The sequence below is a fragment of the Chromobacterium sp. W521 genome, assembly GCF_052805975.1.
Genome location: NZ_JBRBAF010000007.1, coordinates 1 through 227,125, shown reverse-complemented (window position 1 = coordinate 227,125; position 227,125 = coordinate 1). Strand labels below are relative to the sequence as shown.

Genomic DNA, 227,125 nt, shown 5'->3' with positions numbered 1-227,125 from the left:
ACGGTGACGGACAGCTCGTATTCCGAGATGCCGCGCGCGAAGCCGCGGGCGCGGCCGCTGCTGTTCATGGTTTTCACCAGCTTGCGGCCGGTCTTGCTGCTGACGTTCAGATCAATGACGTCGATTTCCTGGCCGTTGACTTCCAGTACGATCGAACCTGCGTATTCTTTCAAAGCCATGTGAATGTCCTTTTCGGTTTCATGTGGGCGGCCCGGCCGGTTTGCCGGCGGGCAGCCGGATCAAGCGTTAACGGGGAAAACTTGGTCCGCTCGGGTAAAAGCGCAGGGGTCAGCCGCGCCGCCGCGGACCGTAGGTTTACTACGGCAAGGCGCCGCAGAGCATCCGGCGCGTTTACCCCGCGCCGCTTACAGCAGCAGATCGATGCGGCCGGCGAACACATGCAGGCCGTTGACCACGTCCACCGGGATCTTGGCGTCCAGACGGTTCACGTCTTGCGCGTCGCGCTCGACGATCAGGCCGTCCTTGTTCGCTTCCACCGCCTCGATGATTTCCAGCTCTTCCAGCTTGTAGAGCACGTCCAGCAGCTCAGAGCGGACCTTGGACGGGGTGCGGTCGGACAGCTTCTCGCGCGGGAAACGCAAGGCCACGCGTTCGCGGCAGGCGCGGCGCACGTAGTCCAGGGTGCGGATAGTGGTCAGATCCAGCAGCGACACATCGTCCACACCCTGGGCGTCCTTGGTGTAAGTGCTGATGGAGCGCACGATCTGCACGCGTTCGCCCGGGCCCACTTCCAGCGGAGTCACGCCGTTGTAGAGTGCGTTTTCCTGCTCGGTGCGGCTGGTGCGGGTGGCCAGTTCCACTACGTCCAGGCCTTTGAGCTCCAGAGTATTCAACGGACGGGCCGGATCTTCCTCGCTGGCGATCACCGCGGCGTAAGCGGCGGCCAATTCGCCCGGCAGCTTGGCGGAACCGCGATACCAGGCGGCGCTCACGCGGCCGCTGGCCAGTTTGGACGCGACGGCGCTGACTTCCGACAGCGCGCCGACGGCGCCGACCACGCCGATGGCGCCGCGTTGCTCCATCGGGCCGGACACGAAGTCCAGATGGGTGCACAGCGCGGTGAAGGCGGCGTCGTTATTGAACGGGTTGACCACGATGTGGTGGCCGCCGCTGACCACGGCAGCCAGCGCCGGAGCGATGTCCGGATCGGCTGCGCCGCCCTTCATCGCGCCCACGGTGATGCCAAGACCGGCAATCTGTTCCTGCGCTTTCAGCGTGATGGCGTTGCCTGCGGCGCCCTTGTGACGGGCGGTGAGGGTCAGCACTTCCTTGGCGACGGCGGCGGTCACCGGCAAATCCGCCAACTTATCTACAGCGGCCTTGGCGGCGGCGGCGATTTTGGCGGCGTCGTCGCCGGCGGCCACGGCCACGTCGATACGGCGGCCGCCGATAAACAGGCTGGCCACGCCGGCGCCGGTGGCCGGGCCGGTAAAGGTGAAGGTGCCGACGGCGGCGGCGGCGCTGTCGGCGTCGTCAACCGCGATCACGCTCAGTTGCAGATAGGGGTTGGCGTTGATGGCGGCGCGGGCCAGCAGGTGGGCGTAGGAGCCGCGGCCGAAAGCCTGGGCGGCCTGCTCGTCGCTGAACACGTCCAGCGCGGCCAGAGCCGGCTGAGCGGCGTCGGCGAAACGCTGGCCGATCACCAGTACGCGTTGCGGGTTGCCCGGCAGGGTGCGCACCGCCAGCTTGGTGTTGAACTCAAAGTATTTACCCGGCTTGCGGATGGACGCCGGAATCTGGTCGAAGCTGATGTTGGGGCTGGCCATAAAGTATGGGCTCCTGATTGATGCGGTTGGGGAAAAGTCGCCGCGCCGGACGGCGCGACGGGATGCTGCGAAAAATCAACTAACGGGCGGCTTGGGCTGCAGCACGACATCCTGGGCTTTGACGCCCGGCTTGCCGTCCAAGCGATAATCCAGCCGGGTGCTGCGCCATTCGGCGGCGGTGCCTTCCAGCCGACCGCCAAAGCGGGCGAACAACTGGTCCGGATCGGCCTCGCCCTGAGGCGACGGCCAATGGCCGTTGTCCAGCGCTTCGTCCAGCCAGTGAGTGGCGAAATCGCAGGCCACCAGGCTCCACGGTTCGCCGTCCCGCTGCGCCTGGCCCAGAGGGCGCACTTGCTCGGGCATCAAGGGCGACACCGCCAGGCCGAAATCCTGGGCCGCCAGCAAGCGGCGCACCGCGTAAACCAGCTGCCAGACGCCGGCGCCGGCGTAGCCGCGATCCGCCTGCAGCCGATCTCCGACAATGACGGTGAAACGGGCCTGGGTCTTGTAGCGCTGGCGTTGGCTGGCCGAGGGCTGGCAGGAGGTGACGCCGCCGGCTACGGTCCACAAGGCCGGCAAGCGCGCCAGCGCCTGCGGATTCAGGCCCGGACTGCCCGCCGCCGGCGTCAGCCGGCTTTGGTGACGGCCTTGCGCCAGATCCAGCCCGCAGAGCCCGGTTTCGTCCAAGTCGGCCGCCACTTCGCGCACCATGCGGCCTAGACCCTGGCGCAGGCGGTCGGCGATGGCGTCTTGCAGTTGGATCAGCTGGGACATGATTTCCTCAATGATTCATCGGTTTATCGATAAGGCTATTGTCTCGCGCCCGCGGTTGTGGGCTTAGCTGAGCGATGTCAGTGGAATGGGCTAGCCGCAGGCGCGGCCGGGGAGGATCAGGCCTTGATGCAGGCCAAGAGGGCTATGTTGCGCGGGCGAGCTGCGCCGACCGAGCTGACGTAGTTGCTCAGCGCGCCCTTGACGCCGGTTACGTAGTGCATTTCCAGGCCTGGGTAGCCCGCCAGATCTGGAACATCCGCGCCGAAGGCGGCAGTGCCGGCGGCAGCCTGCCCTGCGCCCACATTGGTGCTGATGTTGTAGAGCTCGTTGTCGCTGAAGTACTCGTTGGCTGCGACCAGTGTGCCTTTCTGCGCACTGCCGAGCTTGCGAGCCAGATCCACGCCGCGCCCATCATCCCAGCCGCGGATGAACTCGCCACGCAGGTCGGGCAGTTGAAACAGCTCCGTGAGTTCAGGGCGAGAGGAGCCGGTCTGCTCGCTAGGCGGAGTGAACTCGACCAGATAGCGGCATTTCTTGGAGATCATCCAATCCTGGAAGTAGCCGCCGGCAGAGTCGGCGTAAACCGGGTCGTGACCATCTACTGAAAACACAATGGTGTTGTCCGGAATATTGACCTTCAGCTCAGTCTTCAAGCTCCACACCAGCTTGCCGTCGACAAAGAGTCGATAGGTCGCGCCGTCGTAACACAGCGCGATGTGGTACCAGCGGGTCTCGGGAAAAGTATTGGCCAGGCCCTGCACGCCTTCACAGATGAAACCGGAGCCTGGGCCGGCCAGCCAAACCATTGGTGCCTTGGTCTGCGAGTGGATACCTAGGCCGATCTCACCCCAAGGCGCCGAAGCGTTCATGCCGAAGATCCAATTGGGATGACCGGTGAACATCGGGTAATGCCAGCCTTCAATGGTGAAAGCATCCGGGTTGAACTTGCTTTGTACAGTGAAACGGGCGTAATTGCCCTTGGCCTTGGTTTGCAGACTGGTTTTACCGAATTTGCTTTGCTCGGAGCTCAGGCTCGCGGAGCCTACCAGCACCGCCTCTTTACCGCTGACCAGATCGATCAGTTTGTTGCGATCGTCAAACTTGAGCAGCGCTTGGATATCCGCGTCCATTTCCTTATTAGCGAACATGTCGCCAATGGCTTGGTACAAGGACGCGTACTGCTGTTTGGACACCAGCGTGCCATCCGCCTTGAGCCAGCCTGCCGGTGCTTCCTTTCGGGCGAAATACTGGATGGCGCCGCTCGGAACCGAAGCGCCCGAGTTTGCGCCGTCGTTGCAGCAGCCCTGATTCATTTCGATACGCACGGGGTTGGTTTCAGCTTGCCCCAGGACATTGACCTGGAATTGCGGTTTGATACAGACAGTCGTGTTCGACATCTGATTCTCCTTCTCTGGGTTAATTGAATACGTTGAAGAATCGGCATCGCGCCTTGGTGTTGTTACCGACTTGAAGCGCGTGGATGAGGATAGGAAAATGGCTTGGAATCGGCGTCGAAATGCTCGTGCCGCATTTGCGCCAAAGCTGTTTGCAAGCTCAGTGGATCAAGCGCTTGAGAAATTCCCCCAGCAGCGTCACAGCCAACGCGGACAAAGCGCCGGACATGGCGCCGCTGCGCGCGGCCTGCACTTCGACGTCTCGCAGGCGGCCATCCAGTTCTTCCAGTTTTTTGTCTTGTTTGGCGAGGTGCGCCACGATCATGTCGAGCTTGCCTTCTATGCGGCCCAGGGCCATCAGATTGTCATGTTCCACGTGAAACCCACCTTTCAGCCTTCGGCCAGTTGTTGGCAAATCACGCAGCGGGTGCAACTGGGCATGATTGCCCTGCGCGCGGACGAGATGGGGTCGCCGCAATCCTCGCAGTGGCTGTAGCCGGCCTGATCAAACTGTTGGTAATGACGGGCAATGGCTTGCTCGCGGAACTCGGTCTCCAGCTCGCTGGCCCGATCGAAAAAATCGCTCATGGTTGTGGTCCTTCGGAAGTAAACAGCCCGCCGAGCGCCGTCAGCCTTTGTTCCAGCTGTTGGCACCAGGCGCCGTAGTCGGCGGCGTGGGCCAGGAGGTCTGCTGCCGGTAACCCGGCCCCGGCGGCGGCGGCTTGATTGGGATTTGCAATAGAAACGGAGTCGGTTGCGGACATTGAGGGGGCGGAATAACCGAGGACTTGCCGGTAGAGGCGCAGGCTGTCAGGGCCAAGGCCGCCATAGCGGCCGCCATCCTGTTGCACGACATATTCGATCCTTTGTTTCTGGTCTTGCAGCCGCTGCTGCAGATCCTGTTGTTGACTCAGCAGGCGCGCTTCTTGCCGGCCCAGCAGTTCGCGCAAGCGTTGCTGCTGCTGCAAAGCGGCCTGCAATTGCCGTTGGGCGCGCTCGGCCTCGGCGGCCTGACGGCCTTGATCCGCCGCCCGCTGTTCGGCCAAGCGCGCGCGCCAGCCCTCCGCGCCGTGGCGCAGCCCCAGCGGATAGGCCAGGCACGCCGCCAACAACGGCGGCAGCAGCCAGCTTCCCAGCTTCAACCACGCGGGCACCGGGCCCATCAGCGGCCGCCTCGATCCCGCCAGGCGGCGATCAGACGCAAACCCGCGGAGTAGCCGCCGACAATGCCGAGATAAATCAGCCAGATATCCGCGGCCAAGGTGCCGCGCAGCCCTTCCACCACGAACAACAGCGTGGCGGCCGCGCAGGCGATGTTCGCCCACAGCCGGGAATGGCTCAGCCGGCGGCCGCCGGGCCGGGTCAGCAAATCGGACAGACGCATCATTTCTTCTCCTTGTCGAGGCTGGTCGAATTCAACTCAAAGTGGGGAAACTCGCGGAACGGCGCGTCGGCCCTGCCGTACCAGTTCAGGCCTAGCGCGGCGCCGATCTCGCCCATCACCTGCCAGTGCGGATGGTGGGCGTCCCAGACCGGCTTGCCGCCAATCAGCGGGACTACGTCGAAAGCTCGCGCCGCCGGACTGCCGTGCAACATGGCGTTGTGCGCGGACTGGCCCCCGCGGGCGTTGGTCACCTTCGGCCCAGGGCGGGAACGGCCCTGAGCGAACAAGGCGTCCTGTTCCGCGCCGGAACGCCAGGTGCAGGTGATCAAGGCCTCCACGCCGGCGTCGCGGCAGCGCCGTACAAACGCCTCGGCCAAGGGTTGCAACTGCGGATGCAGGTCGGAAATAGCTCTGCTGGCCATGAAGACTCCTTGTTGTTGACGAAACGTGGCACATTGGCCGGCCGTCATGCGCGGCGCGCGCGCAGCCCTGCCAGGCATGGACGGAACCGGCTAGAAACAAACAGGAGAAATCGGAAGAGAGGGAGAGGCGGCGTATAGCCTTAATGCAGATCTTGGCTGGGCGTTTTCAGCACGCGCCACACCATGCGGTCGCTCAGTTGGAAGCGGATGGCCAGCACGCTGACCGCCTCGTTGGCGCCCAGGCCTTGCTCCAGCAGTTGGTCGAAGTCATTCAACAACTGCTGATTGCGCGCCAGACGCAAGGCCTGGCTGCAACGCGGCACGTACAGGATGTCGCCGCCAAAGTGATGAGTCAGGCTGGCGGCGGCGTCTTCGCCTATCACTTCCACTAAAGCGGCAAAACGCAACTGACCCGCCTTGCTTTGGTTTTTGGAAATGGGCAAGGTAGTGCCGCCCAAGGCCTGCACCAGTTGCAAGGTGCGCGGCAAGCCGATCAGCTCAGCCACCAGGCGCATGGTTTCGGGCAGGGCCGGGGCGATATTGGCTACGGTCATCGCGGAGATCTCCTAGGAATCACGGGACAAAGACGATAAGTTCTAAATGAGTTATAATTAATCAAGGCCAAGCACGCCATTTGCATTTAGAACTGCCGTTCTAAACACGGGCAAGCCCATGAATTCTATTGAAATCGGATGTGTTGGCAGCCCCTGAGACACATGACTGGCTGAACCCCGGTTACTTTTGAACTTTTCTCGAATTCATAAGTGCTATTTTAGTTCAAAACATAAAACTGATCAATTAGTACGATGTCACTCCCTGTCCTTTTGTACAGGGCATTTGACCGGGCCGTGGCGCCGGCCTAGCACGCCAAATGGAGTTCTACATGGAAAAAAACTTGGAACAGAGTGACTTCAAACAGCGGCTGGAACTGCTGATTGGGGCGGAGAAGCCCTACGCCTGGGCTACCCGCATTGGAATCAACAAAGGTTCGTTCACCAATATGTGGTATCACGGCGGCGTGCCGCGCGCAGCCACCGCCAGCAAGATCGCGGAGGCTAGCGGGTGCAGGCTGGAGTGGCTTTTGCACGGTAGCGGCCCGCAGTACGACGCAGCCCCTCCGCCCGGCGCGTCCATCCGACTAGAACGAGATCCGGATTGTTTTGTACCGGACAACGTTCATGAAGAGTTCTGTTTTATCCCGCGCTATAACCTGAAAGCCTCGGCCGGCTTCGGTTCCAATGCCAGCGAAGAAGCGCCGATGTTCTATATGGCGTTCCGAAAATACTGGATCAAGAACCACCTGAACGCCTCCGCCCGGGATCTGGCGGTAATCAGCGTCAAGGGCGACAGCATGAGCGGCGTGCTGGAGGACCGCGACACCATCTTGGTCAACACCGCCGAACACTCTCCCGGCGAAGGGCTTTACGTGATCCGCATGGGCGACGACATCTTCGTCAAGCAGTTGCAACGTTTGCCAGGCGGCGCGGTGCAGGTTCGCAGCGCCAACCCCTTGTACGAGACCTTTACCGTGGACTTGCAGCGCAATACCGGCGAGTTCGAAGTCATCGGTCGCGTGGTCTGGTTTGGGCGGCAGATTGGCTAAGAGCCTGTTCAAAGTCTCGCGAGCAAGGGCGAGACAAGGCGAAAACCAGCGAAAAAGCGGAATGTACGAGTGGTACATGAGCATTTTGAGCTCGTTTTCAACGCCGTATCGCTGAAGCGCAGCAGACTTTGAACAGGTTCTAAGAACCGGTTTGCGCTTCGCTTAGCGTCACACGGTGAGCACCGCTCCGAAATGCGCGTGGGTTCCGCTGTCTCAATCGTTTTCGCCTGGTCCCGCTCTTGTTCGCGAGAGCGCAAACAGGTTCTGAGCCCGACGTTGCGGGTGTAAACTGCGGTTTTGCCGCACCGCATGAAACGGACACCACCATGATTCAACACATCGAAGCCAGCCTGGTCGAAGCTCAAACCGCCTTGGCCAATCTGCTGGCCAACCCGGAAGCGCTGGCCAGCATCGACGCGGCGGCGCAAACCCTCATCACCAGCCTTGCCGCGGGCGGACGCATTTTTTCCTGCGGCAACGGCGGGTCGATGTGCGACGCCATGCATTTCGCCGAAGAGTTGACCGGCCGCTACCGCAAGAACCGCCGCGGCATGGCCGCCGTCGCGATTTCCGACCCCAGCCACATGACTTGCGTGGCTAACGACTACGGCTACGAGTTCGTGTTTTCGCGCTATCTGGAAAGCCACGCTCGCGCCGGCGACGTACTGATCGGCATCAGCACCAGCGGCAACAGCCAGACCATCGTCAACGCCGCGCAGGTGGCGCGCGAAATGGGCGTCAAGGTGATTATCCTCACCGGCCGCGCCGGCACGCGGCTGGAGCCGCTGGCTGATGTTTACGTCAACACGCCAGGCGGCCTGTTTGCTGACCGGGTGCAGGAGTTGCACATCAAGGTGCTGCATATTCTGATCGAACTGGTGGAACGCCACTTCTGCCCGGAAAACTATTGAGTTTCCCCGCTCCGTCACGCTTGCCATTATGCTGACGGCACGCCCCGCGCCCTAAGCGACGCCTGTCAGTACAAAGGCATGCGCCGGCCGCAAAAAAACCGCCGCCCGGACTCTCCGGCGGCGGTTCCGCGTTACAACAGCCCACCGCGCTCCGCAAAGCGCGGCAAACATTGAATAGCTCAACGGTTGAGGAAGGCGCCGATGCGCTGATACACCTCGCGGCAAACCTCCGGCACGATGGCCTCCAGATTGAGAAAGGCGTGCACCATGCCTTCCAGGTGCAGGTGCTCCACCTCCACTTCCGCCGCGCGCAGCTTGTCCGCATAGAGAAACGCCTCGTCGCGCAGCGGGTCGAAGCCGGCCGACACCAGCAAGGTTGACGGCAGCTTGCGGCAGAACCCGCCATGCAGCGGCGAGGCCTGCAAGCGGTTCTCCGCGTGCTGGAAGTAGTTATCGAAATACCAGGCCACCCGCGCCTTGGTCAGCAAATAGCCTTCACCGTTCTCGTCCACCGACGGCTGGCTCAAGGTGTAGTCGACGCTGGGATAGATCAACACTTGGCGCTTGATCCGCAAGGATGCGTCGTACTGGCCCAAAGCGCTGAGGCTGGACGTCAGCGCGCCGCCGGCGGAGTCTCCGGCCAGGGACAGCTCGCGCGCATAGGGCAGACCGCGCGCGTCCAGCGCCTGCCACAAGCCCTTGGCCACGACGGCAGCGTCCTGCAAACCGGCCGGGTACGGGCTTTCCGGCGCCAAACGGTAGTCGGCGGCCACCACCACGTGCTGGCTGGCGGCGGCGAGCCGCCGGCAAATCGGATCGTAAACGCTGACGCTGCCCACCATGTGTCCGCCGCCATGGAAAAACGCCAGCACCGGCAGCGCGCGCTGCGGGTTCGGGTGGTAGATGCGCACCGGCACGGTGAAATCGCGCCCAGGCACCAGGTCGTCGTTGACCCAAACGATGTCCGGTCCCGACGTCACCATCTGTCTCGTCAGATTGGCCAGCGCTTCGCGCGCGCCGATCGGGGTCGCCTTGTAACCTTTGGCCACCAGTTCGGCCAGTTCTCGATTGTATGCTTCCAGCCAGACGGCCAGAGCGGGATCAAGCTGATGCATGCAAACTCCTATCGGCCCAGCCGTGACGGACGGCGCGCGGGCGCAAGCGAAAGAAAGAGGAATGCCCGGCATGGGCCGTTGCCGCGCCCGGCGCAGGCGATCGGTCCGTCTGGGGACTTGAGCAGCTTATACCATTGGTATTGCCGTGCAAGCGCGCCAGGAGGCTTGCCATGGCACTAGCGCCGGCCGGGCCGCGGGCGCCCCTTCAGCCGAACAAACGCTCCAGCAGGCTGGGTTTGCGTGTTTGCAACAACTGCTCGGCGCCCAACAGCAAATCGTCTATCAGCCCTGGGTCGCTACGCGGCTGGCGAGCCAGCGCCGGGTTGGAATGGCCTGACGGGGCCAGTTCCAGCAGCGGGCCGCGCCGCGTCAGCCTGTAGCCGCCGGCGCAGCTGGGGCAGAAGATCTCCTCGCCGTCGGCTGCCGCTCGCGGCACGGCGATGATGGGGCCGCAGCCCGCGCAGGATTGCAAGGGAATGCCCGGCTCGCTATGGCCGATGACGTGATCGAACCGGCCAGCCTCGCCCAACTGGATGAAACGTTCGCCCAGTTCGCGGTCGAATTGGGTGCCCAGATTCTCCCGTATGATGGCCAGCGCGCGTTCCTTGGGCATGCCCCGCCGATACGGCCGGGTGCTGGTCATCGCGTCGAAGGCGTCGGCGATGCCGACGATGCGCGCCGCCAGCGGTATCTCCTTGTCTCTCAATCCCTGCGGGTAACCGCGGCCGTCCGGCATTTCGTGGTGGCTCAGCACCGCGTCCAGCGCCAACTCAGCCAAAGGATGATCGCTCAGCAAGTCGGCGCCCACTCGAGGATGGGTCTTGATGACCTCGTATTCGGCGTCGCTCAACTTGTCCGGCTTGTTCAACACCGCGTCAGGCACGCCCACCTTGCCCAGGTCGTGCAAAAAGCCGCCCAGCGCAATGCGCTCCACCTCGGACTGCGGCAGGCCCAGCTTGTCGGCCAGCGCATAGCACAAGCGCGACACCCGCCATAAATGCCCGCCGGTATAAGCATCGCGCGCCTCCACCATCATCGCCATCGTGTACAGCGTTTTCAGAAGCTCCCGCGCTTGTCGCATCTTTCATCCCCGCATGCCGATGGAACCCGGCCGCTAGAGCGATATCTGCAAGCGCTCCCGCGGCGACTCAGGCCGAATGATTTCAATATGGCATATCAATGCGGCTTTGCTGCGCTGGCAGCAATACGACAGTCGAGCGCCCGGAAATAGAGCAATCATTCCATTTGCATGAAACTTTCATTTTTCTTGGCTAGCCTAGACGGCACGCGGATCGCGCGCCGCCAACGGCGCGGTCCATGCGTTCGCGCCGTCGCCTGACGGCGCCCCACACGAGGAGACAACAATGAAATCGCTGCTATTGCTGGGCCTTGCCCTGAGCCCGCTGAGCCACTCCGCCGCCGCCGAACCGGTTCAGCCCGACCCTCGCTACAGTCACGTGCTGTCTTCGTCCGGCCCGCTCAGCCGCGAACAGCTTTTGAAAACGGCCCCGCCGGCACCCATGAGCCGCGCCGCGCGCGGCGACGCCAATATCGAGCTGATGTCGGTGCCCGGCCCCTCCACCTATACCTATCTGCGCTGCTATTACCGCACCGGCGACGCCGCCAGACCCACCACCGACTACGTGTGGGGCCTGGACCCCAGCAGCGGCGACTACTACCGCTTGAACGGCTATTGGTGGTCCAGCAGCGCGCTGGACTGGAAGAACATGTACTACACCGACGTGGCGCAAAGCACGCTGCAGTCGGTTTGCCGCAGCACCTTGCAGAAAAAGGGCATTCAGCAGAATCCGGCGATGGTGTTCGCCGCGGACAACCAACTGTCGTTCAACTACACGGTATGGACCAACGACAAGGCCGGCCAGGGTTCCGGCATCAACAAGATCGTCGCCTTCGGCGATAGCCTGTCGGACAACCAAAACGTCTACAACGCCTCCATGTGGACGCTGCCCAACCGCAACAGCTGGTTCCTTGGCCACTTCAGCAACGGCCAGGTGTGGGTGGAATACCTGGCCGGCCGTCTGCAGTTGCCGGTGTACAACTGGGCGATAGGCGGCGCTGGCGTGGACACGCAAAAACTGGTGATTCCCGGCGTGCAACAGCAGGTGCAGTCGTGGAAAGACTACATGAAGCAGGCGCGAGACTACGATCCGGCCACGACGCTGTTCACCATGCTGATCGGCGGCAACGACTTCGTGAACTACAACAACTCGGTGGATAAAGTGATCAGCGGCCAGAGCCAGGCGCTGACCAGCCTGATAGACGCCGGCGCGCGCAACATTCTGGTGCTCAACCTGCCCGACGTATCACGGGCGCCAGTGTTCCAGTTCAAGTCCGGCGCGGCCCAGGTGGCCGTCCAGGTGCGCGACTACAACCAGCGTCTCAACGCCTTGGCCGCTCAGTTGCGTCTCAAATACGGCAGCGGCCTCAAGCTGAACGTGTTCGACAGCTACGCGCTGTTCAACAAGGTGCTGGGCAACCCCTCCGCCTATCAGTTCAACAACACCACCCAGTCTTGCCTCAACATCAACGCGGACTCCAGCACCAACTATCTGAACTCGCAGAGCCCGCGGGCCAACTGCGTGAATCCCGACAGCTTTGTGTTCTGGGATACCCTGCACCCCACCACTCGCACGCATAAGGTGCTGGCGGACGAGGTGTACGGCTTCATGAACGGCTCCGCCGGCTTGGCCGCCCTGCCGCGACGCTGAGACCGTTCAGTGCCTGCCGCGCTTTGTGAACCACTATACGGCCACCATCGCTTCGCGATGCGCCCTATGCGTATTCCGCTTTCCCTGCGGTTTCCGCCTTGTCTCGCTGTGGTTCGCGAAGCTTTGAGCAGGTACTAAAACCGCTTGAATCGAGCAGTGGCCAAGCCGCGCCACCAGACAGGCCGCCTGCGGGCGGCCTGTTGTTTTGCAAGGGCTTTTCCGGACACGCATTTGAGCGCGACGACGGCAGCGCATACAATGAAGGATTTTCCGGCGCGCCCGCCTCCGCGCAGCGAGCCGGCCCGGAACCGCAAGCGAAGGCCCCCGATGTCCTCCCTGACCCCATTGCTGCAAAGCGCCGAAGCCGCGCGCGCAGAACTGATCGCCCGGCTGCAAGCCGAAGACACCAATTGTTATCGTCTATTCCACGGCAGCGTGGAAGGCATGCCCGGCCTGACCGTAGACCGCTACGGCGAACAGTTGCTGGCCCAGACCTTCCACCAGCCGCTGAGCGAAGACGAGCTGGCGGCGGTCCGCGCCCATTACCAGGCCAGCCACCCCGGCTTGCCGCTGGTCTACAACGACCGCAGCGCCGGCAACTCCCGCATCGGCAACGCGCTGACGCTGGAACAGCAAGCCGAGGCCGAAGCCGACCACACCATTCGCGAACTAAGCGTCAACTACCACTACCGCGCTCGCCATAAAGGCCAGGACCCGTGGCTGTTCCTGGATTTGCGCGCCGCGCGCCGCCGCGTGATGGAGCTGGCGGCCGGCAAAAGCGTGCTGAATCTGTTCGCCTACACCTGCGGCGTCGGCGTAGCCGCGGCCAAGGCCGGCGCCAGCTTCGTGATGAACGTGGACTTCGCCGAATCCAGCCTCAGCGTGGGCCGCGCCAACGCCAAGCTCAATCTGCTGACCACCCGCCCACGCTGCGTGCAGAGCGATGTGTTCGCCGCCATCCGCCAGCTGTCCGGCATCGGCCAGCCCGAGCGCGTGCGCGGCAAGAAAATGCCGCCCTTCCCCAAACTGGAAGCGCGTCAGTTCGATCTGGTGTTTCTGGACCCGCCGCGCTACTCCAAGAGCCCCTTCGGCGTGGTGGACCTGATCAACGATTACCAGGCGCTGTTCAAACCGGCGCTGCTGACCACCGCGCCGGGCGGCACGCTGATTTGCTGCAACAACGTCGCGCAGGTGGACGGCGACGCCTGGCTGGATGCGCTCAAGCGCAGCGCGGCCAAGGCCGGCCGCGAAGTGCGCGCGGCGGAATGGATCATCCCGGACGCGGACTTTCCCAGCCCGGACGGCAAGCATCCCTTGAAGATTGTCGCGCTCAGCGTCTGATCTGTGCTCTTGACGGCTGCCGGTCTCGGCCGGATTGCCGCGGCCAGATCCAATCTCGCCAAACGCCCGCCTTGCGCGGGCGTTTTCGCATAAAAAGCCACAGCATTTAAGCTATATGGCATTTTTACTCACATCTTAAAATTACCGTTTATTTTCACCTGTAAATACTTAAAGATCCCGATACGGCGCCACGCCGAAACAGCCGCGCTAGACGGCATGCAACAGACAGCTTGACTCAAATCACGTATCGGGAAAGTCACTATGAAACTTCAACTGCTACGCGGCCTGCTGGCCGCCGCAGGCCTGTTCACCGCCTGCCAGGCTCACGCCCAGCTGGACCCGCAATTGGACTATCTGTCCCCAGGCGGGCCGCTCAGCGAAGCCCAGGTCAAGGCCGCTGCGGCCAAACCGGCCGTGGCACTGGGAGCCGCCACCTATACCTATCTGCGCTGCTATTACCGGCTGGACATGAGCCCCGCCAAGCCGCAAACCAGCTACCACTGGGCGCTGGACCCCAGCAGCGGCGACTACTACCGCGTCAACGGTTACTGGTGGTCCGGCAGCATCGTCGCGCTGAAGAATATGTTCTATGGCGATGTGGCTCAGGACACCCTGACCGCCGTCTGCCAGAAAACGCTGGCGGCCAAGGGAATCAACCGTCCGGTGGCGCTCTACGCCGCCGCCAACAACCAGATGTCCTACAACCACACTATCTGGAGCCAGGACAGCGCCAGCCAGCCGGCGCGCGTCAACAAGCTGATCGTGTTCGGCGACAGCCTGTCCGACACTCAGAACATGTACGGCGCGTCCCAATGGCGGCTGCCCAACGCCAAAAGCTGGTTCATCGGCCGCTTCAGCAATGATCGGGTGTGGGTGGAATATCTGGCCGAGCAGTTGAAGCTGCCGATCTACAATTGGGCGATTGGCGGCTCCGCCGGCGATCAGCACCTGGTGGTGCCAGGCCTGCTGCAGCAGGTGGAGTCGTGGTCGCAATACATGCAGAAAGCCGCCAATTACCGGCCGGAGAACACCCTGTTCACCATGTTGATCGGCGGCAACGACCTGCTCAACTACGGCCGCACCGTGGACCAGGTGATCGCGGACCAAGGCAAGGCGCTGGAACGCATCATCACCGCCGGCGCGCGCCACATCGTGGTGCTGAACCTGCCCAACCTGGCCCGCACTCCGGCGGCCCAGGCCAGCGGCAAGGCCGCCGCACTGGCGCCGCAGGTGCGCGACTACAACGCCAAACTGGCGCTGCTGGTGGCGCAATTGCAACAGAAATACGGCAGCACGCTGAAGCTGAACCTGTTCGACAGCAACGCCCTGTTCGACGACCTGCTCGACAACCCGGCCAAGTATCAGGTCGGCAATGCCACTCAGTCCTGCCTGGACATCGCCGGCAACGCCAGCCTGCCCTATATCTGGGAACAGAAACCGCGCGCGGAATGCGGCAATCCGGACGCCTTCGTGTTTTGGGACGTGCTGCACCCCACCACTCACACCCATAAGCTGTTGGGTGCCTACATCGCCAACTTCGTCAAGGCGGCGGATCCGGCGGTCTCCGCCACGGCGGCGCTGAAGACGCGCCGCTAGGCGAATCTGCCCCCAGGCCGCCGCCATCGCGCGGCGGCTTGGGGTAAGATGCCGGTTTTAGCCGGACATCCCGCCATGAACCAAGCTCCGCAAATTGTCCTCAAACCCTGCCCCAAATGCGGCGCGCCCGCACTGCTGGTCAAGGCGGGCTCCCGTCGCTTCTGGGTGCAATGCAGCCGCTACCCGGACAACGGCAATTGCAGCGCCATCGGCGCTCAGGCCGACAACAAAAAAGAAGCCGTCGCCAACTGGAACGCCTCCCGCTGAGCACGCATCATGAATCTCTCGCCCTATCTTCTGACGCCGCTGCTGCTGGTGTTGTCCAATGTGTTCATGACCTTCGCCTGGTACGCCCACTTGAAGGACATGTCGTCCAAACCCTGGTGGCTGGCGGCGCTGGCAAGTTGGGGTATCGCCTTGTTCGAGTATTTGCTGCAGGTGCCGGCCAACCGCGCCGGCTACGGCGTGATGACGCTGTCGCAGCTGAAGATCATTCAGGAAGTGATATCGCTGTCGGTATTCATACCGTTCGCGGTCTTTTACATGAACCAGCCTTTCCGCTGGGACTACGTATGGGCTGGGCTGTGTCTGGTGGGCGCGGTCTACTTCATGTTCCGCGGCTGAGCGCTTGTTCAAGGCGCTGCTGCGCTTGGTAAGGGTTGTACGGCGAGAACACGCTCGAAATGCCCGTATACCACTCGACCATTCCGCTTTTTCGCTCGTTTTCGCCTTGTCTCGCCCTTGCTCGCGAGACTTTGGAGCGGGCGCTAAAACCTGGCTACTGGTTGGCGCGCACCCAGCGGTGCCATTGGGAAAACAGCTCCGGATTCAGCGCGGCGATGGCGGAACGCTTCCAGATCACATCACTCCAGTAGTCGTCGCTGTTGAGGCTGGCGATCTGGCCGCCGGCCTCCTCCAGAATCACCGCTCCGGCGGCGTAATCCCACAAGCGCTGGCCGCCGTGCAGGTAAAGATCGTAGCGGCCGGCCGCCAGATAACACCAGTCAAGCGTGCTGGAGCCCAGATTGCGCAAGCTGCCGCACGGGCAGGTGCTGCCGATGCGCGCGGCCAGCTTGCCGGAGCGCAGATATTTGACCTCCACGCTGGCAATGGCGTCGCACATGGTGTTGACCACGGTTTTCAAGGGCAGCCGCTGGCCGTTCAGAAAGGCGCCCTCGCCGCGACTGGCGTAAAACATTTCCTGGGACACCGGGTTGTAGATCACGCCCAGCCGGCTTTTGCCGCCCACCATCAGGCCGACGGAAATAGCGAAATACGGCAGTCCGTTGACGAAGTTGGTGGTGCCGTCTATCGGGTCCACCACCCACAAGCCGTCCTGATTCTCCGCCCACAACCGGTCTTGCTCGGCCAATTCCATCTCCTCGCCCAATACCGGGTGAGGCAGAATGCGGGGCAAAGCGGCCTGCAAGGCTTGCTGGCAAGCCATATCGGCTTCGGTGAACAGCGTGCCGTCGTCCTTGCGGCTTTTGCCCACGTGCAAAAAGCGCGGCATCACCTCGTCGCGCGCCACTTCCCTGAGCACCTGCATCACCTGTTCCAGCACCTGCATTCGTTTTCCCCCAAGGCCGCTGCAATCCTATTTGCTGCAATCGCAGCAAACAAAGCAAAATACCGGTATCAACAGCGACTTTCAATACGTCATGCCCAGGTTTTACATTGACGCCGACCTCTGCGTCGGCCAAACGCTGGCCCTGCCAGACACGGTGGTGCGCCATGTGCAGGTGCTGCGGCTCAACGCCGGCGACGCCGTCACCCTGTTCAACGGCCGCGGCGGCGAGTACGCCGCCGTGCTGGACGCGGTGATGAAGCGCGACGCCCATTGCCGCATCGAAGGCTTCGACGACGTTTCACGTGAAACGCCTATTTGGCTGGGCCTGGCCCAAGCCATTTCCGGCGGCGACAAAATGGAGTTTACCTTGCAAAAGGGCGTGGAAATGGGCGTGTCCGCGTTTCAGCCCATCGCCGCGGAGCGCTCCATCGTCAAACTGTCCGGCGAGCGCGCCGACAAGCGCGTGGCGCGCTGGCAGGAAATCGTGATTTCCGCCTGCGAGCAAAGCGGTCGCAACGCCATTCCTGAAGTATTGCCCATTCTGTCGCTGGAGCAATGGCTGAAACAGGCGCCGAGCGCCGACGCGCGGCTGATCCTGTCCCCGGTGGGCAGTCAGCGCCTGGCCGACATCGCCGCCGAGCCTAAACGCGCCTGGCTGATGGCCGGCCCGGAGGGCGGTTACTCCGCCCGCGAAGAGGCCGCGGCGCTGGACGCAGGCTGGACGCCGCTGAAACTGGGGCCGCGCATCCTGCGCACCGAAACCGCGGCGCTGGCCGCGGTGGCGGCGATACAAACAGTGTGGGGGGATTACCGCTAGCCGGAGCGGCGCGGGGGCTAGGGCCCGCTATAGAAAGCGCAGCGGATCAATCTTCCACTTGTCCGGCGACTCGTGTTTGACAATGCGGTCGCCGCCGCCAAACCCCATGCCGCGGGACAAATCCACCATCTCCGGCGGAATGTAGACATTGCTCTTGGTGCTGAAAAACACCTTCACCTTGGGCGAGATCAGGTTGCTTTCGTTCTGCTCCACCACCACGCCCAGGCGGCCGCTCTCCAGCCGCACCAGGGTGCCGATAGGATAAATGCCTATGCTGCGCATGAACGCCTGCACCAACTGCGGATTGAAGTGGAACTTGGACCACTCGTAGATCTTGCGCAGGGCGTCGGTGGGCGCCATGCCCTTGTGGTAGCAGCGGTCCGAAGTCAGCGCGTCGTATACGTCGACGATAGCCGCCATCTGTCCCAGCTGTGAAATCTCCTCTCCCTTGAGGCCCGCCGGATAGCCGCTGCCGTCGTGACGCTCATGGTGCTGCGCCGCCACCAGCACCGCGGTTTCGGAAATACCCGTGGTTTGCAGCAGAATCTGCTTGCTCTCCACCACATGGCACTTCATCACCACGAACTCCTGCTCGGTCAGTTTGCCCGGCTTGTTGAGAATGCGGTCCGGAATCTTCATCTTGCCGATATCGTGCAGCATGCCGCCGATGCCGGCGTGATGAATCACCTCCTTGCTCATTCCCATTGCGTTGCAAAAACTGACCATCAACGCGCCAACGCTGACCGAATGCTGGAAAGTGTAATTGTCCTTGTCCTTGATGCGGCACAGCGACAGCAGCGCGCCGCCGTTGCGGAGAATGGACGAAGTCATCTTGGTCACCGACGGCTCCACCATTTCCAATTCCACCTGTTTGCCCAGACGCACGTCTTTGAGAATGCCCTGGATGATCTGGTTGGCTTCGCTGTGGATCAGTTGAGCGCGGCCAAACTCGGAGCCAGCCTCCACCTGCGGCTCCAGAATGGTCTCGTTGCTGCCGAATTCGCGGATCTGCTCCTCCAACAGCTTTTTCACTTCGGTGGCGCTGGGCGCGGAGGGCAAATCCATTCCCTTGCGCGTGTCGATGTACACCTCGTGAATGCCGGAATCGGCAATCTTACGGATTTCTTCCTCATCCTTGATCAGGAAACGCTTAAGCAAAAAGGGGTGCGACATCCAATCGCAGTTCAGATCGTGGATGTACATGCCCACCTTGAGATCGGCCACTTCTATGCACTTGATCATTCTGTGCTCTTTATCCCGCCGCGCGTCTGTGCCGCCGGCCGCGCGCATGCGTCTCCGCCACCCTGTCACCGGGACCCCGCCGGCCGCAATCGCCGGCGCAAATGGACCTGCCCGCCCAGTGCCGCCCGGGCGCGCCTTCTTTCAGCATCAACTCCGCTATCGGCATTTGCAAGGTATTCCATTAGCCCGGCGGCTAAACAAGCGGTGCACAATGACATGCGAATTCGACGTCAAACTCGCGCAAAGCCTGCTAGATAACGCAATGCGCCGCCGCTTGTCACGCTGCTGTAAATATTGCCGCCGCGGCCGTTGTGGCGCGGTTCCCACGTTCCGCCGAGCAACGTCCGCCTTTTAGCGCGTCGGCATGGACCGGTGCGGGCTTATCGCTTTAATGTCTATAAATAAGGGCAAGACACCGAACCTCGCCTCCGCTCGCGCGCGGCCGCGGCAAGCCGCCATATAACAAGCTTCGCAAGCTACTGGGGAAAGAAGAATGGAACAGCAGAAATGGGGCCGCCTGAGCACCCGCATCATTCTGGTGGCCGCCGCCGCCATCGCCGTCGGCTTCGCCGTCATGATCGGCCTGATCGCCTGGCAAAGCTACCGCTCGGCGGTGGAGCAAGGCTACAAACTGGCCTCTGAGCAAGCCAGCAGCTACGCCAAGGACGCGGAAAGCGATTTTGCCCGCAACTTCACCCTGCCGCGCCACCTAGCCGACGCGGTATTGGGCATACAACGCGTCGCGCATCCGGACCGCAAACACACCGACAACACCATCCAGCAGATGCTGGACAACGCGCCTCAGTCGGTGGGCCTGTGGATGCTATGGGAGCCGAACGCCTTCGACGGCAACGACAACAGTTTCCGCATGGACTGGCCTCGCCACGACCCCACCGGCCGCTATCAGCCCTACATCACCAAGAACGACAAGGGCAAAGCGCAAATGGACGTGATGATGTCGGCGGACCGCGTCAAGGAATTCCCCAAGTTCAAGGATCACCCGGAAAGCTATCAGCCCGACTACGAAAAACCGGGCTGGGGCGATTTCTACTACGTGCCCAAGCAACGCGGCCGCGACACCATCACCGAGCCCTACCCCTACGAGGTGCAGAACCGCAAGATCCTGGAAAGCTCGCTGGCCGTGGTGATCAAAGACGCCGCGGGCAAAATGCTGGGGGTCTCAGCCACCGACATCGCGCTGGACGACCTGCAAAAGAAATTCGGCCAGATCCGGTTATATGAAACCGGCTATGTCAGCATGCTGTCCGAAGGCGGCCTCTACGTAGTCAATCCAGAGGCCAGCCTGCTGGGCAAACCCGCGCCCAAGGACAGCCCGCTGACGCCCTATCTGGGCAAGATCAAGCAAGGCGAGGACTTCGTTTACGAGGCAGGCGGCTTCACCCACTTCTTCCACCCTGTGAAAGTAGCCAATACCGGCCAGTTCTGGACGCTGGGCGTCAGCATACCCACCGCGGCCATCACCGCCGACGCGAAGCGGCAAAGCCTGACCGCGGTGCTGATTGGCGCGGTGGCGCTGGCGCTGATTCTGCTGGTACTGGCCGGCGTGGTGCGCGCGCTGACCCGGCCGCTGAACCATCTGGCCGCCACCATGGAGCAACTGGCCTCCGGCAAAGGCGACCTGACCATCCGCATCCCGATCAGCAACCGCGACGAAATCGGCCGCACCGCGGACGCCTTCAACCGATTTATCGCCAGCCTTCGCGATATGTTCGTGGAGGTGCGCGAACAGAGCCAGGCGGTCACCGCGGCGGCGGTCTCCTTGCAAGAGTCCGCTCGCCAGGTGGAAAGCGCCTCCGCTTCGCAATCGGACGCCGCCAGCGCCACCGCCGCCGGCGTGGAGGAAGTCACCGTCAGCGTGCAGCACATCGCCAACACCGCGCAGCTGGCGGAGAGCACCGCGAGGGAAACCGGCAGACTGACCGAGCAGAGCGTTTCCACCGTCAACCAGGTCACCGCCGAAATCCGCCGCATGACCGACAATATGCACGCGCTGGCGGATCGGGTGAATGTCCTGGGCGCGCGCTCAACCGAGGTCAGCACCATCGTCAACGTGATCAAGGACATCGCGGACCAAACCAATCTGCTGGCGCTGAACGCGGCGATCGAAGCCGCGCGCGCCGGCGAGATGGGCCGCGGTTTCGCCGTGGTGGCGGACGAGGTGCGCAACCTGGCCGGCCGGACCGCCGAGGCCACGGTGGAGATCAGCCGCATCGTCAACGCCATCGGCCAGGAAACCCGCGACGCCGTCAGCGACGTGCAAAAGAGCAGCCAGTTGGTGGGCAACAGCGTCGCCATCGCCGAAGACGCCAACCAGGCGATGCAAACCGTGCTGGATCGCAGCCACGGCCTGGTGGGCAGCATCGTCGACATCGCCTCTTCCACTCGCGAGCAGTCCGCGGCCAGCCTGGAGATCGCTCAGAACGTGGAGCGCATCAGCAGCATGGCGCAGAGCAATAGCGACGTGGTGCGCCAAGTGGCCGCCTCGGTCAGCCATCTACGCGAACTGTCGGCGCGGCTGGAAGCGCTGGTGGGCGATTTCCGTACCTGAACCGCCAAACAATGAAAGGACAGCCCTGATGACGGCAATCGACTGGTGGCCGTTTGTCGCCGCCTCGCTGCTGTTGGTGGTCACGCCGGGCGCCGGCACGCTGTCCATCCTCGGCGCGCTCAGCGGCGGCGGGCTGCGCGCCGGCTACGCGGCCCAGGCCGGTTTGCTGGCCGGCGATCTGATCCTGATCGCGCTGGCCGGCGGCGGCGTGGCGGCGCTGCTGGCCGCCCACCCCGGCTGGTTTGAACTGCTGCGCTACGCCGGCGCGTTCTATCTGGCCTGGCTGGGCGCGAACTTGCTGTTCCGCCGCAACGGCGGAGCCGCGGCCGTGACCGCGCCGGCGCAACACAGCGCCGGCGCCTGCTTCCGCCGCTCGCTGTTGATCACCCTGGCCAACCCCAAAGCCATCCTGTTTTTCATGGCCTTCTTCCCGCAATTCCTGGAAGCCGGCCGCGCCGGCCCGGCCGGCTTCGCGCAGCTGGCCGCGGTATTCTGCCTGATCAATATGCTCTACCTGGCGCTGCTGGTATGGCTTGCCGGCCGCCTGCGCCGCCGCGCCTTCGCTCCCGGCGCTCGCCTGCTGCTCAACCGCCTGCTGGGCGTCTGCTTTCTCAGCCTGGGGATCAAATACGCGCTGCGCTGAGGCGCTGTTCATAGCCTGCTGCGCAGGTGGAAGTGTCCTTTTTCTGCCATCAATTTTGATAAATGCGACACGGGTCTTACCGTCGTGTAGGAATTGGGATTACAATCCCGCAATTTTGTTCGGACCACAGGCAATGACCCACGCAAAAACGCTTCCCGCACGACGCACCGCCCGCCACGGCGGCGACCTGGCGTTGGCGCGAGCCGTTGCCGTTCCCGAACCCCGACGCAGTAATAAAACAAGCTCCTGATTCCAGGGGCTTTTTTTTTACCCGCGACTCATAAAGCCAATATTGAAAGGACGCGACCATGGCCAACCCCCTCTACCGCAAACACATCATTTCCATACCGGACTTCAGCCGCGAGGAACTGGAGCTGGTGGTGGCCACGGCAGCCCGCCTGAAACAACAGCCTCGCAACGACCTGCTGAAAGACAAGCTGGTGGGGAGCTGTTTCTTCGAGCCCTCCACCCGCACCCGTCTGTCCTTCGAGACCGCGGTGCAGCGGCTGGGCGGCAGCATCATCGGCTTCGCCGACGGGGGCAACACCAGCGCCAAGAAAGGCGAAACCCTGGCGGACTCCATCAAGATCATCGGCTCCTACACCGACGCGGTGGTGATGCGTCATCCCAAGGAAGGCGCGGCGCGCCTGGCCAGCGAGTTCTCCGCCGTGCCCATCATCAACGGCGGCGACGGCTCCAACCAGCACCCAACCCAGACCCTGCTGGACCTGTTCACTATTCGGGAAACCCAGGGCACGCTGGAAAACCTGACCGTGGCCTTCGTCGGCGACCTCAAGTACGGCCGTACCGTGCACTCGCTGACCCAGGCGCTGTCGCTGTTCGGCGCCCGTTTCTACTTTGTGGCGCCGGAGCAACTGGCGATGCCGGACTACATCTGCGAGGAGCTGGACGAAAAAGGCATCCAGTACACCGTGGTCGGCAGCTTGGACGACGTGATTCCGCAAGTGGATGTGCTGTACATGACCCGCGTGCAACGCGAGCGTTTCGACGAGGCCGAGTTCAAGAAGATTCAGGGCAAGTTCGTGCTGCGCGCGGACATGCTGCACAACGCCCGCAGCAATATGAAGATTCTGCACCCGCTGCCGCGCGTCGACGAGATCGAAACCAGCGTGGACGCCACGCCGCACGCTTATTACTTCGAACAAGCCAAGAACGGGGTCTATGCGCGCCAGGCGCTGCTGTCGCTGGTGTTGAACGAGACCGTCTGATTCAGGAAAAGGAAACCATCATGCAATATACCCGCACCGTAGAAGCGCTGAAGCAAGGCACCGTCATCGACCACATCCCGGCCGGCCAGGGGCTGGTCATCCTGCGCCTGTTCAAACTCAGCGAAACCGGAGAGCGCGTCACCGTGGGGCTGAACCTTTCCAGCCGTCACATGGGCGCCAAGGACATCATCAAGGTGGAGAACATCGCGCTGTCGGAGGAACAGGCCAACGAGCTGGCGCTGTTCGCGCCGCAGGCCACCGTTAACGTGATCGACAACTTCGAGGTGGTCAAAAAACACAAGCTGGCGCTGCCGGACACCATCGAAGGCATCTTCTCCTGCCCCAACTCCAACTGCATCTCGCACAACGAGCCGGTGACCAGCTTTTTCTACGTTAAACCCCAGGCGCGCGACACAAAAATGAAATGCAAGTATTGCGAAAAGGTGTTCAGTAGGGATATCGTTGCAGAGGTGCGCTAAGTCGTACAAGGGTGAATAGAGAAATATCAAGAAAACACTGCGTTCGACAGTGGTAAAAAGCACGAGCAAGCGCCGCAGTCATCTGCGGCGCTTCTCATTTCAGGCTCACGACGCAGACGGCCCCTCGCTGGCGCCGTCGATAAAGCGCTGCAGAAACACCAGGTCCAGCCAGCGGCCAAACTTGAATCCCACCTGCGGCAGCATGCCCACCTGCTGGAAACCCAATTTCTCATGGAAGCGGATAGAACCCGCGTTGGCGGCGTCCACCGCGCCTATCATGGTGTGCTTGCCCAGCACCTTGGCGCGCGGAAACAAGGCTTGCACCAAGGCGGTGCCAATACCCTTGCCGCGCGCGTCGGCGGACAGGTGCACGCTGTGCTCCACGGTAAAGCGGTAGCCCGGCTTGACGCGGAAATCGCCAAAGCTGGAGAAACCCAGGATCTTGCCGTCCTCCTCCGCCAGCAGCACCGGATAGCCGGCCGCGGCGCGGTCCTGGAACCAGACGGCAAACTCGCCGGCGGACAGGGGATCGTCGTTGTAGATGGCGGTGGTGGTGGCGATAACCTCGTTGTAGATGTCGAGTATCGCCGCCAGGTCTTCCAGCGTGGCGTCGCGGATAATCATGTTCTGTCCCTTGCTGATGTGGCTTGTTGTGTGGATCGCGGGCGCGGACGCCGGCGCGTATCCTTAGAGTCTGTTCATCATCTGCTGCGCTTCGTGAGGCGTGACACGGTGAGTACCGCTTCGAAATGCTCATGTACCACTTGACCATTCCGCTTGCTCAGCGGTTTTCGCCTTGTCTCGCTCTTGCTCGCTAGATTTTGAACAGGCTCTTAGAAATGCAAACAGTGTACCAGCCGTCGGTTCAGCCGGCAGCCGTCGGCTTTTTGCGCGGGCTGCGCTTCTTGCGCGCCGGCGTCTCCGGCGGCGGATCCGCCGCGGGCGGCGTTGCCGTGGACGCCGCCAAGGGGGATTCGCCGTCGTGCTTGAGCCGGATTTCGCAATGCAGTTTGGAGCCGTTTCGGCTTTCCTGCACCGTCAGGAAGTCCAGCTTCTTCACCATCTGCGATAACCGGGAATGGCCGTAGACCCTCGGGTCGAACGAGGGATCGTTCTTGGCCAGATAGGTGCCCACCACCGACAGCTCCGCCCAGCCGCTGTCGCGGGACACGGCCTCGATCGCATTGGTGAACATGTCCTGCAGCGGGTGGCGCTCCTTCTCCGGCTGCGGCTTGGCTCGGCTGCGCGCGCTGCGCGTCTTGGGCTTGTCGGCCGCGATCTTGGCCACCGCCGGTTCCGGTCGCAAAATCTCGGTGAACACGAATTTGTCGCAAGCGGCGATGAAGGGCCGCGGCGTCTTGGATTGCTCGCCCAGGCCGATCACCATCAACCCGGATTCGCGCAGCCGGGTCGCCAGGCGGGTAAAGTCGCTGTCCGAGGACACCAGGCAGAAACCGTCGAAATTGCCGGTGTAGAGCAGGTCCATCGCATCGATGATCAGCGCGGAGTCGGTGGAATTCTTGCCCTTGGTGTAGGCGAACTGCTGAATCGGCGAAATCGCGTACTGGTGCAGCACTTCCTTCCAGCCCTTCAATTGGCTGGTGGTCCAGTCGCCGTAAGCGCGCTTGACCACGGCGGTGCCGTACTTGGCCACCTCGGCCAGCAACTCGGCGATCAGCGCCGACTGCGCGTTGTCCGCATCGATCAATACCGCCAGTTTGCGATTTTCCATGCTTGGTTTCCGTAAAACGATTGAGTCATGCTAAAACCGGCCGCCGCGGCTGTCAAAACCGGCGGCCGGACGCCGCTACGGCGGCGAGGCGCGCAATGTCTGCTCCACGATGGCGGCAATCCGCCCCTCGCGCTTCATCTGCTCCAAGACGGCGTTCAGTTGCCGGATGAAATCGTCCAGATAGGGAAAATGCTGTTGACCGCGCTTGGCGAAACCGACATAGGCCTGCTCGCCGTTCAGACTGGCCGCCGCCGCCAGTCCGCCGCGTTGCTCCGCGCTGATCACGCCTCGCCGCTGAAGCCGATCCAGCACGTAGAGAATGGACAGCTTGTCGTTCAAATAACAATCAATGCGGCCATTGACCAGCTTCAGCAGATTGCCCTGAGTGTCCGGCGCCTCGTCCAAATGAATCTCGCCGCGCTGCACCGCCAGCCAGAATGCCTTGCCGCCGGGGCGGAAACCCGCGTTGTTGCCAAAGCGCAGGCCCAGGAAATCCGCCGGCCAATGCGGCCGCGGCACCCGCATGATGTCCGCCCGGCAATACACCGCCAGTTGCTCCTGCCAGAACGGCGTCGAATAGCCCATGTAGTCGCGCTCCGGACGGTAGTACGGCGGAGACAACGCCGGCGCGCGGCCGGCCTCCAGTTCGGAGAGGCCGCGCTTCCACGGCACAGGCCGCAGCTCAATGCGATAGCCGGACAAGCGCTGCGACGCCTCGCGCAACACTTCGTTGTAAACGCCCTCTGCCCGTCCGTCCTTCTCATAGGAATACGGCGGATAACCGTTGTCGACCAAAACCACCACCTGGCGCGGCGGCGCTGCCGCAATGCCCTGCGCCAGCCCGGCCAACAGCAGCCACAACAAGCCCGATCTGATCATTTGAATGACATAATCCGTGTCGATAAACACGTTATAGCCGCTACGCGCGCCAAGGAGATGGGCTGGCCGCTAAACGACCCGGAACCGCGCGCGGCAAACAAAAAGCCGCCCAGCGGGCGGCTTTGACGGCGAAGCGCGGATGCGCTTACTTTTTGGCGATGCTCTTGCCGAAGCTTTCCGCGGCGGCGCGCATCTTGGGCAACAGCACCGGCTCGGCGGCCTTCAAGGTGTCGCCGGCGATGGTGTTGATGATCTGCGGCTGCTGTTTCAGCAGTTTCTGACCCGCTGCGGTCTTGTAGAAAGCATTGATCTGCTTGAGTTCGTCGGCGCTGAACTGGGCGCTGTAAGCCTTGGCCACAGTCTGCTCGAACTGCTGCTTGGCAGTGCTGGAGCCAAAGTAATCGCTGGCCAGCTTGTGCACGTTCTCGCCGTAGGTCTTGAAGCCTTCCTGCGCCTTCTTCTGCTGAGCTTCGCTCAGCTTGATCTTGTTCTTGACGAAGTATTCCTGCAGCAGCGGCATCGCGCTGGCGGTGGTGCGCTGCGCCAGTTCCGGCAGCATATTGTTCAGGTTCAGCGTGGCGGACAACTCTTTGACGGCGGCGTCCTGGGCGGCGTCGGCGTGCGCCAGCAGCGGCAAAGTCAGCGCCAGGGCGGCCAGGCCGGCTTTGAGCGGGCGTGATGCGAACATGTGGAATCCTTTGGCTTTGAGTTGGAAACAGCTGGCGTCGGCCAGGCCGACGCGAAAACACCGGCAGTGTGACACCGCCGCCGCCGCAGGTCAAAAAAGACGGGGGGCCTGCGCCTAGCGCGCCGCGGCGGGGGCCGGCGGCAACTGGCTCTGCCAGCCCTGGTAAGCGCCGATATTGGCGCGAGTGATCAGCTGCACCGGCACTAACACCAAGCTTGGCTTGGCGTTGGGCTTATCCAGCAATTGGCGGCCCAGCTTCACCGCCTCCGCGCCGATGGCGTACGGAGCTTGGCTGACGGAGGCCACAATCTGATTCTGCGCTCGCAACGCCTTTTCGATATCCGGCGAGCCGTCCACCCCAGCCACCATCACCTCCTTGCGGCCGGCTTCCCGCGCGGCCTGCTCCGCCCCCAGCGCCTGGCGGTCGTTGCAGGAGAACACGCCGTTGATCATAGGGTAGCGCCGCAGATGCCGCTCCATCAGCCGCTTGCCGCCCCAGCTGGACGCCATGCCGCTCTCTTGATGGCTGAGCAAGCGGATTTTGGGAAATGCGGCCAAGCTGCGGCGACAACCGGCCACCCGGTCCCAGACAGACGACACCGGCGGACCGTTCTGAATCACCATCGTCCCATGACCGTGCATCTGCTCCGCCAGATAACGGCAGGCCAGCGCGCCAGCCTGAACATTGTCCGATTTGACCGTGCCGTCGACGCCGGGCGCATCCACGTCCACCGCCACCACTCGCACCCCGGCCTGGTGCGCGATACGCACCAGCGGCGCCACCGCCTTGCTGTCCGCGGCCACCAGCAGAATCAGCTCCACCTGCTGACGCAGCAGTTGCCGCACCTGTTCTTCCTGCCGCTCCAGGCTGAAATTGGCGGACAGGGTGGTGACTTGCGCATTGGGATTGGCCGCGCGCGCCTCGTTCAGCGCGCCGCGCGCCACGAGCTGATAGAAGGGGTTGTCCAGCGCTCCCACGGACACGCCGATGCGGCTCAAGGGGGCGGCGTAAACGGCTCCAGCCAGCGACAGCCAACAACAGGCGAAGAATCGGCTCGGCATCATGGCCACTCAAGAGAGGGTTGAAATACATGCCATCCCAGTTTAGACCACCTGGCTTGAAGCGAAACTACGCCGAACAATGGTTTGGGAGCCACAATGCCCCCGGCGACGCCAGCGGCCTGCGGGCCTGATCAAGACCCGGCGCGCCGCGTGGCGCAACGCGCGGCAGATGGAGACTCAGGCCGCCTGGCTCAAGCTGGCCCGCACCCTTTGCGCCAGCAGCTCCAGTTGCAGCCAGCCGTCTTCCCATTGGCAGTGGCCGGACTCCACATTGATGTGGCCGGCCTGCCGCAGCCAAGCGATGGGCGTGCGCCAGTAGCCCGCCAGCCGAGCCGCGCGCGGGGTCTTGCAGAACGGATCGTTGCTGCTCGCCACCATCCTGGCCGGAAACGGCAAGGGCTGCCGCGGCGTCGGCGCGAACCCCATGAGCTCGCGCGGCACAAAGGGCCGCTCCACATCCGCCGGCGCCACCAATAAAGCGCCAGCGATTCGCCGCGGATGGCGCTGCGCGTAATGCGCCACCGCTACGCAGCCCAGGCTGTGGGCAACGACGATGGCTGGCTTTCGCGTCCTCTCAAGCGCCTGATCCAGGCCCTGCAGCCAGTCGTCCAGCCGCGGCGCGTCCCAATCGCTTACCTCCACCCGCTCGGCTTTCAAACGCCGCTGCCAGTGGCTTTGCCAATGCCGCGGGCCGGAGTTGTGCCAGCCAGGCTGAATGATCAAGTCGAAATCCGCCAGCGAAGGTTCCATCGCTCAGCTCCTCAAAGGTTGATCTCGCACTGTAGAATGACTTTTATATTCTTGGAAATGATATTGAACGAAAAACTTATTCCCCATACCTCTAAAGCAGTACTGTCACCGCATAGATTTATTTGGAATTTAAAGATAAAAAACAATCACTTCTGGCTCTAAAACATTTCTGATTAGATGCAATCATCGCTTGCACTCTCAGGAAATCGCCATGCCACGACTCACCTTCCGCCATGCCCTGCTGTCCCTCGCCTTGTTCAGCGGCGCCGCGCCGCTGCTGGCCTCGGAGCTGCTCAACGTCTCGTACGACCCCACCCGCGAGCTATACCAAGACGTCAACAAGGCCTTTGCCGAGCAATGGAAAAAACAGGGCGGCGACGTCGTCATCAAGCAATCGCACGGCGGCTCGGGCAAACAATCGCTGGCCATCCAGCATGGCCTGGAGGCCGATGTGGCCACGCTGGCGCTGGCCTACGACATCGATGTGCTGGCGGATCAGGGCCTGCTGCCCAAGAACTGGCAAAGCCGCTTGCCGGACAATAGCTCGCCCTATACCTCCACCATCGTGTTTCTGGTGCGCAAGGGCAACCCCAAGGGCATCCGCGATTGGGGCGACCTGATCAAGCCCGGCGTCCAGGTCATCACTCCCAACCCCAAAACCTCCGGCGGCGCGCGCTGGAACTATCTGGCGGCCTGGGGTTACGCGCTGAAACAGCCCGGCGGCAACGAGGCCAAGGCCCGCGCCTACGTCGGCGAACTATACAAGCACGTGCCAGTGCTCGACACTGGAGCGCGCGGCGCGACGCTGACCTTCGCACAACGCGGACAGGGCGATGTGCTGCTGGCTTGGGAGAACGAGGCGGTGCTGGCAGTGAAAGAGCTGGGACCGGATAAGTTCGACATTGTCACCCCCTCATTGTCCATCCTGGCGGAACCGCCGGTGGCGGTGGTGGATAAGGTGGCCGACAAGAAGGGCAACCGCAAGCTGGCCGAGGCTTATCTGAAGTTCCTGTATACCCCTCAGGGCCAGACCATCGCGGCGCAGAACTACTACCGCCCGCGTGACGCCAAGATTGCGGCGCAATACGCCGGCCAATTCCCCAAGGTCAAGCTGTTCACGCTGCAAGAGACTTTCGGCGACTGGCGCAGCACCCAACGCAAGCACTTCGCCGATGGCGGCGTGTTCGATCAACTAGTGGCCAAGAAATAAACACCGCCCCGTAGAACCTGCTCAAGGTCTCGCGCGTCAGAGCGAGACAAGGCGAAAACGGCTGATGAAGCGAAATGTGCATTCGGTACATGAGCATTTCGAAGCCGTACTCACCGTGTAACGTCCCACAACGCGCAGTAGATCGTAAACAGGTTCTGACATGCGAACAGCCCGGCTAGCCGGGCTGTTGTTCATCCCGCGACAAGAACTCAGGCCTGCTGACTTTCGCGCCAGGTCAACCACACCCTCATGTCGAACTCCAACTGGTGATAGTCCGGCTCCATATGACAACACAGCTGATAGAAAGCCTTGTTGTGATCCTTCTCCTTCAGATGGGCCAGCTCGTGCACCACAATCATGCGCAGGAACGGCAAGGGAGCGTCGCGAAACAGCGCGGCGATACGGATCTCGTTCTTGGTCTTCAGCTTGCCGCCCTGCACCCGCGACACGAAGGTATTGGTGCCCAGCGTGCCCTTGACCGGGTGCTGCTGACTGTCGTAGCTCACTTTGGCCGGCAAGGCGGCGTTTTTCAGATAACGCTGCTTGATCTCGGACACATACTGGTACAACGCCTTGTCCGTCTGCACATCGTGGCTGTCCGGGTACTTGCGCGCCAACCAGACGCCAAGCTGCCCGGCGTCCAGCAGCGCCTGAACCTGGCCTAGCAAGGCGGAGGGATAGTGTTGCAAATAGTTGAGAGTAGACATCGCCACATTGTAAAACGACTGCGCGGCCCGGTGTTGTCGCGACGCAAACCGTTACAGCAACAAACAGGACGGATCATCCCACTGATAGCTGAGCGCCAGCGCGCGCCGGCCCCCGGCGGTGTCCACCTCGCAGGGCGCGGACTCCACGCCGCCCAGTGCCTGGTAAAAGGAGCGGCCGTCCCGATTTGCTTGGTAAGCCCACAAGAACAAGGGCCGGCCCGGCGCAACGCGCAAGGCTTCCGCCGCCGCCGCCGCCATCAAGGCGCGCCCGATGCCGCGCCCCTGCTGCCCGGCCTGCACATGCAGATTGTCCAGATAAACGCCCCGCTCCGGCGCCTCGTCCGGCAATAGGCAAACGAAGCCCACCGGCTCTCCCTGCCACAGCGCCAGCTGTACCCAGGGCGGACGCGCGGCAGCGAAACGCCGCTGCCACACAAGCAGGCGCTCGTCCCAAGCGCAGAGGTCCAGATACTCATCCGACAGGATGCCGCGGTAATGCCGCCGCCAGCTGGCGACGTGCAGCGCGGTGATCCGCTCCACATCCCCAGCATCCGCCGCGCGCAGCAATAGGTTATTGGTCATCTTCGCTCCTCCTAGTCGCGGTGGTTCCACGCCAGCGGCCAAACTGGTTCTGGCCAAGGCCGCCGGCAATCAAGACAATGCCGATTCCCCCACCTTACTCCAGGAAGGTCTTGCATGCATGTCGTGATTTTCCGCGCGGCCACGCGGCAACTGGATGACGAATACTTCGCCGTGGCGCGGCAAATGCGCCAGCTGGCGCTGGAACGCTTCGGCTGTCTTGCCTTTGTTTCCGCCTCTGAGGACGGCCAAGAGATCGCTCTATCCTACTGGCCTGACGCCGAGAGCATCCGCGCGTGGAAAGCCCACGCCGACCATATGCTGGCGCAGCAGCTGGGGCGCGAACGTTGGTATCGCCAGTATCGGGTGGAAGTGGCGCGCATCGAACGCAGCTATGAATGGGAGCCGACGCCATGATGTATACGCCAGACGCTTTCTCGGGCCGCCCGGCCGCGCTGGCGGAACTGCTGGCCGCCCACCCCTTCGCCACCCTGATCACGCCTCAGACCGACGGCGAGCCCTGGATCAGCCATCTGATCTTGCTGGCCGATCCTGAACAGCCAGACTGCCTGCTCGGCCATCTGGCGCGCGCCAACCCGCACACTCAAGCGTTGCTGCGCGGCAGCAGCAGCGTAGCATTGTTTCACGGGGAACATGGTTATGTGTCGCCGGCCTGGTACGCTGCCGGCGGCGCCCAGGTGCCTACCTGGAACTACCGGGCAGCGCATGCGCACGGCGTGGCGGAGGAAATGGAAGGCGCGGCCTTGTTGAGCCAGCTGGAGCGGCAGGTACGCTTTTTCGAAGGCGAATCCGGCTGGCGGCTACCCAGCGAAAACCCGGCCATCCAGGCCATGCAGCGCGCAGTCGTCGGCTTCCGGCTACGGGTGAAGCGTTGGGATATCAAGGAAAAGCTGAGCCAGAACCGCAGCGCGGCGGACCGGAACGGCGTGATCGCGGCGCTGGAGCGCATGGGAGGGGAAAACGACGCCTTGGCGCGCGCGGTGCGCGACGCGCGGCACGACTAGCCGCTTTTTATCGGAGACCGCAGCTTCTTTAGCCTCTTTTTACGCGTCGGAGCCTAGCATTCAACCAAGTGTTCCACCTGGAAACCTTTGGCCATGACATCAAACAAACCTGTCCGTCGCGCCTTGCCGACGCGCGGCATTCCGGACTACCTGCCGGACGAGGACCCGACGCCGCTGGCGCTGCGCCGCTACATACTCGAAACCCGTTTTCCGGCAACGCGCTGCCGGGCCGAGCCGAAACTCGGCTGGCGGGCGTCCTTGCTCGCCTGGTGGCGGCTGGTGAGCGCGCGGCGATGAAACGCGGCGATCTGGCGCTGCGCCACCGCCGGCTATTGAATGCCTACGCGGCCCGTCATCAACGCATGCCCTGGCTCAAACGCAAAGCGCGGCTGCCGCGCACGGCACACTCAGGCTGGCTGGCGCGGCTAAGCGCCTGGCTGCGCGGCTGAGCGCCTGGCTGCGCGGCTGAGCGCCTTATTTGAGCCGCAGCGGCTCCACCAGCACATTGCTTGATTCGTCGGCCAGCCACAGCTGGCCATCCTGGATGGTGGCGCTCAACTGCATGCTGCGCTGGCAGATGGCGACCAATTCCGCCAACGTGGCCGGCTCAACGCGGAACACGCTGAGCTTGTCCAGCCGGGACAGCTTGTTCTCGATCTGCGGCCACCACACCTCGCTGGCGCGGCCGCCATAGCTGTACAGCACCACTTGCTCGGCGCGGCTGCACGCTTTCTTCAGCCGTTTTTCATCCGGCTCGCCCAGTTCTACCCACAGTTCGATATCGTCGGCATAACTTTTCTGCCACAACTCCGGCTCGTCGTCTGCGCTCAGGCCACGGCTGAATTGCAGGGTTTCACTGGCGTTGAGCGCAAAGGCGACCAGGCGCAGCATCATGCGCTCGACGGTTTCGGACGGGTGCTGGGCCAGCGTGAGCTGATGACTGGCGTAATAGCCGCGATCCATGTCGGACACGGCAAGATTGGCTTTATAAATGGTGGCGGACAGGGCCATGGACGGTGCGCGGCTTTGCAGAATAAAGACGCTATTGTACGGGGCCGGCGCCGGTTGCGCCCGCTCAAAGTTGCGCGGGCAAAGGAAAGACCAGCGGAAACGACAGAAAAAGCGGCTTTGCTCGCACGGTGCGCAGCACGCGGAGGACGTTTTCGCCGCGGCACGCTTTGAACTGCTGATTAGAGCCTGTTCACGATCTCGCGAGCAAGAGCGAGACAAGGCGAAAACGAGCGAAAAAGCGGAATGGTCGAGGGGCACATGAGCATTTTGAGCTTGTTTTTAACGCCATATCGCCGCAGCGCAACAGCTCGTGAACAGGTTCTTAGGGCGAAGGCTGGCTGGAACAATCCAAAGGTTCGCCGCGCCAGGTAATGCTGGCCTCGCGGCCCCTGATCCACAGCTCCAGTCCCGGCGCCGTGTAGCGCGCGCCGTTGCCGCTCAGGCCCTGATGCAAGATGGCGGTGGAACCGTTGTACTCCAGCTTCACCGTGGGGGGGTGAGTGCGATAAAAGGTAGCCAACACGGTGCGGGTGGCGTTGCCCTTGCAGACATAGCGCAAGGGCGTCAGCGACGGCGCCAATCCCCAAGCCGCCTGCAACTGGGTGATGCGCATGATGTAGACATCGCCCAGGCACATATGCATGTCCTCGGTCTTGACGCAGTCCTTCAGGCTTTTTACCCAGCGGCGCTGCTCGGCGATCAGTTTGGCCTCGGCACCCGGACGCCCCTGCTGGGCCTGCTCCAGCGCCTGGGCGTAGACTTTCTCCAGCCGATTGTCCTGCCGGGTCAGGCTCTCGTCCTGGCACACCATGGCCTCCACCGGATTGCCCGGCTTGTCGCAGTTGAAATCGGTTGCCACCTGCGCGTTGGCTTCCACCGCTTCCTCGGCGGCTTTGCCGCTCGCCGCCGCGCGGCCATGACCACCCTCCGAGCCGCCTTTGCCGGCGGCCAGCGCCAACGCCGGACACAAAATGATCAAGCCGACCAGCCTACGGGCGGATCCAGGCATACCGATTTCCTCTGAACTGCGTTATTCGCCGCCCATCCCGGGCGGACACATCAAAACAGGGCATCTTGCCGCCTCGGCCGCAGCGCTCCGCTGCACCGGCGACGTGACAACATGATACCAGTTCACCCATTCGCATTTATTAATAATATCAGCCGTCAAAACGGCTTTGCGCGGGTTTGGATTCCGCTGAAATGGATATGACAATGCGGCGACAAGTTCCCAAACCGCCGATTTGAAGGTAAACTCCGGCCTCCCGCGTGCAATTCCAATCTTTGCGCGCCGCGCGCGCTTCATCCCGAAGCGCCCATCGCATCCCTAACTTTTTCCCGTCAGCCTGGATTGGTTCGCACATACAGCGATAGGCCGTCGCAGGAGCAAACATGTCCACACTCACCTTTGCCGACCTCGGTCTGGCCGAACCCCTGTTGCGCGCCGTCAGCGAAACCGGCTATACCACCCCCACCCCGATTCAAGCCCAGGCCATCCCGCAAGTGCTGCAAGGCGGCGACCTGTTGGCCGCGGCCCAAACCGGCACCGGCAAGACCGCCGGCTTCACCCTCCCGCTGCTGCACATCCTGATGGGCAAGCCGGCCACCCAGCCGGGCCGCCCGCGCGCGCTGGTGCTGACCCCCACTCGCGAACTGGCCGCCCAGGTGGAAGAATCGGTGCAGACCTACGGCAAGCACCTGCCGCTAACCTCCATGGTGATGTTCGGCGGCGTCAACATCAATCCGCAAACCCGCGCGCTGCGCAAGCCGCTGGACATCCTGGTGGCCACGCCGGGCCGTCTGCTGGACCATGCCGGTCAACGCAATATCGACCTGTCCGGCGTTGAGATTCTGGTGCTGGACGAAGCCGACCGCATGCTGGACATGGGCTTCATTCACGACATCCGCAAAGTGCTGGCCCTGCTGCCGGCCAAGCGTCAGAACCTGCTGTTCTCCGCCACCTTCTCCGACGAGATCAAGAGCCTGGCCGACCGCCTGCTGGACAACCCCAAGCTGGTGGAAGTGGCGCGCCGCAATACCACCAACGAACTGGTGGACCAAAAGATCCACCTGGTGGACCGCGACCGCAAAACCGACTTGCTGATCCACCTGATCAAGGAGCACAACTGGTTCCAGGCGCTGGTGTTCACCCGCACCAAGCACGGCGCCAACCGCCTGGCGGAAAAACTGGACAAGACCGGCATCCCCGCCGCCGCGATTCACGGCAACAAGAGCCAGAACGCACGTACGCGCGCGCTGGCCGACTTCAAGAGCGGCGAATTGCAAGTGCTGGTCGCCACCGACATCGCCGCGCGCGGCCTGGACATCGACCAACTGCCGCAAGTGGTCAACTTCGAATTGCCCAATGTGCCGGAAGACTACGTGCACCGCATCGGCCGCACCGGCCGCGCCGGCAGCAAAGGCGAAGCGGTATCGCTGGTCTGCGTCGATGAGTTCAACTTCCTGAAGGATATCGAGAAGCTCACCAAGCAATCGATCGAGCGCTTCTCGGTACCCGGCTTCGAGGCCGATCTGTCGGTGAAACCCGAGCCCATTCCGATGGGCGGCGGCAATCGCCGCGGCCAACCGCAGCGCCAGGGCGGCGGCGGCAAGCCGCGCCACCAGCCGGACAGCAAGCCCACCGGCCACGGCCATCGCTCCCCGGCGTCCAAGCCGCGCCAGGGACAGGGTCAGGCCAAAAACGCCACAAACGGCCAGCCTGGTCAGCGCTCATCGCAAGGTCAGGGCCAGCGCAGCAAGCCCGCCGCCTCGCGCCCGAGCTCGGCCTTGTTCAGCCCGCCGAAAGGCCGCTAAGAACCTGTTCATAGTCTGCGGTGCTTCGGCGATACGGCGTTGAAAACATCCTCAAAATGCTCAGGTACCACTTGACCATTCTGATTTTTCGCTCGTTTTCGTCTTGTCTCGCCCTTGCTCGCGAGGCGTTGAACAGGCTCTAAGCCCGCGCAAGCGGCGCCGTGTCTTCACGGCGCGGCCGCCGCAACGCCTCTTTGCCGACCCCGCGGCAATGGAAGCGCTTTACGCCGGACGCCAAACCTGCCTACGATTCAGCAATAGGCCCTCGAGGCCCACAACAATATCGAGCGGAGACGCGGCGCACGCCGCGCTCCGTACGGGCAGCACGCATGCCGCGCGCACAGATTGAGCAAGGATTCGGGGAAATGATGAGACTTCGCAGCTGGCTGCTGGGCAGCCTGGCTGTAGTCCTGCTGGCGGCAGCTCAGCCGCAGGCCGCGCCACGTCTGAAAATCACCCTGTCCAACCAGGAGTGGCCGCCCTATATGGGCAAGGAACTGCCGTATGACGGCATTTTGTCGCGTCTGGTCAAAGAGGCGTTCGCCCGCGCCAACGTCGACGTCGCCTTCCGTTACTACCCCAACAACCGCACGCTGCAATCGGCGCGCAACGGCACCGTGGACGGGAGCTTCGGCTGGGCGCCGACGCCGGAACGCAAGCAGGATCTACTATTCACTCAACCCATGCTGCATGCGCGCATGGTGTTTTTCCAGCGCCGCAACGCCACCTTCCCCTGGAACGACTTGTCCAATCTGCGCCATGCGCGGGTGGGCGTCACAGTCGGCAATTTCTATTCAGACGAATTCAATCAGCAGGTCAAGTCCGGCCACTTGGTGCCGGATATGGCGCCGGACGACGTCACCAATCTGCGCAAACTGCTGGCCGGCCGCATCGACTTGTTCCCCATCGACGCGGAAGTGGGTCAATACCTTATCGCCCGCAACTTCCCGCCCCGGCTGGCTCAGCAATTGGAGCCGCAAAGCAAATCGTTCTGGGTGGCGCCGCTGCATGTGGTGATCTGGCGCAAACACCGCCAGGGCCCGGAATTGGTGGAGCGTTTCAATCGCGGCTTGAAGGCCTTGCAGGACAGCGGGGAGTTTGATCGCATCGTGGCGGAGACCCGAGCCGCCAGCCTGGCCTACCACAAACCGATCAAGGCCCAGTGAACAGGGCCGGTGCAGAGGATGTGGCGCTACGGCGCGTCCGTGCTGCTCAACACCACCGGCCGGCCGTGGAAATAGCCCTGGAACCAGCGGAAACCCAAATCCCGGCAGCGTTCGAACTGTTCGCGGCTATCCACCTTTTCCGCCAGCAAAATGCCGTCGAAATCGCTCAACTGCGCCATCAGCGCCGGCAGGCGCTCTGTTTCCACCGCAGCCACGTCCACTTTGACAATGTCCACCAGCGGCAGCATCGCGGTCTGGTCCGGCCCCAAGTGGATCACATCGTCCAACGCCAGGCGGAAGCCGCGTTGGCGCAACAGCGCCATCCGTTGCAGCAAGGCCTCGGTGACGGTGACCGTTTCCAGTATTTCCAGCACCAGCCGTTCCGCCGGCAATTGGTCCAGGATGGCGTCTTGCAACAAATCCGCGCTAGCGTTGATGAAACCGGGAAACTGACCCAACACATCCACGTTGCCCAGTTCACCGAAGGCGTTGCGCAACACCTCGGCGCTGGCGAGCAGATCGTCGCGCACCAAGGCGAAATTGGCCGGGCTGGAACGGAACAATAGTTCATAGGCCACCAGTTGCTGCTGGCGATCAACGATTGCCTGCCGGCCAAGATAACGTGAAGAATTAGGCATGCCGACGATACTACAGGATATTTCCACCGTTGTTGGGCATCTCCTGCTGGGACCGTCAAAAAATATGACAGCTTATGCCTGACCACCGCCATTAAATGCGGTAAGGTTGCAAATTACCCTCAAGTCAGCGAGACCGCCATGTTGCCAACCCGACAAATTCCTCGTGAGGAGATCAAAGCGCTGCCGCTGTTCGCCGGCTTGACCCCAGAGCAGGTGCGGCTGGCCGCCACGCCGGAACTGGCCGCCGCCGCGTTGCGGGAGCTGGGCGGCTGCGCGGTGCTGGGCTTCGACACCGAATCCCGCCCCACTTTCCACAAAGGCGAAAAACCAACCGGCCCTCACCTGATACAGTTGGCCTGCGACGACGGCGCCTGGCTGTTCCCGGTGCAGGATGGCCAGTGCGCGCCGGAGCTGAAAACCCTGCTGGAAGACCCTCAGCGGCTCTTGGTGGGCTTCGAACTCAGTTCGGATCAGTCGCTGCTGAAGCAGCGCTTGGGCATACGTTGCGGCCGAGTGCTGGACTTGGTGTCTTGCTTCGACAGCGACGACCCGCGCATCACCGTCGGCGCGGTGCAGGCGGTGGCGCGACTGTTCGGCCAGTACTTCCGCAAATCCAAGAAACTGTCCACCACCAACTGGTCCAAACTGCCGCTGACGCCGGCGCAACAAGCTTACGCCGGCAACGACGCCTGGGTGGCGCTGCGGGTGTTCCGCGCGCTGGAAGCGCGCGGACGGCTGCCCCCAACGCCCTAACTCAAGGCAGACGCGTGATCCGGTTCAGCGCCGGCACCGCCACCGGCGACGCGCCTGCGAAATAACTCTCCAGCACGTCCACGTCCACGCCGCCGCCCACCCGGTTGCCGCCCTGAGTCAACACAGTGAAACCATCGCCGCCGCCGGCGATGAAGTTATTGACCTGCACCCGGTAGCTGGCCAAGGGATCAATGGCGATGCCGTTGATCTTGATGCTGGCGATGTCCACTTTGTTGCCCACCGGCGCCGCCTGGCTCCAGCTATAACTGAAGCCCTTGGATACTTGCAGAATCTTGACCTTGGACGGATCGCTCCATTGCTGCTCCAGCAGCTGATCGATCTGCGCGCCGGTCAGAGTCAAGGTGGTCATCACGTTGCCGAACGGCTGAGTGGTGAACAATTGGCTGTACGTCACATTGCCGCCGGCGCCGGGGATAATGTCGGCTCGCACTCCGCCCGGATTCATGAAAGCCACTACCGCGCCTTGAGCGGCGCCCGCCGCCAATTGCGCGTCGGCCACCACGTCGCCCAACGCGGTTTCGCCGGCCACCGACGGGGTGCGATCCAAAATGCCCGCGGCCTGGCCCACTACCCGATTGGCCACCGGGGCCACCAGATCCTTATACAGCTTGACCAGATTGCTGACCGAGGCCAGCGGCGCGATTTCGCGGGCCACTACTCGGTTCTGCGCCTGAATCGAACCGGGCTTGACGTCACGGGTGGCCGGATCCAGCACAAAGTCGATTTCGGTGAACAACTGCCCGTAATTCTTGGCGCTGGTCACCCGGCGGCCATCGATCACGCAGTTGTAGGCCTGGTGGGTGTGGCCGGTGACCACTAGCTTCACAGCCGGATCCAGTTTTTTGACGATGTCGACGATGGGGCCGGACACGCCGTTGCACTCGTTGAAATTGCCGCTCTGATAGCCGCCCTCGTGCACCACCACCACCACGGCGGAGACGCCCTGTCGCTTCAGTTGCGGAATCAGTTGGTTCACCGTGGCCGCCTCGTCCTGGAAGCTCAGGCCCTTGATGCCGTCCGGCGACACGATTTCCGGCGTGCCTTTCAAAGTCATGCCGATGAAAGCCACCGGAATGCCGCCGAACTTCTTGATTTCATAGGCAGGGAACAAGGTGCCGCCATCGCTTTTCTTGACGTTGGCCGCCAGAAATTTGAACTTGGCGCCGGCGAATTTGCCGTTCTGGCAGGAAGTCGTGGGCGCGTCCGTCTTGCAGCCGCCGTTCTGCATGCGCAGCAGTTCCTGCTGGCCGTCGTCGAACTCGTGGTTGCCCACGGCATTGAGGTCCAGGCCCAGTAAATTCATTGCCTCGATGGTGGGCTCGTCGTGGAACAAGCCGGACACCAGCGGGCTGGCGCCGATCAGATCGCCGGCCGACACCACCACGGTGTTGGGCGATTTGGCGCGCAGCGACTGCACCCAGGCCGCCAGATAGTCGACGCCGCCGGCGTTGATCTTGACAGTCTTGCTTGGATCGGCCGGATCCGGCACCGTCAGTTGGCCCGGCATCTCCAGATTGCCGTGGAAATCGTTGAAGGCGATCATCTTCACCGCCACCGGCTGGCGCGAAACGCCGGTGGTCTGATCGCCCGGCCCCCAACTGCCGGAGCCGGAGGAACAGCCGAACAACGCCAGGCTCGCCGCCAGACACAGGCTCATGGTTTTCAGTTTCACGAAACGCATCCTTGTCTTGTTTGTTGTCGCTCGCGCCGACGCCGCCGGCCGCGACCGAAATGAGGAGACGCCCGTCCACTGCCATGGACCGCGATAGACGCTCCGATCGCGCGCACTATAGCAAAACAAAATGACAAAGAGTTAAAACTTTCGTGATGCGAAACAAATCGCCATGCGGCCTCAGTTTTCGCCCGGCTTGGCCTCAAGCGCCGCCAGCGCGTCCGCGGTGTTGAGATTGGGGAAGAGATGGTCGAACGCGACTTCGACATGGTTCAGTCCGGCCAGCCAGCCGCGGATGGAACGGCCTCCGCCGGCCAGATAGGCGGCCAGACCGGCGCGCAGACCAGGCCCCAGGGCCAGCAGGCTGGGATGCCAGCCTTCGCGGTCCCTCGCGCTGGCCGCTTGGCGGCCAGCCGCCACTTCCGCCAGCAAACGACGCGAGAAATCCGCCGGCAGCCGCACCGCGTCGCAAGGCATCACCAACCAGACCGCGCCGTCGTCGCGCTCCAAGGCCGCCAGCACTCCGGCCAACGGTCCCGGGTAGTCCGGCAGGCTATCCGGCAGCAGCGGACAGCCGAAACCTGCGTACGCGTCCAGATTGCGGTTGGCCGAGATCCATACCCGTTGCGCCAGCGGCGTCTGCGCGGCCAGCGCCGCCAAGGCGTGCGCCAGCAGAGGCTGCCCGGACAACATCGCCAGGCCCTTGTCGACGCCGCCCATGCGCGTGGCGCGGCCGCCGGCCAGAATCAGCGCCTGGTGGCTCATTGCCAGCGTTCCGCCGCTTGAGCGTCGCTGTTTTTGGCTTCCACCCAGCGCGCGCTGCCATCGGCCAGAATTTCCTTTTTCCAGAACGGCGCGTCCTGCTTCAGGTAGTCCATCAGGAATTCCGCGGCGGCGAAAGCGTCGCGGCGGTGGCTGCTGGCCACCACCACCAGCACGATGGGCTCGCCCAGACTCAGCCGCCCAACGCGGTGGATGACGGTGGCCGCCTGCAACGGCCAGCGCCGGCGCGCCTCCGCCACAATGGCTTCCAACGCTTTTTCGGTCATGCCCGGATAGTGTTCCAGTTCCAGCGCTGTCACATCGCGACTGTCGCCGTAATCCCGCACCAGCCCGCTGAAGCTCACCACCGCGCCGCAAGCCGGGTTGCCGGACAGCGCGTCGATTTCCGCGCCGGCGCTGAAACGCTGCGGCTGCACCCGCACCGTGAACGGCCCCATGCTCATCCCCCGGTCACCGGCGGAAACACCGCCACCTCGTCGCCGTCGCTCAAAGCGGAGTCCAAGCGCGCCATCTGCTGGTTCACCGCCACGCGGAACACCCGGTCAGCGGCCAGCTCCCGCGCCCAGACCTCGCCGCGCAGCCGCAACTCCACCAGCAGCTCCTCCACCGTGGCTGCGTCGCTATCCAAGTGTTCGCTCTCCAGACCAAACTCGTCCCGCAAGCGGGCAAAATACAAAAGATTCAGTTTCATCGCCTGCCTCTGTGCGCATTAAGCGGATACCGCAGTGTAAGCAATCCGGGCCGGGCCTCCAATACGTCAAGGTGGCTAGGCCAGGCGGGAACGCAAGCGTCGCAGCAACGCGCCTGCGACTGCCGCATCCTCCACGCAACCCGCCGTGCATTCGGTCACGCCGGCACCCACCAGGGTAATCCGCGCGGCAATCGCGTCCACCACTTGCTCCAGCACTTCCAACGCCAGCCCTCCGGGCGTTGGACAGTACACCCAAGGATGGCTTTCCGGATCCAACACGTCCAGATCCAGGTGGATGTAACAAGGCCAAGCCGGATTCAACGCTGCCGCGACGCAGCCGGGCTGCTCCATCATCGCCTCCACGCTAAACAGACGCAGTCGCTTGGCGTCGATCCAGTCCCACTCGGCGGCGTCCAGATCGCGTTGACCGGCCAGGATTACTTGCTCCGGTGCCAACGGCGTTTGCACCAGCGGCAGCATGCGCGGGTGCCCTTCCCCCATCAACAGCCGCAAGGGCATGCCGTGGAAGTGCCCGCTTGGGGAGCTAGCCGGGGTATTCAAATCTCCATGCGCGTCTAGCCAAACCACATTGAGCCGCCCCTGCAGACAATGGTTCAGATAAGCCAGCGGCGCCACCTCTACACCGCAATCCCCGCCGCAAACCAGAAGCCGCTCCGGCTGCCGTTGTTGCAGCAACCGCCAGCAAGACTGCTGCTGCGCCAGCAAAGCCTCTAGGTGATCGATGCCATCTTGTCGTTCCGTTGACGGCGTCGCCGTCAATGCCACCCGTTGCGCAGAAATAAAGCCCGCCGCCTGCTGCGCATGGATCGCGCCTTCCGCCAATGCCTGACACGCGCCAGTCCCCTGCCACTGTGGAAACACGATTTCCAAATACCCCATTGCCCCCTCCGTACGCCAGAGTAAAGAACCAGCCTAATGCGCCGGTGGGGACAAGTCATGGCGCAATGCAAAAAGCCGCTCTAACGAGCGGCTTGGGCATGCACAATGCGGCGGCGCTTACTTGACGATCTGCGCCAGTTCGCCCTTCAGGTATTTATTGGCCATGGTGTCCAGGTTGATCGCCTTGATCTTGCTGGCCTGGCCAGCGGAGCCGAAGGCCTCGTAGCGGGCGATACAGATGTCGCGCATCGCATCCGTGGACACTTTCAGGTATTTGCGCGGATCGAACTCGGCCGGGTGCTGGGCCAGGAAGCGACGGATGGCGCCGGTGGAGGCCAGGCGCAGGTCGGTGTCGATGTTGACCTTGCGCACGCCGTGCTTGATGCCTTCCACAATCTCTTCCACCGGCACGCCGTAGGTTTCGCCCAAATCGCCGCCAAACTCGTTGATGATCTGCAGCCATTCCTGCGGCACGCTGGAGGAACCGTGCATCACCAAGTGAGTGTTGGGGATGCGGGCGTGGATTTCCTTGATGCGGTCGATGCGCAGCACGTCGCCGGTGGGCTTCTTGCTGAACTTGTAAGCGCCGTGGCTGGTGCCGATGGCGATGGCCAATGCGTCCACGCCGGTATCCTTGACGAACTGGGCCGCTTCTTCCGGATCGGTCAGCAACTGGCTGTGATCCAGCACGCCCTCGGCGCCCACGCCGTCCTCTTCGCCGGCCATGCCGGTTTCCAGGCTGCCCAGGCAGCCGATCTCGCCCTCCACCGACACGCCGCAAGCGTGGGCGAAGTTGACCACGGTGCGGGTAACGTCGACGTTGTAGTCATAGTCGGCCGGGGTCTTGCCGTCGCTCTTCAGCGAACCGTCCATCATCACCGAGGAGAAACCAAGCTGGATCGAGCGTTGGCACACGTCCGGGCTGGTGCCGTGATCCTGATGCATCACGACCGGGATATGCGGGAATTCTTCCACCGCGGCCAGGATCATGTGGCGCAGGAAGGGCGCGCCGGCGTATTTGCGCGCGCCGGCGGAGGCCTGCACGATCACCGGAGCGTTCACCTTGTCGGCGGCCTCCATGATGGCGCGCATCTGCTCCAGGTTGTTGACGTTGAAGGCCGGCAGGCCGTAGCCGAATTCCGCTGCGTGGTCCAGCAGCTGACGCATGGAAACGAGAGCCATGGTGTTCAATCTCCGCAAACTGCTCCGCCTGAGCGGAGCATGGTTGGCGCCCGGACCGCGCCGCGGCCCGAGGCGAATTCATCAATTCAGTGTCTGGACACGCTGGACAACAATACGCCGGCGCCGACGAAAGCGCCGCCGGACACCTTGTTGACCAGCTTGAGACGCCGCGCGCTATTCAGCCAGCCGGCCAAACGCGCGCCGCCGCCGGCGTAAGCCAGCTGCCAGGACGCCTCGATCACGTAAAACGTCGCCGCCAGGATCGCCAGCTGCGGCCCCTGCGGCTGTTGCGCGTTCATAAACTGGGGGAACAACGCGGTAAAGAAAATAAAGGCCTTGGGATTGCTCATCGCCACCAGGAAGCCCGTGCGGAACATGCCCCAGGACGTGTGCTTCCCGGTCGCCGCCTCGCGGATTTCCTCCACCGGCTGCGGCTGGCTGCGCCAAGTCTTGATTCCCAGATAGATCAGATAGGCGGCGCCGGCGTATTTTACCAAGGAAAACAGCAGTTCGGAGGTGGCCAGCACCGCGCCCAGGCCGGCGGCGGAGCCGAACATGATCAAACCCAGCGCCGTCATCAGGCCAAAACACGTCATCAGCGTGCGCCGCACCCCGTAGTGGATGCCGTGGGTCATCGCCAGCAGCATATTGGGGCCGGGCGTGGCCGAGACGAAAAACACGGTGGTGACGAACAGCAACCAAGTATTGAGCGACATGAGTATCTCCGGCGGGTGGGCCATCAGAATGAAACGGCGAGGAATAAAACAGTGTAACGCAAGCCATTCATCCTGATAGCCTTTTTCCCTGGCCTCAGCTAGCGCGCTCGGCCAGGATAGCTACCGCCGGCAGCTCCTTGCCTTCCAGGAACTCCAGGAAAGCGCCGCCGCCGGTGGAGATATAGCTGATGTCGTCGGTGATGCCGTACTTGGCGATCGCCGCCAGCGTATCGCCGCCGCCGGCGATGGAGAAGGCCGGCGAGGCCGCGATGGCCTGGGCCAGGGTCTTGGTGCCGCCGCCGAACTGTTCGAACTCGAACACGCCCACCGGGCCGTTCCATACCACGGTGCCGGCCTTGGCGATGATGGCGGCCAGTTCACGCGCCGAATCCGGGCCGATGTCCAGAATCATGTCGTCGGCGCTCACCTCGGCCGCGCTCTTGGTCACGGCGGCGGCGGTTTCGGCGAACTCCTTGGCGCAGACCACGTCGGCCGGCAGCGGCACGTCGCCGCCGCGGGCGCGGATCTTGGCGATCACCTTTTTGGCTTCCTCCACCAGTTCGGCCTCGGCCAGCGATTTGCCGATGGCCTTGCCTTCGGCCAGCAAGAAGGTGTTGGCGATGCCGCCCCCCACGATCAGCTGGTCAACCTTGTCGGCCAGCGATTCCAGAATGGTCAGCTTGGTGGACACCTTGGAGCCGGCGACGATGGCCACCAGCGGCCGCGCCGGCGCTTGCAGCGCCTTGCCCAGCGCTTCCAGCTCAGCGGAGAGCAGCACGCCGGCGCAGGCGGCCGGCGCGAACTGGGCCACCGCGTGGGTGGAGGCTTCCGCACGGTGAGCGGTGCCGAAGGCGTCGTTGACGAAAACGTCGCACAAGGCGGCGTAGGCGCGGCCCAGATCGGCGTTGTTCTTTTTCTCGCCCTTGTTCAGGCGCACGTTCTCCAGCATCGCCACTTCGCCCGGCGCCACGCTGAAGCCGGACTGCCAGTCCGCCACCAGGCGCACCGGCTTGCCCAAGAGGCCGGACAAGCGCTCCACCACCGGCGCCAGGCTGTCTTCCGGCTTGGGCTCGCCTTCAGTGGGGCGGCCCAAATGGGTCATCAGGATCACGCCGGCGCCGGCCTTCAGGCACAGCTCGATGGACGGCAGGCTGGCGCGGATGCGGGTATCGTCGCCGATGACGCCGTTTTTCACCGGCACGTTCATGTCCACGCGGATCAGCACGCGCTTGCCGGCCAGGGCCTGTTCGGAAAGTTTATTGAATTTCATCGTTCGCTCGCTCGGGTTTGGATTCGCTTGTCGATTGATTCATCGGCGCAGACTCCGGCTTGGCGCCGGGGCGGCCGCATTTTTTGCAGTACAGAAAAAAGGCGAAATTGCGCGCGCCGCAGCCGCAGCTGCGGAACAGCTGCAGGCCGCAATGCACGCAGTAGTCGGCGTCGTCGCCGGCAATATTGTATTGATGGTCGCAGGATGGGCAAGTTTTCTTCTGGTAGGCGCCCAAGGCCTGGGCGTAAGCCACATGGCGCGCGCGCTCGCTTTGGCTTTGCTGCAGCTCGGCGCGCTTCTTCTCCGCGTAGCGCTGGAAGGCCTGAATCATGCGCAGTCCTGCAAACACCGTCAGCGCAATGCCCACCGCCAGCCTCACGTAGCCGCCGAAATTAGGCAGATAGGGCAACAGCTCGACAAAGAAGGCGAACAAGGCGAACAGCCCAAAGCCATAAACGAAGAACCAGTAGCGATGGGTCCGGTAACGGCTGAACAGCCATACCGCCAGCAATAGCAGCGGCAGAATAACCGCCAGCCGCAGCAGGAACACTTTCAACTCAAAACGCTGGTAGGCCTGCTGATAACGATCCTGGGCGACGGCCTCGGCCTTGTCGATCTGGCTCTGCAGGGCCTGCCGACTGTGCTCCAACGCACGCAGGCCGTCGCTCGCCCGGTCTTCCTTCTGCTGCCATTGCAGGATTTGCGCCTGAAGGGCGTCCAGTTCCCGAGTACGGCGGCTGACTTCGGCGCTTTGCCGCGGATCGGCGCTGGCGGCGCGGCTGGCCAGCCAATTGGCCAAGCCCTTGCGCTGGGTCTGGTAATTGCGCTCCAGCTGTTCTCGGGTGGCGCCGAGGTTTTCCAGCTGGAGGCGCTGGGCGTCGTTCTGACGCTGCAGCGCCTGCTGCCGTTGCCGCAACGGCGCAACGCCGGCTTGCTGTTGCAGCGCTTCCAGCTGCGGCGGGCCGCCGTCCGGCACGTAGAAAAGGTCGCGGATCACCAGCTCGCCCAGGTTGGACAAAAAGCCGGCGAACACCAAAGCCACCAGCCAGGAGGCCAGCCGGACCCATTTCTCAGGGCGGGACAATGCTTGGTTCTGTCGCATGCTGCTTTCCTGTGACGGCGAGTTCAGCGGAAGCGATATTCATGATCGCCAGGCAAGTGTATGCCAAAAAAACGGCCCTACCTTAACACCAATCAAATGCCGGTGGATGTAGCGCCGGCGCTAGCCGACGCAAAAAATCCGGGCCGGCGTGGCGCGCCGGCCCGGATTTTCCGAATCACATCGTCATCAGCAAGCGAACATCGCACGCGCGGTGCGCAGCATCTGGCAGCTGAAACCCCATTCATTGTCGTACCAGGCCAGCACTTTCACCATATTGCCGCCGGTGACTTTGGTCAGCGTGGAGTCAAAGGTGGAGGCTTCCTCGGTGTGGTTGAAGTCCCCGGACACCAGCGGCAAGGTGTTGTAGCCCAGAATGCCTTTCATCGCGCCGTTGGCGGCTTCCTTCAGGATGTCGTTGACTTCGTCCTTGGTGGTGTCGCGCGCGGCGCTGAAAGTCAGGTCCACCAGCGACACGTTGATGGTGGGCACGCGCACCGAGAAGCCGTCCAGCTTGCCTTTCAGCTCCGGCAGCACCAGGCCCACGGCCTTGGCCGCGCCGGTCTTGGTCGGGATCATATTGTCGGTGGCGGAGCGGGCGCGGCGCAGGTCCTTGTGCTTGACGTCGGTCAGCACCTGGTCGTTGGTGAAGGCGTGGATGGTGGTCATCAGGCCCTTCTTGATGCCGATGGCCTGATGCAGCGCCTTGGCCACCGGAGCCAGACAGTTGGTGGTGCAGCTGGCGTTGGACACCACGGTCATTTCCGGCTTCAACACGTCGTGGTTGACGCCGTAAACGATGGTGGCGTCGACATCATCGCCGCCCGGCGCGGAGATCAGCACCTTCTTGGCGCCGGCGTCCAGGTGGGCCTGGCACTTGTCTTTGCTGGTGAAGGCGCCGGTGCATTCCAGCACCAGATCCACATCCAGTTCCTTCCACGGCAGTTCCGCCGGGTTGCGGGTGCTGAAGAACGGGATCTTGTCGCCGTTCAGGATCAGGTGCGCGTCGTCTTGCTCGACCTCGCCGGGGAAGCGGCCGTGCACGGTGTCGAACTTGGTCAGATGGGCATTGATGTTGAGATCGCCGGTGGCGTTGACGGCCACTACTTTGAAATCGTCGTGCAGCTGGTTTTCGTAGATGGCGCGCAGTACCTGGCGGCCGATGCGGCCGTAACCATTGATGGCGATGCGGATAGTCATGCTTCTAAATCTCCTGGGGGACGATCCGGAGCGCCCGGCTTCCCGGCCGGCGCTCCGCGTGTTGTGTAGTGCGTCCACTACATGAAACGGCGAACAAAAGGCCATTGCTTTCGCAATGGCCTGTCTTTACATCACAGCAGGGCTTTGGTCTTGGCCACTACATTGTCGACGGTGAAACCGAAGGCCTGGAACAACTGCGGGGCCGGAGCGGATTCGCCGAAGTGGTCAATGCCGACCACATCGCCTTCCAGACCCACGTATTTGCGCCAGAAGTCCGGATGACCGGCTTCGATCGCCAGTCGCGGCAAACCGGCCGGCAGCACGCTATCGCGCCAGGCCTTGTCTTGCCGGTCGAACACATTGGTGCAGGGCATGGACACCACGCGCACGGCGATGCCTTCGGCCGCCAGCGCGTCCTGCGCTTTCAGTGCCAGTTCCACTTCGGAACCGGTGGCGATCAGCACCGCGCGGGCACCGGCGGCGTCGCGCAGCACGTAGCCGCCCTTCTGGATGGCGGCCAGTTGCGCCGCGTCGCGGGCGACGAAGGGCAGGTTCTGACGGCTCAGCACCATGCTGCTCGGCGTGGTCTTCTGCTCGACGGCGTGGGCCCAGGCCGCCGCGGTTTCGACGGTGTCGCACGGACGCCAAGTGTGATGGTTGGGGATGTAGCGCAGCGTGGCCACTTGTTCCACCGGCTGGTGGGTGGGGCCGTCTTCGCCAAGGCCGATGGAATCGTGCGTGAACACGAAGATCGGGTTGATCTTCATCAGCGAAGCCATGCGCAGGGCATTGCGGGCGTATTCGCTGAACATCAGGAAGGTGCCGCCGTACGGGCGCAGGCCGCCGTGCAGGGTCATGCCGTTCATGATGGCGGCCATGCCGAACTCGCGCACGCCGTAGCTGATGTAGTTGCCCTGGCCGTCGTGGTCTATCCACTTGGAGCCGGACCAGTTGGTCAGGTTGGAACCCGTCAGGTCGGCGGAGCCGCCGACGAATTCCGGCAACGCCGGAGACAGCGCTTCCAGCGCGATCTGGCTGGCCTTGCGGGTGGCCACGGTCTGCGCGGCGTCGGCGATCTTGGCCAAGGCGGCGGCCTTGGTCTCTTCCCAACCGGCCGGCAGCTCGCCCTGCATGCGGCGGCTGAATTCGGCGGCCAGTTCAGGATAAGCGGCGCGGTAGGCGTCGAAGCGCTTGTTCCATTCGATTTCGGCCAGCGCGCCCTTGTCGCGCGCGCTCCACTCGGCGTAGATCTCGGCCGGAATCTCGAACGGCGCGTGCGGCCAGTTCAAGCCTTCGCGCGCGGCGGCGATTTCGGCCGCGCCCAGCGGCGAGCCGTGGCAATCGTGGCTGCCCTGCTTGGTGGGCGCGCCGAAGCCGATGGTGGTCTTGCAGCAGATCAGCGTCGGACGCGCGGCTTCCTTCTTCGCGGTGGCGATGGCGGTAGCCACTTCCACCGGATCGTGGCCATTGACGTTCTTGATTACCTGCCAACCGTAGGCTTCGAAGCGAGCCGGCGTGTCGTCGGTGAACCAGCCTTCCACGTGGCCGTCGATGGAGATGCCGTTGTCGTCCCAGAAGGCGATCAGCTTGTTGAGGCCCCAAGTGCCGGCCAGCGAGCAGGCTTCGTGGCTGATGCCTTCCATCAGGCAGCCGTCGCCCAAGAAAGCGTACGTGTGGTGGTCTACGATCTGATGGCCGTCGCGGTTGAACTGCGCCGCCAGCATTTTCTCGGCCAGCGCCATGCCCACCGCGTTGGTGATGCCCTGGCCCAGCGGGCCGGTGGTGGTTTCAATACCGGGAGCGTAGCCGTATTCGGGATGGCCGGGAGTTTTGGAGTGGAGCTGACGGAACTGCTTGAGGTCTTCGATGGAGAGGTCGTAACCGGAGAGGTGCAACAGGCTGTAGATCAACATGGAACCGTGACCGTTGGACAGCACAAAGCGGTCGCGGTCTGGCCAATTGGGGTTGGCCGGGTTGTGTTTCAGGTGATCGCGCCACAATACTTCCGCGATGTCTGCCATCCCCATCGGGGCGCCGGGGTGACCGGATTTGGCTTTTTCAACGGCATCCATGGACAGGAAACGGATGGCGTTGGCAAGCTCGGTACGGGTGACCATTTCGGGAAAACCTCAAGACTTGTGTGGAAACCGGGACGACGGCCGCGCCACCCGAACATGCCTCCGGCATGGACCAACCGTCGCAAAATCATGGAATTATCGCCGATTTTCACCATAGGCGGCAACCGCTGCGCCATGTGGAATACAGCGGCGGCATGAAGGGATGCGAAAAATAGCCGGATGCGGCCGTTTTGCAAGATAATGCCGATGTAGCCGCAAAATGCATTTTGAATCAAAAGCCTGCGAATAATTCCGCTTCCGATTCCATCAATGACAGATGGGCATAATGCGGATAAAAGGCGCAAGCGGGGAAACCCGCGTCGCAAATCGCGGTCAGTCTGGCTCTGTCTTTTTGCCGCGCAAACGACGCAACGACGCGAGCAGGCAGGCGCCGCCAAGCGCCGCCGGCTTGTTTGGCACAACCTTTTTGGAGATTTAGATGCAATCATTCGATGCCCTACCCGCTCCGCGCAAAGTCGCTTTCGGGCGCGGCTGGCGCTGGATCGTGGAGGCCTTCTACATTGTCCGCCAGCAGCCGCTGACCTGGATTTTGCTGGCGCTGGCCTATTTGGTGATCAATTTCATCGTCAGCATGATTCCCTTGCTGGGCGGCCCGCTGTCCTTCTTCCTGGCGCCGGTGTTCGCCGCCGGCTTCATCCTGGCGGCGAAGAAATGCGAGCAGGGATCGGAGCTGGAGTTGGGTGATTTGTTCGCCGGCTTCAAGACCGCGCTGCGCCCGCTGATCAATGTGGGCATGCTGTACCTGGCCATCCTGATCGTCATCGGCATCGCGCTGGGCCTGTTGATGGGCGCGATGGGGGTGAGCGTGGCCAAGAGCGACCCCAACGCGATCCCGGTGATCGCCGGTCCTATCGCGCTGGCCGCCTTCATCGGCGGCGTGGCCGTGTTCCTGGTCAGCCTGGCTTACTGGTTCGCGCCGGCGCTGGTGACGCTGAACCAGGCCGGCCCGTGGCAGGCGATCCGCGCCAGCCTGCAAGCCGGCCTCGCCAACTGGGGCGCGGTATTGGTGAGCGGCCTGATGCTGGCGGTACTGGCCTTCATCGCGATGATTCCGCTGGGCCTTGGCCTCTTGCTGTGGTTCCCGGTGCTGTACGTGACCGCATACACCGGCTGGAAGGATATTTTCGGCCAGTCGGCGGCGCCGGCGCGGCCGGACGAGCCGGTGGTGTTTTAAGAGTCTGTTCAAAGTCTGCTGCGCGTCGTGAGACGTGGCACGGTGAGCACAGCTTCGAAATGTTCATGTACCACTTGACCATTCCGCTTCCTCAGCTGTTTTCGCCTTGTCTCGCCCTAGCTCGCGGGGCTTTGAGCTGGCTCTAAACCCGGCTCGCCTCTTCAATCAAGCCCCGCTCAGCGGGGCTTTTTCATGCCCTCACGGCAGCATCGCGGCGATCCAGCCAAAGCCCAGCAAGGGCAGGCTGAAGTACAGGAAAGTCGGCAGCGCCGGGCTCTACTCCCCGCCACGCATCAGGGTCTGATGGCTCATGATTATCGGGATCGCCGCCGGCTTGCCGGAAACGAGCGCGCCGGCCCAGGCAAAACCTGGAGCCGGCGTTTTACAAGCTCCGCTTTCCGTTTACGCGGTTGGCGGCCGAACCTGTTCAAGGTCTACTGCGCATCGGCGAGACGGCGTTGAAAACACTTCGCTTTCTCAGCTGTTTCCGCCTTGTCTCGTCCTTGCTCGCGAGACTGTGAACAAGTTATTACAGCGACGGCAGCAGGCCGGGCTCGACGAAGCGGTTGTAGGAACCGCTGGCCACCAGCGCGGCGGCTTTCTCGATGTCAGGCGCGAAGTAGCGGTCCTTGTCGTAGAAGCTCACTTGCTCGCGCAACTCCGCCTTGGCCGCTTCCAGCTTGGCCGAGGTCTTGTGCGGCGCGCGGAAGTCCACGCCCTGGCAAGCGGCCAGCAGTTCCACCGCCAGGATGCCGGCGGTGTTGCCGGCCATGTCGCGCAGACGGCGGCCGGCGAAAGTGGCCATGGACACGTGGTCCTCCTGGTTGGCCGAGGTAGGCAGGCTGTCCACCGAGGCAGGATGCGCCAGCGATTTGTTTTCCGAAGCCAAGGCCGCGCCGGTGACCTGGGCGATCATGAAGCCGGAGTTGACCCCGCCGTTGTTGACCAGGAAGGGCGGCAGCTTGGACAGATTGCTGTCGATCAGCAGCGCCATCCGGCGTTCGGACAGCGAGCCGATTTCGGCCAGCGCCAAGGCCAGGTTGTCGGCGGCGAAGGCCACCGGCTCGGCGTGGAAGTTGCCGCCGGACAGGATGTCGTTGTCCGCGGCGAACACCAGCGGGTTGTCGGACACCGAGTTGGCTTCCACCGTCAGCACCGCGGCAGCTTGGCGAATCTGGGTCAGGCAGGCGCCCATCACTTGCGGCTGGCAGCGCAGCGAATACGGATCCTGCACCTTGCCGCAGTTCTCGTGCGAACGCTCGATCTCGCTATGCTCCAGCAGGCTGCGGTAAATGCGGGCGGCGTCGATCTGGCCGGCGTGGCCGCGCACCGCGTGGATGCGCTCGTCGAACGGCGTGCGGCTGCCCAGCGCGGCTTCCACTGACAGCGCGCCGGCCACCGAGGCCGAGGCGTACAGGTCTTCCGCGGCGAACAGGCCTTCCAGCGCGAAGGCGGTGGATGCCTGAGTGCCGTTCAGCAAAGCCAGGCCTTCCTTGGGCGCCAGGGTAATCGGCTCCAGGCCGGCGGAACGCATTGCCACCGCGCCCGGCACGCGGGTGCCGTTGACGAAGGCTTCACCCTCGCCGATCAACACCGCGCTCATATGCGACAGCGGCGCCAAATCGCCGGACGCGCCCACTGAGCCCTTCTGCGGAATCACCGGGTAGATGCGTTGGTTAAACAGGGTGATCAGCGCTTCGATCACCAACCGGCGGATGCCGGAAAAACCGCGCGCCAGCGAGTTGATCTTCAAAGCCATCACCAGCCGCACGGTGGATTCGTCCATCGGCGCGCCGATGCCGGCGGCGTGGGAGAGCACGATGGAGCGCTGCAGCAATTCCAGCTCTTCCGGCGCGATGCGGGTGTTAGCCAGCAAGCCGAAACCAGTGTTGATGCCGTAAGCGGTGCGGCCTTCGGACAGCACCCGCGCCACGGTGGCGGCGGAGGCGTCGATGGCGGCGTGGCTGGACGGATCCAGTTGCAGTTGCAAACCGGTTTCACGTGAAACGCGACGCAGCTCGGCCAGACTGAGCGTGCCGGGAACAATGTTCAATACCATCTTGAGATTCTCCTTCTAAAACGTTTGCAGCGCCGCTCGCCGCGGTGAGCGCTGTTTTGGTGTTATCGCGCTCTGCCGGCAAGCGGCTTGAATGTTCCGGCGAGCCCGCGCCCGCCGGATAAAAACCTTGCGCCTAGCCTTTATGCGGCGTCGCGCTGAGCCTGCGCCTCCACGCCGGGCGCCAGCACTCGGCTCCACAGGAAATGTCCAGCCACCACCAGCGCCACCCACACCATGCCCACCAACAGCGCGGAGCGGGTATCCTCGAAGTAACCAAGCACGCCGATCACGAACAGCATGAAGCCAATCGCCGCCAGCGGGGCGTACGGCCAGAACGGCACCGGGAATTTCAGTTCCGCGGCCTGCTCTTTGCTCATCTGGCGGCGCATCGCCACCTGAGACAACAAGATCATCAGCCACACCCACACCGTGGCGAAGGTGGCGATGGAGGCGATCAACAAGAACACATCCTTGGGCATCAGGTAGTTGAGCACCACGCCTGCCAGCAAGGCGGCGGCCATGACCAGCACCGTCATCCACGGCACGCCGTTGGCCGACAGCTTGGCGAAGCTCTGCGGCGCCTGGCCCTGACGCGCCATGCCGTACAGCATGCGGCCAGCGCCGAAAATGTCGCTGTTGATCGCCGAAATCGCCGCCGAGATCACCACCGCGTTGAGAATGTGCGCGGCGGCGGGAATGCCCAGGCTTTCGAAAATCTGCACGAAGGGGCTGCCCTGGCTGCCGATCTGCGGCCATGGGAAGATGGACATCAGCACAGTCAGCGTCAGCACGTAGAACAACAGAATGCGAACCGGCACCGCATTGATCGCGCGCGGTATGGTGCGCTGCGGGTCCTGCGCCTCGCCGGCGGAAATGCCGATGATTTCGATGCCGCCAAAGGCGAACATCACCACCGCCAGCGAGGCGACCACCCCGCCCCAGCCATTGGGCATGAAGCCGCCGTGCGACCACAAATTGTGCAGACCGCTGGCCTCGGCGCTGCCGAAGCCGAACAGGATGATGGCCACGCCGCCGATGATCATCGCAACAATGGCCCCCACCTTGACGATGGACAGCCAGAACTCCATTTCGCCGAACACCTTGACGCTGCATAGGTTCAAGGCGCCAATGAAGAAGATGATGCTCAGCACCCAGATCCAACGATCCACTTCCGGAAACCACAAACTCATATAGATGCCGAAGGCGGTCACGTCGGCCAGGCAGACGATGATCATCTCGAAAGCGTAGGTCCAACCCGTGATCACCCCGGCCAAGGGGCCAAGGTAGCTAGTGGCGTAATGGCCGAAGGAGCCCGCCACCGGGTTATGCACCGCCATCTCGCCCAGCGCGCGCATCACCATGTAGACAGCCGCGCCGCCGATCAAATAAGCCAGCAATACCGCCGGACCGGCCATCTGTATCGCCGCCGCCGAACCGTAGAACAAGCCGGTGCCGATGGCCGACCCCAGCGCCATGAAACGGATGTGACGGGCGGTCAGACCGCGCGTCAGTGTTTGTGTCTGCATCTCTCTCCTCCTGGGCATGGCTGCGCTTGCCGGCCGAACGCGGATGCGCCCGCTACGCCGCATTCCGCGGCCCGACATGTTTCGTTGCGCAACCCAGCGCCGGCAAACTGTAGAGCCAGCGTGGACGGATCACAAGACCAAGACGCGGAATCAGCGCCAGGTCATGACGAAACCATGTGGACTGCGGGCGCGAGCGCGCCGACGCGTCTCTAACGAACGCGCAAGAACAACATGACCGTTTTTTTCCTTTGCAAGACGATTGCCTGCTCCGCCGCTTATTTGTACAAGCTTGTCGTGCGGAGCCACGGCAGCCGGGCCTTCCCGGCTGCCGTCAGCCGCCGCCTGCGTGAGCGCGGCGGCGGCATCCCTACCTTCAGAACATAAGTTCTCAGCGCTTCAGCATCGGCAGGTCCAATCCCTGCTCTCTCGCGCAGTTCTCGGCGATCTCATAGCCGGCGTCGGCGTGACGCATCACGCCGGTGCCCGGATCGTTGCGCAGCACGCGGCCCACCCGCTTGGCGGCGGCGTCGCTGCCGTCGCAGACGATGACCACGCCGGAGTGCTGGGAGAAGCCCATGCCCACGCCGCCGCCGTGATGCAGCGACACCCAGGTGGCGCCGCCGGCGGTGTTGAGCAAGGCGTTCAGCAAAGGCCAATCGGACACGGCGTCGGAACCGTCCTTCATGCTTTCGGTCTCGCGGTTGGGCGAGGCAACCGAACCAGAGTCAAGGTGGTCGCGGCCAATCACGATGGGCGCTTTGAGCTCGCCGTTCTTGACCATCTCGTTGAAGGCCAGGCCCAGGCGGGCGCGGTCCTTCAGGCCCACCCAGCAAATGCGCGCCGGCAAGCCCTGGAAGCTGATGCGCTCCTTGGCCATATCCAGCCAGTTATGCAGGTGCGGATCGTCCGGAATCAATTCCTTGACCTTCTGGTCGGTCTTGTAGATGTCTTCCGGATCGCCGGACAGCGCCACCCAGCGGAAGGGGCCGATGCCTTCGCAGAACAGCGGGCGCACATAGGCCGGCACGAAGCCGGGGAAGTCGAACGCATTGGCCACGCCTTCTTCCAGCGCCATCTGGCGGATGTTGTTGCCGTAGTCCAGCGTGGCGGCGCCGCGTTGTTGCAGAGTCAGCATCGCGCGCACTTGCACCGCCATCGACTGCTTGGCGGCGGCGGTGATTTCGGCGGCGGACGTTTTCTGCTTGGCGCGCCATTGCTCCACCGTCCAACCCTGCGGCAGATAGCCGTGCACCGGGTCGTGGGCCGAGGTCTGGTCGGTGACCACGTCCGGAGTGATGCCGCGTTCAACCAGCTCCGTGAACACGTCGGCGGCGTTGCCCAACAGGCCCACAGACACCGCCTTGCCGCTGTGCTTGGCCTCGTCAAGGATGGCCAGCGCCTCGTCCAGGGTCTTGGCCTTGCGGTCCACATAACGGGTTTTCAGACGGAAATCGATGCGGGTCTCGTCGCATTCGACGGCGATCATGCTGAAGCCGGCCATGGTGGCGGCCAGCGGCTGGGCGCCGCCCATGCCGCCCAGGCCGCCGGTCAGAATCCAGCGGCCTTGCGGCTTGCCGTCGAAGTGCTGGTTAGCCACGGAGAAGAAGGTTTCGTAGGTCCCCTGCACAATGCCTTGCGAACCGATGTAGATCCACGAGCCGGCAGTCATCTGGCCGTACATCATCAGGCCCTTCTTATCCAGCTCGTTGAAGTGCTCCCAATTGGCCCAGTGCGGCACCAGATTGGAGTTGGCGATCAAAACGCGCGGCGCGTCGGCGTGGGTCTTGAACACGCCCACCGGCTTGCCGGATTGCACCAGCAGGGTTTCGTCGTCCTCCAGACGCTTGAGCACGTCCAGGATGGTGTCGTAGCACTTCCAGTCGCGGGCGGCGCGGCCAATGCCGCCGTACACCACCAGGCTTTGCGGGTGCTCGGCCACTTCCGCGTCCAGATTGTTCTGGATCATGCGGTAGGCGGCTTCGGTCAGCCAGCTCTTGCAAGTCAATTCGGCTCCGCGCGGCGCGCGGATGTGGCGGGTCGGATCAAAACGCGGGTCGGACATCGGTATTCTCCTTTGTAAGCCCGCCGCCGGTTGTGACCCGGCGGGCGGGGAATGACGCTATCGCTACTATCGGGTTCAGGCTTGTTTCAGATGCCGGCCTATGCTCCATGCCAACCGGGCGGCGGTCTTGGCGCCGTGGCTGTCGATGTCGAAGGCCGGGTTCAATTCCACCAGGTCGGCGGCCGCCAATTTGCCGCTTTCGGCCAGGCGCCGGACCAGGGCCTCAACCACTGGCAGCGCCACCCCCATGGCGGCGGGGGCGGAAACCGCCGGCATCACGCTGGCGGGCAATACATCCAGATCTATGGTCAGGTAGACGATGTCCACCTGATCGACGAAGGCCATCATCGCGCCGCGCACCGTGGACAAGGTATCCAGCGTCATGTCGCTGTCCAAGGTCCATTGCACGCCCAGCGCGCGGGCCCGGGCGAACAGCGCTTGGGTGTTGGACGGCTCTGCCACGCCCAGGCACAGATAGTGGAAAGGCCGGCCGGCTTGCGCGCAGTCGGCGGCGATTTGGGCGAACGGCGTGCCGGAAGTGGCTTCGGCCGCTTCACGGAGGTCAAAATGGGCATCGAAATTGACAATGCCGATCACCTTGCCCGGATGCGCCGCCGCCAAGCCGCGCCAAGTGCCGTAGGCGGTTTCGTGACCGCCGCCCAGCACCAGCGGGAAATGACCGTCGACGCGCAGCCGCCGCACTTGTTCGCCCAGCCGCGCCTGCGCGGCGTCCAGGTCGCCGTCGGCGCAGGCCACGTCGCCGGCGTCGCACAAAGGCAGCGCCTGGTGCCAGGCCAGATTGGCCAGCGCCTTGCGGATCGCCGTCGGCCCGGCGGCCGCGCCGACGCGGCCCTGGTTGCGGCGCACGCCCTCGTCGCAGGCAAAGCCGACGATGCCGACGCCCGGCTCCAGCCCGGCGGCGTAGGGCTGCGCCACTTGATGCCAGCGCCGCGCCAGATCACCCTCGCCGGCGTCGATCCGGCCGCTCCAAACAGTCATGTCCACGCTCATGCTTCAACAGCCTTTCATATGCTGCGCCACGCCGCGGAACACGCGCTGACGCAAAGGATTGTCGCCCAGGCCGTAAAAGATCTCGGCCGGCGAATCGATGTCCCACACCAACAAGTCGGCTACATAGCCTGTGGCCAGCCGGCCGTGGCTGGCGCCGCGGCCCAGCGCCTGCGCCGCGTGACGGGTAACGCCGGCCAGCGCCTCTTCCGGCGTCAGGCCGAATAGGACGCAGGCCTGGTTCATCGCCAGCCGGATGGAGGCGAACGGGCTGGTGCCGGGATTGAGGTCGGTGGACACCGCCATCGGCACGCCGGCGGCGCGCAGCAGTTCCACCGGCGGTTTCTGGGTCTCGCGCAGGAAATAGAAGGCGCCCGGCAGCAGCACCGCCACGGTGCCGGCGGCCTTCAACGCGGCCACGCCGGCGGCGTCCAGGTATTCAACGTGATCGGCGGACCAGCCGCCGAACTCGGCCACCAGTTCGGCGCCGTGCAGATTGGACAGCTGCTCGACATGACCTTTGATCTTGAGGCCGTGGGCGCGCGCCGCCTCGAACACGCGGCGGGTCTGCGCCGGGCTGAATCCCACGCTTTCGCAGAAAGCGTCCACCGCCTCGGCCAAGCCGGCGCTGGCTGCGGCAGGCAGGATGGCGTCGACGATGTGGTCGATGTAGGCGTCGGCGCGGCCGGCGAACTCCGGCGGCAAGGCGTGGGCGGCCAGCAGGGTGGCGGACACCTCCACCGGCAGTTCGTCCCGCAAACGCCGCGCCGCGCGCAACTGCTTGAGTTCGTCTTCCAGGCTCAAGCCGTAGCCAGACTTGATTTCCACCGTGGTCACGCCCTCGGCCATCAGCGCGCGCAGCCGCGGCTTAGCGGCGGCGGCCAGGCCGGCTTCGTCCAGCGCCCGAGTGGCGCGCACGGTGGAGACAATGCCGCCGCCCTCGGCGGCGATCTGTTGGTAAGGCACGCCGTTGAGGCGCTTTTCCCATTCGGCGGCGCGGTTACCGCCGTAAACCAAGTGGGTGTGACAATCGATGAAGCCTGGGGTGATCCAAGCGCCCTTGGCGTCGATCACCGCGCCGTCGAAGCCCGCGGGGTCAATGTCGGCGGCCGCCGGCAACGCGACAATGCGGCCGGCTTCCAGCAAAAGCGCATGGCCTTCCAACGCGCCGTAAGGCGCCGGGAGGCTGGGGTCCATCGTCGCCAGCCTGGCGTTGATCCACAGGCTGCGGCGATCCGTTTCGGCTTGACTCATGGTGGGCTCGCTGCGGGTTATTTGTATATACAATTAATCCTATCCAAACCCCCTGTCAAGTTTGGAGTCGTGATTTTTGTAAATAGCCGAATTGGCAGATTTTGCTTATAGGACAATCATTTGATGCTGCATGGCAACAAAAAAGCCGCCCAAAGGCGGCTTGTGCGAACATGAAAACTCAACGCTTATTTGTATATACATTGCAACACGGCGCGCCAGCAGGCGCGACGGGGCGAGCGCTTAGCGCTTAACCCGGGTTTGCGAACGCAGCTTGTAGCGCGAGCCCGGATGGGTCAGCCGCGCAAAGCTGACCAGCTTCTTGTGCGACCAGGTGCGGCGTAAAACCAACAGGCAGGGTTCGCGCGCCGTCATGTCCAGCATTGCCTGCTCCGCCGCGCTGGGCAGCACCGCTTCCACGCTGTGCTCGATATCGGTCAGCGGACAATTTTTCATCAGGTAGTCGTTGGGCGTGCGGCTGCTGAAATCCTGTTCCAGGTAATCCGGCGCGAAGGCCGGGTTGACGTAGCGGTCTTCCAACTGAATGGCGACGTCGTCCTCACGGTGCACGATCAAGGAGCGGAATACCGTGCTGCCTTCCTTCACTCCCAGGCGCAAAGCCACGTCCTCGGTGGCGAGCACGGCCTTGAGTTCGTAAACGTCGGCGCTGTGGCGGTGGCCGCGCGCCTCGATTTCCTCGGAGATATTATTGATGTCCAGCAAAGGCGATTCGGCTTTGCGCTCGGCCACATAAGTGCCGTCGCCGGCGAAGCGCAGCAGAATGCCGGCTTCGGCCAGATCGCGCACCGCCTTGTTGACGGTCATGCGCGACACTTGGAACTGGCGCGCCAACTCCAGCTCGGGCGGAATCTTGCCGCCGGGCAGAAACTGGCGGGAACGGATGCCTTCAAGGATGTATTCCTTGATGCGCAGATAACGCGGTTGTGCTGTGGATGACACCTTGGGAACCCAGAAGATTGAACGGTTGGCAAAAGGATTGTAGCCCAAGGCGGCTCGCAAGCCCCTGATCCAGCGCAGACAAAACCGGCCGCGGGCATTGCCGCCGTCCCGCGTCTGCGCCAAGATGGAAGTCCGTCGCCCGTTAGCGAGGCCTGACATGACGCTTGAGCAATGGTTGCAAGAGTATGATCTCAGTCACCGCCATCCCGTCAATATCCGCATCCACAAAATCTGCGTGCCCGCCATCGTGTTCGCACTGTTGGGTTTGCTCTCCAGCGTCCCGGCGCCGCTGAATCCGGCCTGGCTGGCGGTGGCCGCCGGCCTGGCCTTCTATTGGCGGCTGGGCCGAACCCCTGCGCTGGCCATGGCGGCGATGTGCCTGCCCATGCTGCTGGCGCTGGAAGCCGCGGCGCGCGCGGGCCTGCCGCTGGCCCTCCTCTCTCTGGCGCTGTTCGTCGTCGCCTGGATCGGCCAGTTCGTCGGCCACGCGATCGAAGGCAAGAAGCCCTCCTTCCTTCGCGACCTGCAATTCCTGCTGATAGGCCCGTTGTGGACGCTGCGCCGCTGGCTATAGCGCGCTATCATCGGTTTTTTGCCCGGAAACCCGTATGTCCGTCGTCCTGCCTCCCGCCGCCTCGCTGTCCAACCGCGCGCCCGGCGTCGATATTCTCGTGATTGCCACAGCGGATTTCCACGCGGAAATATCCTTGCTGGGCGGCCAACTGCTCAGCTTCCGCGCCGCCGGCGAGCAACCCTTGCTGTATTTGTCGCCGCAGGCGCGCTACCAGCCGGGCAAGGCCATACGCGGCGGCGTGCCGCTGTGCTGGCCCTGGTTCGGCCCGCATCCGGACGACCCAACGCAGCCGGCCCACGGCGTGGCGCGCACGCAAGCCTGGCGTCTGGACGAGGTGCGGGAAGACGCCGGCGCGTTCCACGTGAAACTCTCCGGTCCCGAACACGACGGCCTGACGGCGGAAATAGAATACCGGCTGAGCACGGCGGTGGAGGCGGCGCTAAGCACCCGCAACCACGGGGATCGTCCCCTGCGGCTGAGCGCCGCGCTGCACAGCTATCTGGCGGTGGGCGACGCGCGTCTGGCCACATTGTCCGGCCTGGACGGCGCACGCTGTCACGACAAGGTGGCAGGCCGCGAAAGCCACTGGCCAGACGGCGAATTCCGCTTTCACGGCGAAGTGGACAGCATTGTTTACAGCGAGCGGCCCGCCTTGCTCCGCGACCCGGTCTGGCAGCGTTGCATTCGCGTCACAGCGGAAGGCGCCGGCAGCGTGGTGGTATGGAACCCGGCAGCGGAGAAGACGGCCTTGCTGGGCGACTTGCCGACAACCGCCTGGCTTGATTTCGTCTGCGTGGAAACCGCCAACGCCGGCGACGATGCCCGAGAGCTGGCTCCCGGAGCCAGCCATCGCATGGCGTGCCGTTTGACGCTGGAGCCCTTACATGCCGAGGCCGGGGTATAATGAGGGCCGAAACCGCCGCGGCCGCCTAGCCCGGCGGACCGCGTTTTTCAGTTCCGGAACCCCTAGCGATGGCCAGACCCGACAAGATTTCCCGTTTCCTGCCGATTTCCTTTGCCAACGGCAACAGCGTGCGCCGTTTCGGTAAACACTGCCCCAACTGCCGTGCGATGGTGAGCTCGGAGCATATGGAAGGTATCGCCAGCAAGCAGCAGGACAAGATCTTCCTCGCGGCCCAGGCGCGCTGCCCGTCCTGCGGCGCCGGCTTTCCGGTGCGTTGCGTGATTACCGACGACAAACGCGTTCACCGCGTGCTTCTCCCGCACTGGGCCTTCCGCATGTGGCTGCAAATGGCCACCCGCAACGATCCTCAACCGCCCGGCGACGACAACTGGGCGCTGGAAGACGCCCCCGCGGAAACCGCGCAGCAAGGCTTCGTGCTGCCCGACAACGCCTTCGTCACCCGTTCAGAGGAAGTGCTGGGCCGTTTCCAGGGCGAGCCGATCAACGCCTGGATCGAATATCAGGGCCAGCGCTTCGTGTTCGAGCGCGCCGCGCCGCCCAGCGGCGACGCCCGGCTGGACGCCAGCGAACTACTGTTTGAGGGCCGGCTGATTTACCGCCAGGCTTGAGCGAAGACAAAGACAACGGCAGCCCGCGGGCTGCCGTTTTTGCGTTCTTATAGAGCCTGTTCACGATCTCGCCAGCTAAGGCGAGACAAGGCGAAAACTAGCGAAAAAGCGGAATGCACATACAGTACATGAGCATTTCGAAGGTGTTTTCAACGCAGTATCGCCGCAGCGCAGCAGATTATGAACAGGCTCTTAGTGCGCCGCGGCCGGATAACGCTCCCCCACCCACGCCTCGAAACGACGGCACATTTCAGCCTCCCCCGCAGTGTTGTCGGCGATCAGCTCGGCGCCGTGCACCAGCCGTATCGTCGCGTCCAGCCGCTCCGGGTAATCCCGCGCGTAGTTCCGTTCCGCGGCGGCGGCGATCAGCCGCTCCGCTTCGCGCCAGGCCTCGTCCACGCTGAGGTCGCAGGCCTCCGCCAGGTATCGCGCGTTGAAATGCTCGCCGGTCAGGCTCAGCAAAGTGGCGTCGTGATCCAGGCTGTTGCCCGGGGCCCAGTAATGTTCGGCCAGCAGCGGGCCGATCGCCGGGTTGTCGGTCAGGTAGCCGTATTCGCGCAGGAAGTAGGCTCGGGTCTGATACACCGCCATATGCGCCAGCAAATAGCCGTGATAAGACGCCGCCGACTCCTGGTTCAACAAATGCGGAATCGCCAACAGTGGCCGCGGGCCGCATTCGACGCCCAGGATCTCGCGTTCGCAGCGGCGCGCCAGCGCCAACACCGTCTCCGGCGTCAGTTCCGCTTCCGGCAGCCGGTACAGCTCGCGCTCGAAGTAAGCGACCACGGCGATGGACCGCTCGGAGAAGGCGAAGAAAGGCTGGGTCGCCTCGATGCGCGCGCGGATCAGCGCGTCCGGCATCGCCTCGCCCGCGGCGTTGCGGGCGTAGCGCTTCAGCCAATCAGCGTCGTTCAGCAGGCTGTCGCAGAACATGCTCTGAGTTTCGGCGTAAGCCATCGAGGTGGGCGCGAACTCCTGTGAGAAGCACGGCGCGTTCTGGGTCACATTGGCGAAGTGAGCGGCATGGCCGCCTTCGTGGAACAAGGTATTGATCGCCCGCGCTCCGCTGCCCACCTGATCCGGCGTGGCGTCGGCGGTGAAGTTGATCCGGCCCGGCACCCAGCGGCCGTCGTCGTAGTAGCTGGGCACCGGCCCGTGGCAGAAGCCGTTCTGATACTTGCCTTTGCGCTCCACCAGGTCCAGCTGCATGGTGGCCTGCCTATACTGCACGCCCAGCCGGCGAAAACTCAGCACCCAGCGTTCCACCGCCTTGGAGAACGGCAGATAGGGATCCATCTGCCGAGTCACGTCGCCGCTCATGTGGAAGCGCAGATTGTACGGCAGCAGCGCGTCCGCGCCTTTGTCGTCGGCCAAGCGCCGCAGCGCCCGCTGATTCGCGTCGCGGGTGCGCGCTTCGAAATCGTCGAGCACGGCGAACAGCTCATCCGACGTCATCTGCTCGTTCTTGCGCACCTTGTGCTCAAAATAATCGGCGCAGCCCAGGCTGCGCGCCAGCGCATTGCGCTGTTTGACGATGTCGAGAAAGCCGTTGTCCAGCACCCAGCGCTCTAGATCGAGCAAGGCGTCGTGCGAGCTTTTACGCGCGGCGAGATCCGGGTTGGTGGCCATATTGATGGCCAGCATGGTGAGCGTCGCCTCTTCGCGCTCGCCGCGCTCGTTGATGTGGCTGAGCGCAAGGTCGCGGCGCTTGGCGAACAACCCGGCCTCCATCTCGATCAGCCGGCGCATCTGTTCCTGCGCCGCCGCGCTGTCGATGATGTTGCTTTCAAACAGCGCCAGCCAGCCCTGATAGCCGTGCAGCAAGGCGTCGCGCTCCGCGCCGGCCGGCTGCGCCTGCAAACGATCCAAGGCCGCGCGCACCGCCGCCAGCCGCTCCGGACTGGAGATAAAGGCCTTGTAGTCGGCTTCGGCGCGGGCGAAACCGTCGTGGTCGTCGGACACCGCCATATAGGTGTCCCAGAACAGGTCTTCCTTGGTTTTGTGCACCGCCAGGTAATCGCGGTTGAGCTGGTCGAACTCCGCGCGCAGTTCGGCAATCGCTGTCATCTTGCTACTCTCCTTTGTGCTGTCCATCAGCCGCTTGCGGCAGGCCGGGACAGTCTGTTTATGAAATTTGCATTGAGTGTGCGCGCGCGTTCCACATGGGTCAAGCGCCGGCCGCGCCCATCGTTAAGGGCCTGTTCACAATCTGCTGCGCGTTGTGGAGTTTTACATGGCGAGTACCCCTTCGAAATGCTCATCTACCGTGCGCACGCTCCGCCTTCTCAACGGTTTTCACCTTGTCTCGCCCTTGCTCGCGAGACTTTGAACAGGCTCTAAAAGCCGCTAACAAAACTCAGTTTTATGGCTGAGGCCAGGCGCGCCGACGCAGACAGTACAATGAGTGCGACATGTCGGTGCAACGCAGCATCAGGGGGTTTTTTAGCGGGCCTAACAACTGGCGGCGGCCCATTGCAGCACTTCGCGCCGAGGGCCCGAGAACGGAGGCGGCACCGCCGACAACAGCAAGCTCAGCCGCGGCTCCGCGCCCAGCGGCTGCACCACGAAACCCAGCCGTCGCGCCAATTGCAACATGGCGATGTTGCCCGGCGCGCAATCGGCCCAGATCCGGTGCCAGCCCAGCTGACGGTAGCCGAAGTCCAGCATCATCCGCGCCGCTTCCAGCGCGTAGCCCTGGCCCCAGGCCGATTCCGCCAGCTCGATGCCGAAGCTGGCTTCGCCGCCGCGCTCCAGCCCGCGCAAGCCCACCGAGCCCAGCAGCGCCTTGTCTTCGCCGCGCACAATGGCCAGCTGCCAGCCACGGCGGGGGGTGTCGCGCTGCTGTTCCAAAAAGCGCAGCAACAATTGCCCGCTGCGCGCCGGCGTCACTTCTTCAGGCGGGTAATGACGAGCGAACTCGCGGCCGCTGCGCGCCATCGTGTAGGCCGAGTGATCGTCCGGGCGGAAATCGCGCAGCATCAGGCGCCGACTGTAGAGCAAGGGGCTCAACATAAGCCGCCCTTCTCCAGCCTCAGCCGGTGAATGCGCTGTTCCAGCTCCTGGCGCTGGTGTTGCATTTGTTGATCTTGGTGCTGAGCCTGGCTTTCTTGCCATGCCTTATCGGCCGACGCCGCGTGGTCGTTGCCGAGGATGTCGCGCAGCAAGTGACGCGACAGGGGAATAAAGAACAATGCCATGATGGCGTAACCTGTAAAGAACGATAAAGATCATGGACGGCTGGCCCGCGGGGAGCGGAAAGACGTCCGGCATGCGCCGTCAAGCTTGTGGGGCCTGGCGACGCTGCGCAGTCTGCTACCGGGCCGGCATGACGTCAAGCATAATCTGCGTGAAACATTCTAATGGCATGACGCGAAAACAGCAGCGGCCACGCCCTCCGACGCGGCCGTCCAGCCTCGTCGCTCAGCGCCACCAGCCCAGATAACGGGCAAGGCTCGTGGAAATGGCCGCGTCGGTCAGCCCCAGTTGCAGGCCCACCAGCGCCGCGTAAATCTGCATGCCGTGCTCGTCCGGCATATAGGGCAAGGCCCAATCGCTCAGCATCGGATACAGCATGCAAGCCAGCAACAAACCCGCCGCCAAGGCCGCGCCCACCCAGGCGCGGGAACGCGCGCGCAGGGCCAAGCGGATCAAAAGGTCCGAACCAAAGAAAACCACGCTAACCAGATAGAGCGCCATGACGCGCCTCCTTGCAAAATATTGACCATGTCACTCCGCCGCCGGCAGCACGAAGGCGGCTCGGAGCGAATGCTTGTTTTTGGGGCAATCAGGGCGGCAACGGCATCATAACGATGCATCGGCGGCGCGGTGCGGCCGCGCTCGGTGCTATGGAACTGCGGACACGGGCCGGATTCGGCTCGGCAATGGGCCGGAACCGGAAGTGCCCGGCGACGGCCCATTGAGTGGTTTATAGCAAACTCTCCTAATGAAAACAGCCCGCGTTTCTTGCGAAACGCGGGCTGCTCTGGCGGGGGAAAACTCAGGCCGCTGCGGCGCGCCGCCCCTGCCACATTTGCAGTAATCCGGCGATGGAGTACAACAGCAATGCCGCCCAGATCAGGCCGAAGCCGATGGCACGACCGCTGTCGAACGCTTCACCGAACAACAACACGCCCAACGCCAATTGGATGCTGGGGCCGATGTACTGAATCACTCCCACCGTAGCCAGCTTGAGCCGGCGCGCGCCGGCGGCGAACAGCAACAAAGGCACCGCGGTCACCACGCCTGCGCCGATCAGCAAGCTGGTCTGCACGGCGGAACCATGACCGAAAGCCCCCTGTCCCTGCCATTCGAACCAGACTAAGGCACCCGCCGCCAGCGGCGTCATCAGGAAGGTTTCCAACGCCAGCCCCTCCAGCGAAGCCAGCGGCGCTTTCTTACGCAATAGACCGTACAAGCCGAAGGTAGCCGCCAGCGACAGCGCGATCCACGGCAACGCCCCGGCGCTGTAGCTGATCCAGGCCACGCCGCCCGCCGCCAGCAGCAAGGCGGTGTTCTGCAAACCGCTCAGACGCTCGGACAGAAAGAGCCTGCCCAGCAGCACGTTGAACAGCGGATTAATGAAGTAACCCAGGCTGCCCTCCACCACGTGGCCGGCGTTCACCGCCCAGATGTAGATCAGCCAGTTCAACGACAGCAGCAAGGAAGACAGGCCGAAAATGCCCAGCTTGCGGGGTTCGCGCACCGCCGCCGGCAGCCAGCCCCAATGATTGCGCACGGTCAGCACCGCAGCGACGAACACCGCCGACCAAACAATGCGGTGGCACAGAATTTGCAAAGCCGGGACATCGTGCAGCGGCTTCCAGTACAGAGGAAACAGACCCCAACAGATGAAGGCGGCAACGGTGAAAACGACGCCGCGGCCGCTTTCGGAAGTAGAAGAATTTGAACTCATGGAATTTCACACAGCAAGGGAGGGGGTCAGGATGACAGCTTAACCAAATTGCCACAGCGGAAAAACCGCTATTCAATCAACAGATTGTTCATTATTTAAAACAATGACTTTCCAGATGGCAAGCATGCTGCGCTGGCACAATCGCCGCAGTCTACGTCCACATCAGTCAATCTCTTTGACGTTGACGTAAACGTAACTTATAGTCCGATCAAATAGAGAAAAGACTCTAGAATCCAGCCCCGGACCAGGGACCGCGCCGACATGCCAAGCAGCCGGCGATCAAAAACAACACCGGCTGGAGATAGAGCTCAACCGCTGACAACAAAGGAGAAGCCGTCGGCGCCGCATAGACCGCAACCATGCGGCGGGCGCAGACACACCGAGCCGCCGCCCTGGGTAGAAGCTGTTTACGATCGTAAATATGTTCTTAGGGGCGGTGGCGTCGGGCCAGCGGGTCTAAAACTTAAGGAGAAGGCCGGCCACACGCGCCCACAAGGCGCAGGCCGGCCCCATCGCCACAAGCGATGGGACGTCCACAGCGCGGCGCAAGCGCCCGCGGGACGCGCCCGAGAATGACAGGAGGAGAAACCATGTCGATCCGCCACGCAGACCTGGAAGAAAAATACACGGCCCCCACCGGCCAGGTGCTGATGACCGGGATTCAGGCGCTGGTGCGCCTGCCCATGCTGCAACAACAACTCGACCGCGCCGCCGGGCTGAATACCGCCGGCTACGTCACCGGCTACCGCGGCTCGCCGCTAGGCAACGTAGACCAAACCATGCAGAAGGCCGGCAAATACCTGCAGGAGCACAATGTCGTGTTCCATCCCGGCCTTAACGAGGACCTGGCCGCCACCGCGGTCTGGGGCACTCAGCAGGTGAATATGTTCGATGGCGCCAAATACGACGGCGTCTATTCCCTGTGGTACGGCAAGGGCCCGGGCGTGGACCGCTCCGGCGATGTGCTCAAGCACGGCAACGCCGCCGGCACCAGCCGTTACGGTGGGGTGCTGCTGGTGGCCGGCGACGACCACGCGGCCAAATCCTCCACCTTTCCGCACCAATCCGACCACATCCTGGCCGCCAGCATGATTCCAGTGCTAAGCCCGTCCGGGGTGCAAGAAATCATAGATTACGGCCTGCACGGCTGGGCGATGAGCCGCTATTCCGGCTGCTGGGTCTCCATCAAGGCGATCTCGGACACCATTGAAAGCTCGGCCATCGTCGACATCTCGCCGGAGCGGCTGCAGTTCAAGATTCCGCAAGACTTTCCCTTGCCCGAAGACGGCCTCAACATCCGCTGGCCGGACGCGCCGCTGGCGCAGGAAAAACGCGTGCTGCACCACCGTCTGTATGCGGCGCTGGCCTATGCCCGCGAAAACAATCTGAACCACATCACTCTGGATTCGCCCAAGCCGCGGCTAGGCATCATCACCTGTGGCAAGAGTTATCTGGACGTGATGCAGGCGCTGGATGATCTGGGCATAGACGAGGCGTTGGCCGCCGACATCGGCCTGCGCATCTTCAAGGTGGGCATGGTGTGGCCGCTGGAGCCGGAAGGCGTGCGCCAGTTCGCCGAAGGACTGGAAGAAATCCTGGTGGTGGAGGAAAAACGCCAGATCATCGAATACCAGCTGAAAGAGCAGCTGTACAACTGGCGCGACGACGTGCGGCCGCGCGTGGTGGGCAAGTTCGCCGAAAAAGGCGAATGGGCGCTGCCCCACGGCGACTGGCTGCTGCCGGCCGCCGGCGAACTGACCCCGGCGATGATAGCGCGCGCCATCGCCGGCCGGCTGGCCTTGATCTTCGACAGCCCCATCATCCACGACCGGCTGAAGTTCTACGACGACAAGGAAGCCCAACTGGTCAAACCGCGCGAATCCATCGCCCGCGTGCCGCACTACTGCTCCGGCTGTCCGCACAATACCAGCACCAAGGTGCCGGAAGGCAGCCGCGCCGTCGCCGGCATCGGCTGCCACTACATGGCGCACTGGATTCAGGCCGACAGCACCAAAACCTTCACCCAGATGGGCGGCGAAGGCATCACTTGGGTGGGCCAGGCGCCGTTCACTCACACCAAGCACATCTTCACCAACCTGGGCGACGGCACCTATTTCCACTCCGGTCTGCTGGCCATACGCGCCGCCGTGGCCGCCAAGGTCAACATTACTTACAAGATTCTGTACAACGACGCGGTGGCGATGACAGGCGGCCAGCATGTGGACGGTTATCTGGACGTGCCGATGATCACCCGCCAACTGGCGGCGGAAGGCATCAAGCGCATCGTGATCACCAGCGACGACCCGGACAAATACCAGAACGTCCAGGGCTTGGCGGCCGGCGTGGAAGTATTCCACCGCCGCGAGCTGGACCGGCTGCAAAAAGAACTGCGCGAAGTCGAGGGCACCAGCATCCTGATCCACGATCAGACCTGCGCCGCCGAGAAGCGTCGCCGCCGCAAACGCGGCGATTTCCCCGACCCCGCCAAGCGCGCCTTCATCAACCAGCAGGTATGCGAAGGCTGCGGCGACTGCGGCCAGAAATCCGGCTGTCTGTCGGTGCTGCCGGTGGAAACCCCGCTGGGCCGCAAGCGCAAGATCGACCAGTCCAGTTGCAATAAGGACTACTCCTGCGTAGAAGGATTCTGTCCCAGCTTCGTCACCGTGGAAGGCGGCCAGCTGAAGAAATCCGCCGGCAGCAGCGCCAGCCTGAGCGCGATGCCCACACTGCCGGAACCGACGATCCCGCAACTCCACGAACCGTTCAGCATCATGGTCACCGGCGTGGGCGGCACCGGCGTGGTCACCATAGGCCAGGTGCTGGGCATGGCGGCCTATCTGGACCGCAAAGGCGTCACCGTGCTGGACATGGCCGGCCTGGCGCAAAAAGGCGGCTCGGTGTGGTCGCATGTGCGCATCGCCGACAGCCAGGACAAGCTGCACGCCGTGCGCATCGCCGCCGGCGACGCCAACCTGGTGCTGGGCTGCGACCTGGTGGTGACCGCCGCCGAGGAGGCGCTGGCCAAAATGCGCGACGGCTTCAGCCACGCCATCGTCAACAACTACGAATCGCCAACCAGCGCCTTCCTTAAGAACCCGGATGTGCGCTTCCCCAGCAAGGCGATGAAGGACGCCATCGTCGAATCTGTCGGCGTCGGCCGCTATAGCGAGGTCAACGCCACCCGGCTGGCCACCTCCCTGCTGGGCGACGCCATCGCCAGCAATATGTTCATGCTTGGCTACGCTTGGCAAAAGGGCTTGGTGCCGGTGACGCTGGAAGCAATCATGGAAGCGGTGCGTCTGAACGGCGCCGCGGTCAAGTTCAACCAGGACGCCTTCAGCTGGGGCCGTCACGCCGCCCACGATCCGGCGCGAATCGAAGCGCTGGTCAGCCCGTCGGCGGTGGTGGCCTTCGTTCCACGTGAAACCCCTGACGCCGTGCTGCACCATCGCGCCACCGCGCTGACCGCCTATCAGAACGCGGCGCTGGCCGAACGCTACAAGGCGCTGGTGGCGCGGGTGCGTCAGACCGAGGAAGCGTTGAACCCGGCAAGCAGCGCGCTGACGCTGGCGGTGGCCAAGAATTACTACCATGTGCTGGCGTACAAGGACGAGTACGAAGTGGCCCGGCTCTACACAGACGGCAGCTTCCAGCGCGAGCTGGCGCAGCAGTTTGACGGCGATTACCAGCTACGCTTCCACATCGGCGCCGGCTGGATTACCGGCGGGCAGCCGCGCAAAGTGGCATTCGGCCCCTGGCTGCTGACCGGCATGAAGTGGCTGGCCAAGCTGCGCTTCCTGCGCGACACCCTGCTGGACCCGTTTGCCCGGCAGGCCGACCGCAAGCTGGAGCGTCGGCTGATCGGCGAGTTTGAGCGGCAGGTGGAAGACTTGCTGAGCGGACTGACGCTGGATGCGCTGCCGCGCGCGGTGGAGCTGGTGAAAACCTGGGAAGGCGTGCGCGGCTTCGGCCACATCAAGGAGCGCAACTACCAGCAAGCCAAGAGCAAACAGGCGCAGTTGCTGAGCGAACTGAAGCCGGGAGGCAAGAACCGCCAGGTGGCCTAAGAGCCGCTAACAAAACTCAGTTTTACGGCTGAGGCAAGGCGCGTCGACGCAGGCAATACCAGTCGTACGGCAAGGAGGCGCAATGCAGTATCAGGGGTTTTGTTAGCAGGTCTAAGTTGAACGGATTGAAGTTGCTGTAAACGTAGTACCCGAGTGTTCCTACAGCTTGCGGGCGTCGACCATGGTCGACGCCCTCTTTTTTTCCTGCCCGTTCTTTCTGCCGGCTATGCCTGTTTCAAATTGAAAATGCCAATCGCATTTTCTAATATCAAAAATGGTGTACTGCCGCCAACCCAAAAACTCGAACGATCCAATAAGGAGACCCTCCATGCCCCTGACTCCTCGCCACTGGCTGCTCGCTTCCGCCTGCGCGCTCCTGCTCGGCTGCGCGGCCACGCCCGGCAACGACCGCTGTGTCGGCCAGATCCAGCCGGCCTTGCCCGGCATGGCCGCGGTGGACAATCCCGATCTGCTGAACAGCGCATTGGGACAGCCCGGCAAAGGCGGCTTGTGCACCGGCCAGGTGCGACGCCAGGAGCCGGCGGATCAAACCGTGACGGTCTACCGCGTGTACGACAACAATAAGGTCAATTCGCGGCTGGGCCGCTGGTGGTCTTTCAGCCAGCCGCAAGGCTCGGTGGCCGCCTACCGCGCCGCCAACGCCATCTGCCCAAGCTGGAGCCAGCTCAATCGCATGGTGCGCTGCCAACTCAAAGTGGGGGCGCAAGTGGCGGTGGGCACCGGCCAAAGCGCCGATTGCGCGCCGGACGCCAATTACCCGCCGTCGCCGGTCAATCAGGTGTACATCCCCAACTCCGGACCGGACACCTTGTGGGTGGAGCAATGCCAGGATATGGGCGATTTCCCGCCGGCCTCCTGAGAACGTGTTTAACATCCCGCACGCTAGAGCGAGAAAAGGCGCAAACGGCTGAAGAAACGGAATGCGCAGGTGGTACATGAGCATTTTGAAGTCGTATTCACCGTGCAACGCTCCACGACACGTAGCAGATCGTAAACAGGTTCTGAGGGCCTGTTCACGATCTCGCGAGCCAGAGCGAGACAAGGCGAAAACGAGCGAAAAAGCGGAATGTACACGTGGTACATGAGCATTTTGAGCTTGTACTCACCGTGCAACGCTTCACGCAGCGCAGCAGATCGTAAACAGGTTCTGAGACGAACCGCCCGGTTGACGCTGCTCACCCAAGCCATCAGCATGGCCGTTTCATCCAAGATGAGGAAACGGCCATGCGCCTTCGCCCCCTTCTCGCCGCCGGCCTGAGCGCCGTCCTGCTTCACTCCTCTCCCTCGCTCGCCGCCGAAGACAGTGTCGTCGCCGCCAAGGCATTGCTGCAAACCATGCGCTACGACGAGATGATCGTGCAGACGATGCAGCAGATGGAGGCCACCATGCAGCAGCAGATGGAGCAACAGCTGTGGCAAAACCTGCCGGACTGCGCGCAAACGCCTGGCTGCAAAAACAAGGTCGGCGCCTTCCTGCAGCAGGTTCTGAAAATCCAGCAGGCCTATTTCCGCTCCCCAGAAACGCGCAAATTGATGAATGAAGTACAGGTCCAGGCCTTGAGCAGAAATTTCAACGTCGCCGAGATCCGCGAAATGAACGCCTTCTACCAAACCCCGACCGGCAGCAAGATGTTACGGCTGATGCCCAAAATCCTGGCGGAGACCGGTCCCGTGCTGATGGAGGACATCGGCAAGCGCTTGCTGCCCGAACTGAAGCGGCAGACAGACGAATTCGCGCGCCAGAACGGCGCCGGCTAAACCGGCAAGCACGCAGCAAAACGGGGCCGTCGGCCCCGTTGTCGCATTGCACCCGCAGCGCTCAGCTCTGACGCACCACCATCGCCTGTTCCGGCGCCGGGAAACCGCCGGCGACCAGAGTTTCGCGAATCGCGCGATTGCTGTCGAAATACACCTGCCAATAGTCCTGCGGCTTGCAATAAGGCCGCACCGCCAGCACTGGCCCCAAGGGCGTGAACTCCAGCAGGCCCACGTCCGGCGCCGGACTGGCCAGCACATTGGGCACCTTGGCCACCGTTTCCCGCAACAAGCTTATCGCCGCGGCGTGGTCCGCGCTGGCGGCCAACTGGGCTTTCAGATCTACCCGACGCTGCTCGGTGACACTGAAGTTCTGGATGGTATCGGAGAAGATTTTGTTGTTGCCGATCAAGGTCAGCACCCCGTCCGGCGTATCCACCGCGGTGGCGAACAGACCGATGTGCTTGACCGTGCCGACGACGCCGGCCACCCCCACCAAGTCGCCCACTTTGAACGGCCGCAATACCACCAGGAAGATGCCTGCGGCGAAGTTGGCCAGCAAGCCGCTCCAGGCCATGCCAACCGCCACGCCGGCGGCGGCGATCACTGCGGCGAAGGTCGTGGTCTGCACCCCGAAGAAACCGAGGATGCCGATCACCAGCACAATGGTTAGCGTCACATCCAGGAAAGACTTCACATACTGACGAATAGTGTGGTCCAGCGACTTGCTGGCCAGCTTGGCGTCCAGCATCCGGGTAGCGAAATTGATCAGCCAGCGGCCCACCAGCCACAGCAAGATGGCCGACAAAATGTTGAGGCCGATTTTCACCGCCAGATCGGCCCAGTGACTCCAGTTAATGGCATCCATTTGTAAATTCCCCTTTTCAACGGTTTTGCAAAATGTTTAAAGATAGGAGCTTGCCACAGAAATACCAAATGAATTTTAATGCGAAGATTAACCGCCCTTATTCCGCCGCCCGCGCACTCCGCGTCTGTCCAAATCCCGCAAGCCGGAGCGAACAGCTCTTCAGAGCCTGTTCAACGCCTCGCGAGCAAGAGCGGGGCAAGGCGAAAACAGTTGAGAAAGCGGAATGGTCGAGCGGTACATGAGCATTTCGAAGGAGCGCTCACCGTGCGGCGTTCCACGCAGCGCAGCGGACTTTGAACAGATTCTCAGGCCCCGGCCAAGGCGCGGCAGGTCTCCCCAATGCCGCCCATGATGCGCAGGTCGAAGACGTGGTCCATGCGCGTGGGCGTGTAATTGATCAAGGCGGTGGCCACGCCGGCCTGCACGGCTTCCAAAGGAATCAAGTTGACCGGTGACACCTCCAGCGACGACCCCATCACCAACAGCAGGTCCGCCTTCAAGGCGGCGTCGAACGCTAATTCGATCAAGGGCACCGCCTCGCCGTAAAGCACAACGTCCGGCTTGAGCACATCGTGGCAGAACCGGCAGACCGGCAAAGGATGGTGCAACACGTAATCCAGCGCGTGGGTGGTGTCGCAACTGGGACAACTAGCGGTCAACAAGCTGCCATGCAGCTCCAATACTTCGCCGCTGCCGGCGCGTGCGTGCAGACCGTCAATGTTCTGGGTCAGCACCGTCACCCGCTTGCCCTGTTGCTCCAGTTCCGCCAGGAATTGGTGCCCGGCGTTGGGCTGGTAATCGCCAATCAACTTGATGCGGAAGATCTCGCGGAAGGCCTGCCAGAACGACTCCGGATCGCGGCGGAAATAATCGATGGACACCACCTCGGCCAGGCTCATGCTGCGCGACCATAGGCCGTTGGCGGAACGGAAGTCGGGGATGCCGGACTCGGTGCTCATGCCGGCGCCTGTCAGCGCCACAATGGTTTCCGCCTGCTCCAGCATCTGGCGCAGGCGGTTGATTTGCTCGGACATTTATGCATTCCAGCTATTGATTGAATCCACTATAGAAGCTGGCCGCGTCGTGTACTCGCGTACCGTGGCTTCAGCTTAGCCGTTTTCATCACCTAGGCTCAGCCGGCCGTTGGCACAGGGTATTTGATGGCGTTCTTGGCCATCTTGTCGCGGACCGCCGCGTCCAGATCCACGCCCGTCACCATCGCCAGCCGCGTCAGATAGAGCAACACATCGGCAATTTCCTCTTGCAGATGGGTGAAGCGCGCCGGGTCCTCGCGCAGCGAGGCGGCCTCCTCGTCGCTCAGCCACTGGAAGATTTCCGCCAGTTCGCCCACCTCTCCCACCAAGGCCAGCATCAGACCGCGCGGCGTATGGTAGCGATTCCAGTCGCGTTCATCGGCAAAACGCTGCAATGCGGCGGTGAGTTTTTCAGTAGAGATCAGGGTTTCGCTCATCGTTCTATCCGGGTTTCACGTGGAACATCAGGCGCTTGCAGCCTCAGAGCCGGTTCAAAGGACTCGCAAACAAGAGCGAGACGCGGCCTTGCGGCTGAGAAAGCGGAATGATCAGTGGAATATGAGCATTTCGAATGCGGTTCCCGCCGTATCACGTCTCACGAAGCGCAGCTGCGTTGAACAGGCTCTCATGCGCCAAGCACCTTCAAGGCCGCCTGCTCCCCCCACCACGCGGCTTCTTCGAACAGCGACAGGCCGCTGAGATCGGAATGGGCGAACAGCAACGGGCCGTCGGCCGCGCGCAAGGCTTGCAAGCCAGGGTTGGACAAAAAACCCGGCGCCGGGCTGGCCATCGCATGACCTCGAGCGGTCAGCTCCACCTGCAGCAGCGACTGACGGAAACGCCAGCCATAGACGGTCTGTAGATCGGCGGCGGCGGTGGCGAACAGGTCTTCGGCGCTGGCGGCTTCCAGCATTTTACGCGCATCCGCCGGCGCCAGGTCGGCGAAGGCGTGGTAGCTGGTGAACACGCTGCGCTCCGGCTTGGCGGCGCGGATCAGCTGGTGGGTGGATACCACATAGCCCAGCCCGCGGCTGCCGTACACCACATTGTCCCAGGCCAGCGGCGCGGCGGCCGGCTCCGCCGGGAAACGGTCGATCAGGAAATTGCTTATCAGCCACGGCGCGCGCGGCGGCAGGTGGCGGCGCTCGCAGCCCAACTCCGGCAATTGACCGCTCAGGTGCAGGCTGACATGCAAGGGCGTCGCCAGGATGACCCGCTCGGCCAGCAGGCGCCGGCCGTCACCGGCCGCGTCCAGATAATCCACCGCCATGCCGGCCCCCGCCGGCGCCGTCCGCCAAGCCACGCCCGGCCATTGCCGCTCAGCGCCGATGCGGGCGCGCAGATGGCGTATCAGCGGATTCAGTCCGTCCGGCCAGGTCAGCACCGCACCTTCTTCGGCATTGGCCCCCAGCCCGCCGCGGCTGCAGAAATAATGCAGACCGGCCCAGGCCGAGGTGGCGGCCAGCGCGCTGCCGTAATCGTCGCGGCAGCAGTAATCCAGATACCAGAGCAGGCCCGGCGCGGTGTAGCCGTTGGCGCGCAGCCAGTCCGCGAAGCTCAGCCGGTCCAGCGCGGTCCAGGCCGGGTCTTGCGAGGACAAAGCCACCGGCACGCAGAACACGCGGCGGCCGTCGCGGCCGCGCTGTTCGCGCCAGGCGGCGGTTTGGGCGAGAAAACGCCGCTGCTGCGCCAGTTCGTCCGCGCCCATGCCCAGCCGCGGCAGCAGGCCTTCCTGCCAGTGGCCGTTCACCCACAGCCGCTCGTCCGGCGCGTGCACGGTCACGCGTTCGTCGAAACGCGGCCGCGCGCCGAAGGGATCGGACTCGATCACCCCCATCTCTGCCAGCAGCTCGCGCACATGGCGCGACTCCATCGAGGGCAACGGCAAATAGTGGGCGCCGGTTGGGTAGCGATAGCCGCCGAAGGCGCCGGCGGCGGCATTGCCGTCCGGCTCCGGTCCGTCCAGCAGCACCACATCGTCGAAGCCCTCCTTGCGCAGCCGCCAGGCGGCGAACAGGCCGGCCACGCCGCTGCCGACGATGGCAACGCGGCAGCGGCGCTCGTCGCGGGGCGGCGGCGGCGTCATGCCGCCGCGCAACCGGTGGCCGGCGGCCATGCCCGGCCGGTTCAAGCGCAAGGGGACGCCCAGCCGCAATACGCGCTCGCAACCGGACAACAGGGGCAGGCCGGCCAGCGCCGCCGCCAGCCGCAAGACCTCGCGCCGCCGCATCAGCGCAGCACCTGCGACCAGTCCTGCTCGAAGTAGTGCACCAATTGCTGATTGTTCAGTTCATTGGGCAAGACTTTCCAGCGCGGCATGTCGGGCGGGAAGAAGAACATCTGGCGCGTGGCCTCCTTGTCCAGAAAGCGCAGCGGCACCGAGTAGCGCTCCGGCGGGGTATAGCCCGGCTTCTTGGCGGCGATAATGAAGCCCCATTCGCCGAAGGAAGGCACGTAGGCGTGGTAAGGCGTGGTATGCAGGCCGGCGGCGCGCAAGGTGGCGTCCACGCTCCAGAACGAACGCGGGGCGTGCATCGGCGAGGTGGACTGCACCACCGCCAGGCCGTTTTCCGCCAGGTGGCGCGCCAGCAGCCGGTACAGCGGCACCGAATACAGTTTGCCCAGCGCGAAATTGGACGGATCGGGGAAATCGACGATGACGGCGTCGAAGCTGCCGTGGTCCTGCTCCAGCCAGCGCGCGGCGTCGTCGTTGACCACGGTGACGCGTGGATCGGTCAAGGACCCCTGGTTCAGCGCGCGCAGCGGTTCGGAACGGCTGAACAGCCGGGTCATCGCCGGGTCCAGGTCCACCAGAGTGATGCGCTGGATATTGCGGTATTTCAGCATCTCGCGCACCGCCAGGCCATCGCCGCCGCCCAGCACCAGCACATTGCGCGCCCATGACAGCTTGGCCAGCACCGGATGCACCAGCGCCTCGTGGTAGCGGTGTTCGTCGCGGCTGGAGAATTGCAGATTGCCGTTGATGTAAAGCCGCAAATCGCTCTTCCACTTGGTGATCACTAAGCGCTGGTAGGGCGTGGTCTCGGCGTGGATGATCTCATCTCCGTACACGGCTTTCTCGCTCCAGCGCGTCAGGTGATCGGAGGCCAGGAAGCCGCCGGCCAGCAGCAGCAAGACCACGCCGCTGCGCGCCAGCTGCAGGCCGGGCTGACGCAATTCATGGCGGAAAGCGCGACAGGCCCACAGCGCCACGCCGGCGTTGAGCAAGCCAAACAACAGTGCGCTGCGCGACAGGCCCAGCTTGGGCGCCAGCACCAGCGGAAACAGCAGCGATACCGCCAGCGCGCCCAGGTAGTCGAAGGTCAAGACCTGGCTGACCAGTTCGGAAAAGCTCGCCTGGCGCTGGTTCATCGCCCGCATCACCAGCGGGATCTCCATGCCCACCAGCACCCCGATCACGAAGACCAGGCCGTAAAGCACCAGCCGGAACGGTTCGCCGGCCCAGGCGAACACCAAGAACAACACGGCGGCGGACATGCCGCCGATCAGGCCGACCAACAGTTCGATTTCAATGAAGGCATCCAGCACCCGCTCGTCCTTCACATACTTGGACAAGTGGGAGCCCACGCCCATGGCGAACAGGTAACAACCTATGATGGAAGAGAACTGCAACACCGAGTCGCCCAGCAAGTAACTGGCCAGCGCGCCGGTGATCAGCTCGTAGGCCAAGCCGCAGGAGGCCACGATAAACACTGATACTATCAGCAAGCGATTTCGCATTGGATTGTCATTGTGGGTAAAATAGCCGCCATTATGCCCCAGCGCGCGGCCAACCGCCGCCCGCACTCCGCATCGACAAAGGACGCCTGACCATGATTGCCGCCTTCCTGCCCGCCCTGCTCGCCTACCTGACCTATATGGGCAGCGGCCTCGCGCTGTTGGCGCTATTCGCGGTGCTCTATTGCTGGATCACGCCGATAGACGAATTGAAGCTGATCCGCGACAACGGCCACGCCGCCGCCGTCTCCTTCGCCGGCGCGCTGCTGGGTTTTTCGCTGACGCTGGCCTCCAGCGCCTGGCACCTGAACAACTGGAACAGCTTCATGCTGTGGGCGCTGCTGGCCATGCTGGTGCAGATCGTCGTCCACATGGTGGTGGCGCGCTGCCTGAAAGATCTGAGCCGCGCGCTGATAGACAACAATCTGGCGATGGGCATCCTGGCCGGTTCCATCCACCTCGCCGTGGGCCTGATCAACGCCGGCAGCCTGTCCTGAACCCGGCCGCGCCTCTTCAACTGGAGCAAACACTATGAGCCTGATGTCTTTCATCAAGAAGCAGTTCATCGACATTCTGGAATGGCAGGAGCAGGAAGACGGCGTGCTGGCCTGGCGTTATCCGATGCAGGACAACGAGATTCAGTACGGCGGCAGCCTGACGGTGCGCGAGTCGCAGGCGGCGGTGTTCATCAACGAAGGCAAGATCGCCGACGTGTTCGAACCCGGCATGTACAAGCTGACCACCCAGACCCTGCCGGTGCTGACGTATCTGAAGAACTGGGACAAGCTGTTCGAATCCCCCTTCAAATCCGACGTGCACTTCTTCAGCACCCGGCTGCAACTGGGCCGCAAATGGGGCACCGCCCAGCCGGTGACCATACGCGATCAGGACTTCGGCATGGTTCGGCTGCGCGCCTTCGGCGTTTATTCCTACCGCGTCGCGGATCCGCGCCTGTTCTTCACCGAGGTCAGCGGCACCCGCGACAGCTACACCCGCGATGACCTGGAGCTGCAGCTGCGCAATCAGGTGGTGGCCACCATGAGCAGCGTGCTGGGCGGCAGCGGCGTGCCCTTCCTCGACATGGCCGGCAATCAGGGCCTGATGGCGGACAAGATCCGCGAGGCGCTGGTCCCGGCCTTCCAGCGCCTGGGCCTGGCGCTAGACAGCTTCGCGGTGGAAAACATCTCCTTGCCGGAAGAGCTGCAAAAAGCCATAGACAAGCGCATTGCCATGGGCATGGCCGGCGACCTCAATCAGTACACCCGTTACCAGGCGGCGGAAAGCATTCCGCTAGCGGCGCAGAACGAGGGCGGCATCGCCGGCCTTGGCGCCGGGCTGGCGGCCGGCGTAGGCGTCGGCCAGTTGATGGGTCAGGCCATGCAACAAGTTGTGCAGCCGGAGGCCGCGCCCGCCGCGCAGACAGCCCAGGCCGCCGCACCGCAGACTCCGGCCGCCGCACCGGCGGCGGACAATCCGCAAGCCAAGCTGGCTCAGCTCAAGGGCCTGCTGGACCAGGGCCTGATTACACAGGCGGATTACGACGCGGCCAAGGCCGACGTGCTGAAAAAACTGGTGGGTTAAGCTAGCGCATGTACCGTATTGCCTGCCCCTCCTGCGGCGCCGATGTCGAGTTCAAGTCCGAAGCCTCCGCCATGGCGGTGTGCGCTTACTGCCAAAGCACGCTGCTCCGCGACGCGGACAGCGTGCGCGACATCGGCAAGATGGCGGCGCTGCTCAATGATTATTCGCCACTGCAAATCACCAGCTGCGGCCAGTACTTGGGCCGCGGCTTCAACGTCGTCGGCCGCATCCAGCTGCGCTACGACGCCGGCCTGTGGAACGAATGGTATTTGCTGTTCGACGACGGCGGCGACGGCTGGCTGTCGGAAAGCGTCGGCCAATACACGCTGACGCTGGCCGGCGGCGCGACACAGGAAGCCGGCGGCTTCGATAGCCAGCGTCCCGGCGCCGTCTTCCGCCACGGCGACGCCGACTTCGTGATTTCCGATGTGCGCACCGCCGAATGCACCGCCGGCGAAGGCGAACTGCCGTTCCAGGTGGGCGCCGGCTGGCAAGCCAAGGTGGTGGACGCGCGCCGCCAGGCGCAATTCCTGACGCTGGACTACTCCGACGACCCGCAAAAGCCTCAGCTTTTCCTTGGCAACGCCGTTACGCTGCCGCAGCTGCACATGGAGCGGCTGCGCGACACGCGGATGATAGAAGAAGCCACCGGCAAGCTGAAAGGCAGCGTCGCCTCGCTGGAATGCCCCTCCTGCGCCGCGCCGCTGAGCTACCGCGCCGGCACCGCCACCCAACTGGTGTGCGGCCACTGCCACACCCAGGTGGACGCCAGCGGCGACCGCGCATTGGCGCTGGGCGCCGCACAACAGCAGTTGGACACGCCGCTGACGCTGGAACTGGGCAAAACCGCCACCATAGACAAGCTGCCATGGACGCTGACCGGCGCGCTGGTGTGGGCGGAGGAGGAAGACCCGGACAGCCGCTGGTGCGAATACCTGCTCTACAACGTGGACAAGGGCTTCCGCTGGCTGGTGGAGAGCGGCGACGGCTGGTTTATCGGCGAGTTGATGGATGTGTGGGTGGACAGCCTGCGCGCCGATTACGCGATGCTGGGCAACAAAGCCTATCAGCGCGCTTATCCCGACTACGCGGCCCGCATCGTCTACGCCGCCGGCGCCTTTCCCTGGCGCGCCAAGCTGGGCGACAAGGTTGAGCTCAGCGAATACCAGATCTCCGGCGGCCAAAAGCGCTTGTCGCGCGAGCTGTCGGCGCAAGAGCTGACCTGGAGCTGCAGCAGCCTGGCCACCTCGGTCGAGGTGGGCCGCTGGTTTGGCAGCGCGACGCCGATAGAATCGGGATTCTCCGCCACGGAGGGCGAGGGCGAAGACTTGAAGGCCATCGCCGTCAAGTTCGGCCTGGTGCTGTTATTGATCAACCTGCCGCTGGCCTTGCTGAGCCAGGATATCGGCGATGGACTGCTGATCTGCTTCTTCGCCTGCTGCGTGCTGGCGATCCCGCTCAAGCAGAAGGAATGAAAGCCGATGTCGCCAGGACTCTATAAAGCCTTTTGCCTGCTGGTGATCGCAATCACCACCATGATCAATTTCTCCAATATGGACAACACTAACCGCGGCACCGGCTCGCGCAGCTGGAGCAGCGGTAGCGGCGGCGGCGGCTCCTCCGGCTGGGGCAGCGGCGGCGGCGGCCATAAATGAAAGCGGCGATTGGCCGGCACCTGCTGGCGGATTTTCACGGCTGTCCGCCGCAGCGCCTCAGCGACCCGGCCCAGGTGGAGCACGCGCTGCGCCAGGCGGCGCAGGCCGCCGGCGCCACCGTGCTGGCCGGCCACGTCCACCACTTCGGCGAGGCTCAGGGCGTCACCGGCATCCTGTTGCTGATGGAGTCCCACCTCAGCATCCACACCTGGCCGGAACACGGCTACGCCGCGCTGGACCTGTTCATGTGCGGTCAAGCCCGTATCGACGCCGCGCTGGCGCGGCTGCGGGAGGCGCTGCAGCCGGCCGAGGTCCGCAGCCAGCTGCATCGACGCGGGGAACTGACGGTATCGCCCATTCCCGATATTGCCAACGGCACGACTCGGGAACAGGCTTAGAGCCTGTTCAAAGTCTCGCGAGCCAAGGCGAGACCGGGCGAAAACGGCTGAGACAGCGAAGTGCGCATACGGTGAGCATTTCGAAACCGTGCTCGCCGCGTCGCGGCTCACGAAACGCAGCAGACTAGGAACAGGTTCTTGATCCTTTCTCTTATTCCACCAATTCCAGACTAACCGAACCATCGCCATGCTCCGCGGCCAGGCGGAACTGCGGCTGGCGCGCCAGATAACGCAGCGCGCCTGCGCCGGTGTCAAAGCGCATCGCGACGCCGGCCACGGGCTGAATGCGCCAGGCAGGTTTGGCCGCCGGGTCCACCACTTTTCGCTCGGCCAGATAAGCCGCCACCGCCGCGCGGTTTTCGTCCGGCGAATCCACCACCACGCGGCTGGCGTCTATACCGGGGAAATGGCCGCCCCCGGAGGCGCGGTAATTGTTGGTGGCCACCAAAAAGCTGGCGTCCTCGTCTATCGGTTTGCCCTGATAGCTCAGCTTGACGATGCGGCGGCTGTTCGGCGCAACCAGCTTGCCGTCGGCGTCGTAGCGCGCCGGCTGGCTGACGTCGATCTCATAGCTGACACCGGCGATGCTGTCGAAGTTGTAGGAGCGGAATTCCGGATTCAACAGCGGCTGGGTCTTGGGGCCCTTGGGATCGATCCGCAGAAACTGCCCCGCCGACATTTCCAGCCATTCGCGCACTTCGCGGCCGCTGACCTTCACCGCCTTCAGCGTGTTGGGGTAGATGTAGAGATCGGCCAGATTGCGGATCGCCAGCGGGCCGGCCGGGATATCGGTGTAGTAATTCCAGCCCTGACGGCCGCCGGCCTTGAACGGCGCGGCCGCGGACAACACCGGCAAACCTTCGTACTCGGTGCCCTTGACCGCGTTCTTCACATACCAGGCCTGAGCTTCGGCCACGATCTGCACCGACGGGTCGTCCGCCGCCTGGGCGAAGTAGCTGTAAATCGGCGCGCGGGTTTCCGCCACTTTGCCGCGCACATAGTCCAGCGTCCGGCGGTGTTCGGCGGCGATCAACTCGGCCACCTTGGGCTCGGCGGCCGCCAGCGGCCGCTTGGCTTTCTTGTCGTAGATGGCCCGCAGGGCGGCCTGCTTGCCGCTCACCTTCCAGCCGGCGTCGCCACGCTCCAGCACCAGATCCACCACGCCGATATGGTCGCCCCAACGTCCCGGCATCACCGCCGGCACGCCGTTGATGGTGCCGGCGGCCAGGTCCACCTTGGGGTAGCCGGCGAAGGCGGCGGACGGGAACTCCGCGTGGGCGTGGCCAAACAGAATGGCGTCGATGCCGGCCACCTCGGCCAGACCAGCCACCGAGTTCTCGGCAAAGCGCGCGCTCTCGCCTTTTTCAAAACCGGAATGCGGCACCGCGATCACGATGTCGGCGCCCTTGCGCTTGAGTTCAGGCAGATAGCGGCGCGCGGTGTCGACGATGTCCCGCACGTCCACCTTGCCCTGCAAATTGGCCTTGTCCCACTGCATGATCTGCGGCGGTACAAAGCCGATCACCCCGATGTTCAGCGTCTGCGGCTGGCCGTCCTCGTCCTTGAACTCCCGCTTGAGCAACACATAGGGCTGGAAATACGGCTGGCCGGTCTTGGCGTCCACCACATTCGCGTTAACGTAGGGGAAGGCCGCCGTCTTCAGCGCCTGACCCAGAAAGGGCAAACCGTAATTGAATTCGTGATTGCCGATATTGCCGGCGTCGTAGCGCAGCCAGTTGAGCACCTTATAGGCGGGATGAACCTCTCCGGCGCGCAGCGGCTGGATCTTGGCCACCAAGTCTCCCAACGGATTGCCCTGCAGCAGATCGCCGTTGTCTATCAGCAGGCTGTTGGGCGCCTCTTGCCGCGCCGCGCGGATCAATGTCGCGGCGCGCGCCAGGCCGAAGTCCTGCGTCGGCTTGTCCTGGTAGTAGTCGTAATCCAGCAGGTTCATGTGCACGTCGGAGGTTTCCAGCACCCGCAGCTTCAGCGGAGCGGCCCAAACGTTGACGGCCGTCGCGGCCAGCAGGGAGGTGACGAGGAGAGGCGCAAGTTTCACGGGACAGCCCTTTTCTGGTTTTATCGCGCCCGCATTATACGCCCGCCGCCGGCCGCTCCAGGTAGAAAGCGCCCCAGGCGCACATCGCGTCTATCACTGGCCGCAGCGTGTCGCCCAGCTCGGTCAAGCGGTATTCCACCCGCGGCGGCACTTCCGCGTAAACCGTGCGCGCGATCAGGCCGTCGCGCTCCAGTTCGCGCAGCTGCTCGGTCAGCACCTTCTGCGACACTCCGCCCAGCAAACGGCGCAGTTCGCCGGTGCGCCGGCTGTCTTCGGACAAGTGGCACAGTATCGCGCACTTCCATTTGCCGCCCACCAGCCGCACGGTGGCATCGATGGGAAAATTCAGTTCGCTCATGCGGACACAGTTACCTTTTGGTGCTTATGAAACAAAAAAGTACATACTTATCAACAACTTGATCCATTGATAGCATGGCCGTTCCCATTTTACAGGAAGCGCCATGAAAACCCTGATCATCGTTGCCCATCCCGATCTTGAGCAATCCCGAATCAACCGCCGCTGGATGGCCGCGCTGCGCCGGCATCCGGAACACTACACCGTGCATGCGCTATACCAGGCTTATCCGGACGGGAAGATCGACGTGGCGCGCGAACAGGCGCTGCTGAGCAGCCACCAACGCATCGTCTTGCAGTTTCCGCTGTACTGGTTCAGCTCGCCGCCGCTGTTGAAAACCTGGCAGGACCAGGTGCTGGACGAGGGCTTCGCCATCGGCGCGCGGCCGGAAGATTGGCGCATGCGGGACAAGCGCATCAGCGTGGCGGTGTCCACCGGCATACGCGAGCGGGACTTCGCGGCGGACGGCCGTTATCTGTACCGGATGGAGGAAGTGTTGCGGCCGTTCGAACTGACCTGCCGCTACATCCGCGCCGAATGGCTGCCCGGCTTCGCGTTGCACGGCGCCGAGCACGATCTGAGCGACGCCGAGATCGAGGCCAGCGCGGATGCTTATCTGCGGCACCTGCAGGCCGAGGCAGTATAAATCCACTCGCCATGAAAAATGCCCGGCCGGAGCCGGGCATGATCTTGTCTGGAACGGAGAACGTATTCCCGTTCCAGTGGAATTATTCCAGCAAGCCTTCCGCCTTCAGCGCTTGTTGCACGAAGGGCAAGGCCGCCACGCGTTTCTGGAAGTCGATCAACGCCGGGAAATCGCCCAGCGAACGCTGTACGAACTGCGCCCAGTTCAGGCAGGTGAACAGATAGGCGTCGGCCACGCTGAAACGCTCGCCCAGCAGATAGGGCGTTTTCGCCAGTTGCTCTTCCGCCAGCGCCAGCCGACGGGTCAGCTTGTCCCAAGTCTGCTGCTTGACTTCGTCGCTATTGGGATAGAACAGCGGCGAGAAGCCCTTGTGCACCTCGGTGGCGATATAGTTCAGCCATTCTTGCAGCCGGTAGCGCTCCAACGTGCCGTTGGCCGGCGCCAGCTGCTTGGCCGGCGCCTGATCCGCCAGGTATTGCACAATGGCCACGCCCTCGGTCAACAGCTCGCCGTTATCCAGCTGCAAGGCCGGCACATAGCCGCGCGGATTGATGGTGGAGAAGTCCACCCCGCCCGCGGTCAGATGCGGCTGGACCTTGAGATTCACCTTCTCGGTGTCGAACGGCAAGCCGCTGGCGAACAGTACGATATGCGGGGACAGCGAGCAGGCGCCGGGGGAAAAATACAGTTTCATCGCTTTTCTCCAGTTCAGAATGTCTCGGGACAAAACGCAGGAATGCGGAAAACCCGGACAGCCTGAGCCAAATCGATGACAGTTGCAACCCTGCCGCCGATAGGGCCGCTCCCGCGCCCCTCAGCCCAACAGAGAAACGATCCAGCCCGGATGAATATTCCAGCCGGCAAAACCCGCCAGCCAGAAAAACACGCCCACCGCGCCAAAAGCCCAGGCGCACAGCAAAGGAATGAAATTGGCGGCCAGCGCCGCCACCGCGGCGCAGGCCACGGCGATGGACAGGCCGGCGTCGCTGACGTCGAACAGCTCATGGCGAGCGTTCAACTCTTCAAAACCCTGCTCCTTGGCCTTGGCCTTGAGCTGCAAAGCCTGCGCCTCCGCGGCGTAGCGAGCGATGTCGCGTTGGATCGCCGCCTGCTCCGGCCGCAAGGCCGCCGCCGCCGCAGGATTGGTCAACTCCAGCAAGCGCGCCTGACGCTGGCTGCTTTCCGCCAGATGCTGCTTGATCTTCTTGGACTGGTATTCGGACCAACTGTCCACCGCGTCGGTCTTCAATAGCTGACGCGCCTGCACGATATTGTCGTCCTTCAGCTTGCCCAGGCCCATGAACACCGATAGCAGCACCACGGTCAGCGCCACCAGGCTGTTCAGGTACTTCTTCTCCGCTTCCACGCTGATTTCCAATTCCATATTCCCGCTCCACAGTGAGAACATCATCGCCGCCGGCCCGGCGGACGGGCAGGTTTTAAGGCCTGTTCAAAACCTAGCGAGCAGGAGCGAGACAAATCGAAAACCGCTGAGAAAGCGGAATGTACGAGCGGTACATGAGCATTTCGCAGGAATTTTCAACGCTGTATGCCGACGCGCAGCGGATCGTAAACAGGTGCTTAAGCCTTAACGCAAGGCTGCCTGCTTCCGTGGACAATGGCAATGGCCATCAGGATGACTTCTTGGCGAACAACCGCGGGCGGGAGTCCACTCCGGAACCAGCCGGCGTCTGCAGCCGGGTCTTCAGCGCCACGAACAAGTCTTCCACCTGCTGACGCGCCCACGGAGTGCGCCGCAAAAAAGCCAGGCTGGATTTGACGCTGGGGTCATGATTGAAGCAGCGAATCTGGATGCGCCGCCCCAGCTCGGGCCAGCCGTAATGGCCGACCAACTGGTTCAGCATCTGTTCCAGCGTGACGCCGTGGATGGGATTCTTGGGTTGCGGTGCGCTCATGGTCGTGTTTTCTGGCTTGGGCGGGCGCAGTGTACCTTGCGCCCGCCGCGCCGCAAAGCCGTGCTCACGCGGCCGGCTTGGGCTTGCGTTGCCGCGACGCGCGTTTGGGCGCGGGCTTGACCGGCGCCGGAGCCTCCGGAGGCGAGCTGTTCCGCTGGGCCAAGCCCATCGCCAGCGCCAGCCGGCCCAGGCGCTGCTGCTTCTCGCCGCTGATGGGCCCCGCCGCTTGCAGCAGCAGAATCGCCAGCTCCAGCGCGAACTGGCGCTGTTGCTCGGTGGGCAACAAATGTTCCAGCGTCGCCAGCGCGCGCTTCTCGTCGTTGCGCACCAGCCAAGTCTGGCGCCGCACCGCCTGCTTGAACTGCTCCAGCGTCAAATCCTCGCCCAAGGCGGTTTCCTGCATCACCCGGCGAATAGCGTTGAACGGCCTCACGTCCACCACGCCGTTGCCGATGGCGACATAGATCAACAACCGCAAAAAGCCGTCCACCGGCCCGCCTTCGGCGTAATGGGCCTCCAGCTCCTGGCGCTTGAGCCGCAGCATCTCGCTGCGCTCCCAACTGCCGTCCGCCTTGCGCACTCCGTATTCGCGCTGCGGTTTCAAACCGGTCAGCGCCGCGCTCCACGGCGATTCGAACAAAGTTCGGAAGCTCAGCTCCTGCCAGGCGTCGCGACCGTCGCGCCAACCGTTCAGCGCCGTCTCCATCCACTGCGCATAGCTTTGCTGCCATTGCCAGAACGGATTGTCCTCCTCCGCCGGCCGCCGTTCGTCGCGTACCTTCTCCGCCCATTGCCGCAGCCCGGCCAGCCAGGGGTTGCGGCTGGAAAACCAGCGTCGCTCCAATCGCGACGGATGCATTTCGCGCCACCAGCGCGCGGTATGCTCGTTGCCGTATAAGCGCAGCCAGGGAGAGACGAAGGTATCGTACAGCTGCTGGTTGACCTCTCCCACCCGGCGCACCACTTCGAAGGCGGCCTCGCCCTGGCGGCCGTCGCCCAAAGCCAGAATATCGTCGATGTCGCGCGGCTCGAAGCGGATCACATAGCGGCCTTGCAAGTATTCCAGCCCGGCCATTTCCGGGTGGGTATCGGTGATGATGGCTTCGTACAAGCCGGGCGGCAGCACATCGATCAAGTCCAGCGCGCTGGCCAGCTCGCTGTGTTCCTTGTTGGCCACGCCGGCGGACACGAAAATGCCCAGGTGGCCCACCTGCTCGTGCAGGCAATAGACGATGGTCTGCTCATTGACGCGGATGTCCTCCACGCTGTGGTACAGGTCCGCGATCCAGAACAGCGCCTGCTGCGGCGGGGTGATGTTGTCGCCCCAGGAGGCGAACACCACGATGGGCGAGCGGATGTTGCGCAAGTCCACCGCCTGCCGTCCCTGCTCTAGCGTCACTTCGCCATGGCTCAGCCGGTTGCCGACGAACAGGTTTTGGGTAATCCATTCCATCTCGGCCTTGTTGAGCAGATAGTGGCCGCCCCACCAGCGCTCGAACTCCAGGAAACGCTCACGCTCGGTGTCCACCTTGGCGTACAAAGAGTAAGGCTTTTTCCAGTAGGTGTTGGCTGGGTCCAGCTGTTCGAAATTGCTGACCAGATGAGCCCCGTCGAACTGGCCGTGGCCCAGGTCGCCCACCAGCGAGGCCATCCAGGTGCCGCCATACAAACCGCCGGAATAACGCATCGGATTCTTGCCGGCCACGCCGGCCCAGTAAGACAACGGCGAGCCGGCCAGCAGGATGGGGCCCACCAGCTCCGGCGCGGTGGCCGCCAGCATCGCCAGCGCCCAGCCGCCCTGGCAATTGCCGATGACGAAGGGTTTGCCGGCGCTGTGCGGATGCAGCTGGTTCACCTTTTGCAGGAAGATCTTCTCGGCGCGCCACACGCATTCAATCGTCTGCTTGGGCTCCGGCACCGGGAAAAACATCACGAAATAACAAGGATGTCCTTGGCGCAGCGCGATGCCGATCTCGCTATCCATCTTGAAGCCGCCGATGCCGGGGCCGTGGCCGGCGCGCGGATCTATCACCACGAAGGGCCGTTTGGCCGGGTCAGGTTTCGGACAACCGTCCGGCGGGCGGATCGCCGACAGCGCGTAATTGACCGGCTGCTCCAGTTCACGGCCATCCACGATGATGTCGTAGTCGAAAACCAACACCGGCGGATGGCCGGAGGCGGCGTGCTCCAGATAGGTGTCCCCGCGCTGGCGCAGAATGTCGCAATACAGCACCGAACGCTGCCAGGCGTCGATCCAATACTCCACCAAGGCGCCGTTCAAACCCCCGGCGCCCAGCGCGGAGAACCAAGGAAATGAAGAATCAGGCAGGCTCATGCGAAACGCTCCGGCGACGATAAGGGAATGCCGCAATTCACTCTAGTCCAAATCCCCGCCCCGGTCGGGAAAAAGCCCATCGGCAAAACGCTTGCCGGCGGGCTTTACATTTGGTAACAATTGACCCCGGCCAACTCACACTTAATTGACAGTCGCCATCCAGAATAATGGAGTGATCCTGCCGATGTCGTCCGCCCGCATCACAGCCATCAATGGAATGGCCCGCCTATGAAACCGCAGATACCCTTTATATTCGCCAGCCTCGCCGCCGGCGCCGCTCTGGCCGCGCCGCCGGAACCCGCTTGCCCGCCGATGGGCAATTTCGCCGGCCGCCCGTGGAAGATAGACCCGGCCAAGCGCGACGCTTTCATCGCCCAACATCAGAAAGCGCTGCACGACAAGCTCAAGATCCAACCAGCCCAGGAAGCCGCGTGGCTGGCCTTCGCCAGCGCCACCCGCCCCGGTCCGATGCCGCCCTGCGAAAACGCGTCCACCGCGCCGGAACGCATGGAACAGCGCGTGCTGATGGCGCAGCGCCACCTGCTGAATCTGCAAAAGCGTTTGGAAGCGCTCAAATCCTTCTACGGCCAGCTCACGCCAGAGCAGCAAAAAATCATGGACCAGGACAGCCCGCCGCTGATGGGCGGCCGGGGCCAGGGGCCAATGCGCAAACTACAGGCAGGCCAAGGCAACGAGCCTCACAACTAAAACCCGTTACGATCTGCGACGATTCGTGAGCCGTGGCGCGGCGAGCCCCGCGCATTGTTGCAAACTGCTAAGCGGGCCGGCCCGGTTAACACTCGGTAACAAGCCCCGCCCTACCCGCAACACTTGCCAGACACCCATGCTCAATACTGCTTGCATGATCCACCTCCATAGGAGTCTTCAATCATGACCAAGCTGTTCAAGCCCATGCTGATCGCCGCGCTGCTGGCCACCGGTGTCACCGGCTCCGCGCTGGCCGCCGGCGACGCTCCGTCGCAAAGCCCGATGCCGATGATGGAAAAAGGCCGCCACATGGACCCGGCCCAGCGCGAAGCCATGGCCGCCCGCCATCTGCAAGGACTGCATGACCAACTGAAGCTGCAAGCCAGCCAGGAAGGCGCCTGGAAAACCTTCGTCGCCTCGATGAAGCCGGGCGAACGAGCGATGCCGCCCAAACCGCAGGCCGGCGAAACCGCGCCGCAACGCATGGAACGCATGTTGGACATGATGAAGCAGCACCAGGACGCGATGCAGAAACGCCTGGACGCGCTGAAAACTTTCTACGCTCAGCTAACGCCGGAGCAGCAGAAAGTGATGGACCAATGGCACGGCCAGATGGGCCGCCACATGGGCCCGATGTCCAAACCTCAGCCCAAATAAACGCCGCGCGTTTGACAGCAAAAACGGCAGCCTCTGGCTGCCGTTTTTAGCGTGGCGGCCCTGCGCCTATCGCTCAAACGCGTCCAAACCACTTATCGCCAAAGTTAACCAACAACACTCCGCCCACCACGAGCGCCGCCCCCAGCAGCCGAGGCAGATTCACCTCTCGCAGCGGCATCGCCAGCCAGCCGAAACGATCGAACAGCAGCGACACACACACCTGGCCGGCGATCACCAGGGACAGCATGGCCGCCACGCCCAGCCGCGGCGCCAGCAAGGTGGTGCCGAACACAAACATCGCCCCCATCGCGCCGCCCAACAGCATCCACCACTCCACCCGGCCCAACTGTGCCAGATCCGGCCATTTCTGACCGGTGGCGACAGCCAGGCCGGCCAGACACAGGCTGCCCACGGAGAACGACACCAGCGCCGCCAGCAGCGTGCTGTTGCCCAGCACGCCCTTGAGCTGGTTGTTGATGGCGGCCTGCAGCGGCACCACTACGCCAATGGCGAAAGCGAATAAAGGATAAATGGGGTTCATGACGATCCAGTCGAGTCAACGGAGAGTTTCACGTGAAACAGCGTTCACGCCGCGGAATGGCGAAGGAAAACGATCTTCTGCGGATTGCGGGTATACGCGCAGAAGCCCGGCTTGGGGCCCACCTTGGGATGGTTGCGACAAGTATTGGGGCGCCGTTCGTAAATGCCGCACAAACGGGTCTTCTGATCCAGGTGCATGCAATCGCCGTTGGCACGCCGCGCCAGCGTGAACAGCTCGCGCTTGAAATTGAAGTGCTGGATCAATCGCTGCTTTTCCAAGCGCTTGGCGATGTTCTTGATCGGCTCTTCCAGCTCGAACTCGTCCACCACACCCATGCGCACCAGATCCGGCAGCCGCACCTCCACCGGCATGGAACAGCAGCTGCCCATGCAGTCCTCGCACAAACCGTTCTTGTATTTGACCCAGGTGTCCAGGCGCTCGATGTCGGCCACGTTTGATTCCCCGTGATGCCGGCGTGGCCGGCGATAATGTATTAAAGGATTGTTCCGCATAGGAAAAAAGGAAAGAGGCGCATTTTACGCGCCTCTCCGCCGCCGCCGCAATCGACTCGCCGCCTCAGATCGGCAATCTAGCGCTCAAGACCGCGGACGCTGCTTGAAGAAGGTCAAGGGCGCGGTGTACGGCACCTCGCTTGGCGGCGGGGCCTTCAGGATGTGCTTTTTCATCTTGCCCATCACATGCATCTCGCAAGGCCGGCATTCGAACTTCAATGTGTAGGTTTCGTTGCCGGACTTCAGCGTCATCGGATCGGCGCGCACCTGGCCCATCACGCCCTTCACCCCCTTGGCCTGCTTCGGGCACAGGTTGAAGGAGAAGCGCAGACAGTGCTTGGTGATCATCAGGCTGACCTCGCCCTCTTCCTGATGCGCCTCGTAGGCGGCGTCGATGACCTCCACCCCGTGCTTGCGGTAGAACTGCCAGGCCAGATTGTTGTAGACGTTGGCCAGATAGCTCAGCGTCTTTTCCGGATACGGCGCCGGCGGCACCAACGCCGCCTTGCGCGGCTGGCGCGGCCAGGCCTGCAAGCGCGCGGCCTCCAGCCGGGCGATGGCGTCTCGGCGCAAGGCGTTGATCGCCGAGGCCGGCGCGAACCACGGCTGAGAGAGTTGCAGCGTTACATCGTGGGCAACGAACATGGTGTTGCCCAGCTTCGCCAGATTGTCTCGCAAACCTGCAAGCGCCTTCTCCGCGTCCTTGGCCGGCTCCAGCGCCAGCGGGCTGCGGGCGACGGCGCTGACGCCGTCCTCGTCGGTGATGCTCAGTTCCAGGCCGTCGGCGTTTTCAGCCAGCGTCATCCACACGCCCACCTTGCGCTCGGCGGACTTTTTCAGCAGCGCCAGTTCCCAGGCGTGGTCGCGGTTGCGGCTGATGTCCACGCCCGGCTTGAGGCCGGCCAACACCGAAGCGTCGTTGGGAAACACCCTCCACAACAACTCGCCGTCCGCGGTCTTGCCCACTTGCTGCACGGTATTGGCCTGAACGCCCACGACTTCCCGCTTCTTCATGAAGTTGATGCCGTCGCCGTTGCTCATGGTTTCTCGGGTGGCGATCTCCAGCCAGTCCGGCCCCACTTTGCTGACTACGCCCAGGCCGACGCCGACGAACTTGGGCGAATCGAAAGCGCCGATGTCGATCTTGCGGCCAGTGGCGAAGTAATCGGTGCCGCCGCGGTGGAAGGTCTTGTCCGGGTCCGGCGCGAAGAAGATTTCGCTGTCGCCGCTGGAGGCGCGCGCCAGCTCCGGCCTACGTTCGATGATCTCGTCCAGCAGCAGCCGGTAATGGGCGGTGATGTTCTTCACATAGGACACGTCTTTGTAACGGCCCTCGATCTTCAGCGAACGCACGCCGGCGTCCAGCAGCGCCTCCAGATTGGCGCTCTGATTATTGTCCTTCATCGATAGCAAATGCTTGTCGAAAGCCACCACGCCGCCGTCCTTGTCGGTCAGCGTGTACGGCAGTCTACAGGCTTGCGAGCAGTCGCCGCGGTTGGCGCTGCGCCCGTTGTCGGCGTGGCTGATATAGCACTGGCCGGAGAAGGCCACGCACAGCGCGCCGTGAATGAAGTATTCAATGGTGGCGGCGTCGCCCACCGCGTCGGCCGCCTGGCGGATTTGCGGAATCGTCAGCTCGCGCGCCAGCACCACTTGGGAGAAACCGGCATCGGACAGGAAACGCGCTTTCTCCGGCGTGCGGATGTCGCACTGTGTGGAGGCATGTAGCTGGATGGGCGGCAGGTCCAGTTCCAGGATGCCCATATCCTGAATGATCAGCGCGTCCACGCCTGCGTCGTACAACTGCCAGATCAGCTTGCGCGCCGGCTCCAGTTCGGCATCGTGCAAGATGGTGTTGAGCGTGGCGAAGATGCGCGCGTGGTAGCGGTGCGCAAACGCGGTCAGGCCGGCGATATCCTCCACGCTGTTACAGGCGTTGTGGCGCGCGCCGAAGCTGGGCCCGCCGATGTACACCGCGTCGGCGCCGTGCAAGATGGCCTCGCGGCCGATTTCGGCGGTCTTGGCGGGCGATAGCAACTCGATCTGGTGCGGCAACAGGCTCATGGCGTTTCCTGACATTTAGTATAGGTGGCCGCGTCGGGCGATGGCGGCCGCAAAGGGGCGGAATTATAACGGAATCATGGAGTTATAGGTAGCAATTTGCAGCAGCGGCTTTTAAGTTCAGCCCTGGGACCACGGCCTTGCCATGCCACTGTCACATGCCGCGACTACACCTCCAAATAGTCAAAATCGGTTTTATATATGCAAAAACCAATTCGGAGAGCGTCATGTTCAACCGCCTGACCATCGCCCAACGCTTAAGCGCGCTCGTCGCGGCTCTGTTGGCCATCACCGTCTTGATCAGCCTGTTTGGCCAACATGCGCAAAAAGGCATACTCGACGACTTCGCCACCACTTACAACGACAGAGTGGTGTGCCTGAAACAGCTGAAAACCGTGGCCGACAGCTATGCGGTGGGCATCGTTGATGGCGCGCACAAACTGCATGCCGGCGCCATCGACGCGGCCGGGTTTATAGGCGGCATCGACGCCGCGCAAGTGGCGCTGAAAAAACAATGGGGCGACTACCGCGCCACTTATCTGACCGATGAGGAAAAAACCCTGGCCGACCAGGCCGAGGCGGCAATGCGCCACGCCGACGCCAGCGTGGCCCGGCTCAAAAGCCTGGCCCAGTCCGGGGACCGCGCCGCGATGCAACTCTTTCTGGACAAGGAAATGTACCCGGCCATCGATCCCATCGCCAACCGCATCGCCGCGCTGATCGACTTGCAGTTGCGAGTGGCGGCGGAAGAGTTCGCCAAGGCGCAGGAACGCGCCGCCGCCAGCCGCGCCGTCGCCATTGCGCTCTTGATCTGCGGTGTGGCGCTGGGCGCCTTGCTGTCGCTGATCATCATCCGCTCGCTGATGGCAGAGCTGGGCGGCGAGCCGCGCGACGTGGTGGCGCTGACCGAGCGCATCGCCAACGGCGACCTCAGCCAGAAACTACAGGCCAAGGCCGGCGACCAACACAGCATCGTCGCCTCGATGGCGCGGATGCAGAGCGGACTCATCCAGATGGTGCGCGCCATGCAGCAGATCATCAGCCAGCTAAGCGCCAATGCCACCGAGCTGGCGGCGGCGGCGGAACAGGTGGCCGCCAGCGCCGAGGAGCAAACCCGGGCCGCCTCGTCGATGTCGGCCTCGGTGGAGCAATTGTCGGTCAGCATCTGCTCGGTGGACGACAACACCACCGATGTGGCCACCGAATCCGTCTCCACCGGCGAACTGGCCACCCGTGGCGAATCCATCATCGACCAGACTCTGCACACCATAGAGTCGGTAGCGGAAATGGCGCGCACCTCGCAAGTGCAAGCCGACCTGATGAGCAGCCGCTCGCAGCAGATCTCCAATGTGATCCAGGTGATACGCGACGTGGCCGACCAGACCAATCTGCTGGCGCTGAACGCGGCGATAGAAGCGGCGCGCGCCGGCGAACAGGGGCGCGGCTTCGCCGTGGTGGCGGACGAAGTGCGCAAGCTGTCCGAGCGCACCGCCCAATCCACCGCCGAAATCAGCACCAGCATCCGCGAGATGCTGGATAGCAGCGCCCATGTGGTGCAGAACATCCACCACACCGTGGACCATATGGAAGTGGGCTTGCAGCAAGCCAACGACGCCCGCTCGGCCATCACCGGCATCAACGACAAGGTGGCCAGAGTCAAACAATCGCTGAGCGCGATCTCGGTATCGCTGCACGAGCAGCAGGCCGCCGGCACCGGCATCGCCGCCAATGTGGAGAAAGTGGCGCAAATGTCCGAGGAAACCAGCGCCGCCGCCAGCCAGACAGCGGACTCCGCCAGTCAGATGGAACAGATGTCGCATGAGCTGCAATCCAGCATCAATTACTTCACCCTGCCGCAGGCCGGCCAAAGCCAGAACGAAGAAACGCCGCTGCAAACCGGCCGTTCGTTGGCGGCCGCCAGCTGAAACCCGTTTACCCCCTCTCCGCACTTGGCCTGGCGCTTGCCAGGCTTTTTTTTAGTCTGGCAATGCCCCATGGCCTATGGGTCAGCCGGCGCTTACCTTCGCTGCAACACCATGTTGCATAGCAGCAATGTCGATAAGCGAAAAATACTGCGCGTGTTGCCGCTGCCGCGGTTGAAAACGCGTAGTCATCCCGGCCAATCCTTCGTTAACACTCCAAATTCCGTTCGGAAAAACAAAAAGTAGATGCCTTTCATTTGCATTTGGCGGCTATCTGACGCCAATGAGCGGCCATTTCCAGCAAACCCATGTGCATGGCAACATTGCAACAATATGACGAATTATTTTGCAATACCAATGAGATACCAATTGAGAACCAGTAAAAGACCAGATAGTTTTAGCGCAGGACATCCAACAGAGGTGTCGCCACGTGATTGGAGTGACTGAAATGCCTAAGCCGACCAAGCTTGCCCTACTACTGTTGACCGCCCTGCCCTGTGTCGTCATGGCGGCGGAAGACTCGATTCCGGCCAACGACACCTCGCCCACCCAGGGCGCGCCGGCCACTTTCGAACCGGTGGACGTCTATGACTTGATCACCAAGTCCGAAACCACCGTCAGCGCCATCTATTACGGCCGTAACCGCCAAGCGGACTGGCCCGCTCCGCCCAACAGCAAGAACCGCGACGACATCACCGTCAACGCGCTCAACCTGGGCCTGAATTTCCGTTCCGGCTACGCCTGGAACAAGCTGGGCTTCGACGCCGCCGCCCACGCCGCCATCCGCCTGGACAGCGGCAAAGGCTGGTCGGAAGTGCTGAACCACGACATCAACGACAGCTCCCAACCCGGCGGCGTGGACAAGAGCGCCGCGGTGCTGAGCCAGGCGGCGCTGAAATTCCGCCAGCACGAAGACGGCCAGGGCTTCTCCGCCCGCGCCGGTTACACCCCCATAGGCATCGGCACCCTGGGCACCTCCGGCGGCCTGCAATCCCACGCCTACCGCGGCGTGGAAATGAAATACAAATTCGGCGACTTCGAAGTGGGCTACGGCTGGGCCGACCAGTTCCGCAATGAGTGGGACACCCGCTTCCGCGACATGACCAACTCCTGGGAACAGGGCCGCAGCAACGGCAGCACCGCCAAACGCGTCGATTACGTCAACAGCCTGGGCTTCCGCTACGCGCCTAAAAACGGCTTCGTCGACGTCGGCGTAGGCGAAGGCAAGGACTACCGCCGCAACGCCCAGATCGCCGGCTCCTACTCCTGGCAGCTCAACGGCGACGACAAGCTGACCGCCACCGGCTACTACTTCACCGGCAAGTACCAGACCCAGCTCTCCGGCATTCAGAACCCCAAGAACGAATACCACGCCAGCGGCAGCGTCAGCTACGCCACCGGCGGCTGGACACTGATGGGCGGCCTGGGCTACACCAAGGCGCCGGACTCCGGCGAACTGAACTTCCGCATGACGCCGTGGGGCAACAGCGACAACCGCAACTTCATCCAAACCTGGGGCCAGCTGGACGACTTCGTCTGGGACGGCACCACCGTCTACAAGCTGGGCGTTAATTACGATCTGGCCAAGGTGGGCGTGCCCGGCCTGACCGTGGGCCTGTCCGGCAACTACGCCACCGGGATGAAAAACCCGGGCAAGGCCGACACCAAGGCCCATGAAGTGGACTTCAGCATCGGCTACAGCGTGCAAAGCGGCATGTTCAAGGGCGCCAGCATCGGCGTCTATCCGGCGTGGCTGCGCACCGACGGCTTCTACGGCAAATCCGACCGCAACGACGTGAAAGTCATCGCCTCCTACAGCAAGACCTTCTGATCCGCGCGGCTGGCCGGGCGTCCTCTCGTCCGTCCGGCCGCCGGCTCACTGGCATTGAACTGGTCTCGCTTTCATTGACACCACTTCAATGCCACAATGCGGCAAAACGCCAATCAAATGGCATAACAATATAGCAAGCCCGCCGTCAGACTGGCCGCCCGCCAGCGCCGGCCTCCATGGAGAAACCATCATGAAACTCAACGCCTTCGCTCGCGCCGCCCTGCTCGCCGCCGGCTGCGCCGTCGCCCTGCCGGCTCTGGCCGCCGACAAACCCGTGCTGGAAGTGTGGACCATGAGCCTGTCGCCGAAATTCGACAGCTACTTCAAGGATCTGGTCGGCAAATACAACGCCCAGAACCCCAATGTCGAAGTTAAATGGACCGATTACCCCTGGGACGTGATCCAGTCCAAGTTCACCGCCGCCGTGGGCGCCGGCAAGCCGCCGGCTCTGGTCAACCTGAACGTGCCGTGGGCTTACGACTACAAGCAAAGCGACCTGCTACAGCCGCTGGACAGCGTGATCAACAAGGGTCAGTACGTGGACGGCGCGATCAAGGACGTCACTTTCGACGGCAAGGTTTACGCCTTCCCTCACTACAACGGCGCCAACGTCATCGCCTACAACGCCGAGCTGTTCAAGAAAGCCGGCCTCAATCCGGCCAAGCCGCCCAAATCGCTGGACGAGCAGCTGGCTTACGCCAAAACCATCAAGGCCAAAACCGGCGTCGCCGGCTTCGCCCCGGCGCTGGGCCCCACCAAGATCGAAGGCTTTCTGATCCAGAACGGCCTGCCCTTGCTCAAGGACGGCAAACCGGTGTTCAACAGCCCGGCCCACGTGGCCATGCTGAAAAAACTGGGCGACGCCTACAAGTCCGGCGCGCTGCTGAAGGACAATCTGTTCGCCCAGGACAACTTCCAGGTTTCCATCGCCGCCTACAACAGCGGCCGCATGGCCATGCTGGTCACCACCCCGGCCTCGCTGACCCGAGTGCGCGACGAAGCCCCCAAACTTTACCAAGCCACCCAAGTGGCTCCGGCGCCCATCGGCCCCACCGGCATCGCCGCCGGCGGCTGGATGTTCAACTTCGGCGTGGCGCGCAACGTCAACAAGGCGCTGCTGCCGGAAATCGGCAAGTTCGGCAACTACCTGACCAACGCCGACAACCAGCTTGCCTTCGCCAAGCTGGCCGGCACCCTGCCCACCGCGCGCAAGGCGGCGCAAGACCCGTACTTCCAGAAAGTGGCCAATAACGCCGGCGCGGCGGAAAAAGCCGTCGGCGTGGCCGCCGCCAGCCTGGACAAGACCCGCACCATCTATCTGGCCGGCGTCAAGGACCCGGATGTGCTCTCCGCCCGCCTGGCCGCCGCGGTGGAAAAAGCCGTCACCGGCCGCCAGGACCCCAAGGCCGCGCTGGACGAGGCGGCGGCGTTCTGGAGCGGCAAACTGTAAAACGCGCTTGACCGCGGCGGAGTCTCAGACGCCGCCTCCCGCAACCCGCAGGCCGTCGCCGCATTCCGGCGTCGGCCTGCCGCTACGTCACAAGGTTCTGCCCATGCGCACCAAGACCACGCTGCAAGCCTATCTGTTCCTGGCCCCGGCGCTGTTGCTGATGCTGGCGTTCTCCTTCTGGCCGGTGGGCTTCGGCAGCTTCATCGCCTTCACCCAGTACAACCTGATCGACAGCCCTCGCTGGGTGGGCCTGGACAATTTCCGCGAGCTGTTCGCAGACGACTTGTTCCTGGCCTCGCTGAAGAACTCCGCCATCTACCTGTTGGTGGTGCCGGTGATCCAGATCGTCGCCATGCTGCTGGCGGTGCTGGTCAACAACCAGCTTCCCGCCATCAAGTGGTTCCGCGCCGCCTACTACCTGCCGGTGGTCACTTCCGTATCGGTGATCGGCATCATCTGGAACTTCATGTACACCGAAGACGGCGTGCTTAACGCCGCGCTGCACTGGCTGCGGGTGGTCAACGAACCGGTGGGCTGGCTCAACGACGACCGCATCGCGCTGTTCGCGGTGATGTTCATCACCGTTTGGCGCGGCCTGGGCTGGTATATGGTGCTCTATCTGGCCGGCCTGCAGGCGGTGCCGGCCGACATCTACGAAGCGGCGCAGCTGGACGGCGCCAACGCCTGGCAGCGTTTCTGGCGCATCACCGTGCCGCTGCTGGCCCCCACCATCCTGCTGTGCTCGATGATGTCGGTGCTGGCCGCGGTCAAGGCCTTCGAGGAGGTGCAGATCATGACCAAGGGCGGGCCGATGCAATCCACGTACACCGCGCTGTTCTACGCCTACGAGTTCGGCATCAAGTCGCTGAACTTCGGCCGCGCGCTGGCCGCCAGCCTGGTGATGTCGGTGTTCTGCGTGGCGCTGGCCTGGTTGAACTTCCGCTATCTGCAGCCGCGCGAACCATAAGGAAACGCCATGCAAAACACCGCCACCCTCGCCGCGCCCGCCGCCCGCAGCCACAGCGCCCGGCTAAGCAAGCTGGCCGGCCGCGGCCTGCATTATCTGGTGCTGAGCCTGATCGCCGTCGTCACCGTCTACCCGTTCTGGTGGACGCTGGTCACCGCGCTCTCCACCGAGGGCGACGTGTTCGCTTTTCCGCCGCCCTTATTGCCCAGCGCCCCCGGCCTGGACAACTTCAAGGAGGCGGTGTCCAGCATCGACCTGCTGGCCTTCTACAAGAACTCCGTCGTCATCGCGCTGGCCACCGTGGCCGGCACCCTGCTGGTCAGCGCGCTGGCCGCCTACCCGCTGGCGCGGATGCGCTTTCCTGGCCGCAAGCTGGTGTTCGGCGCCATTCTCGCCACCATGATCCTGCCCAGCGAAGTCAACTTCCTGGTCAACTTCATCACCGTATCCAAACTGCAGCTCACTGACAGTTACAGCGGCGTGGTGCTGCCCACGCTGGCCGGCGCGGTGGGCATATTCCTGATGAAACAGGCCTTTGAGGCCGTGCCGCAGGACTTGATAGACGCCGCCCGCGTCGACGGCGCCGGCGACTGGCAGATCTTCTGGAAAATCATGTTGCCGCTATCTCGTCCGGCGCTGGCGGCGCTGACCATACTCACCATGGTGTCGGCGTGGAACCAATACATCTGGCCGTCCATCGTGATGTCCAGTCCGGACAAATTCCCGCTGTCGGTGGGCGTGCTCTACCTGTCCGGCGCCTTCAGTTTCAAAACCCGGGTGGTGGCCGCCGGCGCGGTGCTGACCGTGCTGCCCATCCTGCTGGTCTTCCTGTTCACCCAGCGCTACTTCCTGCGCGGATTCGATGGAGCCGTCAAATGAGCGATACCCTGCAACAACTGGCCGGCCAGGCGCTGATGGTGGATGTGGCCGGCCCGCGTCTGGGCGAAGACGAAGCCGCCTTCCTGCAACAACTGGGCGCGCGCGCCATCTGTCTGTTCCGCCGAAATGTGCCGGACGAGGCCAGCATCCGCCGGCTGATAGCCGATCTGCAATGCGCGCTGGGCGAGGACATCCTGATCGGCATGGACCAGGAAGGCGGCGCGGTGATGCGCACCCTGTTTCTGCCGGCGGCGCCGTCGGCGATGGCCCTGGGCGCGGTGGACGACGCGGAACTCGCCGCGAAAGTGGGCGCCGCGGTAGCGCGCGGGCTGGCCAGCCTGGGCGTGAACTGGAACTTCGCCCCGGTGCTGGACCTCAACAACAACCCGGACAATCCGGTGATCTCGGAACGCTCCTTCGGCGAAAACCCGCTCAAGGCGGCAAGACTGGCGCGCGCCTGGATCAGCGGCCATCTATCCGAAGGCGTGGCCTGCTGCGTCAAGCACTTCCCCGGCCACGGAGACACCCACACCGACTCCCATCTGGATCTGCCGGTGGTGGACAAGCCCAAGGCCGAACTGCGGGATTACGAGCTGTCGCCGTTCGCCGCGCTGGCCGACCTCGCCCCCGGCATGATGAGCGCCCACATACGCTTCCCGGCGCTGGACGCGGACTGGCCGGCCACGCTGTCGCCGGCCATCCTGCGGCAACTGCTGCGCGAGCAGCTGGGCTATCAGGGCGTGATGATCACCGACGGCATGAATATGAAGGCCATCCGCGAACGCTGGGGCCAGGCCCAGGGCAGCGCCCAGGCGCTGGCCGCCGGCGCCGACCTCAGCCTGGTGCTGCAATTCCAGGACGAAATGGAAGAGAGCAAGCAGGCGCTGATCGACGCCGCCGCCGCCGGCCGGCTGAGCGAGGCGCGGCTGCAAGAAGCGGCCGCGCGCGTGGACGCGCTGATCCGGCGCTACCCCAGCCGTCAGCGCGATTACGAACCGGCGCAGCGCGCCGCCGACGCCGAATTGTTCGCCGAAGCCTGGCGCCGCGCGCTGACCGCCCACGGCCAGCCGCAACGGCCGCCGGTGGGCGCCACGCTGCGCCTGGTGGTGCAGGACCAGGCGCCGTCCGACGGCGTGTCCGAGGCCGGCCTGTCCGCCGACGCGCTGATCGCCCGGCTGTCGCGCCGCTTTAGCCTGGAAGTGATCCGCTACCAAAGCCGCGAGGAACTGGACTGGCGCCGTCTGCCTCAGGACGGCCGCTACACCGTGGTCGCCTCCACCACCCGCGAACGCTACGGCGCGCGCGAGCGCGCCGAATGGCGGCCGGACCTGCACCTGGCCCTGTGGAACCCCTACGCCGCCGCCGATCTCGAGGCGCCGGCGCTGATCAGCTACGGCTTCGCCGACGCGGCGCTGGACGCCGTCGCCCAATGGCTGGCCGGTGAGATAGAAGCCGCGGGCGTGCTGCCGGCGCGCTTGCAATAAAAGGATTCGATATGGCCCACCTCAAGCTCAGCAATATCCACAAAGTCTACGACGACGGCAACGCCGTCATTCACGGCGTGGACCTCGCCGTCCGCGACGGCGAATTCATGGTCTTCGTCGGCCCCTCCGGCTGCGGCAAATCCACGATGATGCGCATGATCGCCGGCCTGGAAGACATCAGCGCCGGCGAACTGTGGATAGGCGGCCAGCTCGCCAACGACATTCAGCCGTCCAAACGCGGCGTGGCCATGGTGTTCCAGAGCTACGCGCTCTACCCGCACATGACGGTGCGGGAAAATATGGCTTTCGGCCTCAAACTGGCCGACAAGAGCAAACAGGACATCGCCGCCGCCGTGCACCGCGCCGCGCTGACGCTGCAGATAGAACATCTGCTGGACCGCAAACCCAAGGCCCTGTCCGGCGGCCAGCGCCAGCGCGTGGCCATTGGCCGCGCCATCGTGCGCAAGCCGGAAGTGTTTTTATTCGACGAACCGCTGTCCAATCTGGACGCCGCGCTCAGGGTGCAGATGCGCATCGAATTGGCGCGGCTGCACAAGGAATTGGGCAGCACCATGATCTACGTCACCCACGACCAGGTGGAAGCGATGACCATGGGCGACCGCATCGCCGTGTTCAACGCCGGCCGCATCGAGCAGGTGGGCACGCCGCTGGAGCTGTACCAATGCCCGGCCAACCGCTTCGTCGCCGGCTTTATCGGCTCGCCCAAGATGAATTTCCTGCCGGCGGCCATTGTTGCGGACACTCCGGCCGGCCTGACGCTGGAACTGCCCGGCGGCAACCAGCTGAGTCTGCCGTTCCAAGGCCGCGCCGGCGACGCCGTCACCCTGGGCGTGCGCGCCGAACACCTGCGCTTTGCCGACGTCGGTGTGCCGGCGACGGTGCAGTTGGTCGAACATCTGGGCGATGTGCAAATCGTCTACGTCCAGGCCGACGGCGTGGCCGAACCCATCGCCGTCAAACTAGGCGGCCAGGACAGGGCGCCACAGGCCGGCAGCGGTTGCCGCCTGACGCTGGACGCCGAACACTGTCATCTGTTCGACGCCCGTGAGCAAGCCTTGCCCCGGCTGGCGATTCAAGCGCAGGCCCAGGCCGAGACAGTGTGAGCGGCGGCAAGACAGGACGCAAAAAAGGACGCCATCGCGTCCTTTTTTATCCAAAAACCAAATTAATCCTATGCTTTTTCTGCTTCGGCCCATTGTTTGGGTATTAAGTCCCACATATCTCTATTAGTTGCTCTCACTTTGGGAGAAGGGTGCGCAGAAGTAAAAATCTTTAAATCCATATCTCTCATAAGTCGCTGTGCTTTCCCGGCCTTCTTTCCTACAAGTACAACTTTTTTTACTTTGGGGAGTAGCAACAATAACTTTCGTAGCTCTTCAACTCCTACTCGTAGCTCCTCCGAAGTAACTCTGATTGTCCCATTCCAAAATGGAATTATATTCCATAAAATAGTTTTTTTTCTCGCGATTTCTGCTTGATTCATAAAATAGAATAAGGCTTGTGCGGTTGGGTCGTCATTATCTCTAGAGATAAATCCAGAGCCTTGTCTTTTACCTGATAGCGAAGTCATTGGGCCAGGCTTTTCCAATAAAAATAATATTTCAGCATTGATTCCACCATCCAATGGGTCAAAATCTTGAAACTCTAAATCAGGGAATTTTAATCTCAAATCACCAACAAAATTCGTCAGTGGTTCTACATGTGGCTCCAAGAGCATCCGGCGACGCTGAGCGACTTGCTCCAAACAACGTAGTGAGCGAGGTGCATCTAAAATAAATTTTTGCATTTCCATAAATTTAACAAACCATATATTATTAAAAATAAAAATCATTCACCACAAAAAAATTTACAAACATGCTAACTATGGCAAAAGGATGATTAAAAATAATCAAAAATGGCGCAATCACTTCTTTATCCACAGAAAAAGCTATCCAGCCTTTTTATCCACAGCTCGCCGTAACACCCCACATCCGCTAAATGACATCCATATCGGTAAGCGGCTAGCGCGGTTTATCCACAAGCCAGCATGCTTACGACACTTTATCCACAGCAGCCAGCTCAAAGCTAGTCCGCGCCGCGTCCAGCTCGAAACGAACCAGCTGCCCGGCATGCGGCCGCAGCTGCTCGGCCAGCCAGTCCATGCCCGCCGCGCCGGAAGGAAAACCGCCGTCCGGCCGCTCGCTGACGAAGACCACGTCGCGGCTGCCGGCGTCCAATTTGAACAAGTCCGACTCCAGCCAGTTCAGGCAACGGCACACCACCTGTCGTTCGCCGTTCAGCCATACCGCCTCGCCCGGCTGCGGCGTCTCCGCTTGATCCCTTCCCAGCGGCAGAAAAGGCTCGTCGCCGACGGCCAGGTCCAATTGCAATACGCCGCCCAGCTTGGCGATGTCCTCGCCGCCAAACGGACTCAGGCTCAGCAAGGACGCCTGGTTGTACAAGTCCACCAGCGGCAGGATGCTGCGCAGCTTGTCCTTCTGCGCCGCCTTGACCAGGTATTCCAGCGAACAGCGCGCTTTCTTGTCGCCGGGCAAGTCCTTGTACATCTGCTTCCAGGCTTGCAACAACTCGTCCAGATCGCGTTCCGGCTCCGGCAAGGTCGGCAGCCGCGCGGGCAAAGCGGCGGCGTTGATATCCAGCGCGATCAAACCGCTCACCTGGATCTGCGGCAGGCGGGACAATAAGGCGGGGCTCAGGGCAATCTGCATCGTCGGGTTTTCCACGGTTGAATCCGTGTCAGCATAGGCCCCTCGCGGACTAAGGGGAAACGCGTTTTTTTGCTGGGGTATTAGCGCGACTGAATCGCCACACGGCAATGCGCGAGGCCCCGTAAATGGGGCCAGTTCGCACCGGTATCGATGCGGGCTCAATGAATGGAGCCGCCCGCCTTGTCATCCGCGTCCAGGCACTCGGCGGCGCTAAGCACCGCTTCTTCCAGCAGGGAGAAGAAACCGGCCCAATACTCGCCCTCCAGACCTTCCGCGGTGAAATCGGCATGCTCCGCCATGCGCGCCAGCAGGGAATCCTCCCCAGCGCAGGGATGGTGCGCCACGTGTGCAATGTAATGGCCGGCAAACTCGCGGCCCATCCGGTAAGCCTCTTGATCGCTCGCGTTGGCCGGCACCGCCATACAGTACAGACGCAAGCGCGGCGGCAGGCAGACGGCGAAGGAAGGTTCTTGGACCGACTCCGCCTGGCCGGCGGCGTCATGGCGACGAAATGGACGTTTTACGGACATAAGGCCTCCCATTGTCATAGCGCCTGTTCCAGGTCTTGACGCAAGCTCAAGGGCGTAAACAGGCTTTTGCAGCGTGCCTTGCCTTCAGGCGTGGAGCGGATAAGGTAACAGCTTTTGCGGACCAAGGCCCGCGCGAGACAAAACCGGCGGCTGAGCCGCCGGATAAAGCGGCCGCCGCGCGCCGTCCTTAGAACGTGTTTACGACCTGCTGCGCGTCGGCGATACGGCCTTGCTCGCGAGACTGTGAACAGGCTCTGAGGATCAGCCTATCTTGATCAGCCCAAGCCCAACGGCCACCCCAAGCAAAACCAGCGAGAAGGCCCACATCGGAAGCAGGGAATAGCGAATGTGCCTCCCCATGTCCAAGCCGGCCAAACCCAGTCCCAGCCACAACGCAGGGGAAAAGGGACTGACGAAAGTGCCAATCACATTGCCGATTTGCAGCGCGTAAATGGCCGATGTGGTTTCCACTCCATAAGCGGACACAATTTCCAGGATCACCGGCAGCAAAGCAAAGTAATAAGCGTCCGTGCTCAACACCAGATCCAGCGGCAGACCAAACACGCCCAGGATCAAGTGCAGGTAGGGCGTCGCCTCGCTTGGCAAAACCCGCACCAGATCCGCCGCGATCGCCTTGAGCATGCCGCTGCCGTTGAGTACGCCCAGAAATGAGCCGGCGGCCAGGATGATGGCTCCCATCAGCAGGGCGTTTGGAGCATGCGCGCGGATGCGCTCCAACTGTTCGTCCACGTCCGGATAATTAATGACCAAGGCGATTCCCAGGCCAATCATGAAGATATAACCGGACGGCAGAATGCCGGAAATCAGAGTGCCTATCACCCCCAAAAACAGAGCCATATTGACGAAAAACAGTTTGGGCAGCGGCTGCTTGTCATTGAGATCTTCCAGCGGCTCCGCCTCGTCCGTCGCCTGCAAGGGGCCTTGCTTGCGCAAACGTCTGGCCTCGAATACGCCCAGCACCGCCGCAAGCACCACCAGCAAACCCGCGCCGATCAACTGCAAGGGAATCAAAGGCTGCCATAGCGCGGCCGGATCCAGATCGGTCACCGCCGCCGCGCGTCCCAGCGGGCCGGCCCACGGCATCATGTTGAGGATGCCCGCGCCCAACGCCAACAGCAGCATCATCAAATAGGGATTCATGCCCAAGCGCCGGTACAGGGGCAGCAGCGTGGGCACCGTCAGCAAAAAGGTGGTGGCGCCCACGCCGTCCAGATGCGCCAGCATGCCCACCACCGCCGTGCACACCGCCACGGTAACGACATTGCCTCTGGAAATCCCCACCATGCCGTTGACGATGGGACGAAACACTCCTGTGTCCTGCATCACGCCAAAGAAGGTAATGGCAAAGATGAACATGGTCGCCACTTGGATGACGGAGTTCAGGCCGGCGCTATAGAACTTGCCGATATCGGCGAATCCGAAACCGGCCAGCAGCGCACCGATAAAGGGAATCAAGGTGAGACAGACAACAGGCGCAAGCTTGCGCAGGATCAACAGGGACACCACCATGACGATGATGGCAAGGCCAGCAAAAGTAAGCATGTGCTTCTCCGGGAGGCTGAATCGGATGATTCCGGAATTCAGTCGCCAACTGGACTGGCTATCGCCGTATTCCATCAGACGCTGAACAGACCGGGTGCAATGAGGTTTTTTTTTATGGTTCGACTTTTGGCCGAACTTGCTTGCACAGCGAGCGGAGCTTTTGTGGGAGCCCTTCCGCTTGTTGAAAGCCAAACAAAGGGACTGGGCGGAAAAGCCTACACGGACAGCGGGATTATTGTCTATACATTTGCGATTGGGTCTTGCCAGGCGCAAGACGCGGGAACGACAAAGCCCGGCATCGCCGGGCTTCTATTTCAGAACCTGTTCACGTCGCGGAACCTTACACGGCGAATGCCGCTTCGGCTTCATTGTCGCTCAGGCGGTCAGCCGTTGTTCCCGCGTGGCGCTCTGGCCCTGCAACCAGGCGTCGATCACCTCGGCGGCGTGCGCCGGCAGGTGCAGCTTGAGCTTGGAACGGCGCCACAGGATGTCCTCGCTGCGCGTCGCCCATTCTTCGTCCGCCAGGTAGCGCAGCTCGGCTTCGTACAAACCGGGCAGCAGCTCCGCGCCCAGTTGCTCCAGGCCGGCGGCCTCGCCGATCAGCCTGGCCACGCGAGTGCCGTAGGCGCGCGCCCAACGCCGCGCCAGCGCTTCCGGCAGCCACGGGTACTGCTGACGCAGGCTTAGCAGAAAACGCTCGAAGTCCGCGCCCGGCATGTCGCCGCCCGGCAGCGGCGCGTCGGCGGTCCAGGTGGTCTTGCTGTTGCCCAGCAGCGGCGCCAGTTTGTCCACCGCTTCTTCCGCCAGTTTGCGGAAGGTGGTGATCTTGCCGCCGAACACCGACAACAGCGGCGCGCCGTTCAGGTCCATTTCCAGCGAGTAATCGCGGGTGACGCTGGCGGCGTTGCTGGCCTCGTCGTCCAGCAGCGGACGCACGCCGGAGTAGGTGGACAACACGTCGGCCGGGCTGATTTGGGTCTGGAAGTAACGGTTGCTCATCTGGCACAGATAGGCCACTTCCTGATCGTCTATCGCCACCTTGGCCGGGTCGCCGCGGTATTCCACGTCGGTGGTGCCGATCAGGGTGAAATCCTGCTCGTAGGGAATCGCGAAGATGATGCGCTTGTCCGGATTCTGGAAGATATAGGCATAGGGGTGGTCGAACAATTTCTTGACCACGATGTGGCTGCCTTTGACCAGACGGATGGACTTGCTGGACGGCAGCGCCAGCGTGTCCTTGATCAGGCTTTCCACCCACGGACCGGCGGCGTTGACCAGTGCGCGGGCGCGCACCTGGCTGCGGCTGCCGTCTTCGGCCTGCAGCTCGCACAGCCAGTGTTCGCCGTCGCGGCGGGCGCCGATGCAGGCGGTGCGCGTCAACACGCGCGCGCCGCGTTCGGCGGCGTCCTTGGCGTTGAGCACCACCAGCCGCGCATCCTGCACCCAGCCGTCGGAGTAGACGAAACCGCGCTTGAACGCCGGCTTGATCGGCCGGCCGGCCGGGTGGCTGGCGAAGCTGACGGTTTCGGAGCCGGGCAGCACTTCGCGGCGCGCCAGGTGATCATAGAGAAACAGGCCGCAGCGTATCATCCATTCCGGGCGCTGGTTCTTGTCGTGCGGCATCACGAAGCGCAGCGGCCAGATGATGTGCGGCGCGGCCTTGAGCAGCACTTCGCGCTCTTGCAGCGCTTTGCGCACCAGGCCGAATTCATAGTATTCGAGATAGCGCAGGCCGCCGTGAATCAGCTTGGTGCTGGCGGAGGAGGTGTGCGCGGCCAGATCGTCCTTTTCGCACAGCATCACCGATAGGCCGCGTCCGGCCGCGTCGCGCGCGATGCCGGCGCCGTTGATGCCGCCGCCGATCACCATCAGGTCATAAATCTCCACTGCCATTTTCCCTACCTCTTTCTTCCGAAGGGCCTGCTTAGAACCTGTTCAAAGTCTGCTGCGCGTCGTGGGGCGTTACACGGTGAGTACCCCTTCGAAATGCGCATGTACCGTATGTACATTCCGCTTTCTCTGCGGTTTCCGCCTTGTCCCGCTCTTGCCCGCAAGACTTTGAACAGGCTCTTAGCGCCGTTATTCCCTCGCAGGCGCGCGTCAGCGCCCCAGCGATGCCATCCTACCCAGAATAATTATAAACGAACAAAAATACAACATTTTGCTTTCGTTTTAATGTGATTAGAACGCGATTTTGTCGATTTTTCCGTCTAAACGCGGAAATACGCAAAAAAATAGGCGGCAACCAGAGTCGCCGCCTCGTAAAGCGCCCGGCAGCGCCGGGCCCTGCGGGATCTATGCCCGGTTCAAGGCGGCGTCCTGCCCCCGCCCGTGCCAGGTGGTCAGCGCCAACAGCACGATGGCGACGATGCAAGACCCCACCATCAGCATGAAGCCGCCGTCCCAACCGAAATGATCGACGGTATAGCCCACCACCGCGTTGGCGGCCACCGAGCCGCCCAGGTAGCCGAACAGGCCGGTGAAGCCGGCGGCGGTGCCGGCGGCTTTCTTCGGCGCCAGTTCCAGCGCATGCAGACCCACCAGCATCACCGGGCCGTAGATCAGGAAGCCGATGGCGATCAGCGCCAGCATGTCCACGGTGGGGTTGCCGGCCGGGTTCAGCCAGTACACCACGGTGGCCACGGTCACCAGGGCCATGAACAGCATGCCGGTGGCGCCGCGATTGCCCTTGAACAGCTTGTCGGACATCCAGCCGCACAACAGGGTGCCGGGAATGCCGGCCCACTCGTACAAGAAGTAAGCCCACGACGATTTATCCACCGAGAAGTGCTTGACCTCTTTCAGATAGGTGGGGGCCCAATCCAGCACGCCGTAGCGCAGCAGGTAGATGAAGACGTTGGCGAAGGCGATGTACCACAACAGCTTGTTGGGCAGGATGTATTTCTTGAAGATGTCGCGAGCACTCAGCTCTTGCTCATGGCTGGCGTTGTAGTCTTCCGGGTAGTCGTTTTTATAGGCCTCTACCGGCGGCAGGCCGCAAGACTGCGGGGTGTCGCGCATGGTCAGGAAGGCAAAGATAGCCACGCCGATGGCGGCGGCGGCCGGCACGTAGAAAGCCGCGCGCCAGTCGTTGAACCAGCCCATGCCCAGGATGAACAAGGGGCCGATCAGGCCGCCGCCCACGTTATGAGCGCAGTTCCAGATCGACACGATGCCGCCGCGCTCCTTCTGCGACCACCAGTGCACCATGGTGCGGCCGCTGGCCGGCCAGCCCATGCCCTGGAACCAGCCGTTGAGGAACAGCAACACGAACATGATGCCGACGCTGGAGGTGGCCCAAGGCACAAAGCCCATCAGCAGGAAGACCGCGGCGGACAGGATCAAGCCGACGCTGAGAAAGACGCGGGGATTGGAACGGTCCGACACCGCGCCCATCAGGAATTTGGAAATGCCGTAGGCGATGGCGACGCCGGACATGGCAAAGCCCAGATCGCCGCGCGAATAGCCTTGCTCCACCAGGTAGGGCATGGCCAGCGAGAAGTTCTTGCGAACAAGGTAATAACCGGCGTAGCCGATGAAAATGCCGAGGAAGATCTGCCAGCGCAGTCTTCGATACAAACTATCTTGCTCAGAGGAGGGCAATAGCGGCTGATGCGCCGCCGGACGGAACATGCTGATCATGGGAACACCTCATTTTTTAGTGTGGCAACTACGGTCCGATCTGCGCCGGCTCCGGATTACAAGCGCGGCGGCCAAAACGCCGCCGCGCGAAAACTGCGGCCGGTCTCATAGAACCGGCCAGGTATCACAAGGTATAAGCCAAGGCCGCCAGCGCGCCGCCGATCAGGGAGCCGACCACCGGCACCCAGGCATAGCCCCAGTCGCTGTCGCGCTTGCCGGGGATCGGCAAGATGGCGTGCATGATGCGCGGCGCCAAGTCGCGGGCCGGGCTCATCGCGTAGCCGGTGGTGCCGCCCAGCGACACGCCGATGCCCAACACCAGCAGGGCCACCGGCAGCGCGTCGATGGCGCCCAGCGACATCTTGGGCGCCACCATGCTGAGAATGGCGAACACCAGCACAAAGGTGGCGACAATCTCGGACACCAGGTTGCCCGGCAGGCTGCGGATGGCGGGGCCGGTGCAGAAAGTGGCCAGCTTGGTGTCGGCGCAATCGGTGCTGTCAAAGTGCTTGCGGTAGATCAGCCACATCAGGCCGGCGCCAGTCATGCCGCCCAGCATCTGCGCCAGCACATAGCCCGGCACCTTGGCCCACGAGAACTTGCCCGCCACCGCCAGCGCCACCGATACCGCCGGGTTCAGGTGGGCGCCGCTGATCGCCGCCACGCTGAACACGCCGACGAAGACCGCCATCGCCCAACCAAAGGCGATGACGATGAGGCCGCTATTGTGGCCCTTGGTGTTTTTCAGCAGCACATTGGCCACCACACCGTTGCCCAGCAGCACCAGCAAGGCGGTGCCGATGAATTCGCCCATTAAAGGATTCATGATTGTTTCTTCCGGATAAGGAGTGCGTCCACCCGCCGCTCTTTGGCGGCGGGCTTGCCCAGTCAGCGCGCGAAACCCGCGCCGCTTACGCTTGTTCGTCGTCGGCCCAGACCTTGGCGGCGTTCACCGCGCGCTGCCAGCCCTTGACCTTGCCGGCCACTTGCGCGGCTTCCAGCTGCGGCTTGAAGCGGTGGTCCAGCTGCCACTGGCCCTGCACGTCGTCGATGTTCTTCCAGTAGCCGACGGCGAGGCCGGCCAGGTAGGCCGCGCCCAGCGCGGTGGTTTCGGTGATCTTGGGACGCACCACATCCACGCTCAGGATGTCGGACTGGAACTGCATCAGCAGTTCGTTGACGGTGGCGCCGCCGTCAACGCGCAATTCGGCAATATCGAGGCCGGCATCGGCTTCCATTGCCTTGAGCACATCCATGGTCTGGTAGGCGATGCTGTCCAGCGCCGCGCGGGCGATGTGGGCCGCCTTGGTGCCCAGCGTGGCGCCGACGATGGTGCCACGCGCGTTGGGGTTCCAATGCGGCGCGCCCAGTCCGGCAAAGGCCGGCACCAGATAGACGCCATCGCTGTCGACCACTTCCTGGGCCAGCGGGCCCACGTCGGCGGAATGACGAATGATGCCCAGGCCGTCGCGCAGCCATTTGACCACCGCGCCGCCGATGAAGATGGAGCCTTCCAGCGCGTACTGCACCTTGCCGTCCACCTGCCAGGCAATGGTGGTCAGCAAATTGTTCTTGGATTCGATCGGCGCGTCGCCGGTGTTCAGCATCATGAAGCAGCCGGTGCCGTAGGTGTTTTTCACCATGCCGGGGCGGGTGCACTGCTGGCCGAACAAGGCCGCCTGTTGGTCGCCGGCCACGCCGGCGATGGGAATTTCCACGCCCAAGTGCGCGGCGTGGGTGTGGCCGTAAACTTCGCTGGAGCTTTTCACTTCCGGCAGCATGCTGGCCGGAACGCCCATGATGTCCAGCAGTTCGGCGTCCCATTCCAGGGTGTGAATGTTGTACAGCATGGTGCGCGAGGCGTTGGACACGTCGGTGACATGCACTTTGCCGTGGGTGAAGTTCCAGATCAGCCAGCTGTCCACCGTGCCGAAGGCCAGCTTGCCGTCGCGGGCGCGTTCGCGCGCGCCCGGCACATTGTCCAGAATCCACTTTATCTTGCTGCCGGAGAAATAGGCGTCCACCAACAGACCGGTCTTGGAGCGGATCAACTCGCCCAGGCCGCGCGCCTTCAGTTCGTCGCAGAACTCCGCGGTGCGGCGGTCCTGCCAGACGATGGCGTTGTAAACCGGATGGCCGGTTTCACGGTCCCAGACGATGGTGGTTTCACGCTGGTTGGTGATGCCGATGGCAGCGATACTGCGGCCGTCGATGCCGGCCTTGGCCACCGCCTCGGCCGCCACGCCCACCTGGCCGCCCCAGATTTCCTGCGGATCGTGCTCCACCCAACCCGGCTGCGGGTAGATCTGGCGGAACTCCTTTTGCGCCAACGACACGATGTCGCCGCTGCGATTGAACAAAATGGCGCGAGAACTGGTGGTGCCTTGATCCAAGGCCAACACGAATTGATCCTGCATGGGGTTTCTCCTGTTCAGCCGGTGGGCGGCCTAATGTCTGAATGTTCGTTCGTTGCATGCGGCGACGGATACCTGTTGCGGACCGTGCTCCATCGCTCAAGTTATTGATAATGTTTCTTTTTGTACTTATGACGTTCGTTTTATTTTCGAGCCATTCTAGGCCCCGGCAAAAGCTTGTCAATCGTTCTTCGTAAAAAAATCTTAATATGGCGACTTTCCATGCCGTCCCAATTCATGCTGCAGGGCAATAAAGACAAGGGTTTAGCGGCTGTAGCGTCTCACTACAAATAGTGCTGTTTCAGTAAGTTATCGAGTAAAAGCCCTATGCTGCAGCGCATTGACCCGCGTCATTCTCCACTGACTCTGTGTTGCAACAAAGTTTTTGTCTTTATCTGGAGATAAAATAACCATGCTCTGGTCCCAGGATCCACCCGGGGCCAGCTTTTCGGTGGCTTGGCTTGTTTGCCGCCGAGGAGGGAAAAACGCGCAAAAACGAACATTTTTCCCAGCCGAGTGGCGAGATTCGCACAAAGGCCGCTCATTTTCCGGCCCTCCGTCCCGCCGGCTTTACGTAGTCAAGCCGCTACAGCCTGACTGTGGCAGCATGACAGACAGTTCCATCAAGCGCGGCGCAGCCTGGATGGACAGACACACGGATGTGATTGGCAAAACAACACCGCCATGTCCGGCCGCGCGCAACGCCGCGGCTGGATCGGGCATAAAGGACTGTCATGCTTCGCAACACCAAAATCCTCGCCACGCTGGGCCCGGCTTCCAGCACACCCGAAATCATCTTGGAACTGGCCCGCTCCGGCGTTAACGTGTTCCGCCTCAATATGAGCCACGGCAATCACGACGACCACCGCGCGCGCCTGGCTTCCATCCGCGCCGCCGAAGCCGTGGTCGGCCGCCCGCTGGGCGTGCTGGTGGATCTGCAGGGACCCAAGCTGCGTATCGGCCAGTTCGCCTCGCCGGTTACCGTGAACACCGGCGACAAGTTCGACTTCGTGCTGGACGAGGTGGACGGCGACGCGCAACGCGCCAGCTTGCCTCACCCGGAAGCCTTCGCCGCGCTCAAGCCCGGCCACCGTATTCTGGTCAACGACGGCAAACTGGCGTTTCACGTGGAACAGGTGGAAGAACGCCGCATCGCCACCCGGGTGGAAGTGGGCGGAGAGTTGTCCAGCCGCAAAGGCTTCAACCTGCCGCAAACCATACTGCCCTTGTCCGCCATCACCGATAAAGACCGGGTGGACGCCGAGTTCGCTCTGAAGGAAGGCGCGGACTGGCTGGCGCTGTCCTTTGTGCAAACCGCCAACGACGTGCGCGAACTACGCGAACTGGTAGGCCGGAAGCTGGGCATCGTGGTCAAGATCGAAAAACCGTCGGCGGTGGACGAACTGGACGCCATCACCGAACTGGCCGACGCGGTCATGGTGGCGCGCGGCGACCTGGGCGTGGAGTTGCCGCCGGAAGACGTGCCGGTGGTGCAACGCCGCATCGTTCACCAATGTCGTCACCTGGGTCGTCCGGTCATCGTCGCCACCCAAATGCTGGAATCGATGATCACCGCGCCCACGCCCACCCGCGCCGAGGCCAACGATGTGGCCACCGCGGTTTACGAAGGCGCCGACGCCGTGATGCTGTCCGCTGAAACCGCGGCCGGCCAGTTCCCGCTGGAAGCGGTGCGCATCATGGACCGGGTCATCCGCCGCGTGGAAGGCGCGCCGGACTATCGCCGAGTCATGGCGCTGGATTACAGCGCCGCCGACGCACCGGATCGCGCGGACGCCATCGCCACCTGTGTGCGCAAGGTGGGCTCGTTGCTGCCGGTCACCGTATCCGCCGCCTTCACCACCAGCGGCTCCACCTGCCTGCGGCTGGCGCGCGAGCGCCCGCACACGCCCATTCTCGGCCTTTCTCCTCGGCTGGACACCGCGCGCCGGCTGACCCTGGTCTGGGGAGTCGTGGCTTATAACAGCCCGGACGCGGAAAACCTGGAAGACATGGTGGTGAAAACCACCTTCGCAGCCACCAAGTTGGGCCTGGCGGAACAAGGGAAACCCATGGTGATCATCGCCGGGGTGCCGTTTGGCACGCCGGGCACCACTAATTTGTTGCGCATCGTCTACCCTTGAGCGCAGGCTGAACGTCAAAGCAAACGGAACCCGCGGGTTCCGTTTTTGTTTGGCCGTCGCCGGCCGCGGCAACGGCTATGCTTAGTTGATCAGCACGCTCCGGATTCGCCTCGATGACCGCTAGCATCCGCCGCTTCGGCCTGACCCTGCTGCTGCTCGGCGCTTGCCTGGCCGGGCCCTGCCGCGGACAGGGCGAGGAAACCCTGACCGTAGCGGTGGACGCCAACGCGCCGCCGTTCATGTACGAGGAGAACGAGCGGGTCGGCGGCCTCTACCCGCGGCTGGTCAGCGCCGTTTGCGACAAAGCCGGCATTCCCCACATATTTCGGGCTTTGACGTGGCGCCGCGCGCTGTTCGAACTGGACCGCAGCGCGATGGCGGCCGCCGGCATCTACAAAACCGTCAACAGAGAGCAGCGCTATGACTTCAGTCTGCCGCTTTATCAGGAGCACATCGTGGTGGTCTATCTCCGCCAGCACCCGATCGAGTTCCGAGGCCTGCCGGACCTGGACAATAAGCGCGTCGGCGTAATGGCGGGCTGGAGCTACGGCGACGAGTTTGACCGCGCGCGCGCCGACAAGCGTTTCATTGCCTATGAGGGCGACTCGGACCGCCAAAACCTTCTGCTGCTGCAACGCGGCAATCTGGACGCAGTGCTGGCGATACAGGAGGCGATGGACGCCAGGCTGCAAAACGGCGCCTATTCCAACCTGGCGGTGGCGCCGGCCATCCTGGCCAGCAAAGCCACTTATCTGGCCATCAACAAAACCTCGCCGCAACTGCCACTGCTGCACCGCTTCAATCAGGCACTGGAGAAAATGCGTCAGGACGGCAGTTATCAACAGTTGGTGAAGCAGTTCTTCGCCGGCCACGCCTCCGCCAAACCCTAAGAACCTGTTCCCTTGCACGCGAAACTTGGAACAAATTCTAGGTAGATCGCTCTCTCCCCCATGAGCAAAACGGTTTTTGTTATAGTCATCCACTTGTCCTACCGATGACTATGCCATGTCCCTTTTGCACCTGTCGCCGCAGCAAGCCCGCCATCTGCAACTGGCCGCCCAAGGCCTGCTGAACCCGCCGCGCCGCAAAGCCGGCAAGGCCGACGTGCTGGCCGCCATCCGCCGCATGGCGCTATTGCAGATCGACACCATCCACGTAGTGGCGCGCAGCCCCTATCTAGTGCTGCACAGCCGGCTGGGATCTTACGACCCCGTCTGGCTGGACGAATTGCTCGCCGAAGGCCGTTTATTTGAATACTGGGCGCACGAAGCCTGTTTCGTCCCCGCCGAGGACTACGGTCTGCTCCGTCACCGCATGCTCAAACCGGAGGCGATGGGCTGGAAGTTCTCTCTGCGCTGGCTGGAGCAACACCGCGCAGACATCGACGCGCTGGTCGAAGGCATCCGCGCCAACGGCCCGGCGCGTTCGGCGGACTTTGAACGCAAAGACGGCAAGGGCAACGGCTGGTGGGACTGGAAACCGGAGAAACGCCACCTGGAAGTCCTGTTCACGCTGGGACGGCTGATGGTCAAGGAAAGGCGCAATTTTCAGCGCGTCTATGATCTGGCGGAACGGGTGAAACCCGGCTGGGATGACGCGCGCGACCTGCCCACGGAGGAACAGGCTCAATGGCGGATGCTGCGCAACAGCTGCCGCGCGCTGGGCGTGGTCAAGGCCGGCTGGGTAGCTGATTACTACCGCCTCAAGCGCGGCCGCTACGACGCCATGCTGCACCAGATGGCCGACGCCGGCGAACTGATTCCAGCCCGCATCGACGGCTGGCAACACGACGTCTTCGTCGACGCCGATCTGGCGGAAGCCGCCTCCGGCGAACTCAAAGCCAGCGCCACCGCCATTCTGTCGCCGTTCGACCCGCTGGTCTGGGACCGCAAGCGCGCCTCGGAACTGTTCGACTTCGACTACCGCATCGAATGCTATACCCCGGCGCCCAAACGCCAGTATGGCTATTTCGTGCTGCCCATTCTCAACCGCGGTAAACTGGTGGGCCGGCTGGACGCCAAGGCCCACCGCGCCCAGGGCGTATTCGAAGTCAAGGCGCTGTACCTGGAACCCGGCGTCCGCCACAGTGCCCGGCTCACAGCGGACCTTAAGGCCGCGCTGCAAAAACTGGCGGACTGGCACGGCGCGCCGCGGCTGCGCGTGGAGCGCGCGCCGGGAGCGCTGGCGGCCGCGCTGATGGCCTGACGCTCCTAGATGGCCGTCAGTTGCTTGCGATACTGGATATAGCCCAGGTTCTCCGCCAATTGGTCGTAGAGCCGTCTTGCGGTGGCGTTGGTCTCATGAGTCAGCCAATACACTCGCGAGCATTCCCGTTTGCTCGCCCACTGGTACACCCATTCGATCAACTGCCGCCCGGCGCCCAGGCCGCGGCAATCCTCAGCCACGAACAGATCCTGCAAATAACAATAATCGCCCAGAGTCCAACTGCTGGGGTGCAATACGATATGCACCAAGCCCACCGCCCGCTCGCCGTCCCAGGCCAGCCAGCCGCGCATCGCGTGATCCGGCAGCACATAACGCCGCCAGGTCCCGTTGATGGTGGCCTCGTCCATCGTCACTTGGTAAAAACGCTGATAACCGCGCCAAAGCGGCAGCCAGGCCTCGTAGTCTTCCGCCCGCAGCGGACGGATGGAAAGCGTATTGCTCATGCCGATCTCCAGTGGCGGCGCGAACGCGCCCAATACGCGCATTGTGGCTCAGCCAAGACGAAGTCATAAGAACCACTTGGCCTTGCAGCCAGGAGCCACCGACGGAACTTCGGCCTTCGCCGACGCTCAATACAGCATTTTCCCCAACGAGGACGTTTACATGCGCGCCACGCTTTTGATCGCCGTCGCTTCCGCCCTGGCTCTGGCCGCTTGCAGCGAGAAGCAAACCAACCAATTGCAGGAATCCGCCTCCAGCGCCATCGGCACGGTGCACAACTCGCTGCAGGACAGCAGCGCGCCGCTGGGCCAGCTCAAAGAACAAGCCAGCGCCGCCATCGGCGCGGCCAAACAAGCCGGCGCCGCGTTAAGCCCGGAACTGAAAGAACAAGTGGATAAGCTGAAAGAGCAGGCTTCCGCCGTGAAAGGCGCGTTGCAGGCCCAGGAGAAAAAGGCCGAACAGCTGCAATCCGAGCAAAAATAAGCCCAACCGCGTTGGCGGCATTTTTATGCCGCCGCGCTTTTTCTTTAGCGGATCTTTAGCCCCCTCTGACTAGGATGAGGTCGCACCCTAGCCAAAGGAGAAATCCGCCATGCTGACCCTGCCCGACCTCTGCAGCCCGCAAGACATCCTGCTCAATCAAACCCTGGCTGACAAGGCCGCCCTGCTGGAGCACGCCGCCTCCCAGCTGGCCCAGCGCCACGCGCTGCACCGCCCAACGCTGGCCGCGGCGCTGCATGAGCGCGAACAGGCCGGCAGCACCGCGCTTGGCCATGGCCTCGCGCTGCCACACGCCCGCATAGAGGGCCTGACGGAAGCCCGCGCGCTAATGCTGCGACTGCAAACCCCCATCGCCTTCGACGCTCCCGACCAGCAGCCGGTGCATACAGCGCTGGTGCTTCTTTTGCCGCGGCAAAGCCGCGAAGCTCATCTGCATCTGCTGTCCAGCTGCGCGCGCATGTTCGCGGAGCGGCCGTTCCGCCAAGCGCTGGAACGCTGCCACAGCGCGCAGGCGCTCTATCACCTGCTGTGCGACTGGGCCGATCCGGAAGAGCTGAACGATCCGCACTTCCTGCTGGACAGCAACCGCTACTTTATGGACAGCGAAGCCAGCTTGCGGCCGGATTACACGGTGAAGCGCAAGATGGTGGCGCGTTTCTGATCACAGTTTGCTGATCGATACCCCGCCGTCGACGAACAAGGTGGTCCCGGTGACGAAGCTGGACGCGTCCGACGCCAGGAACAAGGCCGCGCGCGCAATCTCCTCCGGCGCGGCCATGCGCTTGAGCGCGTGCAGGCCGGCCACCGCCTCGCGCTGCTCCGGCGTCGCCGCCGCGGCGCGGCCCATCTCGGTATCGGTGCCGCCCGGCAGCAAAGCGTTGACGCGCAATCCTCTGGCGCCGTATTCCGCCGCCAATGTGCGCGCCAGGCCCACCAGCCCCGCTTTGCTGGCCGCGTACGCGGCCATACCGGGAAAGCCGATGGCGTGGCCAACGAAGGACGAGGTGAAAATCATCGAACCGCCGCCTTGCAGCAAGGCCGGCAACTGGTGCTTGGCGCACAAAAAGGCGCTGCTGAGATTACCGTCCAGCGTCGCGCGCCAGTCGTCCAGGGAAATCTGATCCAGGCTGCCCAACGCGCCCAGGCTGCCGGCGTTGTTGAAAGCGATGTCCAAGCCGCCGAATCTATCCAGCGCCAGCTCCACCGCCGCGCGCGCGCAATCCTCCGAGGTGAGATCCCCGGCCAAGGCCACCGCCTGACCGCCGTCGGCGACGATTTCCGACACCAGCCTGTCCAGCTTGGCCGCGCGCCGCGCCACCAACACCACGCGCGCGCCTTCTCGCGCAAACAGCTTGGCAGCCGCCATGCCGATGCCAGAACTGGCGCCGGTGACGATGGCGGTTTTATTGATCAATGCGTTCATTGGGTTTCCTCCTGAAAGTGAATGAGGCCCGCGCCGGTTTTCGGTGCGGTTACAGCTTCAGTTTCAGGCCGATCAACCCGATTGGCATTCCGATTCTTGCTGACTTGATGCGCGGTTTCGACGCGAAAACCGTTTATCATGACGCGATTCCATTTCTATTCGAATTTTCGTCATGAAATCATTCAAGGTTCAGTTAGTTTCCGCGCTACTGGCGCTGAGCGCCGCCGTTCACGCCGCCCCCGTCCTAGACGCAACGACGCGCACCGCCGTGGTTTCGGCTTTCGGTCCGGAGGAAACCCTGCTGCTGAGCCAGGCCTCGGACAAACGAGAATACCGGGTCAACGGCGTGCGCTTCACCACCACGCAGCTGGAAGGCCAACCGGTGCTGCTGTTCATGAGCGGGGTCAGCATGGGCAATGCGGCGATGAATACTCAACTGGCGCTGGATCGCTTCAATGTGAGCCGCATCGTGTTCAGCGGCATCGCCGGCGGCGTGGACGACCGGCTGCGCATCGGCGACGTGGCGGTGCCGCGGCGCTGGGGCAATTACGCGGAAGCGATCTACGCGCGCGAAACCGCGCCCGGACGCTACGCGCCGCCGCCCTACGCGCCGCCGCCCTACGCGGACCCGGCTGCGCGCGCCAACTACGGCATGATCCACCCGCGCGACGTCAAGCTGGCCACCGCCGACGGCGGCAGCGAAACCCGCTTCTGGTTCGAGGTGGACCCGGAACTGCTGCGGCTGGCCAAAGATTTGCCGGCCGACATCCTGCGCGGCTGCGACGCCGCCAAACGCTGCCTGTCCGCGCCGCCGCGCATCGTCGCCGGCGGCAACGGCCTGTCCGGCCCCATCTTCATGGATAACGCCGGCTACCGCGACTATCTGGCCAAGACTTACCAGGCCCAGGTGGTGGATATGGAAACCGCGGCGGTGGCACAAGTGGCGCACGCCAACCGCGTGCCCTTCATCGCCTTCCGCAGCCTGTCCGACCTGGCCGGCGGCAGCGAGCACGCCAATGAAATGGACACCTTCATGCAGATCGCCGCCGACAACGCCGCCAATACCGTGCGGGCGCTGCTGCGCGCGTTGAAGCACTAGCCAAGCTGCAACAACACCGCCAGTTCATCCACCTCCTCGCTCCAGTCCGCGTCGTCCGCCAGGGCCTGGCGCAGGAAATCCGCCTGCGCCGGCGTCCAGAACGGCGCATCGGCCAGCACGGCGTTGCGCGGCAAGGGATGGCTGGCGATGAAGGCGCGAATCGCGGCGGGATCGTCGGCCAGGCCCAACTGGCGGAACAGGCCGGACAGAGAGTGCTCGCTGGTGTCCATGACGCTTCTCCTGTGAAGGGATGTCTGATGATAGACCCGAATCAGCGGCGCCGCCTCCGTCCCTTGCGCCATCAAAAACGGCGGCCGCGGCCGCCGTTTTCTCATAAGCTCACACTCACACCTTGTCGTAAAGCTTGGAGCCGCCTTTCAGAAACTCCACCGACTTGGTCTGCATGCCCCGCGTCAAGGCGTCCTGATCGCTGATGCCCTGCTTGGCCGCGTATTCGCGCACGTCCTGAGTGATCTTCATGCTGCAGAAGTGCGGTCCGCACATGCTGCAGAAATGCGCGACCTTGGCGCTGTCCTTGGGCAGGGTTTCATCGTGGAAGGCCCGCGCCTTGTCCGGATCCAAGCCCAGATTGAACTGGTCTTCCCAGCGGAACTCAAACCGCGCCTTGGACAAGGCGTTGTCGCGAATCTGCGCGCCGGGATGCCCCTTGGCCAAGTCCGCCGCGTGCGCGGCCAGCTTGTAAGTGATGATGCCTTCCTTGACGTCGTTCTTGTCCGGCAGGCCCAAGTGCTCTTTCTGTGTGACGTAACACAGCATGGCGGTGCCGTACCAGCCTATCTGCGCCGCGCCTATCGCCGAGGTGATGTGATCGTAACCGGGCGCGATGTCGGTAGTCAGCGGCCCCAGGGTGTAGAACGGCGCCTCGCGGCACCACTCCAGCTCCTTGTCCATGTTTTCCTTGATCAACTGCATCGGCACATGGCCGGGGCCTTCTATCATCACCTGCACATCGTGCCGCCAGGCGATCTGGGTCAGCTCGCCCAAGGTTTTCAACTCCGACAACTGCGCCTCGTCGTTGGCGTCCCAGACGCTGCCCGGCCGCAGGCCATCGCCCAGACTGAAGGCCACGTCGTAAGCCTTCATGATCTCGCAGATATCCTCAAAATGCGTGTAGAGGAAGTTTTCGCGATGGTGGGCCAAACACCATTTGGCCATGATGGAGCCGCCGCGCGACACAATGCCTGTCATGCGGCCGGCGGTCATCGGCACATAGCGCAGCAATACGCCGGCGTGGATGGTGAAGTAATCGACGCCCTGTTCCGCCTGTTCGATCAGAGTGTCTCGGAAGATTTCCCAGTTCAGGTCTTCAGCCTTGCCGCCCACTTTCTCCAGCGCCTGGTAGATGGGCACCGTGCCGATGGGCACCGGGGAATTGCGGATGATCCATTCGCGGGTTTCATGGATGTTCTTGCCAGTGGACAGGTCCATGATGGTATCCGCGCCCCAGCGGATGCCCCAGGTCATTTTATCCACTTCTTCGCTGATCGAAGACGTTACCGCGCTATTACCGATATTGCCGTTGATTTTGACCAGGAAATTGCGCCCTATGATCATGGGCTCGGATTCGGGGTGATTGATGTTGGCCGGCAAGATAGCGCGGCCGGCGGCGATCTCCGCGCGCACGAATTCCGGCGTGATCTCCTCCGGCAACGCCGCGCCGTAAGCCTGGCCCGGATGCTGACGCGTCATCAGTTCCGCCAACCGGCTGTTCTTGCCGCCGGCTTCGCGCAACGAATCCAGATATTCACGACGCCGCATATTTTCGCGAATGGCGACGAACTCCATTTCCGGCGTGATAATGCCGCGGCGCGCGTAATGCATCTGGCTGACATTGCGGCCCGGCAACGCCCGGCGCGGCTTACGCGTCAGATTGAAGCGCAGTTCGGCCAGTTTGAGGTCGGCCTCTCGGGCGCGGCCGTATTCGCTGGACAAGCCGGCAAGCTGCTCGCAATCGCCGCGCTCGGCGATCCAGCCGGCGCGCAGCGGCGCCAGACCGCTCTGGATATCGATGCGCGCGTCCGGGTCGGTATAAGGACCGCTGGTGTCGTAGACGGTGATAGGCGGATTGGCTTCGCCGCCAAACTGGGTGGGCGTGTCGCTCTGGCTGATCTCGCGCATCGGCACAAGGATGTCAGGCCGGCTGCCAACGACATGGATCTTGCGGGAATTGGGCAAGGGCTGAATGGCGGCGGTATCCACCACCATGGAAGGCTTCTGTGTTGCGGGCGCGTTCATCGGGCGGTTCTCCTGGTCGATGAATGGCGCAAGGAGCGGGCCGCCGCCTGGGCGGGCTGCGGGCCAGTCCGACAAGGTCGGGCCGAAAGCAGCTTACGCTTCCCTACGCCGGTATTATCCGGGTCAGGTTCCAAGGGTGTTTCTCACCCGCGCAACAATCTTTAACGATTATCCTATCCTTTCAAGGATATGGATCATCTTTCCGACCGTCGCGCAGGACCCCTAGCGATGCTGTGAAGGTACGGCAAATGTGGGATAATCGCAAGTTATCGTCATGACACGCCGCCGCGTTTTTCTTGCGGCGACAAGCCCCTCCGGAGTGAGCTGATGGATTTTGAGAATGCCCGTTTCAACATGGTCGAGCAGCAGATTCGTCCGTGGGACGTACTTGACACGAACGTGCTCGACTTGCTGTTTCACGTGAAACGCGAACAGTTTGTCGCCGCGGACAAACGCAGCCTGGCCTTTGTCGACACCGAGCTGCCGCTGCCCAACGGCAGCTTCATGTTGCAGCCCAAAATGGAAGCGCGCCTGGTTCAAGACGCCACCATCCAGCCCCGGGACAAAATCCTGGAAATCGGCACCGGCAGCGGCTATCTGACCGCCTTGCTGGCCAAGCTGGGCCAACACGTTTACAGCGTGGAAATCGACCCTGCCCAGCGTGAAACCGCAGCGGCCAACCTGAAGCAGGCCGGCATCTCCAATGTAACGCTGGTGGAAGGCGACGGCGTGCTGGGCCTGCCGCAACAAGCGCCGTTCGACGTGATCGTCGTCGGCGGTTCTCTGCCGGTGGTGCCGCAGGAACTGAAAGACCAGCTGGCCGTGGGCGGCCGCCTGATCATGGTGGTGGGCGATCTGCCGGTGATGACCTGCAAGCTGATCAAGCGCGAAACCGAATCCAGCTTCAGCGAAACCGGTTTATTCGAAACCTGTATCGCCCGCCTGGCCAAGGCGGAAGCGGTGGAACCGGAACGCTTCGCGTTTTGATGGTCCAGGAAATCCGCGCCCGCGATCTGGCGGCAGCGCTGGCCGACACCGCCGCGGAGCCCCCGGTGCTGCTGGATGTGCGCGAAGCGTGGGAAGTGCAGCTGTGCATGATTCCCGGCTCGCTGCACATTCCGATGAACCTGATCCCGCTGCGCATGAGCGAACTGCCGGACGCGCCCATTGTGGTGATCTGCCACCATGGCGTGCGCAGCGCGCACGTGGCGCGCTTCCTGCTGGACGCCGGTTTCGAACAGGTGCTGAGCCTGGCCGGCGGCGTGGAAGCCTGGGCTGCGGAAGTGGACCCGCAAATGGCGCGCTACTGACACGCCCGCCATCAGCGCGCATCGCCAGCCGTTCCCGAGGGAACGGCTTTTTCATGGAACGAAACCGGTTTGCCGGATTCCAATTCCCCTCACGATAGCAAGAGCCGTAATTTTCTATGCAAGCATTGTCTTACCTGTCTCCCGCCCTGGCCCGCGTTCATCCGGCTTGGGAACAAGTGCTGTCAACACCGGACATTCAACAGCAACTGGCCGGCATCGACAGGGAACTACAGGCTCAGCAAGCGCAGGGCAAAGTCCTCTTCCCGCCTGCGCCGTTGACCTTCAACGCGCTGACCTTCACCGCGCCGGCCGATGTCCGCGTGGTGATACTGGGGCAAGATCCCTACCATGGCGACGGCGAGGCCATGGGCCTGTCGTTTTCCGTGCCGCCAGGCGTGCGGGTGCCGCCCAGCTTGCGCAATCTGTACAAGGAACTGGCGGCGGATCTGGGCTGCGGCGTGCCCAATAGCGGCGACCTGACCCACTGGGCGCAGCAAGGCGTGCTGCTACTCAACAGCGTGCTCACCGTAGAGCGGGACAAGGCCGGCAGCCACGCCAAACTGGGCTGGCAAATGGTCAGCGACGCGCTGATAGACGCCGTCAACGCGCAAAGCGCCGGCTGCGTGTTCCTGCTATGGGGCAATTGGGCCAAAACCAAGGCCGAGCGCATCGACGCCAGCCGCCACCTGGTGCTGGACGCTGCTCATCCATCGCCGCTGTCCGCCAGCCGCGGCTTCCACGGTTGCCGCCATTTTTCGCAAGTCAACGCCTGGTTGCTGTCGCGCGGCCGAGGCGCCATCGAATGGGGCGTCCCGACACCGCAGAACAACTTGTTCTGACCCAGGACACGGGCAGACACATCCCCGTTCCTGCCCGTTTGACTCTTTTCCGCCGCGCCGCCATGCCCTAAGCTAGGGCTCCCGCCTCTATCCCGTGTTAGCGCCGTGGAAATTCTCGTCCTGCTGTGCCTGATTCTGCTCAATGGCTTGTTCGCCATGGCGGAAATCGCCATCGTCTCCTCCCGCAAGGTCCGCCTGCTGCAACGCGCGGACGATGGCCAACGCGGCGCGCAAGCCGCGCTGAAACTAGCCAACGACCCCAGCCGCTTCCTGTCCACGGTGCAGATAGGCATCACTTCGATCAGCATTCTGTCCGGGGTCTACGGCGAGGCGGCGCTGTCCGAACAGCTGCGCCGGACGATGCACGACTATCCCCTGCTGGAACCCTACAGCAAGCCGCTGTCGGTGGCGCTGATGGTTTTCATCATCACCCTGCTGTCGCTGATCTTCGGCGAACTGGTGCCCAAGCGGCTGGCCTTGCTAAACCCCGAGGCGGTGGCCACCACGCTGGCAAGGCCCATGCTGCTGCTGTCGCGGCTCAGCGCGCCGCTGGTCCAGGCCCTGAGCCGCTGCACAGACGGTCTGCTGCGCCTGATGGGCGCCAAAAAGAGCAGTGACCCGTCCATCACCGAGGAAGAAATCCGGGTACTGATGGAACAAGGCACGGACGAAGGAGTGTTCGACCGCGCCGAACAGGAGCTGGTGACCAATATCTTCCGTCTGGACAACCGCAAGGTGGCGGCGGTCATGACGCCGCGCAAAGACATCGTGGCGCTGGATCTGGACGATGCGCCCGAACTGAACCACCGCCTGCTGCAAGACCACCACTTCAACCATTTCCCGGTGTGTCGCGGCAGCGTAGAGCAAATCGTCGGCGTGCTGCACGCCAAACGCGTGCTGGACCGCATGTTGACCGGGCAGCAGCCCGATGTTGCCGCCGAACTGTCCCAGCCGCTGTACGTGCCGGCCAAGATCACCTTGATGCAGCTGCTGGAGCAGTTCAAGCAAACCCGTCATCACATGGCCCTGGTGGTGGACGAATACGGCGAGCTGGAAGGGCTGGTGACAATGAACGACGTGCTTGAAGCCATCGTCGGCGACATGCCGGCGATCAGCGCGGAAAACGACGACATCGCCCAACGCGAGGACGGCAGCTGGCTGATAGACGGCATGCTGTCGCTGGACCGCTTCAAGGAGTTTTTCGACATCGACGAAGCGCTGCCGGGCGAAGCCGGCGGCAATATCCACACCCTGGGCGGCATGATGATGTTCCAGTTGGGCCGGGTGCCCAGCGTCACCGACCGTTTAGACTGGAACGGCTTCGGTTTCGAAGTGATGGATATGGACAAAACCCGGGTCGACAAGATCCTGGTGACCCGTCTGCCAGCGCCGCCGACGGCGCTTCCGGCCGACGACGGCATTTAGAGCCGCTAAGAGCCTGTTCAAAGTCTCGCGAGCAAGGACGAGGCAAGGCGAAAACGAGCGAAAAAGTGGAGTGTACGAGGGGTGCTCGTACTCACCGTGCAACGCTTCACAAAGCGCAGCAGACTTTGAACAGCTTCTTAGCGGGTCGTAAGCGCTCGTCCACACACCGTGCTGCGACGGCTGCCGCCGGCGCGGCGTTCCCAATCGTCGAAACTGGCTAGCTCGGCGAAACCCGCCTTGCGCATCATGCCGCCGGACGCGGCGTTTTCCTCATGCCTGTCCGCCGCCACCCAGCGTGCGCCTCTCTCGGCCAAATCGTCGCAAGCCTGTTGCAGCAACAGGCTGCCCAGACCCTGTCCGGCCTGATCTCGCCGCACCACCGCCTCCATGATGTAGCCGGCGGCTTCCGCCGCGACCCCGTTCGGACGATATTGCGGAAAACGGTCCTGCATCCGATACAAAATGGCCGCACCCAGCAGGCCGTCGCGCTCGAACAGCGCCGCCCAGGCTTCCCCGGCCGCTACCTGGCGCAGACTCTCCTCCACGCCGTCCGCCGGCAGCCAGTTCCACGGATTGGGCCCATGCTCCATGATCAGTTGCCGCAGCGCGTCCACATCCCCCGCGGCGGCCAAGCGATATTGCCAACTCATTCGCATCCTTTCTCAAAACGCAGCGTGGCCTGGCCCGCGTCTACTTCCAGTTCGGCCCAGGCGCCGTTCATCAACGTCCATTGCGGCGGCACGTGGCCGATATCGGCATCCACGATCACCGGGTATGGCAGTCCATCCAAAGCGGCCTCCAGAGCCCCGCTATAGCTCAAGGCCTTGGCGTCGGCGGCGTCCGGTCCGCTGCTGCGGCCCAACACCAGCCCGCTCAAGCCGTCCAGCGCGCCGGACAGCCTCAGGCCCAGCAAGGCGCGCATCAACTCGCAAGGCCTCAACTCGCAGTTTTCCAGGTAAAGCAGCGCGGGTTCCCGTTTAAACGCGCGCAAATCAAAGTAAGGGCTGCCCTGCAGCCGGCTCAACGTATCCAGGCAGCCGCCGATCAGCCTGCCGGCGATGCGGGCCTTTTGCGCGCCCAACACGCGCAGCGTGGACGGATAACGCTCTCCGGGAGCGTCCCAACGCCAAAACGCCTTGTAATGGCCTTGCTGCGGCGGCAAACCGTGGTGCAAGGCATGCAAGAGCGCCGAATTCTCCTCCGCCCGCTGCGGATTGCCTAGATCGAACAGATTCGGACCGTGCAGCGTCGCCCACCCCGCCAGCAGAGTCAGCGGCGTCAGCAAGGTGGAAATATCGGAAAACCCGGCCACCCATTTGGGCGACAGCCGCGCCAAGGCGGCAAAATCGATGCCGGGCAGCAGTTCCATCGCCCGTTCGCCGCCCCAGGGCGGCAGGATGGCGCGAATGTCCGGATCGAAAAGAAAGCGTTTCAGCTCAGCCAGCCGTTCAACAGCTGGCGCGCTGGCGTCTTGGGACTCGCCGCGCAGACAAGCGCCCTCCACCACCTGCCAGCCCTGATCTCGCAGGCACTGCAAAGCGCGATCCAACTGTCCGTGCAAGACAGGGGGCACGCCGGAGGAAAAGGCGGTGACGGCGATGCGATCCCCCGGCTGCAACGGCGCGGGAAAAACCATCATGGAAAGCGTCTCCTGTGGATAAGCATCATGGGCAGTCAATCATTGTCCATCCCTCAGATCCAGGGCGAAGCTGTGGCTGGTTTTCAATTGCTGATAGCCGAGATGACGATAGAAGGCGTGGGCAGCTTCCCGGTGTACACCGGAACGCAGTCGAATACGTGGATAACCCAATTGCCGCGCCCAGGCTTCGCAAGCGCGCAACAATTGCTTGCCAAGGCCTCGTCCTTGGTGAGCCGGCGATACCACTAGTCCGCCGATTTCGATCGCCGGAGGCGCTTCCAGCAGGCGAACGCCATGGCCATGGATCCAACCGACCACGGCTCCCTCCCACAACGCCACCCAAACCTGGTTGTCCGGCAGCGCTGCCAGCCGTACGAAGCGCTCGCCGATTTCCGTCTCCGTCGCCACGTAGCCCAGATCCAGGCATAGCCGCGCCACCGCGAGCGCATCCTCTGCCCGCATTGTTCTGATCTCCGCCATCTATCTTCGTCCAGTTGCTCAAGGAAATGACATTGTCAGCACAAGGCGAGACTGCCGGCAAGCCGGCTATTTGCTTTTCAACCGTCGTAGTTCGATCAATTTGGCGTATTTGATGTAGCTGTTGAAGCAGCCGATGCTGATGTGGACCAAACCGGGCACGCCATCGAGAAAACCACGGCGGAAAAAGTAGAACTTGATGAAGCGCAGCAAGGGGCTGAGGATAAGTTTCGCGATACCCACACGTTTTCCCCGTTGAAAAAGCCGTTCAGCCTGCAAACTGGTGTAGCGGTTCTGCTTGTTCAGATATAGCGCGATGTCTTCGCCGGACTCGTGCATCAGTTCGTGCCGCAGCTTATGCACAGGGCCGTTGGAGATCACGTACTCATGCACCAGATCATCCGACCAGCGCGCATGTCCGCGATGGAACAAGCGTAAAGACCAGTCCGGATAACCTTCGCCGTGTTTCAGAAAACGGCCCATGAAACGGTTGCAACGCGGAAACTGAAAGGCCTTGGCCTGTGGATTGTCCAGCATGGCTTTGATTTCATTGATCAAATCAGGGGAAAGCCACTCGTCGGCATCCAGACACAACACCCAGTCGTGGCTGGCGGCTTCTACCGCCAATTGCTTCTGAGGACCGAATCCCAGCCAGTCTTGGTGGATAACTTTTGCCTTATAGGCGGAAGCTATCGCCAATGTCCTGTCCGTGCTGCCTGAATCCACAAGCACGATTTCATCGGCGAAGCCCACGCTGTCCAAACATTTTTCCAACGAAGTTTCCGCATTCTTGGTGATTAGCACCACGCTAATTCGCGCACGCATCTTGTTATATGTTTTCCCATATGTAATTTGAAGAAACTGGTAGAAGTCGTCTCTTTTCTGTGGATAACTATGTTTTTCACATTGTTTTCATGGTGTTGGATTAGCTGGAATCTTGTTGTTCATCCATCTTTTTGCAGACTGAAGACTTGTGGATAAATCTGACTGTTCCTTGAAGCTACCACTTGTCCACAGGCCCGATCCCATTTGTTCCCACTTGCTTGTGCATGGCGTAAATTTGCCTGCAAACCTTCTTACGCCACCGATAACTCTTTAACGCAATTTTATATTGATGAAACTGATATAGTTGGCCATTGCTGTGGATAAGCGACAAAAACTTCAAAGGGTTCAGTTACTTGTCCTGTTGATGGGCTTTGGATAGTTTGGGTGCGCTGCGGCATCGCAAATTGTGGATAAATCCGAGCCTAGTTGTCCACAGCTGTTTATCCACAATTGAACTGCAGGGATTTTACTTGGTTAACCACAGGCATGCTCGGGTACAATGCGCGCCATGATGAATGTGCTGATTGTGCGCACCTCGTCGATGGGCGACCTTATCCACACTTGGCCCGCCATTTCCGAGCTGAAAGCGCATTACCCCAATTTCCGCATCAGTTGGCTGGCCGAAGAGGCTTTCGCCGACATTGCCCGTTTGCATCCGGCGGTGGACAGGGTGATTGCCTTGAATTGGCGGCGCTGGAGCAAGCGCTGGTGGCTGCCGTCCACCTGGCGAGAGATCCGGGCCTTGCGGCGGCAACTGCGCGACACGCCTTGGGAATTGGTGGTGGATAGCCAGGGCTTGTTGAAAAGCGCCTTGCCGGCCAGTTGGGCCAAGGCGCCGCTGACCGGCTACGGATGGGGCAGCGCGAGGGAATCGTTGGCCAGCTGTTTTTACGATAAGCGTCACAAGGTGGACTGGAGCTTGTCGGCGATAGAACGCAACCGTCTGTTGTTCGCGCGGGTATTTGGTTATCAGCCGCAGGGCGCGCCTTGTTTTGGTGTGCCGGCCGGCGAGCGGCCAGGCTGGGTGCTGTCCGGCCGTTACGCGGTATTGCTGCACGCCACCAGCAAAACGTCCAAAGAGTGGCCGGAAGGCCATTGGGCGGAACTGGGCAAACACTTGTCCATGCAGCATGATCTGGTGATGGTGCTGCCCTGGGGCAATGATCGCGAGCGCCAGCGTGCCGAAAGGCTGGCCGCGCAGATGCCGGCCGCGGTGGTGGCGCCCAAGATGAATCTGATCGAGGCCGCCGGCCTGCTTGGCCACGCCAATGCGGTGGTGGGCGTGGATACCGGGCTGACTCATCTGGCCAACGCGCTGAACGTGCCCCTGGCGGCGATTTACACTGATACGGATCCGGCCGCCACGGGCGTGGTGGAAACGCCGTGGGCCACCAATTTGGGCGGAATCGGGCTGTGCCCGTCTGTGGACGAGGCGCTGCAAGCCTTGTTCACGCGCAAGGACTGGACATGAATTGGCAACGCAGACTGTATTCTTGGGCCTGGCTGCTGGCCACCCCGCTGGTGCGGCACTACCTGAAGAAGCGGGCGCGCAAGGCGCCGGCCTATCTGGAGCATTGGGACGAGCGTTTCGGCAGTCAATTGCAGCCGCGCGCGCAGGGAGCGATTTGGATACACGCGGTATCGGTGGGCGAAACCCGGGCCGCGCAGCCCTTGGTGGCGGCGTTGCGCGAAGTCTGGCCGGACGCGCCCTTGCTGATGACGCAGATGACCCCCACCGGGCGCGCCACCGCCTTGCAGCTGTATCCCGATGCCGAAGTGCGCTATCTGCCCTACGATTATCCCCAAGCCGCGCAGGCTTTTCTCGCCGCCTATCAGCCGCGCTTGGGCGTGTTGATGGAGACCGAGCTGTGGCCCAATCTGATTCATGCCGCCGCCGAGCAGAAGGTGCCCTTGTTTCTGGCCAATGCGCGCTTGTCTGAAAAATCCCTGAACGGTTATCTCAAAATCAGCGGGCTGATTTCACCCGCGGTGGCGGCGTTGAGCGCTGTTGCCGCGCAAACGCCGGAAGATGGCGAACGTTTGCGGCAATTGGGCGCCAGCGAAGTCGAAGTCTGCGGCAACACCAAGTACGATATTCAGCCGCCGTCGGCGCAGCTGGCGCTGGCCGGCGAGTTCAAATCCAGGATAGGCCGCCGCCGGGTTATGGTCTGCGCCAGCACCCGCGACGGTGAGGAAGCCTTGATTCTGGATGCGTGGCGGGCGGCGGCTCAAGCGTTGGGCGACGCGCTGCTGGTGTTGGTGCCTCGTCATCCGGAGCGGTTCGACGATGTGGCCGCGCTGGCCGAGAGCCGCGGCCTGAAAGTACAGCGCCGCAGCGACGATGCCGCGGTGGACCCCGCCACCCAGGTATGGCTGGGCGACAGCATGGGCGAAGCGTTCGCCTACTTCGCTTGCGGCGATCTGGCCTTTGTCGGCGGCAGTTTGCTGCCGTTGGGCTGTCATAATCTGATCGAGCCGGCCAGCGTGGGCGTGCCGGTGTTGTTTGGCCCGTCCATTTTCAATTTCAAACAGGCGGCGGCGCTGGCGCTGGCCGCCGGCGCCGCGCGCCAGGTGGCCAACGCTACGGAGTTGATCGGCGCCGTGGTGGAGCTGTTGGGCGACGAAGGTCGCCGCCAGTCGATGCGCGAATCGGCCTTGGCCTTCAGCGGCGCCCATAGCGGGGCCAGCCAGCGCATGAGCGCCCTGTTTCGCCGCAAGTTGCAGGCCTGAACCGCAAGGGCTAGAGCTCAGCGTCCTCGCGTGCGAAAAAATTAATGATTCGCCGGCTGATCTGCGCCGCGCCTTCTTCTACTCTTCAAACAAGAGCCGCGTCGCCGACGCGGCTCTCCCGAGGCCGCCGGCCCGGGACGGACGTGCAAAACCCAGTCATGCCCCAGGCCGGTCCACGCCGTCGGAAAACTTCCGAGCGGACTGATCGAACATGACTGGCGCAACGCGCCGCCGCATCGACTCCGCTGTCTAACAAGACAAGGAGCTACCATGTTAGCCAATTACAGCGTGTTGCCCACGATGAGCCTGCCGTCCACCACCGACCTGGTGCGTTTGGATCAGCGCCCGCACCCGCCCGTCACCCTGAACAGCTCGGCCCTGGAGGTCATGACCGATTTGCGATTGATCAATCCGGTGGGTATTCATCAGGGCGCCAGCTTGCGCGAAGCGCACGACCGGATGATCAGCCACGGCATACGGCTGTTGTTCGTCCATGATGGCGACGGGCAATTCACCGGCCTGATCACGGCCACGGATTTGCTGGGAGAGCGGCCTATCCAATGCATGAAGGAACACGGCAAACATTATGTTGATATCAGCGTTGGCGACGTGATGACGCCGCGTAAGCAACTAGAAGCCTTGAACCTGATTGATATCGAGCACGCCAGCGTGGGCCACATGGTGGCGACGATGAAGCAGATGGGGCGTCAGCACGCGCTGGTGGTGGAGCTTAATCCGAGCAGCGGCCATCACGAGTTGTGCGGGCTATTCTCCACCTCCCATATGGCGAGGCTGTTGGGCATGCCGCTTTCCTTCATCCGCGTGCCGCAAGCCCTGTCGGAAATTCAATATTCCCTGCTGCACGCGATATGAGGGGCGCTGCGCGCAAGTCGGCAAGAATCGGGTCGCCGCGGCGGCCCGATCTGCTTATGCTGGCGCTGTGATCGAATGGAGAACAGACCATGAACGGTGAAATTCTCGAAGAAGACCGCGACTACGGCCGCATTCGCGACTCCATCCGCTACCTGGTGGCGAACGCGGAGCGCCAGCCGGAACTGGCCGAGCTGGCCGGCGCGCTGCATCTGTCGGAATCGAGGCTGCAGCGGCTGTTCACTCGTTGGGCCGGGGTCAGTCCCAAGCGCTTTTTGCAGCATCTGACTTGCGAGGCGGCCAAGGCGAGGCTGAGTGGACAGGCCTTGTTGCCGTTGTCGCATGAGCTGGGCCTATCCGGCGGCGGACGCCTGCACGATCTGTTCGTGACGCTGGAGGCGATGACGCCGGGCGAATACCGCAACGGCGGGGCCGGGCTGGAAATCGAATGGAGCGTGGAGGCCAGCCGTTTTGGTTCGGTGCTGGTGGCGCGGACCGCGCGCGGCGTGTGCGCGGCGCAATTCGTGGCGGATGAAATGGAGGCCGTGGCCTGGTTGAGCCGGCGCTGGCCCAAGGCCGCGCTGCGCCACGTTCCGGGCGGCGGCGCGGCGGTGGCCGCCGCCATGTTCGAACCGCTGCGCGCGGAAGGCCAGGCGCCGTTGGCGCTGCGGGTGCAGGGCAGCAATTTCCAGATTCAGGTCTGGCGCGCGCTACTGTCGATTCCCTACGGCGGTTTCGCCAGCTACGGTCAGATTGCCGCCACGGTGGGACGGCCGCGGGCGGCGCGGGCGGTGGGCAGCGCGGTGGGCGCCAATCCGGTGGCCTGGTTGATTCCCTGCCACCGGGTGATTCGCGCCGAGGGCGCTTTGGGCGAATACCGCTGGGGGGCGGAGCGCAAAGTGGAACTGATAGGTTGGGAGGGCGCGGTGATGGCCGGCTTGCAGCCGGCTTGATGCGGCTTCGGTTTATCCCATCCGTTGGCTGAGCTGTTGAAAGAACAACCGCGCCAATTGATCCAGAGCGGAGTCCCCCAGGCTCTCCGGCCGCCGGTACAAGGCCATCGGCACCGCGGGCAGCGGCGGCAGCGAGTCCCGCGGCAGCGGGGCGACGCCGGGCAGTTCGTCGTCCGACAGCAAGGCGCCGACGCCCAGGCCGGCTTGCAAGGCGGCCTGCACCGCCAGCAGGCTAGAGCTTTCCAGGACCACGCGGTAGGGGCGGCCGGCCGTTTCAAGCGCTTGCAGCATGGCGTCGCGCCAACTGCAGGGCGCGGCGAACAGAATCAACGGCAGGGGATCTGCGGCCGGCATCTTGCCGTCCTGAGCCAACCAGGGCAACGGGCATTCCACCACCCAGCTGGGCGTGGCGTCCAGCTGCGTCACCCGCGGGCTGGCGATCAGCAAATCCAGTTCTTCGCGCTGGAAGGCCGCGCTCAATTCCCGCCCCGGCGCCACTCGGATATCCAGTTGCAGCTGCGGCCGAGCCGCGGCGAAGTCCGCCAATACCTGCGGCAGATTGCGGCTGACCAGATCCTCGATCAAACCGATGCGGCAGCGGCTGGCCGGTGCGACCGGCGTGGAGGGACGCATTTGTTCAGTCAGGCTGACGATGCGTTCGGCGTAGGGCAGCAATTGCTGCCCCGCCGCGGTGAGGCTGACGCCGCGTGGCGAACGCTGCAGCAGGGTTTGGCCGCAGTGCTGTTCCAGTTTGCGCAATTGCAGGCTCAAAGCCGGTTGAGTGCGTCCCAAGTCCGTTGCCGCGCGATTGATGCTGCCGCGGCGGGCCACGGCGATCAGCGCGCGCAGCAAGCCGGTGTCCAAGTCTCTAGTCATGATTTTTTCTTATAACAATGCCTTGAATTTTCAGTCTACCTATAACTGGCGGGAAGGTTTAGCCTGTAGGCGAATATTTCTGATGAGGCGCGCAAACATGTTTATCGCGGCGTTACTGCTGGCGGTCGCCGGCTCCGTCGTCTATCACTTGTCGATCAAGCAGGTGCCGGAAGCGGCGAATCCCTTCTTTTCATTGGCGGTTAGTTATGGCGTGGCCATGTTGGTGTGCGTGCTGGGAATGTGGTGGTTGCCTGGAGGCGGCCAGCGAGGATTGGCCGCGCTGAATTGGAGCAGCCTGGGGGTGGCGGCGGGCATTGTCGGCATCGAGCTGGGCTTTTTGCTGGCTTATCGCGCCGGCTGGCATGTCGGCTACGCGGCGCTCAGTTCCAATGTGCTCACCGCGCTGGTGTTGCTGCCGCTAGGCTATCTGCTGTTTCGCGAACAACCGTCTCTGGGCAAGCTCGGCGGCATGGCCTTGAGCATGGCCGGCTTGTGGATGATGCTGCGTTTCCGTTGAGCGCCGCCCGGCGGGCGGCGCTTGGAACGTGTTTACGATCTAGCGCGCAAGAGCGAGACACGGCGAAAACAGCTGAGAAAGCGGAATGGTCACGTGGCACATGAGCATTTCGAAGGTGTACTCACCGTGCCACGTTTCACGATGCGCAGCTGATCGGGTTCTTAAACCGATTCTCAACCGGCGTTCAACGGCAGGTAAACGGCCAGCTTGAAGCCGTCGGACTGATCGCAGAACTCCAGCCGGCCTCTATGCTGTTTGACCACGCGGCTGACGATGGCCAAGCCAAGACCGCTGCCGCCGTCTGTGCCGCGATGTTCGGCCAGCCGTTCAAACGGAGCCAGCGCGATTTCGCGCAGCTCGGCCGGGATGCCCTTGCCGTGGTCCAGCACGCTGAGCACGGCGAAGCCGTCGACTTGCTCGACGCAGACTTCCACCGGCGGCGCGCCGTAACGGCGAGCGTTTTCCAGCAAATTGGACAAGAGCCGCTCCAGCGCCAGTCCGTCGCCCTGCAACTCCGGCTCGGCTCGCCGCTCCAGGCGCGCGTCCATGCCTTCGCGGGCGAAGCGAGACACCACGCTGGCGGCGAGGTCGGCCAATGCCACCGGCTCCAGCCGGGTGGTTTCCTCGGCGCGGGCGAAGTCGATGAATTGGCGCACGATCTGCGACAGCTCGTCGATGTCGGCCAACATATCGTGCTGGTCCGGGCTGTCCTGCTGCAGCTCCAGCGTCAGCTTGAGCCGGGTTAGCGGTGTGCGCAGATCATGAGACAGGCCGGCCAGCATCAACCTGCGCTCGCGCGCGGCGCTGTCCAGCGCCTGCGCCATCAGGTTGAAATTGTGGGCCAGCACTTTCACCTCGCGCGGGCCGTCCTCCGGCACCGCCGCCGGCATGTTGCCGGCGGCCAGTTCTCGGCTGGCCAGCACCACGCGGCTGATTGGCCGCGCCACGCGCCAGGCGACGGCGAAGGCCAGCAAGCTGGCGACGATGGACGCCAACAGCGCCGCCTGGATGATGGTGTTGATCGAGCGGTCGCTGTAGCGGCCGAAGGGCAGCACCAGCCAGTAAGCCTGGTCCAGCACGTGCACATTGACCCACAGTTCGCGACGGTCGTCGATCTGGGCGTAGCGTACCTCGATCGCTTCGTTGAGGCCGTGCGACAGCCGCTGCGCCAGGGTTTCGCCCAAGCGCGGCACGTAGTCGGTGAAGTTGACGCCTTGATCGGCGTTGATCGGCAGCAACCGCGGCAGGCCGGGCCGGTTGTAGCCGGCCAGGAATTCGGCGCGCTCGGTGTTGGTCATCGCCTCCATCGTGCCTTCCAGGAAGGCCAGAGTGTCCACCGTTTGCGAATACAGCTGCTTGTCCAAGAGCTTGTGGCGCTCGCCGGCGGCCATCCACAGGGTGACGAACTGAGTGGTCAGCACCACCAGCACCACCAGCACGGCCAGCCGGAAAAACAGCGAGCCGGTCAGCTTGCGCACGGCTTACTCCCGCGGCGTGCCGTCCGGCACGAACACATAGCCGTAGCCCCATACCGTCTGGATGAAGCGCAGCTGGCTGTCGCCGCTTTCCAGCGCCTTGCGCAGCCGGGAGATGTGTACGTCTATGCTGCGGTCCAACGATTCTCCGTTGCCCTTGCCCAGAGCCATTTCCATCAGTTGCTCTCGGGTCAGCGGCCGGCGCGGGTGGCTGACCAGTACCGACAGCACCGCGAATTCCGCGCTGGTCAGCGTGACCGGCTGGCCAGCCTTGCGCAATTCGCGCTGGCCTAGGTTGAGCACGAATTCGCCGAAGCTCACTTCCTCGTCGGCGTCGTGGCGCGCGCCCAGCGCCGGCGTGGCGTGATGACGGCGCAGCACCGATTGGATGCGGGCGGTGAGTTCGCGCGGATTGAACGGTTTGGGCAGGTAGTCGTCGGCGCCCATCTCCAGGCCGAGGATGCGGTCGATGTCCTCGCCACGCGCGGTGAGCATGATGACCGGAATGGTTTCGCCCTGGGCGCGCAGCCGGCGCACCACCGCCAAGCCGTCTTCGCCCGGCATCATCACGTCCAGCACCATCAGGTCCGGGCGATTGCGCGCCAACTTGCGGTCCAGGTCTTTGGAGTCCGGCAGGGCCTCCACCGCGTAGCCCTGTTGGCTCAGATAGCGGGTAAGCAACTCGCGCAGCTTGGCGTCGTCGTCGACGACCAGTATCTTATTGTGTTCCATGCGATTTTTCCTCGGAGCGGTGTGTCAGCTTAGCGGCTGGCCCCGGGCTGCGGCAGCGCGCCTGATGAAGATATGTTAAGCCCGTTCTCGCGATCACACACCTTAACAAATCAGAGATTGTCGCTCATGTCTCCCTCATGCCGCGAGTCTAGGCTCCGTAATGAAGTGTTCCGGCGCCTTGGGCGGTTCTCGATGCCTTTGGCATCCGCGGCGCATGGTGTATGCTGTCCGCCCTCGCCGGACTTGGGTCCGGAGTCCCTTTTCCAGCATGTTCGACAGGATAAAACAGGTTTCATGATGCGGTTGCCGATTCTTCTCATATTTGCCTTGCTGCAAGCGCTTGCCGGCGCACCGGCCCTGGCGCGAGGGAAGGAACGCGGCCCCATGCCGCCGGATATGGAACCGGCGCAGGGCCGCCGCTGCCAGGCGCAGCCCGATCCGGACTGCAAGGAATTGCGTCGTCTGCGCAATTTGCGCCTGCGCGAGGCCGTGCAGGACGGCGATTTGCCGAAGGAGCAGATGCACCGGCCGCCGCCCCCGTACTGGCGGATGAGCCCGGACGGCGCCGCGCCGCCGCCGCCGCCTGATCGCATCAAGCCTCATTTCTGGCGAGACCGCCGCAAACATGGTTCGGAATGAGCCTTCTCAGCGTCAAGCCCGGCTGGCGAAGCGGGATTTCTATTGATAAGCTTTGAATAGAGTACGCCAGCCTTTTCATTCCAATTCAAATTCTCATTGCCGGAACGTTTTGCGAAGCAAACCGATTTCGCGGGCATGAGCCTGGCTGGCCACCCGCCGCGCCGATAGCGCGCAGCGTCGTTTTCGCCCAATAGAATTTGTTCATGATCCCGCGAGTCGGGGGCTGCGGCGTGCGGACACGGCGCATCGGTGCTTCAACGCCGTATCGCTGGAACGCGGCAAACATTGAACAGCTTCATAGGCGGGCGCGGAGATAACCGGTCATGCGCAAGGGGCATGCCTTGAAAAACAATAGGGGATACGGCGCGTTGCGGCGCGCCTGGGGACTGGGGCTGGCCTTGTGCTGGCTGGCGGAAGCGGCGGCGGCGCAATGGGATTGCAGCCGCGCTACCGCGCCGCAGCGTTGCGAGCTGTACCGCCAGGGCGCCATGGCCTGCAATGATTTGCCGGTCAACGGCCGGCACGCCTGCATGCAGTTTTACACTCCGGCCTTGAGTTGCCTGCGAGAGCGCGACGCCAAGCGTTGCGAAGCCTTGCGGGCGGCGCACAGTTCTTGCGACGGGTTGGAAGGCAAGGCGCGACGCGTCTGCGTCAATGAGCGGCTGCCGCCGCCGGATTGCGCGCGCTCCGCCAATCCCGCGCGTTGTCGAGCCCGCGCTGAAGCCGAACTCAAATGCGCGGACCGTGAGATCGCTCAGCGGCTTTGCGTGCGTCAGGCTTTGCAGCCGGACTAAGAAACTGTTGCGCGTCGTGAGACGCCCCACGGTGAGTACGGCTTCGAAATGCTCAGGTACCCTATGTACACTCCGCTGTCTCAGCCGTTTTCGCCTTGTCTCGCCCTTGCTCGAGAGGTTTTGAACCAGTTCTTAAGTAAACCCCTGATCCCCACAGGTACTGCCTGCGCCGGCGCGCCTTGGCTCGGGTTCTTTGCGAGCTCTTGTTAGCGCTGTCATTTAGCCGTGGTCGGATCAAACCACAGGCTGCGGTCGGCGAAAGGCGTGCTGGGCGGCAGGAAGGGGTTGTCGATGCGGATCAGCCGCCGATGCTTCAGGTCCAGCCGCTGGATCAGGCCGGCATGGTATTTCTGGAATAGCCGCTGGTACTCGCCGTTGCGCAGTATTTGTCTCATGCCCTGATCCACGCGTTGCGCCAGCCGTTGCCCTTCCGCGTCGCGGCCAAACCAAAAATACGTGGGCAGTGGGTAGTACAGCAATAAAGACCGCTCCAGCGCCATGTGCTGATATTGCGGCTGGTACACGCGGATTTCCTCCTCCACCTCCGCCACGCCGCGCGAAAACGCGTCGCCCAGGCCGCGCTCCAACATGCGGAACAGGCCGTCGTAATTGGGGTCGGTCACCACGGTCAGCCCGGCCTGTTTCAGGATGGCGTTGTCACCCCAGCCATCGCCTTGGATGATGCTGAAGCGGCGCAAGTCCGCCAAGCTGGCCACCGTGTTGAAATCCGCTTGCCGCGTGTCCCGGATCAACAGCACGCGATAGCCGAGCAAGCCGCGGTCTATCGGAATCCGCACCGGAAAATAGCGACGTTCGTAGTCGCGGTTGGTTTCGCGGATCACCACATTGAGCCGGCCGCGGGGATGACTCAGTTCCTGCAATTGACGCGCTTCGTTCATGCGCGGCGCGAAGCGCAGACTGTAATCACCCCAATTGGCGCGGGTGGCGTCCAACGCGGCGCGCAGAATGGCCCAATGGTAGTCGTAGCGTTCATCGACGGAGGTTTCCGGCGAGTGGCCGATATAGATCATGCCGGCAGCCAGGGCGGATGATGGCGACCCACAGCCGAACGCGCCGAGGACGGCCAGCCAACAGCCGGCCAACCGGCGTAGAAATAGGGATTGCCGCATCGGAAGAACCTCGAAAAAGCGCGCAGACGCAGTGCTCCGCTTCTTCATCATGGATAGCGGCGCCGCGGCGCGCAAGGGGCGCTCGCTGTTGCCGGATTTGCGTGCAGTCAAGCGATTATGCAAAACAAGGCCTAGCAGTGAATATTCATATCGACATGAATATATCAGCCTCCTATCATCTCCCGGATGCCGGAACGGCCTTGTCGGCAAGCGGCATTCACACTCGGGGGACGACTTATGCAATTCAAAAAAACACTGCTGGCCTTGTCGCTGGGCCTGGCCTTGGCGCCTGCGCTGACCATGGCGGCGCCGCCGTTGACCGCCGCCAACAGCGGCTCCACCGCGGAAGCCGCGCGCGGCAACGCCTGGCTGGAAATTGATAAGGCGGCGCTGGATCACAACCTGGCCGAGCTCAAGCGCCTGGTGGGCGCAGACACCAAGGTGTGCGCCATCTTGAAGGCGGACGCCTATGGCCATGGCATTGCCAACGTGATGCCGTCCATCATCGCTCAGGGCATTCCCTGCGTGGGCATCGCCAGCAATGAAGAAGCCCGCGTGGCTCGCGCCAGCGGCTACAAAGGCGTGGTGGCGCGCGTGCGCAGCGCCACGCAGGAAGAGATAGCAGACGGCCTGCAATACGATATGCAAGAACTGGTGGGCAATCTGGAGCTGGCGCGTCAGGCTTCCGCGCTGGCCAAGCGTCAGGGCAAGACGTTGCAAATCCATCTGGCCATCAACTCCGCCGGCATCAGCCGCAACGGCGTGGAACTGGCCAGCAAGCAAGGCCGCCGCGACGCGCTGGCCATGCTCAAGCTGCCTAATCTGCAAGTGGTGGGCATCATGACCCACTTCCCGGTGGAGGATAAGGCCGATGTGCAAAAAGGCCTGGCGGCGTTCAATGAGGAAAGCGCTTGGCTGATCAAGGCCGGCGGGCTGGACCGTAGCAAGATCACCCTGCACTGCGCCAATAGCTTCGCCACGCTGGAAGTGCCGGAAGCGCGACTGGACATGGTGCGCCCGGGCGGCGCCATCTTCGGCGACACCGTGCCCAGCCATACCGAGTATCTGCGCGTGATGGCGTTCAAATCGCGAGTGGCGGCGGTCAACCGTTATCCGGCCGGCAATACCGTGGGCTATGACCGCACTTACACCTTGAAGCGCGAGTCTCTGCTGGCCAACATCCCGGTCGGATATTCCGATGGTTATCGCCGCGCTTTCACCAATAAGGCGCATGTATTGATCAATGGTCAGCGCGCGCCGGTGGTGGGCAAAGTGTCGATGAACACCTTGATGGTGGATGTGACCGAGATTCCGGGCGCCAAGATAGGCGACGAGGTGGTGTTGTTCGGCAAGCAGGGCAAGGCCGAAATCAGCGCCGCCGAGCTGGAGGACATCAACGGGGCCTTGCTGGCGGACCTCTACACCGTGTGGGGCAATTCCAATCCCAAACTGCTGGTGAACCGCTAAATCCGGCCGCGTCGCCGCCGCCGCCAGCGGCGGCGGCAGTGTGAGTCTTCACAGTCTGCTGGCGAATTGCCTTGGTTTGGACTTAGATGAATCATGTCCCCGCATCAGGAGTAAGCCATGCAGTTCGACGAAGTTCGCCCCGAGCATTTCACCACGCTGTCCCGCAACCCGTTTCCGCATATTCTGATTGACCGGGCCTTGCAGCAGATCGCCGGCGGGAGCGCCGACGGCTCGCAGTTCCGCAAGGATGTGCTGGCCGCCGCGGGCTGGAGCCATGGCGGGCTGACGCCGTTCGGCAAGTACCCGGCCGATGCCTGCGAGGCGTTCAACCGCATCCGTAAAGTGCTGGAAGTCACCCAGGAGCCGGACGCGATCCTGGCGGAGCTGGATAAGGGCGCGCCCAAGGTCTGATTCCGTACATGGCTCATGCAAAAGCCCGCCAGATGGCGGGCTTCGTCATTGCGCGGAGACGCCGGACCTAAGAACCCGTTTACGATCTGCTGCGCGTCGTGAAGCGTTGCACGGTGAGCACGAGTTCAAAATGCTCATGTACTACTTGACCATTCCGCTTTTTCGCTGGTTTCCGACTTGTCTCGCCTTAGCTCGCGAGATCGTAAACACGTTCTAATCGGCCGCCTTCCTCAGGATGGCGTACAACTCGTCCTTGAGCCGCAGTTTTTCCTTCTTCAGGTTTTCGATTTCGAAGTCGGCGGAAGGCTCGATGCGCGCTTCCATATTCTTGATCTTCTGGTCCAGGTCGTTGTGTTTGTTGAACAGGCGGGTGAAGTGATCGTCTTCGGTTTTCAGCTTGCTGATCAATTCGCGGTATTCGGGAAACATGGGCGACTCCTTGGGCGGGTGGATACATGGAGCGGCTAACGACACGGGCCTGAGCGAAGCGTGAGGGCAAAATCCTGTGGTCGTCAGCGATCGGATACTGCCAAACCATGCTAACACCGCGCGGCGGCGAAGGTTATTGATCCAGCGCAGATACCCACCCTTAGGCCAGCCAAGCGCAGCAACAGGTTCTCAGGGCGTGTGTTCAAAGTCTCGAGAGCAAGAGCGTGACGCGGAGTGTACATGGGGTACATGAGCATTTCGAAGTCGGTTTCAACGCGGTATCGCCGATGCGTAGCAGACGATGAACAGGTTCTCAGGGCTTGAACCAAGGGCGTCCGTGCTGGGTGGGAAGCTGATAGCGCTTGGCCAGTTTCTCGTAGCCGCCGGCTGCGGCGAAGCGGCGCAGGCCCAGATTGAAACGGTCGCGATCGCGGACATCCCGAAAGGCCAGCCGGTAATGAGTGGGCGTGAATAGCGCGTATGGACAGAGCCTGGCTTTGATGTCGATCTCGCGGCGGAGATCGTGGCTAAACTGCTGGAAGATATTGACGTCGGAAATCGCCACGTCGGCGCGCTCGCTGTACAACAGGCGGTTGAGGGTGATCTGTGGCGATTCCTCGCGATAGGACGGAATCTGCGGCGTCAGCGCGGCGAAGGCGGGCCCCAGATAAAGGTGGGCGCCCTGAAAGGCGGCCACTCGGAAGCGAACCAGGTCCTCCAGCCGCTGCAGGTGGATGCGGCGTTTGCACAGCGTAATCGCCATGTTCTGGTAAACGATGTAGGGCTCGGAAACATGGCCGCCGCTGTTGGCGATGGCGGCGTCCACCTGGCCGCTTGCCAGCCAGTTGTGCGCGCGCAGATTGGGGCCGAAGCGGATCCGCGGCTGATAACCGGCCTGGCTCAAGGCCTGGCTGACGATGTCGTATTCCACGCCCTTGCCGCGCTCCGCGTCGATATAGGGTTGTTTGGTTTCGCCCAGCGCCACCCGCAGCGACGGCAGGGCCCCGATCTGGGCGCTGAGCAGCAGGGCCGGCAGGGCGCGGAGGACGAGATGGAGCGGCGTGAAAGCCATGGGCCGGTAGCGAATATCGATATGGTTGCAATGGCGCGCCCGCGGGCGGGGCCGTCGAATAGGTTCTTTATAGCCGCTGGCTCGGGTCTGGCCTTGTCTGATGAGAGGACGCGGGCCGCGGCTGCCGCATTGTAGCGATTGCGAGGCAGTGCTTCCCAGGTTTCCGGCGGAGAGCCGGCAAAAAGCGAGAATATGGCTTATCCACAGGATTTGGCGCAATACCGTGCTTATCCACAGCGCGCTTAGAGCCTGTTTACGATCTCGCGAGCAAGAGCGGGACAAGACGAAAACGGCTGAGAAAGCGGAATGTACAAAAGCGGTAAATGAGCATTTCGAAGGGTACTCACCGTGTAACGCTTCATAACGCGCAGCAGATCGTAAACAGGCTCTTACTTGATGCCCAGCCTTTCCATCCGATAGCGCATGGATCGGAAGGTGACGCCCAGCGTCTTGGCGGCCTGGGTGCGGTTGAAGCGGGTGCTCTCCAGCGCCTTGAGGATGGCTTCGCGCTCCACCCGGTCCAGAAAGTCCTGCAGCGCCTCGCCATCGGCGCAGGTTGGCGCCTCTCCATCGCCCTGGCCGCCGTGATCGCTAGGCAGCAGTTGCAGATCCCGCAACTCAATCCGGGCGTCGTTGGCCAGGGCCACCGCGCGTTCCAGGATGTTTTCCAGTTCGCGGAAATTGCCCGGATAGTTGTATTCCAGCAAGGCCTTGAGCGCCGCCGGCGCCAGCCGCGGCTTTTCGTCGGGGGAAAAGCGTTCCAGCAGGCTGGCGATGTAGCGCGGTAGGTCCTCGCGCAGTTCGCGCAGCGGCGGCATGCGCAGCGGCAGCACGTTTAGCCGGTAGTACAGATCCTGGCGAAAGTTGCCGGCGTCTACCCGCGCCGCCAGGTCCTTGTGGGTGGCGCAGATGATGCGCACGTCCACCGCTTCTTCCTGGGCGTTGCCCAGGCGGCGCACTTTCTTTTCCTGAATCGCGCGCAGCAGTTTGACCTGCATCGCCAGCGGCAGGTCGGCCACTTCGTCCAGAAACAGCGTGCCGCCGTTGGCTTGTTGAAAGAAGCCGTCGCGGTCGTTGTCGGCGCCGGTGAACGCGCCTTTGCGGTAGCCGAAGAATTCGCTTTCCATCAGCGTTTCCGGGATGGCGCCGCAGTTGACCGGGATGAATGGCCGTTCGGCGCGCGCGCTGTGCTCGTGTATCATCCGCGCCGCCTGTTCCTTGCCGGTGCCGGATTCGCCGCTGACGTAAACCGCGGCCTGGCTGCGCGCCAGCTTGCCGATCAAGCGCAGCGCTTCCTGGATCGCCGGCGATTCGCCGTCCAGCCGCACCGCGGCCTCGGTTTTGCCGTTGTCCACACTCAGCACGGATTTCACCAGGCTGCGCAATTGAGCCAGGCTGACCGGTTTTTGCAGATAGTCGAAGGCGCCGGCCTTCATCGCCAGCACCGCGTTGTCGGTGTTGCCGTAGGCGGTGATCACGGCGATGGGCACGTCCAGGCCCTGTTCGGCGATATGGCGCACCACTTCGATGCCCTCGCCGTCCGGCAGGCGCATATCGGTCAGCGCCAGGTCGAAGGGCTGGCTGTTCAGGCTGAGTTTGGCGGCGCCGACGCTGGCGGCGGTGGCCACGTCCAGCCCCATCTTGATCAGGGTCAGTTCCAGCAGTTCGCGGATGTCCGGTTCATCGTCGATCACCAGCACGCGCAGGGAGGATTTAGCCATAAGCCTTGTGACAGATCAGACGGAACACGCCGCCGGGCGGGCAGTAGTCCAAGCGCGCGTCGTTGGCTTCCGCCAGTTCGCGCGCGATGTACAGGCCCAGTCCGGTGCCGGCGCTTTCCGTGGTGAAAAAGGGTTCGAACAAGCGGGCCTGGGCATCTTCGCTCATGCCTGGGCCATCGTCCATTACCCTGATGGTCAGGTGATTTTCCACTTCGCCCACTTCGATGCGCACCGCGCCCGGCTGTTTGCTGGAGTAGCGCCAGGCGTTGGCCAGCAAATTGTTGAGAATCTGGCCAAAGTGGCCGCGGTCGAACTGGACCGCGGCGGCCTGCGCCTGGTAGACGCAGCAGATTGCGCCGGCGGCGGCGGCTTCCACTACGCCGAAGTGGTCCAGCAGCTCGTCCAGAAAGGGCTGCAGCCGTATCGGCTCGGGTTTGATCCGGTCGCGGCGGTTCAAGGCCAGCACTTCTTGCACCATGTGGTTGATGCGCTTGCTGTTGCCCTGCACGATGCGGATCAGCCGCTGGCGCGCGGGGTCGGTTTCGTCTTCGGCCAGCAGGTCGGCCGCGTGGTTGATCGCCGACAGCGGGTTGCGGATTTCATGGGCGATATTGGCGGTGAGCCGCCCCAGCGCCGCCAGTTTGACGCGTTTGCCCTCCTCCGCCATGTCCGCCATGTCGCGCATGAACAGCAGGAGCGCGTGGTCGTCGCCCACCAGCACTGGCACCATGCGGCCCACCAATTGACGCCCGCGGATGTTGCGGTCGATGAAACTGGGATTGGGCTGGCAGCCGTTGTGCCGCCAGCGCTCCACCAGCGGCAGCAGTTCGGGAACGACGTGGCCGCGGCGCATGGCGCCGAAGTAGCGCGCCGCCTGATTGTTGAACTGGCGTAGCAGGCCAGAGGGATCCAGCACCACCACCGCGTCGCGCTGGCTTTGCAACACCAGTTCGTTCAGGCGGTTGAGGTTGGCGATCTCGCCGCCGCGGCGGGTGGCCAGCGCTTCGGAGTCGCGCGCCACGCGGCCCAGCTTCCAGGTAACGATGGAGGTGATGAAGCCGGCGGTGGCCAGCAGCGCGGAGTAGTAGAAATCCGAGCCGCGGCCTATGCCCAGGTATTGCTCGACGCCGACGAAGGACAGCAGGATCAGTGTGGCGATGGAGGCGTAGAACAGCGCATAGCGGCCCGATGACAGCAGGCCGGCCACCGCCAGATAGGGCAAGAGCAGGATGCCGTAGCCGCTGCGGACGCCGTCGTTGATGCCCATCAGCAGCACAATCATCGCGATGTCGGCGGCGATGGCCAGCGTCAGTTGCAGGGTGTGGGCCAGCCGGCCGTTGCGCAGCAGGAACCAGGCGCCGATCAGAGCGGCGTAGACGCCGCTCCACAGATAGAAGGCCTTGCCGCCGGCCACCAGCGATTCGCCTTCGCGGTTGGCGAACAAGGACATCGCCAGCAGCACCAGCAGCAGCGCCGCCCGGAAGCTGTTGATGAAGACCAGCCCGCTGCGCGGGGTCAACGGCGTCGGCGGGCGGTCCCGGTTCATGTCGTCGGCAGCTCGCTGATGGCGCTGACGCTCCATTTCTTCGGCATCAGCTTGCCCTTCTTGCCGCGCTTGCCGGCGAACTCCGCCAGCGCCAGTTTTTCATCGGAGGCCTTGCCGCGCACCGACAGCGTGGACAGCAGCGCTTTTTCGCCGTTGACCAGGCCGATGGCGGTGACGGCTTCGCCCTCTTCCACCGCCATCAGCATCAAGCCGCGGCCCTTGGCCAGCTCCTTGAGTTCGGCGGCCGGGAAGGCCAGCAGGCGGCCGTTGTCGGCGGCGGCCACCAGTTGGGTGGCTTCAATGATGCCGGCGGCCGGCAGCGGCGCGGGGGTCAGCACGGTTTCTTCCGGATTCAGCGTCAGGAAGGCTTTGCCGGCCTTGACCCGTCCGGCCATGTCGCCCAGCTTGGCGATGAAGCCGTAGCCGCCGGAACCGGCGACGACAAAGCGGGCCTCGTCCTTTCCGGATAGCATCTGGGCCGGCTTGGCGCCGTCCTGCAGGTCCACCAGCGACGCCACCGGCACGCCGTCGCCGCGGCCGGTGGGCACGTCGGCCGGGTCCACGGTGTAGGCGCGGCCCTTGCTGTCCAGCACGATCACCGACCACACAGTGCGGGTTTCCACCACGGTGTGCAGCGCGTCGCCGTCCTTGAAGGCCAGCGCGGCGAGGTCCACGTTGTGGCCGACGCGGGCGCGGATCCAGCCCTTCTGCGACAGGATGATGGTGACCGGTTCGTCGGCTATGGTCTGGGTCAGCACCGCGCGCTCGGCGGTCTTGATCTCGCTGCGGCGCTTGTCGCCGTACTTGGCGGCGTCGGCCTGGATTTCCTCGCGCATCATGCTGCGCAGCGCGTCCGGCGTGTCCAGCACGTGGCGCAGGCCTTCGCGCTCCTCGCGCAGATCGGACAGCTCTTTCTCCAGCTTGAAGCCTTCCAGCCGCGCCAGTTGGCGCAGGCGGATTTCCAGGATGTCCTCCGCCTGGATCTCGGTCAGGCCGAAGGCCTTGATCAGGTCCGGCTTGGGCTCGTCGGATTCGCGTATCACGCGTATCACTTCATCGATATGGATGAAGGCGATCATCCGGCCTTCCAGGATGTGGATGCGTTTTTCCACCTGGGCCAGCCTGTGCTGCAGGCGGCGGGTGACGGTAACGCGGCGGAAGTCCAGCCACTCGCTGAGAATGGGCTTTAGGCCTTTCTGACCCGGCCGGCCGTCCAGGCCTATCATCACCAGGTTCATCGAGGTGTTGCCTTCCAGGCTGGTCTGCGCCAGAAGGATGTTGATGAACTCGTCCGGGTCCTGGCGGCTGGACTTGGGTTCGAACACCAGGCGCACCGGACACTCGCTGTCGGATTCGTCGCGCACGCGGTCCAGCAGCGACAACATCAGGCTCTTCAGGTTTTGCTGGTCCTGAGTCAGCGCCTTCTTGCCGGTCTTGACCTTGGGGTTGGTGGCTTCTTCAATCTCCGCCAGCACTTTCTGCGCGCTGGAACCGGGCGGCAGCTCGGACACGATCACGCGCCACTGGCCGCGCGCCAGCTTTTCCACTTCCCATTTGGCGCGCACGCGCACGCTGCCGCGGCCGCTCTCATAGGCGGCGAGGATGTCTTCGGCCGGGGTGATGATCTGGCCGCCGCCGGGGAAGTCCGGCCCGGGCACGTATTGCATCAGAGCCGCGGTATCCAGCTCCGGGTTGTCCAGCAAGGCGATGCAGGCGCTGGCCACTTCGGTCAGATTGTGCGGGGGAATTTCGGTGGCGAGACCCACGGCGATGCCGGAGGCGCCGTTGAGCAGCACCATGGGCAGGCGCGCCGGCAGCAAGCGCGGTTCCTCGAAGGCGCCGTCGTAATTGGGCACGAAGTCCACCGTGCCCATGTCGATTTCCGACAGCAGCAGGTCGGCGATCGGCGTCAGCCGCGCCTCGGTGTAACGCATCGCCGCCGCGCCGTCGCCGTCGCGGCTGCCGAAGTTGCCCTGGCCGTCGATCAGCGGGTAGCGCAGCGTGAAGTCCTGCGCCATGCGCACCAGCGCTTCGTAGGCGGAGCTGTCGCCGTGCGGGTGGTATTTACCCAGGATTTCACCGACCACGCGCGCCGATTTCACCGGTTTGGCGCCGTGGGCCAAGCCCATGTCGCGCATCGCGTACAGGATGCGGCGCTGCACCGGCTTCTGGCCGTCGGCCACTTCCGGCAGCGCGCGGCCCTTGACCACGCTCATGGCGTATTCCAGATAGGCGCGCTCAGCGTAGAGGTCCAGTGGAATCCACTCGCCGTCGTTGGCGTCCGCCGCGGGCGGAGTGGGCGGCGGCGGGGTCAGGGCGGCGGCGCCGTCCGGCGTATTCTCGGCAAACAGATCGTTATCGTTCATATGGGCAAGGCAGGAGGTGAATCGGTTAGCGTTCATCGGCCGGCGTTTGCGCCACGGCAAAGCCTGTCCTCACGGTTATAGCTGGCGAGGACGCGTTGTCGTAAGCTTGGCCCGGACGCGCCACAAGCCGGCCGATGATAATGAATCAGTTCAGGGGAATTCTACTATGGCAAACCGAGTTGCGTGGCACTGCCACCGTTTCGATGGTTTTACGCCGCTGGCGTTGTATCGGGCCTTGCAGCTGCGCGACCAGGTGTTCGTTGTGGAGCAGCAGTCGATTTACGGCGATGTGGACGGCGTGGATGTGCACTGTCTGCACCTGTCCGGGCACGACGACGGCGGCCGGCTGCTGGCTTACGCGCGCTTGATTGCGCCGGGGGAGAAATACCCGGACGCGGCGGCGATAGGCCGGGTCGTGGTGGCGCCGGAGGCGCGCGGCCAGGGCCTGGGCAAGGCGCTGCTGGCGCAGGCGGTGGCGCAGTGCCGCGCGCATTTCCCCCAGGCGGCCATCATGTTGTCGGCGCAGACCGACGCGCAGGCCTTGTACGAGAGCTTCGGTTTCCACGCGGTGTCCGAGCCTTACGACGACGGCGGAATCCTGCATGTGGATATGCGGCGCGAGGCCGGCGCTTAAAACCATTTCATCGAGCCTTCCGCAATGAAAAACCCACCCCGCAAAGGGGTGGGCGCATCAAGCGGAAAGGCGGACTCAGCGTTTGACCGCCGGGCCGTCGCTGCCCAGTTCCACCGCGTAAGCCAGCGCCAATTGCGAGAACTTCAGCGCGTGGCGAGCCTGGTTGCCGGCGCTGGCGAGGGTGTCGCGCACGGTGTGGATGTTGGGGTTGGATTGGTTGAAGGCGGATTCGAACGGGAAGGATGCCGGATAGCCGTTCTTGTGCCAGGAGGCGTGGTCGGAGCACGCATAGCCGCAAGAGCTGTAGCCGACGGTCAGATTGGGCAGATAGGTTTCGGCCAGATTGGCGAGGAAGGTGTTCTGCGCCGAGTTGGTGTAGTCGGTGAACAGGAAGATGTCGTCCTCGCTGCCCTGGTAGTTGGTCATGTCTAGTTGCAAGGCGCCCACCACGTTGACCTTCTGTTGCTTGTAGCGGTTGGCGATGTCGGAGGAACCCCGCAGGCCCACTTCTTCCGCCGCGTAGGCCATGAACTTGATGGTGCGGCGCGGCTGATAGTTGTTGGCCAGCAGCACGCGGATCACCTCGGTCAGGCTGGCGATGCCGGAAGCGTCGTCGTCGGCGCCCGGCGCGCGGCTGTTTTCGCCGGTGCCGCTACCCACGGTGGAGTCCAGGTGGCCGCCCAGCACCAGGGTTTCAGCGGCATTGTCCTTGCCCTTGATGGTGAGGATCACCGATTTTTGCGGCCAGGCGCTGTGGGCGAACTGCTCCACGGTCACGTCGCTGCGGCCGGCGGCCAACTGCCGCCATTGATTGGCGATCCAGTTGGACGCGTTGACGCCGTGGCTGGTGGTGTAGAAGCGGTTTTGGTAGTTGGACAGGGATTGGATGGTGCCGAGAATGTTGCTGTCCTGCAGCTGCGGCAACAGCTTGTTGACGGTGGCCTGGTCGTTGATCTGGTAGCTGGGCAGCAGCGTGCCGGCCACCGGCGCCTTCAGCGCGGTGCGCGCGTCCTGCAGATCCTTGTGCACGATGAAGCCGCCGCAATGACGCAGACTGTGGTGGATGGCGTCCGACAACTGCGGCAGCACGCTGTCGTCCACTTGCACCAGATGGACTTTTTCGGTGGCCACGCCCTTGGCGGACACGCCGGCCGGCAGCGCGTTCACCGCCAGCTGGCGGCTTTCCTGGCTGCGGCTTTTCGGGCTGACTTGTTGTAGCAATTGGTAGGCGTTGTCGCCGATGGAAATCCATACCGGCGCGGCCTGGACGGCGCTGGCCAGGCTGGTGGCGGCCAGCAGCGCGACGAGACTTGGTTTGAGAGTGAGCATTCCGGAATTCCTGAGCGATGCCGGCCATGGGCGGACCATGGCCGGCGGATGGGAGAAACGGCGCGAATCGTCATGACCCCGCCGTCAGACGGTCATCAGCTGTCGCAAGCCACGCCCACGGTGGAGAAGGCCTTGGTGACGTCCGCGCTGTTGTAACCGCGCGCTTCGGCTGCTTTCTCCACGCCGCAAGCGGCGCTGTTGTAAGTGGCGTTGGCGGTCCAGTACAGGCGGTTGGCGTCCACGAACACTTCAAAGGCCTTGCGGGTGTTCCAGCCGGGGCTGGTGGCGATCAGGTAGAACGCCTTGTTGTACACGCCGCTGGAGTAGTGCACGTCCAGGCCGCTGGTGTAGTCATTGGCGTGTCCGATGGAGCGGCCGTCCTTGGTCGGGTCGGCGAAGTAGCGCAGCGCGCCGGTCTTCTTGAAGATCTCCGCGCCCACCAGGAAGTCGTTCTTGCCCTTCATGTAGTACTCGGCGGCTTCGCCGGCCATGTCGGAGAACGCTTCGTTGATGCCGCCGGACTGCTCGCTGTAGACCAGGCCGGAGTTCTGCTCGGTGAAGCCGTGGCTGACTTCATGAGCGGACACATCCAGCGATACCAGCGGGTAGAAGCGGGTGGCGCCGTCGCCGAAGGTCATCGCGCTGCCGTCCCAGAACGCGTTTTCATAGTTGCGGCTGTAGTGCACCTTCATCAGCAGCTTCTGGTTGATCGGACGCAGGTTGAACCAATCCTTGTACAGGTTGAACACCACATTGCCGAAGTAGTGGGCGTCGTTCAGCGGCGAGTAGGCGCCGTTGATGGCCTTGTAGGTGTTGGTGGGGCAAGCGAACTTGTACGGGGTGGTGCCGCTGGTGCCGCCGTTCAGGTTGATGGTGGCGACATTGCCGCTGTCCATCTTGCAATCGCTGGTGACGACCAGCGGGCCGTAGTCGGTGCCGTACAGGTATTTGCCGGTCTTGGCGTTGCCGCCGGGGCCGTTGGCGTCGTTGTGGTTCAGGCCTTCCCACTGTTTGAGCACCTGACCGCTATTGGCGTCGACGATGAAGTGCGGACGGCTGGGTTCCTTGCCGCCCTCCACCAGGAAGGACACCAGATAGACCAGCTGGGCGGTGTTGCGCTTGTCCAGGCGCACCACCAGTTCGGTCTTCTCGTTGCGGGTTTCATAGCCGTTGGCCTTCAGTGCCTTGGCGTTGGCCAGTACCTGGGAGGCGCTGAGCGCCGGCTTGACCGAAGCCAGGTCGGAGGCGATGCCGCGCACATAGTAGCCGGACAATTTGCTGGCCGCGGCGGTGGACGAGCCCTTAGCGAATTGCTTTTCCTCTACGACGGCTTCGCCCCATACCGGCACGCCCTGATAGTACTGCTGGTAGCGGGTGATGACTTTGCCGTTGGGGAATTGCGAGCTGCGCTGCGCCTTGAGTTCTCCCTGGTTGATGCCGGCGGCGCTGAACGCGCTGGTGCCGGCGGCGAGTTTGTTGGATTTGCTCAGCGCATCCAGATTGACGCGCTCGGCGGCTTGGGCGGAGCCGTAAGCCAGAGCCAGCGCAGACAACACCAATACGCGAACCATCGCAGTTTGGGTTTTCATCACGAATTTTCTCCAATGTAGATCAGCGGGACACGGTAATGGCCCGCGTCAAGCCGACGGATCTTGCGTAAAGGCCGCCGGCGCCAGACAGGCTTGCGCCTGCCCTTTCGGACGCTTGGAAATCTCTCCGAAGATGGCTGCCGCCATCGGGCGGGGTTGGAATTCTCTGCGTCCCTTATGCGTTCCCGACATGGGACATCGCTCTGAACATGGGAAAGGGGTTGCTGAAATCAGAGGACGTTGGCTTGGTTTGTTCTGACGACCACTTGCCAAATGCATAAATTATGTATTGGTTTTTCCGCCTTGATATGCATCTGTTCTAAGTGCCAGTTGCCTGGATACTTGCGGCGGCGGGCATGACCGAAATCAAAGCAGGGCATCGAATCCTTGGTAGACAAGGAGAAGAGAGGGAAACATCAAGAAAATGAAAAGCCGCATCATCCGGATGCGGCTTGTTGCTATGCGGCAACATCCAAATCGCTATAAAAGCGGACAAACTGTCTAATTATGGATGGTTGCAATTTTTTGCTCATGCATAAAGCACATGATATCAATGAGTTGTTCTCACCCGGGTAGGGTCAAGGCGCCAGCCGCGCAATCTTCCAGGCGCCGTCTTCCAGCAAGGAATACTGCACTCGGTCATGTAGCCGGCTGGGGCGGCCTTGCCAGAATTCCAGCCGGTCCGGCGTCACCGCGTAACCGCCCCAGTGCGGCGGCCGGGGCACGTTCAAGGGGTGTTTGACCCCGAACATCGCCGCGCGCGACACCAGCACGCTCTTGGAGCTGATCTCGCTGCTCTGTTCGCTGGCCCAGGCTCCCACGCGGCTGGTGTAAGGCCGGCTGGCGAAATAGGCGTCAGAGACTTCCGGCGCCACCTGGGCCGCGCGGCCCTCGATGCGGATCTGCCGCTCCAGCTCCGGCCAGAAGAAGGTCAGCGCCACATAAGGGTTGTCGTTCAACTGGCGGCCTTTTCGGCTTAGATAATTGGTGTAGAACAGCAGTTGGCCGTCCTCCACGCCCTTGAGCAGCACGATGCGCGAAGTAGGACGTCCGTCCGCTCCGGTCGTGGCCAGGTTCATCGCCGTAGGCTCTGGCACTTGCGCGGAGATGGCCTGGTTCAACCAGTTCTCCAACTGGGCCAACGGGTCCGGCAGGCACTCCTCCGGCGATAGTTCTTGCTTGGAAAAATCCTTGCGGATGTCTGCGAGGTTCAGCGACATTTCGTCCTCCTTGAAGGGGCTATCTTATGCCAGCTCCGCTTGGACCATATAGGGGGTTTGCGCAAGAAGAGCGCGCTATTTTAGACGGCGCGCGGCGCTGGATTCTGCTATGTCATATAAGGCGCTGACGACGGACCGGCGGGGCTGGCCCCCGCAGCGCAGGACGTGCGGTTCAAGTTAGGCTAAAATACCCCATTTCTTTCCGCGGCTTATCCGCCCATGCATCTGTTCGCCCTTGGTTTGAACCACCATACCGCACCGCTCTCCATCCGGGAAAAGCTGGCTTTTCCTGCGGAGGTGTTGCCCAAGGCGCTGGACAGCCTGGTCAGCTCGCATGCGGCGCACGAGGCGGCCATCATCTCCACCTGTAACCGCACCGAGATCTATTGCACCGGCAGCGATCCGCAGGCGGCGCTCAGCTGGCTGGCCAAGTTTCACGGCCTGGCGCTGGCGGAGATGCAGCCCTATCTTTATCAACTGGACGAGGCCAACGCTGCGCGTCACGCTTTCCGCGTCGCTTCCGGCCTGGACTCCATGGTGCTGGGCGAGACCCAGATCCTGGGCCAGTTGAAGGACGCTGTGCGCAGCGCCGAACACGCCGGCACCATGGGCACCCTGCTCAACGGCCTGTTCCAGCGCACCTTCGCCGTAGCCAAGGAAGTGCGGTCCAATACCGCGGTGGGCGCCAGCTCGGTGTCGATGTCGGCGGCGGCGGTCAAGCTGGCCGAGCAGATTTTCCCCACCATCGGCGAACTGAATATCCTGTTCGTCGGCGCCGGGGAAATGATAGAGCTGGTGGCCACCCACTTTGCCGCGCGCAACCCCTCCTGTATCACCGTGGCCAACCGCACGCTGGAGCGCGGCCAGCGGCTGGCGGAGCAGTTCGGCGGCAACGCCGTCACCCTCGCCGAGCTGCCGGACATCTTGCCGCGCTACGACGTGCTGGTCACTTCCACCGCCAGCCAGTTGCCCATCATCGGCAAGGGCATGGTGGAGCGGGCGATCAAGGCGCGTCGCCACCGGCCCATCTTCATGCTGGACCTGGCGGTGCCGCGAGACATCGAAGTGGAAGTGGGCAAGCTGGCCGACGTGTTCCTGTACAGCGTCGACGATATCGCCAGCGTGGTGGAAGTGGGCAAGGAAGCGCGCCAGAGCGCGGCCGCGGAGGCCGAAACCATCATCCAGGCGCGAGTCTGCGAATTCAGCGACTGGCTGAAAAAGCGCGAAACCGTGCCGCTGATCCGCGCGCTGCGCGACGACGCCGACCGGCTGCGCCGCGCCGCGCTCGACGCCGCGCTCAAGCAACTGGCGCGCGGCGAAGCGCCGGAGCGGGTGCTGGAAACCCTGTCGGTGCAACTGACCAATAAATTGATGCATCCCCCCACCCGGGCCTTGTCGTCCGGGCGCGGCGCGGAGCACGACGCGCAGGTGGAAGCCGTGGCGCGTCTTTATCGTTTACACCCGGAGTCGTAATGAAAGCGTCAATTGCGGCCAAACTGGCGCAACTGGCCGACCGTCTGGAAGAGGTGACCCACCTCCTGGCCAGCGAAGCGGCTACTCAAAATATGGATGCGTTCCGCAAGCTCACCCGCGAGCATGCCGAACTCACCCCGGTGGTGGAAACCTACCAAAGCTATCGCCAGTGCGAGAGCGACATCGCCGCGGCGGAAGACATGCTGTCGGACCCGGAGATGAAGGAATTCGCTCAGGCGGAAATCGCCGAGGGCAAGGACAAACTGGCGGCGCTGGAACTGGAGTTGCAAAAGCTGCTCTTGCCCAAGGACCCCAACGACGAGAAAAACATCTTTCTGGAAATCCGCGCGGGCACCGGCGGCGACGAGGCCGCGCTGTTCGCCGGCGACCTGTTGCGCATGTATACCCGCTTCGCGGAGCGCAACCGCTGGCAGGTGGAGATTGTTTCCGCCAGCGAATCCGACTTGGGCGGCTATAAGGAAGTGATTGTGCGCCTGATTGGTTTCGGCGCGTTTTCCCGGCTCAAGTTCGAGTCCGGCGGCCACCGCGTGCAGCGGGTGCCGGTGACCGAGACCCAGGGCCGCATTCACACGTCCGCCTGCACCGTGGCGGTGATGCCCGAAGCCGACGAACTGGCCGACGTGGTGCTGAACCCGTCCGACCTGCGCATCGACACCTTCAGGGCCAGCGGCGCCGGCGGCCAGCACATCAACAAGACCGACTCCGCGGTGCGCATCACCCATATTCCGACGGGGATTGTGGCGGAGTGTCAGGACGGCCGTTCCCAGCACGCCAACAAGGCCAGCGCGATGCAAGTGTTGGCGGCGCGCATCATGGACATTCAGCGCCGCGAGCAGCAGCAGAAAGAGGCGGCCGAACGCAAGAGCCTGATTGGCTCCGGCGACCGCTCCGAGCGTATCCGCACCTATAATTTTCCACAGGGCCGCATCACCGACCATCGAATCAACCTGACCTTGTACAAGCTGGATTACGTGATGGACGGCGACCTGAGCGAACTGACCGACGCTTTGATCGCAGAACAGCAGGCGGAATTGCTGGCGGAATTGGGAGAGTGACCGCGGGTCGGTACTAGCAAGGATTATTGCGTTGCCGCTGTCGGCGCAACGCGCTACACTCGCAAACTCAAGAACGGGCGGTTTGCCGCCCGCGCCCGCGGGCAGGATTGTCGCGCGGGCTTATTCTCCGAACTTTGGGCCACTCGCGTGGCCTTTTTTCTTGTCCGTTCACCGGAGAGCGGGCAAAAAAAAGCCGGGCCCTGTCTGAACCCGGCAATGCCCAACGTGGATTGGCAGTCAATCTGGCGACGCCGCCGCATCTTGCGGCGACACGCGGTAAGCGGTGGAAAATTCTCCGTTGCAAGCGGATGTCATCCTGTAATATTTATAATCCGTTACTATTTCAGTACGGATAAAGCCTTAGGCTCGGGAATGACGATTCCATTTCCGGGCAAGCCAAGGCCAGGCTTGGTTTTGGCTGTGGACGCCGCGTTGGAAATCGGGGAGCGCGGCATAGACGGCTCAATCGGCGGGGAGAGCGAATCGCCATGCCATTGTTGCATGACGGCGGTCTGCATGCCGCGGAGCGCCGTTCAAAAGCCCAGCCGTGTCCGGCATGCCTAGCATACGATGTTGCGCCTGGCATGACAAAGCAGTTAATTTCATGATAACCATGATAAAAAGGCATGTAAGATGAAGCTGCCACCGCTGAATGCATTACGCGTATTTGTCGTTGCCGCCGAGCATTTGTCCTTTACCCGCGCCGCCGCCGCGCTCAGCCTCACCCAAGGGGCGGTTAGCCGCCACGTGCAAACGCTGGAGGAATACTACGGCGCCACGCTGTTCACCCGGCAGGCGCGCGGGCTGTCGCTGACCGCCGAAGGCGAGGCGCTGATCAAGCCGGCGCGCGAAGCCTTTCAATTGCTGAACGAAGCCAGCGAAGCGCTGCGGCTGCGGCAAAGCGATTTGCGCGTGCGCATGCCTCCCACCCCGGCAATGCGCTGGGTGCTGCCTAATCTGCCGGATTTCCAGACCCGCTATCCGGAGTACACGCTGCACTTGGTGACTCAACTGATTCACGACAAGCCGTTCAACCGGGCGGAATACGATCTGGCGGTGGTGGGCATGGCGCGCGCCGAGGTGGCGCCGGATCTGCGCACCGAATGCATCTGCCGCGAGAAGCTGATTCCGGTTTGTTCGCCGGCCCTGCTTAACGGCAAGCATCCGCTGAACACCCCGGACGATTTGCGCCACCACACCCTGCTGCACCCCTGGCGCGACCAGGACACCTGGAAGCGCTGGCTGAAACTGGCCGGCGTCAACGGCGTGAACCCGGAAAGCGGCGTCACCTTCGATGCCTCCGAATACGCGCTGCATGCCGCCGTCGCCGGCATGGGCGTGACCCTGGCCCAGGTGTCCATGGTGACCCAGGACCTGGATTCAGGCCGGCTGGTCATGCCTTTCGACACGGTGCTGGAAACCGAGTGGAGCTATTACCTGGTCTATCCGCACGAGCTGGCGGAGCTGCCCAAGGTGAAGGTGTTCCGCGACTGGCTGGTGGCCATCCTGGCCAAGAGCGAAGCCAGCAGCTGGCTGGCGCGGCGCGGCTATTGAAGCGCGCGGCGGCGTGGCCGCGCCGCCGCCTCTGCACCTGTTCACGATCTGCTGCGCGTCGTGGACGCCTGACACGGTGAGCATGCCTTCGAAATACTCATATACGGTGTGTACACTTCGTGTTCTCTGCCGTTTTCGCCTTTTCTCGCTCTTGCTCGCGAGACTTTGAACAGGTTCTAAAAGCCCGTCCCAAGCCTGCTTTGTAAATCTTTGTGTCCGGTTCTGGATTCCAGGGCGTTATCGGCGCAAAATAATTGACTAGTCAATTATTGATAGGTCAACAAAAATGAGCACTTTAGCCGCAAGCGCTGGAGCGGCCGGCGCGCTGGATTTCCGCCAGAAAGTGCTGGCCATGCTTGGTCTCTGTTTCGTGCTGCTGATGGTGGCGCTGGATCAGACCGTGGTGGGCACCGCCATGCCCACAGTGGTGGCGGAGCTGCACGGCTTCGATCTCTACGCCTGGGTAGGAACCGCCTATCTGCTGACCTCGGTCATCACCGTGCCCATCTTCGGCAAGCTGGGTGACGACCACGGCCGCAAGCCCTTCGTCTTGACCGCCATCATCCTGTTCACCGTCGCTTCCATGCTGTGCGGCCTGGCTCAGAACATGCTGGAGCTGGTGCTGGCGCGCGCGCTGCAAGGCGTGGGCGGCGGCATGCTGGTGGCCACCACCTTCGCCTGCGTGCCGGACATGTTTCCCGAAACCGCGCAGCGCTTGCGCTGGCAGGTGATGCTGACCGCCGCTTTCGGCCTGGCCAACGCGGTGGGTCCGACCCTGGGCGGTTTTCTCACCGAATATCTGGGATGGCGCTGGGTCTTCTTCGTCAACCTGCCGGTGGGCCTGGCCAGTCTGTGGTTTGTCTGGCGCTATTTGCCGGCGATGCGCCGGGCCGGAACCGCGTCCAAGCTGGATTGGCAGGGCGGCTTGCTGATCGCGACGCTGCTGGGTTCTATGCAATTGCTGGTGGAATGGCTGCCGCTGCATAAGCCGCTGTGGCTGATGGCCGGCCTGGGGCTGAGCAGCCTTGCCGCCTTGGCCGGCCTGTTGTGGTGGGAGCGGCGTTGTGCCAATCCGCTGCTGCCGCTGGACATGTTGAGCCACCGCAGCCTGGCGCCCTTGTTCGGCCTGTCTTTGCTGTTGGGCGGCGGCATGTTTGCGGTGATGTATTACGCGCCGTTGATGTTCCAGGGCGGTTTTGGCTTGTCCCCGAACCAGGCTGGCCTGCTGGTGACGCCGCTGGTGGTGTGCATCACTCTGGGCAGCATCCTGAACGGCCGCATCGTCACCCGGGTGCGCCGCCCCACCCTGTTGCTGGGCTTGGGCTTGCTGCTGTTCGCCTTCACCGCCGGCGCGCTGGGCTGGGTGAACGCCGCCACCGGGCATGGGGTGGTGGCCATGCTGATGGCGGTGGGCGGCTTGGGTTTGGGCCTGCTGCTGCCTAATCTGACCATCTTCGTTCAACAGAGCGCGCCGCGAGAACAGCTTGGCGTGGCCACCGCCATGATCCAGTCCACGCGGATGATAGGCGGCATGCTGGGCACCGCGCTGGTGGGCGTGTTCGTCACCCACCGTTACGTCGCCGGCGTCAACGTCTTGTCGACCGAACCGCAATGGCTTGCCTGGCTGCGCGATCCGCAAATCCTGCTCAGCCCGGAAACCGCCGCTCGCTTCGAACAGCTGACAACGGCGGCTCGTATCAATGGCGGCGCCTTGCTCGGCGCTTCCCGGCTGGCGCTGGTGGACGCCATCCACCTTAGCCAGTGGCTGGTGGCTGCGCTGGTTGTGCTTGGCTTATTGCTTGTGCGTCGAGTCCCGCATGTAGAATTGCGCGATGTCAAAACCAAGACGGCGGTAATCCATGACTGAACGCGCCCCCAATCTGCTGCAGCAAATCGGCCGCACAGGCCGCGCCATGTACGCGGCGTTTGAGCAACAGGTGGGCTACCCCTTGCCGCGCTGGCGCATCCTCGCCGCGCTGACCGATCTGGAGCAGGCGACGCAGAAACAGCTGGCTACCCGGCTGATGATGGATCCGGGCGCGCTGACGCGGCAACTGAAGGGGATGGAGGAGGAAGAGTTGGTGCGGCGCATCACCGACCCGGCCGACAACCGCCAGACCTTGGTGACGTTGGCGCCGGCGGGTCAGGCGCTGATAGAGGCGGTACAACCCAAGCGCGAGGCTTTTTTCCAGCATGCGCTGGCCGACATACCCGCCAGCCAGATGGAAACCACGCTGGAAGTGCTGCACCGGCTGGAACAGCGTTTCCGCGGCCAGGATTAGAGCCGGCGCCGCCGGCCGACGGCTTTTATTCCTGCGGCTGCCACTGATAGGTTTTCAACACCGCCTTGATGCGGCCGCTTTTCTGCAGGCGGTCTATGGCCTGATTCAGCTGCGGCACCTTGATATCGGAGTGCGGCGCCACCGCGCACATGGTGGGCATGAAGGTCACCACTAGCGAGTGCAGCTTGAATTGCGCCGCATCCTGCGGCCAGGCGCGCGCCCAGGCGGCGAACTCCAGTTCAGACACGATGGCGACGTCGCTCAGCCGTTTTTGCACCGATTTGATCAGCAGCTCTATCCGCGCCTCCTCGTTGTGCAAGGCCGGGCTGCCGCGCCAGAAGCGTTCCAGCGTGGGATAGGTGTAACCGCGGATGGTGACGATGCGCTTGCCGGCGAGGTCGCCCACCTGGCGCAACTCCGTCGGCTGCTTCAGCGTCAACGGTCGTTCCAATTGCGGGTAGATTTCATGGGTCCAGCCCAGACGCGCCGCGTTGCCGAACCAGTCCGGATTGGCGTTGCAGATAATGTCCACCCGGCCCGATTCGATAGAAGACTCCACCCGCTTGCGGGCGATCAGGGTGAACTCCGGCCGCAGGCCCAATTCCGCCGCCAGCATCTCGCCGAGGTCCTTGGACAAGCCGCCGCGCAGATGCTCGCCGTCCGGCGACAGCATCACGACCGGCGCCGCGTCGGTATCCGCCACGCCTATCCGCAAACTACCCGCCGCCCACGCCTCCCCGCACCCTGCCGCCGCCAGCCCCGCGAGCAGCCACAGCTTATTCGTAATGGCCATATGGATGTTCTCTCTTTATTCTTAAGCAAGCGACCGGACAGTTGATTGCGAGTGTTAAGATGACCTTTTGAGTCCGTTGCGCTTGTTATCGTTGTAGACAAAAAAAGTTCAGCCGCCATGACAAAAACATTCTCGCATCCCCTCCGGCAACACCTCTCCCAACGCATTCTGATCCTGGATGGCGGCATGGGCACCATGATCCAACGCCATCAGTTGGAGGAAGCCGATTATCGGGGCGAGCGCTTTGCCGACTGGCCTTGCGACGTCAAGGGCAACAATGACTTGCTGGCGCTGACGCGCCCGGATGTGATCGGCGGCATTCACCAGGCGTATCTGGACGCCGGCGCCGACATCATCGAAACCAACACCTTCAACGCCACCTCCATCGCCATGGCGGACTACGCCATGGAAAGCCTGGTCTGGGAAATCAATCATGCCGCGGCCAGGCTGGTCAAGGAACTGTGCGAAAAGGCCAGTGCCGCCAATCCCGCCAAGCCGCGCTACTGCGCTGGCGTGCTCGGTCCCACCAACCGCACCTGTAGCATCAGCCCGGACGTCAACGACCCGGGCTACCGCAACGTCAGCTTCGACGAACTGGTGACGTCCTACACTGAGGCGATAGACGGCCTGGTGCGGGGCGGCGCGGACCTGCTGTTGGTGGAAACCATTTTCGACACCCTGAACGCCAAGGCGGCGGTGTTCGCCATCCACCAATACTTCGACGAGCGCCCGGACACGCCGCGTTTGCCCATCATGATTTCGGGCACCATCACAGATCAATCCGGCCGCACCCTGACCGGGCAGACCACCGAGGCCTTTTACAACTCGCTGTCCCACGCCGACGCGGTCAGCTACGGCCTCAACTGCGCGCTGGGTCCGGACCTGCTGCGGCCCTATGTCGAGGAAATGGCGCGGGTGTCCGCCGGCTATGTATCGGTGCACGCCAACGCCGGCCTGCCCAACGCCTTCGGCGGCTACGATCTGGAGCCGGATGCGATGGGCGAGTTTGTCCGCGAATGGGCGGAGTCCAGCCTGATCAACATCGTAGGCGGCTGTTGCGGCACCACGCCGGAACACATCGCCGCCATCGCCCGCGCGGTGGACGGCGTCGCGCCGCGGCCGTTGCCGCAGATCGAGGCCAAGTGCCGCTTGTCCGGCCTGGAGCCGTTCAACATCGGCGACGGGGATTTGTTCGTCAACGTAGGCGAGCGCACCAACGTCACCGGCAGCCGGGCCTTCGCCAAGCTGATTCTGAACGGCGACTACGCCACCGCGCTGGACGTGGCGCGGCAGCAAGTGGAGAACGGCGCTCAGGTGATCGACATCAATATGGACGAGGGCATGTTGGACGCCCACGCCGCCATGGTGCGCTTCCTCAACCTGATCGCTTCCGAGCCGGACATCGCCCGCGTGCCCATCATGATCGACAGCTCCAAATGGGACGTGATCGAGGCCGGCCTCAAGTGCATACAGGGCAAGGGCATCGTCAACTCGATCTCGATGAAGGAAGGCAAGGACAAATTCGTCGAGCAGGCGCGGCTGATTCGCCGTTACGGCGCCGCGGTGATCGTGATGGCTTTCGATGAAGCCGGCCAGGCCGACACCTATGCCCGCAAGATAGAAATCTGCGAGAACAGTTACCGCATTCTGGTGGACGAAGTGGGGTTCCCGCCGGAAGACATTATCTTCGATCCCAATATCTTCGCCGTGGCCACCGGCATCGAGGAACACGCGCGTTACGGTCTGGACTTCATCGAAGCCACCGGCTGGATCAAGCAGCAGCTGCCGCACGCCAAGATTTCCGGCGGCGTGTCCAACGTCTCCTTCTCCTTCCGCGGCAACAACAAGGTGCGGGAGGCCATCCACGCCGTCTTCCTCTACCACGCCATCCAGCGCGGCATGACCATGGGCATCGTCAATGCCGGCGCGCTGGAAGTCTACGACGAGGTAGACCCGGAACTGCGCGAGCGCATTGAAGACGTGGTGCTGATGCGCGTGCCCAAGGACGGCGGCGACGCCACCGAACACCTGATCGCGCTGGCGGAAAAATACAAAGGGGAAGCCGCCGGCGAGAAAAAGGGCGAAGACCTGGCCTGGCGCGCGCTGCCGGTGGAAAAGCGGCTGGAGCACGCGCTGGTCAAGGGCATTACCACCTTCATCGTCGAAGACACCGAGGAAGTGCGGCAGAAATCCGCGCGTCCCATCCACGTGATTGAAGGTCCGCTGATGGACGGCATGAACGTGGTGGGCGATCTGTTTGGCGCCGGCAAGATGTTCCTGCCGCAGGTGGTCAAATCCGCGCGGGTGATGAAGGCCGCCGTCGCTCATCTCGAGCCCTTCATCGAGGAGGAAAAAATCCGGCTTGGCCTGGCCGACGCGCCGGCCAAGGGCGTGATCATCATGGCCACGGTCAAGGGCGACGTCCACGATATCGGCAAGAACATCGTCGGCGTGGTGCTGCGCTGCAATAACTATCAGGTGATCGATCTGGGCGTGATGGTGCCCTGCCAGAAAATCCTGGACGCCGCCATTGAGCACAAGGCCGACATCATCGGCCTGTCCGGCCTGATCACGCCCAGCCTGGAAGAAATGAGCCATGTGGCAAAGGAAATGCAGCGCCAGGGCTTCACCATCCCGTTGTTGATAGGCGGCGCGACGACATCCAAGGTCCACACCGCCGTCAAGATCGCTCCGCACTACCAACATCCGGTGATCTACGTGCCGGACGCCAGCCGCGCCGTCGGCGTCTGCTCCAACCTGTTGTCCGATACGCTGCGCGACGCCTTCGTCTTGGAAAACCAGGCCGAGCAAGACCGCGCCCGCGAAGGCCACGCCAACAAGGCGAGCCGCAAGGTGGTCAGCCTGGAGCGCGCGCGCGCCAATAAGGAAGCGATAGACTGGACGGCCTACCAGCCGCCCAAGCCGAAATGGCTGGGCGTGCGCCGCTTCGAGCGCTACCCTTTGGCCGAGATCGCCGCTTATATCGACTGGACTCCGTTCTTCCAGAGCTGGGAGCTGGCCGGCCGCTTTCCGCGCATTCTGAACGACGAGATTGTCGGCGAATCCGCGCGCGCCTTGTACGAGGACGCGCAAGTGATGCTCAAGCAGATCATCGCCGAGAACTGGCTGGGGGCTAACGCGGTGATCGGTCTGTTCCCGGCCGCCAGCGTCAATCACGACGACATCGAAATCCGCGATCCGGACAACCGCGCCAGCCTGATGAGCTGGGTGGGGCTGCGTCAGCAACTGCCCAAGATGGACGGCAAGGCCAACTGGGCGCTGGCCGACTACATCGCGCCGCGGGACAGCGGCGTGCAGGATTACATCGGCGCTTTCGCCGTTACCGCCGGCATTGGCATCGAGCCGCACGTCAAACGCTTCGAAGACGCCGGCGATGATTATTCCTCCATCCTGCTCAAGGCGCTGGCGGACCGGCTGGCCGAAGCCTTCGCGGAACTGATGCACGCCCGCGTGCGCCGGGAATTCTGGGGCTATGCCGTCGCCGAGCAACTGGACAACGAAGCGCTGATCGATGAAAAGTACCAGGGCATCCGCCCCGCGCCCGGCTACCCCGCTTGTCCGGACCACACCGTCAAGACCGCGCTGTTCGAACTCTTGGACGCGCCGGCCATCGGCATGACGCTGACCGAAGGCTACGCGATGCTGCCCACCGCCGCCGTGTCCGGTTTTTATCTCAGTCACCCTGCCGCGCGCTACTTTGGCGTGGGCAAGATAGAGCGCGACCAAGTGGCCAGCTACGCCGAACGCCGCGGCGTCAGCGTGGAACAGGCCGAGCGCGATCTTGCCCCCAATCTGGGCTATGACGCCTGAGGCGGGCAAGCCATGGCCCAGGCTGCTGCTGGGCGGCCTGCTCTTCGGCGCCGCCGCCTGGCTGTTGCTCAGTTTCCGCGACCGCTACGTGGTGCTGTTGCTGGCCGGCGCGCTGTTGGCCTGGCAAGGATTGCCGGCCGGCCTCAAAGCCCGCGCGCTGCTGTTGACCGCGGCGGGTTGTCTGTTGGACTTCACCATTGTCGGCTTGGGACTCTACCGCTTTGTCGGCGTTGGCGTCCTGCCCTTGTGGAGGGTTGTCTTGTGGCTGAGCTTCAGCTGTTGGTGGCTGAGGCTGCTGGCTGTCTGGCGGCCGTCGCCGCGTCTGCTGGCGCTCATCGGCGCGCTGGCGGGGCCGCTAGTCTGCTGGGGAGGGCTGCAACTGCGCGCACTGCAAGCCGGCGCGCCGCCGTGGCTGGCGCTGCTGATCCTGGCCCCGTTATGGGCGGCATTGTTGGCGTGGACCTCGCGTTTGCTGCCGGGGGAGGATTGTCGGCTGGGCCAAGTGCGTGACTGTGGATAAGAACTTTATTCTCGGCATCCTGTGGATAAATGGGCAGCCCGCCGTATTCATGCGCTGAATATTGCTTGGCGCCGGCCAGAATCGTAAAAAACCGCATTGTTAACGATGCGGTTTTTTATTTACTCCACAAAAATAATAAATCATTCGAAATTAATTAAATTAGGACTATTAAATTTAACGGTTAATCGGTGAAAATTAACAAAGCAGCTATTTAAGCGCCGCTTAAAAAATGTCAGAGCCCGCCACAGGCTATTTTGCGGTATATAGGGTAATTGGTTTTAATAAAAACCTATGACTTTGTTGTTTTTGTGGCGACGAAGCATGGAAAATTCACACATAAAAATTGTTTTGCAAATCACATAATCATTGCAACCGACCGGGAAAGCTTGCGATGGGGAATGGGCAGATTCCAGCTTGAATTAAGCGAGCCGGCCCGGCCGGTCTTTTTGGATGATGAAAACCGCAATAACGATTTTGAAAAGGATATTCCGTGAAGAAAATTATCTTTGCCGCAGGCCTGCTGGCCAGTGCGCAATTGGTCGCCGCCGCGCCTTTCTCTCCAGCCGAAACCCACTACGTCAAGCTCGATTTTCGCGGCTCGTCCGGCGGGAATATCTGCGGCGGCTCGCTGGTGGGGTCGGATCTGGTGCTGACCGCCTCGCATTGCATTCTGGATAACTGGAACGGTGTGACCGCTTATTACGGCCGCCACTTCGCCCAGCGCGTGGAAACCACGCGCAACAATGCCAAGCCCAACTGGATCAAGTTCGACCATAACGGCGTGGCGGTGGATCTGGCCTTACTTAAACTGTCCCGCCCCATCGCCGGCCTAGACGGAGCCAGGGCAGTGCCGGTAGTGGCGCAAGAGGACTGCAACGGCGGGATGGGCGCAATGCAGGCCAATCTACGCATGGCGGAGACCGGCGGCCAGCTGGCGGCCAGTCTGATGGATGTCCGCGTCGCCAATATCCAGCAGCTGGGGCCGTCGCCCTTGGCCAACGGCCTGTCCTTGCTTGCCAACGGCAGGGTGGGCCGCGGCGGGGACTCCGGCAGCCCGCTGCTGTCGCCCAAGGGGGTGCAGGTGGGTGTATACAACGGCAACGCTGGCAACGTTTCCGCCTTCGCCGCATTGTGCAAATACGCGGGCAGCATCAAGGCCTGGTCCGAAGTATTAAGTCCGTCCGGCAGCCAAGTCCCGCCGCCAGGGGACTGGGTATGGCCGGACGCCGCATTGCGCTGAAACGGAGCGCAAATACAAAAGCAGCCCAAGGGCTGCTTTTTAGTTTCAGTCATTGCGCTCCGGATCTTTGTGTCTGTTCACAGTTCCGCAAGCCAGAACGAAAACGGCCGAGAAAGCACAATATAAATATGCTAAATGGGCATTGTGAAGCCGTTTTCAACGTCGTATCGCCGTAGCGCAGCAGGCATTGAACTGCTTGGAGGGGTCTGCTGTTGCTGCCAGCGCGTTCCGACGCTGCGCATCGCCTAGATCGCGCGATGTTTGCTTAACATATCGTATGCCAAAAGCTTGATCGCGACCTTCGCTTGCTTGTTTCGGACATTTTCCTTGTGTGGACGAATCTACAAACGCATAATCAATCGTCCTAAAAATGATATTTTGTTGTCAGAATGATCCGGTATTCTCAGTTTTCACTTGTTGTGGCGGCCAGCCTGACGCTAGTCGCCTGCTCGGGCGGTCCAGCCGCCCAGCCGGTCCGCACCGGCGTGTTTGTCGATAGCCCGGTAGCGGGTCTGGATTACGACAGCGGCAGCCATGCCGGCAAAACCACCGCCAACGGCGAATTCCACTACCTGGACGGCGCAACCGTTGTCTTCCGCATCGGTCAGCTGGAACTGGGCCGCAGCCTGGGCGCGCCCCAGCTTACTCCACTGCAATTGACCGGCAGCCAGAACCCGGCGGACCCCAAAGTGCTGCGTCAGGTACAGCTGCTGCTGACGCTGGATCAGGACGGCAATCCCGACAATGGCATTCAGATTGAGACGGAAATCGCCGCCCGCTTTAACCGTAGCCAAAGCCTGGAACAGGCTGGCGATCTGCAAACCCTGCTTGATCAGACCGGCATTGCTCGTCGCCTGGTCAGTGCCGATCGCGCTGCCCAGCATTTCCAGCTCAGCCTGGCCTCCTTGCGTGCGCAGCCGCCCTCCCCGCGCTTCACGCCCTTGGCCGAAGCCGACGGTGCGCCGTTGGGTGGGGCCAGGCAACGCGCCGGCTGCGTGCAGGACAAGCGGACCGGCCTGATTTGGGAAGTGAAAGCCGAGCGAGGCTTGCGTAGCCAGTTTCATAGCTACTACGCCAGCTCTAGCGGAAATGCGGCGCAGCCGGCCAAATGCGAATCCGACCAAGGGGATTGCCTGGTCGCCACCTATGTCCAGTCTGTCAGGCAGCAGAGGCTTTGCGGATTCGACGATGAGACGGCGGGCGGGGATCGTGGCTGGAGGCTTCCAACAGAACGGGAGTTGAAAACGCTGCTGGATTGGAGCCAGCGGGACAAAGCGCTTGGCCTGCCGGCATTAGACCGCTACGCGTTTCCGGATGCGGCGGCCACTTTCTATTGGACCGGCACCAGCCATTCGGAAGAAAGCACCGTGGTGGTTGCCTTTGATGATACTCACCGCAGCTTGGCCAGCATCAGCCTGGGCCAGGGCCAGGCTGCGCGGGTGCGTCTGGTGCGAGGTCCCAAGCTGGCCGACGAACCGTCGCCGCACGGCATGGACAAACCCTTGTCGGCTTATGCCTCGGTTCGCTCCGAGGGGCCATCCATCCTCCATGCCTCGGGCCGTCCGCTCTGATTATCGGCGGCTCGCCACACCTTGTTGCCGCGCCTAGAAAGGCGCGGCTCTCAACTCCCATCTAGAACCCCAAGCCCAGCCCTATGTCACCGCGGGCGGGCAAGGCGCGACCCTGCCTTGTCTATTCCCGACATGCTTCTTGTACGAACAACTCTACAAACGCATAATTCCTGTCTTCAAATAAAAATGATTATTAATTACAAAAATGCACTCGCGCCTTGTTCTTCCCTTCATCCTGGCAGGCAGCCTGGCCGTGTCCGCCTGCTCCGGCGGCCCAGCCGCCCAGCCGGTCCGGACCGGTGTTTTCGTCGATAGCCCGGTAGCGGGCCTGGACTACGACAGCGGCAGCCATGCCGGCAAAACCACCGCCAGCGGCGAATTCCACTACCTGGACGGCGAAATCGTCGTCTTCCGCATCGGTCAGCTGGAACTGGGCCGTGGCCTGGGTGCGGCCCAGCTTACCCCGCTGCAACTGGTTGGCAGCCAGAACCCGGCGGATCCCAAAGTGCTGCGTCAGGTACAGCTGCTGCTGACGCTGGACGAAGACGACAACCCCAACAACGGCATCCAGATCAGCGCTGACACTTCAGCCCGCTTCCGTCGCAGCATGCGCTTGGAACAGGCCGGCGATTTGCAAACCTTGCTGGATGCCGCCGGTATTGCCCGCAGCGTAGTGGCCGCCGACTACGCGGCCAGCCACTTTCGCCTGAGCCTGGCCGCGCTGCGCGAACAGCCGCCCGGTCCGCGCTTTACCCCGCTGGCCGAAACCGACGGCGCGCCCCTGAGCGACGCGGGCGAACGCGCCGGCTGCGTGAAAGACAAGCAGACCGGCTTGATCTGGGAAGTGAAGTCCGTGCAGGGCCTGCGCAGCCAGTTCCACAGCTATTACGCCAGCGCCAGCCGCAAACCGGAACGCCCGGCCCAATGCGAGCCCGGCCAGGAAGACTGCCTAGCCGTTACCTACACCGAAGCCGTGAACAAGCAAAAACTCTGCGGCTTCGAAGACAGCGAAGACGACATCGCCGCGGAGCGCGGCTGGCGGCTGCCCACCGAGCGAGAACTGAAAACCCTGTTGGACTGGAGCCAGTACGACCGTTCGCGCGGCCTGCCAGCCATGGACCGCCATGCCTTCCCGGACGCCGAAGCCGCCTTTTACTGGACCGCCACCAGCCGCCGGGGAGAAGGCGCAGTGGCGGTGGCTTTCGACGATACCCACCGCACCCTGTCCAGCGTCAGTCTCAGCCTGGGCCAGCCGGCGCGGCTGCGTCTGGTGCGCGGCCCCAAGCTGGCGGACGATCCCAACCCGGAAGACAATCCACCGCCGCAGCCGGCCTACATCCCGGTGAGCGCCGACGGCCAACTGGCCGCGCCGGCCCAGGCTGCCTGCGTTGACGACAACCTGCACCCGGACAGCTGGCGCGACATCATCCTGTGGCAAGCCCGGCCGCGGCCGGCCAGCGCGGCCAGCCTCAATCCGGCGCTAGCCGCGTTGCAACAGCAACGGTTGTGCCAACAGGACAATTGGCGGCTGCCCAGCGTGATCGAGGCCATCCGCTGGCTGCAATTGCAACAAGATCAGGACTACCCCGCCGCCAACGCCGCCGCCGCCCGAGTATGGGCGCGCGACGCGAGCGGCGAGCTCTACGGCCTGGACCGAAACGGCGGAAAACAGAGCGCGGCCCATTTCGCCGGCCAGGCCGAGCAACCGCTGCTGGTCGCCCTCTCCATCCGGCCGGCCAAACCGCCGCTGCCGGATAGCGACGGCGAGGAGCCGGACGCCGCCGAGCTGGCGCAATGGCGGACCCGCTACAGCCAATACCAGCCCGGCGCGGACAGCCAAGCGGTCTGGCCCGCGCCCACATTGGATACAGCGGCGCAAGCCGGTTTCCGCGATCTGGGCCTGCTGCCGGCGGTGCCGTTTCCCGCCGACAACCCCTATAGCGCCGCCAAAGTGGCGCTGGGCGACAAACTGTTCCGCGACCCCCGGCTGTCCCGCAACAACCGCATCGCTTGCATCAGCTGCCACGCGCCGGAACATGGCTGGAGCGATCCGCGCTCGGTGTCCCAGGGCCACATTGGCCAATTGGGCGGCCGCAACGCCATGACCCTGCTCAATACCGCCTACGTCGGCGCGCTATTCTGGGACGGCCGCGCCGCCAGCCTGGAAGAGCAAGCCAAGGGCCCGGTGGCCAATCCACTGGAAATGCACCAGCCGCTGGGCCAGGCCGTGGCCAAGATCGCCGCCGCGCCGGAATACGCGTCGTTGTTCACCGCCGCCTACGGCGACAGCCGCGTGGACCTGGACCGCATGACCAAGGCCATCGCCACCTTCGAGCGCACCCTGATCAGCCAGGACAGCGCCTTCGACCGCTTCCTCAAGGGCGAGCGCGCCGCGCTGAACGACCAGGCGCTGTGGGGCCTGCATCTGTTCCGCACCAAGGCGCGCTGCATCAACTGCCATAACAGCCCGCTGCTGTCCGACAACCAGTTCCACAACACCGGCCTCAACTACATCGGCCGCGACAAGGAAGACCTGGGCCGCGGCGGCGTCACCGGCCTGCGCGCCGACCTGGGCAAATTCCGCACCCCCTCCTTGCGAGATCTGCTCTACACCGGCGACTACATGCACACCGGCGACATGCCGCTGGACGAGGACGGCGCCGGCGTGATCGAGTTCTACAACAACGGCGGCAATCTGGTGGAGGCGGTGGGCGTGGAAAAATACACGCTGCCCAAGCCCTCGCCGCTGCTCAAGCCGCTGGGCCTCAGCGCCGCGGAAAAACAGGCGTTGCACGCCTTCCTGCAAGCCTTGTCCGGCCCGCCGCGGCTGCAGCCGGCCAGCGAGGCCGAGCTCTTCCGGCGCTGAGAAACACTCATGATCAGCCACGGCCCGGCATCACCGCCGGGCCGTGGTCACGCTTGAATCCACTGGCGCAAACACCGTTTACGGTTTATTTCAAAATATCGCGCCATGACATGCGCGTGTTTTGAAAATCTGAAACCAATGAGCAACAAGGGGGGACGCGATGGCGTGGTCGTTGCAAAGGGCTTTCAATAATGCCGGGAACGGCGCCAACGCCGCCGGGGTGTGCGAGGCCGCGGTTTGCCTGTGGCTCAAACACATTCAAGACCGCGTGGGCAAATTCAATATGGGCAGCAGCGCCGGCGACTACCTGCCCACCACCGCGCAGGCGGACGCGCTCTACCAGCAGTTCGACAACGGGGCCTACCTGTTCCGCTTCGCCTCCTATCTGGAACAGCAGGTCTACCCCTCGGTGGCCGCCCACAACCGGGTGGGCGACGCCAATCATGCGGAAACCTTCGGTCTCACCTTCTGCCACTACAGCAACAACGCCCACGGCGCCAGCGCCCAAGCCTGGCAAGACATCATCGAAAATCGGATGGTGCGCGGCGACGCCCTGTTTCTCAACCTGATGCGCAACGGCGGCGCTTCCGGCCACGCCGTCGGCGTCTACAAGGGCAGCGACTATATCTGGGTGTTCGATCCGAACCGCGGGCTCTACCGCGGCAATGTCAGCGCCGGCTGCTGCAGCGCGGCGGACTTGTTCCGCGCGGCGCAATACCTAGCCGGCCTCACCACCGGTCACTGGAACGAGACGGTTTACTACGGACTGCATATGCGGGCGTGATGCCCGGACCAAGCTTGATTGACCTCTCCCCGCCGCCACGGCGGCAAGCCGCCTGGTGCCGCGCAATGGCGGCACCAGGATGGCAAACCTGAATTGTAAGGAACACGCTTTGTAAACCGCGCGCGTGGCAACCGTCGGGCCGCGTTGAGTGGCCATGATAGTGACGGCTGTACGCCAATCGAGGAATTAGGAATTTTATTAAGCCACCCCCACACTCCCATGCGTCACAAACCCCGGCCGTTGAATCAGGCGCTGATAATAGGCGTGCGCATGCGGCAGTTCCGGCTTGTCGAAAGGCGTTAGCTGCCAGCGATGGATGGACAGGCCGAGCACGATGTCGGCCAGGGTGAAATCGTCGCCGCAGATGTGGGGCGTATCCTGCGCGGCCAGTTGCCGGTCCAGAATGGCCATATAGTGGCCCCACTGTTGAATGCTGGCCTGGATCAGCGCCGGGTCCTGGTGTTCCGGACTGCGGCGGCTGAGGCCGTGGAAGGCGTAACCCCATGAGCCGTTCAGTTCGGTGGCCTGCCAGTCCATCCATTTTTCCACCTGGGCGCGGCTGCGCGGATCGGTGGGCAGCAAGTGGCTGGCTCGGCGCGAATCGGCCAGGTAGCGGCAGATGGTGTTGGATTCCCACAGCACCAGGCCGTCGTCCACCACCGCCGGAATCAGCGCATTGGGGTTGAGTGCCAGGAACTCCGGGCTGCTGGCGGACTGAAAGCCGCGGCCCCAGTCTTCGCGTTGGTAGTCGATGCCTATTTCATGACAGGTCCACAGCACTTTGCGGACGTTGATGGAACTGGTGCGGCCCAGGATGCGCAGCATGGAAATCTCCGGCGATGATGTTGGGATGAACCGGAGCAGTGTAGTCTCGCCGGGGGCGGGCATGCCATTGAAATGAAGAGTTGTGGCGGGGATGCGCCAGCTTGGCCAGGAGCCGTGGGGTCGGGCTTGGCAAGCGCAAGGCCCTTGTCATATCATGGCTGTCGATTTGGGCCGATAGCTCAGCTGGGAGAGCGCTGCGTTCGCAATGCAGAGGTCGGGAGTTCGATCCTCCTTCGGTCCACCATCTTCCTCTCCCTTGTTTCCCCATGTGACCGTAAGCCTGTCTTGGCCAAACTGCCTGCTTATCCTCTGCTTTCATCTTGCTCGCCGTATCCGTTCCGCCGTCGTCACGCTTTGAACCGCTTCAGCTGCGCTAAAGTCTCTTGAGCGGGAGTTATTTATCGGCCCATCGCCTCGCCCGCTCTGCGGGCGTCTTGTTGTTGAGCGACTGGATCAGGTGGTCGATGAAGGAGGCGATCCGCGACGATACCGCGGTGTTGCGGTAATAGACGGCCTGGACCGGCTGGCGCATGTCCAGGGTGTCCGGTGTGAGGATTTGGACCAGACGGCCGGATTCGCGGTCTTGCTCGGTCATGAAATCCGACAGGCAGACGATGCCGGCGCCGTTCAGCGCAAGCTGACGCAGCGTCTCTCCGCTGGAGGTCCGCACCGCCGGTTCAATCCGGTAGGTCTCGCCGTCGGCGCCGAGCAGCGGCCAGTTGTTCAGCATCTCGGGCTGATTGAAGCCCAGCAGCGCGTGCCGGCTCAGCGCTTGGACATCGCGCGGCTGACCGTGGGCTTCCAGATAAGCCGGGCTGGCGAGAATGCGCAGCCGGCTATGGCCGATCAGGCGGCTGTGCAGCGTTGAGTCCTTCAGCCGGCCGATGCGGATCGCCACATCGGTGCGGCGTTCCAGCAGGTCGATGATGCCTTCATTGCTGTTCAATTCCAGCTCCACCTGCGGGTAGCGCTCGCGGTAGGCGCGGACCAGCGGCACGATCACGTGCAGCATGAAGGGGGTGGCGGCGTCGACCCGCAGCCGCCCGGACGGCTGTTCGCGCCGCGCCAGCATTTGCTCCTCGGCGTTGTCCACCGATTCGATGATGGCGCGGGCGTTGTGCAGGAAGGCGCGGCCTTCCTCGGTCAGCTCCAGGCGGCGCGTGGTCCGGCGCAGCAGCGTAGTCTTCAGCTTATCTTCCAGCCGCGCCAGCGAGCGGCTGGTGGCCGATACGGTGAGCTCCAGTTGCTGGGCCGCGGCGGTGATGGAGCCGGTGTCGACCACGGCGACGAAGGCCTGAAGTTCGTCTAGCGTGACTTTCATTGTTGAATTTAATTCAAGATAATTTCGTTTATAAGCTGGTTTTTGCGCAAAAGTAAAGCGGGCACACTGCATCCATTCCTTAAGGACCATGGATTCAAACATGCCACTTGCTCTACTCGCGCTGACCATTAGCGCCTTCGCTATCGGGACGACCGAATTCGTCATTGTCGGGCTGATCCCGACCATCGCGTCCGACCTTCAGGTGAGCCTGCCCTCCGCCGGCTTGCTGGTCAGTCTCTACGCGCTCAGCGTCGCTATCGGCGCGCCGTTGTTGACCGCGCTGACCGGCCGCGTGCCGCGCAAGACGCTGTTGGCCGCGCTGATGGCGTTGTTTACCGTTGGCAATCTGGTCGCCTGGCGTTCGCCCGGCTATGAGTCGCTGATCGTCGCGCGCATTCTCACCGGCCTCGCCCACGGCGTGTTCTTCTCGGTCGGCTCCGTCATCGCCACCACGCTGGTGCCCAAGGACAAGGCCGCCAGCGCGATTGCAACCATGTTCAGCGGCATGACCGTGGCCTTTGTCGCCGGCATCCCGCTCGGCACCTTCATCGGCCAACACTTTGGCTGGCGGGCTACTTTCCTGGTCGTCGCGCTGTTTGGCCTCGTCGCCTTGGTTGGCTCCCTGATCTTCATGCCGCGCCGTATCGCGCAGACGGAGCCGGCGCCGCTGGCGCGGCAGTTGCGCGTGCTGACCCAGCCGCGGCTGCTGTTGGTCTACGCAATGACGGCGGTGGGCTACGGCGGCTCGCTGATCGCCTTCACCTATATGGCGCCGCTGCTGGAGCAGATTGCCGGCTTCACCCCGGCTCAGATCAGCTTGGTGTTGGTTGGCTACGGCGTATCGGTCGCCTTCGGCAATGTCTGGGGCGGCAAGCTGGCGGACCGCGCCGGTCCGGTCAAGGCGTTGAAGCGGATTTTCCTGCTGCTGGCGCTGGTGTTGCTGGCCTTGACCTTCACCGTTCACTTCGCCGGGTTGGCGGTGCTGACGATGCTGGCCTGGGGCGCCGTCGCCTTCGGCAATGTGCCCGGCCTGCAAGTCTACGTCGTCAAGCAGGCGCGGCATTTCGCGCCGGAAGCGGCGGACATCGCGTCGGGCTTCAATATCGCCGCCTTTAATCTCGGCGTTGCCGGCGGTTCCTCGCTGGGCGGGCTGATTGTGGAACGCATCGGCCTGGCTCATACGCCGTGGATTGCGGCGGCTGTGACGCTGGGCGCTTTCGCGTTGACCGCTTGGAGCGGCGCGCTGGACCAGCGCGACGGCCTGCCAGCCCGCACCGCCGAAGCCGCGGAACCGGCGTATTGAGCGTTGCCCGCATGACGACGCCTGCTCTGCTGCCGCTGTTTGCCGGCAAGCGCTTATTGCTGTTTTTCGCATGGGTCTGGATGGGCACAACCCTGCCATCGACTTAGCCGCCCACTACTTTTTATGGAGAACGCATCATGAACACCATTCCCGCTTTTGGCCTCGGCACGTTCCGCTTGCAAGATCAGCTTGTCATCGACTCGGTTAGCAATGGCTTGGAGTTAGGCTACCGCGCCATAGACACCGCGCAGATTTACGGTAACGAGGCGGAAGTCGGCGCCGCGATCGCCGCTTCCGGCGTGCGCCGCGACGAGCTGTTTTTGACCACCAAGATCTGGGTCGACCACTACGCCAAGGACAAGCTGTTGCCCAGCCTGGAGGAGAGCCTGGCCAAACTGCGCACCGATTATGTCGATCTGACGCTGATCCACTGGCCGGCGCCGGGCAATGGCGTGTCGGTCGAGGAGTTCATGACCGCGCTGGCCGAGGCCAAGGCCAGGGGCCTGACCCGCCGTATCGGCGTGTCCAACTTCAATATCGAGCTGACCCGTCAGGCGATCGCCGTGGTGGGTAAGGAGGAGATTGCAACCAACCAGATCGAGCTGAGCCCCTATCTGCAAAGCCGCAAGCTGGTGGACTTCCTGCAGGGCCAAGGCATTCACGTCACGTCCTACATGACGCTCGCCTACGGCAAGGTGCTGGGCGATCCGGTGATCGCCGCCATTGCGCAGCGGCACCAGGCCACGCCGGCCCAGGTGGCGCTGGCTTGGGCGCTGCAGCTTGGCTATTCGGTGATTCCGTCGTCCACCAAGCGAGAGAACCTGGCCAGCAATCTGCTGGCGCAGCGCCTGCGCCTGAGCGAGGAGGACATGGCGCGGATCGCCGCGTTGGAGCGCAACGGCCGTCAGGTGGACCCCGCTGGCCTTGCGCCGCGGTGGGACTGAGCGCGCCGCGCCGTATTTGAATCAATGCCGCCGCGGCCGGCAGGCCGCGACGGAAACCGGAGATACCGCATGAACCATGATCCTTTGTTTCAAACACTGCGGCTTGGCGCGCTGACGCTGCCCAACCGCATCGTGATGCCGCCGATGACGCGTTCGCGCGCCAGCCAGCCAGGCGACGAGGCCAATGAACTGATGGCCGCGTATTACGCTCAGCGGGCCGGCGCCGGCTTGATCGTGGGCGAGGGCGCCCATATCGCGCCGCTGGCCAAGGGCTATGCGTGGACGCCGGGCATTCATACTCCGGCGCAAGTGGCCGGCTGGCGCAAGACGACCGAGGCGGTGCACGCGGCCGGCGGCCGCATTTTCGCTCAGCTCTGGCATGTTGGCCGGCTCAGCCACAGCAGCTTGCTTGGCGGCGAGCAGCCGGTGTCGTCGTCGGCGATCCAGGCCGTCGGGGTCCAGGTGTTCATCGCCGGCGAAGACGGCCGCACGCCGGGCTTCGTCCAGGCCTCGGCGCCGCGCGCCTTGAGCGTGGCCGAGATTGGCGAGGTGGTGGAGCAATATCGCGCCGCCGCCCGCAACGCGATGGCGGCGGGTTTTGACGGCGTGGAACTGCACGGCGCCAACGGCTATCTGGTGAATCAGTTCATCGATTCGAACGCCAATACCCGCACCGACGAATACGGCGGCTCGTTGCCTAAGCGCCTGCGTTTTCTCGGTGAAGTCGCTCAGGCCTTGATCGACGGCTGCGGCGACGCGTCGTGCGTGGGTATCCGGCTGGCGCCGTTGACCACGGCGAACGGTTGCGTAGACGACGATCCGGAAACCACCTACTTGGCCGCGGCCAAGCTGCTAGGCGAGTTGGGCGTCGGCTATCTGCATATCGCGGAAGCGGACTGGGACGACGCGCCGCTGATGCCGCTGGCTTTCAAGCAAAAGCTGCGCGCGGCTTTTCCCGGCGTGCTGATCTACGCGGGCAAGTACACCGCGGAGCGGGCGCGCGAGGCGATTGCCGCCGGCTGGGCCGATCTGATCGCCTTCGGCCGGCCCTTCGTCGCCAACCCGGATCTGCCTGAGCGTTTGCGCACCGGCGCGCCGTTGGCGACGCATGACCGCGCAACCTTGTTTGGCGGCGGCGCGCATGGGCTGACAGACTATCCGGCGCTGGCCGAGTCGTTGGCTTGAGCCAGCCGTCCGCGAGGACGGCGCTGAATGGCTGTTCTGTTCTCCTTGACCCGCTCCATGGCGCGGGCTCAGGGGTAGGTGATGATGAAGACGGCCTTGGCATTGGCGTGGCCGGCGGTGACATTGCCGGTGCGCACATAGTGGGCGAACAGCGGCATGCTGACCATTCCGTCCAGGGGTGAACCCATGTCGAAGCTGGGCGTGCCGGCATCGTTTTCCGGCCCAAACGCGATGATGTCGCTTTCCGCGCCGGCCAGACTCCGGCTCAGTTGCAGCCCCAGGCCTTGGGCGGCGGCGACGCCTCCTTCGGGGTTGGCGTTGATGCTGAGCAGCCGGCTGCGATTGCCAGGTTGGTTGGCGTCGCTGAATTGAATCTTGGGCCGGGCTTGCGCCGCGCATTTGCTGAGCTGCAGCGAGAATTGCTGGGGCGCTTGGGTGGATGGCTGGCCCAAGGCGGGGAAGTCCGCCGGGGTGTACTGTCCCATCCGGACGATGACGTTGGCGGTCTGTAGTTCGCAGGTGTTGGCCACGGGCACGTTGATGTTCAACAGCTCGCCAAAAGAGGCCTGCTGGTAACAATCTCTTGTTACGTTGCCGTTGCGGGTGGCGTCAATGTAGAAGGAGGCGCCGGCGCCGGGCACGTTTCTCACGGTGCCGCCCGGCGTGGGACCGGTCAAGATCAGTTCCTGATACAGCTGCAAGGTTAGGGTGTCGAATGCGCCGCCACTCGTGGATTCGGCGAGTTTCGAGGTCAACACGCGCTCCATAGTGGGGTCGTACGGCAGAGAGGGCTCCCCGTTCTCTGCTCGGTAGCTCCAGCGCAAACCGATGCCGGCGATATTGGTGGGCATGGTTTCATGGAGCCCAAGCTGGCCGCCGTTGCCGTTGGTCCAGGCGCCGTGGATGCGAACGATGTCCGGTCCGACGGCCTGGCCTTGATATTCCCCGCGCACGGCAATGCCGCGCTTGGCCAGCACGGTGCCCGGCGGGGTGTCGGCGGTAATGGTGATGGCGCTGCCGCTCAAGCCGTTCCAGGGGCCGGGCGTGGTGTTGGCGAGAGTGCAGTTGCGCGCCGCCGCCGCGTGGGCTGTGACGCCATGGCTAAGCAAAAGGGCGGTCAGGCAGGCCGCGCATGCGCGCCGGATAAGCCGCGCTTGTGGAGTGGAGCGGATTGCGTGGGCCATTTTTCCTTCCTTGGGAACTGATGACGGTCCGCGCCGCTCCAGCGGAGGCGGCGCGAACCGGATTACAGCCTGGTCAGGCCGCCGGATAGACCGACGGCCGGGCGGGGCTTAGAAGTAGTAGTAAGACGAGATGGTGCCCTGGTTGACGCCGTACAGCGGCACCAGCAGCGCATTGCCCGTTACTTCATTGGCGCGCATCAGGCCGTAGTTCCAACCCACCAGGCCGCCATAGGTCTGGCGCCAGCCATTGACGAAGTTGACCTTGCTGCTGGCGGTGGAGTAGTCGACGGTGCCGCCGTCTTCGTTCATGCCCACCAGGCCGCCCAGGATGCTTTCCACGCCGCCGCTGACCGCGCCGCTGGCCACGGAGCTCTGGATTTCGCTCTGATTGAGCCCTACCAGGCCGCCGACGATGCTGCGGTATTCGCCGCGCACATTGCCGGTGGCTTGGGCGGTGGTGATGCGGCCGGCGTTTTCGCTGTTGCTGTTGACGCCCACCAGGCCGCCGACGCGGCTGGTGTTGCCGCCGGAAACGTCGCCGGAAGCATCCACGGATTCCAGGTTGCCGCCGTTGTAGCCCACCAGGCCGCCTACTTGGCTATTGGTCCAGCCGCTGACTTTGCCGCTGGCGCGCGCATAGCTGACGTTGCCGCTGTTGTTGCTGCCTATCAGGCCGCCCACGCGGCTGTTATGGCCGCCGGTCACCGCGCCGCGCGCTTCCGCTGTGCGGATGTTGCCGCCGTTGTTGGTGCCGATCAGGCCGCCCAGGCTGGCGCCGGAGGTGTCGTACACCGCGCCGGTGGCGCTGACGTCTTCCAGCTCTCCGCGTTGGTTAAGGCCCACAAGGCCGCCAATGGCGGAGCTGCCCACGCCGGTGATCTTGCCGCTGGCGCTGGATTTCACGATCTGACCGCCTTCGTTGTGGCCCACCAGGCCGCCGATGCGGCTGTCGTAGGTGGCGTATACGCTGTTGCTGGCTTGGGAGTCGATAATCCGGCCGCCTTTGGTGTAGCCCACCAGGCCGCCGACATTGACGCCGGCGCGGGCGTCGATAGCCCCGGCGGCGCTGGAGCCGCTGATTGTGCCGCCGTTGTTGAGGCCCACCAGGCCGCCCACGCCGCCGCTGCCGATTTCATTGCGCGGCATGTAGTAGGCGTATACGCGGGCATCGGTGCGGGAGGCATGGATGACGCCGCGGTTTTCCCCCACCAGGCCGCCCAGCACTTGGGTGTAGCCGTTGCCGTAGACACTGCCGGTATAGGCGGAGTTGAACACGTCGCCGGTATTGGCGCCGATCAGGCCGCCGACGATGTTCATCGGGCTGCCGTAGGCGTTGACGGTGGCGTTGCTGGTGGCGTTGTGGACGGTGCCCGTGTTGCGGCCCACCAGGCTGCCGATTTCGACGCGGCCGGTGTAGTTGGCGTAGCCGGTTACGGAGCTGTTGATCAGGTTGACGTTGCCGATGACGCCGGCGTTGTTGGCGAACAAGCCCAGCGCCGGGCCGGCGTTCTGGATGTTCAGGCGGGTGATGTTGTTGCCCAGGCCGTCGAACACGCCGGAGAACGCCGCGCCGCCGTTGCCGCCTATGGAGTTGAACACGCGCCCGTAGCCGTCGATGGCGTTGCCCAGCACATAGAGGCCGTTCAGATTGGTGTTGACGGCTTGCAGTTGGGCCACGTCCTGGATCACGGTGTAACGCTTGCCGTTGGATTCGAAGCCGGCGCCCTTGCCGGACAGGGTGACGCGCTTGCCGGCGGCGACCACGCGACCTTGGCCGGTGGTGTCTTCGTGGTTGAGCGCCAGGGAGGTGCCGGCTCCGCTCAGGCTGAGGTTGGCGTTGAGCATGACCTGCTTTTGGGCGGTCAGATTCACCGCGGCGCCTGCGCCGCTGGCGTTGAGGTCGGCGTTCAGATTGACGTTTTGCCGGTCGGAGCGCAGCGTCAGCTTGTTGCCGCTGGACCAATTGATCTTGCCGTTGGCGTTGAGGTCGCCCTGAGTGCTGACCAGCTCGATATTGGTGTTGGCCAGGTTGCGCGAGACGGTGTCGCTGTAGAGGCCGCTGGATACCGGAGTAGAGGCGGAGGGGCTGAGGTCCAGTTGCTCGGCGCTGACTTTCCACGTGCCGGTGCGGCCGTTGCTGGCCGCGGTGGTCACGTTGGTGGCCAGCGCAACGGTCACGGCCTTGCCTTTGACTTCGATCTGGCCGCCGTCGCCCAGGAAGCTGCCTTGAGCGCTGGCGTTAAGCGTGCCGGCCACGTTGACGCGCTGATTGTCGCCGGCGTCCAGCACGATCTTGCCGGCGCGGTTTTGCAGGGTGCGGGCTTCGATCACGCCGGTGTTGTTGACGACGTTGCTCAGGAGGGTGTTGCTGGCGCGGGCGGTCATCAGCACCTCTCCGCCGTCGGCGCGCAACAGGTTGCCGTTGCGCACTTCGGCGTTGATCGCCGCTTCATCCACTTGCAGGTTCACGAGGCCGGAGCCGTCGAAGTTCAAGGTGAAGGCCTTGCCGCCGGCCAGGGCCACTTTGCCCAGGTTGGCCTGGATCACGCCGGTATTGCTGACGCGCGCCCCTAGCAGCGCCACGGCGCCGCCATTTTGGGCTATGAGGGTGCCCTGGTTGGAGACTTCCGCCGCGGAGTTGCCTTCAAAACGGTAGTTGCCGGCCATGAAGCGTTCAACCGAGAGGTCCTGAGTGGAGGCGACCAGGCCGCCCACGTTGACTTGCGCGGTTTTGCCGAACAGCACGCCGTTGGGGTTGACCAAGAACACGCGGCCGTTGGCGTTCAACTGCCCCATGATGTTGCTGCCGTCCACGCCCACCACGCGGTTGAGGGCGATGGAGGCGCTGTTGGGCTGGTTGAAGGTGACTTTATGGCCGTTGCCGATATTGAAGCTGTTCCAGTCGATCGCCAGTTTGTCGCTGGATTGATTGATGGACATTTGCTTGCCGTTGTCGAACACCAGGATGTTGCCGTTGCCGGCCTTGATGTTGCCGCCGTCCGGCAAGTTGGCCGCCTGGACGTGCGCCGTCAGCAGCAGGGCCAGAGCCGGCAGGCTGCGCGCCAGGAGGCGGCTGCCGCTGCCCGGCTTGCCGCGAGCGCGGCTGAGTTCGCTGCCAACGCTCCAGCACTGGCGCAGGGAATTCCAAATCAGAGCGTAATTCTTATTCATGACAACTCCATCTTGTTGATAAGCGAAATGCAGGCTCCCGTGTGAGGGAGGCGGTATCCAGCGCGGCGACGTCACAGTTGCCAGGTCGCCTGCGCCCAGATAGCGGGGTTGCGCGTGTTCTGGCCGCCGTCGTTGCCGACGCGCCAGGCCGCGCTCACATTCAGTCTCAGGCTGTCGCGCAGCCAGTTCAGGCCCAGCCCCGCCGCGGCGCGGCTCAGGACGGGGTTGCTACCGCCCCAATCGCGCTTGTTGGCGCGGGTTAGGCCATAGTCGTAAAACAAGGCGGTTTCCACGCCGGGCCAGGCGGCGTAGCGCAGCTCCAGGTTGCCTATCCAGCCTTGGTCGCCGCTGGCGTCGCCAGCCGGATAGGCGCGCACCGCGTACGGGCCGCCCAAGCTGATTTTTTCCGAGGAATCCAGGTTGCGGTCCGTCCACTGGCCGTTGAATTGAGCGTAGAGGCTGAAGCGTTGGCTGAGCCGTTGCAGGCGGACGGCGCTGAGGCTGAGCTTGCTGAAATGGCCTTGGGTATCGGCGGTCAGCCGGTCGTTGCTCCGCGCTACCGGGTTGTCAATGCCGAGCCGACCGTAACCGTAGGCCAGAGAAGCCTGGCTGATGCCGCCGCCGCCCCAGCCGTCCTGACCGTTGGCGCTGAGCATGGCGGTCCATAGGCGCACGTGTTTGGCGCTGCGGCTGTCAGTCAAGTCGATATCGTCTTTGAGCCGCTTGTCGTCATACATCAGTTGGGCGTAGACGCTGGCATTCCGGCCGCGCCACAGCGGCTGGGAGAGAAATCCGCTTTGGATGCGGGCGTTGCCGTGGGCTTCCAGATCCGTGAAGTCCCGTCCCAGACGGTATTCCATATTGGAGTAAGCGGCGCCCACCCGCGTCAGCCAGGGGCCGACCGGCAGTTGATAGGACAGGCGTTGGTATTGCTGGCGGCCGTCGCTGCCCATTGCCCGCAGGCTGAGCTGATCGCCCAGCGCCAGAGGATTGTTGAAGTTGAGGTTGCCGCCCAGCCGGTATTCGCCGGTGTATTTGCTGCCGTAGTTGTCGAGTTCGACGCTGCCGCTCAACCGGTCTCCAGGCAGGGCCTGCACCAGCAGATCGGAGCTGCCGGCCTGGGTGCCGGGCCGCAGGATGGAGCGCACTTTGACGCCGGGCAGGTCATTCAAGCGCAACAGGGCGCTGTCCAGCGCGTCGCGCTCCACCAGTTGGCCCGCCAAAGCGCGCAGCGGCACCTGAAGCACCTCGTTGCGCACGGCGGAGGCGTTGTCCAGCGTCACTTGGTCGTAACGGCCTTCCTGAATGTCGATGCGCACCCAGCCGCCCTCGATGTCCTGAGGCGGTAGATAGGCTTTGGCCAGCAGATAGCCATGTTGCTGATAGAAGCGAGTGATGCCCTTGGCCGCCGCGTGGAGTTCGGCCAGGCTGAGTTCCTGGCCGGCCAAGGCTTGCAGTTGCCGGGCCAGCGTGTCTTGAGGGAATACGCTGTTGCCGCTGAAGCGGAAACCGGTCACCAGCAGGCGCGGGCCGGCGTCCTCGGCGGCCGTGGATTCGGCGGCCGGCGGCGTCAGCTCCAGCTGCGGTGCCGGGGTAGGCAGCAGTTGCGGCCGCGCCGACTCAATGTCGCGCAAGGACTGGCCGGCGTCCGGTCGTTGCGCCAGGCCGGGCGCGCTCCAAACCAGGGCCAGGCCGGCTGTTAACAGCAGGCTATGGGCGCGCTGCTTGAATCTGGGCGCGCGGGACGGGAGGTGGAGTGGGTTCTTCATCTGTTTTTCGATTTATCGTTATGGCGAAGGCTGGGATGTGGATGCCGCCGCCTGCGCCTGAGGCAGGCAGGGGGCGACGAGCATGTCGTAGCGCTGTTGGCGGCCGGCGCGTTTTTCCGGCAGTTGATAGTCGATGCGGCATTGCTGTTCCGGCGCGCCGCCCCATTCGACGATGAGCCAGCCGTTGGGCTCCAAGCCTTTGGCGAAGAGGCGGCCGCCTTGCCCTACCACGCCGACGTTGTCGCCCCGGGCGTTGCGCGCGGCGGCGCCGAAGGGCAGCGGCTTGTCGCCCGGCATCCGGCTGTCGATCAGGGTGGCGCGCGCCACTTCGGTGGCGTAGGACAGCATCACCACGGAACCCGCGCGCGGGGCCAGGCCTTTGCTGGTGGATTGTTTCAGCTCCACATCCAGCGGCATGCCTTTGGGATTCACTTCTATGGTGTTGAGGTGATAAGGCGTCAGGCTGGGCACCACGGCGTAGCCGTGGGCGTCTACCCGCGCCCGAGCGGCTCCGACCAAGGCGCCCTCCGCGTCCGGCACTCGCACCACGGCCAGGGTTTCTCCCAATGTCTGCGCCAGCGTCACGCCGCCGGGGTGAGCCACCAGGGCGCCGGCGGCGCTGGCGGAATACTGGTTGTAGCCTCGGCCCGCGCTGACGCTGGCGTTCAACTGCGTGTAAGGCAGCTGATATCCCAGGCCGGCGCTGCCGCTGCCGCCGCCGCGTTCGGAATGACTGGCGGAGACGGAGTAACTGCCGCGGTTGTCGTCGCCCAGCGTGCCGGCCAGGCTGGTGGTGGTTTGCAAGCCGCTTTCGGAGTCATGGGAAAGGAAGCCGCTGAGGGTGGGGAAACGCCGGCTGTCGCCCAGGGGAACGCTTACATTGAGCGCATAGGTGGTCCGGCTGCGTTCCTGCGTGGTCTGGCCCTGGGTCAGGTTGCGCGCACGTTGGGCGGAGAGGGTGTAGCTGACGGAGCCCACGTTGCCGCCGTAACCCACCGAGAAGTTGACCTCCTTGCTGTCGCTGCCCCAAAACTGTTGCATGGAGCCATTGGCGTACAAGGAGCCGCCGCCCAATTGCTGGCTGATGTTGACGTCGAAGCGATGACGCTGGCGCACGATCGCGTTCAGCGTCCGCTGGCGCTGGTATTGATCTTCCGCGACGATGCGCTCGATCAGGCTCAGATAACCGGAGGTGGAGTAGCGATAGGCCAGCAGCGAGAAGTTGGTGCCGGTGCTGTTCAGCTTTTTGCTGTACGACAGCCGCAGGCTGTTGCCCTGGATGCGCCGGTCGCCGGACAAGCGGCTTTCGGCTCGGGTCAGGTCAGCGGCGAAAGCGCCGACGCTGGTATTGGCCGCCACGCCAAACAGTCCCGAGGCGTACCCCTGGGAGGCCGTCGCGCCGGCGTAAGCCGTCCACATGCCGTTCAGGCCGCGCTGGTAAATGGCTTGGGCGAACAGCGGGTCGTCTGTCAGGCCGGGCTGCTTGACCTGGCCGGCGATCAGGCTGTAACGCTGGACTCCGCCGCGCAAAAGCTGCGGCGTGGCCGCATAGGGCACCACGCTGGTGTATTCCTGGCCGTCGGCCTCGGTGACTTTGACTAGCAGGTCGCCGCCTTCGCCGCTGGCCTGCAGGTCGCTGATGGTGAAGGCGCCGGGCGCCACGGTGGTTTCATAGATCAGATAGCCGCGCTGGCTTACGCTGACTTTGGCGTTGGTCCGTGCCGTGCCGTGAATCACCGGCGCGTAATTGCGCTGGGTGTCCGGCATCATGCGTTCGTCGCTGCTGAGCTGGACGCCGCGGAAGGACAGGCTGTCGAACAGCTCGCCGCTGCTGGCGGTTTCGCCCAGCACTAGCTGCGAACGCCAAGCCGGCACATCGGTTTGCAGATAGACCGAGCCGCTTTGATAGCGAGCGGCGCGTCCTGTCCCCCAAGATAAGGCACCGTTGTGACGCAGCCGCCACGCGCCCAGGTTCAGGCCGCCGTTGAGGCCCAGGTAGCCGCTATTGGAGCGCTTGCCCTGGTTTTCGCTGCTGTACAGGTTGACGTTGTAGTTGAGCAGGCCGGCGGTGACGCCGTTTTCCCATTTTTCCGGGCCAACGTAGGTGCTGGCGGAGGCGAAATGCACGAAGATGGCCGGCACTTGCAAGGATAGTTTTTGCTCGGCCATGTCGGTATTGACGCTGGCGCCTGGAACGTATTGCGCCAGATCGCCGCAGAACAAGGCGTCCGGCATGGGGTTGAGCTCGTCTGACCCGCTTTGGCCTCGCGCGGCCTTGTCCATATCGATACCCAGCCGCTCCAACTGCTCCCTGCGGAAGCAGGGGCGCGCCCCCGTCCCGGATGCCGTTTCGACGAATTCGATGTCTTCCATGCCCTGCCAGCGGCCATTGACGCTGATTTCCAGACGGTAGGTCCCCGGCGGGTTTTTTCCTTCCTGCTCAAAGCGGCTGAGGTCCAGCGGCGGCCCACCCGTCCCGGTAAACAGATAGGCGGAGTCGAACACCAGTCCGCGCGCATGGCCTGCGGCGGGGGCTGCGGGCTGCCGGATGGCGGTCAGCGCGGCGCTGTGGGCTTTGGCGGAGTCGGGCAAATCGGCCGTACCCGTATTGCCGGACGCGCCAACGGAGGGCGCCGCGCCGGCCAGCATGCCGCCCAACACACCCGCTGCCCACCAAGCCAGAGGCTTGGTTTTGGGCGCACGCGCCCGGGCTTTGTCGCTTACGCTCAAGCCGATCATGAAGTGCCTCGTATTGCGCTGTGCCGCCGCGGCAGGGGCGAGCCCTTGTCGGCGGTTGGGGATGGAAATCTTGGGAACGCGCGCCGGACTTATTGCAGCCGTGCCTCCGCGTCTATGGTTCCGCCAAAGTCGCTGACGGCCTGAAATTGCAGTAAGGCTCCAGTCTTGAAGGCGTGAGCTTGCCGTTTGATCAAAAACCGTTCTGAGGAGAAAGGCTTCACCATATCAACCGCCACCTCGACCGGTTTGGCGCCGTCAGCGGCCAGCTTGGCCTGGAACAGGGAGACGAAGAACGGCGTGGGATTTTGGGCTTCCAGATAACGCTGCCCGTTTTCCGTCACCACTCGCCATTGCATTTTTTTCGGCGCCAGCGCGGGCTCGCCCGTCAAGGCCTGGGGCCGGAAAAACACTTTCAGCCGAGTGCGGTAGGTAAATTGCAGGTAGTTGTCCCCCGCCGCCTTGGGCGGAACTTCCAGAAAGTTGATCCAGAACACCGATTCGCGGTCTGGCGGCAAAGCGTCCCCGCTGTACACCATGCGCACCACTTGTCGTTTGTCGCCGTCCAGGCGGACAATCGGCGGCGACAGGGTGAAGGGCACCTGAATATCGCTGGGCGCGACGGTGGCGTCGCCCAAATCCAGCCAGGACTGAACCAGGATCGGGTCCTTGCCCTTGTTCTCCAGCTGGATGCTCACTTCCCGTTCCTGAGCGGGATAAATAATCCGCGTCCCGCGGATCACGAGCGCCGCTTCCACGGCGCTCGTCCAGCAAAAAGCCGCCACAGCACACACAGCCGCTATTCCCGCATACTTGCGCGCCATCCATGCCATGGCCGCTCCTCCCTAGCTGACAGTCAGAAAAACGTGCTGATTACTGGTAAGCCAGCACATAGTCGATCTGACTGAATACCGCGCCGCTGCCCGGCACGGTGCCGGTGTTGACGCGCTGCAGCTTGGCCGACAAGGGGATATTGGCGGAGCGTTGTACTGGCTGGCCTGTTGTCGGAACATCGGGAGCCAAGGCCGCGCTCGGCATGTCCGCGCTATTGGTGGAGCCCAGCGGAATCTTGACCGCGCTGCCGCCAGAGCCTTTGTACAGTTCGATTTCCAGGTTGGACGCGGCGCTCGGTCCGCTCAGCTTCAGGCGGCCGGTTTCTTTGTTCACGTTCTGGTTGTTGGGGTTGAAGGCGATCTGCACGCGGGAGGCGTTGCACACGTCGGATTGGCCGGAAACGGTCAGGCTGAACGGGACTTCAGCGCTGCCGGCGGTAGGGATCTGATCAGGCGTCAGGTTGTTGAAGTCCACCACTTTGTAGCCGTCTTCCTGACCATCGATCAGGCAAGTGCTGGTGGCTACGCTGCCTTTGAATACGATCTCGCCGCGGTTGGCGGCAAACGTCTGGGAGGCCATGCCCACGCCCAAGGCCAGCGAAACCATGATTGCCAGTTTATTCATAAAACACTCCACACTTAAATTAAGTTAAATCAAAGCCGTGACCATGTTTCCTGACCACCGCCCGCGAGACAGGCCGCTTCATCAAATCACCGCGGTCTGTCGCTAATGACGGAAACATCCGCCAATCAGTAAGGGCATTATCTGTAGGTGTTTCGTACAATTGAATAAGGCGTTTCTTAAAGCTGAGGGTTGGGCCGCAGAATAAGGAATTTCTTAATAAAAAAAGGAAAGTGAAGATGTCGTGGCGTAGAGGCGTTAACAAAGCCTCACGGAAAACCTGAGCCAAGGCGCGCCAACGCCGCCCCTCGATCGAGGCGGCTTATGAGTAGGGCGGTGTGTGGCAGCGGCCCGAGCGCAGGTCAGGAACCGAGAGGCCCGCCATTGAGCAAGACGGGTTTCTGTCAGGTCGCCGGCATTGGCGAGACAGTGCTATTTCACGCGACTGCGCGATGCGCCAGGAGTGGCGATGGAGGGCAAGCGATCCGCCCGCGTGCCGAGCGGGCGGATCAGGCGCTTGTGCAAGGTATGGAGCTGAGGGATGGCGCCCAGAGCCTGTTCAAAGTCCGCTGCGCTTCGTGAAGCGTCGCACGGTGAGTACAAGCTGCTCCACTTGACCATTCCGCTTTTCGCTCGTTTTCGCCTTGTCTCGCCCTGGCTCGCGAGACTTTGAACAGGCTCTCTTAGCCATGTTTTAGCGAAACAGCCCCATTTCCAAGCAGAGAGTAATCAAGTCCTGATCGCTTCGAGCGCCCAGTTTTCTCATGCCGGAAACCTTTTGAGCGCTAATGGTTTTTTCGCTTCGGCTGAGCATTTTTGCTATTTGGTTTAGCGTCATGCCTGCCACGAAGTGACGTAAAACTTCAAATTCCCTGGCGGATAATTTTTCCACCTTGCTGCCTATTGTTGCCTCAGCAATATTTCCCCTATTGGGGGGAGGAAGAGCCGACCCTCTATTCACCACTTGCTCAAGCGTGCGGCGCAGCTCAGATAAGGGTTGGCTTTTCAGAACCACCGCCGTCACGCCTAGATCTTGCAGGCTTGAAACGATCAAGTGGTTGGAAACCATTGTATAAATGATAAGCCGTACATTGGTGAAATGGCGTAGTAGATATTCTATTAATTTCATGCCGTCGCCATAATTGGTGTCGCCGGGCATGCTGTAATCAACGATGACTATATGAGGCAGTTCATTTTTTTGCCGCAAGTTAATCAACGTTTCGACTAATTCAGTAGAGTTGTGCGCTTCTCCCACCACTTCCAACAGTGTATTGCGCTCCACTTCTTCACGAATGCCCATCAGAACGATAGGATGATCATCGGCTATCAATACTTTTATTTTGCTCATGGTGTTTCCAGTGAATTTGATTCCAATGCCTATCTCTTTATCAATAAGCTGGGCTTTTAAATCATTGAGATTTTTCTCATCCGTTACTGTTTAAGAAGCCGCTAGTTGTTGCAAAGCAGCCTTCAAACGGTTTTGAAATTGTTCCAGTTTGGCGAGGCTCTCGTCATTTAATTCATATAAATCAGCGAGCTGTGCTTCCAATGCTTGGCCGGTGCTCATCAGCGTTTGCGCGTTGACTACCGCCAGAGCGCCATTAATGCGATGCAATATGCTGGCAGCTTTATGGGGTTTTCTGGCCATTGACGCCGTGTATAGCATGTCTAGGTCCGTGCGCATGGTTCGCAAAAATAGCTCGCGCATGGCCATTGGCACTATCAATCCATCTGGGATGGGAATGGGAGGCGCAGAGTGGAAAGCGGGCTTGTCTAAAGCTTTTTGGCTTAGCCGCGTTAATGCGGTGCGCAAACCGTGCAAATTGATGGGCTTAACCAGCCAGGCATCCATGCCCGCGCGCAGACATGCTTCTTCCTCAACCCGCATGGCATTCGCGGTGACGCCGATGATGGGAATGTCCACGCCTTGGGCCCGCAGGGCTATGGCTAGCTCGTACCCATTCATCTGCGGCATGTTGACATCGGTCATCACCAGATCATACGGACGCATATTCCAGTGTTTCAAGGCTTCATGGCCATTACCCACTACACTGGCGCGGCAACCCAGCAACTCCAGCTGCTCTTTCAATATGTGCTGGTTGATTGGATTGTCCTCGGCGACCAAGACGTTCAATCCTAGTGGAGAAGTATCGCTGGCCGACGCCGGCTGGGCCTCGCCGGGCAGACCGTGTTTTGCCAGCCATACCGCTTGCAGGATGCCTTTGAGATGATGGGTGTTCACCAACCAATTATCACCCTGCAGTTGCGCCTGCAGCGGCCCTTCCGGAGTGGCGATGACGCGTGTGCTCAGTGGGTGGCTAGACCATTCATCGGCAGGGTCCAGATCCAATAGAATCAATCCGGAATCTTCCGGCACAGGCTCCATCGGATCCAGCCAGCGAGTGCTGGCGCCCTGTCGGGTCAACCAGCGCATCAGGCTTTCTCCCTGCTCTTTCAGATGAGCGCGCAACAACACGGTAGTCTGGCTCAGTGGGTAGTCCGTTAGCGTGGGCGGCGGCGCTTGTTGTTCCAGTTCCAAGGACAGGGTGAAGCTGCTGCCCAGCCCCAGATCGCTGACGACTCGAAGCGAGCCTCCCATCAATTGACTGAGTTGCCGGCAGATCGATAAGCCTAGCCCTGTTCCCGCAATCAAGCCAGGCAGGGCTTGAGCCTGATAGAAGGGTTCAAACAGCCGGGTTTGCTGTTCCTGAGTGATGCCGATGCCAGTGTCGGTCACTTGCCAGGCCAAATTGACGCGGCCGTTTGGCAAGGCTGTGGCTTTCAGGCGCAATACAATCCAGCCGGACTCGGTGAATTTGATGCTGTTGCTGAGCAGGTTATTTAAAATCTGGCGGATGCGCGTGGCATCCCCCAATACGAGCTCCGGGGCGCTCTCATCAAGATTGGAATACAAGCGTAGTCTTTTGCTTTTAGCCATGGCGGCAAAAGCGCGCACAACCTCCTCGGAAAGGCTGACTGGGGAGAATGATTGCGACTCCAGCGCCATTTGCCCGGACTCAATCTTGGAAACATCCAATACATTGCTGATCAATTGCAACAACAGAGAAGACGAGTCTTGCATGGTGCTCAAATAAGCGCGCTGACGCGGGCTTAGCGGGGTCATGTCAAGAATTTCTATCGTGCCCAGCAGGCCGTAAAGCGGGGTGCGAATTTCATGACTGATGGTAGTCAGGAAATGGGTTTTGGCTTCATTCGCGCTATCCGCCGCCCGTTTTGCAGCCTCCAGCGCCATTGAGCTTGCTTTGTAATGAGAAATATCGCTAAAAGAGCATACTATGACGTTTTTGCCGCGGTGACGGGCTGGAGCAAAGCTGGCTTGCAGATAGCGCTTTCCAATGCGAAGACAAGCGGTGCGGTTGGAGATATCTTTCCCGTCTATTATTTCGCCCCAGAATGCTATCAGCTGCGGGTAATCTCGTTCTCGGTCGAACCACTCCAACGCTAGCGGATTGACCACCAAGGGTTGGAGGAGAGGCAATTCCAGAACAAACAAGGCGGTGGGCGCAGTTTGCGTTACCACGCGATTGAAGGCCTCGCTTTCCAGTACTGCTTGGTGCGAGGCTTGTGCCGGCGCCAATACGCGAAGCCGATACCAGCGTACCGCCAGCACGCCGCTTAAAGTCAGCAGTAGCAAGCTGATCATAAAGACTTGGACGTGCCAGTTTGCCAGGGCGAGCAAACGGTTGTATTGCACTCGATAGACCGCGGACCAATTCGGCTTGGTTTTGGCGGGAAAATAAAGCAACAGGCCATCTTGGCTAAAATTCAGTCCCGCTTTTAACGTGGGCAATGAATAGGTTTTGCCTAACAGTACCCGTCCGTCGGGGGCAATCAGACTGATGCCGTCAAATACCCGGCGCTTGCTGGTGCCGGCCCAGCAAACATTTCGAATCTCCAGCGTTGAAACCGCCATGATTTGGGAGCGGCTGCCTTTTTTCCAAAACTTTTCGCTGATATAGGCCGGGATATAGGCAAGAAGAGTATCTGGATCGAGGCCTTGGGCGCTTTTCCCGCTTACCCATTTGACCTTGGTGGTGTCATGCCGCTGTTGCAGTAAAAACTGGCGGATGGCAGAGGTAATTGTTGGAAAATTGGTATGAGTCAGCGCCATTTCGGTTGCGGTATTGTCCACCGTCGGTACCGCCAGGCTGGTTGCTTCATCCAAGGCCAATAGAAAGCTTTGGGGGGCTTCGGTTTTGGCCAGCGACCAGTAAGTGCTGTAGTAATCCGCGCTTAAGGCCCCTAAGGCATACAGGCCGTTTGGCGGCTCTGGCCACTGATCTGCTTGGTAGCCCAGAGTAAACGGCATTGAATACGGCGAGCTGCGCCCCTCCACCATCAGGTAATCGCCAGTCCGCGCAATAGGGGTGCGTGTCGTATCCAGCAGTTTACCCAGCCGTTTGCCCATGATGTCGGAGTTGCGCCGCGCACCGCGGCTGAGGAAGGCTTCATGCTCTTGAATGCCGTTGGTCACGCATGCGAAGTGCACTTGGGCCATATTCTGTTTTTCATCCAGCAGTAAGGTCGCGGCCCAGTAGCTGGCGGTTAAGGCGAGTAGAACCAAGGACAGGACCAAGATCAGGCTCACATTGAGCCGTAAGGATGTTCTGATCAACTTACCGATGGATTGCGTATTATTTTCCATGACTCCGTTTCATTTACACATCTTGCGCGGGTCTATGTTTGGATTGGCTTGCAAGTGCCGGCAGCGTCGCTGCGTAAAACAGCCTGCGGCCGCTTTATGGCTTGAAGCGATATCGCGCCGGCTGGGCCGACGCTCAGACAGCACCACTGGAAGAGAGATAGCCTGGGGAGGAACGTTCGCCGTACTCCCTCCTCTGCTTCAATGAGTTTAGGCACCGAAACAGGTTGGACAGACTGACTGGCTTGATGATCACCGCGGCCATTCCGGCCTCGCGCGCAAGTTGGGTCTCTTCTTTTAAGGTGCTGGCCGTCGTTCCCACGACCAAAAAGCCTGGCGCTTGCAGGTGGATTCTACGCGCCAACTCCCGGCCGTCCATCCGGGGCATGCTGATGTCCGTCAGCACCAGATCAAATTCGTGGACATTCCATCGCTGCAGCGCTTCCTGGCCATTGGCGGCCAACTGCACGCGGCAGCCCAAGGTTTCCAGTTGTTCCTTTAAAACCATGCGATTAATGTCGTTGTCTTCCACCGCCAAGACTCTGAGATTCAAGTTGCCCAGTGTTGAGGCGCCGGCCCCTGTGGCAGAAGCGGGGGCGAGCCCCAGCGTGGAAAGCACGGTATCCAAGATCACTGTCGGAGCATACAAGGAGACCCATTCGGCGCTAGAGCGCGACGATTCGTTGCCATGCCATATTCGCAGTCCGGGCCAGTTGGCTCGCCGGTGCGGATCGATGTCCAAGCGCACTTCCAAGCACAGCTTGTCTCGCGGCAAGTTTTCCCTTGCGCAGGCCAGCGCTCTGCCGCCGAGGAAGTTCAGCCAGTCGCATAGGCTATCGGCCAGTTCTCGCACTGGCGCGCTGACGTAGATGGCTTGCTGATTCAGAGGCCGTTGTCGTGAAGGGTTGTCCGCCAGGGGTTTCAGCGGCAGCCATAGAGTGAAACTGCTGCCCAGGCCCGGCTCGCTCACTACGGTGATGTCTCCTCCCATCAGGGTGGCGAGTTGCTGGCAGATCGGCAGGCCCAGGCCGGTGCCGTTGGCCCTGCGGCGACCTTCGCCAACCTGGAAAAACAGTTTGAACAAAGAAGCCTGATCCTCGGCGGCAATCCCGATGCCGGTATCCGCGACCTGGATGGAGGCCCGGATACTGCCGTTGTTTCCATTGACCAAGCCGCAGCGCATGACGATACGGCCGTTATCGGTGAACTTCACCGCATTGCTCAGGAGATTGCTCAGAATCTGTCGTACTTTGCGCGGGTCGCCCCGTAAGGGCAGGCTCAAACGCGGGTCGACGCAAGCGTAGATCAATACGCCCTTGTTCAGAGCGGAGGCGGCGTAGCCGTGCACTACCTCATGCGCCAGCTCAAACAGATTGAATGTTTCCATCTCCAGCCGCAATTGACCCGCTTCTATTCTGGAAAGGTCCAGGACGTCGTTGATGAGCCCCAACAGCGTGGTGGAGGAACTTTGGATCGCCTGCACATAGCCTTGCTGTTGCGGATCCAGGCGGGTGTGTTTGAAGAGCTCCAGGTTGCCGAACACGCCGTACAGCGGAGTGCGGATTTCGTGACTCATGGTGGCGATAAACGCGGTCTTGGCGGCGTTGGCGGCGTCGGCTAATTGCTTGGCGTGCTCCAGCGCCAGTTCGGCCTGCTTGCGCAAGCTGATATCGCTCAACGCGCACAACAGCACTTCCTCTCCTCGGTAGCGAGTGGGCACGAGGCTGGCGAACAAATGACGGCCGTCCAGAGTGGCCAGCTCTTCGCTGACAACGCCGACTTGTTGCAGGCGGGCCCGCAGGAAGACGCGCTCCACCCACTCCGTCGATCTCCAATTCGGATCGATTGCGGGCAGCCAGTCGCGAGCTAACTGGTTTTCCAGGACAGCCTGACCATTGCGTCTTCGCAGCGCGCAAAGCGCCACAGGTGCCGCGTTGAATACCGAACGCAGAAAAGCTTCCGCTTCCGCATGCTGTTGCAGCCGTTGCAGCGCCGGACGCACAAACCTGTTCAGCACGCATAGACTGCCCAGAGCAAGCCCGGCGATAACACAGCTTAAGATGGCCAGGCACTTCATCAAGGCATGGCGCATATCGTTGAGGAGAGCCGATTCCGGGTAGCGATAGGCCAGTACCCAGTCAGGCCCAAGCGGGAATCGGGTTTGAACGCTGGACACAATAGGCAATGCGTTGGACAGACGCTGCCACATGTCCTGCGCCCGCCCAGAAGAGGCCGCGGCTGAAGCGGCCACCTCGTGCTCATTGGCGTCCAGCAAGGCGAACTCATAGCCAGCAAAGGGCTGCTGGCTGGCCAGAACGTCTCGTCCCAAGAACTCCAAAACCATCCAGGCTTGTTCACCGCTGTCCAGCGACGAGGGGGAGATGGAAGGCCGCGCTATGTAAATGCGGCGCTGAGGATCTTTGGGATCGAACAGCCACACCGTGGTGCTTTGGTACAGAGGCGTCGGATTATCGCGTAACTGCCGGAGCACGGCGTCCGGCGTTTCTTTCGCGATTGGAAAGCCGCTCTCCAGCCTGCGCACGGTCAACTGATCCTTGCCTTGCAATAACAACAACAGGTTGACGCCCAAGTTGGCCGCCTGGAGCCGATCGTTCAAGGACAAGGTCAAGCCGGGCGGAGGCGAAGGTTCGCCTATCCGGTTGGAGTGGTCCAATGAACCTGGAGGCCGCTCTGAACCGGTTATGACGGGCTTGTCCAGATTTTTTAGGAATTCCACGCGGCGATTGAAAAAAGCCTTGGCGGCGTAAGCCGCTTCATTCATGGATACACGCTGGACTGCGATATGGCGATTCATTTGGATATTTAGATAAATAGCCAAAATGCATGCGACACATAAAAGCAGGGCCCCAGCCAATAGCCACACAATGCTGGCGGCCGCAGACAGCCGCGATGGCCAGGGTCTAAGCACTAAGCACTTGATATCCATCGGAATATCGTAAGTGCGTATGCTGCCGGGAAATATAAGTCATTTCTGAAAGCAATAATATTTTTCAAGTACGAAACATCAACAGTCTGGCCTGTAAGGCGTATGTCATTTTTATGCATGGTTCATGGTGAAATTTATATTGCCTGACCCGTGAGCGGATTGGTCGTCCCCTAGTGGAAAATGACTCTCCAGTTAGGCTGCCCTGGTCGCTATGTCCCGACTTTCATATATAAGCTAGGTTTTGATTGCTTCTGGATTTCGCCTGTCGATTTAGAACCTGTTTACGATCTGCTGCGCGTCGGCGGGATGGATAGAAAGGGATATTGAAACCGGCTTCGACATGCTCATCTAACACGCGTGCATTATGCTTTCTCAGTCGTTTTCGCCTTGTCTCGTCCTTGTTCGCGAGACTTTGAACAGGCTCTTAGAGAGCGTGTTTCAAGAGGTTGGTGCGTTATATCGGAGTAAAAATAGATAGGAAGTTTCGATAGAAACGGGTCAAGGCTGGTCGGGCATGTGCTCTTGCTTAGACCCGCTAACAACACCCCTGATCCTGCGTTGCGCCTCCTTGTCGTACCACTTGTACTGCCTGCGTCGGCGTGCCTTTCCCAGCCAACCTCTCGTCAGGTGGGCGCTTGCCGCGCGAAAAAGCGCGCCGGCGAATCGCCGAAGGCGCGCCGGAACATCGCGATGAAGTTGCTGGGCGAGGCGTAACCCAACTCGTCCGACACCGCGGCCACGGCGACGCCGCGCGCCAGCATTTCCATGCCGCGTATCAGCAGCGCTTGTTGCCGCCACTGTCCAAAACTCATACCGGTATGCGCTTGGATATGGCGGCGCAGGGTGCGTGGCGACATTGTCGCCGCGTCCGCGCAGTCGGCCAGCGTGTATTTGCCGCCCGGCTCGGTTAGCAGGCGGCGGGCCAGCTCCGTGATGCGCGGATGCTCAGGTATCGGCAGGCAGAGCGCCTCCTGCGGCGCTTGCCGCAACTCGTCCAGCAGCACCGCGGCGATGCGCTCCTGTTCTGGCCGCCATGACGAATAATCCGTCCACGTCACCGCGCGGCGCACTGCGGCGCGCATCAGTTCTGTGATCGCCACCACCTGCGCTTGCGGGCTCAGCATCCGGCTCCAGTCCGGGCTTAACAGCAGGCTCCAGCCGGTCAGCGCGCCGCTGACGCGCACCCGATGCGGCACGCCGGGCGGAATCCAGCCGGCGCGGTGAGGCGGCAGAACCCAGGCGCCGCGCGGGGTGCGGATTTGGATCAGGCCGGTGTCCACGCACAGCAGTTGCCCGCGGGCATGGCTGTGCCAAGCGTATTCGCGGCTGCCCAGCCGGTAGTCGCTGTCTTCTTTATCGTTGCCGGGCACGGCGATCAGCGGCGGACCGCCGGTCCATTCGCTGAGGTCCGTTCCGTCTTTCGGCGGAGTGACGACGATATTGGCCATTTTTCACTATTTATTGGCAAAACAGCGTTATAGCAGCTTTGGCGGCGGGGCGCACAATCACCGGCAAGGGCCTGGACGGCCGCCAGTGCCGCGGCGGTTCAGGCCGGGTGTCCACATGAAAAGCAAAGGAGAAGCGATGCAATCCCTACGCATTGGCATCGTCGGCGCCGGCTTGGGCGGGTTGTGCCTGGCTCAGGGCCTGGCGCGCGCCGGCGTCGCCGCCACGTTGTTTGAACGCGATCACGCTGCGGACAGCCGCTGGCAAGGTTATCGGCTGCGTATCGATGGCGACGGCCAGCAGGCGTTGAGGCGGGTCTTGACGCCGAGGCAGTTCGAGTTGTTCCGTCAAAGCTGCTCGCTGGGCGGCGACGATTGTTTCATCGACCCGCAACTGCGAGTTTGGTCGGAGCGGAAGCCGGCGCATTGGCGACCGTCGGCGCAGGACGGCGACGCGGCGGAGCGCGACCTGAGCGCCAACCGCCAGACGCTGCGGGAAATCCTGGCCAGTGGCCTGGATGAACAAATCCATTGGGGCCATGCGTTGCGCGGTTTTAGGGAAACGCGCAGCGGTTTGTTGCTGGACTTCGAGGATGAGCCCGAGTTCGAGGTGGATGTGCTGATCGCCGCGGACGGGGTGGCCTCCACGGTGCGCCGGCAATTGGTTCCGGACGGGGAGCCGGAGGACGAGGGCGCCGTGGTGCTCTATGGTGTCACGCCTCGGGACGCCTTGCCGGCCGAGGCGTCGACGTCGGAGCTGGGACAGGGCGTCTGCGTGGTGTTCGGCGACGGCCTGACGGCGGTGATCGAGGCGATGCGCTTTCGCGCGCCCTTGCCGGAACTGGCTCGGCGGATGGCGCCGGAAGTGAAGCTGAGCGCGATGCCGGATTACTGGTATTGGGCCTGCGTGGCGAGGGCCGAGGACTTGGGCGGGGCCTTGCCGGATGAGCGCCTGAGCGGCGTGGCGTTGCGGGCGCGGGTCCAACAGGCGACGCGCGGTTGGCATCCGCGTTTGCAGGCCGTTTTCGCGCATGGCGATCCGCGTTGCCTGGGTGCGCGTCCTATCCGGATGGCCGCCGAGGTGCCGGTATGGCGCTGCGAGCGGGTGGCCATATTGGGCGACGCGGCGCACGCGATGAGTCCGGCCGGAGGCCTGGGAGCCAATACCGCTCTTTGCGACGGCGCGGCACTGGCGGGCGTCTTGGCGTCTGCGAGCACGGTGGCCGAGGCGGAGGCGGCCCTGCGCGCCTGGGAGCGGGACATGCGGCGGCGGGCTGAACGCGCTTTGCGGATGTCGCGCGAGGGCAGCGCGCGCTTGCTGCAAAGGTCTGGCTTAGCGTGAGGCTCGGCCGCCGCCATGGCTTGGCGGCGGCGGGCCTTACTTTCCGTTTTTGATGATGTGCTCGATGTTGCGCTCGGCCAGCGCGGTGATGGTCAACGAGGGGTTGGCCGCGCCGGCGCTGCCGGGAAGCAAGGCGCCGTCCATCACATACAGGCCGGGATGGCCGATGACGCGGCCCCAGGCGTCGGTGGCTTTGCCGATCACCGCGCCGCCCAGCGGATGCGCGGTCCAGTTTAGTCCGGTGACGCCGGCTATGATCCCCGGAAAACCCGGAACGGTGCCGGTGGCCGCGGCGATTTTGTCGTTCACCGTCTTGGCGGCGGCCACGCTGTCGCGGTTGCCGTTCTGCGGCCAGTTCAGCACCACACGGTCCGTGGCCGGGTTATAGCTGAAATGCCCGCGATTGCTTTGATCGAAGGCCATGCCCAGCGATCCGATCACCGTGCTCAAATCCAGCGGCAAGCCCGGCACGTACCAGTTTTCCAGAGTGAGCGGCTGCCCGCTGTTTGGATCGTGGATGCGGGAGGCGCTGGGGGTGCCCTGGGTGGCCAGCGACTGCGTGCTGAAGCTGCGCGTGACGATGGTGTCGCCGTTGCTGCCCCAGCCTTGGCCGATGTGTTCGTTGAGATTGCGCAAAGTGCCTTGAGCCCGGGCCTTGACCAGCAGTTCCGAGCTGCCGATAGAGCCGGCGGCGAGAAAGAGCCGGTCGCAGTTGAGGCGGTAGCGGTCCAGTTGCCGGCCGTCGGGCGCGCGCTTGACGACGTCAACCTCGTAGCGGCTGCCGTCCCAGGCGATGCTGAGCACCTCATGGCCGGGATAGATGGCGGCGCGGCCGGTGGCTTGGGCCTGGGCCAGGTAGTTTTGGTTGAGGTCGAACTTGGCGCCGTTGGAGTTGCCGTGGTTGGACAAGCCCACGGTGGCGGAGGGCGTGGATTGCCAGCGCAGTTCCTGGCGGATCACGTCCCAGTTGAAAATGGAATCGTTGGCCGTGGTGGCGTAGCCGGCCTTGCGCACTTGGGCGTCCCAGACGCGGGAATGGTGGAAGGGCTTGCTGTTGTAGATGTCGGTCGGCATGGAGTCCAAGCGCAGCATTTGCCGGACCCTGGGGTAGTAGGTCTTGTTCATCTCCTCATAACCGACCCAGTTGCCGAACAGGGCTTCGAAATAGCGTTGCTCCGGCTGAATCATCACCCCGGTGAACACCACCGATCCCCCGCCGACGCAGGCGCCGCGCCAGACATTCATATTTGGGTAGTCGGTTGAGTCCAACACGCCGCCGAAGGAGTCGAAGTACGTGGTCACGCCTATCAGCATCTTGGCCTGGCGCCGGTGCCAGAACGCGCGTCCGTCCGGCAGGGTGTCGTTGGAGAAGATGTCGCGCCGAGGCCCATTGGGCCAGCGATGGCCGCGTTCCAGCACCGTGACCTGCAGGCCGGCCTGTGCCAGGCGCAGCGCGGAGACGGCGCCGCCAAAGCCGGAACCTATCACCAGGTTGGGGGTGTAGGCGGGAGGGCGCGGCACGGTTTGGAATAGTTCGGGAATCAGCCGCTGGTACTTGGCCAGCTGGAGCGCGTCCGTGCCGATGAAGGCCGATGAGGACGCCGGCAGCATCAGGCCGGCGGCGCCCGCGCCCGCGCCCAGCAAGAGCTGGCGACGGTTCAACTGCGCGGCGAGCGGGGAAGGTTGTTCATTATCCGGGGAGTAAGCCATGGGATCGCTCTTTCATGTTTAAGAACCTGTTCACGATCTGCTGCGCGTTGTGAAGCGTTACACGGCGAGTACCCTTTCGAAATGTTCATGGAACACTTGGCCATTCCGCTTTCTCAATGGTTTTCGCCTTGCCTCTCCCTTGGCGCGAAGTTTTGTACAGGCTCAAGGAGGCCATTACGGCCAAACAGTTTGCTTATTAAGTAAGCGGTAAGATTTTTGTCTGACAATGCGGGGAGGCGATACTGTCATTTGTGACAGATATTTAAATGACATTAAATCATTTTATGAAAAACTGATTTGATGGAGAAAAGAGCCGCGGCGTCAGGGATGGCAGCCACTGCTTGCCGAGCTGGCCATGCACGGCACGCAGGCCGGCTTTGTTGATTTGCTAAGAACCCGTTCAAAGTCTGCTGCGCTTCGCGAAGCGTTGCACGGTGAGTACGCGCTCAAAATGCTCATGTACCACTCGACCATAAAAAGCGGGCAGCGTCATCGGAGTTCCGCCATCTCCAACATGCAAAGCCGTGTGTGAGGAAAAGAAGGGCGCTCAATCACACGAGCAGGCCGTATCGATGCGGATAGCTAAATAAAATCAACAGCCTGTGCGGTCAGCACCAGTTCCAGCTGGCAGTCGAAAGGCTCCAGCGCCAGTTGCGGCGCGTGCAGCCAGCGGGCGGGCGCGCAGCCGCAGGCCTCGTAGAAGGCGACGGTTTCAACGGCGGAGTGCGAGGAGATGTAGAGCGCGTCCGCGCCCAGTTCGCGGCCGGCTGCGGCGCAGGCGGCCAGCAGTGCGCGGCCCAGGCCCCGGCCTCGCCAGCGGCGGTCCACTTGCAGCTCTTTCAGTTGCCGGTAGCCGCCGTCCGGGCCTAGGACTTGAGGGTCTATGGCGGCGAAGCCGGCCAGGTGGCCATCGATTTCCAAGGCAAAGACCACGCCGGCAGCGGCGATGCGCGCCAGTTCCAACGCCAACTCGCGCCGTTCCGTTGGCGACCAGTCATCAATGAAGGGCTCGGCCACGCTTTGCCGGCCATCGGCTCCGGCGCGGTAGACCATGCGGACGTCCTGACGGCGCTGGAAGGCATCCAGCCAGTTGGGGGAGATGTCGTGCGGGCTTAGCCGGCGGATGGGCGGTGTAGATGGGCGGATGGACATGGCTTGGATGAGGGAAGCTAGAACGGAATTATCTCAGAACCTGTTTACGATCGGCTATGTGTCGGCGAAACAGCGTTAAAAACAAGCTCAAAATGCTCATGCACCACGTATACATTCTGCTTTTTCGCTCGCTTTCGCCTTGCTCGCGAGAATGCTCAGAACGGCGCGTCGAGCGCTGGAGCCGGATAGTTTTGACCTAGGCTAGAGATCCGGCGTGTGGCGTTTGGATATTCTATTTGAATTTCATTATCAGCAATTTTGATTGATAGCTAAAACGAATTAATTAATTCGATTATTTCAATTTTCACAGATATTAACAGAATGTTAGGATTCATAAAAATCAAAGGCATAGCGTGATCCTGGCCGCGCCGAAGAGGGACTTTTCATGTACTCGTCCTTCTCGAGCGCGGTTTGTCGTGAACGGAGTGCCTGGATGCAGAGACAAGCTAGCGCCGCCGGCGGAGCCCCGCCGCGCCCCTGGACCGAACCGTGGTCGGCCATGGGTTTCAGGCCGGAATGCGCGTATTTGCGCTTATCCCGCCGGAAACCTGGAGCTGGCGGCGCGCTTGCCTGCAAAGACTTGCCTTGGGTGAATTCCATCAATCTTGAAGAATGTGGTCTGTGAAATGAGTAACAAAGTATCTGCAGCAAAGAGTTTGTCCTTGTCTTCCTTGGCGTTGAGCGCAATTGGCTTGGCCGTGGCCTGTTCCTGGTCCGCCTTGGCGAGCGCCGACACGATCTCCGGCGTGGGCAGCAATAATGTCTACGGCGCGGGTTCGGTGGATCCGGGGGTGGCGACCAATAGCAATAACTCGATTTATGGCGTGGGCGCCGGCAGCAATATGACTGGCACCAATAACTCGGCGTTCGGCGCCGCCGCCGGCGTGAATGTGAACGGCGGCTACAACACCTCGATCGGCCAGAACGCCGGCACCCGCGTACAAGGCAACAATAACGCCTTCATGGGAAACGACTCCGGCTATAACGTTACCGGCGATGCCAACGTCGGCACCGGCATCAACACCATCCGCAACGTTACCGGCACCGGCAACACCGGCAGCGGGGCTAACTCGGCTCAGGACATCCAGGGCGATTTCAACTCCGGCTTGGGCAACAACTCCAATCGCAATGTGACCGGTAGCTACAACACCAGCAGCGGCACCTTCTCCGGCTGGAACATCAACGGCAGCAACAATACCGCCAACGGCTCCTACGCCGGCTCCAATGTCAGCGGCAGCAACAATGCCGCTGTGGGTGTTTCCGCCGGCCGCGGCGTGACCGGCAACGGCAACTTCGCCGCCGGCAGCCAGGCCGGCCAGAACGTGTCCGGCAGCAATAACGTGGCCATCGGCAACAATGCGGGCGCCAACATCAACGCCAGCAATGCGGTGGCGGTGGGCAACAACGCCGCGGCCACAGCCAACAATGCGTTGGCGATAGGCAGCAATGCCCTGGCCGGTAACGCCAACGACGTCGCCTTGGGCGCCAACAGCCGGACCGCGGCGGCCAATCCCACCGCCAGCGGCGTGGTGGACGGCGTGACTTACAACTATGCCGGCGCGGCGCCTTCCAGCGTGGTGAGCGTGGGCAGCGCGGGCAATGAGCGTCAAATCAGCAATGTCGCCGCCGGCCGGGTGAGCGGGACCAGCACGGACGCGGTCAACGGCAGCCAGCTGAACGCGACCAACCAGGCGGTGCAGCGCGTGAGCGCCAAAGTGGACAAGGCGGGCGCGGGAACCGCGGCCGCCTTGGGCGGCGGCGCGTCCTACAACGCTCAAACCGGGGCGGTGAGCGGCCCGGACTACACCGTTTACGGCAAGACCGTGAACAATGTCGGCGATGCGATCGATCGTCTGCAGAAAAGCGGACCGGTGCAGTATTCCGACCCCTCCGGCCGGACAACGACGACGACCGCCGGCAACGACGTCACCTTGGTGGGCGGGGACGGGGGCAGACCGGTGACCATTCACAATGTGGCGGCCGGCGCACAGGGCACGGACGCGGTGAATGTGGATCAGCTGAATGCGGCCAACTTCAACAATCAGCAGCAATTCAAGCAGCTCCGGTCCGATCTGTCCGATACGCGCCGCGACGCGTTCGGCGCCGCCGCCGGCGCGATGGCCATGGCCGGTCTGCCGCAGGCCTTCTTGCCCGGCAAAAACATGTTGGCCGTGGCCACGGCCACCACCGGCGGCGAGTCCGCCATTGCGGTGGGGCTGTCCTCGTTGTCCGACAACGGCCGCTGGGTGGTGAAGTTCTCCGGTTCCACCAATACCCGTGGTCAAGGCGGCGCCAGCCTGGGCGCGGGCTTCCAGTGGTAAGCGGGACACAAGATCAATCAGCTGATATTGAATGAGATAGATGATGAAAAAACCGATATTCGGCGGTTCTCTCCGCTACCTGTTGCTGGCGGCCGCCGGCGCGGCCTTGATGGGCTGCGGCACCAGCCGCCTGAGCAAGATCACAGACGACGGCCATCTGGCCGAGCAGGCCAGCCCGACATGGCCCAGCCTTGAACACAATGGCTGGCAGCCGGAAGGCAGCGTTCCCAACCTCGAAAATTTGGCCAAGGTCCAGCAGGGATTGAGCAAGGAACAGGTTTACGGCCTGATCGGCCGCCCGCACTTCGCGGAAGGCATGGTGGGCGTGCGTGAGTGGGATTATGTGTTGAACCTGAGCCCCAAGGGCGGCGAGCAAGCCCGGGTTTGCCAGTACAAACTGTTGTTCGACAAGCGGATGAAGGTGGCCTCGGTGATCTGGCGACAGGAGTCCTGCGCCGAGATCACCGCCGGGGTCTGAATCCAGCGCGACGCCCGGAGCCGAGCGAAATGAAACGAACCGCCTTCACCGGCGGTTCGTTTTTTCATGCGCGCAGCAGCGGGGCCAGGCCCTAAAAAAGCGCGGTCCAGATGGACCGCGCTTTGTTTGCCGACGGTGAACCGTGCTTATTTCAGATCGAAACGGTCCAGGTTCATCACCTTGTTCCAGGCGGCGACAAAGTCGCGGACAAACTTGGGCTGCGCGTCGTTTTGCGCATAGACCTCGGCCAGCGCCCGCAACTGCGAGTTGGAGCCGAACACCAAGTCAACGCGGCTGCCGGTCCACTTGAGCTGGCCGGTTTTGCGATCGCGGCCTTCGTACAACTCGCCGGCGCTCGAGGTGGGCTGCCAGGCCACGCCCATATCCAGCAGGTTGACGAAGAAGTCGTTGCTCAATACACCCGGACGGCTAGTAAACACGCCGTGAGGCGCATTGTCGACGTTGGCGCCCAGCACGCGCAGGCCGCCCACCAGCACCGTCATTTCCGGCGCGCTCAGCGTCAGCAGCTGCGCCTTATCCACCAGCAGCGCTTCCGCCGGCAAAGAGTAGGCTTGCTTCTGGTAGTTGCGGAAACCGTCCGCCTGTGGCTCCAGCACGCTGAAGGATTCCACATCGGTCTGTTCCTGGCTGGCGTCGGTCCGGCCCGGCGCAAACGGCACGCTGATGTTGTGGCCGCCGGCCTTGGCGGCGGCTTCCACCGCTGCGCAGCCGGCCAGCACGATCAGGTCGGCCAGCGACACTTGCTTGCCGTCGCTCTGAGCGGCGTTGAAGTCCTGACGAATGGCCTCCAGCGTTTTCAGCACGCGGGCCAGTTGCGCCGGCTGGTTCACCGCCCAGTCTTTTTGCGGAGCCAGGCGGATGCGGGCGCCGTTGGCGCCGCCGCGCTTGTCCGATCCACGGAAGCTGGAGGCGGAGGCCCAGGCGGTGGACACCAGTTCGCTGACGGACAGGCCGGAGGCTAGTACTTTGGCCTTGAGCGCGGCGATGTCTGCGTCGTCGATCTGCGGTTGACAGGCCGCCGGCACCGGGTCTTGCCAGATCAGATCCTCGGCCGGCACTTCCGGGCCCAGGTAACGGGTCTTGGGGCCCATGTCGCGGTGAGTCAGCTTGAACCAGGCGCGGGCGAAGGCGTCGGCGAAAGCGGCCGGGTTTTGATGGAAGCGGCGGGCGATCGGCTCGTAGATCGGGTCGAAGCGCAGCGACATATCAGCGGTGGTCATCATCGGCGGGTGTTTTTTCGCCGGGTTGTGAGCGTCCGGGATCAGGTGTTCCGGCTTGACGTTCTTGGCCACCCACTGGTGGGCGCCGGCCGGGCTCTTGGTCAGTTCCCAGTCGTAGCCGAACAGCATGTCGAAATAGCCGTTGTCCCATTGCGTCGGGTTGGGTTTCCACGCGCCCTCGATGCCGCTGGTGGTGGTGTATTCGCCCTTGCCGTCGCCAAAGCGGTTGATCCAGCCCAGGCCTTGCGCTTCCAGCGGCGCGGCTTCCGGTTCCGGGCCCACCAGCGCCGGGTCGCCTGCGCCGTGGGCCTTGCCGAAGGTATGGCCGCCGGCCACCAGAGCCACGGTTTCCTCGTCGTTCATCGCCATGCGGGCGAAGGTTTCGCGCACGTCGCGGCCGGATGCCAGCGGGTCCGGATTGCCGTCCGGGCCTTCCGGGTTCACGTAGATCAGGCCCATCTGCACCGCGGCCAGCGGATTCTCCAGCTGGCGGTCGCCGGAGTAGCGGCTGTTGGCCTCGTTGCTGGTGGCCAGCCATTTGGTTTCCGCGCCCCAATAGACGTCTTCTTCCGGCTGCCAGATGTCCTGACGGCCTCCGCCGAAACCAAAGGTTTTAAAGCCCATGGACTCCAGCGCCACGTTGCCGGCCAGGATCATCAGATCGGCCCAGGAGATCTGGTTGCCGTACTTTTGCTTGATCGGCCACAGCAGACGGCGCGCCTTATCCAGGTTGCCGTTGTCAGGCCAGCTGTTGAGCGGAGCGAAGCGCTGGTTGCCGGTGCTCGCGCCGCCGCGGCCATCGGCGGTACGGTAGGTGCCGGCGTCGTGCCAGGCCATGCGGATGAACAGGCCGCCGTAATGGCCCCAGTCAGCCGGCCACCAGTCCTGGGAGGTGGTCATCAGCGCTTTAAGATCGCTTTTCAGCGCGGCGTAGTCCAGCTGTTGGAAGGCGGCGGGGTAATCGAAGTCCGGCTCCAGCGGATTGGAGGCCGGCGCGTGTTGATGCAGGATGTTGAGATTGAGCTGGTTGGGCCACCAGTCGCGGTTGGATTGGGCGTTCACGACAGCCGGATTGCCGACGGTTTGGTGGAATGGGCACTTGGACGCGCTACTCATGACAGACTCCTTAGGTCAAGGTGTTCAATGACTTGCTGGGATCAGCTTAGTGAAGCTTGGAGTCGGAAGCCATTGAGCAATTTCAATCAGCCCTATGGCTTCCGTCAATCAATCATGCTTTGGTGATAGTTAGTTCATTAGGCGCGCCACATAGTTCCTGGGCTGGAGAGTTAACTGCCTGCTCAAGTCGCGTTCAGGGTTTAGAACCTGTTTACGATCCGCTGCGTATTGGCGATACGGCGCTGAACACCTCGTCAAATGCTCATGCGCCACGCGTGCATTCCGCTTTCTAGTCGTTTTCGCCTTGTCTCGCCTTAGGCTCGCGAGATCGTAAACAGGTTCTTATACGCTGTCGTTGTCGGCGTCCGGCTCAGCCGGCACCAGTTGCAGCAAGTCGCCCGGCTGGCAGTCCAGATACAGACAGATCGCCTCCAGCGTGGAGAGCCGGAAGCCCTTGACCTTGCCTTGTTTCAACAGCGACAGGTTTTGTTCTGTGATGCCGATTGCCTGGGCCAGGTCCTTGGATTTGACCTTGCGCTGGACGAGCAGCATGTCCAGATGGATTTTGATGGGCATGTGTCGCTTTCAGATGAATTGCTTATTTTCGCACGCCAGCGTAATGCCTTCTCGCTGAATGCGCGCAATGATCATGACCACGGCGGCGATGAACAGGCTTTCCAGGTTTTCAGCGTGGAAACTGACGGCGATCAGCCGCTGCCCCTCCGGCCGCATCATGGTCAGCCAGGCGCTAATCAGCGGCTGGGAGACGAGGTCCGCCAACACCCAAAGCGCGACTCTGGAACCCACTTTGGACAACAGCGCGGCGGAACGCTCCGTGAAATATTCCGCTTGAGCATAAAGCTTGAACAGGCGACGCAAGGCGTTCAGGCCTTGCGCCAGGATCAGCAGGGGGATGCAGGAAAGGACCACGCCGCCGGCGCGTTGCCACAGCGGCAGGCTCGGAAGATCGAATTCGCTTGAGCCGTAAAACCCTCTGACGGTGTCCACGGAGATGGTCAAGCCGGCGTCGATAATGGACTTGGGAAAGAGCCAGAACAGGATATTGAACAGCAGCATGGCGCTGATGCCCAAGACAGTGATGTAGGCCATGACGGCGCAATAGCGGCTCAATCGTGTGGAGTTCATGAGAGTTCCTTAGCAGTGGTTGGAAAGGCGTTGAGAAAGGGAGTTGGTTAGGTATCGCAAAACAATTATTTGTTATTGTAAAACGATAATTTTTTGCTGTGCAAGTTTGATTTTCGCAACGTTGCGGCTAGCACACACCTTGGGCTTGTCGTTGCATGGGGGCTTCGTGAGCCGTCGGCCCAGGCTGGGCGCGGCTTTTGGACGGATTGAAGACGTGCTGAGCGGTGTCTACATGAGCAACAACAATTTATTATTGTTTAACAGTAATTAATTTATGTAATACAGTCATCAACTTCACGTGAAGGCGGGCTTGCCCTCGCGTGCTCTCCGAGATGCCTGGCGTGTTTGCGCGCCGGATGAACGAAAGAGGTTTGATGATGAGCGATGCAAATCAAGCAAGCGGCGAGCTGGCGCCTCGATCTGGATGGGTGGCCGAATGTCTGGCGCCGACGCATGCTTAAAGCGCTGGGCCACGGCCGGCGCGCACGCCTGCTGTGCGTTTTGCTGGCGTGGGGATTGGCGGCGTGCCGGGGAGACAGCGCCGGGCTGAGAGCGGCAATGTCGAGGCCGTTTCACGCCTTGACCGCGCTGGCCGGTTCAGCGGTCTATGCGCGTGGTCATCAGGATGGCGGTGCTGGTGCGCTCCACGCCCTCCAGCGCGCCGATGCGGTCTATCAACCCGTCCAACTCGGCCACGCCGGCGGCTTCCACGCCGGCGATGAAGTCATGGACGCCGCTGACCGAGTGCAGGGTGCGCACCTGGGGCAGCCGGCGCAAGGCGCTTTCTATCGACGGGCTCAAGCGCGGCGCGGCGCTGATCATCACCAGTGCGCGCACTTGGGCGGCGTCGTGGGCGGCGCTGGTGCGCACGCTATAGCCCAAAATCACGCCGCCGCGCTCCAGCCGTTCTATGCGGCTTTGCACCGTGGTGCGGGACAGGCCCAGCCGGCGCGCCAGTTCCGCGGTGGGCGCGCGGGCGTTTTCGCGCAGCAGCGCGAGCAGTTGCTGATCGGTGGCGTCCATGGCGGCTCCATGCGGGGGTGGCGGTTTGGCGCTATGCCGGACTTTTCGTCAATACGATCAATAATATCCAACAGTTCGTCTCTATGCGCGCTGCAATTTGCCGAACTTGACCCGAGAATGAGGCTTCCCCTGAGACGAGGAGCGGAGCGATGCGAGATGCGATCATTGTGGGCGGCGGCCACAACGGCCTGGTGTGCGCCCATTACCTGGCGAGGGCCGGGCTGAAGGTGACCGTGCTGGAACGGCGCGGCGTGGTGGGCGGCGCGGCGGTGACCGAGGAGTTTCACCCCGGTTTTCGCAACTCGGTGGCCGCCTACACGGTGTCGCTGCTCAATCCCAAGGTGAGCCGCGACATGGAGCTGGCGCGCCATGGTCTGAAAGTGGCGGAGCGGCCCTTGTCCAACTTCCTGCCGCTGGACGACGGCGGCTATCTGAAAGTGGGGCCGGGCCGCACCGCCGCCGAGGTGGCGCGCTTCTCGCGCCGAGACGCCGACAGGCTGGACGATTACGCTCGGCATCTGGACGCCGCCGCCGAACTGCTGCGCGAGCTGGTGTTGCAAACGCCGCCCAACGCGGTGGAGGGCGGCTGGCTGAGCGCGCTGCCGGAGCTGCTCAAGGCCGGTCGGCTGGGGCGTAGGCTGGGCAAGCTGGAACTGGCGCAGCAGCGCGAGTTGCTGGACCTGTTCACCAAGTCCGCCGGCGATTATCTGGACGGCTGGTTCGACAGCGATCCAATCAAGGCGGCCTACGGTTTCGACAGCGTGGTGGGCAACTACGCCAGCCCGTACGCGCCCGGCTCGGCCTATGTATTGCTGCACCATGTGTTCGGCGAAGTGAATGGCCGCAAGGGCGCCTGGGGCCACGCCCTGGGCGGCATGGGCGCCATCACCCAGGCCATGGCCCGTTCGGCGCGCGAGCGCGGCGCGGAGATCCTCACCGACAGCGCGGTGCGGGAGGTGTTGCTGGAGAAGGGCCGGGCGGTGGGCGTGGTGACGGAGCGCGGCGAGCGGCTGGACGCGCGGGTGGTGGTGTCCAATCTCAATCCGCGGCTGCTTTACACCCAGCTGCTGGACCCGGCGGCGCTGCCGGCGGACTTCCTGCGCCGGATGCAAAGTTGGCGCTGTGGCTCCGGCACGTTCCGCATGAATGTGGCCCTGTCCGAGCTGCCGGATTTCAGCTGCTTGCCGGGCAAGACGCCGGCGGAACATCACGGCAGCGGCATCATCATCGCGCCCAGCCTGGCTTATATGGAGCGCGCTTATCACGACGCGCGCGAGCGCGGCTGGTCCGGCCGGCCCATCGTGGAAGTGCTGATCCCGTCGACGCTGGACCCGTCGCTGGCTCCGCCGGGCCAGCATGTGGCCAGCCTGTTTTGCCAGCACGTGGCGCCGCAATTGCCGGATGGGGCCAGCTGGGACGACCATCGCGAGGAAGTGGCGGACCTGATGATTGACACCGTCACCCGTTACGCGCCCAATTTCAAGGCCGCGGTGCTGGGGCGGCAGATCATGAGCCCGCTGGACCTGGAGCGCACCTTCGGCCTGGTGGGCGGCGACATCTTCCACGGCGCTCTGGGCTTGGATCAGCTGTTCTCGGCACGGCCCATGCTGGGCCACGCCGACTACCGCGGCCCCATTCCCGGTTTGTACACCTGCGGCGCCGGCGCCCATCCTGGCGGCGGCGTCACGGGCGCGCCCGGCCACAACGCGGCGCGCGAGGTGCTGCGGGACCTGGGGCGCCGCATGGTTTGAGCCGCCGGCGCAAGATCTTGCGGGGCCGGCCCCGTGCGCCAGGTGAAAAAAGGCCCGCAGCGGAGCAGGCGGGCTAAAGGGCAATCAAGCGGGAATCGAAGCGGTAATCCACGGTTTGGCGCGACAGTGCGCGGAGCGGCGATCACGCCCAGATTGTTGCCGCGCACCGTCCAGGCGGCGTGCTCTTGGCCGGCGTTGAGGCTGGCCACGGTGGAGTCGCCGCTGGTGCGGCTACGCTCGTTTTCGCCTTGTCTCGTCCTTGCTCGCTAGACTTTGAACAGGCTCTTAGTGGTGTCGGAGTCGTAACGGCCCACCCGGTTCAGGCCGCCGCCGAGGAACAGTCGTGATCCCGTCGTGGCTTGAAGCCCAGGGTCACTAGGTACGGCGCGTGGTTGAATGGATTGCCCAGGATCCTGGTGGCGTCGCTTTGAGCCACCTTGGTGTCCTGCAGGCCCAGGCCGGCGCTCAGCGTCAGCCACGGTGGCTGATGGATGCGTTCAAATGCAAATGATTCCTAATACAGACAGCTGGTGTTACCATGCGGCATCCATAACTGCACACCCTCTTGCCGGCCGCGTCGGCGTTTGCCGCGCGGCCTCCACCTCTGTCGAGATCAAAAAAACCTGTCATGAAAAAGTCGCCCATCTTCGTCGATTTCAGCCTGCTCAGGCTCAACCCACATTTTCGCTCCATCTTCATCGCCCGCATGATCTCGGTGTTCGCCTTCGGCATTCTGATGGTGGCCGTGCCGGTGCAAATCCATCAGCTCACCGGCTCCACCCTGCAAGTGGGCGCGGCGATGGCGCTGGACGGCATCGGTATGTTCGCCGGCCTGATGTGCGGCGGCGTGCTGGCGGACCGCATGGACCGCCGCCGGCTGATTCTGCTGGGCCGCTCGCTGTGCGGCCTGGGCTTTCTGGCGCTGGCGCTCAACGGCTTCATGACCCATCCCTCGGTGCTGGCGCTCTACGTGGTGTCGGCCTGGGACGGCTTTTTCAGCGGCATCGGCATCACCTCGCTGATGGCGTCCATCCCGGTGCTGGTTGGTCGTGAAAACCTGCCGGCCGCCGGCGCGTTGAGCATGCTGACCATGCGCATCGGCGGCGTGCTGTCTCCTCTGCTGGGGGGGCTGATCATCGCCGCCGCCGGGGTGAACTGGAACTATCTGCTGGCCGGCGTCGGCACCCTGGCCACCTTAATCCCGCTGACGCGTTTGCCATCCCTGAAGCCGCAGGGCGGGGAGCCGGCGCATCCGCTGCGTTCCCTACTGGAGGGTTTCCAATTCCTGTGGCAGAACAAGGTGGTGGGCGCGGTGGTGGCGGTGGGCACGCTGCAAACCCTGCTCAGCGCGGTGCGGGTGCTGTATCCGTCCTTGGCGGAGGACGGCTACGGCGGCGGCGCTTTCGAGGTGGGCCTGATGTATTCGGCGGTGCCGCTGGGCGCGATGATAGGCGCGTTCACCAGTGGCTGGGTGGGCGGTTTGAGCCGTCCTGGCGCGGTGATGTTGAGTTGCGTGCTGGCCTCGTCCCTGAGCATCGCGTCCTTGGGCTTGGTCCATCATCTGGCCTACGGCCTGCTGGCCTTGGCTTTGCTGGGTTATTTCGGTTCCATCGCGTCTTTGTTGCAGTTCACGCTGGTGCAGGGCAATACGCCGGATCATTTGCTGGGACGGGTGAATAGCCTGTGGAACGCGCAGGACGTGGTGGGCGATGGCTTGGGCGCTTTGGGCCTGGGCGCGCTGGCGCGAGCCTTGGCGCCGTTGACGGCGGTGGGGTGGTTCGGCGCAGTGGCCGCCGCGGCCAGTTTGGCGATGTGCGGGGCTTTTGGGTCTTTGCGGCGTTTGGCCGGCGGCGCGGCCGCCGGGGCGGAGACTGCCGGGGAGCCGGCGCGGCAGGGCGCGGGGTCTTAGAACGTGCTTACGATCTCGCGAGCTAAGGCGAAAACGGCTAAAAAAGCGGAATGCACAAGTAGTACATGAGCATTTATGAGACGTTTTCAACGCCCTTGTCTAACAGTCCTGCCAACGCGCAGCAGATCGTAAGCAGGTTCTTAGCGCCAAGGGTTTGTTGGAGCTAATGACGTTGCAGGGCGGAAACCTCGGTTGGGGGTTCCGCCCTTTTTGCATCTTCTATGAAGCGCTGCCTAGTGTAGGGGAGTTTGAATCCGCCGCACGAATGGTGATTTAGGGCCGGTTCCGCCCGGCGAACGGGAAGGGAGCTGGCCTCCCCCTTCCATCCCCCCTCGTCCCCTAGGACGCGAAACCCGGAGCGCCCCCGAGGGGACACTTGGGCGCTCCACAAGGTTGTCTTTTTGAAAAAGAAAAGTGATTTGGCAGAGTCGGTCATGTTTGTGGATAACTTAGCGCCACCGCTCTTTCCTGTGGATATCTCAAGAGAACCAAGTATAAGCGACGAATGCGACGTGCCCCAGGTCCCTTCAGGCCTGCTGTCGGGTGGCTGGCCCGAGGTCTTAAGCGGCGGCCTGTTCGGGCTGTCCCGGCAATCAAAATCATCATCCGCGCAGCGGATACAAAACGAGTCGGCGCACGCAAAAAAAGCGGGGCAGCCCAAAGCGGCCCCGCTTGATTTCTGAGTGCTAGAACGCCAGGCCATGCTCCAATGCCTTATCGCCGATGCGAGGCGGCATTGAAGCGCTGCTTACTGGCCGTGTTTCTCCTCGCCTAGTTTGTCCAGGTAGCGCAGGATGCGGCCGCTGTCTTGTTCCAGCTTCTGCATCCGGTTGACGATTTCCTGCTCGTCCAGCGGGCCTTCCTGATCAAACACCGCCAGCGCGGCGCCGATGTGCTGGCTGGCCTGCTGCTCGGTGGCTGCCAGCTCGCTCCAGGAACGTGTTTTGCCAAAGGACTGCTGGCCTTGCTGCTGCAGCCAACTTTGCAGTTCGCTGCTCTGCTCCATCGGCTTGGCCTCCTCTATCGAGTGGTAGGCGGTCTGTTTGAAGATCACATGCCCCACTTTTTGCAGGCTGAGCTGGGATTTGTCGTGCACGCGGCTCACCTGGGCCATCACTTGCTGTGATTGCTCCACCTGACTGCTGAAGCGCTGACGGAAGGTTTCAACCGAGTCTTTGACTTGGCTGGCCACATTGCCGGCGGCACTGGCCTGGGTCTGCATATTGCCAATGCGCAGCGACAAGTTTTCAAGCACGTCCTGCACATTGTTGGCGGTGCTCTTGCTGCGCTCGGCCAGCTTGCGCACTTCGTCGGCCACCACGGCGAAGCCGCGGCCGGTTTCGCCGGCGCGGGCGGCTTCGATGGCGGCATTCAGCGCCAGCAGGTTGGTTTGGTCTGCGATGGCGGAGATGTCGGCCAGCGAGGTTTCTATGCCCTGCCATTCCTGGGCCAGCGCGGTGCTGGCGGTGTCCATGCTGCTGACGCTGTCGGCGATGGTATCCAGGTGGCCGGACAACTGTTGGGCGGTTTCCAGGCTGACGCGCGCGCCGTCCGCGGTGTCTTGAGTAATTGCGGCCACGTCGGCCATGGCCTGGCTGATGTCTTCCAGATCGCTCTGGTTGCTGGCCAGGTCCTTGCGCAGGTGCGGGTTGTTGAGCGCGGCCAGCTGCGAGGAGAGGCGGTTGCGGCGGATGTAGCCGTCGTTGTCTGCCATGGTCTGGATGGCGCGGTTGACGCTGCCCAGCGAGCTGGCCAGGATGCCCGGCAGGCCTTGGCTCAGCGGGCGGCGGCTGTAGTCGCCGGCGCTGATGGCCTTGAAGCAGGTGTTGATTTCCTTGAAATAGGTTTCGATCAGGTCGAGGAAGTCGTTGAGCTGCCAGGCCAGCTTGCCCACTTCGCCCAGATTGCGGGTGCCGGTGGCGCGGTGGTGCAGTTCGCCGGAGCTGGCGTAGCCCAGTTGCTCGTGCAGGGTGTTGAGCAGGCCGAAGATGCGGCCGCTGTGGCGCCATAGCAGCAGGGATAGGGCGATGGAGGCGGCCAGCAGCAAGGCGTCCACGACGTGGCCGACGATTTCCGGGAATAAATAGCCGTCCAGCAGCGAGAAGGCGACCAGTAAATTGAAGCCTATGATGCACCAGCCCAGTTGGGTGCGCAGGAAGGGCGGCTTGTGTTGGAGCTGGCTCATGCGGCGACTCCCGGCGCTTGCAGCACCTGGGCGTTGAGGGAAAGGATGAAGTCCTGGTAGCTGACGCCTTTGTCCGCCAACACTTGCTGCAGCCAGGCCACGGAGGCGTCCGGCGCGGTGGCTTTGTTGTGACTGGCTTCTATCTGGCACATCTGGGCGTAGACCGGCTCTATGGCGGCGATGGCTTCCTGGCTGGGCGGACGGCGCACGGAGTAATAGCCTTGCAGCTGGCCGCGCAGGTCGTAGTCCGGGGTCACGTTGGCCAGTACCCAGTAGTAGTCGCCGTTTTTGCTGTGGTTTTTCACCACGGCGAAGAATTCCTGGCCTTGTTGCAGGGTTTTCCACATCAGGCGGTAGGCGCCGCGCGGCATGTCGGGGTGGCGGATCAGGTTGTGCGGCTTGCCCAGCAGCTCGTGCTCGGCGTAGCCGGCGATGCGCATGAACACGCGGTTGGCGTAAGTGATGTGGCCGGTGGGGTCGGTCTTGGTGATGATCAGTTCATGAGGGGCGAGCCGGATTTCCTTGCTGGCCGTGCCGGCGGCGGGGTGCGTCATGGTCTGTTTCTCTCTTATTTGTCGATTGCCTAACCTCAAATGTTCATTTTCGGCCACTGGCCCAGTAGGGGCAAGCGTTTATTTATTTGTACTGCCCATGCTTGACAGGAGTCTGCTTAAATTACTTCTTAATAATTCAGTTCTTACGAAAACAAAAAAGGACGCCTGTGGCGTCCTTGCATGCGTGGGCCGGGGCGGGCCTCAGAGCCTGTTAAAAGTCTCGCGAGCCGGGGCGAGACAAGGCGAAAACGGCTGAGAAAGCGGAATGGTCAAGTGGCACATGAGCATTTCGAAGCCGATTTCACGCCCTTGTCTAACAGTCCCGCCGACGCGCGGCAGATCGTAAACAGGTTCTCAGAGTTTGACGATCTGGCGGACCTGAGACACGCAAGCGCGGGCGTCTTCTATCAGCTTGGCGAACTCCGGACTGTTGATCTCCGCGTGGCTGAGCCAGCGCACCTTATTGCTGATCCGGTACTGGACGCGGATGCCTGCCGGGGTTTGCTGTTGCTTGGCGTTTACTTCGTACCAGGGGGAATTCACCTTGCATTCAAAGGCGGGCTGGATGGCTTTGGCGCCCTTGAGCAGTACATCGGATTGCATGGCGCTGGCGTCGCCCAGGTAAACGTCCGCCAGGTTGCCGTTGCGCTTGTAGTTGTCGAAGCTGTCCCACACGCTTTTGAAGTGGGAGTCGTAGAGAAACAGGCCGGAAATCTTCTCCAGCATGCGCGGGTCGCGCACGCTCATGCGCAGCGGGTAGACCGACGGCACCATGAAGGAGGTTTTGTCGCGCTGGACCTTGCAGTCTTCCGGCTGATTGCTCAGCCGGTTGCACAAGCTTTGGTCGGTGGCGCTGACGCCTTGGTAGCGGTCTTGCAGAATGGTGTCGATCAGAGCGGAGTTGGCCAGTTCGATGTCGGTGCTGACATTGGCGCTGCCGTCGGCTTGCAGCGCGTTTTCGCGCTTGATGTTCAGATCGGTGCGCGCCGGCTCCATCGGCACCTGGGTTTGGCTCACCACGCCGTCCTTGCCGATGATGAAGGCCCAGCGGTCTTGCAGGTCCGACATGATGCGGCCGGGCTGGAAGAAGGGGTTGGTGGGGTCCAGCCACCAGGTCTGGCCGGCAATGTTGGCGCGGACGATCATGTGGTTGGGCGCGCCGACGCCGGGCAGGAGCAGCGGCGGGGCGAACTTGCCGCGGTAGATCAGCGCTGGTTCCGCGGCGATGCCGGCGCGGCGCAGCATGGCGGTCAGCAGAGTGGAAAGGTCTTTGCAGTCGCCGTAGCCGTGTTTTTCAATTTCAGCCAGCGTGAACGGCACCAGGCCGCGTTCCGCCAGCCGGGTGTCGTTGAGGTAGCGGTAGTTGCGGTTGATATGCTGCATGAAGGCGGCCGTCTGCTCCGCGGCCGGCTTGCCCTGATTGGCGGCCACCACGGAGGCGGCGGCCGGCGGCAGCGGCGCGGCCAGGATTTCGTTGTAGCGGCGGGCATGGGCGCCGAAGTGGTCTTGCGGCTGGTCCGAGGTGGCGATCACCAGTTGCGGCCATTCGCGCAGCGCACTGTTGTTCCACTCGTTGATGTAGTTGAGGTAGCGCGGCCGGCGCAGCGATACCTTGACGCGCTTGCGGTCCGCGCTGGCGTCCACCGCGTAATCGTCCAGCATCATGCCGCGCCAGATCAGCGGGCGAGTGGACTGGAGGTCGAAGCTGAAGCTGTCTTCGCGGGCTTTTTGCGGGCCCAGGTCCAATTGGTAGCGCAACTGGCGCACCAAGGGCTGTGCCACGCTGTGGGTTTTGATGCGGTAGGACACGGTGCTGCCCACCGATAGTTCCGGGAAGGCCATCCAGGTTTGCATGTCGCGGCTGACGCCTGCGTCCGGATTGGGCGCGGCACGGGTTTCTATCTGGGATTTGCCCAGTTTGATCACTTTGCCGTTGGGCTGGATCACTTCGGCCCGTTCCACTTGCATGCGGTCTTCGGCCGGGTAGGTGAAGTCGATGCGGGACAGTTGTTCGCGGCCGGAGGGGTGCAGGATGGTGAATTGCTTGCTGGTGACGCAGTCCAGGCTGTTGTCTTTGTTGTGTTGGCAGCTGACGGCGGTTTTGACCGCCAGCGGCGCTTCGCTGACCGGTTGCAGCGCGGCGGCGCTGAAGCTGCTGTAGAGGCCGGCGGCCAGCCCGAGAGTGAGTGTACGCATATTGGAATCGAAAAGTGTGATCTTGCTGTGATGATTATACGGCGCGAGGGCGGTGAAAACGCGCATCCGGCGTCCGCGCCGCCGGATGGGGTCAAGCGTTCCATCTTTGCATATTAGCGCTTGCGAATGTGTGTGCTTTTTGTGTCGCTGTCGAGCCTGCCCACGATCCCGCGAATACGAGCGGCACAAGACGGGGGATGGTCAACCGGCGCTCACGGCGAGGCCCACATCCGCAGCAGGTTATGGTAGTTCGCGGTCAGTGCCACCAGGGCTTCGTTATCGCCCAACTGCAGGCGCAAGCTGGAGATCGCCGCGTCCATGTCGAACAGCAGCCGGCGCTTGCCGTCGTCGCTGATCATGCTTTGCACCCAGAAGAACGAGGCCAGCCGCGCGCCGGCGGTGACTGGTTCCACCCGGTGCAAGCTGGTGGACGGGTAGAGCACCATGTCGCCGGCGTCCAGCTTGACGCTGTGGCTGCCATAGGTGTCCTCGATCACCAGCTCGCCGCCTTCGTATTCGTCCGGGCGGCTGAAGAAAAGGGTGCAGGACACGTCGGTGCGCACCCAGCCGCCGTCGAAAGGGTGGCGGCGCACGGCGTTGTCCACATGGTTGCCAAAATCCATGCCGGCTTGGTAGCAGTTGAACAGCGGCGGGAAGATTTTGGCCGGCAGCGCGGCGGAGAAAAACAGGCCGCTGCGTTGCAAGGCGCCTTCCACCATGGCCTGCAATTGTTGGGCTTCCGGCAGCTGCTGCGGCAGTTGCAGATTGCGTTTGACTTGAGCGGACTGCTTGCCGGCGGTGATGCGGCCGTCGGCCCAGTCGGCGCGGGCCAGCAGCTCGCGGCCCAGCGCCAGTTCTTCGGCGCTCAGCACCGCGGGGATGTGCAATAACATGGTGTCTCCGTATAAGGCCAAGCCCCCGGCGAACCGGGGGCCGGAACTGGCTTGGAACGTGTTTACGATCTGCGGCGCATCGGTAGGGACATTGTGCGATGAGCGCCGGCATTCGAAATGCTTCTGCCCCATCCGGGCATTCCGCTTTCTAGGCCGGTTTCGCCTTGTCTTGTCCTTGCTTGCGAGATCATGAACAGGTCCTTAGTACTTGAAGCTGACTGTCAGTTGCGCTTCGCGCGGAGTACCCAGCGTGGCGTGGGCCGGGTAGCCGCCGTCGAAGTAAGTCTTGTTGGCCAGGTTGTTTACATTCAGCTGCACCTTGTACTTGCGGGTCTCGTAAGCCAGCATCGCGTTGGCCACGGTGTAGGCCGGCAGGTAGTTGGTGTTGGCTTCATGCGCGTAACGCTTGCCCACATGGGTCAGGCCGAAACCGCCGATCACTTCTTCCGTGAACTTGTAGGTGGTCCACAGGTTGGCGGTGATCTTGGGCGTGTAGCGCGGCATATTGCCTTCGGTGCCGGCGGCGCCCAGGGCCGGCGGCGCGGCCTTGTCGATGCGGGACTTCATCAGGGTGAGGCCGGCGAAGACGTCCCAACGCTCGGTCAGCCGCCCGGCGCCTTCCACTTCCACGCCATCGGTATGGCGTTTGCCTGACAGCAGCACGGTATTGGGGTCGTTGGCATCCGTATTTCGTTCGTTGGTCTTCTCGATGCGGAACAGCGCCGCGCGCAGGCTGGCGTCGCCGTCGAACAGATCCCACTTGGCGCCCAGTTCAATGTTGCGGTTCTTTTCCGGGTCCACTTTGGCGGTGGCCTTGTCCAGCGCGTAGGCTTCTCCCGACGGGTTGAACGAGGTGCCGTAGCTCAGATAGTAAGACTGGGCGGTGCTGGGCTGCCAGATCAGGCCGCTGCGCCAGCTCCACACATTGTCGGTGCGGCTGACGTCGTAGCTGCGGCTGGGGTCCTGGTTGACGGAGCCGTCGCGGTTGCCGGCGCGGATCTTGTAGTCGCCGCTGAAACGGTCGAAACGGGCGCCCACCACGGCCTTCCACTGCGGGGTCAGCTCCAGCGTGTCCATCGCGTACAGGCCGATATTGCTGGCGTCGAACTGAGTGTTGCTGCTGCGGTAGCGGCTGAGGTCGACGGGCACGCCAGGGTCCGGTGCGCCCACGGTGGTGCTGGGCGGAGTGTTGAGCAGAGCGTAGCGGCTGGTGTCGGATTTCTCTTTGCTCAGCTCCACGCCGGTCAGCAAGGTGTGGCGGACGCGGCCGGTTTCGAACTTGCTGATCAGGTCGGTCTGGTTGTTCCACGACCAGTCGGTGCCGTCGCGCATGGGTTTGCTGCGGTTGATGCGGGAGCTGTCCAGAACCGGGTTGCTGGGGGAGATGCCCGGGATGCGCGGCGCGGTGGGCGACACATCGCGCCAGAAGCGGTTGAAGCGCAATTGATTGCTCAGCACCAGGTCGTCGCTGAAGCGGTGAGTGAGCTTGGCGGTGAGGATGTCGGTTTGCGTCTTTTCAAAGTCGCTGTTCAGGCCGTAGAAGCGGTCGCGCGGCACGTCGATGGGCTGCCGGGTGTTGGCGTTGAACGGAATGCCGTAGTCCGGAACGTTGTCTTCCTTCTGATGGAAGTAGGACAGCACCAAGGTGGTGGGCTCGCCCAGGCCGAAGGCCAGCGAGGGAGCGATGCCGAAGCGTCGGTTTTTCGCCGGGCCGCGGTCGCTGCCGTCGTCGGTGGCCATCAGGTTGACGCGCATTGCGGCGGTGTCGCTGAAAGCCTGGTTGATGTCGAAGGTGGAACGGGTGAAGCGATTGCTGCCGACGCCAATTTCACCCGCCACCAGGGAGCCGGCGAACGGAGTTTTGCTGGCTTGGTTGACCACGCCGCCGGTAGAGCCGCGGCCAAACAGCATGGAGCTGGCGCCTTTCAACACTTCCACTTTTTCCAGGTTGAAGGTGTCGCGGTTGTACTGGCCGATGTCGCGCATGCCGTCCAGATAGGTGTCGGTGAAGGCGGAGAAGCCGCGGATCACGACTTGGTCGCCGGTGCGGCCGCCTTCGCCGGCGGCGAAAGTGATGCCGGGCACATTGCGCAGTGCGTCCTTCAAGTTGGAAACGGCCTGGTCTTCCAGCAATTGCTTGCTGACCACCGTGACCGATTGCGGAATATCCTTCAGCTTCTGGTTCAGCTTGCCGATGGCGCTGGACTCGGTCTTCAGGCTGCCGCGTACCGGCGTTTCGCCTTCCACGCGGACGGTTTCCAGCTTGGTGGGGGCGTCTGCGGCCAGAGCCAGACCGGGGGAGAGGGCGGCGGCGAGCATGCCGGCGCCGATTTTCGCCGGCAGCTTGCGCGCGACGATGCCGCTGCCGCGGCTTGGGGTGGGTCGATGTTCCATCAGGGTTCTCATTTCGTGTCGTCGTTATAATCGCCGGCCGGCTGAGGCCGGCTCTGCTTTGCCTTACTGCGCGCCTCTCCGGCCTTGTCCGGGCAAAGAGCGGACAAAGACCCTCCCTGGTCTGCGCGGCGGCAGTCCATGGAATAGAAGAAGAGGAATGAGGTACCGGCGCGAAATAGCGGCTGGATAAGCGGCTGCGCGCTGGCGGGTACGGGACGCGGATCTCGCGTCTACTGTGGCTCAGGGGCCGGCAGAGTCCTCACGCAAACCAATGGCGTGGGCTTGCGTGACGGCTCTGCGGCAAGCGGCCGGCAGGCGCCGGCCATGCTCGCACGGCTGTCGTTAAGGCGCTTCGGTGGCGAAGCCTATCTTGCTGATGCCCCCTTGCTGGGCGCTGGCCAGGGTTTTGGCCACGGTTTCATAGCGCACGCTCTTGTCAGCGAACAAGTGCAGCTCCACTTGCGGGTTGTCGCGGGCGGCGGCGGCGAAACGCGCGTCCAGCTCGCCTTCCGGCACTTTGACGTCGTTCCAGAACACCGCGCCGGCGGCGTCTATGGCCAGGCGGATTTCCTTGGGCTGGCTCTGCTGCGCGGCGGCGCTGGCTTGCGGCAGATCCAGCTTGACGGTATTGGTCAGCAACGGGGTGGTGATGATGAACACCACCAGCAGCACCAGCATCACATCCACCAGCGGGGTGGTGTTGATGTCGGCCATCGGGGCGGAAGCGCCCTTGTCGAAACTACCGAACGCCATCGATCTCTCCGGACTGAGTCAGCAGCTGGGCGTGCAGATCGTGGGCGAAGTAGTCCATGTCTTGCGCCATGATGCGCTGCATGCGGGTCAGGGCGTTGTAGGCCAGCACCGCGGGAATGGCGGCGGCCAGGCCGGCGGCGGTGGCCACCAGCGCTTCGCCGATCGGGCCGGCCACCGCGGCGATGGTGACTTGGCCGGCGGCGCCGATGTTCACCAGCGCGTGGTAAATGCCCCATACCGTGCCGAACAGGCCAATGAAGGGCGCGGTGGAGCCCACCGAGGCCAGCACGGTCATGCCGGTTTCCTGCTTGCCGTTTTCCTGGGCCAGGCCTTTGCGGATGGCGCGGGTCAGGAACTCGTCCAGATCGCAGCTCTGGCCCAGCGGCCGCTCAGCCTGGCTGCGGTAGTGGCGCAGCGCGGCCAGGCCCTGACGGGTGAGGTTGGCGAACGGCGCGCGCGAATCCTGCAACTGGGCTTCCGCCTGCTTCCAGTCCGGGGCGTCCCACAGCGCGGTTTCGGCCTGCTTGTTGGCGCGGCGGATATGCCAGGTGCTGACGCCGCGGACCAGGATCAGGTACCAGGTCAGCACAGACATCAGAACCAGGATCATGAACACCGTGACCAGCACGGCGTCCCCTTGATGGAATACAGTCATTAGATTCATGATTTTGCAGACTTCAAAGAAAATTCAACGGGAACGATAAAGGTGTAGGCGATGGCTTCATTGCCGCGCTTGGCCGGGGTGAAGGTCCACTTTTTCACCGCCGCCACGGCGGCGCGGTCCAGCCGCGGGAAGCCGCTGCTGTTGGACAGCGTCACCTCCAGCGGCTGGCCTTGGGCGGACACGTGCACCCGCAACTGCACGGTGCCGGTTTCGCCTTCCTCGATGGACAGCGCCGGGTAGGCCGGCTTGGGGTTGTTCAGATAGCCGCCCCGGTACATCGGCTCGGTGATCGAAGGTTTGGCGTCGGCGGACTGGCCGCGGGAACTGCCGCCCTCTGCGGAGCTGGCTGCCGGGCTGGGCTTGCTTTCCGCCGCCGGGGCGGCCGTGGGCACGCTGATGGCCTTGGCGCTGGGCGCGGCCGGAGTGGGCGTGGCCATCACCTTGGGTTTTACCGGAGTCGGTTTCGGCGTCGGAGTGGGCTTGACCTGCGGAGTCGGCTTTTTCTCAGGCTTGGGCTGTTGCTTGGGCGCAGCCGGCGCGGCGGCCTTGCTAGGCGCGGCCAGGCTGATCATTTCCATGCTGGCGACGCGGGGCAGCGTGATTGGCGCCTGCATCGCCACTGCGCCGCCCATCAGCGCGAAGGCCAGGGCATGCAGGCCCACGGTGCTGGAGAGCGCCGAGTATTGAAGAATTCGCTGGTTCATGATGGTGATGATAATACAAACTATTCTCATTATCCAAGCTGGAAAACGCGTATACCTCAATGTCATTGACGTAAGTAAATAAATGACGGGAAAAGGGTTTTGCCAAGCGCCGCGTCAGCCGGCGCGTCGGAGCGTTCCAGTGCTTGCAATCCATGGTTTTGCCTGCATATCTTGCAGCATTGGCCACGGCGGAGTGCCGGTGGCGACATTATTGGAATACAAAACATGCAACAGTTCGACGGAACCACCATTGTGTCCATTCGCCGCGGCAATCGCGTGGCGCTGGGCGGGGATGGCCAGGTCACTCTGGGCAATATCGTGATCAAGGCCTCGGCGCGCAAAGTGCGCAAGCTGCATGGCGGCAAGGTGCTGGCGGGCTTTGCCGGCGGCACCGCCGACGCCTTCACGCTGATTGAGCGTTTTGAAGCCAAGCTGCAAAAGCATCAGGGAAACTTGCTGGTGTCGGCGGTGGAGCTGGCCAAGGATTGGCGCACAGACCGCATGCTGCGCCGGCTGGAGGCGATGCTGATCGTCGCCGACAAGAACAGCACTCTGATCATCACCGGCAACGGCGACGTGCTGGAGCCGGAACAGGGCATCGCCGCCATCGGTTCCGGCGGCGCCTACGCTCAGTCCGCCGCGCGCGCGCTGTTTGAAAACACCGATCTGGCGCCGGAAGTGGTGGTGAAGAAATCGCTGGAGATCGCCGGCGACATCTGCATCTACACCAACCACAACCATGTGATCGAGCTGTTGGACGAAGCCGAAGAGCCGGAAGGCAAAGCATCCGAATCCAACTAAGCCGCATTCAAGAATCAAATCGCCGGGAGCGTCGCTTCCGGCTGGAGAACGTCATGACGCAAATGACCCCGCAGGAAATCGTCCACGAGCTGGACCAACACATCATCGGCCAGAACGCGGCCAAGCGCGCGGTGGCGGTGGCTCTGCGCAATCGCTGGCGCCGTCAGCAGGTGGCCGAGCCGCTGCGCAGCGAAATCACCCCCAAGAACATCTTGATGATAGGCCCCACCGGCGTGGGCAAGACCGAGATCGCCCGCCGTCTGGCTAAACTGTCCGGCGCGCCCTTCATCAAGATAGAAGCCACCAAGTTCACCGAGGTGGGCTATGTCGGCCGCGATGTGGACACCATTATTCGCGATCTGGTGGAAGTGGCGATCAAAGAGACCCGCGACGCCGCCATCAAACGCAACCGCCCGCGCGCGGAAGACGCGGCCGAAGACCGCATCCTGGACGTGCTGTTGCCGCGTCCGCGCCATCAAGCCGGATTCTTCGGCGGCGAACCGGAAGCGGAAGCCAAGCCGGAAGACGGCGCCACCCGCCAGAAATTCCGCAAGATGCTGCGCGAAGGCGCGTTGGACGATAAAGAGATCGAAATCGAAATCGCCGCGCCGGCAGCGCAAATGAACGTGATGGCCCCGCCGGGAATGGAGGATTTCGCCAGCCAGCTGCAAGGCATGTTCCAGGGCCTGGGTTCAGGCAAGAAGCAGGCGGCCAAGATGAAGGTGACGGAAGCGCGCAAGCAACTGATCGACGAGGAAGCCGCCAAACTGGTCAATGACGAGGAACTGCGCGCCGAGGCGCTGAAGAACGTCGAGCAGAACGGCATCGTGTTTCTGGACGAGATCGACAAGGTCACCAGCCGCAGCGAAGGCCAGGGCGGCGCCGACGTCTCGCGCGCCGGCGTGCAGCGCGACCTGCTGCCGCTGGTGGAAGGCACCACCGTGTCCACCAAGTACGGCATGGTCAAGACCGACCACATCCTGTTCATTGCCTCGGGCGCCTTCCAGCTGTCCAAACCATCGGACCTGATCCCGGAACTGCAAGGCCGTCTGCCCATCCGCGTCGAGTTGTCCTCGCTGACCGTGGACGACTTCAAGGCCATTCTCACCAGCACCAATGCCTGTCTGACTCGCCAGTACCAGGCGCTGATGGCGACCGAGGGCGTGGAGCTGGAGTTTGTCGACAGTGGCATCCAGCGCCTGGCCGAGATCGCCTGGCAGGTCAACGAGAAAACCGAGAACATCGGCGCGCGCCGCCTCTACACGGTGATGGAAAAGCTGCTGGAAGAAGTGGCCTTCGACGCCAAGGCCGGCCGTTGCGAGATTGACGCCGCCTATGTCGACAGCAAGCTGGAACAAGTGGCCGAGCGCGAAGACCTGGCGCGTTACGTGCTCTGATCCATTCCTTATATATAGAAACGCAAACGGCGGCCTTGGGTCGCCGTTCTCGCATCCGGGTTAGCGTGCCTCGCATGCCGGCTGGGCGGGGGGAGGCTCGGCTGCCAAATCGCGGAATGCTTCCGGATGGCGCCGCCAATACCAATCCTTCACCTCGTCGTGATCCAGCTCCAGAAACGCCTTCAAGCCAGGCAATAGCAGCATGGGCGCCACGGTGGCCAAATGCAGCAGCGCGAAAATCAAGTACACCCGCTCCAGCGGCAGCACATGCAACAGCGCGCCGGCCAGCGCCGGCCCCAGCATCGATCCTATTTTCACCAGCATCACATTGATGGCGGAAAAGCGCGCGCGGTAATTCTCCGGCACCGCCAGCGTGCGGTGAGTTTGGCCTATCAGCTGGTTCAGCGCGAACATCAGCCCCATCACCGCGAAACAGGTCAGAATCACCCAAGGGTTGTCGCTGATCGCCACCACCAGCATCAATACGCCGCAGACCACCATGCCTATGGCGCGCGCCTGGTAGCGGCTGAAGCGGCGCAGCAAAACATGGGTGAACCAGAGCGAGCCCAGCAGCATGCCGGCGCTGATCGCCGCCTCGCAACCGCCCAGCCAGGCGGCGGACAAGCCCAGCGCATGCAGCTTGACCGGCAGCAGAGTCGTCACCAGCGGCATGAAGGCCACCAGAGTGACGAAGACCGCCAAGGTCCAATAGCGTTCTAGCGGAATGCGCCAGCGCGCGTACAGGCCGCTGCGGATATCCTCCAGCCAAGGCTGGCGCACGGCGTCCGCGGCGCGCGGCGGCACGCGCACATATAAGGAGGCCGCTGCGGCCACCACCAGCAGACAGGCGTAGGCCAGCAGAGTCAGGGTGGGGCTGGTCGCCGCCATCAAGCCGCCGCCCAGCACCGGGCCGATCAGATTGCCCGCCGACTGCGAGCTTTTCTGCAAGGACAGCGCGTCGCCCAGCCGGGCTGCCGGCACCATCTCGGCGGCGATGCTGAGCATGGACGGCAGCACGATGGACCAGGCCAGCATGGCCAGCGACTCCACCGCGATCACCCAGCCGATGCGATACCAGCCCAGTGCGGCCATCAAGGCCAGCAGCAGCGCGCTTAGCATCGCCAGCAACATGCCGCCGCCAATCAGGCGATTCTTAGGCAGGCGATCACCCAATGGCGCGGTCAGCGGCAGCGACAGCAGCATCACTAAAGCGGTGATTGAACCGAACCAGGCCATATCGCGCGCACCGCCGGACTGCACCACCCACCAACTGATGGCGACATAACCGGCGCCCATCGCCAGCCCGCTCAACACATCACTCAGCATCAAGGCGTAAAACGGCGTGGGCAGTCCCTCTAATCTTTGACGCAAAGTTTGCTGCATGGACGTTTCCTGAGCGAAGGGATGCGCTCAGCTTAACAATTAATGCCTAAGGCATAAAGTCTGCATCGAATAATTTGCCGGAAAGCGGGATTTTCAGAAAAAACCGAGAAAATCCGTCCGCTTCCGCAGCTTATCATCGGGCGACAACCAGCTGGAAAGCCTTGTTTTCTTGCTTGCCCAAAAGTTCTTGTAAAATTCTATCGGTATGATTCTTATTGAAATCATTGGCTTACGTTTTGATATCTTAAAAACCCAATCTTTTTCCAAAATAGGTGTTGACGGAGCAGAGCCGGTAACGTATATTTCA

203 protein-coding genes, 1 tRNA gene and 1 riboswitch (1 of these 205 cut by a window edge) are annotated in these 227,125 nt (G+C 62.9%); of the genes, 85 read left to right on the top strand and 119 right to left on the bottom strand.

Annotated features, from left to right (window positions below):
* The 10 genes from ACUXV1_RS13090 to ACUXV1_RS13045 form a co-directional block, all read right to left on the bottom strand.
* Nucleotides 1-179 carry the 5' end (the start) of a hypothetical protein gene (locus ACUXV1_RS13090; RefSeq protein ID WP_043640192.1) on the bottom strand. The gene continues 196 nt to the left of window position 1, outside the view, so only the first 179 of its 375 coding nucleotides appear in the window; the start codon lies at nt 177-179; its stop codon lies off the left edge, out of view.
* Nucleotides 180-365: 186 nt separating this feature from the next.
* Entirely contained in the window at nt 366-1,787 is a 1,422-nt protein-coding gene (locus ACUXV1_RS13085) for a phage tail sheath C-terminal domain-containing protein (RefSeq protein ID WP_446015577.1), read from the bottom strand.
* 75 nt (nt 1,788-1,862) lie between these two features.
* Entirely contained in the window at nt 1,863-2,561 is a 699-nt protein-coding gene (locus ACUXV1_RS13080; protein WP_446015576.1) for a DUF1834 family protein, read from the bottom strand.
* Nucleotides 2,562-2,677: 116 nt separating this feature from the next.
* Nucleotides 2,678-3,958: a tail fiber protein gene (locus ACUXV1_RS13075; protein ID WP_446015575.1), complete on the bottom strand. Its 1,281-nt coding sequence runs from the start codon at nt 3,956-3,958 to the stop codon at nt 2,678-2,680.
* 157 nt (nt 3,959-4,115) lie between these two features.
* Nucleotides 4,116-4,331 (bottom strand): hypothetical protein, encoded by a 216-nt coding sequence (locus ACUXV1_RS13070; protein WP_043640201.1) that lies wholly within the window; start codon nt 4,329-4,331, stop codon nt 4,116-4,118.
* A 14-nt stretch (nt 4,332-4,345) separates the two neighbouring features.
* Complete coding sequence (locus ACUXV1_RS13065) at nt 4,346-4,543, bottom strand: TraR/DksA family transcriptional regulator (RefSeq protein WP_019102035.1); 198 nt, start codon at nt 4,541-4,543, stop codon at nt 4,346-4,348.
* On the bottom strand, nt 4,540-5,118 hold the full coding sequence (locus tag ACUXV1_RS13060; protein ID WP_446015574.1) for a hypothetical protein: 579 nt from the start codon (nt 5,116-5,118) through the stop codon (nt 4,540-4,542). The genes ACUXV1_RS13065 and ACUXV1_RS13060 overlap by 4 nt, the downstream gene beginning before the upstream one ends.
* Nucleotides 5,118-5,342 carry a hypothetical protein gene (locus tag ACUXV1_RS13055; RefSeq protein ID WP_256870409.1) on the bottom strand — a complete coding sequence of 75 codons (225 nt, stop codon included), beginning with the start codon at nt 5,340-5,342 and terminating at the stop codon, nt 5,118-5,120. Before ACUXV1_RS13055 ends, ACUXV1_RS13060 begins: the two co-directional genes overlap by 1 nt.
* The gene (locus ACUXV1_RS13050) at nt 5,339-5,761 is read right to left on the bottom strand and encodes a M15 family metallopeptidase (RefSeq protein ID WP_081556094.1); all 423 of its coding nucleotides are present in this window, start codon (nt 5,759-5,761) and stop codon (nt 5,339-5,341) included. Before ACUXV1_RS13050 ends, ACUXV1_RS13055 begins: the two co-directional genes overlap by 4 nt.
* A 140-nt stretch (nt 5,762-5,901) precedes the next feature.
* Nucleotides 5,902-6,315: a Mor transcription activator family protein gene (locus tag ACUXV1_RS13045; RefSeq protein ID WP_019102031.1), complete on the bottom strand. Its 414-nt coding sequence runs from the start codon at nt 6,313-6,315 to the stop codon at nt 5,902-5,904.
* 329 nt (nt 6,316-6,644) lie between these two features.
* Here ACUXV1_RS13045 and ACUXV1_RS13040 point away from each other — a divergent pair, with 329 nt between their 5' ends.
* Together ACUXV1_RS13040 and ACUXV1_RS13035 are read left to right on the top strand one after the other, a co-directional pair.
* Nucleotides 6,645-7,364 carry a S24 family peptidase gene (locus tag ACUXV1_RS13040; RefSeq protein WP_043589245.1) on the top strand — a complete coding sequence of 240 codons (720 nt, stop codon included), beginning with the start codon at nt 6,645-6,647 and terminating at the stop codon, nt 7,362-7,364.
* A 326-nt stretch (nt 7,365-7,690) separates the two neighbouring features.
* Nucleotides 7,691-8,275 carry an SIS domain-containing protein gene (locus ACUXV1_RS13035; RefSeq protein ID WP_446015573.1) on the top strand — a complete coding sequence of 195 codons (585 nt, stop codon included), beginning with the start codon at nt 7,691-7,693 and terminating at the stop codon, nt 8,273-8,275.
* 179 nt (nt 8,276-8,454) lie between these two features.
* On the opposite strand, the gene ACUXV1_RS13030 is transcribed toward ACUXV1_RS13035, so the two are convergent.
* A complete protein-coding gene (locus ACUXV1_RS13030; RefSeq protein WP_446015572.1) occupies nt 8,455-9,390 on the bottom strand; it encodes an alpha/beta hydrolase in 936 nt (311 codons plus the stop codon).
* 205 nt (nt 9,391-9,595) lie between these two features.
* Entirely contained in the window at nt 9,596-10,471 is an 876-nt protein-coding gene (locus ACUXV1_RS13025; protein WP_081556090.1) for an HD-GYP domain-containing protein, read from the bottom strand.
* A gap of 283 nt (nt 10,472-10,754) precedes the next feature.
* On the opposite strand from ACUXV1_RS13025, the gene ACUXV1_RS13020 reads away from it, so the two are divergent.
* The 5 genes from ACUXV1_RS13020 (at nt 10,755) to ACUXV1_RS13000 (ending at nt 15,680) form a co-directional block, all read left to right on the top strand.
* Nucleotides 10,755-12,119, top strand: a complete 1,365-nt coding sequence (locus ACUXV1_RS13020; RefSeq protein WP_446015571.1) for an SGNH/GDSL hydrolase family protein — start codon at nt 10,755-10,757, stop codon at nt 12,117-12,119.
* 327 nt (nt 12,120-12,446) lie between these two features.
* Nucleotides 12,447-13,460, top strand: a complete 1,014-nt coding sequence (locus ACUXV1_RS13015) for a class I SAM-dependent rRNA methyltransferase (protein WP_043640291.1) — start codon at nt 12,447-12,449, stop codon at nt 13,458-13,460.
* 261 nt (nt 13,461-13,721) lie between these two features.
* Nucleotides 13,722-15,056 (top strand): SGNH/GDSL hydrolase family protein, encoded by a 1,335-nt coding sequence (locus ACUXV1_RS13010; RefSeq protein ID WP_446015570.1) that lies wholly within the window; start codon nt 13,722-13,724, stop codon nt 15,054-15,056.
* 75 nt (nt 15,057-15,131) lie between these two features.
* Nucleotides 15,132-15,323 carry a Lar family restriction alleviation protein gene (locus tag ACUXV1_RS13005; protein ID WP_081556088.1) on the top strand — a complete coding sequence of 64 codons (192 nt, stop codon included), beginning with the start codon at nt 15,132-15,134 and terminating at the stop codon, nt 15,321-15,323.
* Nucleotides 15,324-15,332: 9 nt separating this feature from the next.
* The gene (locus ACUXV1_RS13000; protein WP_019101577.1) at nt 15,333-15,680 is read left to right on the top strand and encodes a DMT family protein; all 348 of its coding nucleotides are present in this window, start codon (nt 15,333-15,335) and stop codon (nt 15,678-15,680) included.
* A 154-nt stretch (nt 15,681-15,834) separates the two neighbouring features.
* Here the strand turns inward: ACUXV1_RS13000 and ACUXV1_RS12995 are convergent, their stop codons facing one another.
* On the bottom strand, nt 15,835-16,620 hold the full coding sequence (locus tag ACUXV1_RS12995) for an inositol monophosphatase family protein (RefSeq protein WP_231138325.1): 786 nt from the start codon (nt 16,618-16,620) through the stop codon (nt 15,835-15,837).
* A gap of 97 nt (nt 16,621-16,717) precedes the next feature.
* On the opposite strand from ACUXV1_RS12995, the gene ACUXV1_RS12990 reads away from it, so the two are divergent.
* Entirely contained in the window at nt 16,718-17,443 is a 726-nt protein-coding gene (locus ACUXV1_RS12990) for a 16S rRNA (uracil(1498)-N(3))-methyltransferase (protein ID WP_114154159.1), read from the top strand.
* A gap of 27 nt (nt 17,444-17,470) precedes the next feature.
* Here the strand turns inward: ACUXV1_RS12990 and ACUXV1_RS12985 are convergent, their stop codons facing one another.
* The gene (locus ACUXV1_RS12985; protein ID WP_043640300.1) at nt 17,471-18,685 is read right to left on the bottom strand and encodes an HD-GYP domain-containing protein; all 1,215 of its coding nucleotides are present in this window, start codon (nt 18,683-18,685) and stop codon (nt 17,471-17,473) included.
* Between the two features lie 493 nt (nt 18,686-19,178).
* On the opposite strand from ACUXV1_RS12985, the gene ACUXV1_RS12980 reads away from it, so the two are divergent.
* The 4 genes from ACUXV1_RS12980 (at nt 19,179) to pyrI (ending at nt 23,605) form a co-directional block, all read left to right on the top strand.
* Entirely contained in the window at nt 19,179-21,254 is a 2,076-nt protein-coding gene (locus ACUXV1_RS12980; RefSeq protein WP_043640221.1) for a methyl-accepting chemotaxis protein, read from the top strand.
* Nucleotides 21,255-21,282: 28 nt separating this feature from the next.
* Nucleotides 21,283-21,897: a LysE family transporter gene (locus ACUXV1_RS12975; RefSeq protein ID WP_194427349.1), complete on the top strand. Its 615-nt coding sequence runs from the start codon at nt 21,283-21,285 to the stop codon at nt 21,895-21,897.
* 308 nt (nt 21,898-22,205) lie between these two features.
* Nucleotides 22,206-23,126 carry an aspartate carbamoyltransferase gene (gene pyrB / locus ACUXV1_RS12970; RefSeq protein WP_043640231.1) on the top strand — a complete coding sequence of 307 codons (921 nt, stop codon included), beginning with the start codon at nt 22,206-22,208 and terminating at the stop codon, nt 23,124-23,126.
* A 20-nt stretch (nt 23,127-23,146) separates the two neighbouring features.
* Complete coding sequence (gene pyrI, locus ACUXV1_RS12965; RefSeq protein WP_043589228.1) at nt 23,147-23,605, top strand: aspartate carbamoyltransferase regulatory subunit; 459 nt, start codon at nt 23,147-23,149, stop codon at nt 23,603-23,605.
* A 105-nt stretch (nt 23,606-23,710) separates the two neighbouring features.
* On the opposite strand, the gene ACUXV1_RS12960 is transcribed toward pyrI, so the two are convergent.
* The 6 genes from ACUXV1_RS12960 to ACUXV1_RS12935 all read right to left on the bottom strand — a co-directional run bounded on the left by ACUXV1_RS12960 (nt 23,711) and on the right by ACUXV1_RS12935 (nt 28,716).
* Nucleotides 23,711-24,229 (bottom strand): N-acetyltransferase family protein, encoded by a 519-nt coding sequence (locus tag ACUXV1_RS12960; protein WP_446015569.1) that lies wholly within the window; start codon nt 24,227-24,229, stop codon nt 23,711-23,713.
* Between the two features lie 241 nt (nt 24,230-24,470).
* A complete protein-coding gene (locus ACUXV1_RS12955) occupies nt 24,471-25,337 on the bottom strand; it encodes an NYN domain-containing protein (RefSeq protein ID WP_203389379.1) in 867 nt (288 codons plus the stop codon).
* 75 nt (nt 25,338-25,412) lie between these two features.
* Nucleotides 25,413-26,216, bottom strand: coding sequence for a substrate-binding periplasmic protein (locus ACUXV1_RS12950; RefSeq protein ID WP_446015568.1), 804 nt, complete (start codon nt 26,214-26,216; stop codon nt 25,413-25,415).
* Nucleotides 26,217-26,361: 145 nt separating this feature from the next.
* Nucleotides 26,362-26,904, bottom strand: coding sequence for a DUF2059 domain-containing protein (locus ACUXV1_RS12945; RefSeq protein ID WP_019103452.1), 543 nt, complete (start codon nt 26,902-26,904; stop codon nt 26,362-26,364).
* A gap of 114 nt (nt 26,905-27,018) precedes the next feature.
* Complete coding sequence (locus ACUXV1_RS12940; protein ID WP_043640238.1) at nt 27,019-27,969, bottom strand: substrate-binding domain-containing protein; 951 nt, start codon at nt 27,967-27,969, stop codon at nt 27,019-27,021.
* Between the two features lie 174 nt (nt 27,970-28,143).
* On the bottom strand, nt 28,144-28,716 hold the full coding sequence (locus ACUXV1_RS12935; protein ID WP_043640241.1) for an RBBP9/YdeN family alpha/beta hydrolase: 573 nt from the start codon (nt 28,714-28,716) through the stop codon (nt 28,144-28,146).
* Nucleotides 28,717-28,927: 211 nt separating this feature from the next.
* Here ACUXV1_RS12935 and ACUXV1_RS12930 point away from each other — a divergent pair, with 211 nt between their 5' ends.
* Entirely contained in the window at nt 28,928-29,926 is a 999-nt protein-coding gene (locus tag ACUXV1_RS12930; protein WP_043640243.1) for a sulfate ABC transporter substrate-binding protein, read from the top strand.
* Between the two features lie 209 nt (nt 29,927-30,135).
* On the opposite strand, the gene ACUXV1_RS12925 is transcribed toward ACUXV1_RS12930, so the two are convergent.
* Entirely contained in the window at nt 30,136-30,633 is a 498-nt protein-coding gene (locus tag ACUXV1_RS12925) for a M48 metallopeptidase family protein (protein WP_043640245.1), read from the bottom strand.
* A gap of 51 nt (nt 30,634-30,684) precedes the next feature.
* Nucleotides 30,685-31,215 (bottom strand): N-acetyltransferase family protein, encoded by a 531-nt coding sequence (locus ACUXV1_RS12920; RefSeq protein ID WP_446015567.1) that lies wholly within the window; start codon nt 31,213-31,215, stop codon nt 30,685-30,687.
* A gap of 114 nt (nt 31,216-31,329) precedes the next feature.
* On the opposite strand from ACUXV1_RS12920, the gene ACUXV1_RS12915 reads away from it, so the two are divergent.
* The 4 genes from ACUXV1_RS12915 to ACUXV1_RS12900 all read left to right on the top strand — a co-directional run bounded on the left by ACUXV1_RS12915 (nt 31,330) and on the right by ACUXV1_RS12900 (nt 32,686).
* Nucleotides 31,330-31,629: an antibiotic biosynthesis monooxygenase family protein gene (locus tag ACUXV1_RS12915; RefSeq protein WP_081556081.1), complete on the top strand. Its 300-nt coding sequence runs from the start codon at nt 31,330-31,332 to the stop codon at nt 31,627-31,629.
* Nucleotides 31,626-32,237: an FMN-binding negative transcriptional regulator gene (locus ACUXV1_RS12910; protein WP_446015566.1), complete on the top strand. Its 612-nt coding sequence runs from the start codon at nt 31,626-31,628 to the stop codon at nt 32,235-32,237. Before ACUXV1_RS12915 ends, ACUXV1_RS12910 begins: the two co-directional genes overlap by 4 nt.
* 93 nt (nt 32,238-32,330) lie before the next feature.
* Nucleotides 32,331-32,534: a hypothetical protein gene (locus tag ACUXV1_RS12905; protein ID WP_194427342.1), complete on the top strand. Its 204-nt coding sequence runs from the start codon at nt 32,331-32,333 to the stop codon at nt 32,532-32,534.
* Entirely contained in the window at nt 32,531-32,686 is a 156-nt protein-coding gene (locus tag ACUXV1_RS12900) for a hypothetical protein (RefSeq protein ID WP_019103623.1), read from the top strand. The genes ACUXV1_RS12905 and ACUXV1_RS12900 overlap by 4 nt, the downstream gene beginning before the upstream one ends.
* 25 nt (nt 32,687-32,711) lie before the next feature.
* Here the strand turns inward: ACUXV1_RS12900 and ACUXV1_RS12895 are convergent, their stop codons facing one another.
* Both ACUXV1_RS12895 and ACUXV1_RS12890 read right to left on the bottom strand, forming a co-directional pair.
* Nucleotides 32,712-33,248, bottom strand: a complete 537-nt coding sequence (locus ACUXV1_RS12895; protein ID WP_019103624.1) for a YaeQ family protein — start codon at nt 33,246-33,248, stop codon at nt 32,712-32,714.
* 322 nt (nt 33,249-33,570) lie between these two features.
* A complete protein-coding gene (locus ACUXV1_RS12890; protein WP_052370738.1) occupies nt 33,571-34,257 on the bottom strand; it encodes an MliC family protein in 687 nt (228 codons plus the stop codon).
* Nucleotides 34,258-34,637: 380 nt separating this feature from the next.
* Between ACUXV1_RS12890 and ACUXV1_RS12885 the strand changes: the two genes are divergently transcribed.
* Both ACUXV1_RS12885 and ACUXV1_RS12880 read left to right on the top strand, forming a co-directional pair.
* On the top strand, nt 34,638-36,059 hold the full coding sequence (locus tag ACUXV1_RS12885) for a DEAD/DEAH box helicase (protein ID WP_446015565.1): 1,422 nt from the start codon (nt 34,638-34,640) through the stop codon (nt 36,057-36,059).
* Nucleotides 36,060-36,424: 365 nt separating this feature from the next.
* Nucleotides 36,425-37,225, top strand: coding sequence for a substrate-binding periplasmic protein (locus ACUXV1_RS12880; protein ID WP_196783819.1), 801 nt, complete (start codon nt 36,425-36,427; stop codon nt 37,223-37,225).
* Nucleotides 37,226-37,251: 26 nt separating this feature from the next.
* On the opposite strand, the gene ACUXV1_RS12875 is transcribed toward ACUXV1_RS12880, so the two are convergent.
* Nucleotides 37,252-37,863 (bottom strand): EAL and HDOD domain-containing protein, encoded by a 612-nt coding sequence (locus ACUXV1_RS12875; protein ID WP_052370745.1) that lies wholly within the window; start codon nt 37,861-37,863, stop codon nt 37,252-37,254.
* A 138-nt stretch (nt 37,864-38,001) separates the two neighbouring features.
* Here ACUXV1_RS12875 and ACUXV1_RS12870 point away from each other — a divergent pair, with 138 nt between their 5' ends.
* On the top strand, nt 38,002-38,616 hold the full coding sequence (locus ACUXV1_RS12870) for a 3'-5' exonuclease (protein ID WP_043640329.1): 615 nt from the start codon (nt 38,002-38,004) through the stop codon (nt 38,614-38,616).
* Nucleotide 38,617: 1 nt separating this feature from the next.
* Here ACUXV1_RS12870 and ACUXV1_RS12865 read toward each other — a convergent pair whose 3' ends face one another.
* From ACUXV1_RS12865 to tkt, 11 genes are all read right to left on the bottom strand, one after another.
* Complete coding sequence (locus tag ACUXV1_RS12865; RefSeq protein ID WP_446015564.1) at nt 38,618-40,309, bottom strand: bifunctional metallophosphatase/5'-nucleotidase; 1,692 nt, start codon at nt 40,307-40,309, stop codon at nt 38,618-38,620.
* A 180-nt stretch (nt 40,310-40,489) separates the two neighbouring features.
* Nucleotides 40,490-41,074: a molybdenum cofactor guanylyltransferase MobA gene (mobA, locus tag ACUXV1_RS12860; protein WP_446015563.1), complete on the bottom strand. Its 585-nt coding sequence runs from the start codon at nt 41,072-41,074 to the stop codon at nt 40,490-40,492.
* Nucleotides 41,071-41,529: a molybdopterin synthase catalytic subunit MoaE gene (gene moaE, locus ACUXV1_RS12855; protein WP_194427338.1), complete on the bottom strand. Its 459-nt coding sequence runs from the start codon at nt 41,527-41,529 to the stop codon at nt 41,071-41,073. The genes mobA and moaE overlap by 4 nt, the downstream gene beginning before the upstream one ends.
* Before the next feature lie 2 nt (nt 41,530-41,531).
* Nucleotides 41,532-41,783, bottom strand: coding sequence for a molybdopterin converting factor subunit 1 (moaD, locus tag ACUXV1_RS12850; protein ID WP_019103633.1), 252 nt, complete (start codon nt 41,781-41,783; stop codon nt 41,532-41,534).
* 75 nt (nt 41,784-41,858) lie between these two features.
* On the bottom strand, nt 41,859-42,683 hold the full coding sequence (locus tag ACUXV1_RS12845) for an arginase family protein (protein WP_446015562.1): 825 nt from the start codon (nt 42,681-42,683) through the stop codon (nt 41,859-41,861).
* 117 nt (nt 42,684-42,800) lie between these two features.
* On the bottom strand, nt 42,801-43,865 hold the full coding sequence (gene fba, locus ACUXV1_RS12840) for a class II fructose-bisphosphate aldolase (protein ID WP_043640341.1): 1,065 nt from the start codon (nt 43,863-43,865) through the stop codon (nt 42,801-42,803).
* A gap of 86 nt (nt 43,866-43,951) precedes the next feature.
* Nucleotides 43,952-44,581: a LysE family translocator gene (locus ACUXV1_RS12835; protein WP_446015561.1), complete on the bottom strand. Its 630-nt coding sequence runs from the start codon at nt 44,579-44,581 to the stop codon at nt 43,952-43,954.
* 94 nt (nt 44,582-44,675) lie between these two features.
* Nucleotides 44,676-45,851, bottom strand: coding sequence for a phosphoglycerate kinase (locus tag ACUXV1_RS12830; protein WP_043640344.1), 1,176 nt, complete (start codon nt 45,849-45,851; stop codon nt 44,676-44,678).
* The gene (locus ACUXV1_RS12825) at nt 45,838-46,953 is read right to left on the bottom strand and encodes a serine endopeptidase (protein WP_446015560.1); all 1,116 of its coding nucleotides are present in this window, start codon (nt 46,951-46,953) and stop codon (nt 45,838-45,840) included. Before ACUXV1_RS12825 ends, ACUXV1_RS12830 begins: the two co-directional genes overlap by 14 nt.
* Before the next feature lie 186 nt (nt 46,954-47,139).
* Nucleotides 47,140-48,150, bottom strand: a complete 1,011-nt coding sequence (gene gap, locus ACUXV1_RS12820; protein WP_043640348.1) for a type I glyceraldehyde-3-phosphate dehydrogenase — start codon at nt 48,148-48,150, stop codon at nt 47,140-47,142.
* 131 nt (nt 48,151-48,281) lie between these two features.
* Entirely contained in the window at nt 48,282-50,267 is a 1,986-nt protein-coding gene (gene tkt / locus ACUXV1_RS12815; protein ID WP_446015559.1) for a transketolase, read from the bottom strand.
* A gap of 439 nt (nt 50,268-50,706) precedes the next feature.
* On the opposite strand from tkt, the gene ACUXV1_RS12810 reads away from it, so the two are divergent.
* A complete protein-coding gene (locus tag ACUXV1_RS12810; protein WP_052370748.1) occupies nt 50,707-51,462 on the top strand; it encodes a BPSS1780 family membrane protein in 756 nt (251 codons plus the stop codon).
* Between the two features lie 529 nt (nt 51,463-51,991).
* Here the strand turns inward: ACUXV1_RS12810 and hutH are convergent.
* The 6 genes from hutH to hutC all read right to left on the bottom strand — a co-directional run bounded on the left by hutH (nt 51,992) and on the right by hutC (nt 60,328).
* The gene (gene hutH, locus ACUXV1_RS12805; protein ID WP_043640353.1) at nt 51,992-53,521 is read right to left on the bottom strand and encodes a histidine ammonia-lyase; all 1,530 of its coding nucleotides are present in this window, start codon (nt 53,519-53,521) and stop codon (nt 51,992-51,994) included.
* A 140-nt stretch (nt 53,522-53,661) separates the two neighbouring features.
* Nucleotides 53,662-55,047 (bottom strand): amino acid permease, encoded by a 1,386-nt coding sequence (locus tag ACUXV1_RS12800; protein ID WP_043640356.1) that lies wholly within the window; start codon nt 55,045-55,047, stop codon nt 53,662-53,664.
* Between the two features lie 388 nt (nt 55,048-55,435).
* Complete coding sequence (gene hutU, locus ACUXV1_RS12795) at nt 55,436-57,109, bottom strand: urocanate hydratase (protein ID WP_019104161.1); 1,674 nt, start codon at nt 57,107-57,109, stop codon at nt 55,436-55,438.
* A 75-nt stretch (nt 57,110-57,184) separates the two neighbouring features.
* Nucleotides 57,185-58,108 carry a formimidoylglutamase gene (gene hutG, locus ACUXV1_RS12790; protein WP_114154891.1) on the bottom strand — a complete coding sequence of 308 codons (924 nt, stop codon included), beginning with the start codon at nt 58,106-58,108 and terminating at the stop codon, nt 57,185-57,187.
* Between the two features lie 15 nt (nt 58,109-58,123).
* Entirely contained in the window at nt 58,124-59,371 is a 1,248-nt protein-coding gene (hutI, locus tag ACUXV1_RS12785; protein ID WP_446015558.1) for an imidazolonepropionase, read from the bottom strand.
* 240 nt (nt 59,372-59,611) lie between these two features.
* Entirely contained in the window at nt 59,612-60,328 is a 717-nt protein-coding gene (gene hutC / locus ACUXV1_RS12780) for a histidine utilization repressor (protein WP_019104164.1), read from the bottom strand.
* A gap of 157 nt (nt 60,329-60,485) precedes the next feature.
* Here hutC and ACUXV1_RS12775 point away from each other — a divergent pair, with 157 nt between their 5' ends.
* The 3 genes from ACUXV1_RS12775 to ACUXV1_RS12765 all read left to right on the top strand — a co-directional run bounded on the left by ACUXV1_RS12775 (nt 60,486) and on the right by ACUXV1_RS12765 (nt 62,435).
* The gene (locus ACUXV1_RS12775) at nt 60,486-60,902 is read left to right on the top strand and encodes an Mpo1 family 2-hydroxy fatty acid dioxygenase (protein WP_043640366.1); all 417 of its coding nucleotides are present in this window, start codon (nt 60,486-60,488) and stop codon (nt 60,900-60,902) included.
* Nucleotides 60,903-60,936: 34 nt separating this feature from the next.
* Nucleotides 60,937-61,806: a D-hexose-6-phosphate mutarotase gene (locus tag ACUXV1_RS12770; RefSeq protein WP_446015557.1), complete on the top strand. Its 870-nt coding sequence runs from the start codon at nt 60,937-60,939 to the stop codon at nt 61,804-61,806.
* Nucleotides 61,807-61,874: 68 nt separating this feature from the next.
* Nucleotides 61,875-62,435, top strand: coding sequence for a hypothetical protein (locus tag ACUXV1_RS12765; protein ID WP_043640372.1), 561 nt, complete (start codon nt 61,875-61,877; stop codon nt 62,433-62,435).
* 192 nt (nt 62,436-62,627) lie between these two features.
* On the opposite strand, the gene ACUXV1_RS12760 is transcribed toward ACUXV1_RS12765, so the two are convergent.
* The 5 genes from ACUXV1_RS12760 to rarD form a co-directional block, all read right to left on the bottom strand.
* The gene (locus tag ACUXV1_RS12760) at nt 62,628-64,502 is read right to left on the bottom strand and encodes a M3 family metallopeptidase (RefSeq protein WP_446015556.1); all 1,875 of its coding nucleotides are present in this window, start codon (nt 64,500-64,502) and stop codon (nt 62,628-62,630) included.
* Between the two features lie 384 nt (nt 64,503-64,886).
* Nucleotides 64,887-65,447, bottom strand: a complete 561-nt coding sequence (locus ACUXV1_RS12755; RefSeq protein ID WP_052370751.1) for a GNAT family N-acetyltransferase — start codon at nt 65,445-65,447, stop codon at nt 64,887-64,889.
* A complete protein-coding gene (locus ACUXV1_RS12750; protein WP_162788108.1) occupies nt 65,441-65,632 on the bottom strand; it encodes a hypothetical protein in 192 nt (63 codons plus the stop codon). Before ACUXV1_RS12750 ends, ACUXV1_RS12755 begins: the two co-directional genes overlap by 7 nt.
* A 223-nt stretch (nt 65,633-65,855) precedes the next feature.
* Nucleotides 65,856-66,131: a hypothetical protein gene (locus ACUXV1_RS12745; RefSeq protein ID WP_019100417.1), complete on the bottom strand. Its 276-nt coding sequence runs from the start codon at nt 66,129-66,131 to the stop codon at nt 65,856-65,858.
* Between the two features lie 301 nt (nt 66,132-66,432).
* On the bottom strand, nt 66,433-67,347 hold the full coding sequence (gene rarD / locus ACUXV1_RS12740; protein WP_446015555.1) for an EamA family transporter RarD: 915 nt from the start codon (nt 67,345-67,347) through the stop codon (nt 66,433-66,435).
* 590 nt (nt 67,348-67,937) lie between these two features.
* Between rarD and ACUXV1_RS12735 the strand changes: the two genes are divergently transcribed.
* From ACUXV1_RS12735 to ACUXV1_RS12725, 3 genes are all read left to right on the top strand, one after another.
* Nucleotides 67,938-71,414, top strand: coding sequence for an indolepyruvate ferredoxin oxidoreductase family protein (locus ACUXV1_RS12735; protein ID WP_446015554.1), 3,477 nt, complete (start codon nt 67,938-67,940; stop codon nt 71,412-71,414).
* Between the two features lie 328 nt (nt 71,415-71,742).
* Nucleotides 71,743-72,294 carry a hypothetical protein gene (locus ACUXV1_RS12730; RefSeq protein ID WP_043640386.1) on the top strand — a complete coding sequence of 184 codons (552 nt, stop codon included), beginning with the start codon at nt 71,743-71,745 and terminating at the stop codon, nt 72,292-72,294.
* Nucleotides 72,295-72,659: 365 nt separating this feature from the next.
* The gene (locus tag ACUXV1_RS12725) at nt 72,660-73,193 is read left to right on the top strand and encodes a DUF2059 domain-containing protein (RefSeq protein WP_194427328.1); all 534 of its coding nucleotides are present in this window, start codon (nt 72,660-72,662) and stop codon (nt 73,191-73,193) included.
* A gap of 61 nt (nt 73,194-73,254) precedes the next feature.
* Here the strand turns inward: ACUXV1_RS12725 and ACUXV1_RS12720 are convergent, their stop codons facing one another.
* The 5 genes from ACUXV1_RS12720 to ACUXV1_RS12700 form a co-directional block, all read right to left on the bottom strand.
* Nucleotides 73,255-74,058: a mechanosensitive ion channel family protein gene (locus tag ACUXV1_RS12720; protein WP_043640392.1), complete on the bottom strand. Its 804-nt coding sequence runs from the start codon at nt 74,056-74,058 to the stop codon at nt 73,255-73,257.
* Between the two features lie 305 nt (nt 74,059-74,363).
* Complete coding sequence (locus ACUXV1_RS12715) at nt 74,364-75,092, bottom strand: NAD-dependent protein deacylase (protein ID WP_446015553.1); 729 nt, start codon at nt 75,090-75,092, stop codon at nt 74,364-74,366.
* A gap of 98 nt (nt 75,093-75,190) precedes the next feature.
* Nucleotides 75,191-75,529: a nucleotide pyrophosphohydrolase gene (locus tag ACUXV1_RS12710; RefSeq protein WP_043640400.1), complete on the bottom strand. Its 339-nt coding sequence runs from the start codon at nt 75,527-75,529 to the stop codon at nt 75,191-75,193.
* Nucleotides 75,530-75,717: 188 nt separating this feature from the next.
* Nucleotides 75,718-77,322: an FAD-dependent oxidoreductase gene (locus ACUXV1_RS12705; RefSeq protein WP_446015552.1), complete on the bottom strand. Its 1,605-nt coding sequence runs from the start codon at nt 77,320-77,322 to the stop codon at nt 75,718-75,720.
* Nucleotides 77,322-78,833 (bottom strand): polyamine aminopropyltransferase, encoded by a 1,512-nt coding sequence (locus ACUXV1_RS12700; RefSeq protein ID WP_446015551.1) that lies wholly within the window; start codon nt 78,831-78,833, stop codon nt 77,322-77,324. The genes ACUXV1_RS12705 and ACUXV1_RS12700 overlap by 1 nt, the downstream gene beginning before the upstream one ends.
* Before the next feature lie 92 nt (nt 78,834-78,925).
* Here ACUXV1_RS12700 and ACUXV1_RS12695 point away from each other — a divergent pair, with 92 nt between their 5' ends.
* The 5 genes from ACUXV1_RS12695 to speD are packed head-to-tail and all read left to right on the top strand — an operon-like array spanning nt 78,926 to nt 82,464.
* Nucleotides 78,926-79,327, top strand: coding sequence for a DUF350 domain-containing protein (locus ACUXV1_RS12695; RefSeq protein WP_043640409.1), 402 nt, complete (start codon nt 78,926-78,928; stop codon nt 79,325-79,327).
* 40 nt (nt 79,328-79,367) lie between these two features.
* The gene (locus ACUXV1_RS12690) at nt 79,368-80,411 is read left to right on the top strand and encodes an SPFH domain-containing protein (RefSeq protein WP_205208272.1); all 1,044 of its coding nucleotides are present in this window, start codon (nt 79,368-79,370) and stop codon (nt 80,409-80,411) included.
* An 8-nt stretch (nt 80,412-80,419) separates the two neighbouring features.
* Nucleotides 80,420-81,886: a DUF4178 domain-containing protein gene (locus ACUXV1_RS12685; protein WP_114152035.1), complete on the top strand. Its 1,467-nt coding sequence runs from the start codon at nt 80,420-80,422 to the stop codon at nt 81,884-81,886.
* Nucleotides 81,887-81,892: 6 nt separating this feature from the next.
* Nucleotides 81,893-82,066 (top strand): hypothetical protein, encoded by a 174-nt coding sequence (locus ACUXV1_RS12680; protein ID WP_156039022.1) that lies wholly within the window; start codon nt 81,893-81,895, stop codon nt 82,064-82,066.
* Complete coding sequence (gene speD, locus ACUXV1_RS12675; protein WP_043640418.1) at nt 82,063-82,464, top strand: adenosylmethionine decarboxylase; 402 nt, start codon at nt 82,063-82,065, stop codon at nt 82,462-82,464. The genes ACUXV1_RS12680 and speD overlap by 4 nt, the downstream gene beginning before the upstream one ends.
* 151 nt (nt 82,465-82,615) lie before the next feature.
* Here the strand turns inward: speD and ACUXV1_RS12670 are convergent, their stop codons facing one another.
* On the bottom strand, nt 82,616-84,523 hold the full coding sequence (locus ACUXV1_RS12670) for a bifunctional 2',3'-cyclic-nucleotide 2'-phosphodiesterase/3'-nucleotidase (RefSeq protein WP_446015550.1): 1,908 nt from the start codon (nt 84,521-84,523) through the stop codon (nt 82,616-82,618).
* 34 nt (nt 84,524-84,557) lie between these two features.
* Complete coding sequence (locus ACUXV1_RS12665; RefSeq protein WP_043640423.1) at nt 84,558-84,881, bottom strand: winged helix-turn-helix transcriptional regulator; 324 nt, start codon at nt 84,879-84,881, stop codon at nt 84,558-84,560.
* Between the two features lie 103 nt (nt 84,882-84,984).
* On the opposite strand from ACUXV1_RS12665, the gene ACUXV1_RS12660 reads away from it, so the two are divergent.
* A complete protein-coding gene (locus ACUXV1_RS12660) occupies nt 84,985-85,524 on the top strand; it encodes an NAD(P)H-dependent oxidoreductase (protein ID WP_043640426.1) in 540 nt (179 codons plus the stop codon).
* Between the two features lie 82 nt (nt 85,525-85,606).
* Here the strand turns inward: ACUXV1_RS12660 and gstA are convergent, their stop codons facing one another.
* The 4 genes from gstA to ACUXV1_RS12640 all read right to left on the bottom strand — a co-directional run bounded on the left by gstA (nt 85,607) and on the right by ACUXV1_RS12640 (nt 89,775).
* Nucleotides 85,607-86,218 (bottom strand): glutathione transferase GstA, encoded by a 612-nt coding sequence (gstA, locus tag ACUXV1_RS12655; RefSeq protein ID WP_043640429.1) that lies wholly within the window; start codon nt 86,216-86,218, stop codon nt 85,607-85,609.
* Between the two features lie 120 nt (nt 86,219-86,338).
* The gene (locus ACUXV1_RS12650; protein ID WP_446015549.1) at nt 86,339-86,908 is read right to left on the bottom strand and encodes a DUF4337 domain-containing protein; all 570 of its coding nucleotides are present in this window, start codon (nt 86,906-86,908) and stop codon (nt 86,339-86,341) included.
* 247 nt (nt 86,909-87,155) lie between these two features.
* On the bottom strand, nt 87,156-87,440 hold the full coding sequence (locus tag ACUXV1_RS12645; RefSeq protein WP_446015548.1) for a VF530 family protein: 285 nt from the start codon (nt 87,438-87,440) through the stop codon (nt 87,156-87,158).
* Nucleotides 87,441-87,504: 64 nt separating this feature from the next.
* Complete coding sequence (locus ACUXV1_RS12640; RefSeq protein ID WP_446015547.1) at nt 87,505-89,775, bottom strand: DUF3141 domain-containing protein; 2,271 nt, start codon at nt 89,773-89,775, stop codon at nt 87,505-87,507.
* A gap of 228 nt (nt 89,776-90,003) precedes the next feature.
* Here ACUXV1_RS12640 and ACUXV1_RS12635 point away from each other — a divergent pair, with 228 nt between their 5' ends.
* Together ACUXV1_RS12635 and ACUXV1_RS12630 are read left to right on the top strand one after the other, a co-directional pair.
* Entirely contained in the window at nt 90,004-90,483 is a 480-nt protein-coding gene (locus ACUXV1_RS12635; protein WP_052370753.1) for a Spy/CpxP family protein refolding chaperone, read from the top strand.
* Between the two features lie 183 nt (nt 90,484-90,666).
* Nucleotides 90,667-91,140 (top strand): Spy/CpxP family protein refolding chaperone, encoded by a 474-nt coding sequence (locus tag ACUXV1_RS12630; protein WP_446015546.1) that lies wholly within the window; start codon nt 90,667-90,669, stop codon nt 91,138-91,140.
* Nucleotides 91,141-91,213: 73 nt separating this feature from the next.
* Here ACUXV1_RS12630 and ACUXV1_RS12625 read toward each other — a convergent pair whose 3' ends face one another.
* From ACUXV1_RS12625 to ACUXV1_RS12615, 3 genes are all read right to left on the bottom strand, one after another.
* Nucleotides 91,214-91,681, bottom strand: a complete 468-nt coding sequence (locus ACUXV1_RS12625) for a DMT family transporter (RefSeq protein WP_446015545.1) — start codon at nt 91,679-91,681, stop codon at nt 91,214-91,216.
* A 44-nt stretch (nt 91,682-91,725) separates the two neighbouring features.
* A complete protein-coding gene (locus ACUXV1_RS12620) occupies nt 91,726-92,133 on the bottom strand; it encodes a YkgJ family cysteine cluster protein (RefSeq protein ID WP_043636573.1) in 408 nt (135 codons plus the stop codon).
* Between the two features lie 144 nt (nt 92,134-92,277).
* Complete coding sequence (locus tag ACUXV1_RS12615; RefSeq protein WP_043636569.1) at nt 92,278-94,257, bottom strand: peptidase U32 family protein; 1,980 nt, start codon at nt 94,255-94,257, stop codon at nt 92,278-92,280.
* Between the two features lie 224 nt (nt 94,258-94,481).
* Here ACUXV1_RS12615 and ACUXV1_RS12610 point away from each other — a divergent pair, with 224 nt between their 5' ends.
* The 7 genes from ACUXV1_RS12610 to ACUXV1_RS12580 all read left to right on the top strand — a co-directional run bounded on the left by ACUXV1_RS12610 (nt 94,482) and on the right by ACUXV1_RS12580 (nt 103,911).
* On the top strand, nt 94,482-96,179 hold the full coding sequence (locus ACUXV1_RS12610) for a methyl-accepting chemotaxis protein (protein ID WP_043636564.1): 1,698 nt from the start codon (nt 94,482-94,484) through the stop codon (nt 96,177-96,179).
* A 445-nt stretch (nt 96,180-96,624) separates the two neighbouring features.
* Nucleotides 96,625-98,007, top strand: coding sequence for an OprD family outer membrane porin (locus tag ACUXV1_RS12605; protein WP_446015544.1), 1,383 nt, complete (start codon nt 96,625-96,627; stop codon nt 98,005-98,007).
* Nucleotides 98,008-98,197: 190 nt separating this feature from the next.
* Nucleotides 98,198-99,457 carry an ABC transporter substrate-binding protein gene (locus ACUXV1_RS12600; protein ID WP_446015543.1) on the top strand — a complete coding sequence of 420 codons (1,260 nt, stop codon included), beginning with the start codon at nt 98,198-98,200 and terminating at the stop codon, nt 99,455-99,457.
* 103 nt (nt 99,458-99,560) lie between these two features.
* Nucleotides 99,561-100,424 (top strand): carbohydrate ABC transporter permease, encoded by an 864-nt coding sequence (locus ACUXV1_RS12595; RefSeq protein ID WP_043636682.1) that lies wholly within the window; start codon nt 99,561-99,563, stop codon nt 100,422-100,424.
* A 9-nt stretch (nt 100,425-100,433) separates the two neighbouring features.
* Nucleotides 100,434-101,303, top strand: coding sequence for a carbohydrate ABC transporter permease (locus ACUXV1_RS12590; protein ID WP_203389411.1), 870 nt, complete (start codon nt 100,434-100,436; stop codon nt 101,301-101,303).
* Nucleotides 101,300-102,787, top strand: a complete 1,488-nt coding sequence (gene nagZ / locus ACUXV1_RS12585) for a beta-N-acetylhexosaminidase (protein WP_446015542.1) — start codon at nt 101,300-101,302, stop codon at nt 102,785-102,787. The genes ACUXV1_RS12590 and nagZ overlap by 4 nt, the downstream gene beginning before the upstream one ends.
* Nucleotides 102,788-102,798: 11 nt before the next feature.
* Nucleotides 102,799-103,911, top strand: coding sequence for an ABC transporter ATP-binding protein (locus ACUXV1_RS12580; protein ID WP_446015541.1), 1,113 nt, complete (start codon nt 102,799-102,801; stop codon nt 103,909-103,911).
* 68 nt (nt 103,912-103,979) lie between these two features.
* Here ACUXV1_RS12580 and ACUXV1_RS12575 read toward each other — a convergent pair whose 3' ends face one another.
* The 8 genes from ACUXV1_RS12575 to glpK all read right to left on the bottom strand — a co-directional run bounded on the left by ACUXV1_RS12575 (nt 103,980) and on the right by glpK (nt 113,668).
* Nucleotides 103,980-104,600 (bottom strand): uracil-DNA glycosylase, encoded by a 621-nt coding sequence (locus ACUXV1_RS12575; protein ID WP_446020072.1) that lies wholly within the window; start codon nt 104,598-104,600, stop codon nt 103,980-103,982.
* A 238-nt stretch (nt 104,601-104,838) separates the two neighbouring features.
* Complete coding sequence (locus tag ACUXV1_RS12570) at nt 104,839-105,531, bottom strand: B3/B4 domain-containing protein (protein WP_446015539.1); 693 nt, start codon at nt 105,529-105,531, stop codon at nt 104,839-104,841.
* A gap of 143 nt (nt 105,532-105,674) precedes the next feature.
* On the bottom strand, nt 105,675-106,046 hold the full coding sequence (locus ACUXV1_RS12565; RefSeq protein WP_043636545.1) for a hypothetical protein: 372 nt from the start codon (nt 106,044-106,046) through the stop codon (nt 105,675-105,677).
* A 261-nt stretch (nt 106,047-106,307) separates the two neighbouring features.
* Nucleotides 106,308-107,684, bottom strand: a complete 1,377-nt coding sequence (locus ACUXV1_RS12560) for a CitMHS family transporter (protein ID WP_446015538.1) — start codon at nt 107,682-107,684, stop codon at nt 106,308-106,310.
* Between the two features lie 300 nt (nt 107,685-107,984).
* A complete protein-coding gene (gene glpD, locus ACUXV1_RS12555) occupies nt 107,985-109,502 on the bottom strand; it encodes a glycerol-3-phosphate dehydrogenase (RefSeq protein ID WP_081556412.1) in 1,518 nt (505 codons plus the stop codon).
* Nucleotides 109,503-109,904: 402 nt separating this feature from the next.
* Nucleotides 109,905-111,251, bottom strand: coding sequence for a glycerol-3-phosphate transporter (gene glpT / locus ACUXV1_RS12550; RefSeq protein ID WP_019100342.1), 1,347 nt, complete (start codon nt 111,249-111,251; stop codon nt 109,905-109,907).
* A 124-nt stretch (nt 111,252-111,375) separates the two neighbouring features.
* Complete coding sequence (locus ACUXV1_RS12545) at nt 111,376-112,077, bottom strand: MIP/aquaporin family protein (protein WP_039753674.1); 702 nt, start codon at nt 112,075-112,077, stop codon at nt 111,376-111,378.
* Nucleotides 112,078-112,162: 85 nt separating this feature from the next.
* The gene (gene glpK, locus ACUXV1_RS12540) at nt 112,163-113,668 is read right to left on the bottom strand and encodes a glycerol kinase GlpK (protein ID WP_446015537.1); all 1,506 of its coding nucleotides are present in this window, start codon (nt 113,666-113,668) and stop codon (nt 112,163-112,165) included.
* Nucleotides 113,669-114,399: 731 nt separating this feature from the next.
* Here glpK and pyk point away from each other — a divergent pair.
* From pyk to ACUXV1_RS12525, 3 genes are all read left to right on the top strand, one after another.
* Nucleotides 114,400-115,806, top strand: coding sequence for a pyruvate kinase (gene pyk / locus ACUXV1_RS12535; RefSeq protein WP_446015536.1), 1,407 nt, complete (start codon nt 114,400-114,402; stop codon nt 115,804-115,806).
* Between the two features lie 113 nt (nt 115,807-115,919).
* Nucleotides 115,920-116,696, top strand: a complete 777-nt coding sequence (locus tag ACUXV1_RS12530; RefSeq protein ID WP_446015535.1) for a substrate-binding periplasmic protein — start codon at nt 115,920-115,922, stop codon at nt 116,694-116,696.
* Between the two features lie 115 nt (nt 116,697-116,811).
* A complete protein-coding gene (locus ACUXV1_RS12525) occupies nt 116,812-118,011 on the top strand; it encodes a winged helix-turn-helix domain-containing protein (protein ID WP_446015534.1) in 1,200 nt (399 codons plus the stop codon).
* 5 nt (nt 118,012-118,016) lie between these two features.
* Here ACUXV1_RS12525 and ACUXV1_RS12520 read toward each other — a convergent pair whose 3' ends face one another.
* Nucleotides 118,017-118,475, bottom strand: coding sequence for a GNAT family N-acetyltransferase (locus ACUXV1_RS12520; protein ID WP_043636660.1), 459 nt, complete (start codon nt 118,473-118,475; stop codon nt 118,017-118,019).
* Here ACUXV1_RS12520 and ACUXV1_RS12515 point away from each other — a divergent pair.
* Nucleotides 118,474-118,956, top strand: coding sequence for a hypothetical protein (locus tag ACUXV1_RS12515; protein WP_446015533.1), 483 nt, complete (start codon nt 118,474-118,476; stop codon nt 118,954-118,956). The two genes, ACUXV1_RS12520 and ACUXV1_RS12515, sit on opposite strands and share 2 nt — an antisense overlap.
* 109 nt (nt 118,957-119,065) lie before the next feature.
* Nucleotides 119,066-119,635, top strand: a complete 570-nt coding sequence (locus ACUXV1_RS12510) for a PTS sugar transporter subunit IIA (protein ID WP_446015532.1) — start codon at nt 119,066-119,068, stop codon at nt 119,633-119,635.
* Here the strand turns inward: ACUXV1_RS12510 and ACUXV1_RS12505 are convergent, their stop codons facing one another.
* Nucleotides 119,636-120,397 (bottom strand): SDR family oxidoreductase, encoded by a 762-nt coding sequence (locus ACUXV1_RS12505; protein ID WP_446015531.1) that lies wholly within the window; start codon nt 120,395-120,397, stop codon nt 119,636-119,638.
* A gap of 172 nt (nt 120,398-120,569) precedes the next feature.
* Between ACUXV1_RS12505 and ACUXV1_RS12500 the strand changes: the two genes are divergently transcribed.
* On the top strand, nt 120,570-121,496 hold the full coding sequence (locus ACUXV1_RS12500; RefSeq protein WP_446015530.1) for a 5'-methylthioadenosine/S-adenosylhomocysteine nucleosidase: 927 nt from the start codon (nt 120,570-120,572) through the stop codon (nt 121,494-121,496).
* On the opposite strand, the gene ACUXV1_RS12495 is transcribed toward ACUXV1_RS12500, so the two are convergent.
* Nucleotides 121,493-121,726: a DUF2789 domain-containing protein gene (locus tag ACUXV1_RS12495; protein WP_043636515.1), complete on the bottom strand. Its 234-nt coding sequence runs from the start codon at nt 121,724-121,726 to the stop codon at nt 121,493-121,495. The genes ACUXV1_RS12500 and ACUXV1_RS12495 overlap by 4 nt on opposite strands.
* A gap of 115 nt (nt 121,727-121,841) precedes the next feature.
* On the bottom strand, nt 121,842-123,722 hold the full coding sequence (gene thiC, locus ACUXV1_RS12490) for a phosphomethylpyrimidine synthase ThiC (RefSeq protein ID WP_425265941.1): 1,881 nt from the start codon (nt 123,720-123,722) through the stop codon (nt 121,842-121,844).
* Nucleotides 123,723-123,835: 113 nt separating this feature from the next.
* A riboswitch (TPP riboswitch) is annotated at nt 123,836-123,986 on the bottom strand.
* Nucleotides 123,987-124,079: 93 nt separating this feature from the next.
* Between thiC and ACUXV1_RS12485 the strand changes: the two genes are divergently transcribed.
* The 4 genes from ACUXV1_RS12485 to ACUXV1_RS12470 all read left to right on the top strand — a co-directional run bounded on the left by ACUXV1_RS12485 (nt 124,080) and on the right by ACUXV1_RS12470 (nt 127,326).
* On the top strand, nt 124,080-124,739 hold the full coding sequence (locus ACUXV1_RS12485) for a protein-L-isoaspartate O-methyltransferase family protein (RefSeq protein ID WP_446015529.1): 660 nt from the start codon (nt 124,080-124,082) through the stop codon (nt 124,737-124,739).
* Nucleotides 124,739-125,062 carry a rhodanese-like domain-containing protein gene (locus ACUXV1_RS12480; RefSeq protein WP_019103398.1) on the top strand — a complete coding sequence of 108 codons (324 nt, stop codon included), beginning with the start codon at nt 124,739-124,741 and terminating at the stop codon, nt 125,060-125,062. The genes ACUXV1_RS12485 and ACUXV1_RS12480 overlap by 1 nt, the downstream gene beginning before the upstream one ends.
* Before the next feature lie 116 nt (nt 125,063-125,178).
* Nucleotides 125,179-125,901: a uracil-DNA glycosylase gene (locus ACUXV1_RS12475; protein WP_043636505.1), complete on the top strand. Its 723-nt coding sequence runs from the start codon at nt 125,179-125,181 to the stop codon at nt 125,899-125,901.
* A gap of 105 nt (nt 125,902-126,006) precedes the next feature.
* Complete coding sequence (locus tag ACUXV1_RS12470) at nt 126,007-127,326, top strand: hemolysin family protein (protein ID WP_446015528.1); 1,320 nt, start codon at nt 126,007-126,009, stop codon at nt 127,324-127,326.
* 137 nt (nt 127,327-127,463) lie between these two features.
* On the opposite strand, the gene ACUXV1_RS12465 is transcribed toward ACUXV1_RS12470, so the two are convergent.
* The 4 genes from ACUXV1_RS12465 to ACUXV1_RS12450 form a co-directional block, all read right to left on the bottom strand.
* Complete coding sequence (locus tag ACUXV1_RS12465) at nt 127,464-127,976, bottom strand: GNAT family N-acetyltransferase (protein ID WP_043636648.1); 513 nt, start codon at nt 127,974-127,976, stop codon at nt 127,464-127,466.
* The gene (locus tag ACUXV1_RS12460) at nt 127,973-128,965 is read right to left on the bottom strand and encodes a S66 family peptidase (protein WP_446015527.1); all 993 of its coding nucleotides are present in this window, start codon (nt 128,963-128,965) and stop codon (nt 127,973-127,975) included. The genes ACUXV1_RS12465 and ACUXV1_RS12460 overlap by 4 nt, the downstream gene beginning before the upstream one ends.
* A 39-nt stretch (nt 128,966-129,004) precedes the next feature.
* On the bottom strand, nt 129,005-129,427 hold the full coding sequence (locus tag ACUXV1_RS12455; RefSeq protein ID WP_179140805.1) for a GNAT family N-acetyltransferase: 423 nt from the start codon (nt 129,425-129,427) through the stop codon (nt 129,005-129,007).
* An 84-nt stretch (nt 129,428-129,511) separates the two neighbouring features.
* Nucleotides 129,512-130,267 carry a glycosyltransferase family 2 protein gene (locus ACUXV1_RS12450; protein ID WP_081556401.1) on the bottom strand — a complete coding sequence of 252 codons (756 nt, stop codon included), beginning with the start codon at nt 130,265-130,267 and terminating at the stop codon, nt 129,512-129,514.
* 511 nt (nt 130,268-130,778) lie between these two features.
* On the opposite strand from ACUXV1_RS12450, the gene waaC reads away from it, so the two are divergent.
* The 4 genes from waaC (at nt 130,779) to ACUXV1_RS12430 (ending at nt 134,820) form a co-directional block, all read left to right on the top strand.
* Complete coding sequence (waaC, locus tag ACUXV1_RS12445) at nt 130,779-131,738, top strand: lipopolysaccharide heptosyltransferase I (RefSeq protein ID WP_446015526.1); 960 nt, start codon at nt 130,779-130,781, stop codon at nt 131,736-131,738.
* On the top strand, nt 131,735-132,997 hold the full coding sequence (gene waaA / locus ACUXV1_RS12440) for a lipid IV(A) 3-deoxy-D-manno-octulosonic acid transferase (RefSeq protein ID WP_446015525.1): 1,263 nt from the start codon (nt 131,735-131,737) through the stop codon (nt 132,995-132,997). Before waaC ends, waaA begins: the two co-directional genes overlap by 4 nt.
* A gap of 270 nt (nt 132,998-133,267) precedes the next feature.
* Nucleotides 133,268-133,870 (top strand): CBS domain-containing protein, encoded by a 603-nt coding sequence (locus ACUXV1_RS12435; protein WP_043636491.1) that lies wholly within the window; start codon nt 133,268-133,270, stop codon nt 133,868-133,870.
* 89 nt (nt 133,871-133,959) lie between these two features.
* A complete protein-coding gene (locus ACUXV1_RS12430; protein ID WP_446015524.1) occupies nt 133,960-134,820 on the top strand; it encodes a methylated-DNA--[protein]-cysteine S-methyltransferase in 861 nt (286 codons plus the stop codon).
* Nucleotides 134,821-134,832: 12 nt separating this feature from the next.
* Here the strand turns inward: ACUXV1_RS12430 and ACUXV1_RS12425 are convergent, their stop codons facing one another.
* Nucleotides 134,833-135,696 (bottom strand): LysR family transcriptional regulator, encoded by an 864-nt coding sequence (locus ACUXV1_RS12425; protein WP_446015523.1) that lies wholly within the window; start codon nt 135,694-135,696, stop codon nt 134,833-134,835.
* Nucleotides 135,697-135,793: 97 nt separating this feature from the next.
* Here ACUXV1_RS12425 and ACUXV1_RS12420 point away from each other — a divergent pair, with 97 nt between their 5' ends.
* On the top strand, nt 135,794-136,213 hold the full coding sequence (locus ACUXV1_RS12420; RefSeq protein ID WP_019103774.1) for an EamA family transporter: 420 nt from the start codon (nt 135,794-135,796) through the stop codon (nt 136,211-136,213).
* 173 nt (nt 136,214-136,386) lie between these two features.
* On the opposite strand, the gene ACUXV1_RS12415 is transcribed toward ACUXV1_RS12420, so the two are convergent.
* Together ACUXV1_RS12415 and ompR are read right to left on the bottom strand one after the other, a co-directional pair.
* Complete coding sequence (locus ACUXV1_RS12415) at nt 136,387-137,691, bottom strand: ATP-binding protein (protein WP_043636478.1); 1,305 nt, start codon at nt 137,689-137,691, stop codon at nt 136,387-136,389.
* A 3-nt stretch (nt 137,692-137,694) separates the two neighbouring features.
* Nucleotides 137,695-138,420 carry an osmolarity response regulator transcription factor OmpR gene (gene ompR, locus ACUXV1_RS12410; protein WP_043636475.1) on the bottom strand — a complete coding sequence of 242 codons (726 nt, stop codon included), beginning with the start codon at nt 138,418-138,420 and terminating at the stop codon, nt 137,695-137,697.
* A gap of 384 nt (nt 138,421-138,804) precedes the next feature.
* Between ompR and ACUXV1_RS12405 the strand changes: the two genes are divergently transcribed.
* Entirely contained in the window at nt 138,805-139,059 is a 255-nt protein-coding gene (locus tag ACUXV1_RS12405; protein WP_156038937.1) for a hypothetical protein, read from the top strand.
* A 323-nt stretch (nt 139,060-139,382) separates the two neighbouring features.
* Nucleotides 139,383-139,853, top strand: coding sequence for a hypothetical protein (locus ACUXV1_RS12400; RefSeq protein ID WP_052370476.1), 471 nt, complete (start codon nt 139,383-139,385; stop codon nt 139,851-139,853).
* 215 nt (nt 139,854-140,068) lie between these two features.
* Here ACUXV1_RS12400 and ACUXV1_RS12395 read toward each other — a convergent pair whose 3' ends face one another.
* Complete coding sequence (locus ACUXV1_RS12395) at nt 140,069-140,884, bottom strand: transporter substrate-binding domain-containing protein (protein ID WP_043636630.1); 816 nt, start codon at nt 140,882-140,884, stop codon at nt 140,069-140,071.
* A gap of 336 nt (nt 140,885-141,220) precedes the next feature.
* On the opposite strand from ACUXV1_RS12395, the gene alr reads away from it, so the two are divergent.
* Nucleotides 141,221-142,450, top strand: a complete 1,230-nt coding sequence (alr, locus tag ACUXV1_RS12390) for an alanine racemase (RefSeq protein ID WP_194427302.1) — start codon at nt 141,221-141,223, stop codon at nt 142,448-142,450.
* Between the two features lie 117 nt (nt 142,451-142,567).
* On the top strand, nt 142,568-142,861 hold the full coding sequence (locus ACUXV1_RS12385; protein WP_081556668.1) for a hypothetical protein: 294 nt from the start codon (nt 142,568-142,570) through the stop codon (nt 142,859-142,861).
* 213 nt (nt 142,862-143,074) lie between these two features.
* On the opposite strand, the gene ACUXV1_RS12380 is transcribed toward ACUXV1_RS12385, so the two are convergent.
* From ACUXV1_RS12380 to parC, 5 genes are all read right to left on the bottom strand, one after another.
* Nucleotides 143,075-143,290, bottom strand: a complete 216-nt coding sequence (locus ACUXV1_RS12380) for a YdcH family protein (protein ID WP_043593468.1) — start codon at nt 143,288-143,290, stop codon at nt 143,075-143,077.
* Between the two features lie 313 nt (nt 143,291-143,603).
* Entirely contained in the window at nt 143,604-144,362 is a 759-nt protein-coding gene (locus ACUXV1_RS12375) for a substrate-binding periplasmic protein (RefSeq protein ID WP_052370474.1), read from the bottom strand.
* 389 nt (nt 144,363-144,751) lie between these two features.
* On the bottom strand, nt 144,752-146,083 hold the full coding sequence (locus ACUXV1_RS12370; RefSeq protein ID WP_446015522.1) for a sigma-54-dependent transcriptional regulator: 1,332 nt from the start codon (nt 146,081-146,083) through the stop codon (nt 144,752-144,754).
* Nucleotides 146,076-147,629: a sensor histidine kinase gene (locus ACUXV1_RS12365; protein WP_446015521.1), complete on the bottom strand. Its 1,554-nt coding sequence runs from the start codon at nt 147,627-147,629 to the stop codon at nt 146,076-146,078. The genes ACUXV1_RS12370 and ACUXV1_RS12365 overlap by 8 nt, the downstream gene beginning before the upstream one ends.
* Nucleotides 147,626-149,995, bottom strand: coding sequence for a DNA topoisomerase IV subunit A (gene parC, locus ACUXV1_RS12360; protein ID WP_081556665.1), 2,370 nt, complete (start codon nt 149,993-149,995; stop codon nt 147,626-147,628). Before parC ends, ACUXV1_RS12365 begins: the two co-directional genes overlap by 4 nt.
* Before the next feature lie 166 nt (nt 149,996-150,161).
* Between parC and ACUXV1_RS12355 the strand changes: the two genes are divergently transcribed.
* Nucleotides 150,162-150,629: a GNAT family N-acetyltransferase gene (locus ACUXV1_RS12355; RefSeq protein ID WP_081556664.1), complete on the top strand. Its 468-nt coding sequence runs from the start codon at nt 150,162-150,164 to the stop codon at nt 150,627-150,629.
* 75 nt (nt 150,630-150,704) lie between these two features.
* Here ACUXV1_RS12355 and ACUXV1_RS12350 read toward each other — a convergent pair whose 3' ends face one another.
* The 3 genes from ACUXV1_RS12350 to pdxH all read right to left on the bottom strand — a co-directional run bounded on the left by ACUXV1_RS12350 (nt 150,705) and on the right by pdxH (nt 154,767).
* Nucleotides 150,705-151,958 (bottom strand): M28 family metallopeptidase, encoded by a 1,254-nt coding sequence (locus ACUXV1_RS12350; protein WP_194427301.1) that lies wholly within the window; start codon nt 151,956-151,958, stop codon nt 150,705-150,707.
* Between the two features lie 95 nt (nt 151,959-152,053).
* Complete coding sequence (locus tag ACUXV1_RS12345; RefSeq protein ID WP_446015520.1) at nt 152,054-153,547, bottom strand: M4 family metallopeptidase; 1,494 nt, start codon at nt 153,545-153,547, stop codon at nt 152,054-152,056.
* 578 nt (nt 153,548-154,125) lie between these two features.
* On the bottom strand, nt 154,126-154,767 hold the full coding sequence (gene pdxH, locus ACUXV1_RS12340; RefSeq protein ID WP_081556663.1) for a pyridoxamine 5'-phosphate oxidase: 642 nt from the start codon (nt 154,765-154,767) through the stop codon (nt 154,126-154,128).
* A gap of 219 nt (nt 154,768-154,986) precedes the next feature.
* Between pdxH and hemA the strand changes: the two genes are divergently transcribed.
* The 5 genes from hemA to ACUXV1_RS12315 all read left to right on the top strand — a co-directional run bounded on the left by hemA (nt 154,987) and on the right by ACUXV1_RS12315 (nt 161,152).
* The gene (hemA, locus tag ACUXV1_RS12335) at nt 154,987-156,240 is read left to right on the top strand and encodes a glutamyl-tRNA reductase (protein WP_446015519.1); all 1,254 of its coding nucleotides are present in this window, start codon (nt 154,987-154,989) and stop codon (nt 156,238-156,240) included.
* Nucleotides 156,240-157,316 carry a peptide chain release factor 1 gene (prfA, locus tag ACUXV1_RS12330; protein ID WP_043636449.1) on the top strand — a complete coding sequence of 359 codons (1,077 nt, stop codon included), beginning with the start codon at nt 156,240-156,242 and terminating at the stop codon, nt 157,314-157,316. The genes hemA and prfA overlap by 1 nt, the downstream gene beginning before the upstream one ends.
* Before the next feature lie 633 nt (nt 157,317-157,949).
* Nucleotides 157,950-158,870: a transcriptional regulator GcvA gene (gcvA, locus tag ACUXV1_RS12325; protein ID WP_019102440.1), complete on the top strand. Its 921-nt coding sequence runs from the start codon at nt 157,950-157,952 to the stop codon at nt 158,868-158,870.
* Nucleotides 158,871-159,156: 286 nt separating this feature from the next.
* The gene (locus tag ACUXV1_RS12320) at nt 159,157-160,737 is read left to right on the top strand and encodes an MFS transporter (protein WP_446015518.1); all 1,581 of its coding nucleotides are present in this window, start codon (nt 159,157-159,159) and stop codon (nt 160,735-160,737) included.
* Nucleotides 160,730-161,152, top strand: coding sequence for a MarR family winged helix-turn-helix transcriptional regulator (locus ACUXV1_RS12315; RefSeq protein ID WP_114152862.1), 423 nt, complete (start codon nt 160,730-160,732; stop codon nt 161,150-161,152). The genes ACUXV1_RS12320 and ACUXV1_RS12315 overlap by 8 nt, the downstream gene beginning before the upstream one ends.
* Before the next feature lie 25 nt (nt 161,153-161,177).
* On the opposite strand, the gene ACUXV1_RS12310 is transcribed toward ACUXV1_RS12315, so the two are convergent.
* Nucleotides 161,178-161,945 carry a substrate-binding periplasmic protein gene (locus ACUXV1_RS12310; protein WP_081556660.1) on the bottom strand — a complete coding sequence of 256 codons (768 nt, stop codon included), beginning with the start codon at nt 161,943-161,945 and terminating at the stop codon, nt 161,178-161,180.
* A gap of 117 nt (nt 161,946-162,062) precedes the next feature.
* On the opposite strand from ACUXV1_RS12310, the gene metH reads away from it, so the two are divergent.
* The 6 genes from metH to ACUXV1_RS12280 all read left to right on the top strand — a co-directional run bounded on the left by metH (nt 162,063) and on the right by ACUXV1_RS12280 (nt 172,757).
* The gene (gene metH, locus ACUXV1_RS12305) at nt 162,063-165,776 is read left to right on the top strand and encodes a methionine synthase (protein ID WP_446015517.1); all 3,714 of its coding nucleotides are present in this window, start codon (nt 162,063-162,065) and stop codon (nt 165,774-165,776) included.
* Entirely contained in the window at nt 165,766-166,296 is a 531-nt protein-coding gene (locus tag ACUXV1_RS12300; protein ID WP_446015516.1) for a DUF2878 family protein, read from the top strand. The genes metH and ACUXV1_RS12300 overlap by 11 nt, the downstream gene beginning before the upstream one ends.
* Nucleotides 166,297-166,786: 490 nt before the next feature.
* Nucleotides 166,787-167,536, top strand: a complete 750-nt coding sequence (locus ACUXV1_RS12295) for a trypsin-like serine protease (RefSeq protein WP_081556657.1) — start codon at nt 166,787-166,789, stop codon at nt 167,534-167,536.
* Between the two features lie 389 nt (nt 167,537-167,925).
* The gene (locus ACUXV1_RS12290) at nt 167,926-169,107 is read left to right on the top strand and encodes an Lcl domain-containing protein (protein WP_446015515.1); all 1,182 of its coding nucleotides are present in this window, start codon (nt 167,926-167,928) and stop codon (nt 169,105-169,107) included.
* 205 nt (nt 169,108-169,312) lie between these two features.
* The gene (locus ACUXV1_RS12285; RefSeq protein WP_446015514.1) at nt 169,313-171,973 is read left to right on the top strand and encodes a cytochrome c peroxidase; all 2,661 of its coding nucleotides are present in this window, start codon (nt 169,313-169,315) and stop codon (nt 171,971-171,973) included.
* A gap of 160 nt (nt 171,974-172,133) precedes the next feature.
* Complete coding sequence (locus ACUXV1_RS12280) at nt 172,134-172,757, top strand: hypothetical protein (protein ID WP_446015513.1); 624 nt, start codon at nt 172,134-172,136, stop codon at nt 172,755-172,757.
* 198 nt (nt 172,758-172,955) lie between these two features.
* On the opposite strand, the gene ACUXV1_RS12275 is transcribed toward ACUXV1_RS12280, so the two are convergent.
* Nucleotides 172,956-173,582, bottom strand: coding sequence for a glutathione S-transferase family protein (locus ACUXV1_RS12275; protein ID WP_446015512.1), 627 nt, complete (start codon nt 173,580-173,582; stop codon nt 172,956-172,958).
* A 168-nt stretch (nt 173,583-173,750) separates the two neighbouring features.
* On the opposite strand from ACUXV1_RS12275, the gene ACUXV1_RS12270 reads away from it, so the two are divergent.
* Nucleotides 173,751-173,826: transfer RNA gene (locus tag ACUXV1_RS12270), tRNA-Ala, on the top strand.
* 150 nt (nt 173,827-173,976) lie between these two features.
* Here ACUXV1_RS12270 and ACUXV1_RS12265 read toward each other — a convergent pair.
* Nucleotides 173,977-174,903: a LysR substrate-binding domain-containing protein gene (locus ACUXV1_RS12265; RefSeq protein WP_446015511.1), complete on the bottom strand. Its 927-nt coding sequence runs from the start codon at nt 174,901-174,903 to the stop codon at nt 173,977-173,979.
* 100 nt (nt 174,904-175,003) lie between these two features.
* Between ACUXV1_RS12265 and ACUXV1_RS12260 the strand changes: the two genes are divergently transcribed.
* The 3 genes from ACUXV1_RS12260 to ACUXV1_RS12250 all read left to right on the top strand — a co-directional run bounded on the left by ACUXV1_RS12260 (nt 175,004) and on the right by ACUXV1_RS12250 (nt 178,335).
* Nucleotides 175,004-176,206 carry an MFS transporter gene (locus tag ACUXV1_RS12260; protein ID WP_446015510.1) on the top strand — a complete coding sequence of 401 codons (1,203 nt, stop codon included), beginning with the start codon at nt 175,004-175,006 and terminating at the stop codon, nt 176,204-176,206.
* A gap of 137 nt (nt 176,207-176,343) precedes the next feature.
* Nucleotides 176,344-177,150 carry a 2,5-didehydrogluconate reductase DkgB gene (gene dkgB, locus ACUXV1_RS12255; RefSeq protein ID WP_446015509.1) on the top strand — a complete coding sequence of 269 codons (807 nt, stop codon included), beginning with the start codon at nt 176,344-176,346 and terminating at the stop codon, nt 177,148-177,150.
* Between the two features lie 69 nt (nt 177,151-177,219).
* The gene (locus tag ACUXV1_RS12250) at nt 177,220-178,335 is read left to right on the top strand and encodes an alkene reductase (RefSeq protein WP_446015508.1); all 1,116 of its coding nucleotides are present in this window, start codon (nt 177,220-177,222) and stop codon (nt 178,333-178,335) included.
* A 68-nt stretch (nt 178,336-178,403) separates the two neighbouring features.
* On the opposite strand, the gene ACUXV1_RS12245 is transcribed toward ACUXV1_RS12250, so the two are convergent.
* The 10 genes from ACUXV1_RS12245 to ACUXV1_RS12200 all read right to left on the bottom strand — a co-directional run bounded on the left by ACUXV1_RS12245 (nt 178,404) and on the right by ACUXV1_RS12200 (nt 197,708).
* A complete protein-coding gene (locus ACUXV1_RS12245) occupies nt 178,404-179,519 on the bottom strand; it encodes a fimbrial protein (RefSeq protein WP_446015507.1) in 1,116 nt (371 codons plus the stop codon).
* A 108-nt stretch (nt 179,520-179,627) separates the two neighbouring features.
* A complete protein-coding gene (locus ACUXV1_RS12240; RefSeq protein WP_446015506.1) occupies nt 179,628-182,690 on the bottom strand; it encodes a two-partner secretion domain-containing protein in 3,063 nt (1,020 codons plus the stop codon).
* Between the two features lie 71 nt (nt 182,691-182,761).
* Nucleotides 182,762-184,459 carry a ShlB/FhaC/HecB family hemolysin secretion/activation protein gene (locus tag ACUXV1_RS12235; protein ID WP_446015505.1) on the bottom strand — a complete coding sequence of 566 codons (1,698 nt, stop codon included), beginning with the start codon at nt 184,457-184,459 and terminating at the stop codon, nt 182,762-182,764.
* Nucleotides 184,460-184,477: 18 nt separating this feature from the next.
* Entirely contained in the window at nt 184,478-187,198 is a 2,721-nt protein-coding gene (locus ACUXV1_RS12230) for a fimbria/pilus outer membrane usher protein (RefSeq protein WP_446015504.1), read from the bottom strand.
* Between the two features lie 89 nt (nt 187,199-187,287).
* A complete protein-coding gene (locus ACUXV1_RS12225; RefSeq protein ID WP_256870453.1) occupies nt 187,288-188,019 on the bottom strand; it encodes a fimbria/pilus periplasmic chaperone in 732 nt (243 codons plus the stop codon).
* A gap of 49 nt (nt 188,020-188,068) precedes the next feature.
* Nucleotides 188,069-188,653 (bottom strand): fimbrial protein, encoded by a 585-nt coding sequence (locus ACUXV1_RS12220; RefSeq protein ID WP_043641161.1) that lies wholly within the window; start codon nt 188,651-188,653, stop codon nt 188,069-188,071.
* A gap of 691 nt (nt 188,654-189,344) precedes the next feature.
* A complete protein-coding gene (locus ACUXV1_RS12215) occupies nt 189,345-189,998 on the bottom strand; it encodes a response regulator (RefSeq protein WP_043641156.1) in 654 nt (217 codons plus the stop codon).
* Nucleotides 189,999-190,088: 90 nt separating this feature from the next.
* Nucleotides 190,089-193,316 carry an ATP-binding protein gene (locus tag ACUXV1_RS12210; protein WP_446015503.1) on the bottom strand — a complete coding sequence of 1,076 codons (3,228 nt, stop codon included), beginning with the start codon at nt 193,314-193,316 and terminating at the stop codon, nt 190,089-190,091.
* Nucleotides 193,317-193,449: 133 nt separating this feature from the next.
* A complete protein-coding gene (locus ACUXV1_RS12205; protein WP_446015502.1) occupies nt 193,450-196,128 on the bottom strand; it encodes an ATP-binding protein in 2,679 nt (892 codons plus the stop codon).
* A gap of 755 nt (nt 196,129-196,883) precedes the next feature.
* Nucleotides 196,884-197,708, bottom strand: coding sequence for an AraC family transcriptional regulator (locus tag ACUXV1_RS12200; RefSeq protein WP_446015501.1), 825 nt, complete (start codon nt 197,706-197,708; stop codon nt 196,884-196,886).
* 136 nt (nt 197,709-197,844) lie between these two features.
* Between ACUXV1_RS12200 and ACUXV1_RS12195 the strand changes: the two genes are divergently transcribed.
* A complete protein-coding gene (locus tag ACUXV1_RS12195) occupies nt 197,845-199,047 on the top strand; it encodes an FAD-dependent oxidoreductase (RefSeq protein ID WP_446015500.1) in 1,203 nt (400 codons plus the stop codon).
* A gap of 36 nt (nt 199,048-199,083) precedes the next feature.
* Here ACUXV1_RS12195 and ACUXV1_RS12190 read toward each other — a convergent pair whose 3' ends face one another.
* From ACUXV1_RS12190 to ACUXV1_RS12180, 3 genes are all read right to left on the bottom strand, one after another.
* Nucleotides 199,084-200,757, bottom strand: a complete 1,674-nt coding sequence (locus ACUXV1_RS12190; protein ID WP_446015499.1) for a GMC oxidoreductase — start codon at nt 200,755-200,757, stop codon at nt 199,084-199,086.
* A 582-nt stretch (nt 200,758-201,339) separates the two neighbouring features.
* Complete coding sequence (locus tag ACUXV1_RS12185; protein WP_446015498.1) at nt 201,340-201,909, bottom strand: GNAT family N-acetyltransferase; 570 nt, start codon at nt 201,907-201,909, stop codon at nt 201,340-201,342.
* Between the two features lie 532 nt (nt 201,910-202,441).
* Nucleotides 202,442-202,666 (bottom strand): hypothetical protein, encoded by a 225-nt coding sequence (locus tag ACUXV1_RS12180; RefSeq protein ID WP_162788090.1) that lies wholly within the window; start codon nt 202,664-202,666, stop codon nt 202,442-202,444.
* Between ACUXV1_RS12180 and ACUXV1_RS12175 the strand changes: the two genes are divergently transcribed.
* Nucleotides 202,656-204,230: a YadA family autotransporter adhesin gene (locus ACUXV1_RS12175; protein ID WP_446015497.1), complete on the top strand. Its 1,575-nt coding sequence runs from the start codon at nt 202,656-202,658 to the stop codon at nt 204,228-204,230. The genes ACUXV1_RS12180 and ACUXV1_RS12175 overlap by 11 nt on opposite strands.
* Before the next feature lie 43 nt (nt 204,231-204,273).
* Nucleotides 204,274-204,708: an outer membrane protein assembly factor BamE gene (locus tag ACUXV1_RS12170; protein WP_446015496.1), complete on the top strand. Its 435-nt coding sequence runs from the start codon at nt 204,274-204,276 to the stop codon at nt 204,706-204,708.
* Nucleotides 204,709-204,854: 146 nt separating this feature from the next.
* Here the strand turns inward: ACUXV1_RS12170 and katG are convergent, their stop codons facing one another.
* From katG to ACUXV1_RS12150, 4 genes are all read right to left on the bottom strand, one after another.
* Nucleotides 204,855-207,065 carry a catalase/peroxidase HPI gene (katG, locus tag ACUXV1_RS12165; RefSeq protein WP_446015495.1) on the bottom strand — a complete coding sequence of 737 codons (2,211 nt, stop codon included), beginning with the start codon at nt 207,063-207,065 and terminating at the stop codon, nt 204,855-204,857.
* A 342-nt stretch (nt 207,066-207,407) separates the two neighbouring features.
* On the bottom strand, nt 207,408-207,641 hold the full coding sequence (locus ACUXV1_RS12160; protein ID WP_043641048.1) for a helix-turn-helix domain-containing protein: 234 nt from the start codon (nt 207,639-207,641) through the stop codon (nt 207,408-207,410).
* A 9-nt stretch (nt 207,642-207,650) separates the two neighbouring features.
* Nucleotides 207,651-208,211, bottom strand: a complete 561-nt coding sequence (locus ACUXV1_RS12155) for a DUF2975 domain-containing protein (RefSeq protein ID WP_043641045.1) — start codon at nt 208,209-208,211, stop codon at nt 207,651-207,653.
* A gap of 597 nt (nt 208,212-208,808) precedes the next feature.
* Nucleotides 208,809-209,234 carry an Lrp/AsnC family transcriptional regulator gene (locus ACUXV1_RS12150; RefSeq protein ID WP_043641040.1) on the bottom strand — a complete coding sequence of 142 codons (426 nt, stop codon included), beginning with the start codon at nt 209,232-209,234 and terminating at the stop codon, nt 208,809-208,811.
* 149 nt (nt 209,235-209,383) lie between these two features.
* Between ACUXV1_RS12150 and ACUXV1_RS12145 the strand changes: the two genes are divergently transcribed.
* From ACUXV1_RS12145 to ACUXV1_RS12135, 3 genes are all read left to right on the top strand, one after another.
* Nucleotides 209,384-210,985 carry a phytoene desaturase family protein gene (locus ACUXV1_RS12145; protein WP_194427276.1) on the top strand — a complete coding sequence of 534 codons (1,602 nt, stop codon included), beginning with the start codon at nt 209,384-209,386 and terminating at the stop codon, nt 210,983-210,985.
* Between the two features lie 628 nt (nt 210,986-211,613).
* Complete coding sequence (gene entS, locus ACUXV1_RS12140; protein WP_337883362.1) at nt 211,614-212,894, top strand: enterobactin transporter EntS; 1,281 nt, start codon at nt 211,614-211,616, stop codon at nt 212,892-212,894.
* A 401-nt stretch (nt 212,895-213,295) separates the two neighbouring features.
* Nucleotides 213,296-213,577 carry a hypothetical protein gene (locus tag ACUXV1_RS12135; RefSeq protein ID WP_446015494.1) on the top strand — a complete coding sequence of 94 codons (282 nt, stop codon included), beginning with the start codon at nt 213,296-213,298 and terminating at the stop codon, nt 213,575-213,577.
* A 65-nt stretch (nt 213,578-213,642) separates the two neighbouring features.
* Here ACUXV1_RS12135 and ACUXV1_RS12130 read toward each other — a convergent pair whose 3' ends face one another.
* The 8 genes from ACUXV1_RS12130 to ACUXV1_RS12095 form a co-directional block, all read right to left on the bottom strand.
* Nucleotides 213,643-215,079 carry a methyl-accepting chemotaxis protein gene (locus tag ACUXV1_RS12130; RefSeq protein ID WP_043641034.1) on the bottom strand — a complete coding sequence of 479 codons (1,437 nt, stop codon included), beginning with the start codon at nt 215,077-215,079 and terminating at the stop codon, nt 213,643-213,645.
* Nucleotides 215,076-215,633: a PAS domain-containing protein gene (locus ACUXV1_RS12125; protein WP_446015493.1), complete on the bottom strand. Its 558-nt coding sequence runs from the start codon at nt 215,631-215,633 to the stop codon at nt 215,076-215,078. The genes ACUXV1_RS12130 and ACUXV1_RS12125 overlap by 4 nt, the downstream gene beginning before the upstream one ends.
* Nucleotides 215,634-215,987: 354 nt before the next feature.
* On the bottom strand, nt 215,988-217,829 hold the full coding sequence (locus ACUXV1_RS12120) for a DUF3857 domain-containing transglutaminase family protein (RefSeq protein WP_446015492.1): 1,842 nt from the start codon (nt 217,827-217,829) through the stop codon (nt 215,988-215,990).
* Between the two features lie 212 nt (nt 217,830-218,041).
* Complete coding sequence (locus ACUXV1_RS12115) at nt 218,042-218,722, bottom strand: Fe2+-dependent dioxygenase (protein ID WP_194427271.1); 681 nt, start codon at nt 218,720-218,722, stop codon at nt 218,042-218,044.
* Between the two features lie 201 nt (nt 218,723-218,923).
* Nucleotides 218,924-221,116: a TonB-dependent receptor gene (locus ACUXV1_RS12110; protein WP_446015491.1), complete on the bottom strand. Its 2,193-nt coding sequence runs from the start codon at nt 221,114-221,116 to the stop codon at nt 218,924-218,926.
* Between the two features lie 342 nt (nt 221,117-221,458).
* Nucleotides 221,459-221,869: an ExbD/TolR family protein gene (locus tag ACUXV1_RS12105; RefSeq protein ID WP_019101956.1), complete on the bottom strand. Its 411-nt coding sequence runs from the start codon at nt 221,867-221,869 to the stop codon at nt 221,459-221,461.
* Nucleotides 221,856-222,533: a MotA/TolQ/ExbB proton channel family protein gene (locus tag ACUXV1_RS12100; protein WP_043593313.1), complete on the bottom strand. Its 678-nt coding sequence runs from the start codon at nt 222,531-222,533 to the stop codon at nt 221,856-221,858. The genes ACUXV1_RS12105 and ACUXV1_RS12100 overlap by 14 nt, the downstream gene beginning before the upstream one ends.
* Nucleotides 222,530-223,237, bottom strand: coding sequence for an energy transducer TonB (locus ACUXV1_RS12095; RefSeq protein WP_019101954.1), 708 nt, complete (start codon nt 223,235-223,237; stop codon nt 222,530-222,532). Before ACUXV1_RS12095 ends, ACUXV1_RS12100 begins: the two co-directional genes overlap by 4 nt.
* Nucleotides 223,238-223,462: 225 nt before the next feature.
* Here ACUXV1_RS12095 and hslV point away from each other — a divergent pair, with 225 nt between their 5' ends.
* Together hslV and hslU are read left to right on the top strand one after the other, a co-directional pair.
* A complete protein-coding gene (gene hslV, locus ACUXV1_RS12090) occupies nt 223,463-224,038 on the top strand; it encodes an ATP-dependent protease subunit HslV (RefSeq protein ID WP_446015490.1) in 576 nt (191 codons plus the stop codon).
* Nucleotides 224,039-224,091: 53 nt separating this feature from the next.
* Nucleotides 224,092-225,435, top strand: a complete 1,344-nt coding sequence (hslU, locus tag ACUXV1_RS12085; protein WP_446015489.1) for an ATP-dependent protease ATPase subunit HslU — start codon at nt 224,092-224,094, stop codon at nt 225,433-225,435.
* Between the two features lie 60 nt (nt 225,436-225,495).
* Here the strand turns inward: hslU and ACUXV1_RS12080 are convergent, their stop codons facing one another.
* The gene (locus ACUXV1_RS12080; protein ID WP_446015488.1) at nt 225,496-226,818 is read right to left on the bottom strand and encodes an MFS transporter; all 1,323 of its coding nucleotides are present in this window, start codon (nt 226,816-226,818) and stop codon (nt 225,496-225,498) included.
* A 93-nt stretch (nt 226,819-226,911) separates the two neighbouring features.
* Nucleotides 226,912-227,125, bottom strand: a 214-nt coding sequence (locus ACUXV1_RS12075) for a hypothetical protein (protein WP_446015487.1), incomplete at its 5' end; no start/stop codon positions are given.

Coding starts and splice junctions, on each gene's coding strand:
- glpT (WP_019100342.1), bottom strand. CDS start 111,251: ATGATCAGCATGTTCCGTCCGGCGGCGCATCAGCCGCTATTGCCCTCC.
- ACUXV1_RS12240 (WP_446015506.1), bottom strand. CDS start 182,690: ATGAATAAGAATTACGCTCTGATTTGGAATTCCCTGCGCCAGTGCTGG.
- ACUXV1_RS12880 (WP_196783819.1), top strand. CDS start 36,425: ATGATGAGACTTCGCAGCTGGCTGCTGGGCAGCCTGGCTGTAGTCCTG.
- ACUXV1_RS12610 (WP_043636564.1), top strand. CDS start 94,482: ATGTTCAACCGCCTGACCATCGCCCAACGCTTAAGCGCGCTCGTCGCG.
- ACUXV1_RS12205 (WP_446015502.1), bottom strand. CDS start 196,128: ATGAATCGCCATATCGCAGTCCAGCGTGTATCCATGAATGAAGCGGCT.
- ACUXV1_RS12320 (WP_446015518.1), top strand. CDS start 159,157: ATGAGCACTTTAGCCGCAAGCGCTGGAGCGGCCGGCGCGCTGGATTTC.
- ACUXV1_RS12960 (WP_446015569.1), bottom strand. CDS start 24,229: ATGATTATCCGCGACGCCACGCTGGAAGACCTGGCGGCGATACTCGAC.
- ACUXV1_RS12530 (WP_446015535.1), top strand. CDS start 115,920: ATGACCGCTAGCATCCGCCGCTTCGGCCTGACCCTGCTGCTGCTCGGC.
- ACUXV1_RS12605 (WP_446015544.1), top strand. CDS start 96,625: ATGCCTAAGCCGACCAAGCTTGCCCTACTACTGTTGACCGCCCTGCCC.
- ACUXV1_RS12955 (WP_203389379.1), bottom strand. CDS start 25,337: ATGGAAAATCGCAAACTGGCGGTATTGATCGATGCGGACAACGCGCAG.
- ACUXV1_RS12720 (WP_043640392.1), bottom strand. CDS start 74,058: ATGGATGCCATTAACTGGAGTCACTGGGCCGATCTGGCGGTGAAAATC.
- ACUXV1_RS12265 (WP_446015511.1), bottom strand. CDS start 174,903: ATGAAAGTCACGCTAGACGAACTTCAGGCCTTCGTCGCCGTGGTCGAC.
- ACUXV1_RS13075 (WP_446015575.1), bottom strand. CDS start 3,958: ATGTCGAACACGACTGTCTGTATCAAACCGCAATTCCAGGTCAATGTC.
- ACUXV1_RS12080 (WP_446015488.1), bottom strand. CDS start 226,818: ATGCAGCAAACTTTGCGTCAAAGATTAGAGGGACTGCCCACGCCGTTT.
- ACUXV1_RS12285 (WP_446015514.1), top strand. CDS start 169,313: ATGCACTCGCGCCTTGTTCTTCCCTTCATCCTGGCAGGCAGCCTGGCC.
- pyrB (WP_043640231.1), top strand. CDS start 22,206: ATGGCCAACCCCCTCTACCGCAAACACATCATTTCCATACCGGACTTC.
- ACUXV1_RS12565 (WP_043636545.1), bottom strand. CDS start 106,046: ATGTCCGTAAAACGTCCATTTCGTCGCCATGACGCCGCCGGCCAGGCG.
- ACUXV1_RS12635 (WP_052370753.1), top strand. CDS start 90,004: ATGAAACCGCAGATACCCTTTATATTCGCCAGCCTCGCCGCCGGCGCC.
- gcvA (WP_019102440.1), top strand. CDS start 157,950: ATGAAGCTGCCACCGCTGAATGCATTACGCGTATTTGTCGTTGCCGCC.
- ACUXV1_RS12750 (WP_162788108.1), bottom strand. CDS start 65,632: ATGGCATTGTTCTTTATTCCCCTGTCGCGTCACTTGCTGCGCGACATC.
- ACUXV1_RS12630 (WP_446015546.1), top strand. CDS start 90,667: ATGACCAAGCTGTTCAAGCCCATGCTGATCGCCGCGCTGCTGGCCACC.
- ACUXV1_RS12625 (WP_446015545.1), bottom strand. CDS start 91,681: ATGAACCCCATTTATCCTTTATTCGCTTTCGCCATTGGCGTAGTGGTG.
- ACUXV1_RS12710 (WP_043640400.1), bottom strand. CDS start 75,529: ATGAGCGAAACCCTGATCTCTACTGAAAAACTCACCGCCGCATTGCAG.
- ACUXV1_RS13060 (WP_446015574.1), bottom strand. CDS start 5,118: ATGGGCCCGGTGCCCGCGTGGTTGAAGCTGGGAAGCTGGCTGCTGCCG.
- ACUXV1_RS12250 (WP_446015508.1), top strand. CDS start 177,220: ATGAACCATGATCCTTTGTTTCAAACACTGCGGCTTGGCGCGCTGACG.
- ACUXV1_RS12940 (WP_043640238.1), bottom strand. CDS start 27,969: ATGATGCCGAGCCGATTCTTCGCCTGTTGTTGGCTGTCGCTGGCTGGA.
- ACUXV1_RS12220 (WP_043641161.1), bottom strand. CDS start 188,653: ATGAATAAACTGGCAATCATGGTTTCGCTGGCCTTGGGCGTGGGCATG.
- ACUXV1_RS12515 (WP_446015533.1), top strand. CDS start 118,474: ATGCCGATCTCCAGTGGCGGCGCGAACGCGCCCAATACGCGCATTGTG.
- ACUXV1_RS12460 (WP_446015527.1), bottom strand. CDS start 128,965: ATGATGGTTTTTCCCGCGCCGTTGCAGCCGGGGGATCGCATCGCCGTC.
- ACUXV1_RS12355 (WP_081556664.1), top strand. CDS start 150,162: ATGGCAAACCGAGTTGCGTGGCACTGCCACCGTTTCGATGGTTTTACG.
- ACUXV1_RS12290 (WP_446015515.1), top strand. CDS start 167,926: ATGATCCGGTATTCTCAGTTTTCACTTGTTGTGGCGGCCAGCCTGACG.
- ACUXV1_RS12145 (WP_194427276.1), top strand. CDS start 209,384: ATGCGAGATGCGATCATTGTGGGCGGCGGCCACAACGGCCTGGTGTGC.
- ACUXV1_RS13040 (WP_043589245.1), top strand. CDS start 6,645: ATGGAAAAAAACTTGGAACAGAGTGACTTCAAACAGCGGCTGGAACTG.
- ACUXV1_RS12575 (WP_446020072.1), bottom strand. CDS start 104,600: ATGGAAATGCAAAAATTTATTTTAGATGCACCTCGCTCACTACGTTGT.
- gstA (WP_043640429.1), bottom strand. CDS start 86,218: ATGAAACTGTATTTTTCCCCCGGCGCCTGCTCGCTGTCCCCGCATATC.
- ACUXV1_RS12920 (WP_446015567.1), bottom strand. CDS start 31,215: ATGACCAATAACCTATTGCTGCGCGCGGCGGATGCTGGGGATGTGGAG.
- ACUXV1_RS12310 (WP_081556660.1), bottom strand. CDS start 161,945: ATGGCCATTACGAATAAGCTGTGGCTGCTCGCGGGGCTGGCGGCGGCA.
- pyk (WP_446015536.1), top strand. CDS start 114,400: ATGCTTCGCAACACCAAAATCCTCGCCACGCTGGGCCCGGCTTCCAGC.
- hutI (WP_446015558.1), bottom strand. CDS start 59,371: ATGAGTCAAGCCGAAACGGATCGCCGCAGCCTGTGGATCAACGCCAGG.
- ACUXV1_RS12665 (WP_043640423.1), bottom strand. CDS start 84,881: ATGAGCGAACTGAATTTTCCCATCGATGCCACCGTGCGGCTGGTGGGC.
- ACUXV1_RS12380 (WP_043593468.1), bottom strand. CDS start 143,290: ATGTTTCCCGAATACCGCGAATTGATCAGCAAGCTGAAAACCGAAGAC.
- ACUXV1_RS12280 (WP_446015513.1), top strand. CDS start 172,134: ATGGCGTGGTCGTTGCAAAGGGCTTTCAATAATGCCGGGAACGGCGCC.
- ACUXV1_RS12560 (WP_446015538.1), bottom strand. CDS start 107,684: ATGGAATACGGCGATAGCCAGTCCAGTTGGCGACTGAATTCCGGAATC.
- ACUXV1_RS12475 (WP_043636505.1), top strand. CDS start 125,179: ATGCAAGCATTGTCTTACCTGTCTCCCGCCCTGGCCCGCGTTCATCCG.
- ACUXV1_RS12650 (WP_446015549.1), bottom strand. CDS start 86,908: ATGGAATTGGAAATCAGCGTGGAAGCGGAGAAGAAGTACCTGAACAGC.
- ACUXV1_RS13045 (WP_019102031.1), bottom strand. CDS start 6,315: ATGACCGTAGCCAATATCGCCCCGGCCCTGCCCGAAACCATGCGCCTG.
- ACUXV1_RS13020 (WP_446015571.1), top strand. CDS start 10,755: ATGAAATCGCTGCTATTGCTGGGCCTTGCCCTGAGCCCGCTGAGCCAC.
- glpK (WP_446015537.1), bottom strand. CDS start 113,668: ATGCAGGATCAATTCGTGTTGGCCTTGGATCAAGGCACCACCAGTTCT.
- hslV (WP_446015490.1), top strand. CDS start 223,463: ATGCAACAGTTCGACGGAACCACCATTGTGTCCATTCGCCGCGGCAAT.
- ACUXV1_RS12480 (WP_019103398.1), top strand. CDS start 124,739: ATGGTCCAGGAAATCCGCGCCCGCGATCTGGCGGCAGCGCTGGCCGAC.
- ACUXV1_RS12345 (WP_446015520.1), bottom strand. CDS start 153,547: ATGAAAACCCAAACTGCGATGGTTCGCGTATTGGTGTTGTCTGCGCTG.
- ACUXV1_RS12775 (WP_043640366.1), top strand. CDS start 60,486: ATGACGCTTGAGCAATGGTTGCAAGAGTATGATCTCAGTCACCGCCAT.
- ACUXV1_RS12105 (WP_019101956.1), bottom strand. CDS start 221,869: ATGGCGTTCGGTAGTTTCGACAAGGGCGCTTCCGCCCCGATGGCCGAC.
- ACUXV1_RS12640 (WP_446015547.1), bottom strand. CDS start 89,775: ATGAGCCTGCCTGATTCTTCATTTCCTTGGTTCTCCGCGCTGGGCGCC.
- ACUXV1_RS12150 (WP_043641040.1), bottom strand. CDS start 209,234: ATGGACGCCACCGATCAGCAACTGCTCGCGCTGCTGCGCGAAAACGCC.
- rarD (WP_446015555.1), bottom strand. CDS start 67,347: ATGAGTTCAAATTCTTCTACTTCCGAAAGCGGCCGCGGCGTCGTTTTC.
- ACUXV1_RS12430 (WP_446015524.1), top strand. CDS start 133,960: ATGAACGGTGAAATTCTCGAAGAAGACCGCGACTACGGCCGCATTCGC.
- ACUXV1_RS12985 (WP_043640300.1), bottom strand. CDS start 18,685: ATGATCAAGTGCATAGAAGTGGCCGATCTCAAGGTGGGCATGTACATC.
- pdxH (WP_081556663.1), bottom strand. CDS start 154,767: ATGTCGCTGAACCTCGCAGACATCCGCAAGGATTTTTCCAAGCAAGAA.
- ACUXV1_RS12895 (WP_019103624.1), bottom strand. CDS start 33,248: ATGGCCCTGTCCGCCACCATTTATAAAGCCAATCTTGCCGTGTCCGAC.
- ACUXV1_RS12765 (WP_043640372.1), top strand. CDS start 61,875: ATGGCCAGACCCGACAAGATTTCCCGTTTCCTGCCGATTTCCTTTGCC.
- hutG (WP_114154891.1), bottom strand. CDS start 58,108: ATGACTGTTTGGAGCGGCCGGATCGACGCCGGCGAGGGTGATCTGGCG.
- ACUXV1_RS12595 (WP_043636682.1), top strand. CDS start 99,561: ATGCGCACCAAGACCACGCTGCAAGCCTATCTGTTCCTGGCCCCGGCG.
- ACUXV1_RS12505 (WP_446015531.1), bottom strand. CDS start 120,397: ATGAACGCATTGATCAATAAAACCGCCATCGTCACCGGCGCCAGTTCT.
- thiC (WP_425265941.1), bottom strand. CDS start 123,722: ATGGTGGTGGATACCGCCGCCATTCAGCCCTTGCCCAATTCCCGCAAG.
- ACUXV1_RS12095 (WP_019101954.1), bottom strand. CDS start 223,237: ATGAACCAGCGAATTCTTCAATACTCGGCGCTCTCCAGCACCGTGGGC.
- ACUXV1_RS12925 (WP_043640245.1), bottom strand. CDS start 30,633: ATGTCTACTCTCAACTATTTGCAACACTATCCCTCCGCCTTGCTAGGC.
- ACUXV1_RS12615 (WP_043636569.1), bottom strand. CDS start 94,257: ATGAGCCTGTTGCCGCACCAGATCGAGTTGCTATCGCCCGCCAAGACC.
- hemA (WP_446015519.1), top strand. CDS start 154,987: ATGCATCTGTTCGCCCTTGGTTTGAACCACCATACCGCACCGCTCTCC.
- ACUXV1_RS12100 (WP_043593313.1), bottom strand. CDS start 222,533: ATGAATCTAATGACTGTATTCCATCAAGGGGACGCCGTGCTGGTCACG.
- ACUXV1_RS12465 (WP_043636648.1), bottom strand. CDS start 127,976: ATGAGTTGGCAATATCGCTTGGCCGCCGCGGGGGATGTGGACGCGCTG.
- katG (WP_446015495.1), bottom strand. CDS start 207,065: ATGAGTAGCGCGTCCAAGTGCCCATTCCACCAAACCGTCGGCAATCCG.
- ACUXV1_RS12385 (WP_081556668.1), top strand. CDS start 142,568: ATGCAGTTCGACGAAGTTCGCCCCGAGCATTTCACCACGCTGTCCCGC.
- hutU (WP_019104161.1), bottom strand. CDS start 57,109: ATGTCCGACCCGCGTTTTGATCCGACCCGCCACATCCGCGCGCCGCGC.
- ACUXV1_RS12300 (WP_446015516.1), top strand. CDS start 165,766: ATGACGCCTGAGGCGGGCAAGCCATGGCCCAGGCTGCTGCTGGGCGGC.
- ACUXV1_RS12365 (WP_446015521.1), bottom strand. CDS start 147,629: ATGAACCGGGACCGCCCGCCGACGCCGTTGACCCCGCGCAGCGGGCTG.
- ACUXV1_RS12760 (WP_446015556.1), bottom strand. CDS start 64,502: ATGACAGCGATTGCCGAACTGCGCGCGGAGTTCGACCAGCTCAACCGC.
- ACUXV1_RS13080 (WP_446015576.1), bottom strand. CDS start 2,561: ATGTCCCAGCTGATCCAACTGCAAGACGCCATCGCCGACCGCCTGCGC.
- ACUXV1_RS12645 (WP_446015548.1), bottom strand. CDS start 87,440: ATGAGCGCACCGCAACCCAAGAATCCCATCCACGGCGTCACGCTGGAA.
- ACUXV1_RS12235 (WP_446015505.1), bottom strand. CDS start 184,459: ATGAAGAACCCACTCCACCTCCCGTCCCGCGCGCCCAGATTCAAGCAG.
- ACUXV1_RS12485 (WP_446015529.1), top strand. CDS start 124,080: ATGGATTTTGAGAATGCCCGTTTCAACATGGTCGAGCAGCAGATTCGT.
- ACUXV1_RS12705 (WP_446015552.1), bottom strand. CDS start 77,322: ATGCGGCGGCGCGAGGTCTTGCGGCTGGCGGCGGCGCTGGCCGGCCTG.
- ACUXV1_RS12525 (WP_446015534.1), top strand. CDS start 116,812: ATGTCCCTTTTGCACCTGTCGCCGCAGCAAGCCCGCCATCTGCAACTG.
- ACUXV1_RS12870 (WP_043640329.1), top strand. CDS start 38,002: ATGTTGCCAACCCGACAAATTCCTCGTGAGGAGATCAAAGCGCTGCCG.
- ACUXV1_RS12110 (WP_446015491.1), bottom strand. CDS start 221,116: ATGGAACATCGACCCACCCCAAGCCGCGGCAGCGGCATCGTCGCGCGC.
- ACUXV1_RS12945 (WP_019103452.1), bottom strand. CDS start 26,904: ATGTTCGCATCACGCCCGCTCAAAGCCGGCCTGGCCGCCCTGGCGCTG.
- ACUXV1_RS12210 (WP_446015503.1), bottom strand. CDS start 193,316: ATGGAAAATAATACGCAATCCATCGGTAAGTTGATCAGAACATCCTTA.
- ACUXV1_RS12370 (WP_446015522.1), bottom strand. CDS start 146,083: ATGGCTAAATCCTCCCTGCGCGTGCTGGTGATCGACGATGAACCGGAC.
- ACUXV1_RS12200 (WP_446015501.1), bottom strand. CDS start 197,708: ATGGCCAATATCGTCGTCACTCCGCCGAAAGACGGAACGGACCTCAGC.
- ACUXV1_RS13000 (WP_019101577.1), top strand. CDS start 15,333: ATGAATCTCTCGCCCTATCTTCTGACGCCGCTGCTGCTGGTGTTGTCC.
- ACUXV1_RS12915 (WP_081556081.1), top strand. CDS start 31,330: ATGCATGTCGTGATTTTCCGCGCGGCCACGCGGCAACTGGATGACGAA.
- prfA (WP_043636449.1), top strand. CDS start 156,240: ATGAAAGCGTCAATTGCGGCCAAACTGGCGCAACTGGCCGACCGTCTG.
- ACUXV1_RS13015 (WP_043640291.1), top strand. CDS start 12,447: ATGTCCTCCCTGACCCCATTGCTGCAAAGCGCCGAAGCCGCGCGCGCA.
- ACUXV1_RS12810 (WP_052370748.1), top strand. CDS start 50,707: ATGCAATCATTCGATGCCCTACCCGCTCCGCGCAAAGTCGCTTTCGGG.
- dkgB (WP_446015509.1), top strand. CDS start 176,344: ATGAACACCATTCCCGCTTTTGGCCTCGGCACGTTCCGCTTGCAAGAT.
- ACUXV1_RS12130 (WP_043641034.1), bottom strand. CDS start 215,079: ATGAGCCAGCTCCAACACAAGCCGCCCTTCCTGCGCACCCAACTGGGC.
- ACUXV1_RS13050 (WP_081556094.1), bottom strand. CDS start 5,761: ATGGCCAGCAGAGCTATTTCCGACCTGCATCCGCAGTTGCAACCCTTG.
- ACUXV1_RS12700 (WP_446015551.1), bottom strand. CDS start 78,833: ATGCGAAATCGCTTGCTGATAGTATCAGTGTTTATCGTGGCCTCCTGC.
- ACUXV1_RS12835 (WP_446015561.1), bottom strand. CDS start 44,581: ATGTCGCTCAATACTTGGTTGCTGTTCGTCACCACCGTGTTTTTCGTC.
- ACUXV1_RS12545 (WP_039753674.1), bottom strand. CDS start 112,077: ATGAATCCTTTAATGGGCGAATTCATCGGCACCGCCTTGCTGGTGCTG.
- ACUXV1_RS12395 (WP_043636630.1), bottom strand. CDS start 140,884: ATGATCTATATCGGCCACTCGCCGGAAACCTCCGTCGATGAACGCTAC.
- ACUXV1_RS12425 (WP_446015523.1), bottom strand. CDS start 135,696: ATGACTAGAGACTTGGACACCGGCTTGCTGCGCGCGCTGATCGCCGTG.
- ACUXV1_RS12830 (WP_043640344.1), bottom strand. CDS start 45,851: ATGAAATTCAATAAACTTTCCGAACAGGCCCTGGCCGGCAAGCGCGTG.
- ACUXV1_RS12405 (WP_156038937.1), top strand. CDS start 138,805: ATGCCGCCGGATATGGAACCGGCGCAGGGCCGCCGCTGCCAGGCGCAG.
- nagZ (WP_446015542.1), top strand. CDS start 101,300: ATGAGCGATACCCTGCAACAACTGGCCGGCCAGGCGCTGATGGTGGAT.
- pyrI (WP_043589228.1), top strand. CDS start 23,147: ATGCAATATACCCGCACCGTAGAAGCGCTGAAGCAAGGCACCGTCATC.
- ACUXV1_RS13065 (WP_019102035.1), bottom strand. CDS start 4,543: ATGAGCGATTTTTTCGATCGGGCCAGCGAGCTGGAGACCGAGTTCCGC.
- hslU (WP_446015489.1), top strand. CDS start 224,092: ATGACGCAAATGACCCCGCAGGAAATCGTCCACGAGCTGGACCAACAC.
- ACUXV1_RS12245 (WP_446015507.1), bottom strand. CDS start 179,519: ATGGCCCACGCAATCCGCTCCACTCCACAAGCGCGGCTTATCCGGCGC.
- ACUXV1_RS12350 (WP_194427301.1), bottom strand. CDS start 151,958: ATGCTCACTCTCAAACCAAGTCTCGTCGCGCTGCTGGCCGCCACCAGC.
- ACUXV1_RS12930 (WP_043640243.1), top strand. CDS start 28,928: ATGCCACGACTCACCTTCCGCCATGCCCTGCTGTCCCTCGCCTTGTTC.
- mobA (WP_446015563.1), bottom strand. CDS start 41,074: ATGAGCCACCAGGCGCTGATTCTGGCCGGCGGCCGCGCCACGCGCATG.
- ACUXV1_RS12420 (WP_019103774.1), top strand. CDS start 135,794: ATGTTTATCGCGGCGTTACTGCTGGCGGTCGCCGGCTCCGTCGTCTAT.
- ACUXV1_RS12885 (WP_446015565.1), top strand. CDS start 34,638: ATGTCCACACTCACCTTTGCCGACCTCGGTCTGGCCGAACCCCTGTTG.
- ACUXV1_RS12125 (WP_446015493.1), bottom strand. CDS start 215,633: ATGACGCACCCCGCCGCCGGCACGGCCAGCAAGGAAATCCGGCTCGCC.
- ACUXV1_RS12980 (WP_043640221.1), top strand. CDS start 19,179: ATGGAACAGCAGAAATGGGGCCGCCTGAGCACCCGCATCATTCTGGTG.
- ACUXV1_RS12730 (WP_043640386.1), top strand. CDS start 71,743: ATGCCCCTGACTCCTCGCCACTGGCTGCTCGCTTCCGCCTGCGCGCTC.
- waaC (WP_446015526.1), top strand. CDS start 130,779: ATGAATGTGCTGATTGTGCGCACCTCGTCGATGGGCGACCTTATCCAC.
- ACUXV1_RS12935 (WP_043640241.1), bottom strand. CDS start 28,716: ATGGAACCTTCGCTGGCGGATTTCGACTTGATCATTCAGCCTGGCTGG.
- ACUXV1_RS12500 (WP_446015530.1), top strand. CDS start 120,570: ATGAAATCATTCAAGGTTCAGTTAGTTTCCGCGCTACTGGCGCTGAGC.
- ACUXV1_RS12580 (WP_446015541.1), top strand. CDS start 102,799: ATGGCCCACCTCAAGCTCAGCAATATCCACAAAGTCTACGACGACGGC.
- ACUXV1_RS12435 (WP_043636491.1), top strand. CDS start 133,268: ATGTTAGCCAATTACAGCGTGTTGCCCACGATGAGCCTGCCGTCCACC.
- ACUXV1_RS12825 (WP_446015560.1), bottom strand. CDS start 46,953: ATGCGACAGAACCAAGCATTGTCCCGCCCTGAGAAATGGGTCCGGCTG.
- ACUXV1_RS12875 (WP_052370745.1), bottom strand. CDS start 37,863: ATGCCTAATTCTTCACGTTATCTTGGCCGGCAGGCAATCGTTGATCGC.
- speD (WP_043640418.1), top strand. CDS start 82,063: ATGAAAGCGGCGATTGGCCGGCACCTGCTGGCGGATTTTCACGGCTGT.
- ACUXV1_RS12590 (WP_203389411.1), top strand. CDS start 100,434: ATGCAAAACACCGCCACCCTCGCCGCGCCCGCCGCCCGCAGCCACAGC.
- ACUXV1_RS12185 (WP_446015498.1), bottom strand. CDS start 201,909: ATGTCCATCCGCCCATCTACACCGCCCATCCGCCGGCTAAGCCCGCAC.
- ACUXV1_RS12155 (WP_043641045.1), bottom strand. CDS start 208,211: ATGAACTCCACACGATTGAGCCGCTATTGCGCCGTCATGGCCTACATC.
- ACUXV1_RS13055 (WP_256870409.1), bottom strand. CDS start 5,342: ATGATGCGTCTGTCCGATTTGCTGACCCGGCCCGGCGGCCGCCGGCTG.
- ACUXV1_RS12990 (WP_114154159.1), top strand. CDS start 16,718: ATGCCCAGGTTTTACATTGACGCCGACCTCTGCGTCGGCCAAACGCTG.
- alr (WP_194427302.1), top strand. CDS start 141,221: ATGCAATTCAAAAAAACACTGCTGGCCTTGTCGCTGGGCCTGGCCTTG.
- ACUXV1_RS12120 (WP_446015492.1), bottom strand. CDS start 217,829: ATGCGTACACTCACTCTCGGGCTGGCCGCCGGCCTCTACAGCAGCTTC.
- ACUXV1_RS12685 (WP_114152035.1), top strand. CDS start 80,420: ATGTACCGTATTGCCTGCCCCTCCTGCGGCGCCGATGTCGAGTTCAAG.
- ACUXV1_RS12215 (WP_043641156.1), bottom strand. CDS start 189,998: ATGAGCAAAATAAAAGTATTGATAGCCGATGATCATCCTATCGTTCTG.
- ACUXV1_RS12190 (WP_446015499.1), bottom strand. CDS start 200,757: ATGGCTTACTCCCCGGATAATGAACAACCTTCCCCGCTCGCCGCGCAG.
- ACUXV1_RS12660 (WP_043640426.1), top strand. CDS start 84,985: ATGAAAACCCTGATCATCGTTGCCCATCCCGATCTTGAGCAATCCCGA.
- ACUXV1_RS12845 (WP_446015562.1), bottom strand. CDS start 42,683: ATGGGGTATTTGGAAATCGTGTTTCCACAGTGGCAGGGGACTGGCGCG.
- ACUXV1_RS12160 (WP_043641048.1), bottom strand. CDS start 207,641: ATGCCCATCAAAATCCATCTGGACATGCTGCTCGTCCAGCGCAAGGTC.
- metH (WP_446015517.1), top strand. CDS start 162,063: ATGACAAAAACATTCTCGCATCCCCTCCGGCAACACCTCTCCCAACGC.
- ACUXV1_RS12715 (WP_446015553.1), bottom strand. CDS start 75,092: ATGTCCGAGCAAATCAACCGCCTGCGCCAGATGCTGGAGCAGGCGGAA.
- ACUXV1_RS12455 (WP_179140805.1), bottom strand. CDS start 129,427: ATGCGGGCAGAGGATGCGCTCGCGGTGGCGCGGCTATGCCTGGATCTG.
- ACUXV1_RS13010 (WP_446015570.1), top strand. CDS start 13,722: ATGAAACTTCAACTGCTACGCGGCCTGCTGGCCGCCGCAGGCCTGTTC.
- ACUXV1_RS12745 (WP_019100417.1), bottom strand. CDS start 66,131: ATGGCGCTCTATCTGGTTAGCGTGGTTTTCTTTGGTTCGGACCTTTTG.
- ACUXV1_RS12755 (WP_052370751.1), bottom strand. CDS start 65,447: ATGTTGAGCCCCTTGCTCTACAGTCGGCGCCTGATGCTGCGCGATTTC.
- ACUXV1_RS13030 (WP_446015572.1), bottom strand. CDS start 9,390: ATGCATCAGCTTGATCCCGCTCTGGCCGTCTGGCTGGAAGCATACAAT.
- ACUXV1_RS12400 (WP_052370476.1), top strand. CDS start 139,383: ATGCGCAAGGGGCATGCCTTGAAAAACAATAGGGGATACGGCGCGTTG.
- moaD (WP_019103633.1), bottom strand. CDS start 41,783: ATGAAACTGAATCTTTTGTATTTTGCCCGCTTGCGGGACGAGTTTGGT.
- ACUXV1_RS12510 (WP_446015532.1), top strand. CDS start 119,066: ATGCTGACCCTGCCCGACCTCTGCAGCCCGCAAGACATCCTGCTCAAT.
- ACUXV1_RS13025 (WP_081556090.1), bottom strand. CDS start 10,471: ATGCGACAAGCGCGGGAGCTTCTGAAAACGCTGTACACGATGGCGATG.
- ACUXV1_RS12905 (WP_194427342.1), top strand. CDS start 32,331: ATGACATCAAACAAACCTGTCCGTCGCGCCTTGCCGACGCGCGGCATT.
- ACUXV1_RS13035 (WP_446015573.1), top strand. CDS start 7,691: ATGATTCAACACATCGAAGCCAGCCTGGTCGAAGCTCAAACCGCCTTG.
- ACUXV1_RS12520 (WP_043636660.1), bottom strand. CDS start 118,475: ATGAGCAATACGCTTTCCATCCGTCCGCTGCGGGCGGAAGACTACGAG.
- ACUXV1_RS12735 (WP_446015554.1), top strand. CDS start 67,938: ATGTCGATCCGCCACGCAGACCTGGAAGAAAAATACACGGCCCCCACC.
- ACUXV1_RS12770 (WP_446015557.1), top strand. CDS start 60,937: ATGTCCGTCGTCCTGCCTCCCGCCGCCTCGCTGTCCAACCGCGCGCCC.
- ACUXV1_RS12275 (WP_446015512.1), bottom strand. CDS start 173,582: ATGCTGCGCATCCTGGGCCGCACCAGTTCCATCAACGTCCGCAAAGTG.
- ACUXV1_RS12950 (WP_446015568.1), bottom strand. CDS start 26,216: ATGATCAGATCGGGCTTGTTGTGGCTGCTGTTGGCCGGGCTGGCGCAG.
- ACUXV1_RS12495 (WP_043636515.1), bottom strand. CDS start 121,726: ATGGACACCAGCGAGCACTCTCTGTCCGGCCTGTTCCGCCAGTTGGGC.
- ACUXV1_RS12170 (WP_446015496.1), top strand. CDS start 204,274: ATGAAAAAACCGATATTCGGCGGTTCTCTCCGCTACCTGTTGCTGGCG.
- ACUXV1_RS12225 (WP_256870453.1), bottom strand. CDS start 188,019: ATGGCGCGCAAGTATGCGGGAATAGCGGCTGTGTGTGCTGTGGCGGCT.
- ACUXV1_RS12450 (WP_081556401.1), bottom strand. CDS start 130,267: ATGCGTGCGCGAATTAGCGTGGTGCTAATCACCAAGAATGCGGAAACT.
- hutH (WP_043640353.1), bottom strand. CDS start 53,521: ATGGTATTGAACATTGTTCCCGGCACGCTCAGTCTGGCCGAGCTGCGT.
- ACUXV1_RS12900 (WP_019103623.1), top strand. CDS start 32,531: ATGAAACGCGGCGATCTGGCGCTGCGCCACCGCCGGCTATTGAATGCC.
- ACUXV1_RS13085 (WP_446015577.1), bottom strand. CDS start 1,787: ATGGCCAGCCCCAACATCAGCTTCGACCAGATTCCGGCGTCCATCCGC.
- ACUXV1_RS12375 (WP_052370474.1), bottom strand. CDS start 144,362: ATGGCTTTCACGCCGCTCCATCTCGTCCTCCGCGCCCTGCCGGCCCTG.
- fba (WP_043640341.1), bottom strand. CDS start 43,865: ATGGCTCTCGTTTCCATGCGTCAGCTGCTGGACCACGCAGCGGAATTC.
- ACUXV1_RS12260 (WP_446015510.1), top strand. CDS start 175,004: ATGCCACTTGCTCTACTCGCGCTGACCATTAGCGCCTTCGCTATCGGG.
- glpD (WP_081556412.1), bottom strand. CDS start 109,502: ATGGCAGTGGAGATTTATGACCTGATGGTGATCGGCGGCGGCATCAAC.
- parC (WP_081556665.1), bottom strand. CDS start 149,995: ATGAACGATAACGATCTGTTTGCCGAGAATACGCCGGACGGCGCCGCC.
- ACUXV1_RS12910 (WP_446015566.1), top strand. CDS start 31,626: ATGATGTATACGCCAGACGCTTTCTCGGGCCGCCCGGCCGCGCTGGCG.
- ACUXV1_RS12230 (WP_446015504.1), bottom strand. CDS start 187,198: ATGATCGGCTTGAGCGTAAGCGACAAAGCCCGGGCGCGTGCGCCCAAA.
- ACUXV1_RS12800 (WP_043640356.1), bottom strand. CDS start 55,047: ATGCAGACACAAACACTGACGCGCGGTCTGACCGCCCGTCACATCCGT.
- waaA (WP_446015525.1), top strand. CDS start 131,735: ATGAATTGGCAACGCAGACTGTATTCTTGGGCCTGGCTGCTGGCCACC.
- tkt (WP_446015559.1), bottom strand. CDS start 50,267: ATGGTCACCCGTACCGAGCTTGCCAACGCCATCCGTTTCCTGTCCATG.
- ompR (WP_043636475.1), bottom strand. CDS start 138,420: ATGGAACACAATAAGATACTGGTCGTCGACGACGACGCCAAGCTGCGC.
- ACUXV1_RS13005 (WP_081556088.1), top strand. CDS start 15,132: ATGAACCAAGCTCCGCAAATTGTCCTCAAACCCTGCCCCAAATGCGGC.
- ACUXV1_RS12725 (WP_194427328.1), top strand. CDS start 72,660: ATGCGCCTTCGCCCCCTTCTCGCCGCCGGCCTGAGCGCCGTCCTGCTT.
- ACUXV1_RS12600 (WP_446015543.1), top strand. CDS start 98,198: ATGAAACTCAACGCCTTCGCTCGCGCCGCCCTGCTCGCCGCCGGCTGC.
- gap (WP_043640348.1), bottom strand. CDS start 48,150: ATGACTATCCGCATCGCCATCAATGGTTACGGCCGCATCGGCCGCCAG.
- moaE (WP_194427338.1), bottom strand. CDS start 41,529: ATGGGGCCGTTCACGGTGCGGGTGCAGCCGCAGCGTTTCAGCGCCGGC.
- ACUXV1_RS12695 (WP_043640409.1), top strand. CDS start 78,926: ATGATTGCCGCCTTCCTGCCCGCCCTGCTCGCCTACCTGACCTATATG.
- ACUXV1_RS12115 (WP_194427271.1), bottom strand. CDS start 218,722: ATGTTATTGCACATCCCCGCGGTGCTGAGCGCCGAAGAACTGGCGCTG.
- ACUXV1_RS12680 (WP_156039022.1), top strand. CDS start 81,893: ATGTCGCCAGGACTCTATAAAGCCTTTTGCCTGCTGGTGATCGCAATC.
- ACUXV1_RS12195 (WP_446015500.1), top strand. CDS start 197,845: ATGCAATCCCTACGCATTGGCATCGTCGGCGCCGGCTTGGGCGGGTTG.
- ACUXV1_RS12315 (WP_114152862.1), top strand. CDS start 160,730: ATGACTGAACGCGCCCCCAATCTGCTGCAGCAAATCGGCCGCACAGGC.
- ACUXV1_RS12975 (WP_194427349.1), top strand. CDS start 21,283: ATGACGGCAATCGACTGGTGGCCGTTTGTCGCCGCCTCGCTGCTGTTG.
- entS (WP_337883362.1), top strand. CDS start 211,614: ATGAAAAAGTCGCCCATCTTCGTCGATTTCAGCCTGCTCAGGCTCAAC.
- ACUXV1_RS12890 (WP_052370738.1), bottom strand. CDS start 34,257: ATGCCTGGATCCGCCCGTAGGCTGGTCGGCTTGATCATTTTGTGTCCG.